Annotated in this window: 199 protein-coding genes and 2 pseudogenes (1 of these 201 cut by a window edge); 107 read left to right on the top strand and 94 right to left on the bottom strand. The window is 65.7% G+C overall.

Features of this window, described 5'->3' with window-relative positions; genetic code table 11:
* Nucleotides 1-679, top strand: a 679-nt coding sequence (locus ACIBI6_RS24615) for a hypothetical protein (protein WP_396958019.1), incomplete at its 5' end; no start/stop codon positions are given.
* 178 nt (nt 680-857) lie between these two features.
* Here the strand turns inward: ACIBI6_RS24615 and ACIBI6_RS24620 are convergent.
* On the bottom strand, nt 858-2,045 hold the full coding sequence (locus ACIBI6_RS24620) for a hypothetical protein (RefSeq protein ID WP_396958020.1): 1,188 nt from the start codon (nt 2,043-2,045) through the stop codon (nt 858-860).
* Nucleotides 2,046-2,472: 427 nt separating this feature from the next.
* Between ACIBI6_RS24620 and ACIBI6_RS24625 the strand changes: the two genes are divergently transcribed.
* The 17 genes from ACIBI6_RS24625 to ACIBI6_RS24705 all read left to right on the top strand — a co-directional run bounded on the left by ACIBI6_RS24625 (nt 2,473) and on the right by ACIBI6_RS24705 (nt 28,127).
* Entirely contained in the window at nt 2,473-3,234 is a 762-nt protein-coding gene (locus ACIBI6_RS24625) for a C40 family peptidase (RefSeq protein WP_396958021.1), read from the top strand.
* Between the two features lie 528 nt (nt 3,235-3,762).
* The gene (gene eccA / locus ACIBI6_RS24630) at nt 3,763-5,517 is read left to right on the top strand and encodes a type VII secretion AAA-ATPase EccA (protein WP_364357231.1); all 1,755 of its coding nucleotides are present in this window, start codon (nt 3,763-3,765) and stop codon (nt 5,515-5,517) included.
* Nucleotides 5,518-5,521: 4 nt separating this feature from the next.
* Nucleotides 5,522-7,072, top strand: coding sequence for a type VII secretion protein EccB (gene eccB, locus ACIBI6_RS24635; RefSeq protein ID WP_364357228.1), 1,551 nt, complete (start codon nt 5,522-5,524; stop codon nt 7,070-7,072).
* A complete protein-coding gene (eccCa, locus tag ACIBI6_RS24640; RefSeq protein WP_396958022.1) occupies nt 7,069-11,079 on the top strand; it encodes a type VII secretion protein EccCa in 4,011 nt (1,336 codons plus the stop codon). Before eccB ends, eccCa begins: the two co-directional genes overlap by 4 nt.
* 106 nt (nt 11,080-11,185) lie before the next feature.
* Nucleotides 11,186-11,503 (top strand): hypothetical protein, encoded by a 318-nt coding sequence (locus tag ACIBI6_RS24645; protein WP_396958023.1) that lies wholly within the window; start codon nt 11,186-11,188, stop codon nt 11,501-11,503.
* Between the two features lie 31 nt (nt 11,504-11,534).
* A complete protein-coding gene (locus tag ACIBI6_RS24650) occupies nt 11,535-12,890 on the top strand; it encodes a PPE domain-containing protein (RefSeq protein ID WP_396958024.1) in 1,356 nt (451 codons plus the stop codon).
* 43 nt (nt 12,891-12,933) lie between these two features.
* A complete protein-coding gene (locus ACIBI6_RS24655) occupies nt 12,934-13,323 on the top strand; it encodes a WXG100 family type VII secretion target (protein WP_396958025.1) in 390 nt (129 codons plus the stop codon).
* A gap of 42 nt (nt 13,324-13,365) precedes the next feature.
* Nucleotides 13,366-13,671 carry a hypothetical protein gene (locus tag ACIBI6_RS24660; protein ID WP_396958026.1) on the top strand — a complete coding sequence of 102 codons (306 nt, stop codon included), beginning with the start codon at nt 13,366-13,368 and terminating at the stop codon, nt 13,669-13,671.
* 83 nt (nt 13,672-13,754) lie between these two features.
* Nucleotides 13,755-14,585, top strand: a complete 831-nt coding sequence (locus ACIBI6_RS24665; RefSeq protein ID WP_396958027.1) for an ESX secretion-associated protein EspG — start codon at nt 13,755-13,757, stop codon at nt 14,583-14,585.
* Between the two features lie 245 nt (nt 14,586-14,830).
* Nucleotides 14,831-16,216, top strand: coding sequence for an AAA family ATPase (locus ACIBI6_RS24670; RefSeq protein ID WP_364357207.1), 1,386 nt, complete (start codon nt 14,831-14,833; stop codon nt 16,214-16,216).
* A complete protein-coding gene (gene eccD, locus ACIBI6_RS24675; protein WP_364357204.1) occupies nt 16,213-17,748 on the top strand; it encodes a type VII secretion integral membrane protein EccD in 1,536 nt (511 codons plus the stop codon). The genes ACIBI6_RS24670 and eccD overlap by 4 nt, the downstream gene beginning before the upstream one ends.
* The gene (mycP, locus tag ACIBI6_RS24680) at nt 17,748-19,106 is read left to right on the top strand and encodes a type VII secretion-associated serine protease mycosin (protein ID WP_364357201.1); all 1,359 of its coding nucleotides are present in this window, start codon (nt 17,748-17,750) and stop codon (nt 19,104-19,106) included. The genes eccD and mycP overlap by 1 nt, the downstream gene beginning before the upstream one ends.
* A complete protein-coding gene (gene eccE, locus ACIBI6_RS24685; RefSeq protein WP_364357198.1) occupies nt 19,103-20,836 on the top strand; it encodes a type VII secretion protein EccE in 1,734 nt (577 codons plus the stop codon). The genes mycP and eccE overlap by 4 nt, the downstream gene beginning before the upstream one ends.
* A gap of 11 nt (nt 20,837-20,847) precedes the next feature.
* The gene (locus tag ACIBI6_RS24690) at nt 20,848-21,189 is read left to right on the top strand and encodes a helix-turn-helix transcriptional regulator (RefSeq protein ID WP_364357195.1); all 342 of its coding nucleotides are present in this window, start codon (nt 20,848-20,850) and stop codon (nt 21,187-21,189) included.
* Between the two features lie 71 nt (nt 21,190-21,260).
* Nucleotides 21,261-22,295: a discoidin domain-containing protein gene (locus tag ACIBI6_RS24695; RefSeq protein ID WP_364357192.1), complete on the top strand. Its 1,035-nt coding sequence runs from the start codon at nt 21,261-21,263 to the stop codon at nt 22,293-22,295.
* Nucleotides 22,292-23,062, top strand: coding sequence for a hypothetical protein (locus tag ACIBI6_RS24700; RefSeq protein WP_396958028.1), 771 nt, complete (start codon nt 22,292-22,294; stop codon nt 23,060-23,062). The genes ACIBI6_RS24695 and ACIBI6_RS24700 overlap by 4 nt, the downstream gene beginning before the upstream one ends.
* A gap of 157 nt (nt 23,063-23,219) precedes the next feature.
* On the top strand, nt 23,220-28,127 hold the full coding sequence (locus tag ACIBI6_RS24705; protein WP_396958029.1) for an NAD-glutamate dehydrogenase: 4,908 nt from the start codon (nt 23,220-23,222) through the stop codon (nt 28,125-28,127).
* A gap of 632 nt (nt 28,128-28,759) precedes the next feature.
* Here the strand turns inward: ACIBI6_RS24705 and ACIBI6_RS24710 are convergent.
* Complete coding sequence (locus tag ACIBI6_RS24710) at nt 28,760-29,824, bottom strand: SPFH domain-containing protein (protein WP_364357178.1); 1,065 nt, start codon at nt 29,822-29,824, stop codon at nt 28,760-28,762.
* A 198-nt stretch (nt 29,825-30,022) separates the two neighbouring features.
* Here ACIBI6_RS24710 and ACIBI6_RS24715 point away from each other — a divergent pair, with 198 nt between their 5' ends.
* Nucleotides 30,023-31,555 carry an amino acid permease gene (locus ACIBI6_RS24715; protein WP_364357175.1) on the top strand — a complete coding sequence of 511 codons (1,533 nt, stop codon included), beginning with the start codon at nt 30,023-30,025 and terminating at the stop codon, nt 31,553-31,555.
* Between the two features lie 371 nt (nt 31,556-31,926).
* The gene (locus ACIBI6_RS24720; protein WP_364357172.1) at nt 31,927-34,149 is read left to right on the top strand and encodes a tetratricopeptide repeat protein; all 2,223 of its coding nucleotides are present in this window, start codon (nt 31,927-31,929) and stop codon (nt 34,147-34,149) included.
* 12 nt (nt 34,150-34,161) lie between these two features.
* Here ACIBI6_RS24720 and ACIBI6_RS24725 read toward each other — a convergent pair whose 3' ends face one another.
* Nucleotides 34,162-34,515, bottom strand: a complete 354-nt coding sequence (locus ACIBI6_RS24725) for a DUF1707 domain-containing protein (protein WP_364357169.1) — start codon at nt 34,513-34,515, stop codon at nt 34,162-34,164.
* 169 nt (nt 34,516-34,684) lie between these two features.
* On the opposite strand from ACIBI6_RS24725, the gene ACIBI6_RS24730 reads away from it, so the two are divergent.
* Both ACIBI6_RS24730 and ACIBI6_RS24735 read left to right on the top strand, forming a co-directional pair.
* The gene (locus ACIBI6_RS24730; protein WP_364357166.1) at nt 34,685-35,419 is read left to right on the top strand and encodes a MerR family transcriptional regulator; all 735 of its coding nucleotides are present in this window, start codon (nt 34,685-34,687) and stop codon (nt 35,417-35,419) included.
* A 222-nt stretch (nt 35,420-35,641) separates the two neighbouring features.
* A complete protein-coding gene (locus ACIBI6_RS24735) occupies nt 35,642-36,223 on the top strand; it encodes a hypothetical protein (protein ID WP_364357163.1) in 582 nt (193 codons plus the stop codon).
* A 271-nt stretch (nt 36,224-36,494) separates the two neighbouring features.
* Here the strand turns inward: ACIBI6_RS24735 and ACIBI6_RS24740 are convergent, their stop codons facing one another.
* The 3 genes from ACIBI6_RS24740 to ACIBI6_RS24750 form a co-directional block, all read right to left on the bottom strand.
* Nucleotides 36,495-36,782, bottom strand: coding sequence for a hypothetical protein (locus ACIBI6_RS24740; RefSeq protein WP_364357160.1), 288 nt, complete (start codon nt 36,780-36,782; stop codon nt 36,495-36,497).
* A 335-nt stretch (nt 36,783-37,117) separates the two neighbouring features.
* Nucleotides 37,118-37,693, bottom strand: a complete 576-nt coding sequence (locus ACIBI6_RS24745; protein ID WP_396958030.1) for a hypothetical protein — start codon at nt 37,691-37,693, stop codon at nt 37,118-37,120.
* A gap of 18 nt (nt 37,694-37,711) precedes the next feature.
* On the bottom strand, nt 37,712-38,917 hold the full coding sequence (locus ACIBI6_RS24750; RefSeq protein ID WP_396958031.1) for a phosphotransferase: 1,206 nt from the start codon (nt 38,915-38,917) through the stop codon (nt 37,712-37,714).
* A 201-nt stretch (nt 38,918-39,118) separates the two neighbouring features.
* On the opposite strand from ACIBI6_RS24750, the gene ACIBI6_RS24755 reads away from it, so the two are divergent.
* Together ACIBI6_RS24755 and ACIBI6_RS24760 are read left to right on the top strand one after the other, a co-directional pair.
* Nucleotides 39,119-41,893: an AAA family ATPase gene (locus ACIBI6_RS24755; RefSeq protein ID WP_364357151.1), complete on the top strand. Its 2,775-nt coding sequence runs from the start codon at nt 39,119-39,121 to the stop codon at nt 41,891-41,893.
* Nucleotides 41,894-41,931: 38 nt separating this feature from the next.
* Complete coding sequence (locus ACIBI6_RS24760; protein ID WP_396958032.1) at nt 41,932-42,261, top strand: cytochrome P450; 330 nt, start codon at nt 41,932-41,934, stop codon at nt 42,259-42,261.
* Here ACIBI6_RS24760 and ACIBI6_RS24765 read toward each other — a convergent pair.
* A complete protein-coding gene (locus ACIBI6_RS24765; protein WP_364357145.1) occupies nt 42,258-42,902 on the bottom strand; it encodes a class I SAM-dependent methyltransferase in 645 nt (214 codons plus the stop codon). The genes ACIBI6_RS24760 and ACIBI6_RS24765 overlap by 4 nt on opposite strands.
* A 175-nt stretch (nt 42,903-43,077) precedes the next feature.
* Here ACIBI6_RS24765 and ACIBI6_RS24770 point away from each other — a divergent pair, with 175 nt between their 5' ends.
* The 5 genes from ACIBI6_RS24770 (at nt 43,078) to ACIBI6_RS24790 (ending at nt 50,382) form a co-directional block, all read left to right on the top strand.
* Nucleotides 43,078-43,518 (top strand): FAD-dependent monooxygenase, encoded by a 441-nt coding sequence (locus tag ACIBI6_RS24770; RefSeq protein ID WP_396958208.1) that lies wholly within the window; start codon nt 43,078-43,080, stop codon nt 43,516-43,518.
* A gap of 43 nt (nt 43,519-43,561) precedes the next feature.
* Complete coding sequence (locus ACIBI6_RS24775) at nt 43,562-46,603, top strand: AAA family ATPase (RefSeq protein WP_364357142.1); 3,042 nt, start codon at nt 43,562-43,564, stop codon at nt 46,601-46,603.
* 79 nt (nt 46,604-46,682) lie between these two features.
* Complete coding sequence (locus ACIBI6_RS24780) at nt 46,683-47,852, top strand: FAD-dependent monooxygenase (protein ID WP_396958033.1); 1,170 nt, start codon at nt 46,683-46,685, stop codon at nt 47,850-47,852.
* 149 nt (nt 47,853-48,001) lie between these two features.
* Nucleotides 48,002-48,979, top strand: a complete 978-nt coding sequence (gene egtD, locus ACIBI6_RS24785) for an L-histidine N(alpha)-methyltransferase (RefSeq protein WP_396958034.1) — start codon at nt 48,002-48,004, stop codon at nt 48,977-48,979.
* Nucleotides 48,976-50,382, top strand: a complete 1,407-nt coding sequence (locus ACIBI6_RS24790) for an MFS transporter (protein WP_364357133.1) — start codon at nt 48,976-48,978, stop codon at nt 50,380-50,382. The genes egtD and ACIBI6_RS24790 overlap by 4 nt, the downstream gene beginning before the upstream one ends.
* A 467-nt stretch (nt 50,383-50,849) precedes the next feature.
* On the opposite strand, the pseudogene ACIBI6_RS24795 reads toward ACIBI6_RS24790, so the two are convergent.
* From ACIBI6_RS24795 to ACIBI6_RS24810, 4 genes and pseudogenes are all read right to left on the bottom strand, one after another.
* Nucleotides 50,850-51,503, bottom strand: a pseudogene (locus ACIBI6_RS24795) (response regulator transcription factor); the annotation flags it as partial.
* A gap of 330 nt (nt 51,504-51,833) precedes the next feature.
* Nucleotides 51,834-53,279 (bottom strand): NADP-dependent phosphogluconate dehydrogenase, encoded by a 1,446-nt coding sequence (gndA, locus tag ACIBI6_RS24800; protein WP_396958035.1) that lies wholly within the window; start codon nt 53,277-53,279, stop codon nt 51,834-51,836.
* A 183-nt stretch (nt 53,280-53,462) separates the two neighbouring features.
* A complete protein-coding gene (locus tag ACIBI6_RS24805) occupies nt 53,463-71,144 on the bottom strand; it encodes an MFS transporter (protein ID WP_396958036.1) in 17,682 nt (5,893 codons plus the stop codon).
* Between the two features lie 508 nt (nt 71,145-71,652).
* Entirely contained in the window at nt 71,653-72,507 is an 855-nt protein-coding gene (locus ACIBI6_RS24810) for a helix-turn-helix transcriptional regulator (RefSeq protein WP_364358214.1), read from the bottom strand.
* 140 nt (nt 72,508-72,647) lie between these two features.
* On the opposite strand from ACIBI6_RS24810, the gene ACIBI6_RS24815 reads away from it, so the two are divergent.
* Nucleotides 72,648-73,424 carry an NAD(P)H-dependent oxidoreductase gene (locus tag ACIBI6_RS24815; RefSeq protein WP_396958037.1) on the top strand — a complete coding sequence of 259 codons (777 nt, stop codon included), beginning with the start codon at nt 72,648-72,650 and terminating at the stop codon, nt 73,422-73,424.
* Nucleotides 73,425-73,705: 281 nt separating this feature from the next.
* Here ACIBI6_RS24815 and ACIBI6_RS24820 read toward each other — a convergent pair whose 3' ends face one another.
* The 11 genes from ACIBI6_RS24820 to iolC form a co-directional block, all read right to left on the bottom strand.
* Nucleotides 73,706-74,272, bottom strand: a complete 567-nt coding sequence (locus ACIBI6_RS24820) for a DUF3558 family protein (RefSeq protein WP_396958038.1) — start codon at nt 74,270-74,272, stop codon at nt 73,706-73,708.
* Between the two features lie 339 nt (nt 74,273-74,611).
* A complete protein-coding gene (locus ACIBI6_RS24825; RefSeq protein WP_396958039.1) occupies nt 74,612-75,490 on the bottom strand; it encodes an alpha/beta hydrolase family esterase in 879 nt (292 codons plus the stop codon).
* 60 nt (nt 75,491-75,550) lie between these two features.
* Nucleotides 75,551-76,741 (bottom strand): MFS transporter, encoded by a 1,191-nt coding sequence (locus tag ACIBI6_RS24830; RefSeq protein WP_396958040.1) that lies wholly within the window; start codon nt 76,739-76,741, stop codon nt 75,551-75,553.
* A complete protein-coding gene (locus ACIBI6_RS24835) occupies nt 76,738-77,316 on the bottom strand; it encodes a histidine phosphatase family protein (protein WP_396958041.1) in 579 nt (192 codons plus the stop codon). The genes ACIBI6_RS24830 and ACIBI6_RS24835 overlap by 4 nt, the downstream gene beginning before the upstream one ends.
* Nucleotides 77,303-78,091 (bottom strand): SDR family oxidoreductase, encoded by a 789-nt coding sequence (locus ACIBI6_RS24840; protein WP_396958042.1) that lies wholly within the window; start codon nt 78,089-78,091, stop codon nt 77,303-77,305. Before ACIBI6_RS24840 ends, ACIBI6_RS24835 begins: the two co-directional genes overlap by 14 nt.
* Before the next feature lie 6 nt (nt 78,092-78,097).
* Nucleotides 78,098-79,351, bottom strand: coding sequence for an acetyl-CoA carboxylase biotin carboxylase subunit family protein (locus ACIBI6_RS24845; protein ID WP_396958043.1), 1,254 nt, complete (start codon nt 79,349-79,351; stop codon nt 78,098-78,100).
* Nucleotides 79,339-80,580, bottom strand: coding sequence for an acetyl-CoA carboxylase biotin carboxylase subunit family protein (locus tag ACIBI6_RS24850; RefSeq protein ID WP_396958044.1), 1,242 nt, complete (start codon nt 80,578-80,580; stop codon nt 79,339-79,341). The genes ACIBI6_RS24845 and ACIBI6_RS24850 overlap by 13 nt, the downstream gene beginning before the upstream one ends.
* Entirely contained in the window at nt 80,577-81,677 is a 1,101-nt protein-coding gene (locus ACIBI6_RS24855; RefSeq protein WP_364358241.1) for a radical SAM protein, read from the bottom strand. The genes ACIBI6_RS24850 and ACIBI6_RS24855 overlap by 4 nt, the downstream gene beginning before the upstream one ends.
* 189 nt (nt 81,678-81,866) lie before the next feature.
* The gene (gene iolB / locus ACIBI6_RS24860) at nt 81,867-82,748 is read right to left on the bottom strand and encodes a 5-deoxy-glucuronate isomerase (RefSeq protein ID WP_364358244.1); all 882 of its coding nucleotides are present in this window, start codon (nt 82,746-82,748) and stop codon (nt 81,867-81,869) included.
* A 5-nt stretch (nt 82,749-82,753) separates the two neighbouring features.
* Complete coding sequence (locus ACIBI6_RS24865; protein ID WP_396958209.1) at nt 82,754-83,689, bottom strand: aldolase; 936 nt, start codon at nt 83,687-83,689, stop codon at nt 82,754-82,756.
* 23 nt (nt 83,690-83,712) lie between these two features.
* Complete coding sequence (gene iolC / locus ACIBI6_RS24870) at nt 83,713-84,711, bottom strand: 5-dehydro-2-deoxygluconokinase (protein ID WP_396958045.1); 999 nt, start codon at nt 84,709-84,711, stop codon at nt 83,713-83,715.
* 156 nt (nt 84,712-84,867) lie between these two features.
* Between iolC and ACIBI6_RS24875 the strand changes: the two genes are divergently transcribed.
* Nucleotides 84,868-85,605 (top strand): GntR family transcriptional regulator, encoded by a 738-nt coding sequence (locus tag ACIBI6_RS24875; RefSeq protein ID WP_364358253.1) that lies wholly within the window; start codon nt 84,868-84,870, stop codon nt 85,603-85,605.
* A 225-nt stretch (nt 85,606-85,830) separates the two neighbouring features.
* Here ACIBI6_RS24875 and ACIBI6_RS24880 read toward each other — a convergent pair whose 3' ends face one another.
* The 3 genes from ACIBI6_RS24880 to ACIBI6_RS24890 form a co-directional block, all read right to left on the bottom strand.
* The gene (locus tag ACIBI6_RS24880) at nt 85,831-86,376 is read right to left on the bottom strand and encodes a DUF2165 domain-containing protein (RefSeq protein WP_364358256.1); all 546 of its coding nucleotides are present in this window, start codon (nt 86,374-86,376) and stop codon (nt 85,831-85,833) included.
* A gap of 458 nt (nt 86,377-86,834) precedes the next feature.
* Nucleotides 86,835-87,110, bottom strand: coding sequence for a hypothetical protein (locus tag ACIBI6_RS24885; RefSeq protein ID WP_396958046.1), 276 nt, complete (start codon nt 87,108-87,110; stop codon nt 86,835-86,837).
* Nucleotides 87,111-87,237: 127 nt separating this feature from the next.
* Nucleotides 87,238-87,909 (bottom strand): hypothetical protein, encoded by a 672-nt coding sequence (locus tag ACIBI6_RS24890; protein ID WP_364358262.1) that lies wholly within the window; start codon nt 87,907-87,909, stop codon nt 87,238-87,240.
* Between the two features lie 172 nt (nt 87,910-88,081).
* Here ACIBI6_RS24890 and ACIBI6_RS24895 point away from each other — a divergent pair, with 172 nt between their 5' ends.
* The 5 genes from ACIBI6_RS24895 to ACIBI6_RS24915 all read left to right on the top strand — a co-directional run bounded on the left by ACIBI6_RS24895 (nt 88,082) and on the right by ACIBI6_RS24915 (nt 95,265).
* Entirely contained in the window at nt 88,082-88,822 is a 741-nt protein-coding gene (locus ACIBI6_RS24895) for a response regulator transcription factor (protein ID WP_364358316.1), read from the top strand.
* Entirely contained in the window at nt 88,800-90,344 is a 1,545-nt protein-coding gene (locus ACIBI6_RS24900; protein WP_364358265.1) for a HAMP domain-containing sensor histidine kinase, read from the top strand. The genes ACIBI6_RS24895 and ACIBI6_RS24900 overlap by 23 nt, the downstream gene beginning before the upstream one ends.
* Nucleotides 90,345-90,415: 71 nt before the next feature.
* Complete coding sequence (locus ACIBI6_RS24905) at nt 90,416-92,542, top strand: ArnT family glycosyltransferase (protein WP_396958047.1); 2,127 nt, start codon at nt 90,416-90,418, stop codon at nt 92,540-92,542.
* A 31-nt stretch (nt 92,543-92,573) separates the two neighbouring features.
* On the top strand, nt 92,574-94,640 hold the full coding sequence (locus tag ACIBI6_RS24910; RefSeq protein ID WP_396958048.1) for an ArnT family glycosyltransferase: 2,067 nt from the start codon (nt 92,574-92,576) through the stop codon (nt 94,638-94,640).
* 166 nt (nt 94,641-94,806) lie between these two features.
* Nucleotides 94,807-95,265, top strand: a complete 459-nt coding sequence (locus ACIBI6_RS24915) for a MarR family winged helix-turn-helix transcriptional regulator (protein ID WP_396958049.1) — start codon at nt 94,807-94,809, stop codon at nt 95,263-95,265.
* On the opposite strand, the gene ACIBI6_RS24920 is transcribed toward ACIBI6_RS24915, so the two are convergent.
* Complete coding sequence (locus ACIBI6_RS24920; protein ID WP_396958050.1) at nt 95,266-96,798, bottom strand: AMP-binding protein; 1,533 nt, start codon at nt 96,796-96,798, stop codon at nt 95,266-95,268.
* A gap of 147 nt (nt 96,799-96,945) precedes the next feature.
* Here ACIBI6_RS24920 and ACIBI6_RS24925 point away from each other — a divergent pair, with 147 nt between their 5' ends.
* On the top strand, nt 96,946-97,662 hold the full coding sequence (locus tag ACIBI6_RS24925) for an enoyl-CoA hydratase/isomerase family protein (RefSeq protein ID WP_364358280.1): 717 nt from the start codon (nt 96,946-96,948) through the stop codon (nt 97,660-97,662).
* A 5-nt stretch (nt 97,663-97,667) separates the two neighbouring features.
* Here the strand turns inward: ACIBI6_RS24925 and ACIBI6_RS24930 are convergent, their stop codons facing one another.
* On the bottom strand, nt 97,668-98,582 hold the full coding sequence (locus tag ACIBI6_RS24930; RefSeq protein WP_364358283.1) for an LLM class F420-dependent oxidoreductase: 915 nt from the start codon (nt 98,580-98,582) through the stop codon (nt 97,668-97,670).
* 214 nt (nt 98,583-98,796) lie between these two features.
* Here ACIBI6_RS24930 and ACIBI6_RS24935 point away from each other — a divergent pair, with 214 nt between their 5' ends.
* Complete coding sequence (locus ACIBI6_RS24935; protein ID WP_364358319.1) at nt 98,797-99,504, top strand: 3'(2'),5'-bisphosphate nucleotidase CysQ; 708 nt, start codon at nt 98,797-98,799, stop codon at nt 99,502-99,504.
* Between the two features lie 38 nt (nt 99,505-99,542).
* Nucleotides 99,543-101,486: a nitrate- and nitrite sensing domain-containing protein gene (locus tag ACIBI6_RS24940; protein WP_396958051.1), complete on the top strand. Its 1,944-nt coding sequence runs from the start codon at nt 99,543-99,545 to the stop codon at nt 101,484-101,486.
* Nucleotides 101,487-101,493: 7 nt separating this feature from the next.
* Here the strand turns inward: ACIBI6_RS24940 and ACIBI6_RS24945 are convergent, their stop codons facing one another.
* The 4 genes from ACIBI6_RS24945 to ACIBI6_RS24960 are packed head-to-tail and all read right to left on the bottom strand — an operon-like array spanning nt 101,494 to nt 103,841.
* Nucleotides 101,494-101,703, bottom strand: a complete 210-nt coding sequence (locus ACIBI6_RS24945; protein ID WP_364358289.1) for a hypothetical protein — start codon at nt 101,701-101,703, stop codon at nt 101,494-101,496.
* Between the two features lie 10 nt (nt 101,704-101,713).
* Nucleotides 101,714-102,598: an NAD(P)-dependent oxidoreductase gene (locus ACIBI6_RS24950; RefSeq protein WP_364358292.1), complete on the bottom strand. Its 885-nt coding sequence runs from the start codon at nt 102,596-102,598 to the stop codon at nt 101,714-101,716.
* A complete protein-coding gene (pcaC, locus tag ACIBI6_RS24955; RefSeq protein WP_396958052.1) occupies nt 102,591-102,986 on the bottom strand; it encodes a 4-carboxymuconolactone decarboxylase in 396 nt (131 codons plus the stop codon). The genes ACIBI6_RS24950 and pcaC overlap by 8 nt, the downstream gene beginning before the upstream one ends.
* Before the next feature lie 21 nt (nt 102,987-103,007).
* Nucleotides 103,008-103,841 (bottom strand): NAD(P)-dependent oxidoreductase, encoded by an 834-nt coding sequence (locus ACIBI6_RS24960; protein WP_364358298.1) that lies wholly within the window; start codon nt 103,839-103,841, stop codon nt 103,008-103,010.
* An 88-nt stretch (nt 103,842-103,929) separates the two neighbouring features.
* Here ACIBI6_RS24960 and ACIBI6_RS24965 point away from each other — a divergent pair, with 88 nt between their 5' ends.
* From ACIBI6_RS24965 to ACIBI6_RS24985, 5 genes are all read left to right on the top strand, one after another.
* A complete protein-coding gene (locus ACIBI6_RS24965) occupies nt 103,930-105,507 on the top strand; it encodes a methylmalonyl-CoA mutase family protein (RefSeq protein ID WP_364358301.1) in 1,578 nt (525 codons plus the stop codon).
* Nucleotides 105,507-105,950 (top strand): cobalamin B12-binding domain-containing protein, encoded by a 444-nt coding sequence (locus ACIBI6_RS24970; RefSeq protein WP_396958053.1) that lies wholly within the window; start codon nt 105,507-105,509, stop codon nt 105,948-105,950. Before ACIBI6_RS24965 ends, ACIBI6_RS24970 begins: the two co-directional genes overlap by 1 nt.
* 49 nt (nt 105,951-105,999) lie before the next feature.
* Nucleotides 106,000-106,956 carry an LLM class F420-dependent oxidoreductase gene (locus tag ACIBI6_RS24975; RefSeq protein WP_364358304.1) on the top strand — a complete coding sequence of 319 codons (957 nt, stop codon included), beginning with the start codon at nt 106,000-106,002 and terminating at the stop codon, nt 106,954-106,956.
* A gap of 156 nt (nt 106,957-107,112) precedes the next feature.
* Nucleotides 107,113-108,171, top strand: a complete 1,059-nt coding sequence (locus ACIBI6_RS24980; protein ID WP_396958054.1) for a CaiB/BaiF CoA transferase family protein — start codon at nt 107,113-107,115, stop codon at nt 108,169-108,171.
* A gap of 206 nt (nt 108,172-108,377) precedes the next feature.
* Nucleotides 108,378-108,800 (top strand): group 1 truncated hemoglobin, encoded by a 423-nt coding sequence (locus ACIBI6_RS24985; RefSeq protein WP_396958210.1) that lies wholly within the window; start codon nt 108,378-108,380, stop codon nt 108,798-108,800.
* Nucleotides 108,801-109,130: 330 nt separating this feature from the next.
* On the opposite strand, the gene ACIBI6_RS24990 is transcribed toward ACIBI6_RS24985, so the two are convergent.
* A complete protein-coding gene (locus ACIBI6_RS24990; RefSeq protein ID WP_396958055.1) occupies nt 109,131-110,081 on the bottom strand; it encodes a sigma-70 family RNA polymerase sigma factor in 951 nt (316 codons plus the stop codon).
* Between the two features lie 122 nt (nt 110,082-110,203).
* Here ACIBI6_RS24990 and ACIBI6_RS24995 point away from each other — a divergent pair, with 122 nt between their 5' ends.
* The 4 genes from ACIBI6_RS24995 (at nt 110,204) to ACIBI6_RS25010 (ending at nt 112,597) form a co-directional block, all read left to right on the top strand.
* Nucleotides 110,204-110,602 (top strand): SgcJ/EcaC family oxidoreductase, encoded by a 399-nt coding sequence (locus tag ACIBI6_RS24995; protein WP_396958056.1) that lies wholly within the window; start codon nt 110,204-110,206, stop codon nt 110,600-110,602.
* Nucleotides 110,603-110,871: 269 nt separating this feature from the next.
* On the top strand, nt 110,872-111,036 hold the full coding sequence (locus ACIBI6_RS25000; RefSeq protein ID WP_396958057.1) for a hypothetical protein: 165 nt from the start codon (nt 110,872-110,874) through the stop codon (nt 111,034-111,036).
* 113 nt (nt 111,037-111,149) lie between these two features.
* On the top strand, nt 111,150-111,545 hold the full coding sequence (locus ACIBI6_RS25005; protein ID WP_364343052.1) for an ectoine synthase: 396 nt from the start codon (nt 111,150-111,152) through the stop codon (nt 111,543-111,545).
* The gene (locus tag ACIBI6_RS25010; RefSeq protein ID WP_396958058.1) at nt 111,542-112,597 is read left to right on the top strand and encodes a threonine aldolase family protein; all 1,056 of its coding nucleotides are present in this window, start codon (nt 111,542-111,544) and stop codon (nt 112,595-112,597) included. Before ACIBI6_RS25005 ends, ACIBI6_RS25010 begins: the two co-directional genes overlap by 4 nt.
* A gap of 109 nt (nt 112,598-112,706) precedes the next feature.
* Here ACIBI6_RS25010 and ACIBI6_RS25015 read toward each other — a convergent pair whose 3' ends face one another.
* From ACIBI6_RS25015 to ACIBI6_RS25030, 4 genes are read right to left on the bottom strand one after another with little or no spacing between them, the layout of a single operon-like run.
* Nucleotides 112,707-113,471: an enoyl-CoA hydratase/isomerase family protein gene (locus ACIBI6_RS25015; RefSeq protein ID WP_396958059.1), complete on the bottom strand. Its 765-nt coding sequence runs from the start codon at nt 113,469-113,471 to the stop codon at nt 112,707-112,709.
* A 1-nt stretch (nt 113,472) separates the two neighbouring features.
* Entirely contained in the window at nt 113,473-114,561 is a 1,089-nt protein-coding gene (locus tag ACIBI6_RS25020; RefSeq protein WP_364343043.1) for an acyl-CoA dehydrogenase family protein, read from the bottom strand.
* The gene (locus tag ACIBI6_RS25025) at nt 114,548-115,450 is read right to left on the bottom strand and encodes an acyl-CoA dehydrogenase family protein (RefSeq protein WP_364343040.1); all 903 of its coding nucleotides are present in this window, start codon (nt 115,448-115,450) and stop codon (nt 114,548-114,550) included. The genes ACIBI6_RS25020 and ACIBI6_RS25025 overlap by 14 nt, the downstream gene beginning before the upstream one ends.
* A complete protein-coding gene (locus ACIBI6_RS25030; protein ID WP_396958060.1) occupies nt 115,428-116,879 on the bottom strand; it encodes a class I adenylate-forming enzyme family protein in 1,452 nt (483 codons plus the stop codon). The genes ACIBI6_RS25025 and ACIBI6_RS25030 overlap by 23 nt, the downstream gene beginning before the upstream one ends.
* A gap of 76 nt (nt 116,880-116,955) precedes the next feature.
* On the opposite strand from ACIBI6_RS25030, the gene ACIBI6_RS25035 reads away from it, so the two are divergent.
* A complete protein-coding gene (locus ACIBI6_RS25035) occupies nt 116,956-118,011 on the top strand; it encodes a ferredoxin--NADP reductase (protein ID WP_364343033.1) in 1,056 nt (351 codons plus the stop codon).
* A 451-nt stretch (nt 118,012-118,462) separates the two neighbouring features.
* Here the strand turns inward: ACIBI6_RS25035 and ACIBI6_RS25040 are convergent, their stop codons facing one another.
* The 3 genes from ACIBI6_RS25040 to ACIBI6_RS25050 form a co-directional block, all read right to left on the bottom strand.
* On the bottom strand, nt 118,463-119,191 hold the full coding sequence (locus tag ACIBI6_RS25040; RefSeq protein ID WP_396958061.1) for a DNA alkylation repair protein: 729 nt from the start codon (nt 119,189-119,191) through the stop codon (nt 118,463-118,465).
* Between the two features lie 493 nt (nt 119,192-119,684).
* Entirely contained in the window at nt 119,685-120,458 is a 774-nt protein-coding gene (locus ACIBI6_RS25045) for an SDR family oxidoreductase (protein WP_364343027.1), read from the bottom strand.
* Nucleotides 120,455-121,219: an SDR family NAD(P)-dependent oxidoreductase gene (locus ACIBI6_RS25050; RefSeq protein WP_364343024.1), complete on the bottom strand. Its 765-nt coding sequence runs from the start codon at nt 121,217-121,219 to the stop codon at nt 120,455-120,457. The genes ACIBI6_RS25045 and ACIBI6_RS25050 overlap by 4 nt, the downstream gene beginning before the upstream one ends.
* Before the next feature lie 53 nt (nt 121,220-121,272).
* Here ACIBI6_RS25050 and ACIBI6_RS25055 point away from each other — a divergent pair, with 53 nt between their 5' ends.
* Genes ACIBI6_RS25055 through ACIBI6_RS25080 form a run of 6 tightly spaced genes read left to right on the top strand, consistent with a single transcriptional unit; the run spans nt 121,273 to nt 127,187 of the window.
* On the top strand, nt 121,273-122,700 hold the full coding sequence (locus tag ACIBI6_RS25055) for a class I adenylate-forming enzyme family protein (RefSeq protein WP_396958062.1): 1,428 nt from the start codon (nt 121,273-121,275) through the stop codon (nt 122,698-122,700).
* A complete protein-coding gene (locus ACIBI6_RS25060) occupies nt 122,693-123,838 on the top strand; it encodes a thiolase family protein (protein WP_396958063.1) in 1,146 nt (381 codons plus the stop codon). The genes ACIBI6_RS25055 and ACIBI6_RS25060 overlap by 8 nt, the downstream gene beginning before the upstream one ends.
* Before the next feature lie 3 nt (nt 123,839-123,841).
* On the top strand, nt 123,842-124,750 hold the full coding sequence (locus ACIBI6_RS25065) for an ArgK/MeaB family GTPase (RefSeq protein WP_396958064.1): 909 nt from the start codon (nt 123,842-123,844) through the stop codon (nt 124,748-124,750).
* A gap of 11 nt (nt 124,751-124,761) precedes the next feature.
* Nucleotides 124,762-125,178, top strand: a complete 417-nt coding sequence (locus tag ACIBI6_RS25070) for a Zn-ribbon domain-containing OB-fold protein (protein ID WP_396958065.1) — start codon at nt 124,762-124,764, stop codon at nt 125,176-125,178.
* A 25-nt stretch (nt 125,179-125,203) separates the two neighbouring features.
* Entirely contained in the window at nt 125,204-126,346 is a 1,143-nt protein-coding gene (locus tag ACIBI6_RS25075; protein ID WP_364343009.1) for a thiolase family protein, read from the top strand.
* A gap of 37 nt (nt 126,347-126,383) precedes the next feature.
* Nucleotides 126,384-127,187, top strand: coding sequence for an SDR family oxidoreductase (locus tag ACIBI6_RS25080; protein WP_396958066.1), 804 nt, complete (start codon nt 126,384-126,386; stop codon nt 127,185-127,187).
* 63 nt (nt 127,188-127,250) lie between these two features.
* Here the strand turns inward: ACIBI6_RS25080 and ACIBI6_RS25085 are convergent, their stop codons facing one another.
* The 3 genes from ACIBI6_RS25085 to ACIBI6_RS25095 are packed head-to-tail and all read right to left on the bottom strand — an operon-like array spanning nt 127,251 to nt 129,852.
* On the bottom strand, nt 127,251-128,315 hold the full coding sequence (locus ACIBI6_RS25085) for a dihydrodipicolinate reductase (protein WP_396958067.1): 1,065 nt from the start codon (nt 128,313-128,315) through the stop codon (nt 127,251-127,253).
* 19 nt (nt 128,316-128,334) lie between these two features.
* Nucleotides 128,335-129,153, bottom strand: a complete 819-nt coding sequence (locus ACIBI6_RS25090; RefSeq protein WP_396958068.1) for an acyl-CoA thioesterase — start codon at nt 129,151-129,153, stop codon at nt 128,335-128,337.
* A gap of 45 nt (nt 129,154-129,198) precedes the next feature.
* Nucleotides 129,199-129,852, bottom strand: a complete 654-nt coding sequence (locus tag ACIBI6_RS25095; RefSeq protein ID WP_364342997.1) for a TetR/AcrR family transcriptional regulator — start codon at nt 129,850-129,852, stop codon at nt 129,199-129,201.
* A gap of 176 nt (nt 129,853-130,028) precedes the next feature.
* Between ACIBI6_RS25095 and ACIBI6_RS25100 the strand changes: the two genes are divergently transcribed.
* The 4 genes from ACIBI6_RS25100 to ACIBI6_RS25115 all read left to right on the top strand — a co-directional run bounded on the left by ACIBI6_RS25100 (nt 130,029) and on the right by ACIBI6_RS25115 (nt 134,728).
* A complete protein-coding gene (locus ACIBI6_RS25100) occupies nt 130,029-131,027 on the top strand; it encodes an acyl-CoA dehydrogenase family protein (protein WP_364342994.1) in 999 nt (332 codons plus the stop codon).
* Nucleotides 131,011-132,186, top strand: coding sequence for an acyl-CoA dehydrogenase family protein (locus ACIBI6_RS25105; protein ID WP_364342991.1), 1,176 nt, complete (start codon nt 131,011-131,013; stop codon nt 132,184-132,186). Before ACIBI6_RS25100 ends, ACIBI6_RS25105 begins: the two co-directional genes overlap by 17 nt.
* Before the next feature lie 11 nt (nt 132,187-132,197).
* Nucleotides 132,198-132,980 carry an enoyl-CoA hydratase gene (locus ACIBI6_RS25110; protein ID WP_396958069.1) on the top strand — a complete coding sequence of 261 codons (783 nt, stop codon included), beginning with the start codon at nt 132,198-132,200 and terminating at the stop codon, nt 132,978-132,980.
* Between the two features lie 392 nt (nt 132,981-133,372).
* Nucleotides 133,373-134,728, top strand: coding sequence for a cytochrome P450 (locus ACIBI6_RS25115; protein ID WP_364342985.1), 1,356 nt, complete (start codon nt 133,373-133,375; stop codon nt 134,726-134,728).
* A 557-nt stretch (nt 134,729-135,285) separates the two neighbouring features.
* Here the strand turns inward: ACIBI6_RS25115 and ACIBI6_RS25120 are convergent.
* Nucleotides 135,286-136,083: an inositol monophosphatase family protein gene (locus ACIBI6_RS25120; RefSeq protein ID WP_396958070.1), complete on the bottom strand. Its 798-nt coding sequence runs from the start codon at nt 136,081-136,083 to the stop codon at nt 135,286-135,288.
* Nucleotides 136,080-136,934: a DUF5919 domain-containing protein gene (locus tag ACIBI6_RS25125; RefSeq protein WP_396958071.1), complete on the bottom strand. Its 855-nt coding sequence runs from the start codon at nt 136,932-136,934 to the stop codon at nt 136,080-136,082. Before ACIBI6_RS25125 ends, ACIBI6_RS25120 begins: the two co-directional genes overlap by 4 nt.
* A 213-nt stretch (nt 136,935-137,147) precedes the next feature.
* Here ACIBI6_RS25125 and ACIBI6_RS25130 point away from each other — a divergent pair, with 213 nt between their 5' ends.
* From ACIBI6_RS25130 to ACIBI6_RS25155, 6 genes are all read left to right on the top strand, one after another.
* Nucleotides 137,148-137,468 carry a hypothetical protein gene (locus ACIBI6_RS25130; RefSeq protein WP_396958072.1) on the top strand — a complete coding sequence of 107 codons (321 nt, stop codon included), beginning with the start codon at nt 137,148-137,150 and terminating at the stop codon, nt 137,466-137,468.
* Entirely contained in the window at nt 137,465-137,989 is a 525-nt protein-coding gene (locus ACIBI6_RS25135) for a hypothetical protein (RefSeq protein WP_396958073.1), read from the top strand. The genes ACIBI6_RS25130 and ACIBI6_RS25135 overlap by 4 nt, the downstream gene beginning before the upstream one ends.
* Nucleotides 137,986-138,261: a hypothetical protein gene (locus tag ACIBI6_RS25140; RefSeq protein ID WP_396958074.1), complete on the top strand. Its 276-nt coding sequence runs from the start codon at nt 137,986-137,988 to the stop codon at nt 138,259-138,261. Before ACIBI6_RS25135 ends, ACIBI6_RS25140 begins: the two co-directional genes overlap by 4 nt.
* Nucleotides 138,258-138,446: a hypothetical protein gene (locus tag ACIBI6_RS25145; RefSeq protein ID WP_396958075.1), complete on the top strand. Its 189-nt coding sequence runs from the start codon at nt 138,258-138,260 to the stop codon at nt 138,444-138,446. The genes ACIBI6_RS25140 and ACIBI6_RS25145 overlap by 4 nt, the downstream gene beginning before the upstream one ends.
* 330 nt (nt 138,447-138,776) lie before the next feature.
* Nucleotides 138,777-139,244: an NUDIX domain-containing protein gene (locus ACIBI6_RS25150; RefSeq protein ID WP_396958076.1), complete on the top strand. Its 468-nt coding sequence runs from the start codon at nt 138,777-138,779 to the stop codon at nt 139,242-139,244.
* Nucleotides 139,245-139,287: 43 nt separating this feature from the next.
* The gene (locus ACIBI6_RS25155) at nt 139,288-139,806 is read left to right on the top strand and encodes a hypothetical protein (RefSeq protein WP_396958077.1); all 519 of its coding nucleotides are present in this window, start codon (nt 139,288-139,290) and stop codon (nt 139,804-139,806) included.
* Between the two features lie 110 nt (nt 139,807-139,916).
* Here ACIBI6_RS25155 and ACIBI6_RS25160 read toward each other — a convergent pair whose 3' ends face one another.
* The 8 genes from ACIBI6_RS25160 to ACIBI6_RS25195 all read right to left on the bottom strand — a co-directional run bounded on the left by ACIBI6_RS25160 (nt 139,917) and on the right by ACIBI6_RS25195 (nt 146,105).
* Nucleotides 139,917-140,651, bottom strand: a complete 735-nt coding sequence (locus ACIBI6_RS25160; protein ID WP_364343114.1) for an acyl-CoA dehydrogenase family protein — start codon at nt 140,649-140,651, stop codon at nt 139,917-139,919.
* 66 nt (nt 140,652-140,717) lie between these two features.
* Nucleotides 140,718-141,806, bottom strand: coding sequence for an acyl-CoA dehydrogenase family protein (locus tag ACIBI6_RS25165; RefSeq protein WP_396958211.1), 1,089 nt, complete (start codon nt 141,804-141,806; stop codon nt 140,718-140,720).
* 2 nt (nt 141,807-141,808) lie between these two features.
* On the bottom strand, nt 141,809-142,225 hold the full coding sequence (locus ACIBI6_RS25170; RefSeq protein ID WP_396958078.1) for a nuclear transport factor 2 family protein: 417 nt from the start codon (nt 142,223-142,225) through the stop codon (nt 141,809-141,811).
* Nucleotides 142,212-143,429, bottom strand: coding sequence for an amidohydrolase family protein (locus ACIBI6_RS25175; RefSeq protein ID WP_396958079.1), 1,218 nt, complete (start codon nt 143,427-143,429; stop codon nt 142,212-142,214). The genes ACIBI6_RS25170 and ACIBI6_RS25175 overlap by 14 nt, the downstream gene beginning before the upstream one ends.
* Nucleotides 143,430-143,432: 3 nt before the next feature.
* Complete coding sequence (locus tag ACIBI6_RS25180) at nt 143,433-143,774, bottom strand: hypothetical protein (RefSeq protein ID WP_327100718.1); 342 nt, start codon at nt 143,772-143,774, stop codon at nt 143,433-143,435.
* A complete protein-coding gene (locus tag ACIBI6_RS25185) occupies nt 143,758-145,026 on the bottom strand; it encodes an aromatic ring-hydroxylating dioxygenase subunit alpha (protein WP_396958080.1) in 1,269 nt (422 codons plus the stop codon). The genes ACIBI6_RS25180 and ACIBI6_RS25185 overlap by 17 nt, the downstream gene beginning before the upstream one ends.
* 5 nt (nt 145,027-145,031) lie before the next feature.
* A complete protein-coding gene (locus ACIBI6_RS25190; protein ID WP_396958081.1) occupies nt 145,032-145,562 on the bottom strand; it encodes a carboxymuconolactone decarboxylase family protein in 531 nt (176 codons plus the stop codon).
* A 72-nt stretch (nt 145,563-145,634) separates the two neighbouring features.
* Nucleotides 145,635-146,105, bottom strand: coding sequence for a pyridoxamine 5'-phosphate oxidase family protein (locus tag ACIBI6_RS25195; protein WP_396958082.1), 471 nt, complete (start codon nt 146,103-146,105; stop codon nt 145,635-145,637).
* A 105-nt stretch (nt 146,106-146,210) separates the two neighbouring features.
* Between ACIBI6_RS25195 and ACIBI6_RS25200 the strand changes: the two genes are divergently transcribed.
* The 9 genes from ACIBI6_RS25200 to ACIBI6_RS25240 all read left to right on the top strand — a co-directional run bounded on the left by ACIBI6_RS25200 (nt 146,211) and on the right by ACIBI6_RS25240 (nt 154,094).
* A complete protein-coding gene (locus ACIBI6_RS25200; RefSeq protein ID WP_396958083.1) occupies nt 146,211-146,519 on the top strand; it encodes a hypothetical protein in 309 nt (102 codons plus the stop codon).
* A gap of 40 nt (nt 146,520-146,559) precedes the next feature.
* Entirely contained in the window at nt 146,560-147,726 is a 1,167-nt protein-coding gene (locus ACIBI6_RS25205) for an acyl-CoA dehydrogenase family protein (RefSeq protein ID WP_364342937.1), read from the top strand.
* A 20-nt stretch (nt 147,727-147,746) separates the two neighbouring features.
* A complete protein-coding gene (locus tag ACIBI6_RS25210) occupies nt 147,747-148,514 on the top strand; it encodes an SDR family NAD(P)-dependent oxidoreductase (RefSeq protein ID WP_396958084.1) in 768 nt (255 codons plus the stop codon).
* Complete coding sequence (locus ACIBI6_RS25215; protein ID WP_396958085.1) at nt 148,514-149,752, top strand: CaiB/BaiF CoA transferase family protein; 1,239 nt, start codon at nt 148,514-148,516, stop codon at nt 149,750-149,752. Before ACIBI6_RS25210 ends, ACIBI6_RS25215 begins: the two co-directional genes overlap by 1 nt.
* Nucleotides 149,746-150,579, top strand: a complete 834-nt coding sequence (locus ACIBI6_RS25220; protein WP_364342928.1) for an enoyl-CoA hydratase-related protein — start codon at nt 149,746-149,748, stop codon at nt 150,577-150,579. Before ACIBI6_RS25215 ends, ACIBI6_RS25220 begins: the two co-directional genes overlap by 7 nt.
* Nucleotides 150,572-151,717, top strand: coding sequence for a thiolase family protein (locus tag ACIBI6_RS25225; protein WP_396958086.1), 1,146 nt, complete (start codon nt 150,572-150,574; stop codon nt 151,715-151,717). The genes ACIBI6_RS25220 and ACIBI6_RS25225 overlap by 8 nt, the downstream gene beginning before the upstream one ends.
* A gap of 11 nt (nt 151,718-151,728) precedes the next feature.
* Entirely contained in the window at nt 151,729-152,877 is a 1,149-nt protein-coding gene (locus ACIBI6_RS25230) for an acyl-CoA dehydrogenase family protein (protein WP_364342922.1), read from the top strand.
* Nucleotides 152,878-152,970: 93 nt separating this feature from the next.
* Nucleotides 152,971-153,591, top strand: a complete 621-nt coding sequence (locus ACIBI6_RS25235; RefSeq protein ID WP_364342919.1) for a TetR family transcriptional regulator — start codon at nt 152,971-152,973, stop codon at nt 153,589-153,591.
* Between the two features lie 77 nt (nt 153,592-153,668).
* A complete protein-coding gene (locus tag ACIBI6_RS25240) occupies nt 153,669-154,094 on the top strand; it encodes a hypothetical protein (RefSeq protein WP_396958087.1) in 426 nt (141 codons plus the stop codon).
* 242 nt (nt 154,095-154,336) lie between these two features.
* Here ACIBI6_RS25240 and ACIBI6_RS25245 read toward each other — a convergent pair whose 3' ends face one another.
* From ACIBI6_RS25245 to ACIBI6_RS25260, 4 genes are all read right to left on the bottom strand, one after another.
* Nucleotides 154,337-155,350 (bottom strand): NADPH:quinone oxidoreductase family protein, encoded by a 1,014-nt coding sequence (locus ACIBI6_RS25245; RefSeq protein ID WP_396958088.1) that lies wholly within the window; start codon nt 155,348-155,350, stop codon nt 154,337-154,339.
* A 1-nt stretch (nt 155,351) separates the two neighbouring features.
* Nucleotides 155,352-156,122, bottom strand: coding sequence for an enoyl-CoA hydratase-related protein (locus tag ACIBI6_RS25250; RefSeq protein WP_364342903.1), 771 nt, complete (start codon nt 156,120-156,122; stop codon nt 155,352-155,354).
* 229 nt (nt 156,123-156,351) lie between these two features.
* Nucleotides 156,352-157,347, bottom strand: a complete 996-nt coding sequence (locus ACIBI6_RS25255; RefSeq protein WP_396958212.1) for a phosphotransferase family protein — start codon at nt 157,345-157,347, stop codon at nt 156,352-156,354.
* Between the two features lie 29 nt (nt 157,348-157,376).
* A complete protein-coding gene (locus tag ACIBI6_RS25260) occupies nt 157,377-158,678 on the bottom strand; it encodes an acyl-CoA dehydrogenase family protein (protein ID WP_396958089.1) in 1,302 nt (433 codons plus the stop codon).
* 85 nt (nt 158,679-158,763) lie between these two features.
* On the opposite strand from ACIBI6_RS25260, the gene ACIBI6_RS25265 reads away from it, so the two are divergent.
* Entirely contained in the window at nt 158,764-159,210 is a 447-nt protein-coding gene (locus ACIBI6_RS25265) for a VOC family protein (RefSeq protein WP_364342897.1), read from the top strand.
* 10 nt (nt 159,211-159,220) lie between these two features.
* Here ACIBI6_RS25265 and ACIBI6_RS25270 read toward each other — a convergent pair whose 3' ends face one another.
* The 13 genes from ACIBI6_RS25270 to ACIBI6_RS25330 form a co-directional block, all read right to left on the bottom strand.
* Nucleotides 159,221-160,075 (bottom strand): ABC transporter permease, encoded by an 855-nt coding sequence (locus ACIBI6_RS25270; protein WP_396958090.1) that lies wholly within the window; start codon nt 160,073-160,075, stop codon nt 159,221-159,223.
* Between the two features lies 1 nt (nt 160,076).
* Nucleotides 160,077-160,922 carry an MlaE family ABC transporter permease gene (locus ACIBI6_RS25275; RefSeq protein ID WP_396958091.1) on the bottom strand — a complete coding sequence of 282 codons (846 nt, stop codon included), beginning with the start codon at nt 160,920-160,922 and terminating at the stop codon, nt 160,077-160,079.
* A gap of 1 nt (nt 160,923) precedes the next feature.
* Nucleotides 160,924-161,577 (bottom strand): hypothetical protein, encoded by a 654-nt coding sequence (locus ACIBI6_RS25280; RefSeq protein WP_396958092.1) that lies wholly within the window; start codon nt 161,575-161,577, stop codon nt 160,924-160,926.
* A 30-nt stretch (nt 161,578-161,607) separates the two neighbouring features.
* Complete coding sequence (locus tag ACIBI6_RS25285; RefSeq protein ID WP_396958093.1) at nt 161,608-162,903, bottom strand: MlaD family protein; 1,296 nt, start codon at nt 162,901-162,903, stop codon at nt 161,608-161,610.
* A complete protein-coding gene (locus ACIBI6_RS25290; protein WP_396958094.1) occupies nt 162,900-164,012 on the bottom strand; it encodes an MCE family protein in 1,113 nt (370 codons plus the stop codon). The genes ACIBI6_RS25285 and ACIBI6_RS25290 overlap by 4 nt, the downstream gene beginning before the upstream one ends.
* Nucleotides 164,009-165,118 (bottom strand): MlaD family protein, encoded by a 1,110-nt coding sequence (locus tag ACIBI6_RS25295; protein WP_396958095.1) that lies wholly within the window; start codon nt 165,116-165,118, stop codon nt 164,009-164,011. Before ACIBI6_RS25295 ends, ACIBI6_RS25290 begins: the two co-directional genes overlap by 4 nt.
* Nucleotides 165,115-166,167: an MCE family protein gene (locus tag ACIBI6_RS25300; protein WP_396958096.1), complete on the bottom strand. Its 1,053-nt coding sequence runs from the start codon at nt 166,165-166,167 to the stop codon at nt 165,115-165,117. The genes ACIBI6_RS25295 and ACIBI6_RS25300 overlap by 4 nt, the downstream gene beginning before the upstream one ends.
* A gap of 5 nt (nt 166,168-166,172) precedes the next feature.
* A complete protein-coding gene (locus ACIBI6_RS25305) occupies nt 166,173-167,210 on the bottom strand; it encodes an MCE family protein (protein WP_396958097.1) in 1,038 nt (345 codons plus the stop codon).
* Entirely contained in the window at nt 167,207-168,517 is a 1,311-nt protein-coding gene (locus tag ACIBI6_RS25310) for an MlaD family protein (protein WP_396958098.1), read from the bottom strand. Before ACIBI6_RS25310 ends, ACIBI6_RS25305 begins: the two co-directional genes overlap by 4 nt.
* Nucleotides 168,518-168,527: 10 nt before the next feature.
* A complete protein-coding gene (locus tag ACIBI6_RS25315) occupies nt 168,528-169,823 on the bottom strand; it encodes a cytochrome P450 (protein ID WP_396958099.1) in 1,296 nt (431 codons plus the stop codon).
* A gap of 22 nt (nt 169,824-169,845) precedes the next feature.
* Complete coding sequence (locus ACIBI6_RS25320) at nt 169,846-170,178, bottom strand: 2Fe-2S iron-sulfur cluster-binding protein (RefSeq protein ID WP_396958213.1); 333 nt, start codon at nt 170,176-170,178, stop codon at nt 169,846-169,848.
* 375 nt (nt 170,179-170,553) lie between these two features.
* Nucleotides 170,554-171,270: a TetR family transcriptional regulator gene (locus ACIBI6_RS25325; protein WP_396958100.1), complete on the bottom strand. Its 717-nt coding sequence runs from the start codon at nt 171,268-171,270 to the stop codon at nt 170,554-170,556.
* A 35-nt stretch (nt 171,271-171,305) separates the two neighbouring features.
* Nucleotides 171,306-172,415 carry an XdhC family protein gene (locus ACIBI6_RS25330; protein WP_396958214.1) on the bottom strand — a complete coding sequence of 370 codons (1,110 nt, stop codon included), beginning with the start codon at nt 172,413-172,415 and terminating at the stop codon, nt 171,306-171,308.
* Nucleotides 172,416-172,728: 313 nt separating this feature from the next.
* On the opposite strand from ACIBI6_RS25330, the gene ACIBI6_RS25335 reads away from it, so the two are divergent.
* The 6 genes from ACIBI6_RS25335 to ACIBI6_RS25360 are packed head-to-tail and all read left to right on the top strand — an operon-like array spanning nt 172,729 to nt 179,515.
* The gene (locus tag ACIBI6_RS25335; RefSeq protein WP_327100686.1) at nt 172,729-175,098 is read left to right on the top strand and encodes a xanthine dehydrogenase family protein molybdopterin-binding subunit; all 2,370 of its coding nucleotides are present in this window, start codon (nt 172,729-172,731) and stop codon (nt 175,096-175,098) included.
* Nucleotides 175,095-175,970, top strand: a complete 876-nt coding sequence (locus ACIBI6_RS25340; protein ID WP_396958101.1) for an FAD binding domain-containing protein — start codon at nt 175,095-175,097, stop codon at nt 175,968-175,970. Before ACIBI6_RS25335 ends, ACIBI6_RS25340 begins: the two co-directional genes overlap by 4 nt.
* Nucleotides 175,963-176,448, top strand: a complete 486-nt coding sequence (locus ACIBI6_RS25345; RefSeq protein WP_364342853.1) for a (2Fe-2S)-binding protein — start codon at nt 175,963-175,965, stop codon at nt 176,446-176,448. Before ACIBI6_RS25340 ends, ACIBI6_RS25345 begins: the two co-directional genes overlap by 8 nt.
* Complete coding sequence (locus ACIBI6_RS25350) at nt 176,445-177,110, top strand: SRPBCC family protein (protein WP_396958102.1); 666 nt, start codon at nt 176,445-176,447, stop codon at nt 177,108-177,110. Before ACIBI6_RS25345 ends, ACIBI6_RS25350 begins: the two co-directional genes overlap by 4 nt.
* A 3-nt stretch (nt 177,111-177,113) precedes the next feature.
* A complete protein-coding gene (locus tag ACIBI6_RS25355; protein ID WP_364342848.1) occupies nt 177,114-177,950 on the top strand; it encodes a mycofactocin-coupled SDR family oxidoreductase in 837 nt (278 codons plus the stop codon).
* Nucleotides 177,951-177,958: 8 nt separating this feature from the next.
* The gene (locus ACIBI6_RS25360) at nt 177,959-179,515 is read left to right on the top strand and encodes an MFS transporter (protein WP_396958103.1); all 1,557 of its coding nucleotides are present in this window, start codon (nt 177,959-177,961) and stop codon (nt 179,513-179,515) included.
* Between the two features lie 148 nt (nt 179,516-179,663).
* Here the strand turns inward: ACIBI6_RS25360 and ACIBI6_RS25365 are convergent, their stop codons facing one another.
* From ACIBI6_RS25365 to ACIBI6_RS25375, 3 genes are all read right to left on the bottom strand, one after another.
* Nucleotides 179,664-180,047, bottom strand: coding sequence for a DUF427 domain-containing protein (locus ACIBI6_RS25365; RefSeq protein WP_396958104.1), 384 nt, complete (start codon nt 180,045-180,047; stop codon nt 179,664-179,666).
* Nucleotides 180,048-180,063: 16 nt separating this feature from the next.
* A complete protein-coding gene (locus ACIBI6_RS25370; RefSeq protein WP_396958105.1) occupies nt 180,064-180,963 on the bottom strand; it encodes an acyl-CoA thioesterase in 900 nt (299 codons plus the stop codon).
* 148 nt (nt 180,964-181,111) lie between these two features.
* Nucleotides 181,112-182,044 (bottom strand): class I SAM-dependent methyltransferase, encoded by a 933-nt coding sequence (locus ACIBI6_RS25375; protein ID WP_396958106.1) that lies wholly within the window; start codon nt 182,042-182,044, stop codon nt 181,112-181,114.
* Nucleotides 182,045-182,202: 158 nt separating this feature from the next.
* Between ACIBI6_RS25375 and ACIBI6_RS25380 the strand changes: the two genes are divergently transcribed.
* Complete coding sequence (locus ACIBI6_RS25380) at nt 182,203-183,654, top strand: amidase (RefSeq protein ID WP_396958107.1); 1,452 nt, start codon at nt 182,203-182,205, stop codon at nt 183,652-183,654.
* 231 nt (nt 183,655-183,885) lie between these two features.
* On the opposite strand, the gene ACIBI6_RS25385 is transcribed toward ACIBI6_RS25380, so the two are convergent.
* Nucleotides 183,886-184,464, bottom strand: coding sequence for a TetR/AcrR family transcriptional regulator (locus ACIBI6_RS25385; RefSeq protein ID WP_396958108.1), 579 nt, complete (start codon nt 184,462-184,464; stop codon nt 183,886-183,888).
* Nucleotides 184,465-184,648: 184 nt separating this feature from the next.
* On the opposite strand from ACIBI6_RS25385, the gene ACIBI6_RS25390 reads away from it, so the two are divergent.
* Complete coding sequence (locus ACIBI6_RS25390) at nt 184,649-185,920, top strand: aromatic ring-hydroxylating dioxygenase subunit alpha (protein WP_396958109.1); 1,272 nt, start codon at nt 184,649-184,651, stop codon at nt 185,918-185,920.
* Here ACIBI6_RS25390 and ACIBI6_RS25395 read toward each other — a convergent pair.
* Entirely contained in the window at nt 185,906-186,673 is a 768-nt protein-coding gene (locus ACIBI6_RS25395) for a tyrosine-protein phosphatase (RefSeq protein WP_396958110.1), read from the bottom strand. The two genes, ACIBI6_RS25390 and ACIBI6_RS25395, sit on opposite strands and share 15 nt — an antisense overlap.
* 35 nt (nt 186,674-186,708) lie before the next feature.
* Between ACIBI6_RS25395 and ACIBI6_RS25400 the strand changes: the two genes are divergently transcribed.
* A complete protein-coding gene (locus tag ACIBI6_RS25400) occupies nt 186,709-187,404 on the top strand; it encodes a TetR/AcrR family transcriptional regulator (RefSeq protein ID WP_364342830.1) in 696 nt (231 codons plus the stop codon).
* Here ACIBI6_RS25400 and ACIBI6_RS25405 read toward each other — a convergent pair.
* Genes ACIBI6_RS25405 through ACIBI6_RS25415 form a run of 3 tightly spaced genes read right to left on the bottom strand, consistent with a single transcriptional unit; the run spans nt 187,346 to nt 190,545 of the window.
* Nucleotides 187,346-188,191, bottom strand: a complete 846-nt coding sequence (locus ACIBI6_RS25405) for an SDR family NAD(P)-dependent oxidoreductase (protein ID WP_396958111.1) — start codon at nt 188,189-188,191, stop codon at nt 187,346-187,348. The genes ACIBI6_RS25400 and ACIBI6_RS25405 overlap by 59 nt on opposite strands.
* The gene (locus tag ACIBI6_RS25410; protein ID WP_364342824.1) at nt 188,192-189,418 is read right to left on the bottom strand and encodes an acyl-CoA dehydrogenase family protein; all 1,227 of its coding nucleotides are present in this window, start codon (nt 189,416-189,418) and stop codon (nt 188,192-188,194) included.
* Complete coding sequence (locus ACIBI6_RS25415) at nt 189,415-190,545, bottom strand: acyl-CoA dehydrogenase family protein (protein WP_396958112.1); 1,131 nt, start codon at nt 190,543-190,545, stop codon at nt 189,415-189,417. The genes ACIBI6_RS25410 and ACIBI6_RS25415 overlap by 4 nt, the downstream gene beginning before the upstream one ends.
* Nucleotides 190,546-190,747: 202 nt before the next feature.
* On the opposite strand from ACIBI6_RS25415, the gene ACIBI6_RS25420 reads away from it, so the two are divergent.
* The 3 genes and pseudogenes from ACIBI6_RS25420 to ACIBI6_RS25430 all read left to right on the top strand — a co-directional run bounded on the left by ACIBI6_RS25420 (nt 190,748) and on the right by ACIBI6_RS25430 (nt 193,785).
* A complete protein-coding gene (locus ACIBI6_RS25420; protein ID WP_396958113.1) occupies nt 190,748-192,043 on the top strand; it encodes a cytochrome P450 in 1,296 nt (431 codons plus the stop codon).
* Nucleotides 192,040-192,228, top strand: coding sequence for a ferredoxin (locus ACIBI6_RS25425; RefSeq protein ID WP_364342816.1), 189 nt, complete (start codon nt 192,040-192,042; stop codon nt 192,226-192,228). Before ACIBI6_RS25420 ends, ACIBI6_RS25425 begins: the two co-directional genes overlap by 4 nt.
* A 125-nt stretch (nt 192,229-192,353) precedes the next feature.
* A pseudogene (locus tag ACIBI6_RS25430) lies at nt 192,354-193,785 on the top strand (AMP-binding protein).
* A 44-nt stretch (nt 193,786-193,829) separates the two neighbouring features.
* Here ACIBI6_RS25430 and ACIBI6_RS25435 read toward each other — a convergent pair.
* A complete protein-coding gene (locus tag ACIBI6_RS25435; RefSeq protein ID WP_396958114.1) occupies nt 193,830-194,354 on the bottom strand; it encodes a MarR family winged helix-turn-helix transcriptional regulator in 525 nt (174 codons plus the stop codon).
* Nucleotides 194,355-194,471: 117 nt separating this feature from the next.
* On the opposite strand from ACIBI6_RS25435, the gene ACIBI6_RS25440 reads away from it, so the two are divergent.
* Complete coding sequence (locus tag ACIBI6_RS25440; protein ID WP_364342811.1) at nt 194,472-195,917, top strand: MFS transporter; 1,446 nt, start codon at nt 194,472-194,474, stop codon at nt 195,915-195,917.
* Nucleotides 195,918-196,055: 138 nt separating this feature from the next.
* On the opposite strand, the gene ACIBI6_RS25445 is transcribed toward ACIBI6_RS25440, so the two are convergent.
* From ACIBI6_RS25445 to ACIBI6_RS25485, 9 genes are all read right to left on the bottom strand, one after another.
* Nucleotides 196,056-196,850, bottom strand: a complete 795-nt coding sequence (locus ACIBI6_RS25445; protein ID WP_396958115.1) for an NAD(P)-dependent oxidoreductase — start codon at nt 196,848-196,850, stop codon at nt 196,056-196,058.
* Nucleotides 196,850-197,668, bottom strand: coding sequence for an NAD(P)-dependent oxidoreductase (locus ACIBI6_RS25450; RefSeq protein ID WP_396958116.1), 819 nt, complete (start codon nt 197,666-197,668; stop codon nt 196,850-196,852). The genes ACIBI6_RS25445 and ACIBI6_RS25450 overlap by 1 nt, the downstream gene beginning before the upstream one ends.
* Complete coding sequence (locus tag ACIBI6_RS25455) at nt 197,668-198,171, bottom strand: DoxX family protein (protein ID WP_364342802.1); 504 nt, start codon at nt 198,169-198,171, stop codon at nt 197,668-197,670. The genes ACIBI6_RS25450 and ACIBI6_RS25455 overlap by 1 nt, the downstream gene beginning before the upstream one ends.
* Entirely contained in the window at nt 198,171-199,145 is a 975-nt protein-coding gene (locus ACIBI6_RS25460) for an alpha/beta fold hydrolase (protein ID WP_396958117.1), read from the bottom strand. The genes ACIBI6_RS25455 and ACIBI6_RS25460 overlap by 1 nt, the downstream gene beginning before the upstream one ends.
* A complete protein-coding gene (locus tag ACIBI6_RS25465; RefSeq protein WP_396958118.1) occupies nt 199,142-200,800 on the bottom strand; it encodes a thiolase C-terminal domain-containing protein in 1,659 nt (552 codons plus the stop codon). Before ACIBI6_RS25465 ends, ACIBI6_RS25460 begins: the two co-directional genes overlap by 4 nt.
* A gap of 20 nt (nt 200,801-200,820) precedes the next feature.
* The gene (locus tag ACIBI6_RS25470; RefSeq protein WP_396958119.1) at nt 200,821-202,176 is read right to left on the bottom strand and encodes a cytochrome P450; all 1,356 of its coding nucleotides are present in this window, start codon (nt 202,174-202,176) and stop codon (nt 200,821-200,823) included.
* Between the two features lie 11 nt (nt 202,177-202,187).
* The gene (locus ACIBI6_RS25475) at nt 202,188-202,382 is read right to left on the bottom strand and encodes a ferredoxin (RefSeq protein ID WP_364342790.1); all 195 of its coding nucleotides are present in this window, start codon (nt 202,380-202,382) and stop codon (nt 202,188-202,190) included.
* 14 nt (nt 202,383-202,396) lie between these two features.
* Entirely contained in the window at nt 202,397-203,257 is an 861-nt protein-coding gene (locus ACIBI6_RS25480) for a mycofactocin-coupled SDR family oxidoreductase (protein WP_364342787.1), read from the bottom strand.
* A 61-nt stretch (nt 203,258-203,318) separates the two neighbouring features.
* Nucleotides 203,319-204,026, bottom strand: a complete 708-nt coding sequence (locus ACIBI6_RS25485; protein ID WP_364342784.1) for a 3-oxoacyl-ACP reductase FabG — start codon at nt 204,024-204,026, stop codon at nt 203,319-203,321.
* Nucleotides 204,027-204,246: 220 nt separating this feature from the next.
* Between ACIBI6_RS25485 and ACIBI6_RS25490 the strand changes: the two genes are divergently transcribed.
* The 5 genes from ACIBI6_RS25490 (at nt 204,247) to ACIBI6_RS25510 (ending at nt 209,771) form a co-directional block, all read left to right on the top strand.
* Entirely contained in the window at nt 204,247-205,728 is a 1,482-nt protein-coding gene (locus tag ACIBI6_RS25490; protein ID WP_396958120.1) for an aldehyde dehydrogenase family protein, read from the top strand.
* 76 nt (nt 205,729-205,804) lie between these two features.
* Nucleotides 205,805-207,013, top strand: coding sequence for a CaiB/BaiF CoA transferase family protein (locus ACIBI6_RS25495; RefSeq protein ID WP_396958121.1), 1,209 nt, complete (start codon nt 205,805-205,807; stop codon nt 207,011-207,013).
* Nucleotides 207,014-207,028: 15 nt separating this feature from the next.
* Nucleotides 207,029-208,201 carry an OB-fold domain-containing protein gene (locus ACIBI6_RS25500; RefSeq protein WP_396958122.1) on the top strand — a complete coding sequence of 391 codons (1,173 nt, stop codon included), beginning with the start codon at nt 207,029-207,031 and terminating at the stop codon, nt 208,199-208,201.
* Nucleotides 208,198-209,358 carry a thiolase C-terminal domain-containing protein gene (locus ACIBI6_RS25505; RefSeq protein ID WP_364342772.1) on the top strand — a complete coding sequence of 387 codons (1,161 nt, stop codon included), beginning with the start codon at nt 208,198-208,200 and terminating at the stop codon, nt 209,356-209,358. Before ACIBI6_RS25500 ends, ACIBI6_RS25505 begins: the two co-directional genes overlap by 4 nt.
* Nucleotides 209,355-209,771, top strand: a complete 417-nt coding sequence (locus tag ACIBI6_RS25510; RefSeq protein WP_396958123.1) for a hypothetical protein — start codon at nt 209,355-209,357, stop codon at nt 209,769-209,771. Before ACIBI6_RS25505 ends, ACIBI6_RS25510 begins: the two co-directional genes overlap by 4 nt.
* On the opposite strand, the gene ACIBI6_RS25515 is transcribed toward ACIBI6_RS25510, so the two are convergent.
* Together ACIBI6_RS25515 and ACIBI6_RS25520 are read right to left on the bottom strand one after the other, a co-directional pair.
* Nucleotides 209,768-211,171, bottom strand: coding sequence for an acyl-CoA reductase (locus tag ACIBI6_RS25515; RefSeq protein WP_396958124.1), 1,404 nt, complete (start codon nt 211,169-211,171; stop codon nt 209,768-209,770). The genes ACIBI6_RS25510 and ACIBI6_RS25515 overlap by 4 nt on opposite strands.
* Nucleotides 211,168-212,517 (bottom strand): hypothetical protein, encoded by a 1,350-nt coding sequence (locus ACIBI6_RS25520; RefSeq protein WP_396958125.1) that lies wholly within the window; start codon nt 212,515-212,517, stop codon nt 211,168-211,170. The genes ACIBI6_RS25515 and ACIBI6_RS25520 overlap by 4 nt, the downstream gene beginning before the upstream one ends.
* Nucleotides 212,518-212,627: 110 nt before the next feature.
* Between ACIBI6_RS25520 and ACIBI6_RS25525 the strand changes: the two genes are divergently transcribed.
* Together ACIBI6_RS25525 and ACIBI6_RS25530 are read left to right on the top strand one after the other, a co-directional pair.
* A complete protein-coding gene (locus ACIBI6_RS25525; RefSeq protein WP_396958126.1) occupies nt 212,628-213,275 on the top strand; it encodes a TetR/AcrR family transcriptional regulator in 648 nt (215 codons plus the stop codon).
* Nucleotides 213,276-213,296: 21 nt separating this feature from the next.
* Nucleotides 213,297-214,172 (top strand): SDR family NAD(P)-dependent oxidoreductase, encoded by an 876-nt coding sequence (locus tag ACIBI6_RS25530; protein WP_396958127.1) that lies wholly within the window; start codon nt 213,297-213,299, stop codon nt 214,170-214,172.
* Nucleotides 214,173-214,219: 47 nt separating this feature from the next.
* On the opposite strand, the gene ACIBI6_RS25535 is transcribed toward ACIBI6_RS25530, so the two are convergent.
* The 3 genes from ACIBI6_RS25535 to ACIBI6_RS25545 form a co-directional block, all read right to left on the bottom strand.
* Nucleotides 214,220-214,516: a hypothetical protein gene (locus ACIBI6_RS25535; RefSeq protein ID WP_364342755.1), complete on the bottom strand. Its 297-nt coding sequence runs from the start codon at nt 214,514-214,516 to the stop codon at nt 214,220-214,222.
* Nucleotides 214,517-214,528: 12 nt separating this feature from the next.
* Nucleotides 214,529-215,782, bottom strand: coding sequence for an amidohydrolase family protein (locus tag ACIBI6_RS25540; protein ID WP_364342752.1), 1,254 nt, complete (start codon nt 215,780-215,782; stop codon nt 214,529-214,531).
* Between the two features lie 243 nt (nt 215,783-216,025).
* Nucleotides 216,026-216,598 carry a helix-turn-helix domain-containing protein gene (locus ACIBI6_RS25545; protein WP_364343096.1) on the bottom strand — a complete coding sequence of 191 codons (573 nt, stop codon included), beginning with the start codon at nt 216,596-216,598 and terminating at the stop codon, nt 216,026-216,028.
* A 203-nt stretch (nt 216,599-216,801) separates the two neighbouring features.
* On the opposite strand from ACIBI6_RS25545, the gene ACIBI6_RS25550 reads away from it, so the two are divergent.
* The 4 genes from ACIBI6_RS25550 (at nt 216,802) to ACIBI6_RS25565 (ending at nt 220,434) form a co-directional block, all read left to right on the top strand.
* Nucleotides 216,802-217,635, top strand: coding sequence for a TauD/TfdA dioxygenase family protein (locus ACIBI6_RS25550; RefSeq protein ID WP_396958128.1), 834 nt, complete (start codon nt 216,802-216,804; stop codon nt 217,633-217,635).
* Between the two features lie 116 nt (nt 217,636-217,751).
* A complete protein-coding gene (gene mftC, locus ACIBI6_RS25555; protein ID WP_396958129.1) occupies nt 217,752-218,747 on the top strand; it encodes a mycofactocin radical SAM maturase in 996 nt (331 codons plus the stop codon).
* Entirely contained in the window at nt 218,744-219,562 is an 819-nt protein-coding gene (locus ACIBI6_RS25560) for a mycofactocin-coupled SDR family oxidoreductase (RefSeq protein WP_364342743.1), read from the top strand. The genes mftC and ACIBI6_RS25560 overlap by 4 nt, the downstream gene beginning before the upstream one ends.
* Complete coding sequence (locus ACIBI6_RS25565) at nt 219,559-220,434, top strand: LLM class flavin-dependent oxidoreductase (RefSeq protein WP_396958130.1); 876 nt, start codon at nt 219,559-219,561, stop codon at nt 220,432-220,434. The genes ACIBI6_RS25560 and ACIBI6_RS25565 overlap by 4 nt, the downstream gene beginning before the upstream one ends.
* Here the strand turns inward: ACIBI6_RS25565 and ACIBI6_RS25570 are convergent.
* Nucleotides 220,422-221,849, bottom strand: coding sequence for a FadD3 family acyl-CoA ligase (locus ACIBI6_RS25570; protein ID WP_396958131.1), 1,428 nt, complete (start codon nt 221,847-221,849; stop codon nt 220,422-220,424). The genes ACIBI6_RS25565 and ACIBI6_RS25570 overlap by 13 nt on opposite strands.
* Nucleotides 221,850-222,076: 227 nt before the next feature.
* On the bottom strand, nt 222,077-223,261 hold the full coding sequence (locus tag ACIBI6_RS25575) for an amidohydrolase family protein (protein ID WP_396958132.1): 1,185 nt from the start codon (nt 223,259-223,261) through the stop codon (nt 222,077-222,079).
* Between the two features lie 279 nt (nt 223,262-223,540).
* On the opposite strand from ACIBI6_RS25575, the gene ACIBI6_RS25580 reads away from it, so the two are divergent.
* The 8 genes from ACIBI6_RS25580 to ACIBI6_RS25615 form a co-directional block, all read left to right on the top strand.
* Nucleotides 223,541-224,917, top strand: a complete 1,377-nt coding sequence (locus tag ACIBI6_RS25580) for an ABC transporter substrate-binding protein (RefSeq protein ID WP_396958133.1) — start codon at nt 223,541-223,543, stop codon at nt 224,915-224,917.
* Nucleotides 224,918-224,932: 15 nt separating this feature from the next.
* The gene (locus tag ACIBI6_RS25585) at nt 224,933-227,053 is read left to right on the top strand and encodes an ABC transporter permease (protein WP_396958134.1); all 2,121 of its coding nucleotides are present in this window, start codon (nt 224,933-224,935) and stop codon (nt 227,051-227,053) included.
* The gene (locus ACIBI6_RS25590) at nt 227,031-227,744 is read left to right on the top strand and encodes an ABC transporter ATP-binding protein (protein ID WP_364342725.1); all 714 of its coding nucleotides are present in this window, start codon (nt 227,031-227,033) and stop codon (nt 227,742-227,744) included. Before ACIBI6_RS25585 ends, ACIBI6_RS25590 begins: the two co-directional genes overlap by 23 nt.
* Entirely contained in the window at nt 227,741-228,496 is a 756-nt protein-coding gene (locus ACIBI6_RS25595; RefSeq protein ID WP_396958135.1) for an ABC transporter ATP-binding protein, read from the top strand. Before ACIBI6_RS25590 ends, ACIBI6_RS25595 begins: the two co-directional genes overlap by 4 nt.
* Nucleotides 228,493-228,858, top strand: coding sequence for a hypothetical protein (locus ACIBI6_RS25600; protein ID WP_364342722.1), 366 nt, complete (start codon nt 228,493-228,495; stop codon nt 228,856-228,858). Before ACIBI6_RS25595 ends, ACIBI6_RS25600 begins: the two co-directional genes overlap by 4 nt.
* A 52-nt stretch (nt 228,859-228,910) precedes the next feature.
* Complete coding sequence (locus ACIBI6_RS25605) at nt 228,911-229,570, top strand: PaaI family thioesterase (protein WP_396958136.1); 660 nt, start codon at nt 228,911-228,913, stop codon at nt 229,568-229,570.
* Between the two features lie 348 nt (nt 229,571-229,918).
* Complete coding sequence (locus ACIBI6_RS25610; protein ID WP_396958137.1) at nt 229,919-230,425, top strand: hypothetical protein; 507 nt, start codon at nt 229,919-229,921, stop codon at nt 230,423-230,425.
* Between the two features lie 26 nt (nt 230,426-230,451).
* A protein-coding gene (locus ACIBI6_RS25615) for a hypothetical protein (protein WP_396958138.1) crosses the window boundary here: on the top strand, nt 230,452-230,686 show its beginning. Its footprint extends 485 nt past the window's final position; only the first 235 of its 720 coding nucleotides appear in the window; its start codon is at nt 230,452-230,454; its stop codon lies beyond the right edge, outside the window.

A 230,686-nucleotide genomic window follows, 5' to 3' on the forward strand; every position in this document is an offset into this window, starting at 1 on the left:
TCCGTTGTCCTCGATGACGAATCCGTACAATTTGCCGCAACAGCTGCAGAACCAGTACGGCGGCCAGAACGGTACGAACCCCTACTCGCAGCTGGGGAACAATGCGGCGACTGCCGCGACTGCGGCTGCTACCAATCCGCAGACCGTGACCAACGCGGTATCCGCCGCTACGGGCACACCGGTATCAGCGAATCCGAACGCGATGGTCGATGCGAAAATCCCCGGCCTCGGAGATGTGAAGCTGCCAGCAGGGCCGATCGCCCAAGCCTTCAACCATGCGATCAACGAACCGAACGTCGCCGACGCGCAGGCCGCATATACGGGCACGTCAGGGCAGGAAATGCATACGGGCACGGGGGGGCAGCAAACCGACACCTGGACGAACATCAGCGAGAGTCAGGTAAAAACCGGGGACGTGGTGCAATTCGAGCACCGGAGCGCGCTGGTTTATGTCGATGGTGAAAATAAACTCTTCGCCATTGTGGGCGGCGGCGCGATACCGCTCAACACCGCGTTTCCACCGGATTCCAGCTTCGGCACCTTCGTGACATTCAAGCATCCCAGCGGCCTCGATGGCATCGGCAATGCCACTCAACAGGCCGCGCTTCCGCCGGTGACCGCCGCGGCGACGGCACCGTCATCTACGCCGCCGGTTACAGCTGCCACGGCCGCGACCTGAGAACCCGATCTCGCGGCGGGAAGGCTCTACTCCGCCGCGAGATTCCGGAGTTCTTCAATCCAGATGTGATAGCGAATGCCCGCTGCCTGGAACATATTCCGGGTAATAAACCGGTCGGCGCGGGCGTGCAGCCGCACATCCAGGGCTGAGGGGCTCAGCCCATGCCTGGACTAAGCCGTCAGGCCTGGGCTGCGGGGGTGACAGCCGGGGGCGCACTCGGATCGCTCGTCACGGATGGAACGGGCGCGGCGGGTGCCTGCGTCCCAGGTGTGGTGACTGCTGGCGCGACCGTGGCCGCCGCGTTGGGGTCGGCAGGTACTGTCGCCGCGGCGGTGGCGCCCTGTGCCCCAGGCGCGGTGGCGCCCTGCGCCGCCTGCTCGGCCTTGGCTTTTTCTTCCTCTTTTTCCCTGCGCTCTTTATCGTTCTCCATCAGCGCCGTGACCACGGGTGTCGCGGCCATGACTCCCATCGGGACCAACATCGCGAGCGTCTGGAAAATCTGCCCGAGTCCGCCGTCGCCGCCACCGGCGCCACCACTACCGCCCGACGAATTGTTACCGGAGGAGCCGTTACCGGAGGAGCCTTTGTCCGAACTGCCACTACCGGAGCCGTCGGCGCCACCCTTTCCGGCCATGTTCTGGTTGTTCTGGTAGACCGCCTCGACCTTCCGGTACACCTGTTCGACCGCGGTGGCGATCTTCTCCATGAGCTTCATTTCCTGCTCGGCCTTATGCTTACCGGTGATCGGCACCTTCAGGTCGGTCTGCAGGGCATGCACGAGTTCCTTGATGGCCGCGAGCGTCTCATCCTTTTTGGCAGCCACTTCGATCGCGGTTTTGGCGACCTCGTTGTCGTACTGCAGTAGTGAGGACTGCCGGGCCTGCACGGCAGACAAGGCCTGCTGGTAGGCGACGGTGGTCTCGCCTTTGCCGAGCGCTTTGTACACCACTGTTCGCAGCAGATCACCGACCTCGGGCGGCGGTTCCGGAACACCACGACCGAGCAGATCCACCGCAGACTGAATTGCGGCCTCCGCCATGGCGACAAATGATTTCAGCGCCGCTGACGCGCCCGCCGGGGGATCCAGTTCGACGGGCCAATAGTGCTTGGCCGTGGTGGGCGGTTTATCGCGGTGATGAGGCCGCTTGTCCTTATCCGGCGGAGGGTTCTTGCCGTCGGGTGAGTTCTGCCCTCCGGGCGGCGGGCCTTGCGGATCGGGTGGCAGCTTCTTGTCGGCACCGGTGGTGTGATCGGCGGTGGCGCTGGGCGCACTCGCCCAGGCGACTGTACCGGTCGCGACCTGGTGGTGCTGGGTCGCAAGCTGACCCAATACGCCAGGGTCGATTTCCGTGCTCCCGTCCGCCATACGCAATCAGATCCTTTCCCGCCACCCGACGTCCACCATTGTCCAGCCTTCCCGCAACTGGGAAGTGGGATCGTTTCCGTTTCTCGGCGCGATTGCCGCATAGTCGTGTGCGACTTCGTAGTTCGAGAAGCTTCTACATTTCGTCGGCGACATGACAGCTGCGTCGATTCGGAAGGCGGTCGATGATGAGCGATGGCGGGTCGGTCCGATGACGCCGCAACTCACACTCGACCTCAACGGGGTCTTGAACTCTTTACTCGGACTTTACGGTTCGGGCCAACCGAGTCCGAGTACGATCGCGACCACCGTATCGTCGGTTGCGGCCCGCACAGACGACGGCCATCGCGGTTCATTGATGGTCGGCTACGGCGACATGCGAGGTATGCATCATTCTGTCGCCGAATCCCACGCTGGCAAGGACAATCTCGTGAACCGGGCGGTCGCCTCGTCCGGTGACGGAACCATGGTCGGCCGCAACATGGTGAACAATCAGATCGCCGATCTGCAGACTCGTCTGCAGGCGATCGCGACAGTCGGCGATACCCGCTTCAGCGGTCCAGCGCTGCTCGATGCCGCCCAGAACACCATCACCAAAGTCACCAAGCAGGTCGACGCCGATGTCTCGGCGGCGCGGCACCAGGCGGCTCAAATCATGCCGCCAGCCGTACCGCAGGTCACGCGGGGCCGCGTAACAGGTGGTGGGAGCCGTCGCCGTCGCCGGAGCCGAGCGCGCACCACGGCGCGCACGGCGGGCCGTGCGACCTCACGATTGCAAGCGATCGCCGGGCGTCCCGTGCCGTCGGACGGAACCACCGGCAGCAAGGCGGTCAGCGCGGCCAGTGCCTGGCTGGGCACGCCGTACATCTGGGGTGGCGGCGGTGCGGGTGGTCCGAGCGGCGGCGGCTTCGACTGTTCCGGACTCACCCAGTATGCCGTCGCACAGGCCACCGACGGTCGAGTCGTATTGCCCCGCACCACTTATGATCAGATCTACTCCGGTGTTCGAATTTCCCCGCACGACGTCCAGCCCGGCGACCTGGTTTTCCCGGCGAGCTCCTTCAGCGCGCGGGGGCCCGAGCATGTCCAACTCGCCGCAGGCAACGGTCTGGTGATCGAGGCGCCGTACTCGGGTTCGACGGTCAAATGGTCGCGCATGTCCAATGACGCCGTTGTTGTGCGAGTGATCTGAAGTCTGGACACAGCACAGCGGCCGATGGCTGCTGAATGCCATCGGCCGCCAGGGGAGCCGTCGGGGATGGGGGGTTCGGCGACTCGCCACGGATGTGGGGAATCCGTTCCGCACGGCGGCCTGTTGCCGGGTTGCGACTCCAGGCCGCCGCTCGAGGTTGTGGGCTGTCAGGATGAGGACCGCCAGCCCACTGTGAACTCTACCGCTAAATAGCGGTGCGATCAATAGTGTGCCGTTAAGTGAGCTGCGACCGGTCGGTCGATTCTTGATCTTCGCAGGGGTAGCGGTCGGCACCTGGGGAAAGAGCCGGGCCGACCGCTGTCATGGCCACCTGAAGGAGTGGGATTGGGAAGCGCCGAGGTGAATGTTACCGTTGAATGACGGCGCTATTTGTAACGGCTCTTTACTTGGGGGTGTGCGTTTTCGCTGCCCACCGGGGCTTCCCAGTGTTGGGAATTGGGTGGCAACGGCGGCCGCCTCGGAATGTCTATCGTTCCCGCAGGCGAGAGTGGCGGAAGGGAAGTCCAGGTGTCAGCGGCCGAGGACGCGTTCTACACAGGTGTTCAATCTTTGGGATTGCTCGCCGGGGGAGTGCGAAACGAACAGCATGCGGTGGCAGCGTTCCGAGCCGCCACCGATCTTGATCCGGATATGTGCGATGCGTGGCTCGGCTGCGCCATGGCCGGTGAAGTCACCTCAGAGGTGATCTACGGTGCCTACCGGTCCGTGCACAATCTCTATCGCGACCAGCAGCGCGCGGGTCTGGTCGACCGCTCGCTGTGGTGCCAGGTCGAGATCGGCATGTACGGACTGCGCGTCGCGATGGCCGATCGCGACCAGATCGCGATCGCGCAGGCGTGTTCGTACGCCGAGGGCGGTGAATGGCAAGAGGCCGCGGCGATTCTCGATCAGGTGCCCAGCGACGATGTGGCCGATTTCGTCCGCATGTCACTGTTCTTCCGAACCAAGCAGTGGCTGGACGTGCTCGGTGCGCGCAGTGCGAAGCCCGTGCTCGAGGACGGATTGCTGGATATCGCGGCCGAACTGATGACCGCCCAATCGCTGGCCCATCTGGGTCGGATGGGCGAGGCGATGCCGCGCGCGCAGCGCATCGCCGAGGATGCCGCCTCGGGCAATCTGTCCTACATCTGGGCGGATGCGCACTTCCTGTTGGGCATGCTGTATCGGCATAACGGCGATCACGAGAACGCCGACCGAATCCTCAAGGGGCTGCAGGGATCCGGCCTGTGGACCGAGCGGGAAGAGTGGCAGCGCGCAGTCAAGGACAAGTCGTATCGGCTCGAGATCACCACGCCGGACCTGCTCGCCTCGCGCACCGACAAATGGGATCCGAAGACCGGCGCGGATCCGGCCGAGGCCGCGGCATCGGCCGCGCGCGAGGAGCGCGAGACACTGCTCGCGGAAGCCTCGGAGCTGCTGCAGTCGCAGATCGGTATGGATTCGGTCAAGGAGCAGGTCGACCGGCTGAAGTCGGGTGTGCTGATGGATCAGGTGCGGGCCAAGCGCGGTCTGGCCGTGGAATCCAAGTCGCAGCATCTGATCTTCTCCGGTCCGCCCGGCACCGGTAAGACCACCATTGCCAGAGTTATCGCGAAAATCTTCGCGGGCCTGGGAGTGGTGGAGAATCCCGAGGTCGTCGAGGTATCGCGCAACGATATGGTCGGCACCCATCTCGGCCACACCGCACCCAAGACCAATGCGCTGATCGATTCGGCGCTCGGTGGCGTGCTGTTCATCGATGAGGCCTACACACTGATTCAGGAGGGCCTCTCCGGCGGCGACGCGTTCGGCAAGGAAGCCGTCGATACGCTGCTGGCGCGGATGGAGAACGATCGCGACAAGCTGGTCGTGGTCATCGCCGGATACGAGGACCAGATCGACCGGTTCCTGGCGTCCAACGACGGTCTCGCCTCGCGCTTCACCAAGCGCATCCGGTTCTCCAGCTACGGCGCCGACGAACTGACGCAGATCGCCGATCATATTGCGCGCAAAAAGGATTCGCTGCTGTCTGAATCGGCGCGGGAGATCCTGCGGGATCGCTGCGAGCAGCTGGCCGGACAAACGAAGAACGGTCGCAGGTTGATCGATCTGGCCGGTAACGGTCGCTTCATCCGCAATGTCGTCGAGGCCGCGGAGGCCGAACGCGACTATCGCTTCACCAAGGAGAATGTGGATGTCGCGGCGATGAGCAATGAGGAATTGATGACCATCGACGCGTTCGACATTACGGCCGCGCTGGCAGGTTTGGCGCCGACGGGCTGAGCCGGTGGCGCGTTTCCGGGTGGTGACCAAACACCAGATATCCGGCTGGCGATTTCTCCTGCGCCGTATCGAACATGCCCTGGTGCGCCGCGATGCCTCGATGGTCGACGACCCGCAGCGCGGGCGGTCCACCGCCCTGTCGATCGGCATCGCGCTCGCCTGTGTGGTGGTGGCGGGTTCGGCCGTGCTGGCATTTTTCAAGCCGGCCAAACAGGTCGGCAACTCGAATATCGTCTCGGAGAAGGACAGTGGCGCATTGTTCGTGCGCCTCAACAACCGGTTGTATCCGGCGCTGAATTTGACTTCGGCGCGGCTGATCGCGGGTACAGCCGAGAATCCGGTGCCGGTCTCCCGCGATGTACTGGCGAAGTATCCGCGCGGACCGTGGGTCGGCATCCCCGGGGCGCCGGGCACCATCGTCGACAGCGGTACTCGGGATTCGTCGTGGGCCATCTGCGATACCGCCTACATCGGTTCGGCCGCGCCGGTGAATCAGTCGACCGGACTGCCCACCACGGCCTCCTCCGCGGTCCGCACGACCGCGATCGGTGGCTCGCTCACCGTCGACGGTGACGCCATCCGCCCGCTCGGTGCCGATGAGGCCCGGCTGGTGCGCAACGGCAACGACACCTGGTTGCTGTACAACGACGGCGAGAAGGGTGTGGTCCGCGCGGCGATCAGCCTCGCCGACTCCGCGGTCACATTGGCACTCGGCATCGACCCGACCGCATCGGTGCCCAACGCGTCCAGCGGACTCATCGATGCGACGCCGGAAGTGCCGCCGGTACGGGTACCGGATGTCCCGGGCGCGGGCGGTTCGACCACATTGAGTTCCGGACTGTCGGTCACGATCGGCTCGGTGTTGAGCATGTCCACGCCGGATCGCGGCGCCTCGTACTACCTGGTGTCCCAATCGGGCTTGGTCCAGGTCAGCGCGGTATTGGCGGCAATTATCCGCAATGCCGACTCGCACGGTATGCCCGCGACCACGGCTGTCGGGCCGGATATCATCACGGCCAATATGCGACCGGGAGCTTGGCCGGGCACGGCCGATTATCCGGCTCGCCCGGTCAAGATCGTAGATGCCACCCGTTTCGGGGTGAGTTGCTACCACTGGTCACGTGACAACGGTGATCCGAATGCCCGTACCGAGTTGCTGGTCGGTCGGCAGCTGCCATTGACGACCGAGGAACAGGTTCGCGTCGTCGATCTGGTGACCGCGCCGAGTTCGGGTGGCGCCACTGCGGATTCGGCCTATCTGCCCGGTAGCAGCGGCCGTTTCGTGCAGGTCACCGGGGCCGATCCCGCCTCACCTCTGCGTGAATCGCTGTATTGGATCTCCGACAGCGGGGTGCGCTACGGCATCGATCCCGGCGACACCGGTAGCCAGACCTTGTCCGCACTGGGTCTGCGCAGCCCGGTGCCCGCGCCGTGGAGCATCGTCTCGCTGTTCGCGGTCGGTCCGGTGCTGTCGCAGAAGGATGCCCGCGTTCAGCACGACGGGATTCCCACCGACAAATCGGCCACCGGCCTGAGAACGGGCGGTACATCATGACGACCACGCGTCGCTTCGTGCGCCCGGCGCGCGCCGTCCGCGGTCCCAAGGCGCCCGCGGTAACCGAGTTGCGCTTGCAGCCACCCACCGAACTGCCCAAACCGGTGCCCCCGTCCCGAATCAAAATGATCATGCCCGTGGTGATGGTCGCGGGTATGGGCGGAATGATGGTGATGATGTTCCGCAATGGCGGGCAGATGTCACCGATGATGATGATGTTCCCGGTCATGATGCTGGTGTCGATGTTCGGCATGATGGGCGGATCGATGGCGGGCGGTGGCGGCGGCAACGCGGCCTCGCTCAATGAGGAGCGCAAGGATTATCTGCGCTCGATCGCCGATAACCGCAAGACCGTCCATGCCGCGGAATCGGAGCTCTTCACCTTCCTGCGCTACACCCATCCCGGCCCCGCGGAGATCTCCCGATTGGTCGGCGGCACCCGGATGTGGGAGGTGCAGGTCGCGAGTCCACAGTTCCTGCGGGTACGGGTGGGGCGGGGCCGGATCGCCAACCAGGTGCGCGTGATCGTGCCGGAGGCGGCGCCCACCGCGGATCTGGATCCGGTGGGCGTTGTCGAGGTAACCCGGTTCGCCAAGGCCTATTCGACCGTCGGCGGTATGCCGGTCGCGATCAACCTGCTGTCGGCGCCACAGGTCGGATTCGACGGTGACGAGGGTGCGGTGGCGGCGCTGGTGCGCGCGATGATCGCCGAGATCGCGGTTTTGCACGGACCCGACCAGGTGGCGATTGCGGCGGTGCTGTCGGACCCGGACGGACCGGAGTGGTCCTGGCTGAAGTGGTTGCCGCACACACAGCATCCCAGTGAGACCGACGCCATCGGATCGAGCCGGATGGTGTACCGGTCCATATCGGAATTGCGCACAAAGGTTCTCGCCGGTCTGAATCGCGGTCCGTTCTCCGCCAACTCACAACCCACACTCGACCGCACGCACTACATCTTGATCGTGGATGTGGGCGGGGCGGCCAATGAGCGCGATATCTCCGGTGTCGACGGCTGCACCTGGCTGCGGCTCGGCGCGGCCGAACAGACGCTGCCGCGGGCGCTGAAATTCATGGTGAGCGAGAACCGGGACCTGCACGAGGTGACCGCGCGTGGTCCGCGCCGGGTCGGGACGTCCGATGCCATGTCGGTACCCGCGGCAACCGCGTTGGCGCGCAATCTTTCTCCGCACCGCCTGTCGACCGTGGTGGAGGCGGTGGCCGCCGAACAGGCCAGCGGCGGTACCTCCTGGGAGGATATGGTCGGCATTCTGGACCCGGGCAATATTTCGGTCGAATTGCACTGGCCGCGCAGGCGCGACAGCGATCGGGCGCGGCTCAATATTCCGTTCGGCCACGATCCGACCAGTCAACTCGTCTTCCTCGATATCAAGGAATCGGCCGAGGAGGGCATGGGCCCGCACGGCATGTGCATCGGCGCCACCGGCTCCGGAAAGTCGGAATTCCTTCGCACACTGGTGCTTTCGGCAGTCGCGACGCATTCGCCGGATGTGCTGAACATGCTGTTGGTCGACTTCAAGGGTGGTGCGACCTTCCTCGGCTTCGACCGGCTGCACCACGTCACCGCCGTGGTCACCAATATGGAAGAGGAAGCCGATCTCGTCACCCGTATGGAAGACGTGATCAATGGCGAAATGGCCCGGCGGCAGCGGATTCTGCGCGATGCGGGCAACTTCGCCAGCGTCGCCGATTACGAACGGGCCCGCGAACAGGGCGCACAACTACCGCCGCTACCGACCCTGCTCATCATCCTGGACGAATTCGCCGAACTTCTCGAACAGCATCCGAATTTCTCCAAGCTGTTCGTGGCCATCGGTCGACTGGGTCGGTCGCTGCGCATCCACTTGCTGCTCGCCTCGCAGAAAGTGCCCGCCAACCGGATGGGTGAGCTCGAGGCCCATCTGTCCTACCGAATCGCGTTGCGTACCAACCAGACCGCTGATTCCCGTGATGCCATCGGTACCGCCGATGCCTACCACTTGCCGAAGAAGCCGGGCTCGGGTTATCTGCGGGTCGGTTCGGGTGATCTGCAGCGGTTCCAGGCCGCGTATGTGGGTTCCAGCTACAACGCGCCCGCCCAGGCCACCGCGGCCAGCGCGCAGCGTGCGCGCCGAATCGGCGGCGGATACCGGCCGCCGCAGCGGTTCACCGCCACCCAGATCGTCAATGTCCGGTCGGAGCCGGTTGTCGCACCCGACCCGGTCGCGCCCGATGTGGACACCGACGGCGAACCTGTCACGCTGATGGAGACCGTGCTGCAGCAGTTGGGAGGTCATGGTCGTCCGGCGCACAAGATGTGGCTGCCGCCGCTCGGTGTGCCGCCCACCTTGGACCGGCTGGTCCGGTCTGTCACCCCGGGTGCGCTGCAGATGGCTGTGGCAATCGTGGATAAGCCGCGCCAGCAGCGTCAAGACGTGTGGTCGGTGGATCTGTCCGGAGCGGGTGGGCATATGGCCGTCGTCGGTGGCCCGCAGTCGGGCAAGTCGACCGCACTGCAGACCTTGGTGATGTCCGCGGCGCTGACCCACACTCCGGAACAGGTCCAGTTCTACTGCCTCGACTTCTCCGGTGGCCTGACCGCCATGCGCAATGTGCCGCATGTCGGATCCGTCGCCTCGGCACGCGACGGTGATCGGATCCGGCGCACCTTCGCACTGATCACCAATCTTCTCGCGAGCCGGCAGGCGCTGTTCTCCGAACTCGGTATCGAGTCGATGCGCGAGTTCCGGCGTCGGCGCGGGGTACCGCGCGAGTCAGCGGAACTCACGGCCTACGGTGACGAACATGGCGACGTCTTCTTCGTCATCGACGGGTGGGATATCGGCTTCTCCGTCAACGGTCCGTACTACGACGAATATGTGCCGGTCATGGAGTCGATCGCGCTGCAGGGTCTGAACTACGGCGTGCACCTGGTGGTCAGCAGTTCGCGCTGGGCCGCCATCCGCCCGAACATCAAGGATCTGCTGCAAACGCGTCTGGAGCTGCGCCTCGGTGACCTCACCGACACCGTCTTTTCCCAACATCGCGGGGTGGTCTCGGCGATTCCGGCGGATCGTCCCGGTCGCTGCCTTTCCAGTGATGGACTGCATATGCTCACCGCGCTGCCACGCATCGACGGTGTCGGCGACGCCGAGTCGGCGCCCGCCGGTGTTGCGGGTGCGATCGAAGAGCTCACCCGCCGGTACCAGGGGCGCCGGGCACCCGAGGTCAAACTGCTGCCCGATCGGATCACCCTGGCCGAGATCCGCGCGAATCGGCCGGAGCCGACCACCCTGGCGCAGCGGCTGGTTGTGCCGTTCGGTGTGCGGGAATCCGATTTGCGCCCGGCCGCCATCGATTTCGGTGCCTCGACGCATATGGTCGTGCTGGGCTCGTCGGGCTGTGGCAAGTCAACGGTGATCGCGGCGTTGCTGGAGTCGATCCGGACGCAATTCACCAAGGACCAGGCCCGAGTACTGCTGGTGGACTACCGCCGCCAGCACATGGAGGCAATCCCGGATGAACAACTGGTCGGGTATCTGACCAGCGAGCGCGATCTGAAGGACGGGCTGCCTCCCTTCGCCGCGAAGATGCGCGAACGCCGTCCACCTGATGGGGTGACCCCACAGCAGCTGCGCGAACGCTCGTGGTGGAGTGGACCCGAGATCTTCGTGGTCGTAGACGATTACCACATGGTGGCGCCACGCGGTTCGATGAACCCGTTGGACGCGCTGCGCGACCTCATCGTCGACGGCCGCGATACCGGTTTCCATCTCATCGCGGCGCGCAATATCGCCCAGGCCGACATGGCGCTGTACGACAACGTGCTCGGACAGGTGAAGAATCTCAACAGCTCCGGACTGATCATGGATGGTTCAAAGTTGGATGGCATGCTCATCGGTGACGTAAAGCCGAGCAAGCAGCCCGTCGGTCGCGGGATCTTCGTCGAGCCGTTGCACTCTCGCAAGGATCTCGTGCAGGCCGCGTGGACCCCACAGCAGGAATGATCCCTGGTCAAGGCCTTTTCGGTGCGCATTCCCATAGTTGGGAATGCCTTAGCGTTCTTGGTGTATCGACTCGCGAAGAGTCGGCACCTCTCGTTAGGAGACTTCCATGAACCTGGATGTTGTTCCGGACTATCTCCCGGTTATCGCCTCGCAGCTCGGTGTCAGTGCCACCGATCTGATGCAGATGCTCGGTTCGGTCGCGACGGTGGCAGTCCCGTTTCCGCCGGGATTGGACGATGTGAGCGCATGCATTCCCACCGCATTCGGTCGGCAGGCAGAGCTGGTATTCCCTTGCACCGCAAACGGAGTCGTACACGGGGTGAACGGTGCGGAGGCGCTACCCGAAGTGGGTGTCTCGTACGCGGTTACGGATGTGGGTGGCGGCGCCGAGGTCATCAGTAACACCGTGATAGTCGGCAAGTAATCGAGGATAGCCCGAGCGAAAGCATGATGATATGCTCGTGCCTTTTTTCATCGCGCAAACACCCGAGGAAATAATTGCGCGACTACTCGGCGGTCCCGGGATCACGGGAACGCTGCTGACGTCGGCGGGCTATCAGGCCATGGCCTTGCAGTTGCATGCTGCTGCTGCGGCCACCGAGGGCTCGATGACCCAAATGAGCGGATCGTGGCAAGGGCTGTCGGCGGAGAAGGCGCAGCTGGCATTTCGCAACCATGCGATGTGGTTGCGTGAGCAGGCCCTCGTGGCCGAGCAAACCGGTCTGTTGGCCGACCAGGTGGCAAGTATCTACTCCGGCGCGGCGACCGCCATGGCGGGGGTAGCCGCGTGGCTGGCCGAGTTCCGGTTGAAGGAGGCCGCCTTGGTGGCCACGACCGCCATGGGGGCGCCGACCGGTCCATTGCTGATCGCCCAGGAGATGGAGTATTTCGCGATCAAAGCGGCTGCTACGGGTGTGATGGTCAGCTATGCCGGAGCGTTGCTTCCCACGCTCGCGGCGCTTCCGCCGCCGATCGAGGCGCCCCCCATCGTGACCGGCGGCGATCCGGGCATGCAAATGGACTACACCTCATACGACAACCCGACGACCTACGGCGGGACCGAACACAGCACTACCGGAACAACCGAAACGACGACGACCCACACCCCATCGGATACCGGAGGTCCGAACGACACCGGCGGCGGTGACAACGAGACCGGTGGATCCGATAACGGCGGCTCGGGCGGCAACGATTCGCCGACCGATCCCACCCCGACGGATCCGACGAACTCGGCAACACCCACCGATCCCGAACAGCTGGCGCCGCAGGCGGATCCCGGTGCGCTGAGCGGTGATTCGGGCGCGAACGGCCTCGACTACGGTTCGGCGGACCAGATGGAACTCGTCGGCACATCGCAGTATTCGACGACGCTCGCGGGGTTGAACGGCGGGGTCGGTAGCCTCGTCGCACTCAATATGTTGCGCGGCGGCGTCGGATCGATGCCGGGCGCTTCGACTGGATTCCGGATGCCTTCGAACTGGAATCTGGGTGCGAGTCGGGTCTTCGGTGCGACGCCTGCGCAGACGGGGCCAGGTCCGATGGGGCCGCGCAGCGGGCCACCGCGGGGTGCGGTAGCGCCCAAGTCCCGGATGCGGCGTCGTCGCGACGACGAGAAAAGGGGGTCGAAGGTTTTCGTGCCCGGCGAACCTCAGGAAGTGCCGGTACTCGAAAAGGCTCCGGTCATCGGCGTTATCGAGTACGCGGACGGTAGTGGACGCGACGAGCCCGTGCTCGAACCGGTCCTGGCAGTCGGCGTCATCGAGCGAGTCGAAGACGAAGCCGTACTCGCCTCGGCAGAACGTCCCCGGTGAAGCACACCGCGGTCGAATATCCAGTTGATGGAGAGGAATAACAATGGCCATTACGGACGTCGATCCCACTGTGGTCCGGACAACCGCGGACAACACATACATCGGTATGGGCGAACTCGAAACGCATCTCTCGAGGATGTCGTCCGCCCAGGACGAGTTGTACGTCGCGGTCAAGGGAAATACCGGTGACGCGGTCTACCACACGATGGGCGAGGCACACCAGCAGGGAAAGAAGCTTGCCAAAGACCTGCAGGCCATCATCGATGTGATGAACAAGAACGGTATTACTTTCAATGAGGCCGACATGGACGAAGCCCAAAGGGTTTTGGCACAGATGGGTGGCGACGGAGTCAACTCCGCCGACGGAACCCAGTGGGTCGGTGACAGTGCTGCCCATAGTGCGGCCGGCAAGCTCAATCTGAACGGTATCTGACGGTTTCGAACCGCGGAATCTTAATTAGAAAGGATTAATCCCGTGACCAAGCCAATTCACCTCAATCACGCTACCGCCGAGGCCGCCATCAATGACGTCTCGGCACTTGTCGGCGCGATGATGGAAAACACCGCGCGACTGCGTGGGCTCCAGAAGGGATTGGAGGCCGTACTGCAGGGCGCCATGGGCGACTCCTACCACACGACGATGAACAACTACAACGCCGACCTGGACGCCTACGACAACCAGGTCAAGAAGTTGAACACCGCCGTGCACGCAGCCACCTCGCAGATCCAGCACACCGATATTCAAGCGGGGAACAGGTTCGCGGCACTCGGCAGGTCGTAACGATTGCACGATCCCCGTCCGTGCTGTCGAACCGTTCGCGGCGCGGCCGGGCTGTTTCCGATTACTCGACATTCGGTGAAGGTGTGGAAGACGATCCAATCGCAATCGACCTGAATGTCGATGCCGCCCTGCTGCTTCAGCGGCTGGTCGGCATCGACTCCTATCCGCCGGTATTGGCGCTGCTGCCGAATATCTATCGGCCCGAGGACCGGGACCGGGTAGACGCCGTTGTCGTCGAACAGCTCACCGAGGTGGGCGTGCTCGAGGACGGCGTGGTCAACCCGGTCGTCGAGCATTGGCTGCGGTGTCTTTACCGGCCGGATGTGGAATTGGTTGCCCGGATCCTGGATGCCGGCTGGGATGACGAATCGCAGGCAATGCTGCGGTTGTCGCTGGTGCGCGCGGGCGAGACGCATGTGCTCGCGGTGCGCTCCGACGACCATGTGGTCATCCAGTCGGTATTCCAGCCGGATCGCCAGCTGGGCACGCTGACCGCGGCGATCGGCGCCGCGCTCGGTCCGATGCCTGCCGTGCGGTTCGAGCCGGTGACCGCGACCGCCGAACAATTCGGGGAGGTGCCCGACGACCAGGACGAACGGCGGCGTGCCCTGGTGGAACTCGGTGCCGAACCGCATACCGCCGGAGTGCTGAGCCGAGTAATGGATGAGGTGGTAAGGCGGGCCGAGGTGGTGGTGATCGAGCACCACGACGGCCGTGAGGCGCAGCCCGGATTCTGTGTGAGCGTGCTGGACGCCCCTTCGGGGCGGATCATTGTGACTCCGAGCGTTGCGATGGACGGGCAGCTGTGGTCGACATACGCACCCGGCGACGACGCGGCATTGCATGCGGGCGTAGGGGCACTGGTCGATCTTTTACCCAGCCGCAGCTGGTTCGAAACCAGCCGCGCCGACTGAATTGTGCCGCCAGTGTTTTCGAGAGGATGAGCGAAGTGAACCGAGCACCGAGTTTGAACGGTCATTCGACCGAGTCCGTCCGGGCTCGAGGCGGATACGATGCCTTCTTCTCACCCGTTCCCGAACAGAGCGGTCCCCCGGCTGCGGACGGATCGGCTCCCGCGGCTTCGAGCGCGGCCGGTGCATCGGCCACAACCGGACCTTCCGCCGGGGCGGATCGTGCTCCGGGCGGTACGGTTCCGCCCGTGCCGCATTTCGATGGTGGTGAGCCCGTGATCGGGGCCCCACCGCAACCGCCGAGCCAGACCGCCGCGCCGGAAGGTGTCGGCGCTCCCGTATCCGGCGCGCAACCGCCGCAGCCGAATACCGCTGCCGCGCCTGTCGTCGGCCCGCCGTCGGTGCAGAGGCCTGCGCCTACTGCCACGCCGCAGGCCACCGTCGAACCGCCTACCACCGCGACTCCGCCGCCAGCGTATCCGGCTCAGGCTGCGACGGCCGAAACATCGGGGGCGGCATGGCAATCCACCCAGACCTCGGCCCAAACCGCTGGCGCACCATGGCAATCCGCCGCGAACCCGGAACCTCCGAGAGCCGCGGAGCAACCCGCGTCGTGGTTGCCGGACCGCATCCAACACGCGTCCCATGATCCGTCCGAGCGTGTTGAGGTCCTGCCCGCGCTGACATCGGCGGATCTGCTCTCCGATATCGCGGCCGCTCGGCGTGCGCAGTTGAAGTCCACCAGCGGCATGCGCGGTGCGCTGAACAAGGTCGGCTTCAATCTGGGACTGTCACCGGCCGAACAACGCAAACAAGACCGGCGCGGCCGGATTCGCCGACAGCTCACCGCCCCCTATCAAATCGCGGTGATCAGTGTGAAGGGCGGTGTCGGCCGGACGACTCTCGCGGCGACTCTCGGTTCCACCTTCGCGCATCTGCGCCCCGACCGGGTAGTGGCCGTCGATGCCAATCCGGACTTCGGCGATCTGCCCACCCGCACGAGCCCGCATCCGTATGGCCTGACCCTGCGTGATCTGGTGCGCTCATCGAATCTCGAGGCATTTTCCGCAGTGCATTCGTTCACCTCGATCAATGACGCCGATCTCGCGGTCATCGCGTCGCCGTGGAATACCGAGGCCACCGAGGCGCTTTCGGGCCGGGAGTACTCGATGGCGGTCGAGATCCTGCGCAGGCACTACAACCTGGTGCTGGTGGATTGTGGTACGGGTGTGCTGGATTCGGCGACGAGCACCGTGCTGCAGACCAGCGACGCGGTCGTGGTGGCCACCCCGGCCACCGTCGGCGGTGTCAAGGGTGCGGTCGCCACCCTCAACTGGCTGAACTCGCACGGCATGCAGCATCTGATCGCCAAGTCGATCGTCGCGATCATGCACCACCACCCGACCAAGCCGACCGTCGAGGTCGACCAGATCGAGAAGCTGTTCGCGACCGCGCAGCGGCCGACGTTTGTGGTGCCCTACGATGAGCATTTGGCCGAGGGTGGGCCGGTCGATCTGCGGCTACTCGATTCCGAAACTTTGCTCGCCTTCGAGGAACTGGCCGCGACACTGGCCGACGGTTTCGACGGCTACCAGGCCCAGCGTCCGTCTCAGGACCGCGGAGAGTGGCGATGAGCACTGCCATAGCGCCCGCGCCCCCGCCGTCGCCGGCGGCGCCGCCGCCTTCCGCGGAGGTCGCTCGGGCCCGGATCGCGGTCCTGGTCGCCTCCTATCAGGTCGACGTGGTCGTGCCGACCAAGTTCACGATCGAAACCTTCATCGATGACCTGCTCGGCGTGTTGGTGCGCGCGATCGGTGACGACAACCTCGACTTCACACCGCCCAGCGGGCAATGGAGTCTGGGCCGTCCCGGTGAACCGCCGATGCCGCGCTGGCGCAGCCTCGCCGACCACGATGTCGTCGACGGCACCGTGCTCATGCTTTCGGTGGTCGAATCGGCGGAGGTGTTCACACCGGTCGTCGAGGACATCACCGATGCGCTCGCCATGATCAATGAGCGCGAATTCGCCGAATTCAACGTCGAGACCGCGGCGATCGTCGGCCTGAGTGCGCTCGGCGTCGGCTCGGCCACCATGGCGGGTCTGCTGTCGTGGTCGTGGACCGAGAGCGGTTCGATCCTGTGGTGCGGGCTGCCCGCCCTGTTGCTCGGGGCGATCTGCTGGGGTGCCGCGCTGGTCTCCGGTCGGCGTCGGGCCGCACCGCGGGTCTGCCTCGGCCTGGCCCTGGCCGCCCTTCCGCTGCTGTTCGCCGGTGGCGCGATGCTGGTGCCACCGGCCTATGACGAGCCGGGCGGCTTCGCCGCTGCGAATGTGGCGGCGGGGTCGGTGGTGGCCGCCATTGCCGCAGCGACCATGCTGCGCTTGACCCGGCTCGGCATCGCCACCTTGATGGCGGTGACAGTGCTCGGCGTCGTGGTTACCGCAATGGTGCTGCCGGTGACCTATCTCGATATTTCGGTGCGGCAGGTCACCGGTGGCGCCGTATTCGTCGGACTGGTGCTGCTTACCTCGGCCCCGAGGTTGGCCGTGGTGGCCGCGCGAATCCGTCCGCCCGACCTGCCGGATCCGGGCACCGATGTGGCCCCCACGAGCCTGACGGACATCTTCGACGCCGAGGCCGCCAGGGATGCGGAGCCGGAACAGGATGATGCCGAACTGCGCCGCGAACAACTCGGCCACGGTATCGAGGGTCGCGCGCGGCTCGCGGTGACGAGTCTGCGCGGATTGATCGCGGCGGTATCGGTGCTGCTGTCGGTGTCGGTCGTGCTGTCGGCCGCGGCCAGTCCGGGCGGTATCCGGGAAATCGTCATGGCAGCGGCCGTTGCCGGTCTGCTGGCCATGCGGGCGCGCTGGTATCCGGACCTGGTGCAGGCCATCTCCCTGCTCACGGCGGCCGCTATCACGGTGGTCGGCGTCGCATTCGTGCTGGTCGGAGCCTATGACACGGCATTCGCGCGCCTGGCGGTAGCGTTGGTGGTCGCGCTCGCCGGTATCGTCGGCTGCGTCGCCGCGACCCGGTTGCCGGGACGTCGGCTCTCGCCGGTCACCCGCCGGGTCATCGACCTCATCGAATACGCGCTGATCCTCATCGTTCCCGTCATCGCGTTCTGGATCATGGGCATCTACACGGCGATGCGAGCGATCTGATGCGGATCGGCAAGGCCGCGGCCGTCGGGTTGGCCGCGGTGGCGCTGGCCATTGGCGCCGCGCCCGCGAGTGCGCTGGAACCGCCGCAGGTGGTGGTAGGTACGCCGCCTGCGGATGGTCCGCCCGGACCGGAAGCACCGACCAAACAGGACAAGGGCTGCTTGGCCGCGGGCGTGCTGCCCGACAGCGATCTGACCCAGGCGCCGCCGCCGGAACGAGCGCTCGATCTGCCGCGCGCGCGGGCGTTGAGTCGCGGGGGTGGTGTCACCGTCGCCGTGATCGATACCGGTATATCGCCCGGTGCGCGGCTGCCGAATCTGACCGGCGGCGGGGACTATGTCGCGACCGGCGGTGACGGGCTGTCGGACTGCGACGCGCACGGGACGTTGATCGCCGGAATCATCGGCGCCTCGGCGAGTACGAGCGACGGTTTCGTCGGGGTGGCGCCCGATGCCCAGCTGATTTCCATCCGGGTCCGATCGGGTGCGTTCAGTCCCGAGAACAGCGCCAATAGTGATGCGAATCAACAGCTTTCACTTGAGATCCGGACCCTTGCCCGCGCCATAACACATGCGGCGAATCTCGGGGCCGGCGTCATTACCGTGGCATTGCCGGTCTGTGTTCCAGTGGATGCCAAGGTCGATCAGTCGATCCTGTCGGCGGCCATCGGATACGCGGTGCACATTCGCGGTGCGCTCATCGTGGCGGGTGCCGGCAATACCGGTAGCTCGGGCTGTGAGCAGAATCCGGCGATCGATCCGGCCAAACCGCTCGATTCCCGGAACTGGAAACAGGTGAAGACCATTTCGGTACCCGGTTGGTTCGCACCCGACGTGCTGACGGTCGGCTTCACGACGGCCACCGGTGCGCCGATGGCGGATTCGCTGTCCGGGCCGTGGGTTTCGGTGGCCGCGCCGGGCACCGGCATCGAATCGCTCGGGCCGGGCGGTGGCGGGCTGATCAATGGCGTCGGCTCGCCCGACAAGCTGGTACCGGTGGGCGGCGCATCCTTCGCCGCGGCGTATGTCAGTGGTGCTGCCACGCTGCTGCGATCACGTTTTCCGAATGAGACCCCAGGGGAGATCAGCGCGCGGCTGCAGGCGAGCGCACATGCTCCGGCCCGCGGTATCGATAATGCCGTGGGCGCGGGCGTGATCGATCCCCTTGCGGCGCTGAGCTTTCGCACACCGCCCAAGCCGCCGGCCGGGCTGTTCCGATCATCGACTCTGGTCATGCCGGAGCCGCCGCGTGCGCGAGACCGTCGACCCGCGGTCGTGGCTACGATCATCATCGCGGCGGCCGTGATATTCGGTCTCGGCGCGAGTTATGCGAACAAGGTGATCGGGAGACGTCGGTGAGCTTTCCGAGCATTCGAGTCGGCGGTCTCGAACGCGGACCGGTTGCCGTGGTGGTGATCGCCAGTAGTTTCGTGCTGGTCGGGTTGTGGGCCCGGGTCCCGTTGTGGGTCGGCCCCGCGGTGGTGACCGCATTGCTGGTGACGGTGATTGTGCGGGTCAACGGCCGTACCACGGCGCGCTGGCTGCTGGACTGGGGTGCGTATCGGTCCGGCCTCGAGGCCAGGGCGCGTGAGCGTGCCGAACGGCTGGCGCTGCGCGATGTCGAGGTGGCCGCCGGGGTCTGCGGTGTGCACGAGGCGGGCTCGACGCTGGTCGCGATGATCCAGCTGGCACCGAATCTGGATCTGCCGACCGTCATTTCCGAGAAGAGCCTCTACACCGAGGATGTGGTGCCGGTCGGTGCACTGCTGCCGCTGCGCGATCAGTTCGGCATCACCGTCGATATCGATATCGTGACCACCGGTCAGCGCGTCCGTCCGGCCAGCAGCTACAGCATGCTCTACGACCAGCTCATCGGATCTCATCCGGTGGTGGGCAGCCGAGTGACCTGGTTGGTGGTGCGCCTCGACCAGGAACGCAACCTGTCGGCGCTGTCGCGCCGTGGGCCGGTCGCGGTATCGGCGCCCAAGGCACTTGCTTCCGCGGCGCACCGAATCGCGGGCCGGCTGCGCGAACGCGGTATCGCCGCCCACGCGCTGCCCGCGGACGCACTGCGCGACGCGACTCGGCTGCTACACGCCGGTGTCGAACTGTCCGACCTGCGCGAGAAATGGGGCCATCTGGAATCCTCGGCACCGGGGCGGCTGGTGACCAGTTTCCTGATCGATTGGACCCAGCTCGACGATGCCGGACTCGACGACTGCTGGTCCTGGAACCGGGGCCGGACCACCGTTGTAGTGAGTCTGGCCGGGGGTGCGCTCGGCTCACGCGGTCTCGTCCGCTGTGTTGGGCCAGCGCCGACCAGCGAACCGCCCGGATTCCTGCGTCCGCTCGGCGGCCGACAGTCGACGGCTCTACTGGCGACACTGCCGACCGGCACGTCGGTGCACGATCTGGCGGTCGACGAAACCGGCGTCGATATCACGCCGGACGATCTACTCGATCTCGCCGTCACCATCGGTCCCAACGGCCAGATTCTCGGCGCGATCAGCGGACAGCCGCGACATACCCTGGCGCTGCCACTGTTCGATCCGGCGCGCTACAACCCGCGCAGGCGCACCATCGATGTGCACGCGAATCTGGCGGTGGCACAACAGATCGTGCTGCGCGCGATGGTCGTCGGTGCCGATGTCGAGGTCCATTCGGCCCGCCCGGATCGGTGGTCGCAGCTGGTATCCGCGGTCGGCGATCCCAATTCGTTGCGCCTGGCCACCGAAAGCCGGGAAGTGAATCCGGATGCGGATTCGGCCACGCCGCCCGCGACCATCGCGGTCTTCGACCAGGTGCCCCCGCAGGTATCCGCGGCGCATACGACCGTCACCATCAGTGAGCCGGGAACCCCGCGGCGCCGGTCGGTGGATCTGGCGATCAATCAGGTCAGTGCCACCGCGGTCGACGTCAGCATTCCGATGCGCACGGTCCGAGTCGATCTGATCGAGCCACGCGGCGAGACCAGGTACTACGACGCCTCGATCGGCCCGCCCGCGCGCAATGACAACGGAAACCTGCCCGCGCAGCCGGCAACGGTTCCGCAACCGGGTGAGGCGAGAACGGACGAATCGAGACGGTAATGTTTGTCGGTGTGGTAGCGGACCCCCAGTCGGATAGCGGCCAGATTCCCACCCAGGATGGCGAGGACGCGCTCACCCCGAGGCAAGCCGCGGCTTCGATCTTCTCCAGTCGACTATCGGAATTGATCGCGGAATCGGTGGTTTCGACCGAAGACGGGTCGACGCGCGGTTTGACGCTGTACTCGTTGGCGCAGCATTTGGAATTGGCGTATCCGGATGTCCCGGTTTCCCAATCCGGCCTGTATCGACTGATCCACGGTGACGCGATTCCGCGGCTCGATCTGATCATCGCGCTGGCCCGGGTATTCGACGTTCCCCCAGAGTATTTCGTCACCGAGGAAAAGCAGCGCTGACGAGCGGCTGTTCCCCCCAGCGGGAATAGTCTTCCCCGAGTGCGCCGTCCGGCCTGGATACGATCCGGATTATGCCCGCCGAGGACTCTGGGGATGTGATTCTCCGCCATCGAACCGCGGTATTGGACGCACTGCTGTCCGATCCGTCGTTCAGCGAAACCGGTGCGGGGATCGATACGCCGGAACTCAGTGGGCCGTTGACCGGTGAACCGACCGAGGCCCTGGATGATCTGGCGCATGCGATCGGCGGCTTGCCACCCGAGGCGGCCGGCCGCCGATCCGCCGACGGCCCCAAGGCCAGCGAACGGATCATCGCGCTGCTGAACGGCCAGACATCGGATTCCGCACCGGCACTGGACTTTTCGTCGGATTTCTCCGAGGCCGCCAGCCGGACGGCACCGGCGGAGTCCGCTTCAGCCGGCGCCGAGACCCGGGGATCGTCGGCAAAGCAGCCGGAGTTCTCCGAGCGGGTCACCAAGGTCGTCACGCACCTGAAGAATCCGAAGGTAGCCCTGGCCGTCTGCGCCGTCATGGCAGTACTGCTGGTGCTCGCGCTGATGACGACCGGCGGCAAAGACGAGACGAAACGACCGCAGCAGCTCGCGGTCGTCACCCCGACCGCGGCGCCGTCGTCGAAGCCCGAGCAGTCCGCGGTCCCGACCAGTGGGGGACCGCTGCAGGTGAAAGCCGCTCAGTCGCACTGCCCGTCGGGTAGTACGCCGGGTATGGACGCCTTCAGCGGACAGCAGGGCAAGGCTTGGTCGTGCGTGCGTGCCTTCAAGGTCGACGGTCAGGTGCTGACCATCGATCTCGGCAAGAGTTATCAAGTCGATTCGATCGGCATCGTCCCCGGCTGGGACAGCGTCGGTACCGACGGTTCGGACCAGTGGGCGAAATACCGTACGGTCAGCCGGGTTTCGTACCAGTTCGACGATTCGAACAAGACCACCTATACCCAGCAGACGTTGGATCAGCGAACCTTGGTGGTCACGAAGATGGAGCCGCCGGTGAGTGCCTCGAAAATAACTCTCACGGTCCTGCAATCGAAGGGCGAACAGACGATCAATACCGTTGCCATCTCGTCGATCGTGATAACGGGACATTGACCTTCGTCGAACGGGTCTGCCAGTACTGCTCGCACCCGAACGCGGGCACGGAATCCCGGTGCGCACATTGCGGCGCGCCGTTGCATCGCCTCGCGGCCGCGACCGGGGCGGCTGCGAGGGCGGGGGAGACCGTCGTCGGCGACACCGAAAAGGCGGTCGCGGGTGCGGAGAACGTGGTCGCGAGTGCGGAAAACGTGGTCGCGGGTGCCGAATCCGTCGCGACCGGTGTGGAAAAGTTCGCCCAGCGGTATCCGCAGCACTGGCAATGGCGCGCCGCTATCGGCGGAATTGTGGCGACGGTACTCGGCTTCGTCTTCGCGATCGTGCACTCGTGTTCGGGGCCGCTGGTTCCGTCGCTGCCCGATCTCGGTGCCTCCGTCGGTGCCTCCGTCGGTGCCTCCGTCGGTGCCTCTGCGGCTCTGCCGGAAGCGGTACGTGCGGCCGCGTCCTGTCAGCAAATCGATACTTCGGCAGAGCAATGCGTCATACGGTCCGATAATCCGCTACTCGCGGGCGGTATCACCGGCGGTCGGGAACTGTCTCTGTCGGTGACGCGGGATTCGCCGGATCGCTTGCCCGCCACCATCTCCCGCTGGCGGGCCGCGGGTGGCACGGTGATCGCCGATGGACCGGTCTTCGTGGCGATCGGACCGTCGGCAACGGTGTGGTACGCCAATATCGCGGCCGGGGTGCGCATCGAAACGGGCTCGTTCACCGGCCGCGCTGGCGCGCAGACCTTCTTATCGCGATCGGGCCTCGCACGGTGAGCCGCCGGGCCCGAGTTGATCTATGCCCTTGACCAGTACCGATTCGTCGGGGCACGTTTGTTACACATCTAACGTACCGCTATACAACGGCACATTAAACAGGTAACGTATGGGAACCGTACACAGCGGTCTCAAAATCTCGGGAAGGCACGGGTCGATGGCGGCACCCACCCAGCAGACGATTTCTTTCAAGCGGTTCCGTGATGATCCGACCGATCTCGAGGCGGCCTACTTCCGGTGGATCCAGCCGGGCGCCACCGCGCCGACGATCACCGATCGGGCCGAACAGATTTTCCGCCACCACCTGGAGCTGGCGGCTACCCGCCTGCCGGGGGCGGCGATCACCCGGGTGTACCGGCCCGAGGACGCCAGTGGGCTCGGCCCGGCGATCCAGATCGTCAACGACGATATGCCACTGCTGGTCGATACGGTGACCACCGCGCTGCGCCGGCTCGGCGCCACGGTGACCGAGGTCGTCCACCCGGTCTTCGATATCGTCCGCGACCGCCGCGGCCGGCTGCGCGCGATCGCCCCACGCGAGCGCGAGGGCGGCCAAGTGCCCGACAGTCAGACCCTGCCCGAGTCCTGGATCCACGTCCAGCTGAGCCCTTCGGTCGGTGCCGCGGAGTTGGACCGGATCAATCGCGAACTGCCGACACTGCTGCGGGTGCTGCGCAAGGTCGTCGACGATACGCCGAGCATGGCGAATGCGATGGTCGCGTTGGCCAGTCGGCTCGACCACATCGCGAACCGGTCCGATGACCCCGAGATTCCCGAATGCGCGAAGTTGTTGCGCTGGTTGTCCGATGGTCATTTCACCGTGCTCGGCTACGGCTACTACCGGTACAACTCGTCGGCCACGGCGGTCGAGCCGCAGCAGGCCCCGGGCACCGGCCTCGGCGTGCTGTGGAACGGATCGAATATCGATATCGACGTCCCGGTACTCGGCGGCGCGCGGCCGGTGCTGCGCCTGGCCAACGGTTCGGTCGATTCGCTGATGCCGGGTTCTGGTGAGCTCTACTTCGTCAGCGTGGCCGACTACGGCAGTGGCGGCGTGGGCACCAAGGGGCTGGGTCCGGTCCAGGGTGAGCACGTATTCGTCGGTTCCTTCACGGTGACCGGCCTGCACGAGAACATCCTCGACATTCCGGTGATCTCCCGCCGCGTGCACCAGGTCATCGAATGGGCCGGCTTCGAACTGAATTCGTTCTCCGGGCAAGCGATGCTCGAGATCCTGCAGTCCTTCCCTCGGGCCGAGCTGTTCTCCACCGATGCCCGACGGATGTTCGAAACCGTCTCCGCCGTCACGAATTTGGGACTGCGTCGCCAGGTTCGACTGTTCATCCGGCGCGACGGCCGCAGCGGCGCCGTGTACTGCCTGGTCTATCTGCCACGCGATCGCTATTCGACCGAGGTCCGGCTGCGCATGGAGGCCATCCTGCGGGTGCAGTTCGACGGCGAGCAGGTGGATTACTCGGCGCGTGCGAGCGAATCCGAGCTGGCCGTCGTCTATTTCACCGTGCACCGCCGTCCCGAGGCGGATCCGGCCGATGTCTCCGAATCCAATCGCGAGCGCATCCAGGAGTTGCTGTTCGCCAGCACCCGGACCTGGGCCGACCGCGTGGTCGCGGAGGCCACCGGGGTGAGCGCGGTGACATCGAAGGCCGCCACGGCCTATGCGGCCGCATTCCCCGCAAGTTATCAGCAGGAGTTCGAGCCGGCCCGTGCGCTGGCCGATCTGCAGCGTCTGGAGAACCTCGCCGACGGGGCCGTCGATACGAATCTGTACCGAAACGTCGAATCACCCTCGGGGGAATGGCGATTCACGCTCTATGTCGCGGGGGAGGGGGTATCGCTGAGCCGGGTGCTGCCGGTGTTGCACAGCCTCGGCGTGGAAGTGGTCGACGAGCGGCCCTATCGCGTCGCGTTCGAGGACGGGCAGCAGAAGTGGATCTACGACTTCGGGCTGCGCGTGCCCGCCACGCTGCTGCGCACCGCGATCGATGCCGATCTGGAATCCGATCTGACCCAGCCCGCCGACGAGCCCGTCGCCGAAGGCAGTGTGCGCAGACGCTTTCCGGAGGCCGTCGCGGCCATGTGGTTCGGTCGCGCGGAGGTCGACGGCCTGAACGAACTGGTGCTGCGTGCCGGTCTGCACTGGCGGCAGATCTCGATACTGCGCGCCTACGCGAAGTATCTGCAGCAGGCCGGATTCGCCTACACGCTCGGCAACATCTCCCGGGTCCTGTTGGCGCAACCGGCGATGGCGCGGCTGTTCACCGAACTGTTCGATGCCTACTTCGACCCCGATGGCCTCGGCGCCGTTGCCTCGGCTCGGGCCGCCGGTATCGCCGAGCGGCTGCAGTCGGAGATCGACGCGGTCGTCAGCCTCGACACCGACCGCATCCTGCGCGCCGTGCTCGGACTGATCACCGCGACCCTGCGCACCAACTACTTCCGGCGCGACGCCGACGGAAACGCACCGGAATCCCTGTCGTTCAAGTTCGATCCGCACGCCATTGCCGAATTGCCGCGGCCCCGACCGCAATTCGAGATCTTCGTGTATTCGCCGCGAGTCGAGGGTGTGCATCTGCGCTTCGGTCCGGTGGCGCGTGGCGGGTTGCGCTGGTCGGACCGTTTGGAGGATTTCCGCACCGAGGTCCTGGGTCTGGTGAAGGCGCAGGCGGTAAAGAACGCGGTGATCGTGCCGGTCGGCGCCAAGGGCGGGTTCGTGGTCAAGCAGCCGCCGACGGCGACCGGTGATCCAGCGGCGGATCGGCAAGCGCAGCTGACCGAGGGCATCGCCTGCTACCGCACCTTCATCTCCGGTCTGCTGGACTTGACCGATAACGTCGACCACGCCTCCGGCGAGGTGCTGCCGCCGGAACGGGTGGTGCGCCGTGACGGTGACGACACCTACCTCGTCGTCGCCGCCGACAAGGGCACCGCCACCTTCTCCGATATCGCCAATGATGTTGCGCGCCAATATGGTTTCTGGCTGGGCGACGCCTTCGCCTCGGGTGGCTCGGTGGGCTACGACCACAAGGCGATGGGCATTACCGCCAAGGGGGCGTGGGAAAGTGTCAAACGGCATTTCGCCGAGATGGATATCGACACGCAGACAACAGACTTCACCGTGGCCGGTGTCGGCGATATGAGCGGCGACGTGTTCGGTAACGGCATGCTGCTGTCCGAGCACATCCGCCTGGTGGCCGCGTTCGACCATCGGCACATCTTCCTGGACCCGAATCCCGATGCGGCGACGTCGTTCCGGGAGCGGCAGCGGATGTTCGCACTGCCGCGCTCGTCCTGGGCCGACTATGACAAGTCGCTGATCAGCGCGGGCGGCGGCGTCTACGATCGGTCCGCCAAGGCGGTTCCGGTCAGCCCCCAGGTGCGCGAGGCACTGGACCTGGATCCGAGTGTGACCACCCTGTCGCCGCCGGAGATGATCCGGGCGATCCTGCTCGCACCGGTCGACCTGTTCTGGAACGGCGGTATCGGCACCTACATCAAGGCATCCACCGAGACAAATGCCGATGCCGGTGACAAATCCAATGATTCCGTGCGTGTCGACGCGAACCAGTTGCGCGCCAAGGTGATCGGTGAGGGCGGCAACCTGGGCGCGACCGCGCTCGGCCGTGTCGAATACTGCGCCAACGGCGGCCGGATGAACACCGACGCCATGGACAATTCGGCTGGTGTCGACTGCTCGGACCACGAAGTCAATATCAAGGTGCTGCTGGACGCGGTCATCTCGTCCGGCGAACTCGACGCCGCCGACCGCACCGAACTGCTCGCCGCGATGACCGACGAAGTCTCCGAACTCGTTCTGCGCGACAATATTTCGCAGAACTTCCGGATGGGGCTCTCGCGCGCTCAATCGGTGCCGATGTCGGGCGTGCATCGCCGTTTGATCGCCGACCTCGAGTTCCGGCGCGGTGTCGATCGCCGGCTCGAGGCACTGCCCTCGGATAGCGAGCTGAAAAGGCGGGCCGCCGCCGGAAGCGGACTCACCTCGCCCGAACTGGCGAATCTGCTTGCGCACGTGAAGCTTTCGCTCAAGGATGACCTGCTGGCCGGGGATCTGCCGGATAGCGCGGCTTTCGCCGCTACGCTGCTGGCGTACTTCCCCGCGCCGCTGCGGGCACGGTTCGCCGACGCGATCGGCAGGCATCCGCTGCGCCGTCAGATCGTGGCCACCATGGTGGTCAACGACATGGTGGACCACGGCGGTATCACCTATGCGTTCCGACTGGCGGAGGAGGCGGGTGCGAGCACTGACGACGCTGTGCGCGCCTTCACCGTCGCCGTGGAGATCTTCGATCTGCACACGCTCTGGCAACGTATTCGGACCACGCCGATGCCGACGGCGGCGCGCGACGAACTCGAGCGCGAGACCAGGCGCACCCTCGACCGGGTCTCCCGCTGGTTGCTGACCAGCCGCCCGCAACCGATTGCCATCGGCGCCGATATCGCCCGCTACCGCGACGGAGTCCGCAAGCTCGCAGCCCACATGCTGCCCGCCCGGCTGCCCGCGGCGCACGCCGAGGATCTGGCGACGAATGCGCGCGCGGTCGTCGAGCGGGGTGCGCCGGCGGAATTGGCCGAGGAGGTGTACCGGCTCATCCACCTGTTCCCGCTGTTGGACATCCTCGACGTGGCCGACATCGCCGAGCGCGATGCGCTGGAGGTCGCCGAGCTCTACTACGCACTCGACGATCACTTCCAGATCGAGCGTCTGCTGACCGCCGTGAGCAACCTGGCTCGCGACGACCGGTGGCGCACCCTGGCCCGGCTCGCGGTCCGCGACGATCTCTACGATTCGCTGCGCTCGCTCACCCTGGACGTGCTCACCGCGTCCGAACCGAACGAGAGCACCGCCGACAAGATCGCCGAATGGGAGTCGGTCAACCGCCCCCGCTTGGCCCGCGCCGGTGCGTCACTCGGCGAGATCTTCGCCGCCGGGACCCACGACCTGGCTACCCTCTCGGTGGCCGCGCGGCAGGTGCGCAGCATGGTCAGCAGCGGGGAATCCGCTGCGGCGGTACCAGTTTCGAGCTAACTGGCCGCATGCCCCCGCGGTCTCGGCCGACGGTCCGCCGAGACCGCGGGGGTGCGCAAAGAGTTCGGCGAAAGTCCCCCGTCATCCCCGCGAACATCGGGACCCATACCTCCGCAGTGGGTCCCGGTGTTCGCCGGGATGACGGGGATTTTCCTTCGGAGCTGCACCACCGGAACACGGTAGCGATCGCTGCGGTAAAAACACAGGTGTCCTGGTCGAGGTCGCGCTGGCTGTGGATGCAGGCGGCGTCCGTCGCGAGGTCGGGCCGCACCAAACTTTGTGGAGTCTGGTGCTGTGGAATCCATGGTTCATGCTCGGTGGTGTGTTGTTCATTGGGGCGGGGCAGGGTATTGCGAAGCGTTGTTCACGGCCGACTGGCCGTGCCGAGGCTCAGGACGGGTCAAGACCACTTGCTGCGAGTGACCGGACCCAGCGATAGCGGCGGCAGTGGCGCGGGAGGACGTGGCAGGAACCTGTTGCCGGTCACAAATCTGAACTCACGCATAGCTTCTGGTCTTGCTACCGGTGCGTCGTGCGGTGAGTCGATGTGCGAGCGCGTCGAAGGTATGCGTGAGCTTCGGAAGGTGTGCGCGCGTCAGGGACTGACGGCGGGGCGGCTGGTATGAGAGCGGTCAGCTTGTGGCGGTGCCGCAGTTGCCGCAGAACTTCGCTGCGGCAGCCAGGTCCGCGCCGCATTCGGTGCAGTGGCGCGGGCGGGCCGCCATTGGGTCACCACAGTTCATACAGAATCGCGCATTTGGGGGATTGTCGGTTCCGCAGCTGGCACATACCGGCTGCGTGCCGGCAGGAATCGGTTGTGCGACAGCTGGAACCGCCTGTCGCTGCCATGGATTGCTCGGCGATTGCTGCTGGATGGCGTTCAAACCCAGTGCGGCGCCGAGGAATCCGTCGCCACCGCCGTGGCCGTGGGCGAACCCCTGACCCGCGCCGAGTGCCAATTCGCCTGCCGCGTAACGCTGGAAGTCACCAGCAAGGCGAATGTAGGTGACATCCTTGGCAAGTCGCTTGATGCGGTCGGCGTCTTCCGGCGCCAAGGTGATATCGAAGTTGCCGAGCCGTGGGATGCGCAGGCCGTATTCGTAGAGTGTCAGGTTGGTCTGGCGCACCACGGCGGCCTCGATCGGCTCCAACTGTCCGGACAGGCCGAGCACGGGCCAGTCACCTCGGGAAATGCCCTGTGTGACAGCGACTTTCATGGACTTCAGGAGCAGGTCCGAGCTCCAGGACTCCACCGTCGCCGGGGTGCTCAGGTCGGTGGTGCCCGCCAGTGAGGTGACCAGTTCGGCCGGATCCCGCACCGACAGCGCGAATTCCCCGAAGACCCGCAGTGTCACGACCTGTTCGCTGACCGGATCGGCGATATCGGCGAGGCGACCGCCGAACTTGATGCCCGGAAACTCGCGGGTGGAGACGAAATACAGTTCGGCGCGGTAGAAGTTGTTGCCGGTCAGCGTATCCACGAGCGCGCCGAGTACCGGCAGCTCATCGGCATCGATCCGATGCCGACCCGGGCCCATCGTGGCCAGGACCTGCCCGGACTTGACGAACAGGGCGATCTCGTCGGCATTGACGATGGCACGGCTGTAGCGCCGGATGTTGACATCCGGCCACTTGTAGACAAGTTGATTCTTGCGGCCCTCAGGGACCGCGATGAACTCCCGTTCGAACCATGCCATGCGCGCGCTCCATCAGCCGTAAACGTATCCAGCGTACCGATATTCAGCGGCACGATCAACTAACGCCGAGGTCACGGCGGGTGACAGGCCTCCACTTCGTTTCCGTGAAGTTACAACTCTTGACTCTCTATTGAACGTGCCGTTGAATAGCGATACATTAAGCAGCGATATGATCGCCGTCACGTGAAAGGCCTCACCATGACAACCGTTCAACACTCCGCGGAAGTGCCGGCGCCCGCGGACGCTCTGCATGCTGAGGATGCGGGCTATCACAAGGCGTTGCGCCCGCGCCAGCTGCAGATGATCGCGATCGGTGGCGCGATCGGGACCGGACTGTTCCTTGGTGCGGGTGGTCGGCTGCACACGGCCGGTCCCGGACTGTTCATCGTGTACGCGGTCTGCGGCATCTTCGTTTTCTTCATCCTGCGGGCGCTGGGCGAGCTGGTGCTGCATCGTCCTTCCTCCGGATCGTTCGTCTCCTACGCGCGTGAGTTCTACGGCGAGAAGCTGGCTTTCGCGGTCGGGTGGATGTACTTCTTCCACTGGTGCATGACCGGCATCGTAGACATCACCGCGATCGCCACCTATGTCCATTTCTGGGGAGCCACCGAGGCGATACCGCAGTGGTTGATCGCGCTGGTGGCATTGGCCATCGTGGTCAGCATCAACCTGATCTCGGTGAAATGGTTCGGTGAGCTGGAGTTCTGGGCCGCACTGATCAAGGTCATCGCGCTGGTCGCATTCCTGATCATCGGTACCATATTCCTGGCGGGTCGATTCAAGGTCGACGGTGAGACCACCGGTTTCACCGTGATCCACGACAACGGCGGCCTGTTCCCGACCGGGCTGCTGCCGCTGGTCACCGTCACCACCGGTGTCGTATTCGCCTACGCCGCAGTGGAATTGATCGGCACGGCCGCCGGTGAGGCGGAGAACCCGGAAAAGATCATGCCGCGGGCCATCAATTCGGTCATCGCCCGCATCGCACTGTTCTACGTCGGCTCGTTGGTGCTGCTCGGCCTGCTGCTGCCCTATGTCGCCTTCAAGTCCGGCGAGAGCCCGTTCGTCACCTTCTTCTCCAAGCTCGGTGTCGGCGGTGCGGGCTCGATCATGAACCTGGTGGTGCTGACCGCGGCCTTCTCCAGCCTCAACGCGGGCCTGTACTCGACCGGCCGCATCCTGCGGTCGATGTCGATGAACGGTAGTGCGCCCAAGATCGCCTCGCGGATGTCCAACGGCGGTGTGCCCTACGTCGGTATTCTCGCCACCGGCGCGATCGCGCTGGTCGGTGTCGGACTCAATGCGATGGTGCCGGACAAGGCCTTCGAGATCGTGTTGAACATGTCGGCGCTGGGCACCATCGCGGCGTGGGGCGCGATCGTGGTCTGCCAGCTGCAGCTGTTCCGTTGGTCGAAGAAGGGGCTGGCCAAGCGTCCTTCGTTCCAGCTGATCGGCGCGCCCTATACCAGCTACGCCACGCTGGTGTTCCTGGTCGCGGTGATCGTGCTGATGGCATGCAGTCACGAAATCGAGCAGCGCGGTGCGGTGATCGCCATGGCGGTGGTCGTGGTTCCGGCATTCGTCGGCGGCTGGTTCCTGGCCCGCAAGCGGGTGCTGCAGGTGGCTCAGGAACGCGAGGGCATCACCGGTCAGTTCCCGGTGCTGGCCGAGCGGCCGCCGCGCAAGCATGACGACCCGGTCGTCGTTCTCGACAAGCCCGACGAGGAATAAACCCGAAGCTCCGCCCCGGACAACATGTCCGGGGCGGAGCTATTCCCATAGCGGGGAACAAGGCAGGCGCGCAGCGGCGAACGGCGGAAGAGAATGGGACCGCGATTCAACAGGCTCGAAAGGTTCCCATGCCGGAGCAAGCCAGGCCCTCCGATAATCCGCTGCCGCACCCATGGGCGAATCGGCGGATGCGCGGCACCGAGGTGCCACGGCGAACTCCGCTTCCCTGGGCGACCAGAGGCATGTCGAAAGTCGATACGTCCCAACGTCTTCCGCATCCGTGGTCGCGCCCACGCACTATCGAGGGCACGCCGTCGCAACGGTTCCCGCTCCCCGGTCCTGGGCCGCGGGGCTCGCCGGTCGAGGCGACCATGACCCAGCCGATCGCGGATACCTCCGAGCCGGTCTCCGGTCCGATCGTCGGACTCGACGAGCTCGACGAGGCCGACGAGCCCGGTTCCGGGCGAAGTGGTCGCTCGCGCCCGAGTGTGCGCCGACTCGGCGCCGGTCTGGTTCCGATGCCACAGGTGGCGCCGGTCGATCCACGCAGCGCCATTCTCGCCAATCCCGAAGTGCCCGAACTCAAACGGTTCTGTTGGAAGTGTCAGGAACCGGTGGGTCGGCGCAGCGAATCCGGGCCGGGCCCGGTAGTCGGTGAATGCGGGCGCTGCGGATCCCCGTTCAATTTCCGACCCGCCCTGCAGCCGGGCGAACTGGTGGCCGACCAGTACGAGGTCCAGGGGTCCCTGGCACACGGTGGCCTCGGCTGGATCTATCTGGCCGTCGACCGCAACGTGAGCGACCGCTGGGTCGTGCTCAAGGGATTGCAGAATCCGCTCGACTTCGAGGCGCATGTGGTCGCGCTCGCCGAACGACAATTTCTTTCCGAAGTTGCCCACCCTGGCGTTGTGAAGATTTACAACTTCGTCAAGCATCGGTCCGGCCGTGACGTTCCGGACGGCTATATCGTCATGGAATATGTCGGCGGGCAATCGCTGAAGAAGCTGCTCGACTCGCGCGGCAAGGAGCGTATTCCGGTCGTCGAGGCCATCGCTTACATAATGGAAATTCTGCCCGCGCTGGACTATCTGCATTCCTTCGGCTTGGCCTATAACGATCTGAAGCCCGACAACATCATGGTGAGCGAGCACGAGGTCAAACTCATCGATCTGGGTGCGGTCGCGGCCATGGACTCTTACGGCAGTATCTATGGCACGCCCGGCTTCCAGGCACCCGAGATCACCGAAACCGGACCAACGGTGGTGTCGGATATCTACACCGTCGGCCGAACCCTGGCCGCCCTTGCGCTGAACCTGCCGAGGGACCGGGACGGCCACTTTCTCGGCGGGATACCCGAGCCCGATGAGGATCCGCTACTGGCGCGCTATCAGTGCTTGTATCGAATTCTGCTGCGAGCCACCGATCCGGAGCCGGAGCGCCGGTTCCCGTCCGCGTATTCGATGTACTGCCAACTCGCCGGTGCGCTACGGATGGTGCTTGCCATCGACACCGGACTGGAACATCCACAGCCATCGGTCGAATTCAGTGCGATGCGCGACGATTTCGGCACCGACACGCTCATCGGCCAGACCGACGGGATCACCGACGGGGTGACCCGCATGCCCATGCTGACGGTCGGTGATGTGGTGGCCGCACTGCCGACACCTTTGATCGACAGCGAGGATCCGAGCGCCGAATTGCTGTCCAGTCTGTTGCACGGCGAGCCGAGGCATGCGCTGGATGCCCTGCGCCGCGCCCATGAGCGCATCCGCTCCGGCACGATCGTCGCCCCGGAATCCTTCGAGTTGGAGGGGCCGCTCACCGCGGTGCGCGCATACCTCGACCTGGGGGAGACGGCAACGGCCCGCCAACAGCTCGCCGATCTGCGACCGAGCTACAGCGCGGACTGGCGCATAGAGTGGTACGAGGGTGTCGCCGCATTGCTCGACGGCCACTATGACCGGGCCTGGCAGCATTTCGAGATCGTGCACGCGATGCTGCCCGGTGAAATCGGCCCGGAGCTGGCACTGGCCGCCACGGCCGAGCTGGTGCTGCAGCATCTCGATATTCCGGTCGATACCGAGCGCTGGCACCGGGCCGCGATGGAGCACTACCGGGCAGTATGGCGGACCAACCACGGGGTGGTGAGTGCGGCCTTCGGTCTGGCTCGGCGGCTCGCGGCCGACGGAGAACTGCTCGAGGCCGTCGCGGTGCTCGATCAGGTGCCGGCCGCGTCACGCCATCACGGCGTCGCGCACACCACCGGCTGCCTGCTACTGGTGTCGCGGCCGATTGCCGAAATCACCGAGGCGGATATCTGTGCCGCGGCGGGACGGCTCGAGACACTGCCCGATGACGCTCGTACATTGCAACTTCAGGTCATCGTGGTCGGCGCCGCGATGGAGTGGCTGCGCGTGGGTGGTCGACCGCGGAAATCGAGTCAGACCATCCTGGGTTTTGCGCTCACCCCGGCGGGGTTGCGGCTCGGACTCGAGACGAGTCTGCGCGCGCTGGCCCGAACCGCGCCGGATCGCTGGCATCGCTACCGGCTGGTGGATCTGGCCAACTACGTCCGACCGCGCACCAGGTGGTAGGGCGGCCGTCACTCAGCGCAGTCGCTCGACCACCCATACGACGACGATGCCGGTGCCTGCCAGCAACCACAGCCAACTCCCCGTCGCGACGGCGAGTACGACGGCGATGATCGCGATCACCGCGGCGACTGTCGAGAGCTGTCGCAGTCGATTGTCGGGCTGTACCAAGGGTGCGGCCGGTGTGGTACCCGGCAGGTCGACGAACAATTCCGCCAATTGTCCTTTGGTGGTCGCCGCCGCGGCAATGGCACTGCGTTCGTCGAACTCGGTCAGGCTCAGCCGCCCTGTCCCGAGGTGGTGCGACAGTTGCTCCAGCGCCCGTTCCCGTTCCGTCACGGTAATTCGAGAAGCCTGCGCCTCGGTCATATCGGAAGGATAAGCCCCCGCTGCCTCCGATTCGGAGGGTCGAATTGCCAACGGCGGGAATAGGTGGGGGTGTCATTGGGGGTTGACAGCGCCTCACTGACCATAGGTGTCCGACATCACTGACGTATGCTTACCTCTGGGTAATGTTTCTGTGTGGTTTCCTAGACATATGGCAGGGGACGTGGAATACACGATCGACGAGCTGGCGCGCGAGGCCGGTACGACCGTGCGCAGCCTGCGCGTTTACGCCGAGCGCGGCATCCTGCCCCCACCACAGGTGAAGGGCCGCACCGGTTTCTACGGACCGGATCACCTCAATCGGGTACAGACGATCAGCCGTCTGCTGGACCGGGGGATCAAGCTCAACGGAATCAGGGAACTGCTGGAGGCATGGGATCGCGGTGACGATCTGGGCGACATCCTCGGCGTCGCGGAGCCCGGTGCGACGCAGACCACCGCGCCGTCAACGGATGACACGATCGCGGCGACCGAACTCGAGCAGCGCTATCGGGATGTGCCCAACGGCTTGGCGCGCGTGGTCTCCGCCGGTCTATACGAACCGGTCGACGCCGCCACCTACCGCATTGCCGATCCGCAGCTGATTCGCACCTTCGACCAACTGGAGGGGGCGGGCATTCCGGTAGATGACCTGCTCGGTGAATTGGAGCGGCTGCGGGCGGACTGCGACCGGATCGCCCGCCGATTCGTCGACCTGTTCCATCGGACCGCCTGGGAGCCCTATCAGCGGTCCGAACGTACGTCCGCGGATAAGGCGGCCCTTGCCGCGCGGGCGGCCGAGACCCGGGTGCGGCCAGGGGAGGCGACCGCCGAACTCGTGAATCGCTTTATCGCGCGGTATCTCGAGCAGGACAGCGAAATCGCTGAGGCGCTGCCGGACGCCTGAGGCGTTCTCGTTCATGCGTCCGATGGCGGGTATGCCTTCGCCCGATCGGCGGGTTGATCAATCTGGCCTGGCCAGGACCTTCCCCTTTCATCGTTCCCACGTGTGGTGATACTTAGACCAACGTGCCGTTAAATAGCGTTACATTAGGCAGCGGGAACAGCACCTCCCGTCGGCCCGTATCGACGTCGGCCGGTGGGCGAGACAATGATGAAGGAGACGTCGATGATCAACGTCAGCGAACTGCGCGGCACACCCAGACCTACGGAATGTCCCGACCAGGCACGTAATGCCAAGGGGCGCAATAAGATCCGAGCACTGTCGTTGCTTGCGGCGATCGCGGCGGGAATCGGCGGATTCGGTATCGGTACCGAGACACCCGCGGCCAACGCCGATATCGGCGTGCGCTGCCTGTGGGCCGGTGAAGCCGTGCCGCAGGGCGTGGCGATCGCCGCGGGCGGCTGGATGTACCGGTGCCAGTCCGATTTCTTCGGCTTCGCGCGCTGGAACCGTGAGGGGTACGCCTCCGGTCGCAGCAGCGTGTACAACCCCGGCACCAACGGCAACCCCGCGGGCAAGTTCAGTCCGGGCGCGCGCCAGCCGGGCACCGATTACATGGACTACTGCGTCGGCAGTCAGCTGATCGAGGGGCGCGAAGATATCTACGAGGCCGTTGCGGACGGTCGCGGTGGGCTGTATTGGCGTGCGGCCGGGCCGATTTCGGACTGGACCTTCGATATGGCCGCGAACCGGCCGGGACCGTCGTGGCGGTCGTCGAGCCTGTGCGTCGACGGCAATTTGACCTGAGTCATCGACCGCGAAACTTCATACCGCCGATGCCCTTTCGGACGGTCGTGCAATTCCGTGCACGCCAACCGGGAGGGCATCGAGCTGTGTCGAGGAGTCAATTGCGTACTCGCGGGGTGCAATTGACTCTTTGGCACGGTTTGCGCTGGCAGGGGTAGGCGGTGCGGATGTCGAGGTGATCAGTCGGGTACGTCGCACATACGAATACGACCGCCGCTCCATCCGGAGCGCCGGTCGCATTCGTAATATTAAGAGCCGCAAGGGGAGTGGGTCAGCGGCTGTTACCCTCGCCGGGTACCCAGACCCACCGTCCGCCGTCCTTGCTTTCGTAGCCGCCCCGGCTCGAGTTGTCGCCGGAGGCGGCGTGATCCTGATCGGCGACACGACGGCTGCCCGAGTTGCTGTTGCTGTACCCGCCGCCGCGGGCACCCCCGCCATTGCTGTTGCTGTGGTTCCCAGGGGCCGCGACGGTCGACTGAATCGCCATCGCGGCGGGCGTGATCACCAGTGCACCGGCAACCGCACCGGCTATGACGACCTTCTTCGACTTGAGGTTCATGGTTACCGATATCTCCTTCGTCCCGCCGAGCCCGGACTTGGTCGGTAAGTGAAGTGTGCCGGGAATGCAGGTTGTCTGAGATCTATTGTGCCGCTATTCAGCGGCACAATCAATAGTGACCCGTTAGGAAATTCAATATCTTTCCAGATTCGAGGGTTCAGGCAGGGGTTCGGTGCATGCTGATTCGAACGCCTGTGCGGCAAGTGGATTCGGCCACGCACGCACAGTAGTGGGTGCCGTACCAGGCTCCTTCTCGAGAGCGGGGACAACCTGCTTCAGGTGGACGACGCGCTGTTGCTACTCGCCGTCGAGAACATCGGCCTGCCAGCGCTTGTTCAGCGTCGGCCACGCTCGGGAGTCACGCATACTCTCGTGACCCGCGCGGCGAGCGCCGAATGCGCGAGGAACTGCGAGCGCGGGCCGGGCCAGCGCAGCACCGGTTCGCACTGTCGGTTGTCATCGGCCGACATATGGATCACATGCTGTGACCCGATCTCGTCGAGCGGGTCGATCCGACAGTTCTTGTGCCAGCCGAACGGCATGAGATGTACCTGCTCACCATGTTCCTCCAGCCGCTCGGTGACCTCGGTCAGTACGTCGAGCGCCTCGGCGAGTTCGGCGAGCACATCGAATCCCGCTGGCGTGCTGTGTCTTTCGCCGGGACGCGGCAGGCACGCGAAGCCCTCGACGACGATCGGTCCGGCATCGGATTCGGTGACGATGCGCCGGAGCAGTTGCACGACGGTGCCGACGAGTGTGCGATCGCCGCGATCCACCCCGATCGTGATCAGCAGGCAGTCGTGGAAGCATCGGCGTGCTCCGATCACCGACGGTTCGATATCAATAGCGCACGGGCTCGCCGTCGTCACCGTGTATTCGACGGTGCGGCAACGATTACTGACGATGCGCATCGGCTACCTTCCGTCCGTTCATCCGGCCGCCTCGACGGCACCGGCGGCATCGAGGTCGACTACGGCGGTCGCCGTGCGCTCGATGATTCCGAGGCAGACCTCATCGGGCTGGTACTTCGGCTGAATGGCGCTGTGCCCGATGGTCGAGAGCCAGATGAAGTAGGGGTACAGAGCTTGCTGGCGGTAGGCCAGCCAGGCAGTGTCGAAGTCCGGTGCTGGCGCGCCGCAGGCCGCCAGGCGTTCTAGGTACACGGTTAATAGCTCGCGTTCCCAGGCTCGCCGGTCGGCCACGTCCAGACCGGAGGCGACAACATACGCGAAGTCGTAGGCCCAACTGCCGCGCAGCACGACCTGCCAGTCGGTGAAACCCATCCGGCCCGCGGAGGTGACGTAGGTATTGCCGATATGGCTGTCGCCGTGCAGGAAGGTCTGCGGTCCGGTACTGGCGATCTCGAGCGAGCGTTCCAGCGTGCGGTACAGCCGATCATGTTGGGCGGGAAGTACTTCCGGAATCACCGAAGCCGCGCGTCGAGCCCCGACCCGCGCCCGCTTGGACATGCCGATCAACCGGTCGAGATTGGCGAAATGCGAGCGCGGCGCCTTGAGCCAGCTGTGCAGTCGGAGCCCTTCGTCGTCCCAGTACCGGGCGTGCCAGGTTGCCATGGTGCGCAACAGATCTTCGATCTGTGCGCGTCCGATGGGCGTGGCAGGGGTGCAGAAGCTTGCGCCCTTAGTGCTGACGATGTCTTCTAGCAGCGAGATCGAACGCCCCGACCGGCTGTCGACGGCGCTGTGATAGCCGCGCGGTGCCTCGATTTCCAGATTGGGGCGTACATGTTTGAAGAAGCCGGGTTCACCGTGCAGGATACCGGCCAGGTCGAGGGTGAGCCGCTGTTTGAAGTCCGCGGTGGTCTTCCCGAACAGATTTTCCGGCAGGCCCGCGACCTGGCCGATCTCGTTGTAGCCGACGGTGAGTTTCCACCGTGTCGAGGTACCGCTGCTGTTGCCCCCGATATCGAACGCTTCCACCTTCGCACCCGGATGGTCGTAGCACAGCACGGCGCTCAGCCAATCGGTGGTCAATTCTCGACCGGTCACCGGCACATCGCCCGCACGCAGGGCCTGTGGGCGGGTGACCGCTTCCCGCGCGAGATGACCACCGATGCGGGTGATTCCACGCACAACCGCGAGGGCGGGGTGCCGGGCGGGTGCCTCGGACTGCAACGGATCTCCTCTGCTCGGCGACCGATCGGATGCGCTGCCGATTCGCTGGTAGCGAGCCGCCGCTCTCGGACCCTATGGCAAACCGGGTAGCCGGAACATCCGTCATAGCGGGTAGGAATATCCGCATCGCGCGGCGAAATATCGCGCTGAGCGGGGGCGTGCATTCTGCACAACGTCGTGCTGGGGCATAGGATCTCCTGAGTGCAGGGTCCCCTTACCTCCGTATTCGTCGGTCGAGACGCCGAGGTCGAGCGTGTGGTCGCGCACGGTCTGCGAGCGACTGCGGGCAAGGGGGTGGTGGCGCTGGTCGAGGGCGAGCCCGGTATCGGCAAAACCGCGCTGCTCGATGCGGCTGTTGCCCGATACAGGACCAACGGTCTGACCGTGCGCCGGGGAGCCGCGAAGGAGTTGCAGCGGCAGGTGCCGTTCTCGGCCGTGTGCTCCTGGCTGGATAGCGATCGTGGCTCCGATCCAGTGCGTGCGCTGCTGCGCAGTGGCGATCGAGCGGGCGACGGTGCGGCCACGCACGAGTTCGCGATCACCGAGGCGATCCTCGATCTGGTCGACACTTGGTGTGCCGCTGGTCCGGTCGCCTTGATCATTGATGACGTGCACTGGGCGGACCGGCAGAGTCTCGCGGTGCTGAACCGGCTCTGCGGTGTCATCGCCGATTTGCCACTCCTGCTGGTCCTGGCGGCGCGTCCGCTGCCGCGCGACACCGGATTCGTCGCGTTGACGGCCGAACTCGCCGAACGTGGTGCGCCGACGATCCGGCTCGGCGCACTGCCCGAACCGGCCGCTACGGAACTGGTTCGGCATATGGTCGGTGCGACGCCGGGGCCGGGCCTGATGCGACAGGTCGTCGGTGCGGGCGGAAATCCGCTCTACATCACCGAATTGGTGGCCTCGCTCTTGCGTGACGAGGCGATTACGGTGGTCGCCGATACCGCCGACCCGACCGATCCGGCCGATAGTCCCTCCGCATCGCTGGCGGGAGCGATCGCGCAGCGGCTGGAATTCCTGTCACGGTCGGCTCGGCAAGTACTTCCGATGGCCGCCGCACTCGGGCCGACCGTGTACGTCGCGGAACTTGCCGCAGTACTGGACAGTCCGATCCTGGAAATCTGGAATGTCGTCACCGAGGCGACCGACGGTGGTCTGCTCACCCGCGCCGACTCCGAACTGATCTTCCGGCACGACCTGATTCGTCAGGTGCTCGCCGATCAGCTGCCCGATTCACTGCGCGCTGGATTGCTGCGCCGGGCCGGTCAGATCCTCTTGGCCACCGACGCACCCATCGAGCGGATCGCGTACTACCTGTCGGCGGGGGAGAACGAGCTCGATTCGCAGACGCTCGACTGGTTGGTCGCGGTGGCCGACAAGCTGATCGTGCGCGCACCCGAGATCGCGGTGCAACTCCTGCAGCGCGCGGCGGGCACCGCGCACCTCGGCATGCGTCCGGTACTGCTGCGGCTGCACGCCCAAGCGCTGCTGTGGAACGGTCGCGCGGCCGAGGCCGAAGCCCTGGTGCGCACGGCTCTGCTGAACCGGCCGGAGGATGATATTGAACTGCGTTGGTTGCTGATGCAGGCCTGCCATGCGCGCGGCGATCTGCGCGAAGTCGTCGCGGTTGCCGAAAAGGCCCTTGCCACACCGAATCTCACGGCCGAGGATGCGGGCAGGTTCCACGGGATGAGCGGCTTGAACAATTTCTTCCTCGGTCGGTTCGACGCGGCGGAGGCGGCCGGCGCGCAGGCGCTGGCGATCGGGGACGTGACCGAAAATCCGCTCGTGACCGGATACGGACTGTTGACCGTGGGTGCGGTGCGCTATACCCACAGCTATCTCGACGAGGCCCTGGAGCTGAGCAGCCGCATCCTGGCCGTCTTCGAGAACGGATTCGGTTCCGACCAGTTCGATCCCTATGTGCTCTACGCGCACTGCTTGATCGAGCTCGATCGGCTCGCCGACGCGGAAGCGGTGCTGCACAAGGCGATCGGGCACAGTCGGCGGATCCACGGTGTCTATCTGGGTGCGAGTGTGGTCGCCAAGGCCCGGCTCTATGTATTGGACGGCCGCTGGGACGATGCGCTGGTCGAATGTACTTCCGGCCAGTCGATACCCGACGCCTTCGGCTACACCCCGATCCTGCACAGTCTGTCCGCGCTGATCGGCATCCACCGCGGCACCTTCCTGCCGGATCCGGACGGCATCCCCGCACCGAACGACCAACTGGGCAGCAGTGGTTACGGCCAGTTCTATCCGTGGGTCAAGGCCCTGATGCTCGAGACCCGAGGTGACCCGCGTGGCGCGCTGGATCTACTCGTCGATGCGCATCAGCGCCTCGCGGGCGGATTGACCTCGCCCACGCTGTATTACATCTTCCCGGAGATAGCCCGTCTCGCCGCCGATGTCGGCGACGAGAAGGCGGCTGGCGCGGTGGTCGTGGCCTCCGCCGAGCTGGCTCGACGCCAACCGACCGCGGCCAGAACCGGCACCGCTCTGCTGTGCCGCGGTGTTGCCGAGCGCGATCCCACCGTCCTGCGCGCCGCTGCCGCCGAGTTCCGACGGGCGGGACGACCGTTCTACGAGGCGCAGGCATACGAGAACGCGGCACTATTGTTCGCCGCAGATGGGTCCGGCTCCGACGCCCGTAGCGCCCTGGATGCTGCCATAGAGCTCTATACCGGCCTCGGTGCATCTTGGGATACCGCTCGAGCGGTAGCGCGCATGCGCCCGTACGGAATTCGCCGCGGCGTCCGCGGACCTCGCAACCGCCCCAAGTCTGGACGGGACGCCTTGACCGAGACCGAACGCAAGGTAGCCGCCTTGGTGGCCGAAGGCTTTTCGAACTCCGATATCGCGGCGCAGATGTTCCTGTCGCGCAGGACAATTCAATCCCACGTCTCGAACATTCTGGCGAAACTCGGCATCGGATCCCGCCGCGACATCGCCGCCGCACTCTCTGGGAAGTAACGCTGACTTCGAAGTCCCGCATGGTTTGTGGCAAGCCGATGCACTCGGGCGGAGATCTGCCTCGCCCGCCTGCTCGGCACGCAATCGCCCTAGTCATCCTGCCCGACACCTTCGACCCGGACCGTTTCGCTCCCACCGCCGTCGCGGCTCGGGACCGGAATTCATACCTGCCCTTCGGCGCGGGCGGTCGCTTCTGTATCGGCAACGCGTTCGCGATGATGGAGATGCAATTGGCGCTGTCCACCATCGTCCGGCGGTTCGAGGTGACCATCGAGAACCCGGACTTCACCCCGATGTCCGGCCTTACCCTCAACCCCAAGTTCCCGATCATCGCCAAGGTAGCCGAACGGCAATCGAGGGTCGGCTAGACCCGTTCGATAGTCGCGATCCACGCGGGTGCGCCACTGTCGTGGTATCTCGTGTGGAGCCGATCCGGTTCGATCGCGCTGACCTTCCATTGGTTGCCCGCATCGAACGCCGAAGTCAGCTCCTCCCGACATACCGGGTGCGGGCCGGTGTCGGGACCAATGTCGCTGAAGCACAACACATACAGGGTGCCGTGGTGCTCGGTCACCGACGCGAGACTCGCCACGTATTCCGGGCGTTCGTCCGCGTCGAAGGTGTGGAACAGTCCACAGTCCAGCACTGTGTCGAATCTGCGTCCCAAACGCTCCAACCGCAATGCGTCAGCCACGGCGAACTCGACCGCGATCCCACGCTCCGTGGCCTTCGCCCGCGCGAGCGCCAATGCCGTCTCGGCCACGTCGACGCCGAGCACCGGCAATCCCAGCGCGGCAACGTGCAGCGCATTCTCGCCGGACCCGCACCCCGCATCGAGCACGGCCCCGCTGAATCCGCCTGCCGCCGCCAATCGCACGATCGCCGGCTGCGGCCCGACATCCCAAGGCGCAGGCCCGTCCTGGTACGACGCATCCCACGGCAGCCCCGTCGTCCGCTCGTGACTCGTCGGCCGCCGACCACCGAACGAATCCCCAGCCCGTTCCGCCACCGCCATCACCTCCAACACCATCCTGGCATTCACAAGGCCGCCGCACGCGGCATTCCGTCCATCACAGCTGGTCAGACGATCACCGTGCGTTGCCCTGGTTTCTCGCCATTCGTCGGGGAGAACCGGGTCAGCGCTTCGATGACGACCTCGCCGAGGTCCGTCGCCACATCGGCTCCTGGCACGACCCGATTCCCGCGCTGCTCGACGCGACACCGCTGGATTAGATACTGCGCCACGACATTTCCGACCTCGACCCGCTCGCAGCGGCCGCATCGTCTTACTCGGCGACGCCGCCCACTCCATGGCACCGTTCCGCGCCCAAGGCGGATGCCAGGCGTTCGAGGAGGCCGCCGTGCTCGCGGCTGAACTCACCGGCACTGTCGAATCCGCACGGCTCTCGCGCAATACAATCGGCGACGCCGCCCGCGGGTGCAGCGCATGGCCCGACATGATCCGAGGATCAGCCTGCCTGTCCACCAGTCCGCTCGGCTACGGACTGTTGACCCGGTTCACCCGGATCGTCGGTGGCGGCGTGGCCGCACGCGAGGCCGTCCGCCTCTGGAACTGGACGCTGCCAACCTCCCGGCACCGAGAAGAAAAATTCGGCAGGCGCTAGTGTGCGCTCTGATCGATGGTGTGCGAGGTGCAGGAGCAGGTGGATGCTGTATGGCCGGACGGCGGCGCAGCGGACGATCGACGAGCTGCTCGTTGATGCCGTAGCGGGGCGGCCGGGTGCCCTGGTCGTGCGTGGTGAAGCGGGAATCGGCAAGTCCGCGTTGCTGGAATACGCCAAGTCGGCGGATGCTCGCCTGCTCTGGGTTACCGGCATCGAGTCGGAGACCGAGCTTCCTTTCGCCGCACTGCATGTGCTGTTGGGTCCAGTGCTGGAGACGGTTTCGCAGTTGCCGCGACAGCAATCCGATGCGCTGCTGGCGGCACTGGGGTTCGGTTCAGCGACACCGGCGGACCGTTTCCTGATCGGTCTGGCCACCCTGAGCCTGCTGACCGAACTTTCGATGGACGGACCGCTGCTGTGTCTGATCGATGACGCGCACTGGCTCGATCAGGAATCGGCCGACGCACTGCTGTTCGCGGTGCGTCGGCTACACAGCGAGCCGGTCATGCTGATCTTCGCCGCCCGCGACGGGGAACGTCCCTTTCTCGCACCCGGCGTGCCCGAGCTGAATTTGACTGGGTTGGATCCCACGGCTGCGCAACAGCTCGTCGATGCCACCGCCACCCTTGCACCGTCCGCGCGCGACCACGTGGTTGCCGAGGCCGGTGGCAATCCGCTCGCCCTGCTGGAGATTCCGCGGACGCTCACACCCGCGCAGCGCGCTGGATCCGCGCTCGCATACTCACTCGGAGGTTCCGAACCGCCGTCGAGTCGGGTGCTGACAGGATTCCGTGAACGGATCCGGGCGCTGCCGGACGCCGCCCGACTCTGTCTGCTCGTTGCCGCCCTGGAAGACAGCGGGCATATCGAGCCGGTGACCCGCGCCCTACCCGCGGTTGGTGCGGCACTGACCGATTTCGCGCCCGCCGAGCATGCCGGTTTGGCCCGAGTCACGTCCTCGGGCATCGAATTCCGGCATCCGCTCATCCGTACCGCCGCCCGCTTGGCCTGCGATGTCGCCGAGCGCGTCGCGGCGCATACGGCGCTGGCCGGAGCCGTCGACGACGACCGCAGGGCCTGGCATCTGGCGGCGGTGACCGCGCTGCCGGACGAGGAGGTGGCCGCACGATTGGAACGGGCCGCGGTGCGAGCACGACGGCGCGGTGGGCAGATCGCGGTCAGTGCGGGCTATGCCCGCGCCGCCGAATTGTCGCCCGCCGCCGCGGACAGGGCACGACGCTGGACGATCGCGGCCACCGCCGCATATGAAGCCGGGTTACCGCAGCGCGCAACCGAGTTGACCGAGCGTGCGTCCGAGTTGACTGAGCGTGCACCTGGGTTGGCCGAGCGTGCGTCTGGGTTGACTGAGGGTGCGTCTGGGTTGGGCGGTCGTGCACCTGGGTTGAATGAGAGTGCATCCGAGTCGACGGAGGGTGCATCCGGGTCGGTGGAGCGCGCAACCGGGTTGGCCGAGCATGCAGCTGGGTTGGCCGAGGGTGCGTCTGGGTTGACTGAGGGTGCGTCCGAGTTGGCCGAGCGTGCATCCGGGTTGGCGGAGCGGACAACCGGGTTGGTCCAGTGTGGCCCCGGGTTGGCCCAGCATGCACCCGGGGCTGAGCCTGTAATCGAATCGGCACGGCACGCGGACTCAGCGGCGCTGCCCATCGAGCCAGCGATCGTCGCGGAACTCGCCAGGGTGCGCGCCGGGCTGGCCTTCGAGGCGGGACATCCGCTCGAAGCCACGCGCCTGCTACACGACGGTGTCCTCGCACTCACCGCGGCACAGGATCAACAGGCCAGCCTGGCGATGCTCGGCTGGGCCGCCATCTACGCCTGGTCCAGCCGCCCGCATCCGGATCAACTCGTACTGGCCCGCCGCACCGAGGAACTCGCCGCCCAGGTGTGCGGGCCGGAGCACGCGATTCACGCGCTCGCGCGCGATATCCGGCTGTTGTTGGAAGGGGATCGGCTGGCGGTCAATATCGCGCCGCACGATCTCGGCGATGTTGCCGCCCTACCGATCGACCTGCATCTTGTCGCCGCCTATCTGGGCTTCGCCCGCGGCGATGTGGACGGTATGTACCGCGACGCGACGCGCCTGGTCGACGCCTGCCGCACCGCGGGCCGAATCGGACGCATGCCCCAGGCCATGATGATGCTCGCGATCGCCGAACTCTCGACCGGTCGGCACCGGGCCGCACAGGCCACCGCCGCCGAGGGACGGCGGCTCGCGGAGGACATCGGCCAGCACTACTGGAAGTACTACCTGGCCGGTATCGCCGCATGGTTGGCGGGAGTGGCGGGTGCGGAGCAGGAATGTGCAGCCCTCGCCGCGGAAGCGATCGAGGAGGGTGGGATGTGGATGACCGGCATGGCCTGGGCCACCTACGCACTGGCCGCGCTCGACTGTGGTTACGGCCGGTATGCGCAGGTGCTGGACCGGCTCGACAAGGCGGCGGCCGGTCCGTGCAGGCACGCATTCGTCTGGCGCTACGCCTATCCCGACTATGTCGAGGCCGCCGTCCGTACCGGCGATCCGCAGCGCGCACAGCAGGCGCTGACCCGGTTCACCAACTGGGCCAAGGCGATCGACCAAACGTGGGCACTCGCGGTCCTGCATCGCTGCCACGCCCTGCTGACCGACGGCGATGCGGCCGATCTCTATGAGCGCGCACTGCGATTGCACGCGCGCGGCGATCAGCCCTTCGAACAGGCCAGGACCGAGCTGATGTACGGCGAATGGCTGCGCCGCCACAACCGCCGTATCGAGGCGCGAACACAGTTGCAGGCGGCGATGACGACCTTCGATCTGCTCGGTGCGGTCCCGTGGTCCGAGCGTGCGGCGGCGGAATTGCGGGCGACCGGGATCTCGGTATCGGACCAGAGCCGCGGATCCGATCCGCTGGCTTCGCTTACCCCGCAGGAACTTCAGGTGGTTCGACTGGCCGCGACCGGGGCTACCAACCGGGAAATCGGCACCCAGTTGTTCCTCAGCGCCCGAACAGTCGGCTATCACCTGTACAAGGCTTTCCCCAAGTTGGGTGTGGCCTCGCGTGCCGAACTCGCCAGGTACGCGATGACCTAAGTGTCTGTGCGAATCTTGCGGGCTACTACAGTCATTCGACAGACGCGGCCACGCTGTGTTCGTCCGTAGCGTCACCGGCATGAACATCCCCACCCAGACAGATGTGCTCGTCGTCGGCGCCGGACCGGTCGGCATGGCACTGACCGCATCGCTCGCCGATAAGGGCGTTCCCGTCGTCCTCGTCGACAAGCAGGCCGCAGGCGAGAACACCTCGCGGGCCGCCGTGGTCCACGCCCGCACACTCGAGGTGCTCACCGAGCTGGGCGTCACCGAGAAGATGATCGCGCGCGGAATCATCGTGCCGCAGGCCACCGTTCGGGAACGCGACCGGGTGCTGCTGCACGTCGGTTTCGACGATCTGCCCACCGACTATCCCTATACCCTGCTGATCCCACAGGACAGCACCGAGCAGATCCTGCTGGAGCGACTGGAGGCCACGGGTACCCGGGTGACGCGGCCGTGTGAACTGACGGCGCTGGCTCAGGACCCGGACGGTGTCACCGCCACCACGGCCTCCGGCGACGTCATCCGGGCGCGCTATGTCGTCGGCACCGACGGTATGCACAGTCTTGTTCGGGAGCAGGCCGGTATCGCCTTCGAAGGCGACAGCTACGCACAGTCCTTCGTCCTCGCCGACGCCGTGCTCGGCGGTGATGTTCCTGATGCGGAGATCCGGCTGTACTTCTCGCCGGAGGGCGTTACCGTCATCGCACCGTTGCCGGGCGGACGGCACCGCATCGTGGCGACGGTGGACGATGCCCCACCGCAGCCCGACCAATTCCATGTCCAGCATTTGCTGAGTACCCGTGGTCCACAACGGAATCCGGCTACCGTCGAGAAGATCGTGTGGAGTTCGCGCTTCCGTGTGCATCATCGTTTGGCCGAGCACTACCGCGCCGGGCGGATCTTCCTCGCCGGTGACGCCGCGCATGTGCACAGCCCGGCCGGGGGACAGGGCATGAACACGGGTTTGCAGGACGGACTGAATCTTGCGGCCAAACTCGCCGCGGTCATCCGCGACGGTGCCGAGGACAGTGTGCTGGATACCTATGAGGCCGAACGCCGTCCGGTCGCGGAGAACGTCGTCGCATTCACCGACAAGATGACCCGCGTCGCGACCGTCGGCAGCGCACCTTTGCGCGGCCTGCGCAATACGGTACTGCGCGCGCTGGACTGGGTCCCGGCCGTGCACCACACGATGGCCATGAACCTCTCCGAACTGGGCATCGATCCGCAGCGCGTCGGCTGAAGGTGACGAAAACCTAAGCCGATGTAAATGTGCGATTCGCCGGTTGGCGGGGGTGTGGTGGCTGCGTCAACAATTCCGTTGTCGGAGAAGTGGACCGCAAGGTTTGTACTCGACGGCGTAGGCGATTCAGCATCGATCGGAGTAAGCCAGTGCGGCCTCACGTCAGTATCGATATCCAACTCACCGAGGACGATCTCGCGGCCGCACTGCGTGCCGATGTCCTGCGGGGGCTGACCGGGCGCCGGAAGTGGCTGCCGTCCAAATGGTTCTACGACGCGCGGGGCAGCAAGCTGTTCGAAGCGATTACCGAGCTGCCCGAGTATTACCCCACCCGCACCGAACGAACGCTGCTTCGCCGCTCGGCCGATGCGATCGCGTCGGCGGCGGCCGAGGCCGGGGAACTGATCGAACTCGGCTCGGGTTCATCGGAGAAGACACGTCTGCTCTTGACCGCATTGTGCGCGCATGGATCGTTGAAATCCTATCTACCGCAGGATGTTTCCGAATCCGCGCTACGCGCGGCCGTGACCTGGATCCACGAGGAGTACCCCGAACTCGCGGTGCACGGTGTGGTGAGCGACTTCACCAGCATGCTGCATACCTTGCCGCGCGGTGACCGGCGGATCATCGCCCTGCTCGGAGGCACACTCGGCAACCTCATCCCCGAGGAGCGCGCGGATTTCTATCGGTGCGTCCACGAGGTCACCGAGCCGGGAGAACAGCTGCTGCTCGGAGTCGGATTGGTGGTCGATCCCGCCGTCATGGTCCCGGCATACGACGATGCCGCGGGTGTGACAGCCGAGTTCAACCGCAACATCCTGCAGGTTGTGAATCAGCGGCTCGGCGCGGATTTCGAGCCGGATCGTTTCGCGCATATAGCGGTATGGGATCCCGACAACCAGTGGATCGAGATGCGGCTGGAGGCCACCGCCGATATGTCGGTCACGGTCGCCGAGCTGGATCTCGTCGTCGACTTCGCGGCGGGCGAGCAGCTGCGCACCGAAATCTCGGCGAAGTTCCGGCTGACCGAATTTCATCGAGAACTCGAAACTTCCGGCTTCCAGGTGCAGCAATCGTGGGCCGATCCGGATGATCGGTTCGCGCTGGTTCTCGCCCGCAGAGGATGAGCGACCTCGTCGCACCGAACCGGGTCGCGCCCGCACCACCGCGGCTGCGTTCGGTCACCGGAGGCTGGATTGTCGCGGCGGCGGTACTCGGTTCGGCGGTAGTGGTGCTCGACGCGTCGGTCGTCAATATCGCTGTGCCACGGATCGGCTCGAGTCTCGGCGACGATGTGGCCGATCTGCAGTGGGTAGTCGGTGGTTACACCCTGGCATTGGCATCGCTGATTCTGGTCGGCGGGGCGCTGGGGGATCGGTTGGGGCGGCGCACGGTATTTATCTGGGGCAGCGTCGGTTTCGCGTTGGCGTCACTGTTGTGCAGTGTCGCGACCTCGATGGAAATGCTCGTCGCGGCGCGGGTGGTGCAGGGTATCGCGGGTGCGTTGATCACACCGGGCAGCCTGGCACTGATCTCGGCCTCGATCGATCGTCGCGACCGCGGTGCCGCAATCGGCTTGTGGGCCGGGCTCATCGGCATCATCGAGGCGGTGGGTCCGATCGTCGGGGGCTGGCTGACGGAGCTGGCCGGGTGGCGCTCGGTATTTCTCGTCAATGTGCCGTTCGCCGTAGCCGTTGCCGTCGTATCGGTGCGCTACCTTCCGGAATCTCGGGATGCGGACGCGCGGCCGCTGGACCTGGCGGGTGCGGCGACCGCCGTGGCCGGGTTGGGTGCGCTGACCTACGGGTTCATTGGTGCGCGCGGGTGGATATCGCTGCTCGGCGCGGCGCTGCTGGGGATATTCGCATTGATCCAGATGCACGGGGCACATCCGCTGTTGCCGCCGGCACTGTTCTCCTCGCGGGTGTTCACCGCGGCCAACTTGGTCACCGCCGCCGTTTACGCGGGTCTCGGCGGCGTCTACTTTCTGTTGCCCTTGCAATTGCAGATGGTCGCGGGGTACTCGCCGCTGGCGGCGGGCCTGGCGACGGTGCCGATTAGCGGCATCATGCTGGTCTCGTCCGCGTCGGTCGGTCGGTGGGCGCAGCGACACGGCGCACGGATCCCGATGATCCTCGGGCCTTTACTCGCCGCGTGTGGCGCCGTTCTACTGACCGGGATCGGTTCGCGCGCAACCTATCTCAGCGCAGTATTCCCGGGAACTGTCGTGCTCGGTATCGGGTTGGCGGTGTTCGTGGCTCCGCTTACAGGTGCGGTGTTCGCGGCGGTATCCGCAACGGACTCCGGGATCGCCTCCGGGGTGAATAATGCCGTCGCCCGCACCGCGCAGTTGCTCGCCGTCGCCGCGCTGCCGGGGCTGGTCGGTATTTCCGGCGCGCGACTCACCGATGCCGTCGTGTTCGGCAGTGGCTTCCGCATTGCCGTGTTGATCTGTGGCGCACTGCTTCTCACCGGTGCCGTGCTGGCCGCGGCCTTGATGCCGCGGCGGTCGGACTCAAAGCTGCGGTGATCGAGCTCGGTGGTGTGCTGGCCGTACACGTGCTCGCCGTCCCCGAACGGCGGGAAGGCATTTCCCGGGCGCGACTCGTCGTAGCGTTCGGTATTGGCTTCCGTGTCGCTCTGTTGATCTGTGGCGCACCGGTACCGGCCGTGGCCTTGATCCTCGGCGGTCGCAATCGCCGACGGTGATCGAGCCTGATGGTTTGAGGATCGGCCTGTTCGCCCGGTGCCGAGCTGATCCACGGAATCCCGGAATTTCGCGTCGGAATGGGTGCTGACGCTCATCGAACGGCCCGAATGAAGGCCAGTGCGGTGCGACTAGCTTGATTGCGAGTGCGTCACTCGCCGCGGCGTCGACGCCGTGCGGTGGTCGCAAATCGCGGATCCGGTGCCCGGTCGGGCGGTGCGGCTCACCAGCGTGCTCATGGTCAGCGCCGCTTCGGCATCGACCGAATTCACCGCGGCGGCAGCCGGATTCCATCGGTAGCCGTAGCTGTGGATGGTCGTAATCAATCCCGGGCGGTTCAACTTGGTTCGCAGCGCATTGACGTGCACGTACAGCGAATGCGATACCGCGACGAACGCATCTCCCCAGATACGATCCAGCAATTGCTGACGGCTGACCGCCGCACCGGGCTGTTCGAGCAGGGCCCGCAACACCGCGAACTCGACCCGGGTCAGCTGCACCTGTCGACCGGCGACCTCGACCGTCTCGGTCTCCAGGTCCACCTGAACATCGCCCGCGACGACCGCCGTTGTCGGCGCTGAGACGGCGGCCACTGGAATGCGTCGCGTGATCGCATACAGCCGAGCCGCCAACTCGGCCACCCGCGGCGGTTTCACCAGATAGTCGTCGGCGCCACTGCGCAAGGCCCGCACCACCGAACGCTCATCGGTATCCGCGGTGAGCACGACCACCGGCACCGAGCTGACTTCGCGCAGCTTGCGCAGCGCCGTCAGCCCGGACATATCCGGCAGATCGAGGTCGAGGATGACCGCGTGATAGCGATGATGCGTAACCAGCAGATCCGCGCCCCGACGTTTGCGATCGACATGATGCCCACGCAGGCGCAGCTTGTGCACCAGTGCCTCGCCCGCATCGTCGTTATCGTCGACCACGATCACCCGCATACCCGACACCTCTCGGCAGCATTCGAATGCACTGCCCGGCCGACTTTCGCCGGGACCGGACTACTGCAATTCGAAATCTAGGGCAGTGGCGCGGCAACATCATCCGCCATCCGGGACCGAAATATCCGCATCGGCGATAGGTAGGGAGGGCCGAGACGCCGAGTGTCTCATTCAGCGGTCCGGCACGCAGCGCGCCGAACCGACCGTGCCGCAATCAGCACGGTCGCCCATCCTGTCCTGAACTCCGGGCAGCCGCGAGACTATCCTCGGTTCATCCCGCGACACCCGTACCACGGTAAGGCGTTGCCACGGTTGGGAATCGCCCTCGAATCAGTCGGCCGAAACCTCGCTGCGATCGCCGCTCCACAACGTGTGGTACTTGCCGGGTGCGTCGATGCGCTCGTAGGTGTGGGCACCGAAGAAGTCGCGTTGGCCCTGGGTGAGGGCGGCGGGCAGTCGCTCGGCGCGCAGTGCGTCGTAGTACGAGAGCGAGGATGCGAACGCGGGCACCGGAATTCCGAGCAGCGTGGCGGTGGCGACCACGCGACGCCAGCTGTCGATTGCCGTCTCGATCGCCTCACGGAAGTACGGCGCGAGGATCAGGCTCGGCAGTTCCGGGTTCTGGTCGTAGGCCTCCTTGATCCGGTTCAGGAAGCGGGCCCGGATGATGCAGCCGCCGCGCCAGATGGTGGCGAGGTCGCCGGGGTGCAGGTCCCAGTTGTATTCGGCGCTGCCCGCGGCGACCTGATCGAAGCCCTGGGCGTACGCGACGATCTTCGACGCGTAGAGCGCCTGGCGGATGTCCTCGGTGAATTGGGCGACGTCGGTGGGCTTTTCGCCGAGCTTGCCCGCGGCGAGACCGACCGCCGCCTTGCGCTGCGCACGCGATCCCGACAGCGCACGTGCGAAAACCGCCTCGGCGATTCCGGTGACCGGGATGCCCAGATCGAGTGCGGACTTCACGGTCCAGCGCCCGGTGCCCTTCTGCTCGGCCGCGTCGACGATGACATCCACCAGCGGCTGACCAGTCTTCGCATCGACCTGGTTCAGCACCTCGGCGGTGATCTCGACGAGGTAGCTCTCCAGTTCGCCGGAGTTCCACTGCGTGAAGACATCGGCGATCTGCTTGGCGCCGAGGCCGAGCGCGTCACGGAACAGGTGATAGGCCTCGCCGATCAGCTGCATATCGGCATATTCGATGCCGTTGTGCACCATCTTGACGAAGTGTCCTGAGCCGTCGGGGCCGATATGCGTGCAGCACGGTGTCCCGTCCACCTGCGCCGCGATGGACTCGAGCAGCGGGCCGAGGGATTCGTAGGATTCCTTCGGGCCGCCCGGCATGATCGCCGGACCGTTGAGCGCGCCTTCCTCGCCGCCGGAGATGCCCGCGCCGACGAAGTTCAATCCGCGCGCCTTCATGGCGGCCTCGCGGCGAATGGTGTCGGTGTAGAGCGCGTTGCCACCGTCGATGATGATGTCGCCGGGCTCCATCGCGGCGGCGAGTTCCTCGATGACCGCATCTGTCGGATCGCCCGCCTTGACCATGATCAGCACCCGACGCGGTTTCTCCAGTGCCGCGACGAACTCCTCGATCGTCTCGGTGCGCACGAAGTTGCCGTCTCCGCCGTGTTCGGCCAGCAGGGCGTCGGTCTTGGCGATGCTGCGGTTGTGCAGTGCCACCGTGTAGCCGTGCTTGGCGAAGTTCCGGGCGATATTGCTACCCATGACCGCCAGGCCGGTAACCCCGATCTGTGCGGATCCTGTTGCGGACGCCATATATCAGCCCTCTCCGTTCGGCGTTGTTACCGTCGGTCGAAGCCTAGTCCTAGTCCTACTCGGCGCTTCGCTGGTGTTCGCCCGCTTCGAACAATTGCGGGTCCGTCGGAGTTCCGCGCTTCGTCCGGGGGCGCCGGGTAGCAGTTCGGGTTCGTCGGCGGGCTCATCCCGGCGACCGGCGTCTCAAGGGCCGAACTGGGTGAGGACCATAGGATTCGGTCCGCCGTGGACGGAGGCGTTCGCCTGGTCCACCCAGATCTCGTGCGCACGGCGCGGGCTGATGCCGAGGGCCGCCGCGATGGTGTCGGCGCCAGGGGGCATCGCGCCCCGCGCTGGGACGTCCGTCGGATCCGGTGGGGGGCCGCCGACCGCCGTCTGCGTGTCGGGATCCGGAAATACGCTGAGTGCCACGCGCCGCGTCCAGTTGCCGATTCTTCCGAGCACGTGTGCGATGCCAGCTAGGGCATCGGTTCCGGTGCCCCACACCAACTCTCGCAATTTCCCGGGAAGAATGCCGAGCAAGTAGCCGTCGACGACCTTCATCATGTATTCCTCGGCCCGTCGACTGCCGATCATCGACCAGAGTCGGGCGGCCAGATACCGGGAGCGCAGGTACTCGTCCGAATCGGGGTCGAGCGCTCGGCAGCCGGGGAAGTGCAGTGCCGACCACAGGTCGTCTTTCAGGTGCGCATTCCAGATCTTGTATTCCTCGGGGGTGAGTACTCCGCGCATCCGCTCGCGGTCGCCGTCGAGCATCGGCCTGCCCGAGAAGTACTGCATCCGGCCGCGCGCGATCGCCAGGAGCTGGGGCAGTTCGTCGAACGATGTGTCGCGTGCGAACTGCTGCCCCCGGCTGATGCGCTCGGCGGTGTCGCGGTTGCTCGGTTGCTCCGGCTCTTCCTCGGGCATGGTCCGGAACTTGTACACGATGGTCGTCTTATCGCCCTGCACCCGTTTGACCTGTTTGAAGAACAGTGAGCCAGGGCTGGTGCGCGGCAGGTGCAGTAGCTGCTCGGCCTTCAGACCCGTTGCGACGAGCAGGGTCAGGGTCACATAGGCGGGAAATCGCTCGAGTATCCGTCCCAGTTCGAGGAAGTCCTTCTCGGTGAGCTCCACCTTGCGCAGCGTCTTGATATCTCCCGAGAACAACGCGTCGAACCATTTCCCTCGATTGCTGACCCACTCGTCGCCGTACAAGTCCTCTGGTTCCGGCATCGGCAGGTCGCGGATATACCAGAAGGCATCTGGATCGATCTCGAGCAGTTGCCGCTTCAGGTCGGCGATCGTTTCGAGTTCCTCGGCGGTGAATGCCTTCGGATTGTCCGGCGGTTCGGGTTCGGTGTGTGCCGTAGCGCCGCGCGCCGATTCCTGCTGTGTGCCCGCTGTTCGGGTGAGTGGCACTTTGTCAGCGGCAGCAGCGGCGTCGGAGGCCGCCGGTGGTCCCGTGATCGGGCCTCGGCGCGGGAATGATCGGGCTGCGTCGGGGAGCGGTTCGTCGCGGGCGGACAGCTTGTTGCCAGCGGATTTCAGACGGGCGACGAAGGCTTCCTCGATATGCGGGTAGGGCTGCTCCCACTTGTCGAGCATTCGGATGCGGGGCGTCGACGGCTCTTCGGCGTCTGGATCGGGGTCCCCGACGTTGGTGTCGAAGACGATGACGTCGTCGTCGACTCCGGTGACCAGCCAGCTGTGCATTTCGGTGCCGTCGTCGACGAGGAACGCAATACTGTCGGTTCCGTTGTCCCGGTTGCGGACCTCCTCGATGCTCGACGCGAGCATATCGGCCACGGTCGCGCCGGTCGGCGGATGCACCGGGACGAGCTGTGCTGTGATGGCTGCTTCCAGGGCTTCCCAGTCGTTTTCGCCTGGGGCGGGCTGGATTCCGGCGTCGACGCCGAGCGCCCAAGCTGCCCGCGATGTTTGGTTGACGCAATCCTCGAGGGGGTGACCCACGCGGCGGAGCCGGGTCAGTGTTCGTTCGAGTGCGTTCGTGCCAGGCATCGAGGGCGCGAGTCGGCTGGACGCCAGGTTCGTTATTTCGTCGCCGCGGTCCTGCGTTGTGTCGTCGAGCAACGACGTGAGCTCGCCGTGTAATCGGCGTATCTCGCGATGGGCGGTCCCCGGTGCCTGCCCGAGTGTCAGCCGGGTATCGACCACGGACAGGACTTCGGTGATTCTGCTCAGCAGGTCGAGTCCGGTGGTGCGATCGCCGGTCTGCGTCAGGTGATACCGCGCGACGGTCATCAGATCCGATAGATACGCGTGCGCCGCGGCGGCGAAGTCGCGGTCGGAACCTGCCTGACTTTGCGTGAATGAATCCGCGTGGTCGGGCAGCGCCCGCTGGGCATCGGTCACCGGATCAGGGACCGGTGTCGCGGCGTTCTCGATCGAGACCGCCTTTCGGTGCCAAAGCAATCCGAGTAAACCACCGCCGCGGTTGACCACGCGGCGGGCGGCAGCCCCGGCTGCGGCGGCTCCGATGACAGCCACCGGAATCCAGCCGGCCGGCGTGATGCCCTGAGACGACAACAGGGCGCCGCCGAGTAATCCGCCGATTGCGGGGCCGGCCCCGAGGACCAGACTTTTCGCGCTTGTCGCCCGGCTATAGACGCTGCGCGGAAGAACATTCTGCTCGTAAGACGCGATCCTGGCGTTCATGCTGACACCGAGCGCTGAGATACCGAATGCGCCCGCTGCTAGCGCAATAGGGTTGGTGCTGACCGCCTGTAGCGCGGCGACACCCGTGAACCCAGCCAGTGACACCGGATACACGGCATCGGCCCGCACCTTCTCGATGAACCGGACCGGCAACAGTCCGCCGACAACGCCACCGACCCCCGTGGCGGCCAACACCGCCCCGGCGGCGACACCGGGCAGTGCGGCATCGTCGAGCACGGCGGCGGTGCGGAGGTTGAGGGCCGCGAAGCTCGCGTTGGTGAGCAGAGTGAGACCGGAATATTCGCGCAGAAACGGCTCCTGCCATACCGCCCGCACGCCCTCACCGATATGGCGCACCGAATCTCGGAAGCCATGCGTCGGCGCCGAGGTGCGGCGCGGAAAGGCGTCGCGCAGCCGAGACAGCGTTCCCAGGTTCCACGCGTAGGAGGCGCCATTGGCGGCGAACGGCAACGTTTTCACCGCATCCAGCAGGATGGGGCCGAGTGCTCGTCCACCGGTCGCCGCGATGGAGGCTTCGATTTCGGATAGGCGGTTCGCTCGCGGGCGCTGCGCGGGTGTGACCAGGTCCAGGACTACCGACCGGAGACTGCGCAGGTAGAAGATGGTCGCTGTACCCTCGACCATCGTTGCCGCGGCGAGCGCGGTGCCGAGATGCCCGCGCGCTCCGGACAGGACCAGCGCGCCGGCGCCCGCGGTACTCATCAGACCGACGGACTGTGCGATGAGCATTGTCCGCCACCGGTCATGGAAATCGGCGACGTAGCCGGCGGGGAGTTCGAACAAGACCTGCGGGATGAACACGGCGAATGAGGCCAAGCCAGCGGCCATCGGCGAGCCGGTCAGCTCCAGCATCAGCAGCGGCAGCGCCGACCGTTGTACGTTGTCGCCGATGCCGGTGAGGGCGTTGGAGATGTACAGCTGCCGGTACGGCTTATTGGTGCTGAGCAGTTCGCGCAGCGAAACCGGTTCTTCGGCAGGCGGATTCGGCTGTCCGTCCGATGGTCCCGTCGCGTGGGCGTCACCGTCGAGGTTCGGGTCGCGGGCAAATACCATCCCCATGCTGTGTTGTCCGGGCAGCACCGGGATTCGATCGAGATCGAGGCCGGTCGGGTCCGGGCGCTTGCCTTTGGGGAGGTCGAGAGCCTCGACCACATCGGGTACGGCACCGCGGCGGTGAGGTGCGGGTTCGAGTCCGCGTCCGGCGTCGGCGTCGGCGTCGGACCGTTGCCACGGCGACGCGGTGGTCGCGTGGGTAACCGGACCGGTGGCGCGCCGAGTTCCATTGTCCGGCAGTATGTTCGGCTCGTCCTCGGATTCCGGCGCATCGGCGCCCATGGCCGCGGCCAGTGCCGTCGCGTTCGCTCGCCACCAGAACAGGTCACGTAGTCGTCCCGCCGCGTCCGAGGGTGGACGGTGCTGTGCACGTTCGGCCAGGTCGGCCTTACCGGCGCAAACCAGAGCGATATTGCGCAGCGATATCGTCGGCACGCGCAGCTCGGAATCGAGGTAGATCAGATAGCCCCCATGGATCCGCTTGACGCTGCGGACGGTCGACGGCATAGCGGCGGCGAGCCGGACCGCGCCCCAGCGGCCCACCGGGTTACGGCCGCGGCTGAGGCCCAAATACCGGTCCGTCGCCTGCGGGGCGGAGCCGCCGGCATGCGTCACCGGATCGCGATCGTCGGCCACGGCGAAGACATTGTCGGCACCGATACCGAATTCGTCCGCGTGAGCCATCGGCCCGGCCCCCGGGGATCCGGTGAGGACCACCTGATCGATATGGGCGGCAAGTCGGCGGCCCATTCCCGCGTAGCAGAGTGTGGTCGAGCCATAGCTGTGCGCGACCACGGTTCGCAGTCGCGGCGGTGCGGCGCCCCCGGGTAGGCCCGCCCAGGTCGCGCGTGTCGCGTCGTAGGCGGCGATCTCGGCGGCCACGATATCGCCGCCCTGTTCGGCAAGTTCCGACGACCTGATCTCCTCGACCGTATTCGGGTGATGGAAGCCGATATCGATAATGGTGGCCGTCGGGACACCCGGATTGTGTCGGGCCGACTCCGCGTACTGCGCGAGGACGGCCTGCGCACGCTTCGGCAGTTTCTGGAGCGTATTACCCACTCCACCGAGCTGCCTTGTGACGATCGCCGCTTTGTCGGCATCGTCGATCGACACGATGATGCGGCCGTCGCCGTCATAGGCGGTCGCGTCGTAGGCGATCAATTGCACTGGGGGCGAATCGAACTCGCGCACGTCCTGTTCCAGGGCGGCCAGGTGTTGCAGAGTTCGCACCAGGTTGGTCAGGTGCACGGTCTCTTCGGGGGAGAGGACGTGGCCGGGCCGTCCGAGTCGGAGCAGGGCCCGTGCTTCGGTGAGAAGTCCTTCGTTGTCGGCGTCGGGCTTGCGTTCCAGGAAGCCCTTGATGTCGTCGATGATCGATCGGCGGTTCGCCTCGTCCCGCACGGTGTACGGAACACCGTCGGCGTTGCCGATCTGATGTGGATGTCGCAGGATCAGCGCGGCCTGCTGAATGTCGGTGAGGGCGTTCCACCATCGCGCCACCGCGTTGGCGCGGGCAGCCGACGCCTGGACCACATCTTGGGGATCCACCGGCATCGTCAACGACAACAGCGCCGCGTCCGGTCCCAAGTACTTCCGCAGTTCGGCGATGCCACCTACGGCCAGTTGCTCCACTTGGGCCGGCCCGCACCCGAGCCGGTCGAGCAGAGCCTGCGCGCGGTCCGGAATCTCGGGGTCGACTTCGGTGTTCGGATTCGTCTCGGCGGACGTGTCGGCGGCCGGAGTATCGCCAGCATGGCGGAAGCGCTTGCCGGCGTTGCGTTTCAGCGCGGACCACGGGTTGTCGGGGTCCTCCTGCGCCCGTTGGGTACTGCCGCGCCTCCGGCCGCCCGGTAGCCGGTGAGCGTGACCCTTCATATCCTTTCCGTAGGCGTTCAGCACGCCGAGATCGTCCTGGTTGCCGCGCGGTGCCTCACTGAATTCGCTTGGCCTGCCGCCGACGCGGTCGAGGGCGTGATCGGTGCCCGCAGGGTCCGGCTGCGTGGGCGCTGCCGACTTTTGCCATGGCGTCGATGTGGGCTGGTCTGTGTATGTCTTGCCCTCCGCGATTCCGCGCAGTATCGCGCTCTCGATTTCGGATAGTTCGGGACCGGTGTCCGCCCGGTGCATCGAAGATATTGTGCGGACATGCGCGGCCAGTTTGTGCGGAGACTCTTCGGCACCAGCGGAACTGGCAGGCTGCGGTGCGAGCTCACTCCGTCGTGACACGCCGAGCTTGTCACGGATCCGCCGGACGTGGGTTTTGACGGTTTCCACCGGCATCCCCAGACTGTCGGCGATTTCCGCGTTGGTCTTGCCTTCGGTGATCAGTGTGTGGATTGCTTGCTGGCGTTTGGACAGCGGGCGATTGCCGGGGGTGGCGGCGCTGGCGGTGTCCGGTAGGTCGGCAGACCGCTCTTCGGACGGATTCTCCTGTCGTGCAGTGGGTTTGCGTAGCTGCCGGGGCTTTGCGGCGGCCGGCGCGAGTTCGGAGTGGATGTTGGCTCCGGCCGGCGCGGTACCGGTGGGACGATCTGCGTCGGGTGCATCGGAGGACACTCCGGTTTGGTGGTTGTTGATGTCCTCCAATATCTCCGTCAGCGCCACCGTCGTATCGAATGGCTCTGGGGGGCCTGGCTGGTCGAGAGTTGCTCGGAGACGCTGCGCGACTGTCAGGAGATGCGCTACCAGCGGGTCACGAATTTCCTGCAGCAGTTCGGGTGTGCGGGCGGCGCTGACCAGGCTCTGCGTCTTCGCGTCGGATCGGAGCATGCGGCGGGACGATTCTCGATGCGCGCGCAGTTGTGGGTCGGCTTCGGCGGCACCGAACGCGAGCAAGGTAAGTCGTGCGATCTCCGCGTCGAGACGGTGGAACTCGCGCTCGAATTGTGCTGCGCGCGCTGCCGCCATTTGGTGCGCCGCCGATGCGGTGTCGTCGGCGCGCGCCGTGGGCAACCGGTCGCGCGCCGCGCGCCATCGGTCCCGTGCTGCCCGCGCGCGCTCGCGTTCAGCCACCAGGGTGGTGCGGTCATCGAGCAACTGCGACAACGGGATTCGATCGCCGGATGATTCGGTGACACCGTGGCGTTCGAGGAGCCGATCGAGGTGAGAAACGATGCTGTCGATGAGTGATTGTGCGGCCTGACCGGCAGGTGTAACGGGCTGCGGTTCGAGTCGCGTCGGGCTGAACGAGGTGGACCATGCGCGGCCTCGGCCATCGACCTGCACACACCGGTATTCGACCCGAATCCCAGCCTGCGCCAAGGCTTCCCGGGTTGGCGGTGGCAGGAAATGGTCGGGATCGGCGAACGGTGCCGCGATGGTGAGGAGATCGCCGTCGAGCCTGGCCCACCGTCCGATTCGTTGTCCCGGCAATTGATCAAGGCACTGCTGGGCCGCGGCGGCCGCGGCTTGTACCCGGATTGTTCGCAGATACTCGGTGAGCATCTCCAGGCGCGCAAGCAGCATGCGCTGTCTGGCAGCGTCGGCCGGAGTCATCCGGTCCGGATCCACCGGGTCGGGGAACAGCCGCCGTCGAACTTTTGCGGTTCGGGCGAGCTTGCGCTGTGCGTCGCCGATCCGCGCGCCCCATACGGGCTGGGCCTGCGGCAGCTCCGCTGTCGATGCATTGTGCTGCCGCGGCCTCGCCGAGGGCTCGTCCGGTTCGTCGGCCGCCCACAACGGTTGCATGTCGGTGTTCGGGGAACACAGCTGCCACAGTCGATCTTGGCGTCCGGCGGTCGACGCCCGCACCGGCTCTGGGGGTTTCTCGACCAGGACTCGGCCGGTCGAATCTACCCGGACTCGGCGCGTCGTCACCGGAATCCCCAACTGCTCCAGCATATTCCGCAGTATGTTGGTTGCCTCGGAAGGTTGCCCTCGGCCTTCGAAAACCTCTACCCCGACCTCGTCGACGATCCGTCCATAGGGACCCAGCGACAGACCACCGCGGGCAGCGGCGACATGCCGCATCGCCTGCCGTTCGGCTCGGGTACGCGCGAACGCCAACTCGGCGTCGAAACCGGCGCAGCGCCGCATGATCGCATCGATATGACTCAGCAACGCCCGCAACCGGCTTCGTATCCGGTCGTCGGTATCCGGATGGGACAGTGCTGCCTCGGCCCGGGCACGCAGATCGACCACATCCAGGTATGCCTGCGCGGCACCGGCGTCGGCCCAGGCTCCGAGACCGAGGAGTTCGGCCAGTCCATCGGTCCCGACCAGCAGCTGCCGGACCTCTCGCAGGAGATCGGCCCGCTGCCAGGCCGTTTCGGACATATCATGCAGCCATTGCCCCAGTTCGCCGGTCGGTGCATGCTCCCACTCGGTGAATCCGGGCAGCGGGTCGCCGGTATCGGATTCATGACTGTGGGTATTGGCGCCCCACATTTCGGCTCGTTGTCGATCCACCGAGCGGGCCAGCTCATCCAATCCGAAGGTCTGTCGACCGTCCCGGCCGACGCACATCAGGATCGGATCGGTGGTCTTCATCTGCTGCTGTTCGTCGGGCGACAGGTCACGCCATCTCCGAGTCAGCCGTACCAGTACGCCATCGGGGCGCATGCTTGCGCGGAATCCGAACGCTTCGGGAATCGGTCCGCGGTCCTGTGCTCGGGCAGCGGCAACCACATCGCGCCGCTGCGCATCCCGCCATACCTGCGCCACCGGAATCCCACGCAGTAGTGCCTGTAGCGCGTAGGCCGGGTGGGTGAAATCGGCGGGGGCGCTGTTACCGAATGCATTGTTCGCCTCGGCGAGCGCCTCTTTCGGGTTGAAGACCGGGCGATCACCGAGGGTGGGCTCGGCTACGCCCGGCTTCCGGGATTGCTCATGCCCTTCGCCCGGAAACAGCTCCTTCAGTTCTCGGCTATAACCATCGAGCAGGTCCAGCCACTCGTCGAACCGAGTTTCCTTCGGGAGGGCACCCGCCTGCTTCAGTCCCGCGAAATGGGTGTACAGGAAGCCGAACGCTTTTGCCTCCAGCCAGCCGCTGTAGTCGCGTCGCCTATCGAAACGAGCGTCCGAGGGGAGCGTGCCGGCGATCCGCTGTTCGGTGAGTTCCGGGTATCGTGGTTTTGCCTCCCTCGACAAGTAATGGTATGGATCGCGCAAGTGGGCTATTTCATGGCGGATAAGATCGTAGGCGGGATCTCCGGTCGGTGCGTTCAACAAGCCCGCTTCGACATTTCTTTTGAATCCAGCTCGAAAGCTTTCCGGGTTTCCAAAATATGTCTCGTTGAGGAGAATGAGATGTTCCGGGCCGCCCCATGGTCCGGTGGCAGCGTATGTTTCGTTTTCAATGGGCAGGACGACGATCGCATCGATTCGAACCGAGTCGTCCTCCGTCAACTCGTCTACGATCGCATTTCGGATCGATGGGGCCGTATCTATCGAAATCGTCGACTTGTCCAGACCCACTATTTCTATTCCATAGGTCAGGAACAAATCTGCCGCGATCGCCTGTTTGAGGTATTTCTCGGCTTCCGCGTCGGGATGCGGAACGGGGGATTCGGGCAACGAGTATGCAGGCGGTATCCACGATGCGGTGGCGGAACCGGATGTCACTGCGGAGGCGGCTTTGCTGAGGTTGCTGCCGTTACCCGTCGGCGAAGGAGTTGGCGGCGTGTCGGGGGTGCCCGACTCCTCGCGGTCGATCTCTACCTGAGCGGCCGGTGGGGTCGGCTCCGATTCGTCATGCGACTGCGGCGAGCCGGGTTGGGCCGGTCCATCGGTGGATGGGCCGGACGGCCCGGCAGGGTGATACCAATACTTGGCCGAGGCTGCTGCGGCGCGTGCCCGACGCACCCCGCCGGGGCTTCCGATTCCCCGCAATGCCCGGCTGGTCGTCGACAGATTCATACCGACGCTTTCCGCCACGTCGATCATCTGCGGTTGATCCTCGAACCAGGCCGGTACGAACCTACCGTCGACAAGGTGTGGTGGAACGAATCGCTGTTCGACGTATTCCGGATCGATGACATCCTCGTAGGTGTCAAGGCAGCCCAGCCATTGTGCCGCGACCAAGACCCGCTGCGCGGACTCCGAATATCTCGGCTCGGCGCTGTTCAGGACTTCGTCTACGAATGATTCGCTCACCGTGGCCAACTCGGCGATGTCGGATCTGCTGGGCTCGCGGTCCACCTCGGCTGCGCTGAGCCCCAGCGCCAGCAGCTCTTCGCGACCGACCTCGTGCGGTGCGCATCCGATTGCCTCGGCCAACCGTCGACGGATCGCCCGCACCTGCACGACATCGAGAGCGGGCGCCGATTCGTCGCTCCCGTAGTTGTCGAGGAAGGCTGCGACCGCATCGATGAGGCGACCGATCTCCGAGGAGCCTGTGACACTGACGACTTCACGCAGCACAGCAAGCGGATCGTCCTCGGGCGTGTGGCCGATCGGACTCCGCCTCGGAAGTCCCAGCAATCGGCTGAGCCGAGTAGCCAGCTGTTCGTTCCGCTTGATCAAGTCCCGCTGAACATCTGGATCGGCCCGAGCGACCTTCGCACCTTCGTTGGTCGCGGTTTCGATGTCGTCATGTAGTTCGATCCATGATCGGATCCATCGCGTAATCGGTTCGGCCACAGCGGCGACGGCCTGGGGTTCCACGCTCCCGCCTCGGATCTGTTGTTGGACGACGTACAGGGCCAGCAGAACCGATCCTGGGCGAACGAGATAGGGATCCACGTCCAACAGGTCGGACAGCTCGGCCGTCTCGGCCCGCGTCCGGGCCCGCGCGTTGCACAACTCGGCGCGAAGTTCGTGCAGGACTTCTGGACCCGGGGAACTCGCCGCCCCGATATCCGCGACCGCCGGTGCAACGGCCCGCGTGGAGGTGGCTTCGGTATGCGGTGCGGCGGCGGGGGTGCTCCCCGGCGCTTCGGTAGGAGCCGGACCGGAGCCGTCGACCAGTCCCCGGCGTTGCGCTGCCAACGCCAGGCCGACCCTGGTGTCGACATCCAGGGTCTCGTACAGCTGGGCGAGCAATGGCGTCACCCGGTCCGCCCCCACCACAGTCGCGATGTCTCTGTTCGTCCGGCCGTCTGCCACCATCTGGACCACCGTGGTTTCGGCCTCCGACAGCTCGACCGGCTCGAACTGCTCGGTGTTATCACCGAGTTCCCCGGCCCGAGCGGCCGCCAAGATCGTGGGGATCACGCCACTGGTGTGGAACTTTTCTCCCGCGCGAGCGAGATAGCTGTGGACCGTGGTGGGTGACAAGGTCAGCGTCGCACCGACTTCCGCGGCCGACAGACCCTGAGCCATCAGGCGTAGTACTTCGCGCTCGCGACTGCTCAGTTCGCTGGGGCCCCGATCCGCGACGTCGTTCGCCGTCGTCGGTGCTGCTGGTGGTGGCGCGGTTGTGTGGTCGGCGGATGCGGGTGCGTCACCGTCGATTCCGTCGGCTTGGCGCGGATTCTCTGGCACCGAGTCGACCGGATCAGCGGGTGCGGAAGTCCGGTCCAGATCCAGATCGCCCCGGCGCTCGGAATGTGAAACCGGATCGGACGAAGCCGGCTCTTCGGCGCGAGCACGTTGGTGCACCTGCCGTGTGAGCCGGTCGATCTCGGCGGCCTGGCGGTCAGTGAGATCGATCCGGTGGCGTCCTGAGTCGGTGGCGTTCGTGACGAGTTGGCGTTGGGCGGAAGTCAGTTGAGCGAGGTTGTCGAGCAATGTATTTCGCGCTGCGGCGAACACCCATTCGCTGATATCCATGCCCTGTGGGACCGCCCAGCGGCCGCGTTCGGCAGAACGCAGCGCGGTGAGGCTGATCGCGGATGCGAGCCGTCGGACCGGCCCCGGTGGTGTGCCGTGGGTCGGATCCCAGCCGAGCAGGGCCGACACGCGCTGGGTTGTGCCGCGCCGTAGGCGTCGTCTCAAGGTCTGGGTGGCTCGGTGGTTGCCCTGCTGCGCCAATGGCAGCAGGGCGATCAGGTCGTCGGTGGGCTCGTCCAGGGCATCGGACGGTAGGGGTTGCTGCGGAGCGTCGGTCGAATCCGCGTGGGCCACGTTGCTTACCTGCGGCGATTCGGCTGCGGTATTTTCGCCTGGATCTCGGGGTGTCGACTCGGGTCCGAGCGCAGCCGGTTCATCAGAGACGGTCGGTCGGGCGGGCGAAGTAGGGGTTTCGCTGTGCCCGGTGACCTCCGGGTCGTTGCCCGCGGCGGCTGGCCGGTACGGGACGCGTGCGCTCGGTCCGATGGGGTTGGCGGGGTCGACAGCGGTGACCATTGCGGGGTCGCGGCGGCTGCCGGGCGGATTCGCGACCCAGGATTCGTCCTGGAACAGGTCCGATGCTCTGGAGTGGGACGCCGAGCGGGTGGCGACGACCGGCTTCGCGGGTGCCGCGGCGTGAGTGCCTGCGGGCGGCGTGGGTGCGGGTGTCGGCTCGGGGTCGGTCTGTCCGGGGTCTTGCCGAGCGGATGCGGCAGGACTGCCGGATCGTGTCTCGGAAGTGGTGTTGTTCGTGGTCGGGGCAGTGGATTGGCGGGTGTCGGGTGCGTCGCTCGCGACCTGTGCCCGCGCTGCCTCGGTCATCGTTCGGATCGCGGCGAGTTGTAGCGGGCTGAGGTCGTGTCCGTTCCGTAGTGCGTTGTGTGTGCCGGTGATGGTTGCGATCTCGGTGTTGCTCATATGGAGGGTGCTGTCCACCAACGCGTTTCGTATGTGCTCGGCGAGCCAGTCGCCGAGTTGTCGGCCAGCGGTAATCTGCCATCCGTTGAGTTGCGCGGTGTGGAAACCGGCCGCGTTGATCGCGTGCGCGAGTTGCTGCACCGGCTCGGGTGGCGTGCCGTGCGTCCCGTCCCAGCCCAGCACGGTGAGCACATGCTGGTACGTCGCCGTCCCGAATCGCCGCTGCAATATGTGTGCCGCGGCCGGATCACCGCTCTGTGCCTGCTGCAGGACCTCGGTTGTATCGGCCAGCAACGGCCTGCCGGACTTGCTGATTTTGTCGTCGAGCAGCGACTCTTGCCCTGCTGTGGCAGCGTTGAGTGTGCCACTGGACAATTCCTGTGGCATTTGATTGATGAAGTGTCTTCGGTTCGGGTCCTCCGACTGGGTTGTCGGGGGAGCGTGCGCGGGTGGGCCGGGGGTGTGGTCGCTCGATTGAGCCGCCTGGTTGGCGCGTCTGATCGCGCGCCCGAGGCGGGCGCGTTCGGCGGCTTCGTTTTGCAGTGTGGGGGTCAGGCTGCGGAGTTCTTGCTCGGCTGCGGTGAGTTTCTGCTGGGCTGTGGCGACGTCGGCGGCTGTGGCGTCGACTTTCGCTTTTGCCGCGGCGGCGTCGGGGTTGGCTGGTTGTGTGGGGTCGAGTGTGTCGGCTTCGCGGGTTGCTTTGTTGTGGTCGTTGACGGCTTGGGTGTGTTCGGCTGCGGCGTCGCGGTAGTGGGTGATCGCGATCTTGGCTCGGGGATTGTGTGTTTCGCTGTAGAGGTTTCCGGTGATTGTGTCGTTGAAGCGGTAGCTGCCGTTGCTGCCGTTGCGGCCGGCGCGTGCGGCGCATTGGGCGTCGGTGTCGGCGTTGGTTGAGCGGCCGAGCATGTGGGCGTGGAGTCCGCCCAATTGGTTGACTTCGGCGTCGACGACCGCGTCGAAACCGCGGCCGAGCATCCCGGGGGTGCCGACGGTGACGTTGCCTTTCTTGCCTGCGGTGTCCATGACTCCGGAGAGGTGTTCTTCGGCGGCGTTGTTGTCTCGGTGTTCGGCGAACCATTTGCCGGTGATGGCGGTGTGTTCGATATCCGCCTTTTTCAGCATCAGCGAGAATTTCCATGCGACGTCGTTGGAGGCGATAACCAGAACTGGTCTGCCCTTGTCCTGCAACTGGCGGACCTGCTCGACCGCGTCTTTGAACATCTCGGGTCCGGTGAGGAAAATCTGGTCCTGCTCGCCCACCAGGTTCGATTTTCCGAAGTTCTCGATCTTCGCCAGGCCACCTTGGACGGGGAAGTTTTCCTTGATCTCGGTGGCGGTCCGCTCGAGTGTGCCCGACATCAGGTTCAACCGCCGGTATCGGCCGAGGACGTCTTCCACGGTGACCTGTTTCGAACCGGTCCCGTCGGAATAGACTTGGGCATCGAACATCGCTTCCACCATTTTGTGGCGGCCCCCGAACCAGCGGCTGTCGGTGCCGACTTTCGGGTCGCTGCGGGGTTTGCCGTTCTCGTCGAGGATCTGGATCTTGTCATCGAATTTCTGGAAATCGCGATTCAGTTTCAGCCGGCCCGCTTTGACATCGAGGAAAGTACGGGCCATCTCGGTTTCCTCGGCTGTGAATTTCCGCCCGGCGTAGCTTTCCCACAACCGGCTCACCCTCGCCAGGCTCTCTTCTGGACGGGCACGCAGATCCGCGGATGTCAACTCCCGGTGCGCCAGAACACCCCGCAGGAAATCCCGTACCCGATACACTCCGGCGGCCTCGACATCGGAGGCAGGCGCACGCTGTCCGTCGGATTGGTAGTGCACCGTCTGGTCGTGGACCAGTACCGCGTCGGCCTCATCGATCGTGGCGGTGTCCCCCGGTGGCAACCGGTCGAACAAGTTCGCTGTCGCAAGTTCGTCATAGGTCATGTAGTAGACGGTCGGGCGTTGCGGATCAGCGGGCGGATTGTGCGGATCCCAGCGAGAGACCTCGTAACCGAGGCTGCGCATCATCGTCCCGAACTGCCGGAAACCTTCGTTGGCCAGCACCTCGGTCGTGGTGATCACATGATGGACCCGTACCCACCGCCCGTCGGCGAGTTGCACCGGCTCCCCGCGCGAGAGCTGCCACAGCGAGTCCTCTGAGCCGACAATCGTCTTGCCCTGCGCCGTGCCCATCTGCCGCATGTATCCGTGTTCTGCGACCAGGAATGCCTTGATCTGATTCCACCGCGGCGTTTTGCCCGTGCCTTCGCGTACTGCGTGGATGTAGCGCAGCAGCGACTCCACCTCGTCCCCGTCCTCCATCACCTGCCGGCGCTGGGCCCACGACTCGCCAGCCAACTCCTCGGTCCGAGACCGATACAGCGCGAGCATCTTTTTCGACGCCGCCGTGAACTGCTCACCTTGCTGCTCAGTGAGATCGTGTTTCACCGCTGGATCACCCGAGGGCAACTCCGCCAACTCGGTCCTCAGTTCCCCCGCCAACCGGACCGCTCGCTCACCAACATCCGGTCGATCCACAGCAGAGGAATCAGCATCATGGGACACCGGGTCTGCTGCCTGCTCAGCGGTCGAAGGGTCGGTCTTGTTCGACGGCGAATCGGCGGGGTGCGGGCGAGGACCGGTGGTTGCTTCGGTGTCGGCGGTGTGCGGGCGAGGACCGGTGGTTGCTTCGGTGTCGGCGGGGTGCGGGCGGCCGGATGTGGAGGCATTGTCCGGTGTGGGATCGTGGTGAGCTGTCGGTTGGGCTGTTGGGTCGTCGGCGTGGTTGCGCGCGTTGGCTGGCTCGTTGTCGGCGGGATGCCGCACGTCGGTAGCCGTAGCGGTCGCGTGGTCTGTGGCGGCATCCGGTGCTGCTGGTGGTTGTTTCGGTGCGGGGGCGTCGATGGTCTGTTGATCGGGTTGCGGCTCAGGGGCTCTGATGTGTTCCGGAGTGCTTTCGGTTCTGTCGGTTCCGTTGCCGTCGGTCGAGGCGTTCCTGTCGCGTGCCGAAACTTCGCCGCCAGCAGGTGCGTCGGAAGTTGTTGTGGAGTGGTGTGATTCGGCTGCTGTTGGGGTGTGGGATTCGCCCGGGTGCGGCTGGCCTGCAGATCCAGGTTTGCTCGATGCCGAATCGGCGGGGTGTGCTACCGAAGCTGCTTCGTCGGGAGCTGCGACGCTCACGAGGACGGGGGCGGTCTCCTGTGCGTTGGCCGGCGTGACCTCGAGTTCTGGGGGTTTGGTGTCGGTTTGGGCGGTGACCACCGTGCGGCGTCTGTCCTGTCGCGGTGTGCCCGCCGCCGCGCCGCCGCGGCGATCCTGCCCTCGCTGCGGTGAGCCAGTCGGCGTGTCCGAACGGGGACGTGTACCGGCCGGGCGGCCATCGGCGAGTTGCGGCTGGGCGGTGCCGGTCCGCGCGGGGCTGTTGGGTGTCGCGCTCGAACCTGCCGGGACCGGTTGCGGCTGTTCACCATTCGGGCCAGCACTCGAGGGATGCGGCCGCGCGCCATCGTCGGCGTCAGAGGGGTGCGGCCGCGCGCCGCCGTTCGCATCGGCGTCGGAGGGATGTGGCTGCGGACCACCGTTCGCATCGGCGTCGGCCGTGTGTTGTTCGCTGGAGGCGCCGGTATCGTCGGGCGCGGAACCTTGCTGCTGGGCGTCTCGTTGAGCTGCTGGTTCGTCGGAGTGGATGCGCGCTTTGGGGGGATCGCTGTCGGACGGCCGCGGCTGCGGGCCAGCCGCGGCCTGCTCAGCAGTGGAATGCCGGGCCGGGGCCTCGGAATCGAGCAGTGGGGCGGCATCTGCCATCGGGGCTACCAGGGAGGGTTGTGCTGCAGTGCTGCTCGAGCCGACGTGGCCAGGGGCCGGTACCGAGCCGTGCCCGTTGTCCGCGGTGGCGGGCTGTTGGACCCGAGGACGGGATTGTTCGGATGTTGGACCGGAATCCCGAACCGGTCGTGCCGTTGGTTCATTGGTATGCGGGCGCGTAGGCTCGCTATCGGCCGGATGCGGGGTCGGCCGCGGCGCATCCGGTGCCGGACGATCGGTGTGTGGGCGGGCGTTGACCGGGTCACCGTCGGCGCGTTGGTGTGTCGGGCCGTCGGGCGCGGGGGCGTCGGCGGGAGGTGCTGCCGCCTGGGGGGCTGCTGGGTTCAGGTGTGGAGCACCGCCGTTATTGGCCGCGTACACCGCCTGGATCGGTGCCGCGATATTCGTTGGCACCCGAGCGCCTGTGGGGTGTTGGATTTGGTCGGCGGTGGCGGTGTTGACGCCATCGGGGGGCACAGCGTCGGGACTCTTGGGTTTCCAGATACTGCTGATGTGGTAGTCGTCGCGCATGAACGATGCCGGCGCCGGCAGCGGGTTCGGTTCGGCTGCTGGCTGGCGCAGCCGCGCGAGGATTTGGGTGAGTTGCTGGTTGGACCCGGCCGGGTCGGTCGGGTTGATAAGGCCGTTGTCAGCGAACGCGTTGACGAGTGCCTGGGTTCGCGAGTGAGGGGCGGGCGCGGTGGTGGCGGCAACCGTGGACTCAGGTGTGGTTGTCGCGTGTGTTGTTGTGTTGGTGCGGATTTCGGCGGCGCCGTGGGCGGCGGCGCCGAGGAATCCGCCGGTGATGGCGGGGAGGAGGCCTTCGGTGAGGGCTTTGGTGGTGAAGGGTTGACCGGACAGCAGGATGGAGGTGAGGGCGCCGAGGATACCGCCGGCGAGGCCGCCGGTGGCGCCGACGAGGGAGGTCCCGGCGAGTTGGAATCCGACGCGGGCGGCGGTGCTGGTGGCTGCTTCGGCGTGGGTGATGGTGTTGGGGATGATCCAACGCCCACCCACCCAGGATCCGGCGAGGGCTCCGGCGCCACCGCCGACGCCGCCGGCGGCGGCGGCGATTCCGACCGTTTTCCAGTCCATCGACTCACGGTTGCCGGCGAGGATTTGTCCGGCTTGAACGGCGGCGGAGATGCCGCCGACTTGGGTGGCTCCCCAGAACATGGCTTTGCCGGCTAGGACGATGGTGCCGCGTTGGGTGGCGTATTTGGAGGTTTGCCCCGCTAGGAAGATCAGGAACCGGCGTTTGGCGACCTGACAGGCGGTGTCGGTGGCCATGGAATCGATACGGAACTCCAGGGCCGCGCCGGCCGGGGAGAACATCAGCGCGGCACGGGACAGTTGCCACGCCAGGACCGTCGCGAAGCCGATGACGGTCCATTTCTGCTCTTCGATGCTGTTGGCGGCCTCGTAGAGTTGTTCGACCACAGTGTCGATGAACTCGGCCTGGGCGCGGAACTTCTCGGCCAAGTCGCGGAAGTTTTGGGTGATGGCGGTGCCGGTGGCGCCGCGCAACTCGTTTGCGATGCGTGCGGCCAGGGTGTCGTGGTGTTCGGCGTGGCCGCGACATTGTTCGGCCTTGTCCGACCAGTAGTCCGCCGCGCGGCGGGTGGCGGTTTCATCGCCGCGGGGGAAATGTCCGGCAACACAGTCGATCACCGGCGCGGGCAAACCTGCGGGCAATTGCAGAGTCATCTACCCTCTGACCCCGTCACACCTCGCCCGGTCCAATCCGTTACCACCGCGCTGGGCAGTCACGTCGGCAAACACAACGTCCTCCGTGCTCGAACCCGTCAATGAATGTCCGCAGGGACACCGCGCCGGCTCAACCTCTGAACCCGAAGAACCCCGCAATTCTCGCGCACACCACTGCACCTTCCCGTCCGTGGGAAGATTGGGTCTCCGAACGAGATCGCCGCCAGGGTCCCCCCATTGTGTGCGGCGACCTCGCAGAGGATGCCGGGCACGACAGGTTCGGTGGCGCGAAACGAGGGCACGTAGTCGTCGAGGTTCAGGGCCGTGCGGTGACATCCCCGTTCGAGCGCCGAGCGCGGCACATCGAGCCCGGTGCGCGCACGGTGACGCCAGAACGCGTCGTAGAGGGTCGGTTCGCGCAGGAGCGTGGCCTAGCTCTGGTCGTGCGCCGCGGAATCGGATTCGAACACCCGAAGTATGGACCGTATTACATCAAAAATGACGCTCGCTAGGGTTGCGTCATATGCCGGTCCGGCGTAACCACGGCGTCCGTGGCGCCGAGGCTGGCCAGTAGGCGCAGGTTGTCGTGGGATTCGCTGCCTGGTTCAGCGGACAGGATGACGAGCTCGGTGCCGGTTTCCTCCGGTAGCGCGAAGTTCTCCTGATGTAGGTCCAGGGTGCCGACCAGGGGATGGACGAAGGCCTTGCGGCCGTGGGTTCGGGAGCGGACGTCGGCGCGTGCCCACAGCTTGCGGAAGCGGTCGCTGTGCACGGCGAGTTCGCCGATCAGGGCCGACAGTTTCGGATCGTCGGGATACTTGCCCGCCGCGAGGCGCAGGTGGCCGACGACATCGCGGGTGCAGACCTCCCACTGGGCGTAGAGCGAGCGTGCGCCGCAGTCGTCCAAGAAGATATGGCGGGCGATATTCAAGCCCTTCATCGGGCTGTGTCCGTACAGCAGTTCCGCGAGCCGGTTGCCCGCCATCACCTCGAGGCGGTGATCGACGATGAAAGCGGGTGCGTCAGGGATCAGATCCAACACCCGCCGTAACTCGGGGCGAATGCGGACATTCGGAACCGGCTTCACCGGGCGCTGTGGACGGCGGGCCAGCCGGTGTAGATGCTCGCGTTCCACATCGGCGAGGCCGAGCACCCTGGCCAGCGCATCGAGGACCTGCGCGGATGGCTGCCGGGCGCGTCCCTGCTCCAAGCGAACGTAATAGTCGACGCTTACCCCGGACAGATGCGCGACCTCCTCCCGGCGCAACCCGGCCACCCGACGGCGCGAATCGGCCGCAATGCCGACGGAGCCGGGATCCACGCGGGACCGCCGCGTGCGCAGGAAGTCGCTGAGCTCGTCCATCCCTCCAGTATTGCCACGATTTCGCGGGGCAAGGGTGGTCCTGCCGATACCAGGAAGTCCCGTCCGATGGAAAAAGCGTCCCTGAACGGCGGCCGCACAGACGCCGAATATCGAACACATCCGATCCGAAGGAGCAGCAAATGCGGACACTCATCGTCCACGCACACCCCGAACCGCGGTCACTCAACGGCACGCTCAAGGACATCGCGGTGACAACCCTGCGCGAGGCCGGGCACGAGGTGCAGGTCAGCGACCTGTACGCGATGCGATGGAAGGCGACCGTCGACGCCGACGATTTCGGCGGGACGAGCGGCCCGCTGCGGGTCGCCACGGACTCCGGTCGCGCGTACGACACCGGCACACTCACCGCCGACATCGCGGCCGAGCAGGAAAAACTGCTCTGGGCCGATACCGTGATCTTCCAATTCCCGCTGTGGTGGTACTCGATGCCGGCAATCCTCAAGGGCTGGGTCGACCGAGTCTTCACCTACCACTTCGCCTATGGCGTCGGCGAACACAGCGACACCCGCTACGGCGACCGATACGGGGAGGGCACCCTCGCGGGCAAGCGGGCCATGCTGTCGGTGACGATCGGCGGCCGCGAATCGCATTACACCGACCGCGGCATCAACGGCCCCATCGACGATCTCCTCTTCCCGATCCAGCACGGCATCTTCTACTACCCCGGCATGGACGTGCTGCCCCCGTTCCTGACCTACAGCACGGACCGCCTTTCGCCCGAAGACTTCACCGACACCGCCAAGGCCTGGGAGCAGCGCCTACTGTCGATCGAAGAGACCGACCCCATCGCCTTCCGCACCCAGAACGGCGGCGACTACGAAATGCCGTCCCTGCGCCTGCGTGAAGGTCTGGAAGCCAAGGGCCGCACGGGCTTCGGCCTACATATTCGCGCCTGATCGGCCGCGCGGCCACGGCGAAGGCGCGCCGAGAACTAACACGGGCAGTGGGGCGGTTGTCGGATTCGTCGATCGAAAAGGATGCGGCTTGCCGGGCGTACTCGATCGCGCGATCCCACTTGTCGAGGTGCGCCCGCGGTGCGGCCGCACCAGTGCGAAGACGCGCTCGGCTTGATCGAGCCGACCCGCGCCCGGAACTGGGTTCGGCGTACGTCGAACCTGGTTCGGTTCGGTAGCCCTCCAGGCGACCCACCTTCCGCACCGGTTGAGCGGCGCTGCGGTTATGCCACGTGGCTGAGAACTGCTGTCGCGATATCGATTCCGAGCGCGCAGGTGTCGACGACGGGTGCCGTGTCGCTGCCTGCGCCCGCGATTGCGACCTCGACGTTGAACGATCCGCCGGTCGTTGTGGCGACGGTGATGGTGCAGCCTGCCTCCTTGCCGTCCTGGAGGGACTGGCGGATCTGGACGGCTCGATGGTCCGCGACGGTTATCGCAGTCGCGCCCGGGACTGGCGGCAGCGGTGTTGTCAGATCGGATGAGGGATGGGGATAGAAACTGAATCCGGTGGTGGGGGTTGTCCAGAAGCATCCGCGAGCGGCGGCGGGTTGTTCGGTGCCGGGGGCGGTGACCCCGAATCGGGTGGTATCCGCGGCATCCAAGGCGCTGCAAGGGTGAGTTGCGAGATCGGCGAAGGTACGCGGCGTGGTGCGGGTCGGGCTCACCGCCGACGGGCTGGTGCTCGGAGATGCGGGCGAACTCGGGTCGTCGGCATCGCAACCGGTTGTGCCGAGCAGCATCAACAGCCCGATGGCTGTGAGCGTGTGATAACGCGAAAGATCGAACATGATCGGCTCCCTCCCTGAGCGCGTACGCGACCGATCTTAGGCGGAGCAAGCCCGTGTTGTGCCGTATGCGGAGGGATCGTGCTCCCGCGCATCTTCTGTCACGCCGCGCAGGTAATCGGGGAGCGAAACACGGGTGGCGTGGGAATCGGTGCGCGCGAGCATTCATGCCGTCCGCGCCGGTACCGCGTGGTCAGTGGGTGATGACACCGCTGAGTCGCCGAACTCGCCGTCTCCTGACAACCACCGGGCATCACAGCATCCTCGTCGGTGCGGTTGGGGTCAGTGCTGCGTGTCGGCGCGAAAGGGCGGCCGGTGCCGCAGCGGGCGCGGCCCAGGAGTTCAGAGTTTGCGGGTTGGCGCTGGGACCAAGAGAGGGTGGGCGAAGTTCCAGATCTGTTCTGCGGCATCGAATTCCAGGGTGACTGCCGAGCCGGGGGTGTCGGCCCATTCTGCGGGAACAGGGGTGCCCGGCCAGGTGTGGCCGCCTTCGAAAACTGTCCACGCCGAGACCTCCGTCCCGCCGACGCCGCCGGTCACTGTGTGGCGGCTCGAGTTGTCCGTCGTAACCGTGCCCCCGTCGTCCGCACAGCGATCCAGGCCCTGCCAGTGCCGGGCGGTTTCGATCAATCCCAATGTGTGGCCGCGAGATTCGCCGTTCGCCCTGCTGCGCCGTGAGTATCCGCCGGTGATCGGTTGAATCGGGTCGGCATCACCATTGATGAGCATCGCCGACACCGCATGGGTGGGCCGTATATCGAGCAACGCCGCGGGGAACCCACCGGCGACCGCGGCCAACACCGGCACTCGATCGGCGGCCTCCAGCGCGAATCGGTGAGACATGAACGCGCCGTTGGATATACCGGCGACGAGTGTCCGATCCGGCGCGGTACCGAACCGGTCGGCGCACCAATCGATCACCGCGCACAAGAACGACACATCGTCCACCCCGGCCTCGTCGGCCGTTGTGACGCCGCGCCCGTCGGCCCAGCAGCCGCCGTGACCATCGGGGTACGCGACGGCAATGCCCCATTCGTCGGCATGGGCGGCGAAACTGGTCCAGTCGTACATGATCGGCCTGGCATGCGTCCGCTCGCTGGCCGAGAAATTGCCGTGCAGCACAACGACCAACGGTGCATTCCGTTCCCGCGGTGGACGCACGGCAACGCTGCGCATGAGCCCATCAACGGCCAACTCGCCGGTCACTAATTCATCGCCCACCAGCTGAGGTATACCACTGTTCGAACCACCACCTCGGCCACGTAACGAGCCTGCTCGGTGTCACGCGTCGACCAGATGTACCGCGCGGCGTTGGGCCCAGCGCGCTATCGGCCCGATGCCGAGTCCAGCGGTCAGCAATACGCCGGCGAGCAGAACCCATCCGGCCGGGCCGCGATCAATGCAGACCACGCTGAGCAAAGCCGGGGCGGCGGCGATGAAGACTCCCGTTCCCATGCCGAAGATCCCCTGATAGCGGCCTTGTGCATGATCCGGCGCAAGGGCGAAGCTGAGCTCGAATTCTCCTGCGGCGTGGCATATTTCGCCCAACGTGTGCACTATCACCGCGAGCGTCAGGACCGAAGCGGCGAAAACTGCCGAGCCGGCACCGCTTACGCAGAACAGCAGGCAGCTCAGCGCCAGCAGGACAGCGGCCCGGCGGGTGATCGTAATTCCGTCGGCGATGGAATCGACGCGGCGGCCCGCTCGCACCTGAAGCATGACGACAAGTAGCGTGTTCGTCAGCAGCAGCGGCGAGACCAGCCAGGCCGGAGCGCGGGTATGGGAGACGATCCACAGCGGCAGCGCCACTGTTAGCACCGCATACTGCAGCGACAGCAGGCCGTATACCGCGGTGACGGCCAGGAACGGCAGGTCCAACCGGCCGCGGCGCATGGTGCGGCGCTCGGGCCGTGGCAGCGGCGACTGTCGCGGAATCCGAGCGATTACCAGCGCGGTGAGCAGGAAACTCGCGGCATCGACAAGGATCAGTGCCGAATATGCTGTGCGCGTATCGGATCGGATGGCCAGACCCGCACCGGCGGCACCCAAAGCCACGCCGATATTGGTGACGGATCGCAGATAGCCACGCAGCCGCGCTCGCGTATCCTCGCCGATCCGTGCGATCAGCGCACCACGCACGGCTCTACTGCCCTGCTCGGCAACGCCGACCGCGGCCGCGACGACCACGAAAACCGCGAAACTGTGCACCAGGACAAGACTTCCTGTGGCAAGCGCCTCGGCGGTCAGTGTGAGCAGATAGATCTCGCGCGCACCGAAGCGATCGGCGAGGTGACCCACCACCGGCCCCGCGCCGAGTCCGGTCACGCCCGCCATCGTCAGTCCGATTCCCACGTCGGTGCCGCTCAGCCCGACCGAGCGGGTCAGAAAGAGCACCGCACCGGCGAGATACAGACCGTTGCCGAAGGCGGTGATCAGCACCGCGCAGGCCAGTGCCCGAGCGGCCCCGCTCACCACAGGACCATGGCTTGGGCAGGTCCGGGACATGGCAGGTCCGCCCATTCGCCGGGCGGAATATCGCCGAGCGCGCCGATGATTGCCAACGCTGTATTCGCATGTGTGACCACGACGAGCCGCCCGGTCGTCCGAGGCCGCCCGGCGCACTGCTCGAGCACTACGGGAACAGCCCGCCGCGCCACCGCCGCCAGTCCTTCTCTACCGTCGAATGCACCGATGTCACCTGCCAGCCAGCGGGCGTAGCCATCCGGGTTGGTGCTGGCGATTCGGCCTGGAGTGCGGCCTTCCCATGATCCGAGCGATTCTTCGCGCAGCCTGCTGCTGATCGCGATCAGGCTCGGGTCGAGCCCGGCGGCTAGGGCGATTGCTTCAGCAGTCTGTCGTGCCCGGGTCAGGTCGCTGCTGACGATGCGTTCCGGTAGCGGTCGCCGCAGTGCGCTGCCGAGATCGGCTGCCCGGGTCCGCCCCTCCGCGGACAGTGGAATGTCGGTATGACCGCTGAATCGCCCGGCTCGTGACCATTCGGTCGGGCCGTGTCTGGCAATGACGATCTCCCAATCAGGTACGGCCACCCGAACCGCCCGAGACATCGATGGAACTGCCGGTCACATAGGAACAGATCGGCGAAAGCAATAGTGCTGCAATGGGAGCCACGTCCTGCGGTGTACCGAACCGCCCCAGCAGTATCCCCCTTCGGCTCGCCTCGGACGCGCACCAGTCATCGAAGGGCTCGGCTCTCCCGGAGGCGAGGTATCGCGCGTGCTGGCGGTCGGTCGCGATCGCACCGAGGCTGATCGCATTGACCAGAACCCCGGACGGCGCCAGTTCAATGGCGAGCGAACGGGTCAGGTTGGCCACGGCGGCCCGCGTCGCGCTGACCGCAGCCATGCTCGGCTCGGGCGCGTGCGCGGTGACACCGTTGACGACCACCACCCGTCCAGCGTCCGACTCTCGCAGCGCGGGCAGCGCCGGGGTAACGAGGTTCAGCACCGATCCCACTTTCATCTGGAACTGGTTGTGCCACTCCGATTCCGGTGTCGTCAGTACACCGCCGGACACCCCGGCCCCCGCATTGGCCAGCACACCATCGAGCCGTCCGAACTGTTCGAGCGCCCGCCCGACGGCCTGTTCCAGGGCCAGCGCATCCCGAACGTCGGCGGTGTGCGTCAGCAGCCGGTCGACGTGCTCGGGTGGTAGCGCGGCCCGCATCCGCTCCAGCGCCCCAGTGTCTCTGGCACAGGTCGCGACCGCAGCCCCTTCGGCGAGCAGCAGCGCCACCACCGCTGCTCCGATGCCGCGGCTGCCCCCGGTGACGAAATAAGCGCGTCCGGCTAGTCCGAGATCCATCGCGGGTCAGCACCGCCCATTCGCGGACTCGGGCAGCATGTGCTCGTCCAGCCATTCGATGACCGAGTCGTACACCCGGCGCACCCCCACGTGGTCGTCGTCCGCCAGCAGCGCATCGATCACGTAGTCCGACACCTTCGCGGCACGTCCGGGACGATCCTTCCGGTGGAACCGAATGACGCCGGGGAGATCGCAGCGCAGACCAACGGGCAGTGATCGCGGAGACCGCGGCACGACGATATCCCCGTAGCAGCGCCCGGATTCGGGCATCGTGCGTTCGACCGGCACGTCTATACTGGCCTGCCCGAGACAGCAAGCCTGGTCCAGATCAATACCGAGAGCTTCGCGGGCGATCAGGTTCACATTGCCGCCGCCCGTGCGGCAAGCGATCTCGCAGAGTATCGGGCCGTGGCGGGGGTGATCGAAGAGCTCGCAATGAAAACTCATGGTCTCCTCTGGGGCAGGCAGTGCGCGCAGCAGCCGGTCGAGGTAATCGCGGGCCGAGGCGGCACGCGGATCGTCGGCGTCGAGCAGCAGAATGCCATGCGGCTCCAATTCGACCAGCGAATGCAGGCAGGTCCGGGTGTAGGCGCCGACCATTACGGCCTGGACCCGACCCGCTCGCATGAGTCCGTCCACCGAAAGCATCGGTGTCGCAACCCATTCTTCGACGAGGTAGTCGGCGGGGTCGTCAGATGACAGCGCGCGGGAATGCGCCCAAGCCTCGATCTCGGTTCGGCCGTGCAACACCACGACGCCGACCGAGCCCGATCCGTCGACCGGTTTGACCACGACACCATCGGGGTGGTTGTCCGCGAAGTCCATCAGGGTGGCAATCGAGTCCACGAGGCGATGCTCCGGAATGCGCAACCCGGCACGGCCTGCCAGCGACTTCATGACAGACTTGTTCCGGAACGCTGTGGCCGATGCCAGGCTCTGCCCCGGAATATCGAGGTAATCGCGAAGTTCGGCGGCTCGGACGAGATCGCATTCGCTCAGCGCGATGATCCGGTCGAAGGGCTGTTCGGCATGCTCAGCCGCGACCGCTTGGTCGACAGCTCGGTTGCGCTTCCAATCCGGGAAGAGGTGCCAGGTCGAGTATTGGTGTTCCCCGGACAATAAGGTGCGACTCGCGGGCGTGTCCTCGGCGAAAAGTGTTGTCCGGAATTCCGATAGCCAGCGATCGTATCGATGCGTGGTCAACGGTTTCTTCGACAGCACCGCCACCCGACGTGGACGCTCGCGGATCAATTCAGCCACCGAACCTCCTCGGCCCACCAGCGCGTTGTCTCCCGGATTCGTTCCCGCACCTGTGCGGCGGTGTCGGCATGCACCGCGACCGCCGCCGCCGAATGTGCGGCATATTCCGGCCCTTGCGCGAAAGTGCCTGCGGGCATGTGCAATTCGACTTCCGATCCGGAAACGGGACAGGCGCCGGTTGGCGGTTCGAACCGGCCGTGTCCGGGTGGGAAGAGCACCCAGCCACCGGCGCGCCGAGGCACGGCGGGTTGATGCCTCAGTTCGAGGCCCAGTCCGCACTGTCCGCGCAGATTCTCCCGGGAAAGATGCACGCCGAACGCTTCCCGATAGGTTCGGGCAATAAGAGCACCACCGGTCCGGGAGGCGACCTCACACAGCACCGGCCTGCCGTGCGCAGGTATCCATGCCTCCAGATGGAAGCTCGTCGGAAACGAAGGCGTCGACATAGCGCGATGGACGTCGGCGGCAAACTCTTGCAGTGCAAAGGTTCTCGGGTCGTCCGCAGCAAGCAGCACGCTGGACAGTTCGGACTCTGTCTGTGCGGCTTCGGCATTGCCGCTGTTGTACTGGCTCGGCCAGCAGTGCACCACCGCCGCATCGGCTATTACGCCATCCACATGGAAGAAGTCGCCGTCTATGTATTCCTCGGCGATCAACCGGCCCGAACGCTGTGGCGCCGCGGGCAATTCGCCCGACGCCAGAAATGCGGTGACATCGGATCCGTCGCGCAGGATGCGCACTCCGATGGATGCGGCGCCGCGGCGCGGCTTCACGACGACGGGAAGTCCCACCTCTTCGATGAACTCCATCAGGTCGGTTGGCCGGTCGATCGCTCGCCGTCCAGGGACCTCCACTCCGGCCCGTGCCGCCCTATCCTTCATGATCAGCTTGTCGCGGTAGGCGCACGCGGATTCCGTTGTCTGCCCCGGTAATCCGAGCCGTTCCCGCAGTCGTGCGCTGCGCAGCACATCGTCCTCGCTCGAACTGGCGACGAGTCCGACTCGGTGCTCGCGCGCCGCGCATTCGGCCGTCCATTCCGTGGACCACGATTGGTAGTCCGTTACGGTCCGGCAGTCGCGAAACCGGCCTCGAACATCCGCTCCGATATCAGCCAACGCCCCGGGCACGGTGATGAGAACAGTGTCGGTCACCACCTCCGCGAGCCACTCGTGCAACGGGCGCTCGACGAGCGGCTTACGCGAAAGGAGCAAAATCCGCTGTGGACTCATTCGGCATTGATGACAGCGAGCGGCAATAGTGACGCGGGTTTCCACTCGGGCGCGGGGTTGACCACCGCGGTGGGGGAGGACCAGTTCAGCCGGGCCGGGCACGATGCGACACCGTTGGCGTCCATGATCTTCGGATACAACTCACGGCGGCGTTGGACGCACGCGAGCAGCCCACCGTCCTCGGGAAACCAACTGCCGAGGTATTCGTCGGAGAAGTTGCACACCAGCGCATGGCCGCAGGGCTCACAGTAGATCTTGGCCACATTGGCGCAATCCTTGACGGTAAAGCCCAGATTCCGCGCGGGTGGATAGCAGGAGACGGTCACCTCGGGACCCCCTGGCTGCTGGATTTCCTCGTACAGCTCTTCCATGATTCCGGTGAACCGATCGAAAAGCACGGGGGGACTCAGGCTCAGCTCGGTCTGATTCGCCGCCGCGAGTCCGGACGGAATCCATGGCTTGATCTGTACGACATCGACGCCGATCTCGCGCATGATGCGATAGATCCGCGGTGCCTCGTCGAAGTTGTGCTTGCCGAGCCCGATTCGGATGAACACCCACAGTCCGGCAGCCTTGGCCAGCCGGATATTGCGCAGAATCCGTTCGGCGTCATCGGATTTCGAGCCCTTCATCAGGGTCGCCAGTCGCGCGGCATCGGCGGTGTTGTAGGTGACCTTCACCCCGGATAACTTCATGTCGACCAGTCGGGCGATCCGCTTCTCGTCCAGCAACGTGCCATTGGTCACCAGGCGCGTGGTGATGCCGCGTTCGCCGAGCGGTCGGAAGACCTCCTCGACCAGATCCAGCGCCATCAGTGGCTCGCCGCCGGTGCCGTAGACCGCCTCGGGCCGCTCCGGCTCGGTGGGCGAGTCGATCCAGTCGAACAGCGACTGCGCGAAGCGACCGGTGTCCAACGGATTCAACCGTTTCCCGATGTAATCCTCGTTCACACAGAAGATGCAAGATCGATTGCATCCGTCGAGAAATTTGACTTCGACGCCGTCGACGGGCAGATAACCGGCCAAATCGGTTTGCGGGAAATTCTCGACCCGGAACTTGCGGTATCTGTCCGAGAGCGCGTCCCGCTCACTGGTCACGATATCTCCTCTGCTGGAGTCGATTCCGCAGTCGTTGCGCCCACTCGGTGCTATGACTCGTAAAGCATTGGGGGGCAAAGAAAGCAGGCCCACTTCGAGCCAGAAGAGATTGTCCGGCATCGCCCCGACAACAGCTGTTCCCCATACTGAGAAACCAGCCGGAGATTCAGTGGGAAGCGGAGATTCGGATTACCGTCGAGTCTCCCCGGTGTTCATCGGGAGGCGCGGATCGATTTTCATATCGGTCCAGGTGCCGCGCAGCCACGTCTGTGCCGGGTGGTCGCTGATCCGCCAAGCCCGCTCCGGTCCGGGACCGGCCATGATGTTCAGGTAGTACATGTGATAGCCGGGGGCGGCGATAGATGGTCCATGGTAGCCGTGCGGCACCAGCACTACATCACCGTCGCGGACCTCCTCGAGCACATCGATCGGGCGCTCGGGAGTCCCGTACACCCGGTGATAGCCGAATCCGGGCGAATCGTCTGCGCCACGGGCGAATTCGAAGTAGTAGATCTCCTCGAGCGGGGTCTCGGTATCGGAGAGCTCATCGTGTTTGTGCGCCGGATACGACGACCAATTCCCGCCGGGCGTGATCACCTCGCAGGCGATGATCGAATCGGCCTCGAAGGTGTCCGCGGTCGCGAAATTGTGCACCTGGCGGCTGCAATTGCCCGCACCGCGCAACTCCACCGCCACATCGGCTGCGGGCACATAGCGCAGCGGCAGCTGCCGCTCGGCACGGGCACCGCCGAGCGCGAATCGTCCACCACCCGTGCTGGTTACGGTGTAGGAGCGATCGCGCCCGACATAGGCGAAGTCGGTCGGACCGTCGAAAACGCTGTTGCGCCCGGCTAATTCGTATGTCTCGCCAGCACTGGCCACGGTGCACGAACCGGATAGCGGCACCACGACGATCTCATCGCAACGGCTGTGCGTGCGATGCGACTGTCCCGGCGCGAGTTCGATGATGTGCAGGCTGGCGTGATCCCACCCGGCCGCCTCCTGGGTGAGCGCCACCGTGTACGGCGCACGGTAGGTGCGGGCGGCGGGTACGTAATGCTTGCTGTGCATCGCGATCACCGCACCAGTGACACGGCAGTATCGACCGCACCCGCGACATCGTCGTCCGGCGGATACAGCAGTGCACGACCCACGATCAGACCCCGAACACCCGGCAGCGCAAGGGCTTTCGCCCAGCGCGCATAGGTTTCGGCAGGGCTGGTCTGCGGGTCGCCGCCGAGCAGGAGGGTGGGCAGGGTGGTGGCATCCATGACGCGCTCCATCTCCGCGACGACGGGCAGCTTCAACCAGGTGTAGGCCGAGGTCGAGCCCAACCCCTGCGCCAGATGCACGCTCTTGATGACCGCATCCGGTGACAGGTCGTTGACCACATCGGTCCCCGGCCCATCGGGCCGGTGCGATATGAACGGCTCGAGCAATGCGGTCAAACCGAACTCGGCGAGATCATCGATGGCGGCGGCGCTCGCGGTCATCATCGACAGCGTGCCGGGATCGGCGAGGTCGAACCGGTTGAGCATTTTCGCGCCGTTGAGCCCGGCCGCGGCAGTGGCCCGCGCGGTATAGCCGGTCATCCGGTCGTCGAGCTCGAAATCCGCACCAGCGATACCACCGCGGTTCATCGAGCTGAAGACGACCTTGTCCTCGAGCGCGCCGAGCAGCAGCAGATCCTCGAGGATGTCAGCGGTGCCGAGCACGCCGTCCACACCCGGCCGAGCCAATGCCGTGACCAGCCGGTCCAGCAGTTCCTTGCGGCTGTTCATGGCATATGGGTTGCCGGATGCCGACAGCGCGCCGCGGGCCGGATGATCGGCGGCGATGATCATCAACCGGCCGTCGCCGCGCACCAGACCCCGGCGGGTCCGCGTGGCGAAGGCTCTGGCGATGGCGCCGGGATCGGCCGCACGCAACTCGGTCAGCTCGGCATAGGACCGCACTGCCGCAGGTGCCGAGGTTGAATCGGGCCCGCCCGTCTGCCGGCCACCGCCCCTCATCGAATCGCTGCGCGACGCTACCTTCATTTCTGGGCCTCCCCGGTCAGTGACAGCGCGACGAGATCGTCGATTTCGGCGCTGGTCGGCATGGCGGTGGAGCATTCGAGCCGGGCGGCCACAATCGCACCGGCGGCATTGGCGCGGCGCAGGATGGTCTCCAGATCCCATCCGGCCAGCAGGCCGTGACACAGACTGCCGCCGAAGGCATCGCCCGCGCCGAGGCCGTTGACCACTTCGACGGTGGCCGGTGGCACCATCACTGATTCGTGGCGGGTCTTGCCGAGCACCCCATCGGGCCCCTGTTTGACGATGGCCAGTTCGACACCCAGATCCAACAGCGCGTCGGCGGCGCGGTGCGGATCGGTCTCGTCGACGGCGATGCGGCACTCCTCGCGATTGCCGACCGCCACCGTCACCCGGGGCAGGGCCGCGCGCACTTGTGTGCGGGCCTGGTTCTCCTCGGCCCAGAACATCGGCCGGTAGTCCAGATCGAGTACGGTGAGCGGCCGCCGTTGCCGGATCGACCAGGCATCGAAATGCGCGGCACGAGAAGGCTCTTGGGACAAGCCGGTGACCGTCGACCAGTAGACGCCCGCATCTCGGATGATGTCGGGATCTACTTGGCCGCCGGTTATCTGCAGGTCCGGTGCGCTCGGCTTGCGGTAGAAGTACAGCGGGAAATCGTCCGGCGGGAAGATCTCGCAGAAGGTCACCGGGGTCGGCAAGCTGTCGCTGGTCTGCACGAGGGCATCGGATACGCCGAGTCGGACCAGTTCGCGCCGTACATATCGGCCGAAGGGATCAGCGCCGACGCCGGACCACAGCGCGGTGCGCCGCCCGAGCCGAGCCGCCGCGACGGCGACATTGGCCGCACTGCCACCGAGGAACTTTCCGAAGGTTTCGACATCTTCCAGACCCACGCCGGATTGCAGCGGATAGATGTCGACGCCGACCCGACCGGTCGACACGACCTCGAATTGAGCGTTCACAGGCTGACTCCAGGGTCCTAGGGGGACGGGCATCGCCGCGTATCCAGACTGTGCGCCCGTCATTCCCACTTGTCAAGACTTTGTCAGGACATACTGACTTACGGACATATGCATCAAAACCTGCCGGTCGTGATTTACAGTGGAAGAAATGGGCGCTGACCTGCGCCCGCTCGCCCCGAGGAGCCGACGATGCCAGCGCCACTGGATATCGCGATCGACCGCACCAGCCCGGTCCCGCTGTATTTCCAACTGGCACAAGGCATCGAGAACGCCATCCTGGAAGGCCGGCTCGCTCCTGGAGACCGCCTCGAAAATGAGCTGGACCTGGCCAAACGGCTCAATCTGTCGCGGCCGACCACGCGGCAGGCGATCCAGGCGCTGGTCGATAAAGGGCTGTTGATGCGCAGGCGCGGAGTCGGCACCCAGGTGGTGCAGAATCAGGTGCATCGCCCGGTCGAATTGACCAGTCTGTACGACGATCTGCTCACCGCGGGCCAAGAGCCGACCACCGAACTGCTCGACTACCAGCTCGGCGCTCCGGATCCCGATATCGCCAAGGAACTCGGCGTGCCCGAGGACGCCCGCTTTGTTACCTTCCGCCGGCTGCGGCGCGCCGGAAGTGAGCCGCTGGCGGTCATGACCAATTACGTGCCTGCCGAATTCGCGCCCGCACCCGACCAGCTCGAACTGCACGGATTCTATGAATGCCTGCGGGCCAAGGGCATTCACATCGCACTCGCGCGGCAGCGGATCGGCGCGCGCGGTGCCACCCGGGCCGAGGCGCAGCTGCTGGACGAGCGCACGAACGCGCCGTTGCTGACCATGCAGCGGGTCGCCTTCGATGATTCCGGGCGTCCGATCGAAGTGGGCAGGCACGTTTACCGGGCCTCGCGGCATTTCTTCGACACCACGGTGCTGAGCCGCTGAAGATCTCAACTATTTCCCTGCCTACGCCCCGCGCGGATCCCAGCGAGCACGGTGCGTAGCGGTGCTACGTGAATGTCCTGCTCTGCCAAGTATTTGCGGTTCCCCAGCCGGGTGATGGCGAGCAGCCAGATCTTGTGTTTGAACCAGCTAGGCCAGGCGGAACTACGAGAAGCTATATCCGCCAGCGTGGTCGAGCACGATGCCGATTAGACGAAAGGTCTTCTGCTACGGCTGCTCTCGGGTTTCAGCTCGGCTCGACATGTGCACGAGGATGAGTCCGACGGCCGCTATGAGGAAGTTCTGCAGCGCCGCCGACGTGGCGTTCACTTGTTTGTTCGCCCACATCCGGAACCACTCGCCGCCGATGGTGAGGAAGCCGCCTGCGAACAGCAGGACCGCCATGGTCCAGCCGAGGCTCGACAACTTCGCTGCGAGTGCGGTTCTGGCGGAGTTCCGGCCGATCAGTGCCCACCAGCCGGTCGCCGCACCCGCGAGCAGCACGAAGCCGGTCAGATACTCCCAGGTCACGATGAGGATGTAGGCGATAAGAATGACCGTGCTGTTGGTGATGGCATGCCAGTCGGTACCGGAGTGGTGGAGCGTGGCTTGCATCGACAGCACCGCTTGCACACCGCGCCGATTGGTATCGGTGTCGATACAGTTGGTGACCGCGACGATCAGGTAGTACAACGCGGTGATCGATGCCAGCACCGTCACGGCCGTATCCCTGCTCCCGGCCACATCCAGGAACCGCTTACCACTCAGACCCATATCCGCCACCTCGGTCGACCCGGCACAAGATTTCGATACGGCCGCCTGCACTTCGAGCGACTGCCCGCGCCATCATACTTCACCCTGCGTGATTCGAAATGCTGTGATTCACAAGAGGTTCGACACCCGCCGGTCACCAGTACTCGGAGAATCTCACTGCCCCCTGATCAAGATCAGGTGGAATCTACGGCGGCCTCGCCCGACTTGGGCTCGAGGGGTGATTGCAACAGCACCGTCGAGTTGATCGAAGGGATTGTTGGATGGAGTCGTTGGGGCCGCTGTGGCTCCGGTGGTCGGGTGTGTTTGCTGCATTTCGTCATCCGGTCGACTCGTCGAACCCCTCGTCCATGCTGATCCGGTGGGGTGTCGGCGCACGGCCGACGTTGACGAAGCGCGGCGGTGGACTGTCGAGTCCACCGCCGCGCTGACGTCAGCGGGATGTGTTGGGCTGCAAGGGTTTACTGACCGGGCTGGCACTGTGGCGGCGGCCCCTGCGGGTGGTCCCCGTCCGGGTGGTCACCGGGCGGCGGTCCCTGGTGGTCGCCGGGCGGCGGACCATCCGGGTGGTCACCGGGCGGCGGGCCCTGCGGATGATCGCCAGGAGGCTGGCACTGCTGTCCGGGCACCGGTCCCTGTTGTCCGTCGGCGCTCGCCGCACCGGCTCCGATGCCGAGCATGCCGAGCGCGACGGCACCGGCCGCCGCGGTCACTGCCAGCTTCGATGTGAAACTCATCTGCATTCCTCCTGTTGTCGGATCAGATCCGAAACTCCTCGGCCGCTTCTCCGTGCCGACACCGAGAATCGTTGAGCCCCAACATTTGTCCATCGTGGGCGCAAGTTAAGTGCGAGCTGTGAACCGATCAGTTGCCGGTTCGACTCTGCCCACCAGCCCTGCCCGCTCCGGACGTACCGTCGCCGAACTGGCCGGGCCCACTACCCAGCTGCCCAGGTGCACCGCTCATCGCACCCGGGCCGTTCATCCCGCCGGGCGCGGCCGCATTGCCCGCGATGATCGAGGTCGCGGTGGCGGTGCCATCGGTCTTGGTGGCGCGAATGCTCACCGTATCCCCGGCTTTCACCGTCGACGCGCTGGTCGTGCCGGAGATGGTGTAGGTCTGGGTGTAGTTGTCGCTGCTCGTGGCGGTGATGGAGGTTGCGCTCACGGCGGTGACGGTCCCGGTCTGAGTCAGCTCCGTGGTGTAGCCGCCATTGCCGTCGGCAACGACGAACTCCCCGTGCAGCGCCGCGGGAATCGTGGCATTGCCGAAACCGGGTCCGCCCGCTTGACCGGATCGACCCGACGCGCCGTTCATCGACATCCCGATGCCACCGGGGCCGCCCGGTCCATGGCTGCTGTTCGAATCGGACGAGGATGCCGCATAGATGGCACCGCCGCCCGCCGCGGCGATCGCTCCGGCAATCCCGACCGCGGCCAGGGTCTTCTTGGTGGACCAGGTGCCCGGCTGCGCGGGTTGTGGCGCGCCCCAGACCGTGTCGGGTTCCGATGGCGGCTGTTGCGTGGGATGACTCATGGTGCTCCTTGCGGTGCGGACCGAATAAATGCTCGGATCCGACCTTGGTCCGCCGACCTTGGCGTCGGCTGTGCGCTGGTTCTGGATCGGCTGGGTACGCACTCACAGCTGACGCATAGATTCGGCACAGCTACACCCCAGCGTTCGCGGTCATGGTAGGACGATGTCCGTGATGAGCGCCGGGAACGGCCCGGCCGAACGAGTTGTCATGCGCCGCGCCGACGGCAGCCCCATCACCGTGCTGGTCGTCGACGACGAGCCCGTACTGGCCGACATGATGTCGATGGCCCTGCGATATGAGGGCTGGGAGGTCGCCACCGCGGGCGATGGTCGAACGGCCGTCACGAAGGCGCGCGAGGTTCGCCCGGATGTGGTGGTACTCGATGTGATGCTGCCGGATATGACCGGGCTCGAGGTGCTGCGCAAGTTGCGCGCACAGTTGCCGTACCTGCCGGTGCTTTTGCTGACGGCCAAGGATTCGGTCGAGGACCGCATCGCCGGGCTGACCGCGGGCGGCGACGACTATGTCACCAAACCCTTCAGCATCGAAGAGGTGGTGCTGCGGCTGCGTTCGCTGCTGCGCCGCACCGGTGTGGCAACCGAGGACAGCGGCGCGCAGCTGGTGGTCGGCGATCTGGTGCTCGACGAGGACAGCCACGAGGTCACCCGGGCCGGTGAGCTTATCGTCCTGACCTCCACCGAATTCGAATTGCTGCGTTTCTTCATGCGCAATCCCAAGCGAGTGCTGAGTAAGGCGCAGATCCTGGATCGGGTGTGGAGTTACGACTTCGGCGGTCGGTCCAACATCGTCGAGCTGTATGTGTCGTATCTGCGCAAGAAGATCGACAGTGGTCGGGCACCGATGATCCATACCCTGCGCGGCGCCGGATATGTCCTCAAGCCCGCAACCTGAGGTGGCACGCCGGGTGCTGAAGCCGCGGCGCTGGTCGCTGCGGGCCCGCCTATTGGTCGGACAGGTGCTGTTGCTGGTGATCGTGGTCGTCGGTATCGGGGCCGTGACCGAATTCGCATTGCGGCAGTTCCTGGTGCACCAACTGGACACCGAACTGATCGATGTACAGAAGCGCTCACTCGGTGATGTCGGCGGCGGTCCGAGCCTCGGGCCACGACCCAGCGGCCAGCCGTCGATGCCACCGCCGCCTCCGCCGCCATCGGGTTCCGGTCCGGGACCGGACTTCCTGGACCGGCGCGGCATCCAGCCCGACACCATCGGCGCCATCGTGAACCAGGGCAGTGTCAGCAAGGCGGGCCGGATCGATGCCGACGGCACTCAGCGTTCGCTCTCGCATACCGCACAACAGCAGCTCGCCGCGGTACCGGCAAACGAGAAGCCGGTCGATGTCGCGCTCGACGGTCAGGGGCGCTATCGGGTGGTCGCGGATACGTCGTGGTCGGGTGAGATCGTTGTCACCGGCATGCCGTTGACCGCCGTCGACGCCACTCTGCTACGCGTCTTGCTGATCCTGGGGATCGTCACGGCGATCGTTTCGATCATCGCGATTACGGTCGGCATCTGGCTCATCCGGCATGCGCTCGCACCACTGGATCGGGTCGCGGCGACGGCGGCGCGGGTGGCCGATCTAGAACTGGATTGCGGCGAAGTCGTACTGCCCGTGCGGGTTCCGGCCGCGGACGCCGATCCGCGCACCGAGGTCGGTCAGCTCGGTTCGGCGGTGAATCGGATGCTCGATCACATCACCAGTGCGTTGTCGGCGCGGCACGACAGCGAGACGCGTGTCCGGCAGTTCCTCGCCGATGCCAGTCACGAGCTGCGCACCCCGCTGGCCGCCATTCGCGGCTATGCCGAACTGGCGCAACGCAAACGGGCCGAGGTACCCGCCGAGGTGGCCCATGCGATGGGTCGGGTGGACTCCGAATCCCGTCGGATGACGGGTCTGGTCGAGGACATGCTCTTGCTCGCGCGGTTGGATTCCGGACGTGGGCTCGAACACGAACCGGTGGATCTGACCCAGCTCACGGTCGACGCGGTGAGCGACGCGCATATCGCCGGTCCCGAACACCGCTGGGATCTGGAGTTGCCCGACGAACCGGTGGTGACCACCGGTGACGCGGCCCGGTTGCATCAGGTGCTCACCAATCTGCTCACCAACGCGCGCGTCCACACCGGTCCCGGCACCACGGTGCTCACGTCGCTGGAATTCAACGGCGCCGGGGGAGCCGTGTGGCGGGTGACCGACGACGGTCCTGGCATCCCGGAAGCCTTGCAGCCGATGGTCTTTCAGCGTTTCGCGCGCGGTGACTCGTCACGCTCCCGACGGGCGGGCAGCACCGGTCTCGGCTTGGCGATCGTCGCGGCCGTCGTCAAGGCACACGGCGGCGATATCTCCGTCGAGAGTGCGACCGGCCGTACCGAATTCACCGTGCGTCTGCCCGGTGCCACCGCCGCGAACTGAGCGCTGCGCCACACAGCGAACTCACAGTTACGGCAGAGCTTGCAACTATGTCCGGTCGCGACGATCGAAGCATGACGACAACATTGCTGGGAGCTCTACCCGCTGCGGCGGTCGAGCCATCGGATGCGCGGCCATCCGGGTGCGGCCCGCTGTGGCGGCGGGTATCGCTCGCGGTGCTGCTCATCGCGACAGCACTGCTGTATCTCTGGAATCTCGGTGCCAGCGGCTGGGCGAACGACTTCTACGCCGCGGCGGTGCAGGCCGGATCGCAGAGCTGGAAGGCGATGCTGTTCGGTTCCAGCGATGCGGCCAATGCGATCACCGTGGACAAGACCCCCGCAGCACTGTGGGTGATGGATATTTCGGCACGGCTGTTCGGCTTCAACTCATGGAGTCTGCTCGTGCCGCAGGCGCTCGAGGGCGTCGCGGCGGTCACGGTGCTGTACGCGGCGGTGCGGCGCGTCAGCGGCCACTGGGCCGGAATTCTGTCCGGTGCGGTGCTGGCACTGACACCGGTGGCGACGCTGATGTTCCGCTTCGATAATCCGGACGCACTGCTGGTGCTGCTGCTGACCGTCGCGGCCTATAGCGTGCTGCGGGCGATCGAAAAGGACAGCGGCACTTGGTGGTTGCCGCTCGCCGGGGTGGCGGTGGGCTTCGGCTTCCTGGCCAAGATGATGCAGGCATTCTTGGTGCTGCCCGTCTTCGCGCTGGTGTACCTGCTCGCCGCACATGCGCCGCTGCGCACCCGGATCGTTCGATCGGTGGCGGCGGTACTTGCGATGGTGGCGTCCGCGGGCTGGTATCTGGCCCTTGTCGCGCTGTGGCCCGCTTCGTCGCGGCCCTATATCGGCGGATCCCAGCACAACAGCGTGCTCGAACTGGCATTGGGCTACAACGGTTTCGGCCGGTTGACCGGTAACGAGACCGGTGGACTCGGGAACCTGAATTTCGATGTCGGCTGGGCTCGTCTGTTCGGTTCGGAAATGGGCGGCCAGATCGCCTGGCTACTGCCCGCGGCATTGATTCTCGGCGTTGCCGGACTCTGGCTCACCCGCCGTGCGCCACGCACCGATCTGATCAGGGCGGCACTATTGCTGTGGCTGGGCTGGCTGATCGTCACCGGCGTGGTATTCAGTTACGCCAACGGCATCCTGCACCCGTATTACACGGTCGCGCTGGCACCGGCGATCGCGGGCGCGATCGGAGTCGGTGCGAACCTATTGTGGCTGCGCCGCGGCGATATTCGCGCCACCGCTGTGCTGTCCGGTGCGCTGTTGGTGACTGTCGTGCTGGCCTGCGTCCTGCTCGCACGCACCCGGGACTGGCTGCCCTGGCTCGGCCCGGTGGTCGCGATTGCCGGTGTCGGATCGGCGGCATTGCTGCTGGTCGTCGGTAGGTTGCCGAAGGCCGTTGCCAGTGGAGTCCTCGCAGTCGCCTTGGCCGTCGGGTTGGCCGCACCCGGTGCTTATGCGCTGGCCACCGCGGCGACAACACACAGCGGCGCGATTCCGTCCGCGGGACCGGCCGGCGCGGGCCGGGCCTTCCCAGGCGGCGGACGGCCCAGCGGCGCCGATGGTGGCGCTGGTACGGCGGGTGCGCAGGGCGGCACCGCTGGCGCGGGTTCGCAGAGCGGTGCCGGTGGCGGGGCGGGTTCGTCGACCGGTACCGGTGGCGGGGCGGGTTCGTCGACCGGTACCGGTGGCGGGGCGGGTTCGTCGGGCGGCATCGGTGGTGGGGCGGGTTCGTCCGGCGGCACTGGCGGTGGCGTGGGTTCGTCGGGCATAACGGACGTTGGCACAGCTGGCGGCGCACCGATGGGCGGAATATTCGGCGGCATAACACCGGGCGCGAACCTGACTGCGGTACTGAGCACCGATGCCGACGTCTACACCTGGGTCGCCGCCGTCGTCGGCTCCAGCAACGCCGCTGGATACCAATTGGCCACCGGTGATCCGGTCATGGCACTCGGCGGTTTCAACGGCACCGACCCGGCGCCCACGCTGTCGCAGTTCAAAGACTATGTGGCCCAACACAAAATCCACTACTTCATCAGCGCCCAGATCATGGGTGGGATGCGCGGATCGGCGAGCGGTGGCAGCCAGGCAGCCAGCGAAATCGCGGCCTGGGTTCAGGCCAACTTCAGCGCCGAGACGATCGACGGTGTCACGGTCTACGACCTCACCGCCACCAACTGACCAAATCTCGAGTACACGAGAGGGACTGGATATGACCATGACCGAAGCGCGGCCCGTGCGGTACGCCGAACCAGCGGGTCCGCGGCACGCGGGCGCGCACCAGAAACGAGCGACTCGATGGCTGTTCGGCCCGCCCGAGCAACCACGCTGGGCGCGCCCCGGATTGTGGACCCTGCTGGCGGCCACCGCCGTGCTCTACCTGTGGGGACTGAGTAAATCCGGTTGGGCCAACGACTTCTACGCGGCCGCGGTCCAGGCGGGCACGCAGAGCTGGAAGGCGCTGCTGTTCGGTTCGCTGGATTCGGGCAACGCCATTACCGTCGACAAACCACCCGCATCGCTGTGGGTAATGGGCTTGTCCGGCAGGCTGCTCGGCTTCAGCTCGTTCTCCATGCTGCTGCCCCAGGCACTGATGGGAGTGGCATCGGTCGGCTTGGTGTATGCCGCGGTGCGCCGCTGGAGCGGCCCGGCCGCCGGATTGCTGGCGGGTACGGCGCTCGCCGTGACTCCCGTTGCGGCACTGATGTTCCGGTTCAACAACCCGGACGCACTGCTGGTGCTGCTGCTCGTCGCCGCGGCGTACTGCACGGTCCGCGCCACCGAGCGGGGCAGTGGACGCTGGCTCGTATTGGCCGGTGTGGCAGTGGGATTCGGCTTCCTCACCAAGATGATGCAGGCCTTCCTGGTGCTGCCCGCGTTCGGGCTGGTGTTCCTGGTCGCCGCGCCGATCGGCTTCTGGCGTCGCGTCGCCGAGCTGCTCGCGGCCTTTGTCGCAATGGTGATTTCGGGCGGCTGGTTCGTCGCCCTGGTCAGCCTGTGGCCCGCTGACTCGCGTCCATACATCGGCGGCTCGACCGGCAACAGCCTGCTCGACCTCGCGCTCGGCTACAACGGTCTCGGCCGCGTCCTCGGCGGCGAGGGCAATGGTGGTGGCGGCGGTGGCGGTGGCAACACCGGCTTCGGCGGCAGCACCGGGATCACCCGCTTGTTCGGCGATTCGATGGGCACCGAAATCTCCTGGCTGCTGCCCGCGGCCTTGATCGGTCTGGTGGCTGGTCTGTGGTTCACCCGGCGCACACCGCGAACCGGACGCACCCGCGCGGGCCTGATCCTGTGGGGCGGTTGGCTGCTCGTCACCGGCGTCGTATTCAGCTATATGCAGGGCACCATGCACCCGTACTACACCGTCGCCCTCGCCCCGGCGATCGCGGCGCTGATCGGTATCGCGGTGGTCGAGTTGTGGCGCGGCCGCCAATTCGTCACGGCGCGTATCGCACTCGCGGCCATGTCCGCCTCGACCGGTATCTGGAACTTCATCCTGCTCGACCGCACACCCGACTGGTACCCGGCACTGCGCTGGCTCGTGCTGATCGGTTCGATCGTCGTCGCGGCCATTGTCGCGGTCGGCGCACACCAACTCGGCAGGTTCACCGCCGTCGTCGCCACTGCCGGGCTGCTGTTCGGCCTCGCGGGGACCACCGCGTACACGATCGAGACCGCGGCGACCGCCCACTCCGGCTCCATTCCGACCTCCGGCCCGGCCGTCGCGGGCAAGGGTATGGGTATGGGTATGGGTATGGGCGGACCAGGTGGCGCCGTCCCCGATGGTTTCGGCGAATCAGGAACCGGCGCACCGTCATTCGACGGCGCGGCACCCGGACAAGCGGGTACCGAACAGGCCGGTACGGAACAGGCGGGGACCGACGCGACCGCCAACCGTGACGGCGGCGGCGGACCGGGCGGCTCGAATTCGTCGAACGCCGAACTGCAACAGTTGGTGCGCAATACCGACACCCGTTGGGCCGCAGCGACAGTGGGCTCAGGCTCGGCGAGCGGACTCGAATTGTCGACCGGCGCTTCGATTATGGCGATCGGCGGTTTCACCGGCAGCGACAATTCGCCGACGCTGGCGCAATTCCAGCAGTACGTCGCCAATGGCGATGTCGCCTACTTCATCGCGGGCGGCGGCATGGGCGGTGGCCCCGGCGGGGGATCCAATAGCAGCGGAAGCGAAATCACTGCATGGGTCAAGGCGCACTACACGGCCATCACGGTCGGCGGCAGCACCGTCTACGACCTGAGCCAGCCCACAGCCTGACCCTCCCCAACCGCGGCGCGCCTGCCCCTCGAGCGGGCGCGCCTTTCGGCTGAAAATGTCGTGTATGATACACGTCACGTGTAATATGCACATTTGAGGGTGTAGTGCACGTCCTGTGTGATACACATGCGTCATTGGTGACGCGCGCATCGGCAGAAGGGTCGGGATGGATAAGCCCACGCATTTGATCGAATTCGAGACCATGCTGCTCGGCCGGTACAGCCTGGCGTCTCGGCGTGGCGCCAATCGCATGGACCGCAGCGCGTACACCCTGCTCAATCGACTGCACGGCGAAGGCCCGATGTCCATCGGGCAGCTCAGCGAAGCGCTGGGGTTGGAGGCATCCACCCTGCGTCGGCAAACCGCCGCGATGATGCGCGCGGGCCTGATCGAACGGATCCCGGATCCCGAGGGCGGCATGGCTCGACTGTTCCGCATTACCCCGGAGGGAAGTCGCCAGCTCGACTCCGACCGCACCAAGAGCGTCCGCGATCTGGACAACATCATGGCCGACTGGACGCCCGGCGATGTCGCCGCCTTCGCCGCCTACCTCGAACGTTTCAACACCGATATCGAGCGCTACCACGGCCGTCCATGGCCGCGGCATTCCACCATCGGCCATTGATCACGCCGCACGCAGACTCTGTCGGATCCGGTACTTCTGCACCTTGCCGCTGGGCGTGCGCGGAAAGTCCTCGACCACGACTAGCTCCTCTGGCCATTTCTGCTTGGCCAGCCCCGCCTCGGCGAAATGCGCCTGCAGATCCGCCAGCGTCGGGGCATCCGAACCCGGGTGTAGTCGCACCACCGCGGCCACATGCTCGCCGAGCCGAGCATCGGGTGCTGCGACGGCGACCGCTTCGGCGACCGCCGACATGGTCAGCAGGACCTCTTCTACCTCGAGCGCGCTGATGTTCTCGCCGCCGCGGATGATCAGGTCGGAGGTGCGGTCGGTAATAGTGAGGAATCCGTCCTCGTCGAGCACGCCGATATCGCCGGTGTGATACCAGCCCTCGTCGTCGAAAACCTTCGCGGTGAGCGCCTCATCGGTGTAGCCGAGACACAGATCCGGTCCGCGGCTGAGGATTTCGCCGTCTTCGGTGAGCCGGATCTCGATGCCGGGCTGCGGATCGCCGTCGGTATAGAGCCGCTTGGGCTCCGGTGCGGTGCAGTTGGAGGCGGTGATCGAGGGGTGTTCGGTGCTGCCGTAGGAGCGGTAGACGATGAGGCCGAGTTCGGTCAGCCGCTCGGTGACCGAACTCGGCACCGATGCGCCGCCCATGCCCGCGTACTTCATGTGCAGCAGATGTTCGGCGGTGAAGGCGGGATGGTCGACCAGGCTGGTCAGGTAGTAGGGCACGCCACCCGCGACGGTGATGCCGTAGGTGGTCATGAGGGTCAGGATCTGTTCCGGATTCCAGGTGTCGACCAGGTTGACCGCGATGCCGTCGCGGATCGGGATGAGGAAGGCATTGAGCATGCCGATGAAATGGCCGACCGGCGCGGCGGTGATCTGCGGACCGAGGTCGGCCGGGTAGTGCTCGGCCAGTTGGCGGGTCTCGCAGCCGAGGGTTTGATGGCTGTGGATCACGCCCTTCGGCGCGCGGGTAGTGCCCGAGGTGAAGGCGATCAGCGCCGGATTGGCCGGGTCGACCTCGACGACTCCGCTGAACGGCTCCGCATCGAGCAGATCGTCGAAGGTGTGTCCGACAACCCCGACGATCGGCACCTCCGCGTATACGGCCGGGTCGTAGTCGATCGAACCGAATCGGTCGGTCGTGACGAAGACGCGTGGACGCACCGCACCCAGGATGTAGCCGACTTCTCGGGGGCCGTAGATATGCACGATGGGTACCACGATCGCGCCGAGAAAGGTTGCGGCCCAGAAGGTTGCGGCCGCCTCCATCCAATTGGGCAGCTGGAAGGCCACTACATCACCGGGACCGACACCCCGCTTGTGTAAGCCCCTGGCCAGTCGGCGGGCGACCAGCTCGACATCACGGAAGGTTCCGGTGTAGGGCCGGACCGGCGAATGCACGCGGAACCTGGCGTCGGGGGCGGCGGCCAGACCGCGCGCCAGCAGGTCGCCGAGCGAATCGCGGGTCCACCAGCCTTCGGCTTCGTACCGTTTGACCAGTTCGGCGGGGATTGTGCGCATATGGACTCCAAGTACCCGGCGCGCGGGCACAAGTCGGCCACACCCGCGGCGCTGTCGGGTGGTTACGGGATGGGTGTCGGGGGCTGCCGCTCTGAATATACTATTCTCCAGAAAGTAGAATGCCAATATCTTGATCGGAGAACTGACATGGTGGAGCTCGAGCTGAGTGACGGGCTTGCGGTCGTCACCATCGATCGCCCGCAGGCGCGCAATGCCATCGCGCCGGAGACGATGGATCAGCTCGAGAAGGCACTCGATGCGGCCGAAGGAGCCCGCGCGCTGGTCATTCGTGGCGCCGGGGACAAGGCCTTCGTCTCGGGTGGAGATCTCAAGCAACTCAGCGCGATTCGCACTCTCGAGGCCGCCGAGGAGATGGCATGGCGGATGCGTGGCATCTGCGATCGGCTCGCTGCCTTTCCCGCCCCGGTGATCGCGGCGTTGAACGGTCACGCCTTCGGTGGTGGCGCCGAAGTCGCGGTCGCCGCGGATATTCGGGTCGCCGCCGACGACATCAAGATCGCGTTCAACCAGGTCGCGTTGGCGATCATGCCCGCCTGGGGCGGTGCAGAGCGGCTCAGCGCATTGGTCGGTCGAAGCCGAGCGCTGCTGCTCGCGGGCTCGGGGACCGTACTCGACGCCGCCGAGGCCGAACGCGTCGGCTTGGTGGACCGGATACTGCCTCGCGCGTCGTTCGAGGAGGGTTGGCTGGCGCTGGCTCGGTCGCTGGCCAACCCATCCTCGGGCGAGATCAAGCGGGTGCTCTCCGGGGTATCCGCAGCGGAGGCGGTGAATGCCTTTGCGCACCTGTGGGTTTCGGACGAGCACTGGACGGCGGCGGATAAGGTGCTGAACCGGCCGCGCTGATCGGCTCAGGAGCCGGGCGCGTTGGTATATGTCGCGCCGAATTCCGCAATGAAGTCGAAGGTCGCGGCGGCCTCGCGCGTGTGACAGGAGACGACGATCCAGTCGACACCGGCCTTGGCCAATGTCGCGAAGGCCGCGCGGTGCCGGTCGGCATCGACCGCCGGGGTGCTGATGCTCGCGTCCGGGTAGGAGTAGACCAGATCGATGTGCTCGGTCCGGTCCGCGTCCTGGGCCGCCGATCGCACCTCGGCCATCTTGGCGGCGAGCTGGTCGAGTGTGCCGAGTTCCGGTGTGCGCGCGGTGGTGCTCAGCTCCGCGCCGCCGGTCATCGGGATCCAGCCCTGGGCGCGCGTCGCGACCCGGCGGCGGCTCAGCTTCGAGTTGCCGCCGATCCAGATCGGGATCGGCTTCTGCACCGGCCGCGGCCGGGCGATCACATCGCGGGCGCTGAAGTGGCGACCCTGATAGCTGAACGGTTCGCCGCTCCAATGCAGTGGCAGCACGTCCAGCGCCTCGTCGAACAGTGCGTTGCGCTCATCGAAATCGACTCCGAGAGCGTGGAATTCGCTCTTCTGATAACCCGTGCCCAGACCGACGATCGCGCGGCCGCCCGACAGTTTGTCCAGCGTCGCCGCCGCTTTCGCCAGCAGGAAAGGATTGCGGTAGGGCAGGACCGCGAGATAGGTGATCAGTCGGAGGCGTTCGGTCACACCGGCGACATAGCCGAGTGCGACGAACGGATCGAGCGTCTGGTGTCCGCCGGAAGCCAACCATCGGGCGCCGGGAACCGGGTGCTCGCTCAGTGACAGTCCGTCGAATCCGGACCGTTCGGCCGCGATCGCCACATCGCGCAGTGCGCCGACGTCGAGCATGTCACCGTCGTAGCCGGTGGTCTCGGGATAGTGCAGGATGAATCGCATCGGTGGGTGGTCCTCCCTGTGCTCTGCGTGCTCGACCGGTGTCGAGGCGTGCGAGTGCTCGTGACCGGAAAGGGCCTCCGCAGGATAAGAATCACCTTTCCGGTAAATGAGAACCGTACTCTCGAGAAATGTCGACCGGCAAGGGGCCGATAAGGTCATCGAGCGCCTGCGACAGCGGGCGTACTCGATCCTGCCATCGGACAGTAGGGAAGTAATGGACGATCACACCCTGGCAGCGGCGCTGGCCGAGGAAGCAGGCGAACTCCTGCTCGATATCCGCTCCGAAGGCGGGGCGGTCGGCGACCGGAAGTCCAATATCCTGCTGCTGGATCGGCTCCGGGAGGCGCGTCCCGAGGACATCGTGCTGTCGGAGGAAAGTCCGGACGACCGGAGTCGCATCGGACGGTCCCGGGTGTGGATCGTCGACCCGCTCGACGGCACACGGGAATACGGCGAACCACCGCGTGCGGACTGGGCCGTGCATGTCGCCCTCGCGGTCGACGGCCGAGCGGTGGTCGGGGCGGTGGCACTGCCCGCTGCGGGACTGGTCTTACACACCGGGCAACCACCCGCGTTGCTGCCACCGCAATCCGGTCCCATCCGGGTGGCCGTGTCGCGGAGTCGGCTCTCCGAGGAGGTCGCGCAACTGATGACCAGGTTGTCGGCGACGCCGGTCCCGATGGGGTCGGCCGGCGCCAAGGCGATGGCAGTCGTGCGCGGGACCGCGGATGTCTACGCCCACTCGGGCGGTCAATACGAATGGGATTCGTGCGCCCCGGTCGCCGTCGCAGCTGCGGCTGGGCTGCACGTCTCGCGTCTCGATGGGACCCCGCTGCGCTACAACCGCCCCGACCCCTACCTGCCTGATCTGCTCATCTGTCGTCCGGAACTACGTGACACCGTGCTGGCCGCCCTGCACTAGAGAATGTAATTCTCGGATATGTAAGTTATATTATCGCGGTGTTGAAGGCTCGGTTCCGCGGGATCCGGACAAGAATCCTTGTCATTGCGCTGGTACCCAGCCTGCTGCTGATCTGCATTGGTGTGGGTACCTCGGTCTATCTGTTCAATGACGCGCGGCACGCCGAGGGCTTCGCGCGCACACTGGACACTCACCTCACCCCGACGCGCGAATTGGTCCTCGCCGTGCAACAGGAGCGACTGCTGTCGGTGTCCCAGTTGGCGGGTGCGGTCGTCGATCCCGGTGCACTGGTCGCTGCCCGGATGCGGTTCGATGCCGCGCTGAATTCGCTGGCGGCGGCCGAAGCCGAATTCCAACGCGTGGGCGGCAGCGCGATGGGGAACGTCGTGGCGGCCTTCGAAGAGTTGAAGACTCGGTTACCGGAGCTGCGCAGTGCGATCGATGCCGGTCGGCTACCGGTCGCCGACGCCTACGACTTCTACTGCCGACTATTGGACGGCATGGACGAGGGGTCGGCAACGATCGGACAGTTCGCTCCGGATGCGGCCACCGGCTCCGAACTCACCCGCAATCTGGGGCTGTTGCACGTGGTCGAATCCATGTCGCGCGCCAGCGCGCTGACCGCCGCGGCCGTCCGCCCGCAGGGCCTGCCGCCCAACCTGTCCGCCGAATACCGCAACCTGGTCAGCTATTACCACGTCGAGATCGCGCGATTGGCTACCGAACTCGATGCCGCCAACGCGCAGCGCGTCGCCGATGTCACCGCTTCCCTCGCCTGGCAGCAGGTCAGCGCGATGGAAAACACCATTGTCGAGGTGCGGCCCGCAAGTGCACCGCAATTGCCGATGAGCGTCGCGCAGTGGCGCGCGGCGGCGGACGAGGTGAACCAGCAGTTGGTGACACTGTGGGTCGGGCACGCCAAGCAGAGCCAACGGCATGCCGCCGATGCGGGTGCCCGGCACGCGCGCGACTCGTTGCTGGCCGCGAGTGTCGTGAGTACGGTCGCCGTGCTGGCGTTCCTGTTGTCGCTGTGGCTGGCCAATCAGCTGATCGGACGCTTGAAACGCTTGCGCTCGGAAACGCTTGCGGTGGCGGAGGTTCGGTTGCCGGAGACAATGCGACGCCTGACCGAAGGGGTGCGCATCGATCCGAAAATCGAAGCCGCACAGCTGGATTTCGGTACCGACGAGATAGGTCAGGTCGCACAGGCATTCAATCGGGCGCACGGCGCTGCGGTCGCGGTCGCGGTCACCGAGGCGAATACTCGCGAGGGTGTGCGCGCGGTATTCAGCAATATCGCCCATCGCAGCCAGATCGTCGTGCACCGACAGTTGGAGATTCTCGACGCGGCCGAACGGCGACAGGAGGATCCAGCGCTGCTGGAAACACTGTTCCAGCTCGACCATCTCGCCACCCGAGGGCGTCGCAATGCCGAGAATCTCATTATCCTCGGCGGCGGCCGCCCGGGTCGACAGTGGCGACGTCCGGTTGCGCTCCGGGATCTCGTCCGCGGTGCGATCGCGGAAACCGTTCAATACACGCGGGTGTACACCAATGCCGGACTGCCGTCGGTATTCGTCAACGGCGCGGTGGTCGCCGACCTCATCCACCTACTGGCCGAACTGGTCGACAATGCGACGGCGTTCTCGCCGCCGCAGTCGCGCGTGGATGTCAGCGGCAATCTGATCGGCACCGGCGTTGTCGTGATGATCAGTGATCAGGGCATGGGCATGTCGGATTCGGAACTCGAACGCGCCAACGAAATGCTGTCCGACCCACCGGATTTCAGCGTCGCGACACTGTCGGCGGATGCCCGGCTCGGGCTGTTCGTGGTGGCTCGGTTGGGTATTCTGCACGGCATTTCGGTGCGCCTGACCGAATCCGACTACGGCGGAGTTCGGGCCGATGTCGTGATCCCGACGGCGGTGCTGGCCGCGGAGAATGCGGCCATTGCTCCACCGACCGCTGTGCAACCGTGGTGAATCCGATTCAATCGGACCGGGCGTCGGTCATCGTGGTCAGCGCCACCGGGCCGCTCCACCCGCACGGCTGCCCGCAAGTGGCGACTAGTTGCGATTCGGTGGCGCCGTCGGCGAAGGTCTGAGTCATCGCCGCGGCGCTGGCGGGATAACCGCAGCGCGGGCATTTGCCGAAGTAGTGCGGCACCTCGACGACCGAGAATCGGATGGGCGTATTCATGGTGTGGGCCTTAATGTTGCGTGGACCGCGCGTCCGCCCAGCGCGCGATATCGGTTTGGTCGGCGCTCGGCCCCAGATCGGCCGCGGCGCGTGCCCACAGCTCGACGGCGCGCTCGCCGAGTGCGGCCGGTATGCCGAGCGAGGCCGCCAGATCAGTGGCGATGCGCATGTCCTTGAGCATTAGTCCGAGCGCGAAACCGGAATCGAAAGTTTCCGGCAGAATCGCCTGCGGGAACTTGAGTTCGGTTGCGGCACTGCGGCCGCTTGCGGAATTGATGGTCTCGATGATCACGGCGGGGTCCAGGCCGAAACGACGTCCGGCCGCGACACCTTCGGCGGCGGCGAGCAGGTTGACCGCGGCGAGCAGATTGTTGATCGCCTTAACGGCGTGACCGGCTCCCGATGCACCGATGTGCCTTATCTTGCCCAGCGGTGCCAGCACCGAATCAATTTGGGCAACAGTGTCTTCCCGGCCCCCGACCATGATCGTCAGAGTACCGTCGGTAGCCCCGCGCACGCCGCCGGACACCGGTGCGTCGACCAACATGATTTGGCGCTCGGCCAGCCCCGCCGCCAGTCGTTGCGTCGACTCCGGTTCGGAGGAGCTCATATCGATCACGATCGTGTCCGGCCCCAGAGCGGCCAGCACTTGCTCGTCACCGAGTACGGATTCGACGACGGCGGAACTGGGCAGCATCAGAATCAGGTGAGTGGCTCCGGCGGCGGCCGCGGCAGCGCTGGTCGCGACCCGACCGCCGATGGCGACCAGGGCTTCGCGGGCGGTCTCGGACGGGTCGAATCCGACGACATCGAAACCCGCTGCTACCAATCGCCGCGACATTCGCGCGCCCATGGTGCCGAGACCGAGGAAGGCGATGTGTTCACGTTCAGGCATCAGCGTGCTCCGGCAGGATAGGTCCGGCGATTCGGAACGCTTCGACTCCGGCGGGGACACCGGCGTAGATCGTCGCGTGCAGCAGCACCTCCCGGATCTCCTCCGGGGTGACGCCATTGGTCAACGCTGCCCGCACATGCGTAGCGAATTCCGTGGACCGGTTGAGCGCGGTCAGCATTGCCAGGGTGATCATCGACCGGTTGCGGCGGTCCAGGCCGGGGCGGGTCCATACTGCGCCCCAACAGTATTCGGTGATCAGATCCTGCAGTGGCTCGGAGAAGTCGGTCGCGGCGGCCAACGCCCGGTCGACGTATTCAGCGCCGACGACCTCGCGGCGGACCTGTAGTCCGCTCTCGTAGCGCGTGCGTTGGTCGGGATCGATTGTCATATCCGGCAATCCTTTCGGTGATCAGTCGAGGAACAGGTCCGGTGTCGGGTGCGCGCCGCCGCCGTAGCGGGACAGGTCCTCGACGCCGCCGAATCGGGCCAAGGCCTCGGCGTCGATGAAGCAGTTGCCGGTGATCTCCCGTGCGGGCTGGGACACGATCTCGATCGCGGCATCGGCCATGATCTGCGGACTGCGCGCGGCCGCGAGTTGATTCGTGCCGTCGTCGAGGTTGGCCACGGCGGAGGTGGCGATGAAGGTCTCGGGCCACAGGCAGTTGAATGCGATTGCGGCCTTGGCGTATTCGACGGCCCAGCCCTGCGACAGCAGCGTCATTCCGTACTTCGACAGCGTGTAGACCGGGTGCGCGCCGAGCCAGCGCGGATTCATGTTCACCGGTGGCGCGATGGTCAGCACGTGCGGGTTTGCCGAATTGCGTAGGTGCCGCACGCAGGACTGGGTCAGCAGGAAGGCGCCGCGGATATTGATGTCCATCATCAGATCGAACTTCTTGGGCGACAACCGCTCGGTCGGCTCGGTCGCGATGGCGCTGGCGTTGTTGACGCAGATATCGATGCCGCCGAAGCGTTCCAGCGCGGTGCCCACCACCCGCTGCACATCCTCCTCGCGGCGCACATCACCCACCACGGCGGCAGCCTTGCCGCCCGCGGCCTCGATTTCGGCGGCCGCGGTGTAGACGGTGCCGGGCAGCCGTGGATGCGGTTCGGCCGTCTTGGCCAGCAGCACCACGTTGGCGCCGCGTCGGGCGGCGGCGACCGCGATGGCCAGTCCGATACCGCGGCTGGCGCCGGAGATCACCATCGTGCGGTCGGTCAACGGTCGGTGCTGATCGGGCATCGTGCTCCTCGGGAAAACGGGGCTGTGAGAACTCACTCGCTTCAGATGGTATTGGCATTCTCTTTTTTGGCAAGTAGCGTATTCACTGATGAACGACCAAGTGCAGACCTCGTCCGGTATCCCGCTCGAGCCGGTCTACGGACCGGACGACCGGCGTGCCGATCCGCCCCGGCCGGGCGCATATCCCTTCACGCGTGGCAACTTCGCCTCCGGCTACCGGGGTCGGTTGTGGACGTTCCGGCAGTACTCGGGCTTCGGCACAGCGGAGGAATCCAATCGGCGCTATCGGTATCTGCTCGACCAGGGCGGCACCGGACTGTCGGTGGCGTTGGATCTGCCGACTCAGTGCGGCTACGACTCCGACGATCCGGAGGTGAGCGAGGAGGTCGGTCGGGTCGGCGTCGCCGTGGACACCCTCGCCGACGCCGAGGTGCTCTTCGACGGCATCCCGCTGGACAAGATCAGCACCAGCTTCACCATCAACGGGACCGCGGCGATCCTGTTGGCGTTCTATGTGGCGGCCGCGGAGAAAAAAGGGGTGTCGCGGGAAAAGCTCACGGGCACCATCCAGAACGACATCCTCAAGGAGTACGCCTCGCGTGGCACCTGGATCTGGCCGCCGGAGCCGTCGCTGCGTTTGATCGCCGACACCATCGAGTTCTGCGCGGCCGAGGTGCCGCGGTTCAACGCGATCTCGGTGGCGGGCGCGCACTTTCGCGACGCCGGGGCGACCGCGGTGCAGGAGATGGCCTTCACCCTCGCCGACGGCGTGACCTACTGCGACACCGTGGTGGAACGCGGCCGGATGACGATCGATCAATTCGCGCCGCAGATCTCGTTCTTCTTCTACACTCACGGCGACTTTTTCGAGGAGATCGCGAAATACCGTGCGGGTCGGCGTCGTTGGGCCACCCTGGTGCGCGAGCGATACGGCGCGAGCACGGATAAGGCGTCGATGTTCCGGTTCGGCTGTGTCGCCGGCGGCGCGTCGCTGTATGCGCCGCAGGCCCAGAACAATCTGGTGCGGGTCGCCTACGAGTCGATGGCCTCGGTACTCGGCGGGGTGCAGTCGATGTTCACCGCCGCGTGGGACGAGCCGTTTGCGCTGCCCAGTGAGGAGTCGGCGACGCTCGCTTTGCGCACCCAGCAGATCCTCGCCTACGAGACCGGTGTGACGCGGGTGGCCGATCCGCTCGGCGGCTCCTACTTCGTCGAGGCGCTCACCGACGCCACCGAGGCCCGCATCGTCGAGATCATGGCCGATCTGGAGCAGCACGGTGGCATGGTGCGCTGCATCGAAGACGGATATCTGCAGGGGCTGATCGCCGACGAGGCCTATCGGCTGCATCAGGAGGTGGAGTCGGGCTCGCGTCCGGTGGTCGGGGTGAACCGATTCGTCTCCGACGAGCCCGCACCCGATATCGGCACCTACGAACTCGACGCCAAGGGACGGGAATTGCAGCTCGAGCGCCTGGCCGGGGTGAAGGCCGAACGAGATCCCGCTGCGGTGCGTGCCTGTCTCACCGCTTTGTCGCATGCCGCTGAAGGAGACGGAAACCTGATGCACAATCTGATCGACTGCGCCAACGCGTACTGCACGGTCGGCGAGATGACCGCCGCACTGAAGTCGGTATGGGGCGAGTTCCAGCAGCCGGTGGTGTTCTGATGCCCGCACGCGTACTCGTCGCCAAGCCGGGGTTGGACGGGCACGACCGCGGCGCCAAGATCGTCGCCCGCACCCTGCGCGACGCCGGGTTCGAGGTCATTTACACCGGCATCCGCCAGCGTGTGGAGGACATCGTGTCGATCGCGTTGCAGGAAGACGTCGCCGTAGTCGGTTTGAGCATCCTGTCCGGCGCGCATGTGTCGATGACGACGCGCGTCGTGGACGCGCTGCGGGCCGGCGGCGCGGGGGATATCGCGGTGGTGGTCGGCGGCACCATCCCGCAGGCGGATGTGCCGCGTCTGCTGGAAGCCGGCGCGGCCGCGGTCTTTCCGACCGGTACCGCGCTGGAGACGCTGGTCACCGAGATCCGCGCGCTGTGCTTACCCACCCCGTCGGCTCCGCCGACTGCCGTCCCCGAGACCGAAACCTCGACGCCGTCGTGATCCTGAGCGGCCGCAGTCATCTGAAAGAGCTTGGAAACTGGAGGAATTCATGCGAATCGGAGTGATGATCGGGCCGGAGAAGGGGGACTCCGCGCGCAAGCTCGCCAGGATGCTCGACGATATCGAATGGGCCGAAACCGCGGGCCTGGACACCGCCTGGATTCCGCAGATACCCACCGATTTCGATGCACTGATCACCATCGCGCTGATGGGTATGAAAACCACCCGCATCGAATTGGGCACCGCGGTAGTGCCATTGCAGGCGCAGCACCCGATCGCCCTTGCCCGCCAGGCACTTTCGACGCAAGCCGCTGCCGGGGGGCGGCTCGCACTAGGTGTCGGTCCCTCGCATCACTGGATCGTGCAGGACATGCTCGGGCTGCCCTATACGAAACCGGCGGCCTACACCCGCGACTATCTGGACGTGCTGAATGCGGGTCTGCGCGGGCCCGGCCAAGTCGATATCGAAAACGACAGCTTCACCGTGCACAATCCGCTCGACCTGGGCCCGGTCGCGCCGGTGCCGGTGCTGATCGCCGCACTAGGGCCGGTCATGTTGCGCATCGCCGGGGAACAGGCCGACGGCACTATTCTGTGGATGGCCGACGAGCGCGCGGTGGCCGACCATGTCGTCCCGAAGATCACCAAGGCCGCCGCCGACGCCGGGCGGCTCGCACCGCGCATCGTCGCCGGGCTGCCGGTGTGCCTGTGTGCGCCGTCGGAAATCGACGAGGCCAAGGCGCGGGCCAACCGGATTCTCGGCGAGGCAGAGGTCTCGCCCAACTACCAGCGGCTGCTCGAACAGGGTTCGGCGCGCGATATCGGTGACATCTGCGTCGCGGGCGACGAACAGGCGATCGCGGCGGGACTGCGGCGCTTCGCCGACGCCGGTGCCACGGACCTGTCGGTGCGGCTGCTGCCCATCGGCGACACCCGCGACGAACTCATCGCCTCCAAGCGCAGAACTCGGGAGATGATCGCCGAACTGGCGAAGGAACTGCGGTGAGCGAGCGTCGGCGAGTGAACCATCGACACAGCGCGCAATGGCGCACGACGGAGCCGAGCGTCAGCGAGGTGCAGTCGTGAGCGAGCGTCAGCGAGTGAACCATCGACACAGCGCGCAATGGCGCACGACGGAGCCGAGCGTCAGCGAGGCGCAGTCGTGAGCCAACCGGTGCCCGGCGCGGCGGCGGGGCCGCTGGCGGGGATCCGGATACTCGAGGTGGGCACCATGCTCGCCGGTCCCTACGCCACCATGATGCTCGCCGATCTCGGTGCCGAGGTGACCAAGATCGAACCGCCGAACGGGGAGATTTCGCGACAGGTCGGCGACTCCTATTTCGCGAGCCTCAACCGCGGCAAGCGCAGTATTCGACTCGAATTGGCCAGCCCCGCCGGACAGCGCCGACTGGCCGAACTCGTCGCGCAATCCCATGCGCTGCTGGTGAATTTGAAGCCGTCGGCGATCCGTCGCCTCGGCCTGACCTACGAGTCGCTGCGGCAGTTCAACGACCGGATCGTCTGCGTGGCGATCACGGGCTTCGGCTTGGACGGCGGTGACGATCCCGCCTTCGATTATGTGATCCAGGCGGCCGTCGGCATCGCCGCGATGACGGGCGATCCGCAGGGGCCGCCCACATTGCCCGGCTATTCCTCGGCCGACAACTCGACCGGCCTCACCGCCGCGCTCGGCCTGCTCGCCCAGATTGTCTCCGGCCGCGGTGGGCAGGTCGACGTCTCGCTGTACGAGGTGATGCTCTCGCAGCTGAACTACCATGCGTCGGCCTATCTCAACGACGGCAAACAACCGCAACGCCGAAACTTCGGCGCACATTCGTATTACGTTCCAGCACAGCTCTTTCCAACCGCCGACGGTCATCTGGCGCTGTTCATCACCCACGATGGTTTCTGGAAGGTCTTCGCCGCCGAGGCCGGTGTCGACGGGTTCGAGACAATGGCCGAGCGGGCCGCGCATCGCGACGACGTGCTCGCCGCGGTGACCGCCGCCCTTGCCACCGATACCGCATCCGGCTGGGAATCTCGCCTGCGGCCGCTCGGTATTCCAGCGGCCGCGGTGCGCACCCTGCCCGAGGCACTGGCCGCCTCCCCTGAAACCATCGTCACCGTCGGCGATTACCGGCTGATCGGCAGTCCGATCCGGATCGCCGGATACCGGCCGCGATACGGCCCGCCGCCGGTGCTCGGCGAGCACGAAATGTAGGCGTGCCGCTGGGCTGGCGGTGCCTGAGCGGGCACGCAAAGTCTGTCCTGTTTTCGCGGGACGAGTCGGTTTCGAAATATTGCTCACCGGTGGTGGCAGCCAGTTGTGAGTTCCAGGAAATATGCTGGCCACGAAGGGAAAACGGGCTGCGACAGCCGACTAACGGAACGGAAACCGACCGGTGCTGTTCTGAATGCATGGAAATCATGTCATGGTTCAAGTCCAAGTCCGGCGCGGCCACGATCGCCGAGCCCGGCACAATCTACGAGCAGATCGGGGGGCAGGAGGCACTCGAGGCGGTAGTCGAGGACTTCTACGTCCGCGTCCTCGCCGACGACCAGCTGGCGCCATTCTTCACCGGTACGAACATGTCTCGGTTGAAGGGACGGCAGGTCGAGTTCTTCTCCGCTGCGCTCGGCGGCCCCGGCCCGTACACCGGTGCCCCGATGAAGCAGGTCCATCAGGGCCGTGGCATCACGATGCACCATTTCACCCTTGTGGCAGGCCATCTCACCGATGCGCTGACCGTCGCCGGGGTGCCGACGGCGCTGGTGGAACAGATCATCGGGGCTATTGCCCCGCTGGCCGACGACATCGCGTCCGGCTCGGCCTCCGAGTCACCGCGCTGACCCTGCCGCCGTTGGCCACCGCCTACGCTCGGCGACCATGAGGTGTAGGCGCAATGCCCGTACCTGGCCGGGAACACTTCGACTCCGTCGCCGCCGAACTCAACATCCCGCAACCCAAAACGCTCAGGTCTTGTCCTGCGCGAACCAGCAGCGGCGCTTTCGTCATTCCGGGGGCCGTCTGCATCGTTCGTCGAGTGCTACCCCGATCAACTTCCGTACATACTCACCGATAACAGATTGTCCGGCAAGGCTTTGAATGCGCGGCCGTAGCTTGCTATCCCGCGCGGCTGCGCGATGGCCGCGGCCGGGTCCGATCGAACCGACTGAGCCTCAGGCCAATCGCGGTGGCAGGGCAAAGAGCTGAAATACCTCCTCGACCTGGTAGGCGACCATGTGCGTGATGCGGTCGCCGTCAATGGTGAAGACCTGCAAGGTGTGCAGCATGTAGCCTCCGTCGGCATCGCGGACGTAGGCCGCCAATGCGGGTCCGCCGTTGGCCCCGACCGGCACCAATTGCCAATCGGTGCCGCGGGTGTCGAAGACGCGGGCCATGAACCCGACGTAACCCTCCCGGCCGAGGTACCAATTGAGCATGGGCGGCATTTCCATGATCACGTCGTCGGCCAGCAGTTTCTCCAGCGCGGCCAGGTCGGCGTTCCGGAAGGCGGTGACGTAGCTGTCCAGCACGGCCCGCTGCTGCGCGCTCTCGGTGACCTCGTCCTCTCGTATTCCATTCTGGCTCAGCGCCTTACGTGCCCGCTGCAACGCGCTGTTGACCGCCGCCGGTGTCATATCCAGCGCCTGCGCCACCTGCGCGGCGGGCCAGTCGAGTACCTCGCGTAGCACCAGTACCGCCCGCTGGCGCGCGGGCAACTGCTGCATGGCCGCGACCAGCGCCAGTCGCAGACTGCCTTGCGCCAGTACGGCTTCCGATGGATCGGCCAGCATGGAGTCCGGAATCGGTTGCAGCCAAGGGATTTCTCCGCCGTGAACCAATGCCTCGCGTGGATCGTCGCCGGGCGCGTTGCCCAGACCGGAGGGCATCGGTCTGCGCCCGCGCTGCTCCAGCGCGGTCAGGCAGGCATTGGTGGCGATCCGGTACAGCCAGGTCCGCATCCCGGCCCGGTTCTCGTCATAGCTGTCGCGTGCCCGCCAGGCTCGCAACAGCGTCTCCTGCACCAGATCCTCGGCGTCTTGCACCGACCCGAGCATGCGATAGCAATGTGCGAGCAACTCCCGCCGATACCGGTCGGTGCTCGCCGCGAAATCCACGTCCGCCATGCCCTCAGCTCCTCGAAAACGCCCCCACCGAACTTTTCTACACCGCGAGCGATGAATCGGGCACGGTCCGCCGGTAGGTACTCGTGAGCCGCTCACCGCGGCCGTGACCTCAGGAGGAAATCATGACCGACACCGCAATGCGCACCGACCGCGAGGCCGTCCTCGACGTGCTGAACAATCTCTACCGCGCCTGGGCCGCCAACGACGCCGACGCCTTCGTCGCCGACTACGACCCCGACGCCACGTCCATCCTGCGCGGCGTCTTCAACTCCGGTCGCGCGGCCGTCCGAGACCGGATGGCCGCAGGTTTCGAAGGCCCGCTGCGCGGTTCGAAAACCCTGGACGAACCCCAACTCGTCCGTTTCCCTACCCCCGACACCGCCATCGTCGTCAGCCGCAGCGCAGTCGTGATGGCAGGCGAAACCGAGCCCTCTGCCGACCGCTGGGTGATGGCCACCTGGACCCTGATCCGCCGAAACAACCGCTGGCTCCTCACTGCGTACCATAACTGCCCGGCCTAGTACTGCAACAGCACCGGGCAGTCAGGTGAGTGGATGCCCAGGGCGGCGGTAGTGCGGGCTTTGTGTTGGCGGCGTCGCGGCCAGCACGAAGCCTCAGCGCTCAGGTTGGGCCGCCGCACGGCCAGTGTAGCGCCGCTCCACCTCGTGAAAGCCTTCCGGCACAATCGGTCTCGCCCACAGCTGCCCACCGGATTGTCGACAGAAAGCGTCGGTGTTTGCCAGCACAGCGCTCAGCACCCCGGTAGTTCCGGACCACATCGGCGACCGGAGTGCCCGCTGAGCCGTCACGCGCGAGTGCGGTAAATGTCTCCGAGATCCAGCCCGGACTCACCGAATTCAAGCGGATGCCGAGCGGCCGATTCGAGCACCGCCGCGGGCACGAAGCCACCGAGACCTTTGTTGTGAGCCTGGCGATGTTGGCCCGCAAGTCCTGATACGCATGGCGCGATCTTGGCGGTCAGGGGCGTTTCTGCCGCTGTCGGGATGCCGCGTCAGCAACCATGATTTCAGTGTTCGCAGAAACGCACGAGACAAAGGAACGCACTCCATGATCGTCCGTTCACTGAAAGAGATCATCGGCACCGAGCGAGAAGTGAAGGGCCCCACATGGAATAGCCGTCGCCTGGTGCTCGCCGAGGAGAAGGTCGGGTTCTCCTTGAACGACACCGTGGTGGACGCGGGTACCGAGCTCGAGATGTGGTACGCCAACCACATCGAGGCCGTCTACGTCATCGAGGGTCGGGGTGAACTGGTGGACGCCGAGACCGGTGCAGAGCACCGTCTCGAGCCCGGGGTGATGTACCTGGTCGACGCACATCAGCATCACACTTTGCGCACCCACACCCGCTTCCGCGCGGTCTGCGTGTTCAACCCGCCCCTCACCGGCCGCGAGGTCCACGATGAGAACGGCGCCTTCCCACTGCTGACGGAAGAGGATAAGTGAGCGAAACCTTTCCCGAGTCCGAGCCACTGCGTGGTTTCGCCAGTGACAACAACGCTTCCGTGCACCCGGAGATCATGGCGGCGCTGGCCGCCGCCAACGAGGGCCACCAACCTGCCTACGGCGCGGACGTCCACACCGTACGGCTGCGCGAACTGGTCGAGGACCATTTCGGCGAGCGTGCCGATGTCTATCCGGTCTTCAACGGCAGCGGCGCCAATGTGGTTGGGCTGCAGGCGATGTGCGACCGGTGGAGCGCGGTGATCTGCCCGGAGTCCGCACACATCAACCTGGACGAGTGTGGCGCACCCGAGAAGGTGGCCGGGCTCAAGCTGATCCCGGTATCCACCCCCGACGGCAAGCTGACGCCGGGGCTGCTCGACCGGTACGCGTGGGGCTTCGGCGAGGAGCACCACGCCCAACCCAAAGTCGTCTCGATCACCCAGAGCACCGAGCTCGGCACCCTCTACACACCCGGCGAGATCGCCGCCATCAGCGCGCTGGCGCGCGAGCGCGACATGCTGGTGCACGTGGACGGCGCCCGACTGGCCAACGCGGCCGCCGCGCTCGACCTGCCGCTGCGCGCGTTCACCACCGACGCCGGGGTGGACGTGCTGTCGTTCGGCGGCACCAAGAATGGCTTGATGCTCGGCGAGGCGATTGTGGTGCTGAACCCGGACGCGGTGCGCGGCATGACGTACCTGCGTAAGGCGTCGATGCAGCTGGCCTCCAAGATGCGGTACGTGTCGGCCCAACTCGTCGCCCTGCTGGAGGGCGACCTGTGGCTGCGCAACGCCCAGCACGCCAACGCGATGGCGGCCCGGCTGGCAACGGCCGTCGCCGAAGTGCCCGGCGTCGAGATCGTACGGCCGGTCCAGACCAACGCCGTCTTCGCCATACTGCCCCCGGAAGTCACCGAGCGACTGCAGAAACGGTTCCGCTTCCACACCTGGGACGACCGCACCGGCGAGGTCCGTTGGATGTGCTCATTCGACACCACCGAACCCGACGTAGACGCCTTCGCCTCCGCCATAGCCCAAGAGGCCGCAGCCTGAAGGTTGCCGCTGCCGCGCACCGATTTGCGCGCCACGCATGCTTTCGCCCGGCGAATTCGTGCGCGGCACCGGAAAAGGTGCGTGGCGCCCTTTCGTCGGCCGCCGCGCGTCAGTGCTTGGCGGTCAACCTGGCGATATTGGCACGGAAGTCTGCACTCTGGAAGGTCAGGTCTTCGGCCGCCAGGGCGTAGTCGAGCGTGGCCAGCACGGCACGCTCTAGTTGCAGGTTGAGCACGCGTTTGGTGCTTTCCACTGCCTGCTGCGGAAGTTCGAGCATCCGTTGCGCACATGCCAGCGCCTCGGTTACCGGATCTTCGACGACATGGTTGGCCAGGCCCATCTCCCTAGCCCTGGCGGCGGGGATTCGTGCACCGGTGATCGCGTATTCCTTGGCCAGCAGCAGGCTCGTGTGCAGCGGCCAGGTGAGTGGGCCGCCGTCGGCGGCGACCAACCCGACCTGCACGTGTGGATCGGCCAGATACGCGGTTTCGGCGATGTAGACCATGTCGCTCAACGCGACAAGGCTGCAGCCGAGACCGACCGCCGGACCGTTGACCCCGGCGATCACCGGGATCCGGCAGCGGGCCATGCCGAGCACGATATCGCGGCCGTCGGCGATGGTCTTGGTGCGCAGTTCGCGATCGCGGCTGAGTTCCTCGAGGTAGGTGAAGTCGCCACCGGCGGAGAAGGCCCGGCCCGCGCCGGTCAGCACGGCTACCCGCGCCTGCGGGTCCGCGCTGAGCCGCGGCCACAAGCGGGCCAGCCCGTTATGCAGCGGATCGTTGACGGCGTTGAGAGCATCGGGTCGGTTCAGCGTGATGATCCGGACCGGTCCCTCGGCGCGGACGTCGATTTCGGCTGGCATGTCATACATTTCAAACTCCCAATCCCAGGATGCGCGCGGCGATGATGTTCTTCTGTATCTGTGAGGTACCGCCCATGACGCTCTGTGCGCGGCTGTAGAAGTAGGACCCGAGCAGTTCCGGATCGCGGGTGCCGCCGACGGCCAGCGCCGCATGGCCGACCGCCTGGTCGGCCCAGGTCATGAGCAGTTTGTCCAGCGACCCGTCGGGCCCGTGGGTGACGCCGTCGAGCTGTTCGGAGAGTCGGCGCCGGACGTGCAGGCGCAGCATCTCGGTCTGCACCGCCGCCCAGACGAGTTCCTCGGGCGCCTTGCCCTCGACGCGAGCGGCCAACTGGCGCACCAGCTTTCCGTATCGAGCAGCGAATCCCAATGTGGACGGTTCACGTTCATGTCCGACGACGGTCATCGCCAGCTTCCAGCCCGCACCGGGCGCACCGACCAGTTGATCCGCGGGCACGATCGCCCCGTCGAATTCCACCTGACCGAATTCCCGGGTCACCCCGCTGATCATCCGCAGTGGCCGCTGCCGCACACCCGGTTGCTTCATCGAGATGATGAATGCCGAAATACCTTTGTGTCGTGGCGCATTCGGATCGGTGCGCGCTAACAGCAGGCACCAGTCGGCGACATCGGAATAGCTGGTCCAGATCTTGTGGCCATTGACTACATAGTGGTCGCCCGCGCGCGTCGCGGTGGTGGTCAACGCGGCCAGATCCGAACCGGCCCCCGGTTCGCTGAAGCCCTGGCACCAGCGCTCGGTGCCGTTGATCATGCCGGGCAGGAACCGTTGGCGCAGTTCCTTGCTCGCGTGCCGTCCGAGGCCAGCGACCAGGTAGCCGAGGCTGGGCCGCGGCGGTGCGCCCGCGATCGCCAACTCCTCGTCCAGGATGACGTCGTAGACCGGCGAAAGGTCGTGGCCACCGAATTCTCGCGGCCACGACAGTCCGAAGAATCCGGCCGCGTACAGCGCTTGATGCCATTCGCCTTGGCGCGCCCAGTATTCGTCACCCGAAGTCGGAAAGGTACCGGCCACCTCGCCCAGCCAGGCGCGCAGCCGGTCCCGGAATTCGGCCTCCTGCGGTGCGTCACGAAAGTCCAAGGTCGATCTCCTCCAGGCTGACGGGGAACAATTCGGTCGAGGTCAGGGCCCGGCGCAGGTATATGTGCGCGAGGCACTCCCAGGTGTTGCCGATGCCGCCGTGCACTTGAATCGCGGTCTCGCATACCGTTCGTGCGGCCCGCGCGCAGTACAGCTTCGCGATCCGCGCCGCCCGCATCGACTCGGCGTGCGACAATTCGTCGACTGACCAGGCCGCATGGCGCGCGACGCTGATCGATCCCTCGATCAGGGCCTGACTTTCGGCGAGCAGGTGCGCAACCGCTTGATACGAACCGATCGTATTGCCGTACTGCGCACGGACTTTCGCGTATTCGACGGTGAGGGACTGCGCGCCGCGCGCGACACCGACCAGATCAGCGGTGGTGGCCACCAGCGCCAACGCCTGCCACTGAGCCACCTGATCGGCGGACAGTTCGCCGAGGAAGTCGAGGCGACCGGTGAGCTCCGCGTCGAGCCTGGTGAGATCCGCACCGGGCAGTTCGGCGCCGACGCGGCCGACAAGCAGTTGTCCGTCGTCGATCACCAACGCGCGCTCGGCGCTGTGCGCGTCGAGCGCCCGGCCCGCCACCGCGACCGTCCAGCGCTGATCGTCGTCGGCCGGTCCGCGCAGATCGTCGGCCAGTACCGGTCCCAGGAACGGCACATCGACCAGGCCGCGCCCGAACTCCTCGGCCACGATCGCCACCTCGACTCCGGAGGCGCCGTCCGAACGCAGTGCGCGCCAGCCGGTCTGGTCGACCGCCTTCTCCAGCCGGGTGACCCGCGCCGCGTCGTCGAGGTCGAGTACCGAGCCGGGGCCGAGGTCATCGGCCAATTTCGCGGCGGCGTCCCGCAATTGTCGCTGTTCACTCGTGAGACGAACGTCCATACTGCTCCTTGAGAATTCGGCGCAACACCTTGCCGGAGGGCAGGCGCGGGATTTCGGGGACGAACACCACGCGGCGCGGTCGTTTGTAGCCCGCCAGCCGGTCGCCGACCAGTGCGATGAGTTCGTCGGCGGTGACCGTCGCGGTGCACGAGACTGCCGCGACGATCGCCTCCCCGTCAGCGGTGTCGGCGATGCCGAACACCGCGCAGTCGCCCACCGCGGGATGCCCGTGCAGCACGGCCTCGATTTCGGCGGGTGCCACCTGGAAGCCGCGGACCTTGATCATTTCCTTGGATCGGTCGGTCAACTGGACCCAGCCTTCGGCGTCGATTCGGCCGATATCACCGGTCCGGTACCAGCCGTCGTCGAAGGCTTCGCCGGTCGCCTCGGCCGGTAGATAACCTGCCATCAGTGATGGCGACCGCGCCTGGATTTCGCCGATCTCGCCCGGACCCAACGGTTCTCCGGTCGCCGTCGACACAACCCGTAGTTGCACTTGCGGCGCTGCTGTTCCAACGCTGTCGTACCGCACATCCCCGATCGGACTGCACGCGATGACCGGCAGCTCGGTGGTTCCGTACGCGGGCAGCCAACCGACACCGGTTCGGGCGGTTACGGTTTCGGCGACGGCGGCGGTGACCGGCGTGGCGCCCCACATGATGAAGCGCAGCGAGGACAGGTCATAGGACTCGAGCTCGGGGTGCGCGGCAAGTGCCAAAGCGATGGGCGCGACAGCCATCTCGATGGTGATCCGGTCCTCGGCGATGCACCGCAGCATCTGTTCCAGATCGAAGCGCCGGTGCAGCCGCATCCAGGCGCCCGCCTCCAGCACGGTGACGATATTGAGCAGCCCCAGGATGTGCGAGGGCGGCGTGACGATCTGCAGGCGGTCGTAAGAGTTCAACTCCAGCACCCGGGTCCAGTGCCGCACCGCGGCGGCGAGCGAGGCGTGGGTGTGCCGCACCGCCTTCGGCAATCCGGTAGTACCCGAACTGAATACGAACACCGCGTCGGATTCCGGATCGGGTCGCCCGAACGTGCGCGTCAGCGGGGTGATCGGGTCGTCGAGGTGACGGGTCGGCAGCAGCTCGGTCAATATCGGCGAATCGCCGAGTCCGTACACCGGTCCGGTCAGCGCCAGCGCATGTTCGACCTCGGCGCGTTTCCATGCCGGACTGATCAGGACCGGTGTAGCGCCCAACCGCCACGTCGCCAGCACGGCGACCACGAATTCCGGCCGGTTCGACGACATCAGCGCGACGCGATGCCCGGCACGCACGCCCCGCCCGACCAATTCCACGGCCAGACCCGCGGCCAGCCGCTCCAACTGCCCGTGCGTGTACTCGCGGTACTCGAACGCGAGCGCGACCGGTTCGGTGCGCGCGGTAGCGGCAGGGGCGGCACCGCGGTGGCTGTCGTTCGACCCCATTTGAGAAGATCCTGTCTCGTCGGAGAGAATACAATTCTCCTTGTACTAGAATCTTAATACCAGGAGGAGGCAGTTCATGGCGAGACCCCCGTTGTTCCAGCGCGCGACCGTAACGCGGATCGTTAAAGAGAGCGCCGACGCGCGCACCTATGTGCTCGCCCCGCACGACGGGCCGATCGCTTATCAATCCGGGCAGTTCTGCACCTTCCGAGTCCACGTGGACGGCAGGGACCTGTTCCGCTCATACTCGATGTCGAGTGCGCCGGAAACCGACCGCGAACTGATGACCACGGTCAAGCGGGTGCCCGGCGGACAGGTCTCGAACTGGCTGCACGACAACGTGGTCGAGGGCGACGAATTGGAGCTGACGAGAGCGGCAGGCCGATTCTGCTTACGTTCCACCGAACTACCGCTGCTCGGTTTCAGCGGCGGCAGCGGCATCACGCCGATTCTGTCGCTGGCCAAGAGCGCGCTGGCGAGCACCGCCAGGAAGGTGCGGCTGCTATGCGCGGACCGTGATCCGGAGTCGGTGATCTTCGAGGCCGTGCTCGCGGAACTGGTCGACCGCTATCCGGGGCGGCTCGAGGTGGTCCGTCACCTCGATGCCGACGGGGGCTTCCTGACACCCGACGCGATCCGCGATTTCGTCGGCGCGGACGGCGGCGGCGACAGTTATATCTGCGGACCCGAGGCCTTCATGGAGATGGTCGAGAACGCTGTGCCCGGACCGGGTCTGGTGTTCAGTGAGCGATTCGGCGCACCGGCTCCGGTGCTGCCCGTAGCCGTCCAAACCCCTACGGCCACACCCTCCGTCGCGGCCGTCGAAACCCCCACTGCGACCACCCCCGTCGCGACCACTGACCACACAGTCACGATCATTCTCAACGGCAAGAAGAAGTCGGTTCCGCGCAAGGACGGCGAAACCTTGCTCGACAGCGCCCGCCGCGCTGGTCTCACACCCCCGTTCTCCTGCGAGGCCGGTAACTGCGCCACCTGCATGGCCAAGGTGACGAAAGGCCATGCCACCCTGCGCCGCAACGACGCCCTGACCGACGACGAACTCGCCGAGGGGTATGTCCTCACCTGTCAGGCCGTGCCGGATACGGACTCCATCACCGTTGACTACGAATGAGCGATACCGCGCACCGTGCCGCCGACATTCGCCCCGCCAAAGCAGCAGGGCGTTGCGATTCGCATCGACTACATCTCGTTGGCGCCACCGGATGGGCAATTCGAGGACTCACCTGATGCCCCATTCGGCTGATGACATCCGGGATGCACTACTGGACAGGTGATCACGTGGAACTGGCGGCGCACTCCTCTCGGGCGATGCCGCCACCGTTTCCACCTGATCAGCTGACCAATCTGTGGGTTGTCGGCGCGGTGACACGTATCGGTGTCGCTTGTCAGGACGGGCTGCTGTGTCGGCGGATCTGCGACACCCCGACCGCGGCGCTGGCGCCCAGTCGTCGGCTAGCGACGGAGCTACCGGGGGCTGCGTCGGAATTGTGTGATCCCAGAAATGATCTCGGTCCGTTGATCGTGTTGGCGCGTTTTGGCGGAGGTCGCGAGCGCGAGCCTTCCTACTTGTCGTGTTGTCGGCGCACCATCTCCGTGATCCAGATGGGCGCGAACGGAGACGTGCAGTTCGGTGGAGTCGGGTAGTCCTCGAGCACCTTCAAGCGCTCACCGATGTCGATTGCACGGGCCCGCTGCTCGGCGTGCTCGATCCCGATCTGAGCCAGGCAGTGGTTCATCGCCCACTGCAGGCGATCCGGGGCGTCTTTCATCTGTGCCTCGATGACGTCGAGTAGTCCTGCGAGATCGAGGCTCTCGGGCTGCTTCGCCACGCGTTCGGTGGTCAACGCCCAGCCTGCGCTCGCGACCACTGGATCCGGGTCGGCGAACCAGGACAGGCGCAGCTCTTCGGCGTACGGGTTCTTCTTCACCACATAGTTCACCAGCCAGTCGTGCACCTTGGGTGTGCGCGCCTCGCGCACCATGACGTCCAACTCGTCACGCTCGAACGCCTTCGGGCGGCAGATCAGGGTCGCCAGCAGTTTTGCCGCGGTGTCGTCGGTCTCCCAGAGCTGGCGCGCGAGTTCCTGCTGCGTTTTCAGCCGCTTCGCGATCGCGCGCAGCTTGCTGAGGTTCACACCGTGATCATCACCGTGTTTCTCGTTCACCACGCGCGTCCTCGGGTCCTCGAGTGCGGCCAGCTCGGCCATCACCTCGGCCACCGTCGTTTCGGCCACCTCGGCCTCCTGTTCATCACGTGAGGGATTCAGATATGCGGGACATGATGAGGCCATGACGATACCGACGCCGGCCCGGGATACGGCGAACTCCGACAGGCCGGCAGCCGGTCGGGCCCTCACCTGGGGGATTGACCCTCGGCTTGATCGGGGGAGCGCTCGTTACGACCCATGACGGCGGTCGGCCTGTTCATGCATCGCACCGACACGGTCCGTACGTATCCAGCACCGAACAGCACCTATGCCGCCGCCGTGAAACGATTCCACCGCGCGATCGACACCGACAGCTACGAAATCTGGCTCGGACCGTTCACCAACGGCGGGGTGCCGCGCGAGCACATCGTGACGATCCCGACTGTAGCTTGCGGGAAGTACTGGCGCAGAAGGCCATTGGTGTTCGCATCGGTCGCACGCGTCTACCGGTCGTTGCGCACCGCCCGGCGCAGCCGAGGATCTTGTTCCAGAGCGAGAGTTTCCGTGCCGATGCCGCCAAGTGTCGAGGTCCGCGCAAGGCCCCGAAGACCATGCTTCTTCGGGGCCCTCGCGCCGATCAGCCCCTCGGAATCAGCACTTCCGAACGCTGCACCGTGCCGGTGATACCGGCGGCGTCCTGGCTCGCCAGCAGCACCGCGGCACGGGCGATCGTTTCCGGCGGCTCGACCATGTTCGCTGGAATTTCCTGGCCACCGCCTCCGGCCTGCCAGCCTTCGGTCAATACCACTCGGGACGGGCTCAGGCAGTTGACCGCGATGTTGTCTTCCTTCAGTTCCGCGGCCAGACCGAGGTAGAGGCGTTCGACGGCGGCCTTGGATACCCAGTACGCATTGGCGCCGCGGATCATATCCACGCCGGTGGTGGTGATCGCGATGAGTGAGCCACCGCCGCGGGCTTTCAGATGCGGAATGACGGCCTTGGTCACGAGGAAGACGCCGGTCAGATTGACGTTCATGCACAGCTGCCAGCGCTCGAGTGGTGTGGTCTCGATTGGACCCAACCACATCACGCCCGCGTTGGCGACCAGGATATCGATGCCGCCGAATTCGGAAACTGTTGTGGCCACGGCGTTTTCGACCGACTCCTCGCTGGTGACATCGCAGACCACCGGCAGTGCCGTTCCGCCCGCGGCGGTGATCCGGTCGGCGACCGAACCGATGGTGCCCGGCAGCTTGCCCTCGGTTTCCGAGCGCGCGGCGACGGCCACCGCCGCACCGGCACCGGCCAGGCCGGCGGCTATCGCCGCGCCGATACCGCGACTAGCGCCGGCGACGAATGCGACCTTGCCGCTGAGTGGCGAGCCCAGACCAAGGTGCGGCTGCCCGTTCATTTCGGTGGGAAGCGCAGTGCGCCGTCGAGTCGGATGATCTCACCGTTGAGGTAGTCGTTCTCGATGATCGACTGAGCCAACTGCGCGTATTCGACCGAGCGGCCCATCCGCTTGGGGAAGGGCACCTGGGGTCCCCAGTAGCCTTCCAACTGGTCGGCGGCCTTGCCGTAGGCGGGTGTGTTGACCGTGCCCGGTGCGATGGTGACCACCCGGATGCCGAGCGGGGACAGGTCACGGGCCGCCACCAGGGTCATGCCTATGACGCCACCCTTGGCAGCCGAATAGGGGAGTTGGCCGATCTGGCCCTCGTACCCCGCGATCGAGGCGGTGTTGACGATGACACCGCGGGCACCCTCGTCCAGCGCCTCGGTTTTGGCGATGGCCGCAGCCGACAGGCGCAGCACATTGAATACGGCGGTCAGGTAGAACTCGATGGTGGTGCGGAAACCGTCGAGTGCCAGTGGCGAGCCGTCCTTGCCGACCAGGCGGCCGCCGGTGGCCGGGCCGCCGTGGGTGTCTACCGAAATTCGCAGCGGTCCAAGGGATTCCGCCTCGGCAATGGCCGCGAGCATCGACTCCTCACTGGTCGCGTCGGTGTGCACGTAGTGGATGCCGAGTTCTTTCTCGAGTTCCTTGCCCTTGTCGTCGGCGACATCGGCGACCACCACCTTCGCTCCGGCGGCGTGCAGGCGACGCACGGTGGCCTCGCCGAGTCCGCCGGTGCCGCCGACGACGATGGCAGCGCTCCCACTGATCTGCATATCGCAATCCTCTCTTGCAACTAACACTCTCCTATGGAGAGAATAATGTTCTCATGAATATCAGCATGATCCTAGACATGGCCGCATCGGCGGGCGATCGGACCGTGATCACGGTCGGCGATCGCTCGCTGACCGCCGCCGCCCTGCTCGGCAATGCGCGTCGCGCGGCCGTCCGGTTCCAGCGGCACCCCGCGGTGCTGTATCTGGGGGCGAATCACCTGGCCTATCCGGTCGCGCTCTTCGGAGCGGCGCTGGCCGGGGTGCCATTCGTGCCGCTGAACTATCGGCTCGGCGAACAGCAGTTGGCCATGCTGCTGGATCGTCATCCCGCGGCGCTGGTGCTGCGGCCCGAAGACCTCGACACCTTGGTCGAGGAGAACACCGATGGGCCCGAACTCGAGGCGCCATGGGATGGCAATGCGGTCGCCGCGATCATCTACACCAGCGGCACCACCTCCGAACCCAAGGCGGCGCTGCTGCGGCATCGGCATCTGATGGCTTACTTGCTGAACACCGTCGAGTTCGGCGCCGCGGACGAGACGGATGCGGCGTTGGTATCGGTGCCGCCCTACCACATCGCGGGCCTGACGAACCTGCTGTCGAATCTCTACTCCGGCCGCCGCGTGGTCTATCTCGCGGCGTTCGACGCGTCCGGCTGGCTGGAAACCGTTCGGCGCGAACGGATCACCCACGCCATGCTCGTGCCGACCATGTTGGCTCGCATCGTCGCAGCCGTCGACGGCGCTGACGCGGGTGTGCCGACGCTGGCGAGCCTCGCCTACGGCGGCTCGCGCACGCCGCGCCCGGTGCTCGAGCACGCGCTGCGGGTGTTCCCGGATACCGGCTTCGTCAATGCATACGGACTCACCGAGACCGCGTCCTCGATCGCGGTACTCGGACCCGACGATCATCGCGCGGCCTTCGGATCCGACGATCCGGCCGTCCGCGATCGACTCGGCTCCGTGGGGCAGCCGCTACCAGGGATCGAGATCCAGATCCGGGCGGAATCGGGTGAGCCCGCCGGGGCGGGGGAGGCCGGGCTGGTATTCGTGCGCGGCGATCAGATCTCGGGTGAATACGGCGGCCGCAGCGCACTCGATGCCGAAGGTTGGTTCCCCACAAGGGATCTGGGACGGCTCGACACCGACGGCTATCTCTTCATCGAGGGGCGCGCCGACGACACCATCATCCGCGCCGGCGAGAACATCGCGCCCGCCGAGATCGAGGACGTGCTGCTGGGATATCCAGGCATCACCGAGGCCGCGGTGATCGGGGTGCCGGATCCGGAGTGGGGACAGCGGCTGGTCGCGGTGCTTGTCGGTGTCGGCGAGCCGGAGGAGATCAAACAGTGGGTCCGCACGCGGCTGCGGTCGTCGAAGACGCCCGACACCATTGTGTTCCGCCGCGAACTGCCCAAGACCGAAACCGGAAAACTGCTGCGCCGCAACCTCGTCACCGAAATGGAGAACACCAATGCCTGAAGCTGTCATCGTGTCCGCGCTGCGCGCTCCGATCGGAACCGCCCGCAAGGGCACGCTGCGCGATACCAATGCCTTCGACCTGGCCAAGCATGTGGTGGCCGCGGCCGCCGAGGGGCTCGACCGGGCCCGTATCGATGACGTCGTCCTCGGCGAGGGCCGCTACGGCGGCGGCGTACTGGCCCGGCACGCGGCGATCACCGCCGGGTTGACCAATGTCGCCGGTGTGGCGCACAACCGGCACTGTGCCGCGGGCATGGCCGCCGTGCAGACCGCGGCCGCCGGAATCCGGGCGGGGATGGACGAACTCGTCATCGCCGGTGGCGTGAATTCCGAATCCACCGCACCACGTGTGCGTTTCCGGGTCGGCGCGGACGAATGGATCGACCCGTGGGTCGCGCCGAGCCATCCGGATCGGCCGGACGCGCCGTGCCTGGACATGTCGATCACGGTCGGGTGGAATACGGCGGTGGCGTCCGGAATCTCGCGCGCGGAGATGGATGCGTGGGCGTTGCGCTCGCACCGCAATGCCATCGCCGCCATCGACGAGGGCCGGCTCGAGGAGGAGATCGTGCCGATCGACACTCCGCACGGACTGTTCGCGGTCGATGAGCACCCGCGCAGGGACACCAGTCTGGAAAAGCTGGCCGGATTGAAGGTGCTGCACCCGGAGATCGAGGGCTTCAGCATCACCGCGGGCAATGCGTCGGGCTCCAATGACGGTGCCGCGGCCTTGGCCATTGCCAGTGACCGGCTCGGATTGCCCGCACTCGGCATCATCCGCGGGTGGGCCTCGGTCGGCGTCGATCCGCACGACACCGGGCTGGCACCGATCGAGGCGATTACCAAGGCGGTTGCGCGGGCGGGTATTTCGCTGTCGGAGGTGAGTCTGTACGAGATCAACGAGGCGTTCGCCTCGGTGCCGATCGCGGCGACCAAGGCCCTCGATATCGATCCCGATCGGGTCAACTTCAGCGGCAGCGGATGCTCGCTCGGCCATCCGGTCGCCGCCACCGGAGCCAGGATGATCGTCACGCTGGTGCACGAATTGCGCCGTCGCGGCGGCGGTTTCGGAATCGCGGCGCTGTGCGCGGGTGGCGGGATGGGATCGGCCACCGTCATCGAGGTTCCGGCTCCCTAGCGCGTGGGAACCATTGCGGAGCTCATCGCCGCCGCGCGGGCCGGATCGGTGCGGGCCACGGGGCGGTTGCTGAGCGCGGTCGAGGGACCACAGCGCGACGAGGTGCTCGCGTTGCTCGACGCGGCCCCGGTTCGGGTCATTGGAGTCACCGGCCCTCCGGGCGCGGGGAAGTCGACCACGATCGCGGCACTGGTGGCCGCCTACCGAGAGCAGGGCCTGCGGGTGGCGGTGCTCGCGGTCGATCCGTCCTCGCCGTACAGCGGCGGTGCGCTGCTGGGTGATCGAATTCGGATGGCGCAGCACATCAATGATCCCGACGTCCTGATCCGCTCGGTGGCCACGCGCGGCCATCTGGGCGGTCTCGCGGCAGCGGTGCCCGCCGCCATCCGCCTGCTCGGGACGCTCGGCCACCAGCTGATCCTGCTCGAGACCGTCGGTGTCGGGCAGTCCGAGATCGAGATCGCCGCGATCGCCGACCCCACCCTGGTGATTCTGAATCCCGGTGCGGGAGACGCGATTCAGGCCGCGAAGGCAGGTCTGCTCGAGGTCGCCGACATCCTGGTCGTCAATAAGGCCGACCGGGAGGGCGCCGACCAGACGGTACGGGACCTGCATCAGGAGTCGGCCGCCCCGATCCTCGCCCTGGTCGCAGCCAAGGGCGTCGGGGTCGCCGAGCTGGTGGCCGCGATCGACGCGCACCACCGCGCCGACACCCTCGACCGGCGGACCGCGCGGGCACGCGCGCAGATCCTGTCGCTGGCGCAGACCCGCTTGCGGACCGATCCGGCGTTGGCGGCATTGGCGGACTCGGTCGCGGCCGGACAGTTGGACGCCTACACCGCAGCGGAGCGACTGGTTCGCATTTCGCCGGAAATAGCGTATACATCTTATGAGAATGACATTTCCATCTGATGGAGGACGGCATGGCAAAGGCCCTCGCGCCCGATGTCTCGACGTGGCCGGCGGAGAATCCGCAGTTGATCGGCAGCCGCTGCGCCGCGTGCAGCGCGGTCACCTGGCCCAAACAAGCACGCTGCCCCAGGTGCAGCGGCCCCGACATGTCCGAACGGCTGCTGCCCCGCCGCGGCACTCTCGTGGCCTGGACCACCCAGGGCTTCGTCCCCAAACTGCCGTACGCGGGCAAGGAGTCTGCCGAGAGTTTCGAGCCGTTCGGGATCGGTCTGGTGCAACTGGGCGATGACGTACGGGTGGAGGCCCGGCTGACCGTGGCCGATCCGGCCGAGCTGCGCTTCGGGATGGATGTCGAGTTGGCCTTCGTCCCCCTTTATGTCGACGACGACGGGAACGACGTCGTCACGGTCGCTTTCGCACCGGCCTGAAGTACGGCTATCGAGGAGAATTGACATGAACGACGTTGCCATCATCGGCGTCGGCCTGCACCCGTTCGGCCGCTTCGCCAAGTCGGCCATCGAAATGGGCGCCGACGCAATCCAATTGGCGCTGACCGACGCCGGTGTCGAATGGAAGGACATCCAGTTCGGCTTCGGTGGCAGTTATGAGGTCAGCAATCCCGATGCCGTGACCCGGCTCGTCGGGCTCACCGGAATCCCGTTCACCAATGTGTTCAATGCCTGTGCCACCGCGGCCAGTTCGATCGAACAGACCGCGGAGGCGATCCGGTCCGGACGATACGACATCGGCATCGCGGTCGGCATGGACAAACATCCCCGCGGCGCGTTCACCGACGATCCGGCCAAGCTCGGGTTGCCCGCTTGGTATGCGGAGAACGGACAGTTCGTCACCACCCAGTTCTTCGGGATCAAGGCGAACCGCTACATCCACGAGCACGGCATCTCCCAGCGCACCCTGGCCAAGGTCGCCGCCAAGAACTTCCGCAATGGCGCGCTCAATCCGAACGCCTTCCGGCGCAAGCCGATTCCGGAAGACCAGATCCTGAACTCGACGATGCTGAACTATCCGTTGACGCAGTTCATGTTCTGCTCGCCCGACGAGGGTGCCGCGGCCGTGATCATGTGTCGCGGAGATATCGCGCACCGCTACACCAGCAATCCGGTATACCTGCGCTCGACCGCGATCCGTACGCGTCGCTACGGCGCGTACGAGGTGCACAGCACCTGGGCGGCCATCGACGAGGACGTCTCGCCGACGGTGTACGCCTCGCGGGCCGCCTTCGAGGCGTCCGGAATCGGCCCCGAGGATGTCGACGTGATCCAACTCCAGGACACCGACGCGGGTGCGGAGGTTATCCATATGGCCGAGAACGGTTTCTGCGCAGACGGCGACCAGGAGAAGTTGCTCGCCGAGGGGGCGACCGAGATCGGCGGCCGCCTGCCGGTGAACACCGATGGCGGCCTCATCGCCAATGGCGAGCCCATCGGCGCCTCCGGTATCCGACAGGTCTACGAACTGGTGCTGCAGTTGCGCGGCCAGGCGGGCGAGCGTCAAGTGCCGGGTAATCCCCGAGTCGGCTACGCCCAGGTCTATGGGGCACCCGGTACCGCGGCGGCATCGGTTCTCAGCCTCTGACGGCGTTTCGGCCCCACCCGGCAAGGAGGAGTAGCCGATGCTGATACGTGAGGGACAGGTCGCTGTGATCACCGGCGGTGCGAGCGGCATCGGCTACGGCCTGGCCGAGGCGCTCGCCGCGCGCGGCGTACGGCTGGTCATCTCCGATATCCGCGAGGACGGCCTGATCGCGGCGGCGGCAGCATTGCGCGACGCTGAGATCACCGCCGTAGTGGCCGACGTGAGCGATGAGACATCGGTGCGCGCGCTGGCCGAGCGCGCCATGGATGCCTACGGCCGGGTGGATCTGGTCTGCAATAACGCCGGTGTGGTGTGCCCGGCCGCGCCGCTGTGGGAGCAGGACGCGGCCACTTGGCAGCGGATGATCGGGATCAAGATCCTCGGTGTCGTCCACGGCGTCAAGGCATTTGCGCCGTTGCTCATCGACCAGGGCGCCGGCCATTTCCTCAACACCGCCTCCTCCGGTGGTCTGGCACCGCTGCCCGGCCGCACGCCCTACACCGGCACCATGCACGCGGTGGTCGGTCTGACCGAGACGCTCGACCTCGAGCTGAAGCAGGCAGCCCCCGCGCTTGGCGCAACCGTGCTGTGCCCGGGACTGGTCGACACCCCGCTCGGACAGAATTCCGCCGCACTGGGTGCGATCGAACTACCGGTGGGCGCGCCCCCCTCGATGCGCACCCTCGCTGGCGCCCGCGGCGGAATCCTGTCCCCGCGCGAGGTCGCCGAGTCCGCCATCGCCGCGATCGAAGCCGGCCGTGTCCACGTGGCTCCCGGCGACGGCGTGGCCACGCGAGCGCGGGCACGGGTAGACACGCTGCTGGCCGACATCACTGGCTGATGACCGCGAATTACCCTTGCGACAATAGATACCGAGCCGATGGGTTCTGGAGTCGACGACCGTTCAGCCGAGAACGGCCGTGATGTGCGGTAAGTCGAGCGTCGACCGGATCCCGGGCTCGGCGGCACAGACCGAGGGAATCGCATTGACCGCACGGTTGGCGGTATAGGCGGGGGATACGGCCGCCATTTGTTCCAAGGGAATCGGGAAGCGCAGGTCGACTTCCAGTGGCGCGTCACCGACCACCGATATGTGCCATCCGGTATCGCGCAGGTCCCAGTCGGGCTCGATATCGGTGGTGCAATACCAATTGGCGCGAAAGGTCAGCACCGGTTCGCCTGCCACCAGGCCCGAAACCGTAGTGCGTTGGGCTGCAACGGTTCCCTGTTCGATCGTGCCCGCCGCAATCCGGGTGACTGTGCGTGCCACCGCCACCGAGCCGTATGCCTCGATCGAATCCAGCGGCCGGCCGAGTGCGTCGCCGACCAGCCGCAGTGACGGTCCGAAACTCGCGGCCAGATGTTGCGCGCGGGCCGCGTCGGAATCACCTGGTGGACGCCCGAAACCCATGACGTCGAATAGCATGGCGGGTGAATCGCGTTGCGACAGATCCGCGTACTCGTCGATCATCAGCTGGTCCAGTCGGCGCTGGATCGAGGACAGCACCAGCGGCACCGCCTCGGTGATGAAACCCGGACTACTGCCGGTGCTGTGGACGGAGGTGCCGCCGAGTGCACAGGCTTGCTGAACACGTTGGCGCAGAACAGGATCCATGCTCGCCGGATGATGGAACAGGCCGCACGTTGTCACCACATTGGTGCCCGATGTCAGCAGGCGGATCACCGCCTGCGCGTCGAACACGAGCGGCATATAGAGCACGCAGTCCGCGTCGAGCTCGATGATCTGGTCGATGTCGTCGGTGGCCAGCACACCGGTGGCCGGAATATCGCAGAACTCACCGGCATCGCGCCCCACCTTGTCCGCACTGTGCACGAACAGGCCGACCAACTCCATCTTCGGATGCTCGACTACACCGCGCAGAGCGCGCGCGCCGATGGTGCCGGTGGCCCACTGCACCACCCGGTGCGGCCGGCTTTCGGGTGCGTCGGCAGATCTCTTGATCCCCATTCGATTCACGACCACGTCGTCACCCGACCTCGGAGGGGAAGCGCACCATGGCTTCCTGCGCGTACGAGGCGACCAACCGGCCGTTGTCGGTCAGCACATCGCCGCGGCCGAAACAGCGGCTGCCCGCTATGAGCGGGCTGTGCTGACGCAGCAGCAGCCACTCGTCGGTGCGGAACGGTCGATGGAACCAGATGCTGTGCGAGGTCACCGCCGAATGGAATGCGGTGCCGTTGCCGCGCTGGCATACACCGTCGATTGGCCGCAGTGCGGTGCCGATGAGGTTGAGATCGGTGGCGTAGGCAGTGATGGCCGGGGCCAGCCGCGCATCGATGTCCGGCGTCCGCATCCAGAACTCGAATTCCGGTGGGCCCGAAGCGGTGTCGTCGAGATCGACGGCCGATCGGGTTTCCCAGGGCAGCAAGTCCCACGTCACCTTGTGCTCGGCGCTCAGCAATGCGGGCACGGCGGGTACGCTCTGGTGCTCGGGCCCCTCCGCCTCCGCGTGCAGCGACACCGATGCGGTGGCCACGATCCCATAACTCTGCTCGGCGACGATGGTGACGGTGGCGAAGGAACGGCCCTCGTGATGACGGCGCACCCGATAGCGGATCGGCTCATCGGTTCGGCCTTCGCGCGGGAACAGTGCGTGCAGTGACTTGACCGATTTCTCCGGGCAGGTCAGATCGGCCGCGCGGATGAACTGGCCGAGCAATTGCCCGCCGAAAACGCGGTAGTACTCGAGCTGCTGATTGCGTCCCTCGAAGACGGATTCGTCGTCGAGGGACGGCCGAGCGGTCAGGTCGAGACAGCCGAGAAGATCATTCCAGAGGTCGGGCATACCCCCGAGTGTAAGTGAAACTCTTCGTGATTGAGAATGATATTCTCAATCCTTGGTGAAGCCGTGTGCGCAGAAGTTCCAGACTTCGGTCGCGGTGATCGGGTGCACGGTCTCCTCGTCGGTGCCGCCGGTGGACTGCGCGATGAACATGACCGTCTGCATGACCATCGCCGCGGTACGCCGCGGATTCGCGTCCGAACGCAGCTGATCGGCGTCTTTGGCCTGCTCCATCAGCTCGGTGAACAGTGCGAGCAGCGGTGCGTGCGCGACCTTGACCTGCGCCGGATGCGTGACGAGCAGCTGTGGCGCGAAGTCGGTGAACAGCGGGCGCTGTGCGGCCGGATCGGGTCGGGACAATTCGAACAGCAGCTCGACGGTCACCCGCAGCTGCTGCAGCGGATCGGCCTTGGCATCGGCGGCGGCGCGCAGTTGATCGGCGGTGCGCACGAGCGCGTCTTCGAAAAGGGCGAGTAACAGCTCGTGCTTGCCGTCGAACTGCAGATAGAAACTGCGCAGCGACTGACGTGAACGATCGACGACTTCCTGCACGGTGAAGTCGGTGCTGCCCTTCTCGGTGATGATGGCCTGCGCCGCGTCGAGGAAGCGCTGAACGCGCTGTTCGGCGCGCAGTTTCGCGGTCCGTAACGAGCGCTCGACGGCGCGCTGCTTCCAGGCTGGCTCTTCGCTCGGGCTGGTCACCGGCGCTCCGGTCCTCGGTCATGTGGAGAGAACATGGATGCACTGTACCGGAGAACGTGCTGTCTCCGTGTTGGCTGGACGCAGTGTCAGTGAACAAATGCGAGACTCTTACTTTCCGCAGTGGAGAATGTTATTCTCAGTTCTGAAGTGTGTCGGAGCGCAAGGAGGCAGGCCGGATGCTTTTGGAGTTCGACTCCGATCAACTGCTGTGGCAACAAACCGTCCGTGAGGTGGTCGCCAAACAGTGCCCGCCGACGCTGATCCGCGAGGTGGCCGATAAGGGCGCGGATCCGGAGGGACTGTGGCGCACCTATATCGAGCTCGGATGGATGGACCTGACCGCTCCAGCCGACGCGGTGGAACTGGCAATCGTGCTCGAGGAGTTGGGGCGGGCCACCGACCCCACCCCATATCTCGCCACCATGACCCAATTCGCCCCGCTCGCACCGGATTTCGTGCGCTCTGGTGAACCGGGTGCCGCAGTGTACGACGGGGTGTCGGCGGTGCGAGACCGGGATGGCTGGGTGCTGAGCGGCACCGCGCGTCATGTGCTCGACGGCGATCGGGCGCGGCAGTTGGCTGTCGTGACCGAGGCCGGTGTCTTCGTGGTGCCCGCCGCCGACGTGACCATGCGGCGGGCGACAGTGTTCGATCCGGTACTGCACGTCGCCGAGGCGAGCTTCGCCGGTGTGCGGGTTCCCGACGATCGCTACCTGCGCGTCGATCCCGAGCCCGCGCGTCACCTGGCCACGACGGGACTGGCGCTGACCATGGTCGGCGCGTGTCGACGGGTATTGGACATGGTGCTCGAGCATGTGCGCACCCGACAGCAGTTCGGCGTGCCGATCGGCTCGTTCCAGGCGGTCAAACACAAGGCCGTCGATATGCATGTCGCGATCGAAAGAGCGCGCGCCCTAGCGTATTTCGCGGCGATGACGATCCGGGAGAACGATCCGCGGCGGCGGCTGGCGGCGTCGATGGCCAAGGCCGCGGCGGGCGAATGTCAGTCGCAGGTGTTCGGCAGGGGCATGCAGTTATTCGGCGCCATGAGCTTTACCTGGGAAAACGACCTGCAGTTCGCGCTAAAGCGGGCCAAAGCCGGTGAGCTGCTGCTCGGCGGCGCGGCCGAGCACCGGGCGCTGATCGCCGAGGAGTACCGTGCGACTGACTTTTGATACCGAGGTCGAGGAGTTCCGGGCCGAATTCATCGCCTTCCTCACTGAATTCATGCCCGACGAGGCGGTAGCCGCCCGGGATCGGCCGATCTCCAGCGCGGAGGTCCCGCCGTGGGCGCGGGAATGGCAGCGAGTGCAGTTCGACCACGGCTGGTTGCTGCCCGGCAACGCACCGGAATTCGGTGGCCGCAATGCCGGAATCCTGCAGCAGTACGTGCATTTGGAGGAGCTGTCCAAGCGGCGCATCTATCACAGCTTCAATCCGCAGGGGCTCGGCATCATCGCCGCTTCGCTATTGTCGTTCGGCAGCGCGGAGCAGAAGAAGCAATGGGCGGTAAGGATTTTGCGTGCCGAGATCACCGCGGCGCTCGGCATGAGCGAACCGGGTGCGGGTTCGGATCTGGCCGGGCTGCGCACCCGGGCCGTGCGCGACGGCGATCATTTCGTGGTGAATGGGCAGAAGGTATGGACCTCCGGCGCGCACGACGCCGACGTACTGCTCACATTCGTGCGAACCGATCCGGATGCGCCCAAGCACAAGGGAATCAGCGTGCTCCTGATCCCCACCGAAACTCCGGGCGTGACCCGGCGACCGTTCGCCTCCATCTGTGGACCACACGATCTGGACTTCAACGAGGTGTTCTTCTCCGACGTCCGAGTGCCTGCCGAGAACCTGGTCGGCCCGCTGCACGGCGGCTGGGGCGTGGCCAATGGTTCGCTCGGACATGAGCGCACGCTGCTGTGGCTCAGTTTCGCCGACCGGTTACAGGAGTTGATCGAGGACTTCCACCCGCGCACCGTCCTCGACCGCGACCGTTACGCGACGCTGGTCATGGATGCCCAGGCGCTGCGGTTGCTCGGTTCGGCGGCGCTGGCGCGTGCGGCGCGGGGCCAACAGGATGTCGCCGCGCTGTCGGTGCTGAAACTGCTCGGTTCGGAGGCGGTGCAGAACGGTTCGGAACAGGCACTGTCCGCGCAGGGCTCCGACGGGCTGATCCATCCGGCGATGACCGCCCCGTTCAATCCGCTGAACAATGACAATTTCATCAGCAGCTGGTTCGAGCGGTATGTCCGCAGCTTCGCCGGAACCATCGCCGGCGGCACTTCCGAAATTCAGCGCAATATCGTCGCCGAGCGGGTGCTCGGACTGCCCAGGTAGCGGAGTTCGGTATGCATATTCTCTACGGGGTCGCCGATAAGATCGCGACCATTACCCTGAATCGTCCCGAGGTCGCGAACGCCCAAAACGGTGAACTGCTGGACGAACTCGATGCGGCATGGGCACGGGCGGCGGCCGACGATGACGTGTCGGTGATCGTCTTGCGGGCCGAAGGCAAGCATTTCTCCTCCGGTCATGATCTGCGCTCGGGCGGGCCGCTACCGGACAAGATCACCCTGGACATGATCTACAACGTCGAATCGCGCCGCTATCTGGAATATTCGCTGCGCTGGCGAAATGTGCCGAAACCATCCATCGCCGCGGTGCAGGGGCGCTGCATCTCCGGTGGGCTGCTGCTGTGTTGGCCGTGCGATCTGATCGTCGCCGCCGAGGACGCGCTCTTCTCCGATCCGGTCGTGCTGATGGGTATCGGTGGCGTCGAATATCATGGGCACACTTGGGAATTGGGGCCGCGCAAGGCCAAGGAGATCCTGTTCACCGGGCGCCCGGTCACCGCGCGCGAGGCCGAGCAGGTCGGCATGGTGAACAAGGTGGTGCCGCGCGCCGAGCTGGATGCGCAGACCACCGCCCTGGCCACCCAGATCGCCGAAATGCCGCCGTTCGGACTGCGTCAGGCCAAGCGCGCGGTGAATCAAACGCTGGACATACAGGGCTTCTATGCCGCCATCCAATCGGTGTTCGATGTGCACCAGACCGGCCACGGCAATGCGCTCAGCCACGCCGGGCTGCCGATTCTGGCCCATCTGGACGAGATGAAGCAAAAGATGCAGTAGGTCGACTGCGGCGTGTGCGGGTGACGGCGACCTGGGAGCTGATTCTGGTTGTGGCGGAATGGCTTTTCGCCGAATGCGGATGGTGGCGGTGTCGAATCGGCAGATAGGCGAGGCGGCGAGAACGATCTCTCGCTTGCCGATCTGGCGGCGTTGCTACCGGGCGCTTGCGATCAGATCGAGCAAGAGCGGAGCAATGGCCGGGCTTGCCGCGATGGTATGTTCCGCAGTCAGGCTGTGCGCGCTGCCATCGGAATCCGTTACGAAAGCGCCACTTTCGCCTGCGATGAGAACGTCAGCCGCTTTGCCGGCCGGGACCTGTTGCGGGAGTTGGCCTCCAGTCACAACTACTGAAAATCAGCCGGATTCCGAGGAGATCGGTTCTACTTATTGTCATGTCTTCCACCTCCACAGTCAGCGGCCTGCCCCCGATGGTCGCCGGCCGCCTCCGGAATACCAAACATTTTGTCGTCGACCCGATCTCGTTCCTCTCCGACTCCATGACCCACCACGGCGACGTCTTTCGGTTCCAACTGATCAACGGGAGCATGGTCGGGATCACCCATCCCCACCACATCAAGTACGTCTTGCAGGAACGCATGGCGAACTTCACCCGCGAGACCCAGATGTACGACATCATCGAGCCGTTCGTGGGGCGAGGGCTGGCGACCATCGCCGACCACAACCGGTGGAGACGCAACCGGCGCCTCGTCCAACCGGCCTTCCACCACAAGAAGATCAGTGCGCTGAGCGAGATCATGGTGGCCGAGATCGACTCCATGTGTGACGAATGGGCCGAACACGCCCGCGCCGGACGGACGGTCGACATCGGTGAGCAGATGAGCCACCTCACGCTGCGGATCGTGGTGCGGGCGCTGTTCGGATTGGATCCCAACGGCCCGGAGGTCACCGGCTTCGCCCGCGCGACGCAGAAGGTGAACGCCGAGTTGGGGAAGTTCGTGCGAATGCCCTTGGTTCCCTTGAAGTTTCCGACGCCCAGCCATCGCCGCTTCTGGCGCGGGATCGCCGAAATGGATGCCATCGTCTACAAGGTGATCGACGACTTGCGCGACTCCGGCAGCGGTGGGCTGCTGTCTATGCTCATCAACTCCACGGACGCCGATACCAACGAGAAACTCACGGACCTGGAACTGCGTGACGAGGTCGTCACCATGCTCTTCGCCGGTCACGAGACCAGCTCCTCGGCATTGACGTCGGCCATACTGCTGTTGCAACTGCATCCGGAGGTGCACCAGCGGCTGCGCGATGACGTTGACAGCGCCTTGACCGGCAGGCATGCCACCCTGGCCGACCTGCCCACGCTGCCCTACAGCAAGCAGGTGCTCGAAGAGGTGTTGCGGCTCAAACCGCCGGCATGGATGGGGCAGCGGCGCGCCGCCGAAGACGATGAGATCGGGGGCTACCACATCCCGGCAGGCACGCCGCTGATGTACAGCTTCTACCACGCGCACCGAAACCCCGAGTGTTGGGACCGGCCCGATACCTTCGACCCGGACCGCTTCGCCGCCGACGCGGTCGCCGGCCGTGACCGGAACTTGTGGCTGCCCTTCGGCGCGGGCGGACACCTCTGCATCGGCAACGCATTCGCGATGATGGAGATGCAGCTGGCGCTCTCGACCATAGTCAGCCGGTTCGAGCTGACCATCGACAACCCGGACCTCACACCGATCTCCGCGCTGACCCTCAACACCAAGTTCCCGGTCATCGCGACGGTGACCGAACGGCAATAGCCTTGTGAAGAGTTGGTTGGAAGCAGCCGAATCACCAAGGAAGGAAATGGGTTACACGGCAGGCGGGAGAAAAGGATTACGGCTGACATGTCCGTTCCTGTTGCCAGGAGCTCGGTGAATCGGTGCGGCGGGTGAACGTCATCGACGGTGACAGACCCATCAGTGGGCGGCGTTCCATGTCGTAGTCGGTAATCACTTGCAGCCACAAGTTCTTCAGGTCTGGGGCGGCGGCGAGCATCTGGCCGAGAAGTGTGGGTGCTCCATCCGCTTCGGCGGGTTGTCGGAGCGCCTGAACGCGACGATGTGGATATTGCTGTCGATCGCGTGCCAGGTTGCGGTGGCGCCGTCGCAGTGGGTGACGCGAAGCTCTCCGATCAGCGGGCGTAATTCCTTTCGGAAGTCAGTGACTCGTTACCGGTTGCGACGAGGCTCCAGAACTCGGTTCGCACGGCGTCCCACAGCGGGAAGTAGTGGGGGAACCATTCACGGGCCTGGGCGAGATCGGGCAGTGCTCGTTCATCGAATGCAACTAATCCGTTGCCGATCTGGCGGCGTTGCTACCGGGCGCTTGCGATCAGATCGAGCAAGAGCGGAGCAATGGCCGGGCTTGCCGCGATGGTATGTTCCGCAGTCAGGCTGTGCGCACTGCCATCGGAATCCGTTACGACAGCGCCACTTTCGCGTGCGATAAGAACGCCAGCCGCGGTATCCCACGGCTTGTTGGACATCGAGACGCATGCGTCGAGGCGCCCGTCGGCGACCCAGGCGAGATCCAATGCTGCCGATCCGAGCATGCGCACTCGCTCGACTCGTCCCGCGAGCGCGGTTGTCACGGCGAAGCGCTGCCGATTCTTCTCGGCAGCATCGGCTCCGACGGCATAGTCACCTATCGAAACGATCGCATTTTCAAGAGAATTCGTGTGACTCACCTTTATTCGAGCATCGTTTCGGAAGGCACCATGCCCCGCGCTCGCATGGTACTCCAGGTCCAAGAATGGCGCCTTGATGATGCCGATCACCGGAATACCGTTGTGCACCAGAGCTAATGACACAGCGCACAGCGGGATCCCATGAATGAAATTCGACGTCCCGTCTATGGGGTCGAGTATCCAGCGATAGGGCTGTTCGTGGTCGGACTCCTCATGCTGGCCAGCTTCTTCTCCAACGAATCCGATGCCCGGAGTACGGCTGCCGAGAAACCGGCAGACCTTCTCTTGGATGCGTAGGTCGAGATCCGTAACGAAATCACGGTCGTCTTTGACCGTGATTTTTCCTGGTTCAGCAGTCCTCAGAAGTCGGCAGCCTTCCTCGGCCGCTAAACGCCCAACCGTCAGCAGCTCGTCGGAGCTCGTCACCCGGGAACCCTTTCTTTGGCTCCCAACCACATGCTCTCGAATACTTCTGTGAATATTTCCAAGATCCCCGATTCTTCGGACTTCCGCGCTACGAACGTCGGCGATTCAACGCCCCTGACCAGAGGTAAGTACGGCTGCATTACGCATACCGTTGAGTCGATAATCGTTATGTTGAATCTGATGGGCTGATCGTACGTGCGAATCTGAAGCGATCCGCGTGCGTCCGACGCGATCCTCTTGCGGACTCTTTCCAGGGTACGAATGTTCGTGTCCGTTAGGTTCACCAGTAGTCCGGCGGGATGCCCTTCCTCGATCTCTCGGGATCGAATCGAATTTCCGTTTGGATCTAGAAATAGACACCTGATGACCGAGCCGTTCTCCAACAATCTCAGGATTTCACTATCTGAGTACTGCTGGCACAGCATATTCAGTGACAGTCCCGCCATGTCGATTGTCTGAGCGGTCTTCAGTAGCTCTTGTGGCGGCATTGCTCTCAAGAATTCGAGTCGGTTCGAGAAAACTGCCTCGATACCTGCGAGTTCAGGCTCGCCACTGATCGGCCTTGATACAGGTTGCTTCGTCCGCCTCAGATCATCTGGCGATCCGGAGTATTGCTCGAACAGTTCTGCAATTGTCCAATCGGGAAACATCATCTGGAGAATGCGGCAATGATCAGGGTACGGATGGCCGGATATATCTCCCGAGAGCCAGCGATAGAATTGCGCTCTTTTAGGGCCGTAACCGACGAGATCACGGTCGATCTTCTCGGCTACCCGGTCGTACTCGCGGTTGAACGCCGCGACGGTTTGCAGGTGACGCTGCTGGAGTAGGGCTTTGAGGACAGTGGTCACAAGGTCGCCCCCCTTGCAGCGTAGCTCCGATGCCTTGGCAGGACTCTAGCACGAAGAAGAGACAGAGAAGAGACCTTTTCGCGGAAGCTGAGACATCGGCGGCGGCGAGACGAGATCTCCGTAAACAACATCCTGGGTGAGCAGATTGTCAGGATCTTACCGAGGGGAGTTACATGAAGCCGAAAGTCGTTGGTCCGGTAGGGAAGTCGCCCAATGCCCACTGAACTGATCACACTGATAATTATCGTCCTCGCAGTGGGATTCCTGCTGTGGACCATCTTCTATGGACTGCCCTACATCCTCGGCAAAGACGCTCTTCCCGAAGGCGCCGTGCCTGCCGCCGAGATCCTCGACCGGGTGGCGGTCGAGCGAATTCATCCCGCACCACCGGAAGGATTCACCGCCGACGACGCCGCGCTCGTCCTCCAACAGCACCTCGAATGCAGTAGTGAACTGTGCGACTCTAAGCACAAGGCGTATTGGACTCGCGTGGATGCTGGACTGATCCGTCCGACTCGGGAGGCTGTCCGATGAGCACCGAGGCGATGACGTTACCCACTAGTGAAAGCCTGGTCGAGGCGATCAAAGGCGGCAGCACCGACGCCCCGGTCTGCGCCGCTGTCACCGCGATGTCCCAACTCCATCAGCGGCGGTTCCTGTCCCTCGCGATACTCGCCGACCACCACAACCCAGCCGATGCCGCCGCGATGCTCCAGGCCGCCGGTCAGCTCGCCACGGCGGTCTCCGGCACCGCGCGGTGCATCCGCGTGATCGACCAGCACATTGCCGCCTCGGTGCGACTCGATCCGTCCCCGGACGCCGAGGTGGCCGCGTACACCGTCGGAGAGTTCGCTGCCGCGATCGGATACGTGGCTGTGGTTGCGTACGCCGAGCGCAAAGCTGGCCGAGGTGGTGGCAACGAGGCCCGGTTGGCAGGGCTGTTCGACGCATACGACGAATTCCGCGCCGCGTTGCTCTCTGGCACATCCCGTTTGCCCCTGCGCACACCCTCTCGGCGTCACGTGGAGTGCGAGCCGGAGCAGGGCGAGTCATGAGCGGCTACATCGAGTTCAGCGACGGCACAAGGGGTCTCGTCGGTGACGACGGATGGGTCGACGAATTCGATGCCGTCGAGCTGCCCGAGCCCGAGCCCACTCCAGCGCTTGGGGCAGCATGCATCGACATCGACGCCACCTCCATAGTCGACACCGAGATCGCCGACTTGCCCGAGCGGACTGCGTTCGTCGGGCCACCGCGCCCGATTAGCCAGTCGGTTGAATTCGTCGAGCGGATAGCTGATGCGGTCCGCGAATGGAGCGAACGGTGAACCGGCTCACTCCCGAGATGGCGCGCGAGATGGACCGCTGCGACAAGGTGCCCCCCAGCCTGACCTACGAGCACGCCCACGGCATCGTCGTCGTCCACCGGGATAAAGGCGCCTGCACCTACACCTCCTGCCCGCGCCTGGCCGCCGCGCTCGAGCGCATCCGCATCGCGGAACAAGCCCAGTGAGCTACGTCCCGCCGCCGTCGATCGCCAGGAAGCGCGCAGAAGAACGTTGTGACCCGTGCACGTCACAACACCGTCCCCGGCTGTGCGTGGCAGGGGACGGTTCTGACCGTCATATCCTGGTTCCTTCCCTTGGCGACCGGGCCGCTGTGGGGCGGTCCCAGGTTGAGCCTGGTCCGGGTGGCCGACCGGTTCTATGCCAGCGGTTACCTTGCGGGTATGCGTCCGGCGCATATTCGGCACGCTGGCCGCGCATTAGGCTCGGGGCGCTTCACGAGCTTCTGCCGCAGGGGCGCGGCATCAACAACAACAATTGAGCGAAAGGAAGCATTTATGAGTAGTACGGCAACCAAAACTACCTATGAAGCAAAGCCGCAGCGGTACAAGGCGACTGGCGACGTCCACCTGATTCTGCGCCGCGGCGACAGTGTGCTCTATGGGCAGCGCCAGAACACCAGGTTCGAGGATGGCGCATGGCACCTGCCCTCCGGGCATCTGGAAGCCGACGAATCCGTGATCGCCGCTCTGATCCGCGAGGCCGAAGAAGAGATCGGCGTGACGATCAAGCCCGAAGACGTGCAGTTCAGCCACGTCATGCATAACTCGTCGTCTGGTGGCCGCGTGGCCTTCTTCTTCACCGTGACCGTCTGGCAGGGCGAACCAACCAACCGTGAGCCTGAAAAGTGCAGTGCGCTCGATTGGTTCGCGCTGGGTGGCTCGCCGGACCACATGATCGACTACTGCCGGGTGGCGATGAAGCACATCACCGACGGAACGTCTTTCTCGATTTACGGCTGGTAGCTCGGTGGCCGCATGCGGGGGTCCGGTTGTGTGCGTCAGCTACTTGGCGCTGGCCGAGTTGTGGAGCGTGCCGCACTTCCTCCCGGCAAATCATGGTGCGGCAGTCAAAGGCGTCGAGTACTCGATTGCTGCTGATGCGCCGATGACCGCGGCGGCACTGTCGGCGTCAGATGTGCCAACGCTGCTCATAACCAACGACATTGGCATGGACGGCCGTGGCCGTCAGGCTCGTCGCTGGTTGTCGGTGCGCGGTGTTGATGTTCCTGCGGCGAGTAGCGCCGATATCGTGACGCCGTGGATCGTGGTGGCGGCCGATGATGACCAGACCCGCACCTGGGACTCCTTCGTATTCGGTTCAGACAGTTTCCGATACGACGGTGATCACGGCCGTGACCTGGTCCAGTTCGCGCGGTATCACACCGCCGAAATGGATCAGGCCGGGCGCGATTACCGCGTCCGCGTTCATCTTCCGGGCCAGGGCGACCAGTCGTGTCACCGGATTGTCGGTCTTGGCGCTGAAGGCAACGGTTTTGGTGAGGTTGTAGCCGAGACGTCCGGCTAGGCTCCGGATCTGGGTTTCGTCCCACCCTTGCCGTATTCCGGATACATCGCTGCGGAGATAGCCGATCGCGGTTGGAGCGAATTTCATGGCAGGTGCCTCGGGGGATTGGTTTACAGATGAACCAGGCGCGGTGCCGCGCCGGTAGTGCGGATGCGGGTGCCCGCCTCACGGGTGAGTTCCCTTGTGCTGCCGAGCAATCCGTCCAGAATCAGGACACGGCGGATATGCCGCTGTAGGTCGTGTTCGGCGGTGAAGCCGATACCGCCGAGTGTCTGCTGACAGTGTCGAGCCGCGATCAATGCGGCGCGCCCGGCGGCGGCTTTGGCCAGCAGGGCGCCGAACTCGTCGTCGGCGGCCGTCAGTGTGGCCTCGGCGCCTTCGATGGCGACCAGCGTCTCGGCGAGGCGGTGGCGGATCGCTTGGAACGATGCGACGGGACGCCCGAATTGCTTGCGGTCCAGGGCATGTCGGCGGGCCAGCGCCAGCATGGCGCGGCTACAGCCGAGCAGCCACCAGGCCAGGGCGCGACGACCGGCAGCCACCCCGCCAGCGGCTCCGGTCCGTACCGAGTGCAGGGGGAGTTCCTCGTCCACCGTGGTGCCGGGGCGATCGGTGCGTTCCCAGACCACCCACGACCCGCCCGCGAACGGCAGCGGGTGCGCGGTGCCGAGCGGCGTACCGGTGGCGTGGGCGATGACGTCGTTGAGCAGTGGCGCGTGCGCGCCGGTCTCGCCCAGCAGGCGGAACACCAAAGGTATTGCTACGTCCGGCATTGCGGTGAGTAGGTCGGGCCAACCGAGGTCGGTCAGCGCCTGATCGAGTTGCTGACCCGACGACGCCGTCATCGTCTTACGCAGCGTGTCGGTGAGCAGTTCGAGCTCGGCAGTATCGGTATCGATGCCGGTCACGGCTTACTCCTTGCCCAGGTCGAGCAGACGGCGCGCGATGATGTTGCGCTGGATCTCGGCCGTTCCGCCGTAGATGGTGGCCGCGCGTGAATAGAGGAATTCGGTGCGCAATTCGGGATCGGTGAGCTCCACCGAGCCGGGCAGCACGTCGCGAATGGTGTCGAACAGTTGCTGTTCGGCGCTGGCCAGCAGCACCTTGTCGATCGAGGTTTCCGGTCCGAGGTGCGCACCGGCCGCCAGTCGCTGCTGGGTCAGCCGGGAGCGGCAGCGCAACGTATGCAACGCCAGATAAGCGGCACCGAGGTCGGCATCGTCGGCCACCGTGGCCGCCGCCGCCAATCGGTCGAGCCGGGTGAAAAGATAAGCGCCCCGGTGCCAGAAGCAGGTGGAGCGCTCGTGCGGGAGCAGATCCATCGCGACCCGCCAGCCGTCGCCGGGCTGTCCGAGCATGCGGTCACCGGGCACCACGACATCGTCGAAGTACACCTCCGCGAATTCGTCGACACCGTGCATGGTGCGCAGCGGACGCACCGTGATGCCGGGGGAGTCCATGTCGAGGAAGAACGCGGTGATCCCGTCGTGCCCGGGGGCCGTGCGGGTCAGCAGGACGCAGCGCGCCGAATACTGGGCGAGGCTGGTCCACACCTTCTGGCCGTTGACCACCCAATCATCGCCACGCGCAACGGCTTTCGTCGTCAGCGAGGCGAGGTCGCTGCCCGAACCCGGCTCCGAGAAGCCCTGGCACCACTGTTCGCGGCCCGACAGCAGCAATGGCACCATTTCCGCGGCCAGGTCCGGGCGCGCGTATGAAATCATTGTGGGCGCAAGGACTTCGACCATCGAATAGAGTCCGGGCTCGGCCAGATCGCGGGTGGCGACCTCCTCACCGAGAATCGCGCGGAGCATTGCGGGCCCACCGAGACCGCCGACCGCGGCGGGCCAGCCGTAGCGCATCCAGTCCGCGTCGTAGAGGGCCCGGCGCACGCGGGCCAATTGCGCGACCTGACCGTCCAGCGAATGATCCGGACCGGGGGAAAGATCGTGTTCGTCCAGCCAGGCCCGCACGCCGGACCGGAATTCGGACACGTCCATGGTCATCCGCGGGTGTTCTCGAAGGCGTGTGGGATGCCCGAATCGTGCACGCCGCTGCGGCGAATGAAGGTCATTCGGCGCGTCTTCAGCCGCCATCCGTCCTCGGTCCGCACGATGCTGTCGGTGTAGTAGCCGATGCGCATATCGTGGGTGCTGTGGTCGATGAAGCACAGCGGCTGGGTGCCCGCGGCGGTGTCCCCGTCGATATCGAGAACCGGTGTGCCCGTGAGGAATAGCCCCTTCGGCGCGGCCGCGACCAGATCCGGGAACAGATCGAGGGTGTAGGTGTCACCGAATGCGCTGTAGGTGCCGTCGGGGGTGAATACCGCGAGCAGGCCATCGATATCGCCCTTGGTGATCGTCACCGCGTAGCGGGCCAGCAGCTGCTGGATCTCCAGCAGATCATCATTTCTGGACATGGACCTTGCCGCCTTTCATGACGAACCGCACGTTCTGGGTGGCGGTGATGTCGCGCAACGGATCTCCCGGCACGCCGATGATGTCGGCCAGCTGTCCCTCGGCCAGCCGTCCACGGTCGGTGACATCGATCAGTTCGGCCGCGCGCACAGTGGCCGCGCGCAGGACATCGATCGGGCTCATGCCGCGATCGACCAGTGCCACCAATTCGTCGGCGTTGCGGCCGTGCGGGATCGCCGGTGCGTCGGTGCCGACGGCGATCTTCACTCCGGCCTCGTAGGCCGCCCGGACCGAGGTGCGGGCCTTCGGGAACATCTCGGCGGCCTTGGCCTGCAAGGCCGGATCCGCCTTGGATACATCCATCGCATCGGCGAGCCGGGTGGTCGGCACCAGCCAGGTGCCCGCCGCCACCATCATCTTGATCGCCTCGTCGTCGATGAGGAAGCCGTGCTCGATGCAGTCGATTCCGGCGTCGACGGCATGTTTGACCGCCTCCGCACCGTGCGTGTGGGCGGCGACCTTGAGCCCGCGCCGGTGCGCCTCGTCGACGATCGCGCGCAGCTCCTCGTCCGAATAGTGTTGCGCCCCAGGAGCTCCGGTGAGTGACATGACGCCACCGGAGACGCAGATCTTGATCAGCTGCGCGCCGTGCTTGATCTGGTACCGCACCGCCTTGCGCACCTCGTCGACGCCGTTGGCGATGCCCTCCTCGAGGGTCAGCTTCAGCACGTCGGGCGCGAAGGCGGAGAACATGGTCGGATCCAGGTGGCCACCGGTGGGTGTGATCGCGTGGCCCGCCGGGACGATCCGCGGGCCCTCGATCCAGCCCGCGTCGATCGCCTTGCCGAGCGCCACATCCAACAGGTAGCCGCCGGTCTTCACGAACAGCCCGAGGTTGCGCACGGTGGTGAAACCGGCCCGCAGCGTGCGGCGGGAATTGCCCACCGCACGCAGCATGCGCAGTGCCGGATCGTCTTTCACACTGGAGGCCAGGCCGGTCTCGCCGCGACCGCCCATGAGGAGGTTGACCTCCATATCCATCAGGCCGGGCAGCAGCACCACATCACCGAGATCGATGACCTCGTCGCCGTCGTCCGCGGTCGCGCCGACGCCGACGATCCGATCGCCGTCGATGCGAACGATGCCGGGTCGGACTATCTCGCCGGTGTCGATATCGAGTAGACCGGCCGCCTTCAGTGTCAGCATGGTTTAGACCACCGGCTCCTTGATCACGTCGAGGTAGGCGGCGCCGGAATCGGGCACCCGCGGCTGCTTCCACACCTCGATCGGGAACGACACCATCACCAGCGACTGCAGCAGGTGGAACAGGTGCCGGGCGTCATCGGGCAGGTCGGACCACTCGAACTTGTCGCAGTAGTCCAGCGCCGCCTGCAGGCGCGGGAAAACGGTGTCGTACAGGTCCTGCATCTCCTCCATCGGGGAGGCCAGCCGCTTGGCGTAACGCTCGGGCTCGGTGGCCAGGATCCAGTCCGAAAACCGGTCCAGGTCGGCGAATTCGGCGGGCAGCGCCTTCTCAGTTGTTTCGGGCATCGCGGTACTCCTTGACGATCTTCTGAACGGTGAGGTGCAGGTGGCGCAGCAGCACTTCCTGGTCGTTGAGCGGGAATTCGGTGATCACACCGGTCTCGAGCATGGTCTGGGTCGCTTCGAGGGTGTTGGCGTCCTGCAGCGCGTATTCCTTGAAAGTGACCGCCGCCAGTTCCTTGCCGAGACGTTCACGCGCGCTCGTCGACGGCACGAAGTACAGATTCGCCTCGAAGATGTGCTTGTTCACCGCGGTCGGCCAGTAGTGGTAGGTCAGGTACCAGCCCGGCGCCCAGATGAGGATGCCGAAGTTGGGGAAGACCTCGAATTCGTCGATGCCCCAGGCCTTGTGGCCGGCGGGGTTGACCCCGGACGGCAGCGGATCCAGCCCCTCGATATCGGGCCGGTCCCATGGACCGAACAGGCCGCTGCGCAGCTCCCGCTCGATCGGCTTGACCATATTGATGTCCTTCGGCGGGGCCATACCGCCCCACGAAGACACCATCGAGTGCGGGGTCCAGCATTCGTAGTGCAGTGCCTCGAAGCCGACATTGAGCAGCTTGTCGGCCTCGTCCTTGACCGCCTGCTTCATATGCAGCACCGGCGCGTGGTAGAACTCGGCGAAGGCATCGATGAACAGTTTCCAGTTGCTGCCGATCTCGGCCTTGTAGCTGTAGACCTCGGTCATCTCGTGGAAGGGGTAGCCCTCCAGGCCTTTTGCCCATGCGCCGAGATATCCCTGCAACGGCTGGGCGTTGTCGTCGAGGTTGACGAAGATGAAGCCTTCCCACACCTCGCAGCGCACGGCCTTGAGCCCGAACTTGCTCTTATCGAGGTCGAAGAACTCCTTCTCCTGCTGGACGAAGGTGGCCTCGCCCTCGAGGCTGTAGCGCCAGGCGTGATATTTGCAGGTGAACTGTCGGCAGCTCCCGGCGGTCTCCTCGCCGGGGTAGTCGTCCCAGACCAGTTTGTTGCCGCGGTGCCTGCAGATGTTGTAGTAGGCCCGCACCTGCTGATCGTGGTCCTTGACGATGACCAGCGAGGCGTTGACGCAGGCCAGCTCCCTGGTGAAATAGCTGCCGACACGGGGCAGCCGCTCGACGCGGCCGACATTGAGCCAGCTCTTTTTGAAGATGGCTTCCTGCTCGTCCTTGTAGAACTGGGGATCGGTCGAGTCGGTGAAGTCGACGACCTCGGTGCCGAGTTCGGGATAGTTTTCCGTCCAGCTGCCCGCCGTCGGTTTGGTGAAGTGTGGCAAGGGATTTACCTTTCAGGGTCGGGCTGTACGCCGAAGGTGTTGAGCGCGATGGCCAGCAGGATGTAGCCGCCGACCGTGAAAACCAGGTCCATGCGCTGCTTTTCATCGAGTCGTTCGGCAAGTGCCGCCCAGGTCTGGTCGGACAGTTCGGATTTGTCGTCGAGTTCGTCGACGGCGGTGAGGACGAGGCGGTCGAAGTCGTCGGCGGCCTCACCGCGGGTGACGGCCTCGATCTCGTCGAGGGTCAGTCCGGCCTCCTGGCCGAACTGCAGATGATGGGCCCACTCGTAGGCACAGCCGCGCCGGTGGGCGACCCGCAGGATCGTCAACTCGCGCACCCGGGGCGGCAGTGTGGACCGGAACAGCAAGTAGACGCTGAATCCGAGATAGGCCTCGGTCAGGTCCGGGTGCCGGGCCAGCGGCCCCATCGCTGGGCCCGCCCCTTCCGCATTGCGGATCGCGCGCGGCAGCAACGTCTTGAAGGCATCGCGGGTCCGGTCGTCCCATTGGTCCGCGGGCAACGGCGGCAGACGCACTCCTATCCCTCCTCTCATGAGAATCAGATTCTCCAAAACTGAAGACTAGATTTCCATGGACGTCTGCGATAGTCAACGTCGGCGTTGTAACTGAGCGAAATCCCAGCTGATGACGTGGTCCGGCGTCAGCCGCAGCCAGCCGTGTCGGCCGTCGTAGCGAAATGGCTGCCCGCCCATGTACTTGTCGGCGAACAGCCGCTCCGGTTCGGTGAGCTCTTCGACCGGTGCGCCGGTGCGCGGCGTTTCGCCGACCACTTCGGCGCGGCCGCGCAGTTCGACGCCGCGCAGCTGCAGGAAGTCGGTTCCGCCGTCGTCGACGATCGCGCTGATGCGTGGATCGCGGGTGATATCTGTCCACCGCTGGCTGCGCACCAGCGAATTGAGCCACAGTGCTGTGCCGTCCCAGGCGAACCACAGTGGGCGCGTATGCGGATGTCCGCCAGGGCCGATGGTGGCTACCCGGCAGATCGGCCGGCTCTGTAGGAAGGCGTCGCGTTCGGTGGCGGTCATCGCGATCGCCCGTGCTCGTCGCTGCTCGGTCATGCTCATTTCCGATCAGATGTTGATTCTCCTATAATGAGAATATAGTTTTCTGATAGCGAGAGCGTGATGACTCAAGGGGTCAGCCCGAGTGGAAGGAGATTCACCATGACGGCGCCGATTCGTCCCGGTGAGCAGTTCGCCAGCACCGTATGCGGCACGCGGGTGGTGGTGGTCCGGGCGCCCGCCGACGCTCGGCCGGAAATCGCGTGCGGTGGTGCGCCCATGGTGCCCGCGGCCTCGGTCACGCCCGCGAAATCGGCTGGGGCGGATGCGGTCACGCTGATCGGGAAACGCTATGTCGATGCCGCGGAAACCGTCGAGTTGCTGTGCACCAGTTCCGGCACCGGTCAACTGACCTGCGATGGAGCCGCGATGACCTTGAAGGCCGCCAAAGCGCTGCCCGCCTCCGACTGAAAGGGGTTGCCCCGTGCACGACGACACGAACCTCGGAGGCATGAATTTCGAACTCACCGAGGATCAGCAACTGATCCGCAGCACGGTCGCCGAACTGTGCCGCAAATTCGACGACCAGTACTGGATGGAAAAGGATCAGGCGCACCAATTCCCGACGGAGTTCTATAACGCCATCGCCGAGGGCGGCTGGCTCGGCATCACGATCCCGGAGGAATACGGCGGACACGGGTTGGGCATCACCGAGGCCACACTGCTGGCCGAGGAGGTGTCACGATCGGGCGGCGGTATGAATGCCGCGAGCTCGATCCACATGTCGATCTTCGGCATGCATCCGGTGATCGTGCACGGATCCGCGGAGTTGAAACAGCGGACGCTGCCGCGCATCGCAACCGGTGATCTACACGTCTGCTTCGGCGTCACCGAACCCGGTGCGGGCCTGGACACTACCCACATCACCACCTTCGCGCGTCGCGATGGCGACCACTATGTCGTCAACGGCCGCAAAGTATGGATCTCCAAGGCGATGGAGTCGGAGAAGATCCTGCTGCTGACCCGCACCCAGCGCTACGACGAGGTCACCAAGAAGACCGACGGCATGACGCTGTTCCTGACCGACATCGATCGCGCACACGTCGATATCCGGCCGATCGCGAAGATGGGCCGCAATGCCGTCACCTCCAACGAGGTATTCATCGACGGGCTGCATATCCCGGTCGAGGATCGCGTGGGGGAGGAGGGCAAGGGATTCAGCTATCTGCTCGACGGCCTGAACCCCGAGCGCATGCTGATCGCCGCCGAGGCACTCGGACTGGGCCGAGTCGCACTCGACCGGGCCACGAAATACGCCAAGGAGCGAGTGGTGTTCGGCAGGCCGATCGGCATGAACCAGGGCATTCAATTTCCGCTGGCCGATTCGCTGGCCCACCTGGATGCCGCGGAATTGGTGCTGCGCAAGGCAACCTGGCTCTACGACAACGGCAAATCGTGCGGACGTGAGGCGAATACCGCCAAATATCTGTGCGCCGACGCGGGATTCACCGCGGCCGACCGGGCGCTGCAGACCCACGGCGGCATGGGTTACGCCGAGGAATACAACGTGTCCCGCTATTTCCGGGAGTCCCGTGTTATGCGGATCGCCCCGATCAGCCAGGAAATGATTCTCAACTACCTGGGCTCCCACACGCTGGGCCTACCCAGAAGCTATTAGCAGAGGCAGGAACTTACCGAATGGCAGCCAGGAACGAACTTTTCGAGCTGACCGGGCGGGCCGCGATGGTCACCGGCGCGGCAGGCGGTATCGGCTCCGCAGTGGCACATGCCCTCGCGGCGCAGGGGGCCGCAGTGCTGGTCACCGACCTCGATGCGGATGCGGCCGCGGCCGTCGCCGAGAAGATCACCGGAAACGGTGGTAGCGCGGCGAGTTTCGCCCTCGACGTGTCCGATCGGGCGGCCGCCGACGCCGCGGCGGCCAAGGCGGCCGAATTGGCCGGCGGCACACTGCATATCGTGGTGAACAACGCCGGTGTCACCGATCCGCACATGTTCGCCGATACCAGCGTCGACTCGATGCGGCGACTGTTCGAGATCCACACGCTGGGCACCTTCAACTGCTCGCAGGCTGCCTTGCCGTATCTGCCGACCGACGGCACCGGGCGCATCATCAACGTCACCTCGTCGGCCGGGCTGGTCGGCACGCTGGGGCAGGTCAACTACTCCGCGGCCAAGGCGGCCATCATCGGCATCACCAAATCCCTGGCTCGCGAATTGGCGCGCAAGAACATCCTGGTGAACGCGCTCGCGCCGTTGGCTGCCACGCCGATGACCGAGACCATTCGCACCGGCGACAAGTTCGCGGCGCAGATGTTGAACCGAATTCCGTTGCGGCGCTGGGCCGATCCGGCGGAGGTGGCCGGTGCCTTCGTCTTCCTCGCCTCCGATGCCGCCTCGTTCGTCACCGGGCAGGTGCTGCCGGTGGACGGCGGCATGGTGATGTGATGCCGGGTACGGCGCAGGCGGGACCGTTGGCGGGGATTACCGTCGTTGCCCTGGAACAGGCGGTGTCGGCGCCGATGTGCACTCGCACACTCGCCGATTTCGGTGCCCGGGTGATCAAGATCGAAAATCCGGACGGCGGCGACTTCGCCCGGTATTACGACGATGTGGTCGAGGGGCAGGCGGCGCATTTCGTCTGGGTTAACCGCGGCAAGGAATCGGTGACGCTGGATCTGAAAAAGCCTGCGGGCGTGGCGATTCTGCATCGTTTGCTGGATCGTGCCGAGGTACTGGTATCGAATCTGGCGCCGGGTGCGACCGACCGGCTCGGTCTCGCACCGGCGGATCTGGCCGAGCGGCATCCGGATCTGATCGCGGTATCCATCGACGGTTTCGGCTCGGGTGGGCCGCTGTCGCACAAGCGCGCCTACGACCTGCTGGTGCAGGCCGAATCGGGGGTGTGCGCGGTCACCGGGTATCCGGATGCCCCGGCGAAACCGGGCCCGCCGATGGCCGATGTCATCACAGGACAGTATGCGGCGCTGTCGATTCTGGCATCGATGTGCGGACGGCAGCGTCGAGGATCCGATGCGGGCGCGACGATCGCGGTCAGCCTGTTCGACACCATGGCCGACGTGATGGGCTATCACCTCACCTACGCCAGGCACTCCGGAATCGATATGCAACCGCTGGGTATGAGCTCGGCGGCGGTCGCGCCCTATGGCGCCTACCGAACCGCGGACGGACAGACCGTGGTGATTGGCACCACCAACGATCGGGAGTGGCAGCGGCTGGCCCGCGACATCATCGACCGTCCCGACCTGGCCGACGACGAGGGCCTGCGCACCAATCCGGACCGCTGTAAGCGGCGCGACATCCTCGACGAGGCCATCGGATCCTGGTGCGCCCGACACGATCTCGCGCGGGTTCAGGAACTCGCCGACGCCGCCGGGATCGGCAACTCCCGCTATAACCTGCCCAGCGAGGTTATCGCCCACCCGCAACTGTCGGCCCGCGATCGCTGGCGCAGCATCGACACCCCATCCGGCCCGATCCCGTCGCTGCTGCCACCGGCCATTGTCGACGGTTTCGATCCGCCCATGGGGGCGGTTCCCGGTCTCGGCGAGCACACCGACGCCGTGCTGTCCGAGATCGGCTGCGGCGGTGCGGAAATCGACGAACTTCGCGCGGCGGGTGCAATCGGTCCGGCATATCGCCAACCCGCGGAGCGGGCATGCTGAGGTCGCTGCTGACCGAGGATCGTGACGGCGTCCGAACCTTGACCCTGAACAGGCCACATCGCAAGAACGCGATCGATGCCGAACTGTGGCAGGCGCTGGCGGATGCGCTGCGGGCCGCCGCGGTCGATCGCTCCGTGCGAGCACTGGTGCTCACCGGGGCCGGTGGTGCTTTCTGTTCCGGCGCGGACATTTCGGTGCCCGATAACGGACATCCGGTCTATCGCATGCGGGCATTGACCGATGTGGCGTTGCTGCTGCACGAACTGCCGATGCCGACGGTCGCGAAGGTGAGCGGTATTGCCGTCGGCGCCGGATGGAATCTGGCGCTCGGCTGCGATCTGGTGGTGGCCACGCCCGAATCCCGTTTCTCGCAGATCTTCGCCCGCCGCGGACTTTCGCTGGATCTGGGCGGCTCATGGCTGCTTCCGAAACTGGTCGGGCTGCAACAGGCCAAGCGGTTGGCATTGCTGGGCGAAATGATCGACGCCGAACAGGCGCGGGAACTGAACCTGGTGACCTGGGTGGTTCCCGCGGACGAAATCGACGTCTACGTCACCGATCTCGCTGCGCGGCTGGCGGTGGGGCCGCCGGTGGCGCTGGCGCAGACCAAGGCGCTGCTCAATACGGGCGCCGATCACACCTTGCGCGAAGCGCTCGCGGGGGAGGCCGCCGCGCAGGGCCTCAATTTCGCGACCTCGGACGCCCTGGAGGCGTTCGCGGCCTTCGCCGAGAAACGGGAACCGCAGTTCGACGGTCGCTGGACCGTGCACAGACCACCGGTCCGCGGCGCGGACCGGTCCGAACAGGGGAGTACAGCAGATGCGTGAGGTAGTCATCGCCGCAGCGGTGCGGACCGCGATCGGCAAACGCAATGGCGGACTGTCGGGTACGCATCCCGCCGATCTGTCGGCGATCGTGCTCAATGCGCTGGCGGGCCGCTCGGGCATCGACCCGGCGGTCATCGACGACGTCATCTGGGGTTGTGTCTCCCAGGTCGGCGACCAGTCCAGCAATATCGGGCGCTATGCGGTGCTCGCCGCGGGCTGGCCGGAAACCATTCCGGGAACCACGGTGAACCGGGCCTGCGGATCCAGCCAGCAGGCCCTGGATTTCGCCGCGCAGGCGGTGGCCTCGGGGGCGCAGGAGGTCGTGGTCGCGGGTGGCGTCGAGGTGATGAGCCGGGTGCCGCTGGGTGCCGCGCGCGCCGACGGCATGCCTTATGGCCCGAAAGCTCTTGCCCGCTATGACGATTTCTCGTTCAACCAGGGCATCTCCGCCGAATTGATCGCGCAGAAATGGGGTTTCGACCGGACCCGGCTCGATGAGTTCTCGGTGCTGTCACACGAACGGGCCGCCGCCGCCCAGGATCGCGGCGCGTTCGAGGAGCAGATCGTCGCCGTCGCAACCGATTCCGGGACGGTGATCGCCGACGAGGGCATCCGACCCGGCAGCACGGTCGAGAAACTGGCCGGGCTGAAACCCGCCTTCCAGACCGATGGCGTCATCCATGCCGGTAACTCGTCGCAGATCTCCGATGGCGCCGCGGCGCTGTTGGTGACGACTGCGGAAAAGGCGCGCGAGTTGGGGCTGACGCCACTGGTGCGGTATCGGGCCGGCGCGGTCACGGGTGCCGATCCGGTGCTCATGCTGACCGGTCCGATTCCGGCCACCGAGAAGGTATTGCGCAAGGCCGGTATCGGTTTGTCGGAGGTCGGCGTCTTCGAAGTGAACGAGGCATTCGCCCCGATCCCGCTGGCCTGGCTGGCCGAAACCGGGGCCGACCCGGACCTGCTCAATCCGCTGGGCGGCGCGATCGCCCTGGGCCACCCGCTCGGCGGCTCCGGCGCCGTACTCATGACCCGGATGATCCACCACATGCGCGACAACGGAATTCGCTACGGCCTGCAGACCATGTGCGAGGGCGGCGGCACCGCCAACGCCACCGTCGTCGAACTCGTGCACTGAAGGAGCCGACCGTGCGCCGAGACATTTTCACCCCAGACCACGAGGCATTCCGGCAGCTGGCCCGCGAATTCATCGATAAGGAGGTGGTGCCGCACTACCCGGATTGGGAGCGGGCCGGGCAGATGCCGCGCGAAATCTTCGAGCGGATGGGCGAACTCGGCTTACTCGGCACCGCGATCCCCGAGGAATACGGGGGTGGCGGCGTGCGGGACTACCGCTTCAATGCCGTGCTGCAGGAGGAGGCCTACCGCGCCCTCGTCACGCTCAGTACCGTCCGCACCCAGATCGACGTGATCCTGCCCTACTTCTTGGAATACGCCGATGCCGAACAACGCGACCGCTGGTTTCCGGGTCTGGCCAGCGGCAAGCTGCTGACCGCGATCGCCATGACCGAGCCGGGCACCGGCTCGGATCTGGCCGGTGTGCGTACCACCGCGGTTCGCGACGGCGAGGAGTACATACTCAACGGCGCCAAGACATTCATCACCGGTGGCCTACTCGCGGATCTGGTGATCGTGGTGGCCCGCACCTCGTCGGATCCGGACAACCGGCGCGCGGGCCTGAGCCTGATCGTGGTGGAAAGCGGCCGAACCGGATTCACCAAGGGTCGGGTCCTGGACAAGCTGGGCTGCAAGGTACAGGACACGGTGGAGTTGGCATTCGACAATGTGCGGGTCCCGGTGGCGAACCGGCTCGGCGCCGAGGGACAGGCGTTCTCCTATCTCGGCCACAATCTCGCGCAGGAGCGGATCACGGTCGCCGTGGGCTCGGTGGCACAGGCCAGGGCCGCGATCACCGCGACCATCGAATATGTGCAGCAGCGCAAGGTTTTCGGCCAGCCGGTGGCGGCGTACCAGAACACGAAATTCGAGTTGGCCGCGCTGTCGACGGAGGTGGAGGCGGCCCAGACGATGGTCGATCGGGCGGTGCTGGAATTGGTCGCGGGACAGCTCTCGGGTGCCGATGCCGCGCGGGTCAAGCTGTTCTGCACCGAGGTACAGGCGCGGGTGGTCGACCGCTGCTTACAACTGTTCGGCGGCTACGGCTATATGACGGAATATCCCATCGCCCGGCTCTATGCCGATGCGCGTGTCGCCCGCATCTATGCCGGTACCAGTGAGGTGATGAAAATGATCATAGCCAAATCTCTGGGGCTGTGAGCCAGCGCAAAAATCGGGCCACCTGAGACCCTTGTCACAGTGTCGGAACCAACCTACTGTGTCTTCAGTAGGTTGATCGAACGAAGGAGTTCGGTGTCCGATCCCGAAACCGGTAGCCCGCGGCCATATGAGACGTTGCTAGCCAAGGGTGAGCACCGCAAGCTGCAGATTCTCGCCGTCGCACAGCGACTGCTCACGCGCAACGGCTGGCGTAATACGACGCTGGCGCAGATCGCACGGGAGGCCGGAGTCAGTACGGCCGGGGTGCTCCATCACTTCGAGTCCAAGGAGCAGCTGCTGCATGCGGTACTCGAAGCTCGCGACACCGACGACGAACTCCATTCCGACCGCCGACGCGATCTGATCGAGCAGCTCGAAAACGTCGTCGACCGGTTCCGGCGCTCGCCGGATCTGGTCGGCATGTTCACCGTGCTGCTCGTGGAGAACCTCGACCCGGATGCGCCGCTGCACGATCGCCTGCTCGGTCGGTACCGAGCCGCCGTCGCCACCATTGCCGGCGGCATCCGACGCGGCCAACGCGCAGGCCGCTACCGCACCGATCTGGACCCTGCCATCAAGGCTGTGGAGATAGTCGCATTTCTCAACGGGATGGAAACCTCATGGCTGCTCGACCCCTCGATACCACTGAACCGGGTCTTTACGGAGTACGTCCGCTCGCTCGAGCGCGAGCTCATGCCCGCAAGCACCCTCTGAGATATCGGCTGGCGGTCATCGCCCCCGATGTCGCCGACGTGGTGCGGTATTCCGGCGGTTGGCTATTCGATCGGGCGATGGCCGGATGGGAGGTGACGGTCTGTGTCGGCGCCGCCGCCGATATCCGACCGCTGCGGATCCTCGGGGCAACCGTGCTGGATCTGGAGAGCTCGCTGGCATCGCTATCGGATGTGAGCGTATGGCCGAACGGAATCGCAGTCGCCGCAAAGGTTTTCGAGACCGATCCGCGGGTCCACCAGGGCGTGCTGAAGAATATCGAGGAGCGGTCGCTGGAGGTGACCGTCTGGGGTGCGGACTGTCCGGGCGAACTCGATTGCCGCACCGAGGGCGTGCAGCACCGACTGAGCGTGGCCGCGCAAGCGTTCAAGGCACGGGCGCTGGCGGCCTTGGCGCAACCGGTCGACGCACTCGAGGCTGTGGAAATGTTCCGCTGCAGTGAAACCCCGGATCACTTGTCTGCGGATCTGCTTCCGGTGGGGTGAGCTATGGCCGAGCGCCCGGTGCACTCGTACCGGGCGCTCGTGACGGCTTACGCCGAGACATCGAGCGGGACCTGGTTCGAGCGCGCCATGGGGGCGACTCCATCGACGAGTTCATCGCATAGGCGCGCCTCACCCACGGGTACGGTGGCTTCGGCGCAGATATTGCCCCACGATGATCCGATCATGAGCGACGTGCGCCGCAACACCATCTCCGCTGCGTCTCGATCACGTCGTCGACCCGGTTATAGTGGTTCGAGTTGGTGGTCAACAGGTTTGGCTGCCTCGGATGATGCCTTCGGATCGAGCAGGATTTTGCCAATGGCCTGCCCGTCGGCGACCCGCCGTAGTGCGGTGGCGGCCTCGGTGAGCGGATACACCGCGCTGATGTGCGGGAGGACGCGGCCGGTGGTCAACAGTTCTCGCAGTTCGTCCTCGTTGCGGCGGAATTCGGCCGGGTCCAGGTCTTGGAATTGGAAGCCGAGTATGTGAATTCCCTTGACCAGCACCAGATTCAGTGGGATCCGTGGAATCTCGCCGGAGGCGAAGCCGACGGTGACGAATCGACCGCCGCGGCGTAGCGACCGCAGCGCGGGCTCGGACAGTCGACCACCGACCGGGTCGACGACGGCATGGGCGCCGTCGGGCAATGCCTCTTTCAGCGCCGCGCGCAGGTCTGCGCTGGTGTGGTCGATGAGCTGGCTGGCACCGTGAGCCGCTGCGACGCTGAGCTTTTCGGCGCAGGAGGCGACCGCAGTCACCTCGGCACCCAAACGGACCCCGAGCTGTACGGCCGCAAGCCCAACTCCGCCACCTGCCCCGAGTACGAGCAGCCGGTCCCCGGGCTGAACCCGGGCTACCGAACGCAGTGTGTGATACGCCGTCCGGTACGCGACGCCGAACGCCGCCGCACAATGGTCGTCGACTCCGTCGGGGATGCGGCCGAGTCCAGCGGCGGGCACGGTTACCTCTTCTGCGAACGCCCCGACGATTCCGGTGCCGGTGACCCGGTCACCGATGGCGAATTCGGTGACGTCGTCGGCGGTTTCGGTGATGGTGCCGGCGAATTCACTGCCGGGCACGAACGGTGTCGGCACCTTGATCTGATATTCGCCCGCGACCACAAGGACATCCGGAAAGTTGACCGCGGCAGCGCCGACCCGCACTCGAACCTGTCCCGATTCGAGTGCGGGCGACGGACGGTCTTCGATGCGCACGACCTCCGGCGGCCCGTAGGCCGGGCAGATCACCGCGCGCATATCACCGGCCTCGCCAGTTCGGCGTGCGCTTCTCGGCGAACGCGCGTGCGCCTTCCTGGGCGTCGTCGCTGCCGAATACCGATGCCTGCCACTTGCCGAGCCGTTCGGTGGCTGCGGCGGCATCCGAAACCGCAAGGCGAGCCAGCTCTTTCGAAGCGGCCAGCCCGAGCGGTGCGTTGGCGGCGATGCGCTCGGCCATGGCCAGTGCGGTCGAGAACACCGCATCCGGTTCGGCTACCGCGTTCACCAGCCCGATCCGTTCGGCGCGTTCGGCGTCGATGAGATCGCCGGTCAGCAGCAACTCCAGTGCGATGCCGAGGGGGATCCGGGTGCCGATGAAGGTACCGCCGCCACCCGCGAACAGTCCGCGCTTGACCTCGGGGAAGCCGAATTTCGCCGCCGCGGAGGCCACGATCACATCGCAGCCCATCAGTAGTTCCAATCCGCCACCGACGGCGCTGCCATTGGCCGCGCCGATCACCGGCACGCTCACCTGTCCCTTGGTCAGCCGCCCGTAGGCCTCGGCTTCCGCACCGCTGCCGAAATCTTCGCCACTGGCGAAGGCGCGCAGGTCCATTCCGGAACAGAAAGCGCGATCACCGGTGCCGGTGAGCACGACGGCCCGCACCAGCGGATCGGCTTCGGCCGCAATGATCGCCGCACCGATTCCGCGCATCATGGTGGCGGTCAAAGCATTTCGCGCATCTGGACGATTGAGCCGAACGACCATGACCGGGCCGCGCCGGTCCAGCAAGAACTCCGCGTCGCTCATGGCTGCGCCTCCCTGGCGCTCGGCTCCGAAATGACCAACAGGTCGCCTGCGTTAATCGACAGTGCCGCGCCCGGATACCTTGCTGCGCCGCCCTCTCCGGTTGCTCGTCGAGCGTAGTGATACTGCGGTCGAATGCGGCGTGGACGATCACTACTCGGGTGCGTTCGACGGCACCCTCCGAACCGAGGCTCGATACCGCAGAAGCTATCTCGACGCGGTACTGGCTCGCTCATGACCTGTACTCCGTACTCTCGGCCAATTCGGCTGCGGCGCGCATAGTGTCGACCACAATCGGGCCGAACGCCGACAGCTTGATATCCCCCTTGGCGCGTTGGAAACCGCGCTCGAGCACGATCGCCAGCTTCCACTTGGCCAGGATCAGGTAGTAGTCGATATCGTCGACCTGACGCCCGGACACCTCCGCGTAGTGCGCGAGCATCCGCTCACGCGAGGGCATGTACTGCATATTGACGTAGCCCTTGGTAGCCACGGCCGGGTCGCTGGTGTCCTCCGGCCACCCCTGCAGCATCCAGCCGAGATCGAGCTTCGGGTCGCCGACCGTACCCATCTCCCAGTCCACCAGCGCGGCCAGCCGCGCCGGGCCGCCGTGCTGGAACATCACATTGGCGAACTGGTAGTCACCGTGCATCAGGCCCGGGATGTAGTCCAGCGGGCGGTGGGTGCGCAGCCACTCGGTGGCCACATCCATGCCGTCGAGCGTGCGCGCGCCGTCGATCTTGTCGTAGAAGTTCAGCCACCGCGACACCTGCCGCTCGTGGTAGCCGTCCGGACGGCCCAGATCCTGCAGACCTTTCGCCTGCCAATCCACCTTGGACAGCAATGCGATTCCCTCGGCCAGCTGGTAGCCGAGTCCGGCCCGCGCCTGTAGGTCGGAGTCGAACGGCTCCGGCCAGATGCCGCGATGGTCCATCGGCGACCAGCCGTCGACGAAGCCCATCAGGTAGAAGGTGCGTCCGAGCACCGAGGAGTCGGTGCAGACTCCGACGGCGGCGGTATGCGGGACATCGGTGCCGTCGAGGGCCTCGATGATCCGCCACTCGCGCAAGATGCCCGCGTCCCGGTCTGCGGGCGCCTCGGCGGGTGGGATACGCAGGACACTCAGGTGTTCGCCGCGACGGATCTGATAGATCTCGTTCTGGGTGCCGCCGGACAGAAAGCGGGTTTCGAGAGGTTCGCCCTTACCAGGCAGACCGTGGCCGTCCATCCAATCGGCGAGCCGGGTGGTATCGATGCTCACTGGTTCCCTACTTCATGCTCGAGATATTCGGCGAACTTCGCCCGGGCGGCTTCCTGCTTTCCGGGAATCCATTCGGTGGGCCACATGCCGTCGGTGGGCTGGTAGTCGCGCAGCACTTGCTTGGCGACGGTGGTCTTGTGCACCTCGGTCGGACCGTCGGCCAGTCCCATGACACCCGCTCCGTGGATCATCCGGAAGAACGGCATCTCATTGGTGGTGCCCAATGCGCCGTGCACTTGCATTGCGCGCCAGGCGATATCGTGCAGCACCGTCGGCATGACGATCTTGGCCGTGGCAATGTCCTTACGGACCTTCTTGTAGTCGTTGTACTTGTCGATCTTCCAGGCGGTATGTAGTACGAACAGCCGGAACTGGGCCAGCTGGGCATAGGAATCGGCGATATAGCCCTGGACGAACTGCTTATCGGCCAACCGGCTGCCCGCGGTGGTACGCGACAGTGCCCGCTCGCACATCATGTCGATGGCCTTCTGCGCGAGTCCGATGGTGCGCATCGCGTGGTGGATGCGGCCGCCGCCGAGACGGGTCTGCGCGATGACGAAGGCCTGGCCCTCGCCGCCGAGCAGGGATTCGGGGGGCACGCGCACATTTTCGTAATGGATGAGTGCGTGGCTGCCATCGTTCATCGGCTCGCCGTAGAGGCCGACATTGCGCACGATCTCGATACCTGGGGTATCGGTAGGTACCAGGAACATCGACATCCCCTGGTACGGGCTCACCTCCGTATTCGTCACGGCCATGACGATCAGGAAGGCGGCGGTTCTCGCATTGGAGGAGAAGAACTTCCAGCCGTTGATGATCCAGTCGTCACCGTCGCGCACCGCCCGGGTCTCGAACCGGGTCGGATCGGCGCCCGCCTGCGGTTCGGTCATCGAATAGCTGGAGAACAGCTCACCATCCAGCAGCGGCCGCAGGTAGCGCTGTTTCTGCTCGTCGGTGCCGTAATGCGCGATGATCTCGGCATTGCCGGTATCGGGCGCCTGGCAGCCGAAAACGATCGGCGCCCAAGAGGAACGGCCCAGAATCTCGTTGAGCAGCGCGAGTTTCAGCTGGCCGTAGCCTTGGCCGCCCAACTCCGGTCCCAGATGCGTGGCCCACAGGCACTGTCGCCGCACCTCCTCCTTGAGCGGCTGGATCGCCTTGCGCCGCGCGCCGTCCAGCGGCACGAATTGCTCGTGCTCCCAGACGAGGTCGAGCGGTTCGACCTCCGCGCGCACGAACTCATCGGCCCAGTCCAACTTCTTCTGGTACTCCGGATCGGTCTCGAAATCCCACGCCATTGCATCTCCTCTCGTTCAGTGAGAATATCCTTCTCGTGATCAAGAACGCAATTCTTTGTGCGGGAGCGGAACCGGAGGTTCGATTGTGAAGGCCGAGGATCAGTTCCATATCGGGATCGTGGCGACGGACTTCGAAGCCACCGTGGCGACGCTGTCCGCGGTGCTCGCCAGCGAGTGGGGGCCCGAGATCGGCGGGCCGGTGGCGGTGCACCTGCCCGACGGCGAACAAGCCGTCGTCGAGTTGAAATGTCGGTACTCGACGACCGTGCCGCGGTTGGAAGTCGTCCGCAGCGTGGCGGGCACGCTGTGGGAACCGGTGGGGGAGGCCGGGATTCATCACATCGGCTACTGGTCCGACGATGTGGCCGCCGACACCGCCGAACTCGTGCGCCACGGATACGTCACCGAGGCCACCCGGCCCGCCGACGCCGGGCGGCTGTTCTTCGCATTTCTACGCGGCGCCAATGGTTTCCGGGTGGAACTGGTCGATCGGGCGGCGGAACCGGACCTGGCCCGGTGCTGGGCGCCGTAACGACGGGCGATCACCCGCTGATTCGGGCCCCCGAGTCGAACCCCCACAGTGCCAGTGTCATCAGCAGGTTAACGCAGATCATGACGGTTATGCTGGCCCGCATCGCGCGACCGGCGGCGATACCGACGCCCACCGGACCGCCCGCGGAGTAGTAGCCGAAGTAGCACTGGATGGTCGTGGTGATCACGACGAAGACGACGGCCTTCGTCAGCGAGTACACGACATCGGTCGCACTGAGCACCATGCGGAAGTAGTGGTCGTAGGTGCCGGGTGATTGGCTGCCCGCGATGCCGATGGCGAACTCGACCGCCACGAAATTCATTGCCAGGCAGACGAGATAGAGCGGGACTATGGCGGCCACCGAGGCCATGAGCCGCGTCGTCACCAGGTAGGGGATGGACCGGATGGCGAGTGTTTCCATCGCGTCGATCTCCTCGGCAATGCGCATGGCACCGAGTTGGGCGGTGAATCTGCAGCCGGCCTGTGACGCGAAGGCGATGGACGCCATGATCGGCGCCAGTTCGCGGGTCGACGCGGTCGCGGACACCAGACCTGTCGCCGGGCCGATGCCGAGCAATTTCAATGCGCTGTAGCCCTCGATCCCCACCAGTGCGCCGCCGCTCGCGCCGAGCACGACAATGATGCCCGCCGTACCGCCGCCGACGATGAGAGACCCGTTGCCCCAGGTGATGTCCGAGATCAGGCGCAGTAGTTCCCTGCGGTAATGGCGCAGGACGATCGGAATGGAGGCGAGCGCGCGCAGGAAGAATATGGCCATATGCCCGAGGCGCATGGCGCCGTGCAGCGGTGCGTCCGCAACGCGGAGCACCTGCCCGATGTGCAGCGGATAGTACGGTGCGGCCATCTCAGAGCGCCTGCCGTGGGAAGAGCATCGTGTACATCTGGGTGAAGCCCACGTTCACCACCATGAGCAGCACGATCGAGGCCACCACGGTGGCATTGACCGAATTCGCGACACCGCCGGGACCGCCCTTGGTGCTCAATCCCTTCTGGCATGCGACGACGGTCACGATGAGTCCGAACACCACGGCCTTGACCACCGCCAGATACATATCGCCGATGCGCGCGAACGAGGAGAAGGTGGCGATGAAGCTGCCGGGCGTACCGCCCTGGACATAGACATTGAACATATATCCGGCGAGGAATCCGACGAAGGCGCTCAGCCCGGTCAGCCCGACCGCGACAAGCACTCCGGCGGCCACCCGTGGCACCACCAGCTTGCGCAGCACCGAGACACCCATCACCTCGAGTGCGTCGATCTCTTCTCGGATGGTGCGCGAGCCCAGGTCGGCGCAGATCGCCGAACCGACCGCCGCCGCAAGCAGCATCGCCGTGACCACCGGCGCCGCCTGGCGGATGACCGCGAGACCGCTGGCCGCGCCGGCCAGCGAGGTCGCGCCGACCTGACCCGCGATCAGCCCGAATTGAATCGAGAGGGTCGCGCTGATGGGCAATGCGACCGCGACGGTTGGCAGGTAGGAGGTTTTGATCATGAAAGCGGCCTGCCGCACGAACTCCTGAAATGCGAAACGGCCGGTCACGATGTCGATCACGAGATACTGCACGGCACGCACACCCAAAATGAACTGGGCGCCTACCGTATCCAGCGATGCGACCGGATGGCGGCGTACATAACCGCGGCCCCAGTTCCTTATCCTGATGACCGACGATGCGGACGATTGATCGATCACATCACACCAGATCCACTTTGCTGGCCAGCCAGTGCTCGCCGATCCGTTCCATGGTCATGACCATGCGGCTGCGATCGATCCGTGGCTCGGGGCTCACCGAGTTGGTGACCTCCTGATCGATGAACAGCATTACCTGGACGCGGTCCTTGGACGCCGACTTGATACTGGAGTCCACGACGCGTCCCTTGCTGACCGCCGTGTGCTCCACCAGCAGTGCCTTCAATTGGTTACTGGATTGGGTGTAGGTGTCCTTGAATTCGCCGGTCGCGCCACTGATGACGGCGGCGAAATTCTGGTCGATATTCTGGGAATCGATGCTGGTCAGCGTGACCGCGTAGGTCTGCGCGGTGCTTGCGGCCTGCCGGACCGCGGTATCGATCTCGTTGCGGTCGTGTAGTTTCCAGCCGAGCACGCAGGCCAGCACCGAGGCCGATACCGCGACCAGGGCGATCGCGCCGACCGCGGCGCGCGGCACCCAACGACGCCGCCAGATCGGTGGTGCGGCGTCCGCACGGACGGGCGAGTCATCGGCCACCTGGTCCGAATCGGTTGTCTCGGTGGCCGTTTCCTGCTCGGGCACGGACGAGTCATCGGTGTCCGGGTCCGAATCGGTTGTCTCGGTAGCGGTTTCCTTCTCCAGCACCGATTTCTTCATCGAAACCTCCTGGCGTTCGTTGTTGGTTTGCTACTTCGGCGGTACATATGCCGGAACGGGTGCACCGCCCGGAGGTGTCGGGACCGATAGCGGCCCTTGCGGTGTCGGATCGGCGGTCGCCAGCGGATCGACGCCGGGCGGCGGGTGTGCGGTGTCGTCGCCGGGCGGCCGTGGCGCGTTGCGGGCTCCGCGTGGCACGAGCCTGGGATCGGGGTCGGTGCAGTATGCGTACAAGTAGGGTTCGGGATGGTTCGCGACGGTGATGGGCAGGCGCGGCAGGTTGTAATCGCACTGCTTTCGTGGATAGATGTTGGCGATCGCCCAGATCCCGCCGTCGTGGAATGCGGTGCTCAATGCGTCTGCCGCAGAGCCGGCCCGCTGCGTGGGGAAGAACAGGTTGTTGATGGCCGGTACGTGCACGTATGACATCTGGGCCACGGTCGCGAGATTGCCGAGCAGTTGGACCATGGTCGGGGAGTTGTCGGCGATGATCTGGTCCATGGTCTGTAGCATCGCCGGCGCGGTGTCGAGCAGGGTTCCGAACCCGCCCGTCATCGAATTCACACCGGCGGCAGTGCGTTCGAGATCGGCCACGGTAGCCGCCAGGCCCGGTCCGAGGTCTCGTGCGGTGGCCAGTACCACCTCGCTGTGGTGGAGCAGGCTGACAGTCTGCGGGAGTACCGCGCCGAGTGTGGTGATCATGAAGGTGCCGCCATCGATGATCGCGGCCAGTTTCTCCGGCGCCGCCGAACTGGCGCCGAGTTCGTGCACGATCGCCTGGAGCTTGCCGGGATCGAGTTGTGCGATGGTGCCGTTGAGGTCGCCGAGCAACTGGGCCAGCTGCACCGGCACCGCGGTCCGGTCGGTGCCGATGACCGCCCCGCCGGCCAGATACGGGCCGGTGGAGGTGGTGGGGACGAAATCCAGGTATTGCTCACCAGCCATCGATAGTCCGGCCACCCGGACCGCACTGTCGGCCGGGATCCTGGTGCCTGCCTCGATCGATGCGACCGCGACCACGTCGTTGCCGTCGAGATCGACCGAGGTCACCCGGCCGACGCGGACACCGCGCACGGTGACGTCCCGGTCTGGCAGCAGACCACCGGATTGCGCCAGATGGACCCGGATCTGATAGGTCGAGGCGAACGGATTCAGCTCGAGCGATCCGAACACGACATACGTCGCCCCCGCTATCAGCGTGCCTACCAGGGCAATCAACGAGACGACGAGTCGATGACGGATCAACCGGTCGGTAACCGAGAGGACCGCGCCCGCCGCCGACTCCAGGCGGACGTCGAAGGCCCGATTCGGGTCCGGGCGGTTCATCGTCCCGGTCCGATCACTCGGCCGTACAACCGGCCCAACGAGTACGCCAACGAACCGGCGAAGTTCTCCCAGTCGGTCTGGCTCGGCACCCGGGCTTCCGGATTCCCCGGGAAGTTCGGGTCGGGTGCCGCTCCGAGTACTATCTGACGGACATCGGCGTCGGCGGTGGCGGCGGTGGAGTTGGTTACCTTGCCACCGACGATTGCCAGGGCGTGATTCATCGGGGCGAGGTTGGCGCGGGGGTCCATCGCTGCGGTGTTGAGTCCGGCGGCGAGATTGTCTAGATCCGTTACCATGCTGCGCTTTCCGGTGCCGTTGATCGACGGGAACTTCGCAAGCTGGTCGGCGATCCGTTTCAACTGGGCGGCGAGATCCACGATGTTCTGGGTGCTGGCGGCCACGACGTCCAGGGCCGGGCTCGCGGCGGCTACGACGTCGTTCACCACCGACTGTTGCGCGGCGACGGTGGCGGTCAGTGAGGCGGTGTCGTGCACCACCGCCCGGATCTGGTCCGATCGTGCGGCGAGGGTCCGGACCAATGTGGTCGTCTCGGCGATCAGCTCTCCCATGCGGTCGCCGCGGCCACCGAATTCGGCGCCCAGACCGTTGATCACCTTCGTCAGATCGCGGATCACACCGCCGTTGACCAGCAATGCCGCCCGCGCGAGTACTTCCTCGATGGTCGCCGCCGCCGAGGTCGACGATTGCGCAATGCTGTCCCCATCGTGCAGTACCGCGGCGTCGGGAGCCGGATTAGGTGGTGGAGCGAGTGCGACGAACACATCGCCGAGTGGTGTGGCCGATCGCAATTCGGCGGTCGTGCCCGTCGGTAGTAAGACCTCGGATCGGATCCGCAGCGTGACAACGGCTGCGTAATCGCGTGCCGTCATGGACTCGACCTCCCCGACATCGGCGCCGTCGACCTTCACCTTGGCCTTGGTCGGCAGATTGAGCGCGTTGGCGAAGGTGGCCGTCAGCGCGAAGCTGTGCGAGCCGACCGACGGCGCGGGCAGCGGCATCCGGTCCAGCCCCACCGAACACGCGCTCGCCGGTACCGCACCCAGAACCACTACCGCGATTGTGGTGAAAGTTGTTTTCCTGGTAGTCATTTCGGCAAACCCGCGATTCCGGCCAGCATGGCCACGACGCCGAAGTCCGGCCCCATATCCGACATCTTCCCGGTGTTACAGCCGAGCTGTTTCAGGTCGAGCAGGTTGCACACCTGCTTGACCATCTGCCCGTCCAAGGTGACCTTGTCCACATTCACGTGCACCCGGCCGGCGCCCACGACCGGGTCGATCACGTTGTAGGCGTTGTCGACGACCAGCGGGAACAGATCCATGAATTCCGCGATGTTGCGGTTGTAATCGGACAGACTCTGGAAGATGACGCCTGCTCCGCTGGCCGTATTCGACAGGGCGCCGCGATTGCGCTGCATGAGATCGGTTGTCCGGATAAGGATTTCGTTCAGTTTCGCGCCGGTGTCGCCGGTGCCGAGGTTCTGCTGGGCGAGCAGCTCACTGAGCTGGCGGACCCCGGTGCCGAACTCGCGGATCGTCTGGTCGTTGCGCGCGGCCGCGCCCGATAAAGAGTCCAGATTGGCCACCAGAGTGGTGATCGCGTTATTGGTGGCGGCGCCGTGATCGTCGCCCATGCGCAGCGCCCGGGACAGCTGATCCAGGGCGGCTTTGATCTCGGCGCCGTTATCGGCCGCCACCGCCGCACCGACACCGACCGCGTCGGCGATCGGGCCGTGCCCCTGCCCGTCGCCCTGCAGTGAGGTGGACAGTTTCTGCGCCATCGCGAGCAGACTGTCGAACTCGACCGGAGTCTTGGTCCGGTCGGTACCCAGTACTGCGCCGTCGGCCAGGGTGGGTCCGCCGCGGTAGGCCGGGGTGAGTTCGATGTGCCGGTCGGTCAGCACCGAATCCGAGACGGTCACTGCCGTGACATCGGCGGCAATCCGCACCGACGCGTCCACCCGCATCGTCACTTCGACATACGCGCCACGTTGCTCGACGCGGTTCACCTTACCGATCCGCATACCGAGCACATCCACCGGACTTCCGACGAAGACACCGGCGGCGCTGTCGAAATACGCTGTTACGGTGATGGTTTCGTTCATCCGGGAGAACGGAGCGCCGGCTGTCCCGGCGATCAGCGCGGTGGCCGCGACTACGAGAACCAGCTTGACGGAACGGGGTAACGATCTCATCGACAGTCCTCCGAATACGGTGGCAGCTGGATCTTCGCGCGGCCGACCAGCGCACACATGAAGGAGTCGACGAACGCTCCCGAGGACGCGTTGGCGTCCATTTCGGGCCCAGAGCCGGTCGCGTCCGCCCAGCTGCGCCACGGGACCGGAAGGATCTGCAATATGTTGCGCAGCAGGTCATCGTGCCGACTGAGCATCTGCACCAGCTGACCGAGATTGTCGAGCAGGGATTGAATTTCGGGCTGGTCGTCGACGACGATCGGCTGCAGAGTCTGCACCACATTGCTGGTGGCCGCGATGAGGGCGGTAACGGCCTGCCGCTTGGCCGCGACCTCGCGCAGCAGGTCGCGGCCCTGGTCCAACAGCACGCCCAGGCCCGCCCGTTGATTCTCGATGACGGTGGTGAGTTGGCTCGTGCTGGTCAGCAGTGTGCCGATCTGCCCGCGTCGTTCGGCGACCACACCCGACAGGGTCGTTACGTTCGCCATCACCGACGGAATCAGCTGCGGCAGCCCCTGTAGCTCGGTGGACAGTTCGGTGAGCGCTTGGCCGACCTTATCGGCATCGACCTGAGTGAAGGTGGTCGTGGCGTCGGCGAGGGCAGACTGCAGATCGTAGGGAACATTGGTCTGCGCCAACGGGATCCGGCCATTCGGCAGCGCACCGGAACCGGCCGGTTCCAGTTCCACATATCGATTGCCCAGCAAGGTGGTGAGTTTGATCGACGCGGTTGTGGCGGCGCCGAGCACCACATCGTCGGCGATGCTCAGCGTGACCGTCACATGGTCGCCGTCCAACCGCAGGCCGTCCACATGGCCGACCGGCACACCGGCCACGCTCACCTGATCGCCGGCAGCGAGCTGCGCGGCCTGCGCGAATTCCGCCTCCACACGCCGCTCACCGATATCGAGCGAATTGACGACCAGTGCGGCGACGACCGCGACGACCAGCAGGGCTATCGCCGCGAAGCCGAGCCAGGGCCTACTGAGGTCTTCGAGTTGCCGCCGCCCGATCCGCATGCGAACGTTGCGATTCCACGGTATACGCACGCGCCTCACCTGCACTTGGTGGTGTGTTGGGCAACCCCGCTGGGGGATATCGCGTCGACTATGTCCGGAATCAGCGGTTCCATGCCGGGCAGTAGCGACATGGTCACTTCGCAGACGTAGGCGTCGATGTAGCCGCCTGCCTGCGCGATTCGAGCCATCCCTTTCAGGACCAGTGGCAGGTTGTAGCCGAGATACTCGAACTTGGCCTTGTTGTCCAGGAAATGCTGGGAGAATCCGGGTTCCCGATTCAGGAATTCGACGAGGGTCGGCTTATCGGCGGCCACGATCTGCGACGCTCGCCCGACCACCGTTGCGATCTGGTCCACGGAATCGAACAGTGCTCGCTGATGTTGTTGCAGTCCCTCGAAGACGGCTCGTGTCTGGTCGATCACCGTGGTCAGATTTCCGCTCTGCTGAGCCAGATTGCCCACGATGGTGGCCAGGTTCGAGATGACCTGTCCGAGCACCTCGTCCGGCCCGGCGAACGATTCCGCCAGCCGGGTCGTCTCCGCGATCAGCGTGGTGATCGAGCCGCTGTCGCCCTGCAACGCGTTGATCAGGGCAGCGGTGATGTTGTCGACCGCGGTCCGGTCCAGGGTGCCGAACAGTGGCTCGAAACCGTTGAGCAGCTTGGAGATATCGAAGGACGGCTCGGTGTGGTCGACCGGAATTTCGGCACCGGGTTTCAGTACGGTCGGGTCGCCGTGGTTGCCCATGGCTACACCGAGATAGCGCTGACCGATCAGGTTCTGATACGTCACCGATACGGTGGTGTTCCCGGTGAGCACCTGATCGCTGTGGATCCGGAAACCGACCCGCGCGAGCGTGCCCGCCAACTCGACCGATTCGACCCGGCCGACCCGTACCCCGGCCATCCGGACGTCATCGCCGACACGCAGGCCGGAGACGTTGGTGAACAGCGCGGAGTACTTGTTGGTCTCGCCGCCGATGCCGCGCTGCAGGGTGACGGCGACCGACCAGCTCAGCACCGCCGAACTGATCAGGAAGGCGATCAGCACGAGCAATGATCCGCGGTAGTTCATCGGGTGCCTCCGCTCGGGTCCGGCGTGATCGAGACGGTGGCGCCGCGGGCCAGCGGACCGAACAGGATGTTCGCGGCGGCGTTGGGCTCTCCGCCGAGGATGCCCGCGATCTGCTCCTGCTCGGCGGTGCTGCCGGCCGGTCCGATATTGCTATCGAGTAGCGAGGCCGGTGGTTGGAAGCGGCGCGGATCGAAGCCGGGTGGCAAGCCCTCGGCCGGGGCGGGTGTTGTCGGACCGTTCGCGCAGTTGGGACCGGCCAGCTCGCCGTATCGGGGGCAGTCCGCCGCGGTGTACTGCCGGTTCGGTGTCAGCTGCACAATGACGCGCGGGGTAAGCCGCTGGGTCTGCGGATTCCACAACTCGTTGAAACGCGTGATCATTCGCGTCAGCGAAATACTGATCTGCGGAAAATTGCTCGCGCCGTCACCGAGTGCGCCGAGGGCCGGTGACATATGCGTGGTGATTTCGATGATCTTGTCGGTGTTGTTGTCGAGTGCGGTGCCGACGGTGCCGAGCGTGTGCAGGCCGCCGGACAGCAGCGCGGTGAGTTTCGCGCGCTGCTGTGCCACCGTCTGCAGCGGCACAATCGCCTGGTGCAGGGTGTCGAGCAGATCCGGTGCCGCCGACTGCAATTCACGCATCGCGGCCGAGAGCGAATCGAGCGTGGACGGCGCCGCGTCCACGGAGACGACCTTGCCCAGTTCGACGACGATATCGCGCAGCTGCGAGGCCGCGTCCTCGATGCCCGCGCCGCGCCCGTCGGTTGCTTCGGCCAGGGTCGCCAACATGCCCACCGCGTTATCGGTTTCCTCCCGACCGACCGCGGCGATGATTTGCCGCAGCTGGTCGAGCGAGGTCTGCAGGCGCACGGTCGCCAGGCTGCGATCCTGGCCGATGCGGGCTCCCGAAGCCAGCGCCGGTGCCGCACTGTTGTAGACGAGTTGCACCGAAGGCACCGCGAATACGTTGCTCGGCACCACCCGTGCGGTCACCGTGCCTGGAATCGCCGACGCGAAATGAGGGTCCAGTTCGATACGGACATCGTTCAACCCGGATTGGGCAGCAGGCGTAACCGCCGTGACCAACCCGACGCGAACGCCTTGGAATTTCACATCCGACTTGGCGGGCAGCCCGTCACCCACATTCGCCATCACTGCAGTCACTGTCACGGTCTTACGCAGTGCCCCTCGGGAATTCGCGACCATCACGGTGGCAGCCGTCGCGATGGCGACGGCGCAACAGACGCCGGTCACCAGCAGACGAACCGAGGAGGGTCCTCGGCCGTCGGGCTCGAACAGGATCGACACGGAAGTCCACTCAATCTCGCGGCACGGATTCGTCTTGCGGCGAAAATCGGATGTGCAGGTCGGTTAGTCCACGCAGGATGTAGGTGGGCTCGTAGCGGTAGCGGCGGTCGTCTGCGGGACCGTGCTGATCCGCATCGATCGTGATGTCCAGCATCCGATCCAGAATGCGTTCGAGCGATACCCGACCCTCCACCCGCGCCAGCGGACCGCCGGGGCAGGAGTGCACACCGCGTCCGAAGGCCATGTGCTCGCGGAAGTTCGCGCGATCCAGGCGGAACTCGTGCGGGTTTTCGAACCGGCTCGGGTCGCGGTTGGCCGCGCCGGGGCAGACCATGAGCGTCGATCCGGCCGGTACGTCGACCCTACCGACTTCGGTGGACCGGCGGGCGAGCCGGAAGCCGCTCTTGACCGGGGCGTGCATGCGCAGCGTCTCCTCGATGAAGACCGGGATGCGGCTGCGATCGGCACGCAGCGTCCGCTGCAGTTCCGGATCGTCACCGAGCACGCGCACGGCGGCGGCGAGCAGCTTGGCGGTGGTCTCCTGACCCGCACCGAAGACGAAGGTCGCGGAACGGACCACATCGAGGACCTCGGGGGTCGACCCATCCGGATATTTCGCCAGCGCCAGCGCGGTCAGCACATCATCGCGCGGCTCGCGCCGCCGATCGCCGATGTAGGCGCTGAACTTCTCGTCGAGCCACTCCAACGGATTGACGCTGACCGTCACCTTGTCCAGCGAACCGACCTGGGTGCCGGGCCGATCGGCGCCGAGCACGGTCCGGAACTCCTGGTGGTCCTGCTCCGGAACACCGAGCAGATCGGCGATCACCAACAGCGAGAACGGTTTCGCGTACTCGGCGACGAATTCGGAGCGGCCGTTGGCCAGGAATTCGTCGAGCTGGCGGTCGGCCAGCCGCCACATGAACTCCTCGTTCTCCTTCAGCCGCGCGGGTGTCAACAGCCGGTTCAGCACCGACCGGGCGTAGGTGTGCTGCGGCGGGTCCATCGTGACCATGTGCTCGTACATGGGCAGTTGGGTGCGGTGCTGCTCGATCTGCGCGCTGATGTCCTCGCCCTCGGGCTCGAACGGCAGCGGCGGGAACGGGCCGCCCACCGCGATGCACGAGGAGAATGTGTCGGCGTCCCGCATTACCTGGGAGACCTCCTCGTATCCGGTCACCGCGAGGACGTTGTAGTGCGGCTCCCGCGTGACGGGACACTTGGCGCGTAGGTGATCGAAGTACGGATAGGGATCGGGCACGAGTGCCGGATCGGTGAAGTAGTCGATGGTGTCGAAATCGGTCAACGTCGGCTCCTGAGTCGGTAGGTCACGGGTACTGCACGGTGATCGAGGTGGTCTGGGGCAGGGCCTGGCAGGTGAGGATGTAGCCGGCCGCGAGGTCGTCGTCGGTCAGCGCGTCGTTCACCTTCATCGCGACCCGCCCGTCGACGAGGGTGGCCATACAAGTTCCGCAGTTGCCTGCCTCGCAGGAAAACGGTGGTGTCAGCCCGGCTCGGCGCGCGGTCTCCAGTACCGTCTCGTCGGCTCGGCCGGGCTGTGACGTTATGGCGCCGTCCAAGTGAATTGTCACTATTGCGTTTGCCACCGCATCGGGAACTGGCCCGGATTCGGCGGGCGCGGGAATGTGCGGGATCAACATCGATCGCGAAATCACTTTCGTGGGATTATGGTGGCAGCGCAATGCGGAGAATGCTGCTCGACATCGAATCCGATTTTCGGTCCGACTCGCTACGTCGATGATTGTGCGCGCGGTCACAGATCCGGTCAATAGGTGCGAGCAAATATTTTTCGCGGCTGCCTGTTCCTGTTTTCGGCGTACTGAATCAGCACCTTCACCGCATATAAACCGGAGGGTGCGTCGAATTCGATAACCGCCGAATTTCGGTTACCTGTTCGCCGTAATTTCTATTTTTGTTCAGCGATCGGATTTCCGATCAGAAATACCACCTCCCGTTGCCGCCGGGGCGCGGTGTCGCGGTGCCCCGGCGGACGGCAAGGCTGGATTCGGGACCTGCTAGCCCGCGTTCGGTCGATGCACGGCGCCATCCTGCGCCGTCGCCGATGTGTCGGCGTTCCGGTCGTATATGAACGGCGCGGCGACCTCCGGACCCAGAACCAACGGTTCCGGCTGGTCGGTGGCGTTGCGCCGCTCGCGTACAGCCCGGTCCTGGGCGATGTTGTCCGCGGTGAGCCGCCGCACGGTGCGCTCGAGTATCGGCAGGATCTCGTCGACATCGAGGGTCTTGTCCGCGACGCGCCCGATCAGGGCGTAGACCATGTTGGGCAGTATCAGTGTCATGTCCTCGATGTAATCGGGATCGGCACCTTCGAAGATCTGCGCGGCTACCGGTAGGACAGTGGCGAACCCATCGATGCTCAGGCGCGCACCGCCCGGGGCCGAGTTGGCCCGGTAGAACGCTTCGAGCATCGTGGGGTTGCGCTCCCATGGTTGGAACACATGTCGCAGAATCCGTATCACGCCGTCGGCGATCGATTCCTCGGGTGTGGGCGGGGCGATGTCGGGATAGGTATTGGTGGCCATCCACTCGTGGACCGCGGCGATGATCAGCGCGTCCCGGGCGGGGAACAGCTTGTACACCGTCGCGAGCGATACGTGTGCGCGACGTGCTACCTCGCGTAGCTGAACGGCGTCGTAGCCGTCCGACTGCAACAGTGCGAGCACGGTCTTGATGATCTTCTGCGACGGAATCCGTGCTGCTGTCCGACTCACGCGAGAACTGTAACACGGTTACCATAGTAACTGTGTTACTGACTCGAGGGAACGCTTTCGAGATCGAATTCCGAGGTATTCGGCGCGCCGCGGCCGGGCTCGGCGGGATGGATCGGCCGGTCGGTGGCGTGCAGCGGCCGGGTCGATCCGCCGCGGCGGACCGCGATGATTTCGGCGCCGATGGCGACGGCGGCCTCGGCGGCGGTCCGCCCACCCAGATCGAGGCCGATCGGGGAATGCAGGCGCGCCAGCTCGGCATCGGTGAGGCCGGCCGCGCGCAACGCCGTTCGCCGGTCGGCGTCGGCTCGGCGCGAACCCATGGCGCCCACGTAGGCGATCGGCAGTCGCAGCGCGATCTCCAGCAGTGGGATATCGAATTTCGGGTCGTGGGTGAGTACGCACACCACGGTTCTGGCGTCGACCGGGGTATCCGCGAGATACCGGTGCGGCCAGCCGACGACGACCTCGTCGGCATCCGGGAAACGATCCCGGGTCGCGAATACCGCGCGCGCGTCGCACAGCGTGACCCGATAGCCGAGCAGGCTGCCCACCCGGCACACCGACGCGGCGAAATCGGTTGCCCCGCAGACGATCATCCGTGGTGGCGGCGCGAAAGATTCGACGAGGATCGTCGATTCCGCACCGCCGCAGCCGATCCGGCGTACGCCGGTGGCGCCGATATCCAACATGGCGCGCACCTCGGCAACGACCGCGGCGTCCAGTGGCGTTCCGACGGTGTGGCTCGGATCCACCGTGGTCATGGCCCCGCTGTCCAGATCGCGGACCAGTGCCACCGGACCTGGTTGCCGCAGCGCGGCCTCGACGATCGGATAATCGACCGCGCGCACCCGATGGACGAACACATCGATGGTGCCGCCGCAGGTCAGGCCGACCGCGAAGGCGTCGGCGTAGCCGAAGCTCGCTCGCATCGGCGTGCCCGAGCGCAGGACTTGGCGGCACAGCTCGTATGCGGCGGCCTCGACACAGCCGCCCGAGATGCTGCCGATGACAGTGCCCGCGGCATCGACGGCCAGTGCGGCGCCGATCGGCCGTGGCGCGCTTCCGGTCACTCCGACGACGGTCGCGACCGCGTAAGGCCTGCCGGTCGCATGCCAGCGAAGTAATGACGCGGTCAGTTCCCACATGATCGACCCTCTCGACGACATTGCGCGACGGTAGGAGCAGATGCAAGAATCATAAGTGCCCGAGATGAGACCATAATTCTCAGTCTAGACATATTACACTCTTGACACCGTTATCGGCACGGTGCTAGACAATTCCTCAGCAGCAATTGGCGGCTCCGAGGGTGCCGGACCGTGTTGATCTCGAACGGATTGTGATGCCCTTTTTACCCGCTTCTCGATTTTCATCGCCGTGGTGCACATTTCTTCCGGCGGAACGTTTCCGAACGCCCTTTTACCTGGTTGTGGCGGAAACGTCCCGAACAGTGGCCGCCTGATGACAGATATCGCTATCGGTCAGGTGACCGAAGCGTCGGCCGGATTCGTCGGCGCCCGGGTGCCCAGAGTCGAAGACCTCCGATTGGTGACCGGCGCCGGCGTATTCGTCGACGATGTGCACCGGCCGGGCATGTTGCACGCCTGCTTCGTCCGAAGTCCCATCCCGCGTGGCCGGATCCTCGGCATCGATGTCGCGGAGGCCTTGGCGCTCGACGGAGTGTATGCCGTGTTCACCGCCGCTGACCTGAATCCTGGCGTGCACCAGTTTTCGTACTCGCTTGACGCCCCCGGACTGCCGCCGGTGCCGCGGCCGGCGCTGGCCGAGGACGAGGTGCGTTTCGTCGGTGATCCGGTCGCCCTTGTGATCGCGGTCGATCGATATGTGGCCGAGGATGCGGTCGAGTTGGTGGTCGTCGACTACGAACCGCTCGAGCCGGTCGTCGACTACCGAACAGCACACGAAACCACCGAACTCGTGCATGCGCAGTCTCCCGGTAACCTGGCGGGCGCGCTGAGCGGGCGCCCCGCGGCGGAGCTCGACCCGATCTTCGAATCGGCGGCACATGTGGTGCGGCAGCAGATCTTTCAGCAGGCGTACGCGCCGGTGCCGATGGAGACGCGGGGCCTGGTCGCGGAATGGTGGGCGCCGAGCGGGGAGTTGACGGTCTGGGCATCCACTCAGGTACCGCATGAGATCCGCGGCTTCTGCGCGCGACTGCTCGGCATCGCCGAACATTGCGTGCGGGTCATCATGCGCGATACCGGCGGCGGCTTCGGACTGAAGGCCGCGCCATTGCGTGAGGACGTCTGTATCGTGCTGGCCGCCCGCAAGCTTCCGGTGGCGCTGAAATGGATCGAGGACCGGCAGGAAAACCTGATGGCGGGCGGTATGGCCCGGCACGAGCACGGTGACGTCCGCATGGCCTTCGACGCGGACGGCACCATCCTCGCCGCCGCCATCGACTACGTGCAGAATGTCGGCGCCTATCCGACGCCGTCACCGCTGACGGCCGCCATCCCGGTCGGGATGCTGTTCCCGGGACCGTACCGCGTGCCTGCCGCGACATTCGATGTGCGGCTGATGTATTCGAACACCGTGGGACGTGTCGCCTATCGCGGTCCCTGGCAGTTCGAGTCGGTGGCCCGTGAGGTGCTGCTGGATACCGCGGCCCGCCGGATGGGCATGGACCCGGTGGCGGTGCGACGACGAAATATGTTGCGGCGGGACGAGTTTCCGACGTTCAACGCCAATGGCATGCCGTACTCCGATGTGTCGCCGTCCGAGACCTTCGAGCAGGCACTGGCCATGCTCGACTACGATGCCTTCCGCGATCAGCAGCGGCGCGCGCGGGCCGACGGACGCTACCTCGGGGTCGGCACCTGTACCTACCTCGAACCGACCACCGGCGGTACTCCGCTACACAGCACCGAAGGCGCGACCATCCGGGTCGAACCCTCCGGGAAGGTCAATGTGTATGTCTCGGGCGGATCCTCGGGAAACAGTCTGGAGACCACGGTCGTTCAACTGACCGCCGACGCGCTCGGTGTGGACATCGCCGATGTCCACACCATTCAGGGTGATACCGCACTGACTCCGTTCGGTGGCGGCACCGGCGGCAGCCGGTCGGGTTCCATGCTGGCCGGTGCGATCGCGGAGACGGCCGCCGTGCTGCGCGAGCGGATAGTGGCGATTGCCGCGCATAAACTGGGCGCACCCGTGGAGGACGTGGAGTTGACCCTCGGTCGTGCGTGGGTCCGCGGCGTGCCCGATGTGGCGATGACGCTGGCCGAGATAGCCGATATCGCCTATTTCAACGGATACGACCTGCCTCCGGGCGTGCCCGCGGGCTTGGAGGCCAGCGGCCGATATCGGACGCCGCACATGATGATCTGGGCCAACGCGACCCACGTGTGCACCTGTGAGGTCGACATAGAAACGGGTGCGGTGACATTGCTGCGCTACATCGTCAGCGAGGACTGCGGGCCGATGATCAACCCGGATGTGGTGGAGGGCCAGATCTTCGGCGGCACCGTACAGGGCATCGGCGGCGCGCTGTACGAGCACCTCGCCTATGACGACAGCGGGAATCCGATCAGCACAACCTTCATGGACTACCTGCTGCCCACCGCGACCGAGGTGCCGGTCATCGAGGTCGGGCATGTCGAGACACCGAGCCCCGGTCCCGGCGGTTTCAAGGGTGTCGGCGAGGGCGGCGCCATCGGGGCCGCGCCCGCGGTGATCAATGCCGTGGTCGATGCCCTGGCGCCGTTCGGTGTGGAAGTCGGCCAGCTGCCGCTCTCGCCCGCGGCGATCGTGGCACTGGTGGACCGGGCGCGCGCCGAGCTAACCGGGACGGTGTCGGCATGAAACCCGCGCCGTTCGAATATCATGCGCCGATCTCCACCATGGCGGCCGTCGAGCTGCTCGCCGAACTCGGTGACGATGCGAAGCTCATCGCCGGTGGGCAGAGTCTGGTGCCGATGCTGGCGCTGAGGTTGGCGGTCCCCGAGCATCTGGTCGACGTGCGCCGCATCGATCAACTGTGCGGTATCGAGTCGCGCGCGGACTCGGTGTGGATCGGCGCGGGGACCACCCACACCACGGTCGGCCGGTCCGCCGAAGTCAACCGAGCGGTGCCACTGCTGGCACGGGCCACCCCGCTGATCGGTCATGCCCAGATCCGAAACCGCGGCACGATAGGCGGCTCGATCGCGCACGCCGATGCCGCGGCCGAATATCCGGCGGTGGCCATGGTTCTCGACGCGCGAATCGAGGCTGAGTCGCCGCGCGGGCGCCGTACCCTGTCCGCGTCGGATTTCTTCACCGGCATGTGGAGCACCGAACTGGCCGCCGACGAACTGGTGACCGGGATCGTCTTTCCGGCGCGACGCGGCCGGTGTGGTTTCGCGATCGAGGAATTCGCCCGCCGCAGTGGCGATTTCGCGTTGGCGGGTGCTGTCGTGGCCGTCGGCCTCGACGCCGACTCCCACATAGGCCGGTGCGGTATCGGTCTTTTCGGACTCGGACCCACCCCGAGCAGGGCCACCGCCCTCGAGGCGGAACTGATCGGCCGCGACATTGCCGAAGTCGCTCCCGACGAGGTCGGTCACGCGGCAACGGAACCGTTGGACGCGGTGGCGTCCGATCTGCACGGCACGGCCGACTACCGCAAACGGGTCGGGGCGGTGATGGTGGCGCGCGCTTGGCGCCGCGCCGTTGAGGAGGCGAGTGATGACTGACATCGAAATCGAGGTGCGGGTCAACGGGCGGGCCCGGCGCCATCGGGTGCCACCTCGGCTGACGCTGGCCGACTACCTGCGCGAAATATGCGGGCTGACCGGGACCCACCTGGGCTGTGAGCACGGGGTGTGCGGTGCGTGCACGGTATTGCTGGACGGGCAGGCGGTGCGTGGCTGCCTGGTCCTGGCCGTGCAGGCCGACGGTGCGGAGGTGACGACCGTGGAGGGGATCGCATCGCCGGACGGCCGCCTGTCCCCGGTGCAGGCCGCCTTCCGTGACTGTCACGGACTCCAATGTGGTTTCTGCACACCGGGTTTCATCACCAGCGTGACCGCATTTTTGCAGGAAAGCCCAGATCCATCCGATGACGAGATCCGAGAAGCATTGTCCGGCAATGTCTGTCGGTGCACGGGATATCAGGGGATTGTGAAAGCCGTTCGTGCGGCCGCGGAATCGATCGCGAAGGAGTCCGCATGAAGTTCGAGAACACCTTCAGTATTCCCGCCCCCGCCGCACAAGCCTGGCGGGTGCTGCTCGACCTCGAGCGGATCGCCCCCTGCGTTCCCGGAGCCACTATCACCGGGCGCGACGGCGACGACTACCGCGGCAAGATCAAGGTCAAACTCGGTCCGGTCACCCTGTCCTATACCGGCACCATCAAGATCGCCTCTCAGGACGAGGCGGCCGGGATCGCGGTGCTCGAGGGCGGCGGGCGAGAGGCACGCGGCAACGGCACCGCGAAGGCGATGATCACCTGCCGACTCGTCGAATCCGCTGGCGTGACAGAGGTTTTCGTCGAAACCGACCTGGCCGTTACGGGCAAGCCGGCCCAATTCGGCCGCGGCGCGCTCGCCGAGGTCGCCGGGACGCTCATCGGAACATTCGCCACCAATCTCGCGGCCGAGATCACCGCAGGGGCGCACACCGAACCCGAATCCGCTTCGGTCGATGCGCACAGCGCCGAATCCGACGTGGTCACCGAGCCACGCGAGTCCGCCGCACCGATCGATCTGCTCGCCGTCAGCGGAATGACCGGTGCGGCGCGCTACGGCGCGATCGCCGCCGCCGTGCTGCTGACCGTTCTGCTTTTGCTTCGCCGTCGGCACCGGGCCGACGGCGGCCACGAATCCAGGGAGTGAATGATGACCGGACGAGTAGAGGGCAAGGTCGCCTTCATTACGGGTGCAGCGCGCGGCCAGGGGCGTAGCCACGCCGTGAAACTGGCGCAGGAGGGCGCCGACATCATCGCCGTCGACGTCTGTAAGCAGCTCGACGGTGTCACTATTCCGATGTCGACACCGGACGACCTGGCCGAAACGGTCGCGCTTGTCGAGGCGACCGGCCGGCGCATCATCGCCGTCGAGGCCGACGTGCGCGATCTGGAGACCATGCAGGCCGTGGTCGACGACGGTGTCGCACAACTCGGTCGCCTCGACATCGTGGTGGCCAATGCCGGGTTGGCCAGCGATGGCGATGCGATGGACAAGATGAGCGAACAGACCTGGCGCGACATGATCGATGTCAATATGACCGGCGTCTGGATGACGACCCGGGTCTCGGTGCCGCATATCGTCGCGGGCGGTCGCGGCGGGTCGATCGTGCTCACCAGCTCGATCGGCGGCCTGCGCGCCGTCCCGAATATCGGCCACTATGCCGCTGCCAAGCACGGTGTCATCGGCATCATGCGCTCGCTGGCAATGGAGTTGGGGGACAAGAGCATTCGCGTGAACGCGATCTGCCCTACGAACGTGGCGACGCCGATGCTGCTGAACGAGCCCACCTTCCGCATGTTCCGACCGGATCTGGAGAATCCGACCGTCGACGACTTCATCCCCGTCGCGCAGATGTTCCACGTGCTGCCGATCGCCTGGGTGGAGCCGGAAGATATCAGCAACGCGGTGCTGTTCCTTGCTTCCGACGACGCCCGTTACATCACAGGGGTGGCATTACCGGTCGACGGCGGCATGATGCTGAAGTAGGGCAGGCCATGGACTCCACCGCGACGCGGTTGTCCGTCATCCAGCGGTGGGCGCTGATGCTGTCCTGTGCGGCGGTGGCGCTTATCGTCGCCTCGATGGCCGCGCTCTACACCGCGTTGCCCGAGATTGCCGCGGCTACCGGCGCCACCCAGCAGCAGCTCACCTGGATCGTCGATGGCTACACCCTCGCGCTGGCCTGTCTGGTGTTGCCCGGCGGCGCATTAGGCGACCGGTACGGACGCCGCAGGATGCTGCTCACCGGTCTGGGGGTGTTCGCGCTCTTCTCCGCTGTGCCGCTGCTGTTGGACGGTCCGATATGGCTGATCGCGGCTCGTTCGGCGGCCGGGGTCGGCGCCGCGCTGGTGATGCCGTCGACGCTGTCGCTGCTCACCGCCGGATTGCCGGAGAGCAGGCGCGGCGTCGCCGTCGGGATGTGGGCCGGTTCCGTGGGTATAGGCGCGGTGGGCGGAATCCTCGTGTCCGGTGTGCTGTTTCAGTTCTGGACCTGGCTTTCGATCATGGCGGCGATGAGCGCATCCAGCGCGCTGCTTGCCGTCACCGGGTGCGTCATCCCCGAATCGATCGCATCGGCACGGCCCGGCATCGACCCGTGGGGCACGCTGACCTCGGCAATCGGCGTCGGCCTGATCGTGGCGGCGGCGACCGAGACGCCTCAGCTCGGCTGGTCGCATCCGCTGGTGATCGGTGCCGCCGTCGGCGGCATCCTATCGATCGGAGCATTCGCGCTGATCGAATTGCGGGTGCCGGCGCCGCTGCTCGACGTCCGGCTGTTCGCCGACCGTCGATTCGGCACCGGGACCGCCTCCGTCGCAATTCAATTCCTGGTTTCGTTCGGCATGTTCATGCTCGTCGTGCAGTTCCTGCAATTGATTCTCGGCTACCGTCCGCTCATCTCGGCACTGGCCATGGCGCCGATGATGATTCCGTTCGTGACCATCTCGCCGATCTCGCCGTGGCTCGCCGAGCGATTCGGCTTGCGGCTGCAAACCTTCTGCGGTCTCGCACTGCTGGGTGTCGGGCTCCTGGCGGTCGCCCGCTTGACGGTCGATGGCACCTATTTCGATGTCGTCTGGCCGCTGCTGATCGTCAGTCTCGGCATCAGCCTGTCGGCGGCACCTGCCACGACCGCGATCATGGCGGGTGTACCTGCCGACCAGCACGGCGTCGCGGCAGCCGTGAACGACGTATCGCGCGAGGTCGGCGCCGCGATCGGAATAGCCTTGGCCGGAAGCATTCTCGCCGCGGGTTACGGCCACCAGATCGCGACGATCCTGCCGATGCTCCCGCAACAGATGCGCAGTCCGGTCGCCGGCTCACTCGTCGGCGCACTGGCCGTGGCCGAGCATCTGGGCCCGCAAGCGCAACCCCTCGCCGACGCGGCCAAGGCCGCATTCGTCCACGGCGTCCGCCAAGCAGCGGCGATCCTCGGCGCACTGACCTTGGTCGCCGCAGTTGCCATCGGCCTATTGGCTCCGGGGCGGCGCCGTGGCCGAACCACACCCACCGCCACCACGAGTTCCACTCAGGCGGCCGAACCCGACTAGCCCCGACTGTGCTGCAGCGGCAGACCGATTGAGTCGAGCTGCTGCAGGAGCGCGGTACGGCCATCGACGCTCATCAGCAAAGCGGCCGCCGACCCCGAACTTCGGCCTCGTGCCCCACTCCCGATCGAGCGAATGAGCGGTCAGGGACTTACTGGATGACCGCAGGGGTGGCTACGCCCACCTCGACGCGGACTCGATCCTGATAGAAACCGATGTGTCCGCTCAATATCGCGACCTCCGGATAGGGCTCGGCGTATTCCCAGGCGATCGGATCCGGGCCATCGGCCGGACGCCAGTAGCGCGCCGTGCCCTTGAACGGGCAGCGCGAGGTCTGCTCGTGGGGGACGAGCAGGTCGAAGCGCACATCGGATGCGGGCAGATAGCACACGATGCCGTGATCCTGTTCCGCGACAAGCAGACTCGCGGTCGACTCGGCGAATATCTGGTCGCCGTAGGTGGCTCGGACAAGATTGCGGATGCGCCGGACATCGACACGATAATCCGGCCGGTCGAGATAGCCCGATGGCTCCATGAGGATCTCCCGTGGATCAGAGCAGGATTTCGGAGGTGGTGGCGCGCGGTTCGAGGCCACGCACCATCGCGTGCACGCTGTAGGAGGCGACCACGGCCCCATCTTCGGTATACACCTGGCCTTCGCTCTGGGCATGGCCGCGCCCGGCGTAGGTGACGCGGGTGGCGTATAGCAGCCACTGCGTCACGTCGACATCGTCGTGGAAGGTGATGGTAGCCATCGTGATTCCGGTCGAGATCGACCGATGCGCCATCGCTTCCCCGAAACCGGCGTGCGGGCGCAGCGCGGCGGCGACCGTCCAGTGGGCACTGGACTGCGCCAGCAGCGCCGCATGCAGGTAGTCGTGTTCCGGTCCGTCACGAAACCGCGTCCAGACGAACAACTCCGGCGGGCCGACCCGATTGGGGTCCGGGTCGTAGGCGTCGTCGACCACCCGCATATCGCGGCCGTCCACCGCCGTCCCCGGAGTTGTAAGTGGGCGCAGCCGATCCGGCGGATCGACCAGCGGCATCGGGGCCGCCGAGCGAATGAGGTCGGGCGCACCGGAATCGAGCAGCACGATCCCGGCACAGCACGGCGAATCGCGCTGGCGGATGGTGACCTGTGCGGTGGTGAAGGTGCGCCCCGATCGCAGCGCATCGACCTCGATATCGAGCGGGGCCGTATGTGCGGCCGCGCGCGAGAAGATCATCGATACCGAGGTCACGCGCTGATGCGGCACATGTTTGGCCGCTGCCACCACCGCGTCGCCGAGCATTTGTCCGGCTTCGACCACATCCCGTGCCGTCGGACCGTGGGCTGGGGCCAGATATCGGCCCGCGCCGCACGGCTGGACATCCATCAGGCGTTGGAGTTCCGCCTGGGTCCACGCGGGCGCGGCAGTGCGTGCCCGCGTATCGAATTCGTCGCTCAGCATATCGATCGCATTCAGTGGCCGTTCGGAAGGTGCGGGAGGAGTTCGGTTTCGGGAGCCATTGTTGTCGAATCCTTTCGGCTCGGTCAGGTATTGCGGCCACAGTTGACACCGATGACCTGACCGGTGATGTAGCCGGCCTCGGCACTCATCAGGAACGCGCAGGTGGCGGCAAATCCTCTGGTCGGCTGATGCGGCCGACCAGGGGCGCGGCTACTTGCTTGTCCAGGCGAATACTTATCGGCGCAGACTGGCACGCATCATGGGGTTTCGATGAAGCCGGGTGGAATCGTGCTGACGGAATCCCAGGACGTTTGGCACGTCTTGGACGAATGGCCACCAGTAGATCAACAACGTAGGTCTCTTGCACTGCCTCGTCTGGGAAGATCTCGCGCAGTCGCCTGCGCTCCGCGGAGCGAAAGGTCCGGTTGCTGTCCTCGGGAAGGACAAGGAATGCCGAGCGGCTGGTGATGTTGGCGAGATGCGTGTCCAGGGGGATCATTCGGCTCCACCGCAATAGGCGGCGCGCGACCCGGAGTCCTGACAGACCCGCGAGCCGGATGGCGTCGCTGTCGTCGGGACGCACGCCAGCGGACGGCTCCACTGCGCAGTGGCGCGCGATCCGCTCGTGTTGCTCACGAATCCACGGCACGTCGAAAGCGGTCGTGTTCCACCAGATAGCGAGCGCACCGTTGGGACTCAGGACTCGCAGCGCCTCCGGAACCGAGCGGCTGGTGTCGGTCCACTGCCAAGACTGCGCGAAGGTGATGAGTTCGTGGGAGGCATCGGCCAGTGGGAGGGCGTTGCCGTCGCCTCGAACGATCGGCACGTCCGGGAGCAGCGAGTGGAACTGGGAGGCCATGGCGTCGCCCGGCTCGACCGCGATCACCTCGGCCCCGCGCTGGCGCAGGAGAAAGGTGGCGATTCCGGTGCCCGCACCGATGTCGGCGACGCGAGCACCCGCCAGGGGACGGCTCGTGACCTCCTCGATGAAGTCGAACAGCGCGGGCGGATAAGACGGTCGGCTGGCCGCGTACTGAGCAGCGGCCAGGTTGAATGAAAGGGCGCGCGGGCTGGCAGTCATTTTCACATCATCGCCCCTGCCCCACGGGTCGCCCAACCCCGGTGATCGTCTCCGTTCACAGCACTATTGGACCAGCGGTCCGACGCCAGGGCTGGACAGTTCCGGCTGCCAGCCGCTCCGCCGTCGAGCGCGTGCGCCGGGCCGGTAGGGTCGGTTCAATGGAGTGGAGTTTCCGGTCGGCTGAACAGCTCGCGGTCGCGTTGCGTGCCGGTGAAGTGACCTCGGCGGAATTGACCGACGAGGCGATCGCCCGGATCGAGCGGGACGACAAGGCGATCAACGCGATCTGTGTGCCGGACTTCGAACCGGCGCGTGCCGCCGCGCGCAGTGCTGACGAGGCGCGTGCTCGCGGCGAGGATCGGCCGCTGCTCGGCGTTCCGGTGACGGTCAAAGAGTCCTACAACATCGCCGGGCTGCCGACGACTTGGGGCATGTCGCCTTATGCCAACTATGTGCCCGCCGAGGATGCGGTACAGGTGTCGCGGCTGAAAGCCGCGGGCGCGGTGGTGCTCGGTAAGACCAATGTGCCGTTCATGCTGGGGGATCTGCAGAGCTTCAACGAGATCTACGGCACCACCAACAACCCGTGGGATCTCGGCCGCACTCCGGGCGGATCCTCCGGCGGATCTGCGGCTGCCCTCGCATGCGGGTTCGGCGCGCTGTCCATCGGCTCCGACATCGGCGGTTCGCTGCGCACCCCCGCGCATTTCTGCGGCGTCTACGCGCATAAGCCGTCGTACGGGTTGGTGGCGAGCCGCGGTCATGTCCCGCCGCCCGCGCCGGCGCTGCCATCCGAGCGCGACCTCGCCGTCGTCGGGCCGATGGCGCGCACCGCCCGCGACCTCACGCTGCTGTTGGACGTGATGGCTGGACCGGATCCGCTGACGCTCGGCGTCGCGTTCGACCTGGCTCTGCCGGTTGCGCGCGGCGAGCGGCTCTCCGATTTCCGTGTGCTGGTCGTCGACGACCATCCGCTCATTCCGACCGGGTCCGCAGTGCGAGCCGCGGTGAACCGAGTCGCCGACGCACTCGTCGCCGGTGGTGCTCGCGTCGAACGGCACAGTCCGCTGCTGCCCGATCTGACCGAGGCCGCGACGCTCTACACGCAGTTGCTGCTGGCGAACCTCGCCGCAATGTATCCCGCGGACAGGTACGAGCAGTTGCGGACCCACGCCGCTGGATTGAACGCGGACGACCGGAGTCTCGACGCGGTGCGGTTGCGCGGCGCGGTGTTCAGCCACCGCGACTGGATCGAGGCCAACAACCGTCGCGAGCGCCACCGCCACGGCTGGCGGCAGCTGTTCGCCGAGTTCGATGCCGTGGTCTGTCCGATCACGCCGACTCCCGCGTTCCCGCATGACCACACTCCCAGTCTGGGAGACCGGCGGATCGACATCGACGGCGTGGCATACCCGTTCGCCGACCAGCTCGTCTGGGCTGGTCTGGCGACCATGCCCGGCCTTCCTGCAACCGCCATACCAGCGGGCCGGTCCCCCGAGGGCCTGCCGGTGGGCGTGCAGCTCATCGGTCCGATGTTCGAGGATCGCACCCCGCTGCGCTTGGCCGAACTGCTCGAGCAGGAGATCGGCGGGTTCGAGGCACCGGAATAGGCCGCACCCCGTCGGATCCTGGTCACTTCGCCAGTGCCGAACGGCAGCGCTCACCGTCCGGCGGCCGGTACGCCGATCCCGCAGCATTGTCGAACACCGCCGGGCGCAGCAGTTCAGCCGAGGCTCGCTCAGATCCATTCCGGCGCAATGAATTTGTCGAGCCGGACGGGAAGTCCCCGGAAACTCCAGCGGTCTGGCGGTGGTTTGTTCCTTCCGAAATGCGCTGCCGCGTCATAGGTTTCGCGGTCTACGCAGTCCCAGTGTCCGGCGGCCGATGTCGAGCAACTGTTGGTGCAGAGTCTGCTGGTCGACGTCGTTCGGTGCGCCGGACGCAGCGCCGGCCAGACCGGTCAGCACCGCGGTGGCCGCGATAACACCATCCGGTCCGGGGGTGGGTGCTGCCAGTAGCGCGACAGGCCGGTCGATCACCTCGCGCCAATCCGGTTGCTCACGCACCACGCGAATGACGCTGGGATCGGTGGTCACGACGGCGGCGATCGATCGGCTCGCCGCGACGAGTTCGGCGTAACCGTTCAGCATCGACTCGGCGCGGGCGCGCGCGGTGCGCTGCTGTTCGGCGGTCTCGATCACCGACCGGAGTTGTTGCAGCAGTGGCCGCAGCACGGCGAGGAGTAGTTGTTCGCGGGTGCGGAAGTGGTAGTAGATCGCGGCCTTGGTGAAGCCCAGCTCGTCGGCGATCATTTGTAGCGAGGTCCCGGCAAAGCTGTGGCGGATGAAAAGTGCTACCGCGGCGTCGATTAGGCGCTGCCGACTATCGGCTTCGCGCGCGACAACATCTGCCCTGGTCATGCCTTCCTTCCGGTGAGCTCGTCGTGGTGCATACGACCGTACTTGACGATCGGCCAGGATTTTACTTTACGAATGGCTAGTGACCTGCTGTACGAACGACTAGCAATCTACTTTACGAACGACTAGCATTCACGCGTGTCGGCGGCCCAATCGGCCGCGGTATTCGATATGACGGGAGCTGCAGATGCCGCATTTCGCGAAGCCGGCGGAGGGGTCGTGGACGGAGCATTATCCAGAGCTCGGCACCGGCCTGGTGTCGTTCGAGGACTCGATCTCGCCGGAGCACTATGAGCTCGAGCGCGACGCGATCTTCGCGCGGACCTGGCTGAATGTCGGTCGGGTGGAACAGCTTCCGCGTATGGGTAGCTACTTCACCAAAGAGCTTGCGGTGGTGAACACTTCGCTGATCATCGTCAAGGACAATGATCAGCGAATCCGCGCATTCCACAATATCTGTCGCCATCGCGGCAACAAGCTGGTCTGGGACGACTATCCCGGGCAGGAGACAGCCGGTACCTGCCGACAGTTCACCTGCAAGTACCACGCCTGGCGCTACAACCTCGCCGGCGAGGCCACTTTCGTACAGCAGGAGCAGGAGTTCTTCGACTTCGACAAGGACCGGTTCGGTCTGAAGTCGGTGCGCTGCGAAGTGTGGGAGGGCTTCGTCTTCGTCAATCTCGATGACGATGCCGCGCCGCTGACCGACTATCTCGGCAAGTTCGCCGCAGGACTGGCGGGCTACCCGTTCGGGGAGATGACCGCGATGTACAAGTACCAGGCCGAGGTCGGGAGTAACTGGAAGCTCTACGTCGATGCCTTCGCCGAGTTCTACCACGCGCCCATCCTGCATGCGAAGCAGTACGTGGCCGGGGAGTCGCAGAAGCTGTCGAACTCCGGCTTCGAGGCGCTGCACTACGAACTGGACGGGCCGCACGGCATGGTGTCCTCATGGGGTGGCATGGCGCCGCCGAAGGATCTGAATATGGTCAAGCCGATCGAAAGGGTATTGCGCAGCGGCAATTTCGGCGCCTGGGATCGCCCGGACATTCCCGCGCTGGACAATCTGCCACCCGGACTGAACCCGACCCGGCACCAGGCATGGGGCCTGGACTCCTACGTCTTCTTCCCGAATTTCATGATCGTCGTGTGGGCGCCGGGCTGGTATCTGACGTATCACTACTGGCCGACCGCCTACAACAAGCACATCTTCGAGGGCACTTGCTATTTCGCCCCGGCGCGCAACGCCACCGACCGGTTGCGGCAAGAACTGGCCGCCCTCACGTTCAAGGAATTCGGCCTGCAGGACTGCAACACCCTCGAGGCCACCCAGACCATGCTCGAATCACGGGCGGTCACCGAGTTTCCGCTCAATGACCAGGAGATCCTGTTGCGGCATTTGCACAAGCAGGCTGCCGACTTCGTGGCCGGGTACCGGGCGCGGTCACGAAACGGATGACTGGACCAACCGCTCTCGCAGCGCGGTGAGAGTCGAGGGCGACAACCCGGCCCTGGTACGCAGGTAGCCCTCAATACTTCCGTGGTTTTCCCGAAGCGTGGTGAGCATGGTGGCCATCGCCAGCCGCGGTGCGCCGAAGACCGCGCGGTAGCGCGCGGGGTCGACATCCTCGGGCAGGCGCGCGAGCAGGCGGGGCGGGCGCCGCTCGGTGAAGTGGATGGCGCTCAGTTCGTAGTCGTCGAGAATTGTCGTCTCGTCGACGCCGAGCGCCGCCAGCAGTAATGCGGCGGCGACGCCGGTGCGATCCTTGCCCGCGGTGCAATGGATCAGGGCCGGGGTACCGTTCGCGTCGGCTAAGTCAGAGAGTATCCGCCCGAATATCTCGGCGTCGAAATCGACCATACGGCGGTACATTTCGGCGAGGAAGTCGTCGGGAATTTCCGCGGGCCGGGTGCGGATCAGCTCGGCGTTGGCGCGGGTGTGGGCCGCGGTGCCGCCGATGGTGAGCGGTATCCGACGCACGGTCGCGGGCAGCGCCGAGGGGGAGCGGTCGCGCTCCTCGTCGGTGCGCAGGTCGTAGGCGACGAGCAGACCGAGGCGCTCGACGATGGCGAGGTCGGCGATGCTGAGCCGGTGCGGAGCGTCGGAGCGATAGACCATGCCCCAGCGTGTGTATCCGCCGTCGACGGTCCGATAGCCGCCGAGATCGCGGAAGTTCGTCGCACCCTGCAGGGTGAGGACACGCTCGCGCATTTGCGCCGACTCCTATTTCTGAGAATACTGTTCTTGTGAGTGAGAATAGCCTTGCGGGTCCCGAGGTGGATGTGGTGGGCCGCATCGCCGCCAGGGCTCTCGCCAAACGCGAGGCGACCTATGCCGATGAGGTGCGCCGCCTGCTGGATGCCGCGATGGCTGTCATCCGCGCCAGCGGGACCGCGTCGCGACCGCGCGTAACCGATATCGTCGCGGCCGCCGGTCTGTCCAATGACGCCTTCTACCGGCATTTTCCATCGAAGGACGCACTCATCTCCGCCCTCATCGAGGATGGCGCCGAGCGCCTGGTGCGCTATGCCGCCCGTCGAATGCGCAAAGCGGATACACCGGAAGACCAGGTGCGCCGGTGGGTCGAGGCGGTGCTGTCCCAGGCGGCCGATTCCACAGCGACGTTGACCAGGGCGGTGCTGTGGAACGCCGGTGGGTCAGCTCCGGATATAGATGCCGGATCGCCGACGCCGAGCGATCGGCTCGCCACACTGCTGCACGGCGCTTTCGCCGAATTGGGCAGCCAGGACCCGCAATTCGATGCCGCGCTCGTCGCACACGCGACCGTCGGCAGTCTGACCGATTTCCTCTGGCGTCGGGTGGAGCCGACCGCCGCCGATATCGACCGCACGACCGCCTTCTGCCTGCGCGCGATCACCCCGATCAACTCTGGAGATAGCGCAGCGGAGCGTAATTGGCCCAACCGGTATCCGGCCAGTTGAACCAACCCGCCGATGCCGATGTGCCACCGTCGGGATGCAGGGTGGTGCCGGTGAGGTAGGCCGAAAGGGCCGAGGCGAGGAAGACTACGCAGTTCGAGACGTCGGTGACCTCACCGGGGCGCCCCAGTGGGATGGCGACCCGAGCCCCGGTCGGATCGGACATGGCTCCGTCGCCGTGTGAGAACCTGGCCAGGTTGGGGGTAGGTACGAAGTCCGGTGCCACGTTGTTGACCCGGATCCGGTCCGGTGCGAGTTCGATAGCGAGCGTGCGGCCGAACTGTTCGACGGCCGCCTTCGCGGCGGCGTAGACAGCGAAACCCGGTGCGGCACGGTGCGCTTCGATGGTGGTGATATTGACGATGCTGCCGCCGCGCCCACCGGCCTGCATCCGCGGCACCGCCAATGCGCAGGCGTGGAATACATGCAGCAGATTGGTGCGCAGCAGCGCGTCCCAGCCCTTCGGCGTGGTGTCGGTGAACGGGGCACGGAAGGTGCCGCCGACGACATTGACGAGTGTGTCCAGCCGACCCCAGCGCTCGTCGACGGCGGCGAACAGCGCCGTCAGCGTATCGGGATCGCGGGCGTCACCGACCTGCACCAGGGCATCGCGATCGGCCATCGTGCGCTGCAAGGCCTCGGCGGCTTCGGCATCGAGGTCGAGCACCGCGGGCCGGACACCGTTGGCGACCAGATCCCGCACAATCGCCTGCCCGAGTCCGCCTGCGCCACCGGTGATCACGGCTACTGTGCCATCGAGGCCGCCGCGTTGTTCGAACCATCTCGTCACTCAACGACTCCGTTCGACCTTGTTGAACGGCACGTCGCGGTCGGCGGTGTGTTCGCGGGGCATGCCGAGTAGCCGTTCGCTGATGATGTTTCGGGCCATTTCGGTGCTGCCGCCCGCGAGGCTCCAGGCATTGCGGAACAGATAGTCGATGCCGAGTTGGCCGATGCCAGGACCATCCGGATCGCCGGTCACCGCCGCCGCACCCGCGATCGTGACCGCGGAATCGGTTTGCAGCAAGGCATTTTCGGCACTGAACAGGCGAACGATGGACCCCGCCGCGGGCGGCAGGGCGCCGGTGCCGATGGCGTGCGAGACATGCGCGATGAGTTGGTTGCGGACCACGATCATGGCCCTGGCCGCCCCGATATCCTCACGAACCCGCGGGTCGTCGAGGCGGCCGGTCGCGCGAGCCAGGTCGACCAGCGTGGTGGCCTCCGCGCCGAGATGCGGGCGCTGGCCGCTGGTGTAGGGCGAGGTGCCGCCCATGGCGGCCCGTTCGTGATTCAGTAGCCGCGACGCCGCCGCCCAGCCGCCGCCGACCTCGCCGATCACGGCCTCGGCGGGTAGCCGGACATCGTCGAAGAACTCCTGGCAGAACTCGGTCGACCCGGTGACCTGTTTGATCCGCTGGATGGTCACTCCCGGCGTGGCGACCGGGACGAGGAACAGGGTGAGGCCGTTGTGCTTGGGCACGTCCCAGTCGGTGCGGGCCAGGCACAGCCCGTAGTCGGCGGCATAGGCGCCCGAACTCCAGATCTTGGAGCCGTTGAGGATCCACTCGGCACCGTCGCGATCGGCGCGGGTGATCAGCCCTGCCAGATCCGAGCCGCCACGTGGTTCGGATAGGAACTGGGCCAGGATCTCCGCACCGCGCAGCACCGCCGTCAGATGCGCGCGCTTCTGCTGTTCGGTGCCCAGCTCGAGCAGGGTAGCCGCGCAGATCGCGAGCGTGGGCACATTCAGCACCAGCGGCATCTCGTAACCGAGCGACTCCTCGGTGAAGGCCTGCTGGTGGGTGGGGGTGAGCCCTTGGCCGCCATAGGCTTTCGGGAAACAGATACCCGCGAAGCCGCCTTCGAAGAGGATGCGTTGCAGTTCGCGCGCGCGATCCCACACCTCGTCGTGGTCGGCGCCGGTGTAGGTCTGCGTGGTTGGCGGGAGGTTTTCCTTCAGCCAGCGCCGGGCGCGGTCGCGGAAGCTGTCGACTGGTTCGAGATCGGTGGTCATGCGGCGCTGCGGACGAGTAGGTCGGTGATGCGGCGATGATGTTCCTCCGGGGTCCCGTACAGGGCCCGACCGTAGGTGACGCGCCGCAGAAACAGATGCAGGTCGTGTTCCCAGGTGACGCCGATACCGCCGTGGATCTGGACGCAGTCCTGGACGATCACCGGCGCCTTCGTCCCGACATACGATTTGGCGACGCTGACGAATTCGGCTGCCGTGGACAGGTTTTCGTCGATTGCCGCGGCTGCTGCGCGCGCGGTCGCGTGGCAGGCCTCCAGCCAGGTCTTGTTATCGGCCATGCGGTGTTTGAGGGCCTGATAGGAGGCCAGCGGGCGGCCGAAGGTGTAGCGGTCGAACATCCAGGTCACGGTGGCGTCGAAGGCGCGCTCGGCAGCGCCGACCGATTCCGAGGCGCTGAGCGCAGCCGCGATATGCAGTTGTGATTGCGTTGCCGCGGTGGCGGTTTCGCCCTGTTGGACCACGGCATCGGCATCGACGAAAACATCCGCGAACTCGACCCGGGCGGTGCGGCGAACGAGGTCGAGCGTCCAGGTCGGGGTGACTGTCACGCCCGGGGTATCGGCGCGCACCAGGAGTTGGATCGGGCCGTCCGGGCCGTGTGCGGTGACGAGGAACACCTCGGCGCGGTCACCGGCTTCGACGCGATCCTTCCGTCCGGTGATCCGGTAGCCGGTGCCATCGGGCTCGGCGCGGGTGTCCGGGGCGGTGAGATCCAAACCGTGGCCCGGCTCGTAGAGCGCCCATGCGGCGATGGCATCGCCACTGACGATCTCGGCGATCACATCGGTGAACCGATCGCCCGCGGCCGCCAGTCCGGCGAGTACGGCGCTGGTGGGAATCAACGGGCCGGGCGCGCATGTGCGACCGAACTCCTCGGCCACCAGCGCGAGTTCGGTCAGCGGCCGGCCGGAAATCGAGCCGCCGCCGAGACTTTCGGGCACCAGCATCGCCGTCCAACCCAACGCCGCACCCCGGCGCCACCACTGGTCATCGAAACCCGTTGCGGTATCAGCCAGTTCGCGGACCGTCTCGATCGGCACGGTGCGGTCGAGGAACTCGCGGGCTGTCGTCTGGAACAGCCGCTGATCGGCGGTCGGCTCGACACTCATGAATTTCGGTCCTCCGAATCAACCACTGAGCAACCTGCTCACCGGGCTGAGACGCGCTGGTCGGAAACCGCGCGCCGCCGGCTCCTATTTGACGGTCTCCGATACCGATGTGAGAATCGGATTCAACAGTTATTGAGAGTAGCATTCTCGCGTGCCGGTCGGTAGATCCGTGGCGAGCGCGCGGTGCCGAAGGGAGCCATCAGTGGTGAACGACTTCGAGGAGATGGATTTCTTTCTCGGGCGGGAGCTCATAGCGGATCCGTATCCGTACTTCGACGCCATGCGCGCGCAGTGCCCGGTGGCGCGCGAGAACCACCACGGCGTGTACATGGTGACCGGCTACGACGAGGCGCTCCAGGTGCTGAACGACACCGAGCACTTCTCCTCCTGCACCTCGGTGACCGGTCCGTTCCCCGGTTTCCCGGTGCCGCTGGAAGGCGATATCGATGCGCTGATCGCCGAGCATCGCGACAAACTGCCGTTCAGCGACCAGCTGCCGACCCTGGACCCGCCGGTGCACATCCAGCATCGCGGTCTGCTGATGCGTCTGATCACCCCAAAGCGCCTCAAGGAGAACGAGGACGCGATGTGGACGCTCGCGGACCGGATGCTCGACAGCTACCTCGCGCCCGGCCGCGGCGACTTCATCCGCGACTTCGCCGGACCGTTCACGCTGTACGTCATCGCCGACCTGCTCGGCGTACCCGCGGCCGATCAGGAGGAATTCCTCCAGGCATTGCAACGCGACCCGCACCGGGAGGGCTCCGCCCTCGGCAGTACCGAGGGTGAATCCATGCACCACAACCCGATCGAATTCCTCTACGGCAGGTTCGCCGACTACATCGAGGACCGTCGTCGCGAGCCGCGCGGTGATGTGCTCGGCAGCATGGCTACCACGATGTTCCCGGACGGCTCCGAACCCACGGTGCTCGATGTCGTCCGGGTGGCCGCGAATCTGTTCTCGGCCGGTCAGGAGACGACCGTTCGACTGCTCAGCTCCGCGCTGAAATTGCTCGCCGAACAGCCGGAACTGCAGCGGTGGCTGCGCGAGGACCACTCGCGCATACCCAATTTCATCGAGGAGGTGCTGCGCATGGAGAGCCCGGTCAAGGGGGACTTCCGGTTGTCGCGGGCGCCGGTCAGCGTCGGCGGGGTCGACCTGCCCGCAGGCAGCACCTTGATGGTGGTCAACAGCGGTGCCAACCGGGATCCGCGCCGTTTCGACGATCCGTCGACCTTCGATCCCGAGCGTTCGAATGCCCGCACCCACATCGCTTTCGGCCGTGGCATCCACACCTGCCCGGGGGCGCCGCTGGCCAGGGCCGAGGCCCGCGTGGCCATCGAGCGGCTGCTGGACCGCACGACCGATATCCGCATCGACGAAGCGGTGCACGGCGCCGCCGACGCACGCGCGTACGAGTATGTGCCGACCTTCGTCCTGCGCGGCCTGACCGCGCTGCATCTGGAATTCGATACCGCGGAAGGTGGTACCCGATGAAGGTCTCGGTCGATTCCGACCGCTGTCGCGGACACGGTGTGTGCCTGTCGTTGTGCCCGGAGGTGTTCGCCCTCAACGACGACGGGTACGCCGAGGTGCAGACTCCCGAGGTTCCGGCTGACTCCGCCAGTGCCGTCCTGGTGGCGGTGTCGGCCTGTCCGGAGCATGCCATCACCGCGAGTTGATCGGCGCGATGCAGTCAGCTGACCGGCATCTCGAGGAAGAGCGTTATTCCATGGCCGAGAATCACATTGCCGAGCCAGGCGATCCCGTGGCGGGCGACGTTGGTGTGCGGACCACAGCGGCACCGATGACGCCCGGCTGGCATGCCGGTCGGGTACCGGATCGCCCGGCGATCGTGCTGGCGGCCAGTGGTGAGGTGGTGACCTACGCCCAGTTGGAGCAGCGGTCGATCCGGTTTGCCAGGGCCCTGCGCATGCGCGGGCTGGCGGTCGGCGACCACATCGCTCTTGGACGACTGCGGCGCCACCGCGCTGGTGACCAGCGAGTCGATGGCCGAGGTGGTGGCCGAGCTCGACCTCTCCGCCATCCCGGTCCGGATCGTGGCGGTGGGGGAGCTTGTCGGTTTCGAGCGGTACGAGGATGTGCTGACGGCGACATCGCCGCATCCGCTCGGCTCCGACGAATGCGAGGGCCGGGAGATGCTGTACTCCTCGGGAACGACCGGGCAGCCCAAGGGAGTTCGCAAACCGCTGCCCGGCGCTCCGCTCGGCGATCCGGATTCGGCGCCGGTGCAGATCGCGCGGGGTCTGCTGGTGAGCGGCGCCAGCGCGGATGCGGTGTATCTGTCGCCAGCGCCGCTGTATCACGGTGCGCCGCTCGTGTTCTCGATGTCATGGCATCGAATCGGCGCGACCGTGATCGTGATGGAACGCTTCGAACCTCGGCAATGTCTGGAGCTGATCGAGCGTCATCGGGTCACGCACGCGCAGATGGTGCCGACCATGTTCGTGCGCCTGCTGCGGTTACCGGAGGCCGAACGCGAACGCTACGACATCTCCAGTCTGGTCGATGTGGTGCACTCGGCGGCCCCGTGCCCGGTGCCGGTGAAGCGGCAGATGTTGCAGTGGTGGGGGCCGATCATTAGTGAGTACTACTCCGGGACCGAGGATGTCGGAAACACCTACATCAGTGCCGAACAGTGGTTGGCACATCCGGGTTCGGTGGGCAGACCGGCGCAGGAGTGTCACATTGTCGGCGCGGATGGCGAGGAGTTGCCGCTCGGCCAAGTCGGGGTGGTGTATTTCGGTGGGGGACGGCCGTTCGAATACCACCACGATGCCGCGAAGACCGCGTCGGTGACCCATGAGAAGGGTTGGCGCACCCTCGGCGATGTGGGTTATCTCGATGCCGAGGGCTACCTATATCTGACCGATCGGCAGGCTCACATGATCATTTCCGGTGGGGTCAATATCTACCCGCAAGAGGCCGAGAACGTCCTCGCCGCACATGCCGCGGTCGCCGATGTCGCCGTGCTCGGCGTACCGGACGAGGAAATGGGCGAGGCGGTGAAAGCCGTTGTCCAACTGGTCGATCCGCCCGCCGACGGTGCCGAAATCGCGGCCGAGTTGATCGCCTACTGTCGTGCGGAATTAGCCGCCTACAAATGCCCGCGCACCGTCGATTTCGTCACCGAATTGCCTCGTGATCCCAGCGGCAAGCTCTACAAACGCCAACTACGCGCCCGGTACTGGAAAGGCCACGAGACGCTGGTCAACTGACCCACCTGCCAGCCGGGCGTCCACTCGACGCGTGGCGATCGAGATCAAGCGGAGCTGGTGGCTGGGGCGGCTGATGCCGCCATGGTTTCCACCTGATCTTGATCGCCGGGGGCTCGCGAGTTGGGGCGGGGCCAGGTCCGTCCGTGTAGGCGCTCGATGTCGCTGTTGAAACGTTCTAGGTAGCAGGCGAATTCGGCGCGGTCCTCGGTGGTCCAATCCTGTGTCATCGCTGCCAGTACGTCGATGATGCCCGCGCGCTCCTGGTCGAGGCGCTGATCGCCGGCAGCGGTGACGCGGAACTTGCGTGCGATACCGCCCGCCGGATCGGGGATGCGTTCGACGAGTCCGGTGTGCAGCAGTGTGGCGGTCTGCCGATGCAGCGTCGACACATCCAATCCCAGTGCGTCGCTGAGCTGACGCAGCGACATCGGGCCCTGGATCCGCAGTCGGCTCAGTAGCAGATACGAGCTGCGCTCCAGGGGGTCGTCGGTGCGTCGGTGCTGCGGGCTCAGTCGGTAGTGGCCGAGTAGCAAGGTCTCGAACTCGATCAGTTGTATGCGCTTGTCCATGCCTTCCTTCCCCGGATATGTGCATCGCACACAATGCGTGTATCGTTCACGCGTAATGCATGCTACACATTTAGTGTACGATACACGCTAGTTGTTGTGAGTCCGAGGGAGATTTGCGTGGACAAGCCTGATTCCGCCGTCCGGCCGGGCGCCATCCTGGCGGTGCTGGCATATACCGGCATCGTCGCGTCGCTGATGCAGACGCTCGTGGTGCCTTTGCTCGGCGAGTTGCCGCAGATTCTGAATTCCTCGGCGGCCAATACGTCCTGGGTAGTCACGGTCACCCTGCTGGTGGGTGCGGTCGCCACCCCGGTCGCCGGTCGCCTCGGCGATATGTTCGGCAAGCGTCGGATGGTGATCGCCTCGACCGTGCCGCTCATCGTCGGCTCGGTGGTCTGTGCCATGGCGGGTTCGTTGCTGCCGATGATCATCGGCCGCGGCCTACAGGGACTCGGTTTCGGCACCATCCCGCTGGCCGTCGCGCTGCTGCGAGATGTGTTGCCGCCCGAGCGACTCGGCTCGGCCATCGCGCTGATCAGCTCTTCGCTCGGCATCGGCGGCGCGCTCGGTCTGCCCTTGGCGGCGGCGGTCACCGAGTACAGCAACTGGCGGGTGCTGTTCTGGGCCGCGGCGGGGTTGGTCGCGATCGCCACCGCACTGATCACGGTGATCGTTCCGGAGGGTATTGCCGAAGGGCCGTCGGGTCACTTCGACGGACTCGGTGCGGTGCTGCTGGGGGGAGGTCTGGTGTCGCTGCTGCTCGCCGTGTCCAAGGGGGCGACGTGGGGTTGGACGAGCGGCAACATTCTCGGCCTGTTCGGTGCCGCCGTAGTGCTGCTGCTGGTGTGGGGTTGGTGGGAGCTGCGGACTGTCGAGCCGCTGGTCGATCTGCGGGTAACTGCGCGGCCGCAGGTGCTCGTCACCAATCTCGCAACGGTCGCTATCGGTGTCGGTATGTACGCGTTGCAGCTGAGTGTTCCGCAGTTGATGCAGCTGCCCAGCTCACTCGGCTACGGTCTCGGCCAGTCGATGATGGCGATGGGTCTGTGGATGGCGCCCGCCGGAATCATGATGATGCTCATCTCCCCGGTCGGCGCGAAGCTGTCGGCATTGCGCGGTCCGAAGTTCACCCTTGTCGTCGGTGCCGTCGTCATGGCCATCGGCTACGGCGCCGCGCAGGTTCTGATGGGCAGCACCTGGGGCCTGCTGATCGTGAACATCATCTGCAGCTCGGGTGTCGGTTTCGCCTACGGCGCCATGCCCGCCCTGATCATGGGTGCGGTGCCGCAGTCGGAAACCGCTGCCGCCAATGGCTTCAACACTCTGATGCGCTCGATCGGCACCTCGACCTCCGCGGCGGTAGTTGGCGCGGTGCTCGCACAGCTGACCGTCACGGTCGGCGGTCACAGCATCCCCACCGAGAACGGCTTCCGGGTCGCGTTCATGATCGGCTGTGGCGTATCGGTCTTGGCGGCCTTGGTCGCCATGGCGATTCCGGTTCGCCGTGCGCTCGCTGTCGGTCCGGCCGAGCAGCCCGAAGCGGAAGTCCCAGCACGGGTCTGATAGCTCAACCGCGCAGCGTGGCGCGGTAGGAACGGCGCCCCGAACCCGCACCTGCAGCAGGTTCGGGGCGTCGCCGCAATGGTTGCGGGGCGTCACGCAGGTGCTCGACAGGCTCGGGGCGTCGCGTCGGATGTGGTGTCAGTGCCGCTGGTCGATGGCCGTGTCGAGCAGGCCGAGATCGGTGCCGAGTTCGGCGGCGATCGATCGGACCGCCGCGACATCCTTACCGACGAATTCGCCGACCGATGCGCTGAATTCGGCGACCGACCCCCGCCCCGCGACACCGGTCAGCGCGCGACTCGCCGCACTTCCGTGCGGCAGCGCGGACAACAGGGTGGTTTCCGCGACGCCGAGCCGCTTCCCGAGATCCACTGCCGCGGTGAGTATTCCGAGCTGAGCGGCGAATACGGCATTATTGACCAACTTGACGCGCTGGCCCGCGCCGAGCGGACCGACATGCAGAATCGGGTCACCGTAGGCGGCCAACACGGGCCGGATCCGGTCCACGGTCTCGTCCGGGCCACCGACGAAGAGGGTGAGCCGTCCGGCCGCGATATCAGGTGGGCCGCCGCTGACGGGGGCATCCAGCACCTGGATGTCGTGCGAGGCAATGGCTTCGGCGGCAATGGCCGCGGTCGTGTGCGGACTGCCGGTGGTGTGCAGGACGAGAGTCGATCCGGATGGCATGGCGGCGAGCAACGGTGTGCCGAGACATACCGCGCGAACCTGTTCATCGGTGAAGACGCACACGATGACCAGATCGGCGTTGGCCCCGACGGCCGCGGCGGCGGATACCGCCTGCGCGCCGATCTCGGTAAGGGCCTGGCGTGCTTCGAGCGACCGGCCGAGCGCGCACACCTCATGTCCGGCTTGGACCAGCCGTTCCACCATGAGACGCCCCATCCGCCCGGCGCCGAGGAATCCGACGCGCATCAGCGCGGATGATCGATCATCGCGAGGGTCGCGTCCGCGGCGTCGAGCACGATGCCGGGTTCGACGCCCACGACTTCGGCCAGATTCGCGATCAGGCCGACATCCTTGCGCAGCAGCGGCCCGGCGTGCGCGGCGATGCGGTCCAGCGCGCCGCCCGCGGAGACGATACGACCGAGCGCGAAGCTGTCGGCGGTGCCGTGCGAGATCACCTCGCCGAGGCGGGAAGGATCGATACCGATCGCCGAACCGAGCGCGAGAGTGCTTGCCGCAGTAGCGAGATTCGCGGTGAACAGCAGGTTGTTGAGCAGCTTGGCGGTCTGTCCGGCGCCGAGCGGGCCCAAGTGGACAACGGGATCGGCGTAGGTCTCGAATATCGGGCGAGCGCGTTCGACGATATCGGCAGAGCCGCCGACCATCACCAGCAATCGGCCGTCGGCGGCCGCCGCGCCGCCACCGCTGACCGGAGCGTCGACGATCGAAATCCTCTGTGTCACCGCGATATCGGCGAGATCGCGGCAGGTGTCCGGATGCACCGTGCTGTGCACGGCGAGGATCGAGCCCGCGGACATACCGGCCAGCACGCCATCGGCACCGGTCACGACCTCGCGCACATCGGCGTCGCCGACTACGCAGAGGCAGACGAGATCGCTCGCGGCGGCCAGTTCAGCGGGTGATGCGGCGACCTTCGCCGGCGTATCGGCGTACGGCTCGAGCGACGCCGTTCGCCGCGCCCACAATGTTGTCTCGTATCCGGATTCGACGATCCGGCGCGCCATCGGCCCACCCTGGCTGCCGAGTCCGATGAATCCGACCCGCATCACACTTCGCCTTTCGCTTCGGGTCGCCAGAACATGGCGAGCAGACCCGCGGTGGCGACCAGGCCGACACCGAGGGCGATGCCGCCACCGGTCCAGCCCGTTATCTCGATATCGGCGGCGTGATCAATGGACAGCCACCCTGGGCCGAGCAGTGCCAGCGCCAGCGAAACGACCGCGAGCACGAGCACATACTCGTACCCCTCTTTGAATACGAAGAATCCGTTGGTGCGGTGTGCCAGCAGACCCGCGACCGCCATCACCGAGATGACCGCCGCACACGCCAGTGGGGTGAGCAGGCCGACGATCAACAACACGCCCGCACCGATTTCGGTGACGACGCTCAGCCACGCGTGCAGGATGCCGCCGCGCAGTCCGAGACCGCTGAACCAGCGCGCGGTGCCCGCGATCTTGCCGCCGCCCACCCAGTGATTGACGCCGTGGGCGATCATGGTGCCTCCCACGACGAGTCGCACGAGTGCGATGGCCACGTCGACGACGTCCATCAGTTCGCCTCCTGTGTAGCGCCATTGAATTGTATTGCCGGGCTGGAGAATTCGCCGATGTTCCGGGAGACTGCGGTTTCTTCGACGAAGGCCAGTAGTCCGAGGTGGTAGGCGGCGGCTGTATGTCCCATGCTGAGGTTGTGTCCGCTGTTGGGTTGGATATTGAGCACAACCCGTGGCGCGGCGGTGAACCGGGCGGCGACTTCGGCGAGTGCCTCCGGATCGTTGCGCCACACCCGTTCGTGGTCGCCGACGGTGAACCGCACCGGAATCCGAACTTCGGCGGCAAGCGTCGGGAAGGTGACCTGCGGCCAGTCCTCGACCGAATTCCCTTCGTAGCGTGGACCATACGACCCGATCCGCGCACCACCGACCAACTCGGGCGGGTAAAGCCGGGCCGGGTACCACAGCAGTTCGGTGACTCCGCCCGGTACACCGTCACGACGCATGCGGCGGCGCCCCTGCGGATCCGGTCCCCACAGGATGTCGTAGGCCTCCTGCTGATGTTCCAGCCCGGTCCCCGCCAATTCGAGGCCGAGCAATTCGCGTCCGCGTTCGTCGGCCGCCATCCGCAGTGCCAGTTCGCTACCCGCGGAATGGGCGAGCAAGAAGGTGCCCGCGCCGCGGGGCCGCGACCCGAGATGCTGCTCGGCCGCCGCGTACATCAGATCGACACGACGCTGTGGGTCGGCGAGTTCGTCCGCATGCGTATGCGAGCTGCCGTATCCGGGCCGGTCCAGGGCCAAGACGGTGTATCCGGCCGCGGCGGCCAGCCGCAGCAGTGACAGTCGCGGATGATCCGGGCAGTCGAAATACGCCGAGGTGGTGGCCCCGCCGTGCAGGGCCAGCAGCACCGCCCGTGGTGCCCGCGCCTCGGCCAACAACCCCGACATCGGGATGCCGTCGACCTCGGTCACGACCGGAATCGGTTCGTCCCCGGTCAGCAGTGAGAAATCGGATTCGGTAATCGTCATGAATCGCTCCGCAGCAGCATTGCCCCACCGGGGGTGAGCCCGCCGCTGGACACCACACCGATGTGGGCATCGGCGACCTGACGCGCACCGGCTTCACCGCGCAACTGCGCAATCGCCTCGTACAGCAGGCCCATGCCGTGGGTGCGGCCGTGCGAGAGCTGGCCACCATGGGTATTCAGCGGCAGCAGGCCGTCGCGGGCGATGTTCTTACCGCCGTCGAGGAAGTCCTTGGCCTCGCCGATACCGCAGAATCCGAGCGCCTCCAACCAGGACAGACAGTTGAAGGTGAAGCCGTCGTACAGCTCGGCGATGTCGACATCGGTGGGGCGCAACGTGGTTCGGGTCCACAGGTGCGCGGCTGGACCGAGCACCTGTGGTTCGTGGGTGAGGGTGCTCTGATCCCATTCGATCCGCTCGATGATCTGGGTGCCGACAGCCTCCACGAGAACCGGTGGTTTGGCCAGATCACGAGCCGTGTCCACGCTGGAGACGATGACCGCGATCGCGCCGTCACAGGGCACATCGCAGTCGTAGAGGCCGAACGGGGTGGTGATCGTGCGCGCCTCGAGATAGTCCTGCATGGTCAACGGATCTCGGTAGATCGCGGTCGGCTCGAGTTCGGCATTGGCGCGCTGATTCAGTGCGATCCAGCCGAGGGTTTCGCGGGTGGTGCCGTAGCGGTGGAAATGCCGTTGTGCGTTCTGCGCCAAGGTATGTGCCGCCGAGGTGGCGCCGAAGGGGGCCATCCATCCGGGTGTGCGCCCCCCGGAGGGCTTGATCTTGCCCGTGCGCATCAGATCGTTGAAGGTGGCTTCCCATAGGGTGCGGAAACACAGCACATGCCGGGCCAGCCCGCCCGCGACCGCCAGCATCGCAGCGATGACCGCCCCACCGGGGCCGAAGGTTTCGATGCCGCCGTTGTACCAGGTCGGCCGGATGCCGAGGGCGGACTCCAGCGCAGTGACACCGCCCTCGCTGAATCCGCCCATATTGCCGCCGCCGGGATAGGTCGACAGGCCGTCGATATCGTCCAGCGTCAGTCCGGCATCGGCGATCGCGCGTTCGCAGGCCTGGATGGTCAGCCGCAGCGGTGGGACCTGCAGCCGCCGCCCGATCGCCGACCTGCCGATACCGGTGAGTGCGACCCGGTCCTCGAACTTCTCCGGCCGCACCATGGGCCGCACGTGCCGCCAGAACTCTTGTGGCGCAATATCGTCCACGGGCAGCGGAGCCGGTTCCGGCTGCGTTTCGACGGGCCGGAACAGCGGCAGCCAGATGTCGTCGTCCTGTTGGAAGACCACCTCGAGTCGCATGCCGAGGACCAGGTCGTCCGGATCGCAGTCGATCACATTGGTGGTCAGCCGAACTCGCGGATCCTCCTCGATCGCGACCTGCGCCACCACATAGGGCGCGGGCAGTCCCGGCACCCCGAAACGGTGGTTGACGGTGAAACCCGCGAGTGTGGCGAAGCCGGAGACGGCACGCACTCCCATCTCGTGTCCACGGCAATACCGGCACACCGGCTGCGGTGGATGGATCAGTGCCGCACAGGATTCACATTCCTGTATGCGCAGCGTGCCATCGCTCCCCGAAGTCCAGAAGAACTCGTTTTCGAGGGTGAGCAATGGCAGTGGACGTCCCGATGCTTCGCCCATATCGCCTCCTCGCTGTGTCGTCAGATCTGGGCGTCGCCCTTGCGCACGGTGACCGGTTCGGCCAGTCGTTGCTCATCGCAGACGCGCTGCAGTTTCGCCAGGGTTTCGTCCAGTCCGGCGCCCAGCCGAGGACCGGGGGTGAAGCCGGCGGGTAGATGCCGCATGCCCTGGATGACGCCGATGGTGTCGTAATGTACGGCGTCCGCGGGATCGCAAAGATAGTCCGGCATCCGGTCCAGCACCGCGAGCAGCATTCTCTTGAACACCATGCGCGCCATATTGGAGCCGATGCAGCGGTGTACGCCGAGGCCGAAACTGTAGTGACGATTGCCCCGCCGTTCGATATCGATCTCATTGGGGTTGTCGAACACCTCGGGATCCCGGTTGGCCATCGCCCACGACAGCCACAGCCGCTCACCTTCGGCGAACCGCGTGCCCGCGACCTCGCAATCCTGGGCGAAGGTACGGCCGTCACCCGGTGCGGGGGTGAAGTAGCGCAGGAACTCCTCGGTCGCCGAATCCAGGATGAGATCGCGTTCCCGGCTGAGCAATTCGCGCTGATCCGGATTCTCCGACAGCCATTCCAGCGCGTGCGCGGTGAGCGCGGTGGTGGTGTCGAAGCCGCCGCCGATAATGAGGCTGAGCATGCCGAGGGCGTCCATATCGGAGATCGGCTCGCCGTTCAGGGTTGACTCGGCGACCGCGTGCAGCATTCCCGGACGCGGATTCTGTTTGACTTCGACGTAATTCGTCAGCAGATCCAGACCCATGGCGCGGTGCATCTCGGCGATGCGCGGGGTGTCCGGTGAATCCGGTGGCGTGTATACCGAGGCGTGCGCCGGTTCGTTGTAGATGGTCCACTTGTCCAGCGGGATGCCCAGCATCGCGAGGGTCAGCACCGCGGGCACGATATTGGCCAGCTCGTCGACGAAATCGATGGTGCCGCTTTCGATTTGCTCGTCGATGCTGGCGCGCACGATTTCGTCGACGAACGGAATCCAACGCTGCACCGCCGCGGGGGACAGGTACGGATTCAGCGTCGAGCGCAGTTCCCGCTGTTCGGGCGGGTCCATTTCCAGGATGCCCGCGCGGATACCCTGGCCGCGTTCCGGGGTCGGAATGGAAATCCCCTTGTAGCCACGGCGTTCCCCGTTGGGGTCGTTGTCATTGGAGATGTGCGGGCAGCGGGCCAGTTCGAACACTTCGCGGTTACCCGCGGCCACCCAATGCCCGCCGTAGGTTTCGGTCCAGGCGACCGGGCACTTGCTCTGCATCTGCTGGGTGATGTCGACGAATTGTTCGCGATATTGCGGAGTGTGTCGATCGAAATGAAATTCCGGCCGCCTGCGCTCGGCGTCGGATGCGATGTCGGTCATCGGCGGTTCCTCTATTCGGTGCTGGAGATCGCCCGTTCGGGGCAGGACCGGACGGCCTCGCGCACGTTGTCCTGCTGATCGGCGGGAACGTCTTCGCTGACCGGTGACGAATGTCCGTCGATTTCACTGAGCTCGAACACTTTCGGGGCGATCATCGCGCACAGCGTGTGCCCCTGACAGCGCTCGGCATCGACTCGAACCTTCACGGTATTTCTTCCCTTCAGACGCGGTAGTCGTACCACTTCAGATAGCCGCCGGCATCGACGCGCAGCTGGGTACCGGTGATGAAACGGGACTCGTCGGAGGCCAGGAACAACACCGCGTTGCTGATCTCCTCCGGCTCGACATAGGGGACCGGCATGGCCTGCTGCACGAAGAAGGCGGGTTCGGCGTCGGCACGGGTGGGATGTTCGAGATCCGGGCGGAACGACCGGTACATCGGCTCGCTGTGCAGCATGGGGGTGTCGCAATTGGTCGGGTGCACGACATTGGCCCGAATACTGCTTGCCGCCAAGTGGGTGGCTATCTCGTGGATGTATTGCGACAGAAGGCGTTTGGCAACCATATAGGCGACACCACCGGGATCCTTGCCCGGCTGATCGACCTTCGAAAAGTCCATCAGTGCCGCGGTCGAACCGGTGGCGATGATCGATGCGCCTGCGCCGAGATGCGGCAGCGCCGCCTGTACGGCATTGATTACGCCGATCAGGTTGGTATCGATGACATCGGACCAGGCCTGCCATTGCGGCTCGCCCTTCATACCGGCGATACCGGCTTGCGCCACCACGATGTCGAGATGGCCGAATTCGGCGATACCGCGCTCGATTACCGCGGCGAGTTGCGGTCGGTCGCGCACGTCGGCCTGTTCGGCGATGATGCGCCGTCCGGTCTTCTCGACGAGGCGGGTCGTCTCCTGCAGATCCTCCGGGCGCGATAGCGAGTACTGGATGCTCTCGATATCACGGCAGATATCGACCGCGATGATGTCGGCACCCTCCTCGGCAAGTTTTACCGCGTGGCTGCGGCCCTGGCCTCGCGCGGCTCCGGTGACGAAGGCGACTTTGCCCTGCACACGTCCCACGGGTCTTCCTTTCGGTCCTACTATTTCTGGGCTGCGCCACCCGTGCCGGGCACGGACGGGTTCAGGTATTACGGCCGCCGTTGACGCCGAGGATCTGCCCGGTGATGTAGCCCGCGTCCTCGGAGATCAGGAACGAGCACGCGGCGGCGATATCGGCGGGTCGCCCGACCCGGCGCACCGGGGTGCGTTGGATGTGCTCCTCGATGGTTCCGCCGAGCAGCTGCTTCTCCTCGGATCGGCGCAGCATGGGGGTGTCGATAAAGCCCGGCGGGACCGCGTTGACGGTGATTCCGTACGGACCCAGTTCCAGGGCAAGCGATTTGGTGAGGCCGTTGAGTCCGGATTTGGCCGCCACGTACGCCGCCATGAACGGCTGGCCGGAGTGGGTGCTCGAGGAGGAGATATTGACGATGCGACCCCAGTTCGCGGCCGTCATATCCGGCAGTACGGCCTGGACAGTGTGGAAGACGCCGTGCAGGTTGACGTCGATGATGTGCTGCCACTCCTCGAAGGTGAGGTTCTGGAAGCGGCGGTACTTCTCGATTCCGGCGGCATTGACCAGCACGGTGATCGGACCCAGCTCGGCGCGCACATCGGTCAACGCCGCGGCGATCTCGTCCGGTTTCGTCACATCGGCTTGATAGGCGAAATCTTCCTCGGCGGCCGGGTTCAGGTCGAGGGTGGCGACGTGCAGGCCGTCAGCGCGCAGACGCTCGACAATCCCGAGGCCGATGCCCGAGGCGCCTCCGGTGACCACAGCGGTTTTCACGCAAGAATCTCCCTTCCGAATGTTGAGAACCGTACTCTCGCGCTGATCGTATGCGCAAGACTTCCCGGGTGCTGCCGGGAATCGGCATGTGAGGGCTGATGGTCATCCGCGCGCAACGGGGTGTTGCCCATTTCGGAATGTTGCTACAGTCGCGCAAGCGTTGAACGTATGATTCTCCAATAGCGAGAATGAAGTTTCCATTTGCTGTCGAGGAGACCGGATGTCAGTGCAAGAACAAGTGGCCGCCCGGCCGGAGCAGGTTCCGGCTCGGCGGCTGCTCGTCGACGGACAGTTGATCGAGACCGGGCGCACCCTCGCCTCGCTCAATCCGGCGACCGGCGAGGTGTACGGCTACGCGCCGGAGGCGGGCCTTACCGAGACCGACGCGGCCATCGCCGCGGCCCGCCGGGCCTTCGACACCACGACCTGGGCCACCGACGCCGCCTTCCGCGCGCACTGCCTCGAACAGCTCTACCAGGCGTTTCGCGATAACGTCGAAGAACTCCGGGCGCTGACGATCGCGGAGGTCGGCGCGACGAGGCAGCTCACGCACGGTAACCAGCTCGAAATCCCCTTCGAGATCGTCCGCTACTACGCCGAATTGCTGCCGAAGTTCACCTTCACCGAGGAACTCGACGACGTCGAATTCCGCGGTCAGCGCCATCGGCGCTGGGTCGAGAAGGAGGCCGCCGGTGTGGTGGCAGCGATCGCGGCCTACAACTATCCGCACCAGCTCGCATTGGCCAAACTCGCGCCCGCGCTCGCGGCCGGATGCACGGTGGTGCTCAAGGGCGCACCGGATACGCCGCTGGCCACCCTCGCGCTCGGCGAGATCATCGCCCGCCACACCGACATTCCCGCGGGTGTGGTCAATGTGCTCACCTCCTCGGATGTTGCTGTCGGCGAACGGATGACGACCCATCCCGATGTCGACGTGGTCACCTTCACCGGTTCTACGCCGGTGGGACGCAAGATCATGGCCGCGGCAAGTGCGACGCTGAAGCGGGTATTCCTGGAGCTCGGCGGGAAGTCGGCGGCGATCCTGCTCGACGATGCCGACTACCGGACGGCCGCGCAGTTCGCGGCGTTCAGCATTGTCAGCCACGCGGGCCAGGGCTGCGCGCTGACATCCCGGCTGCTGGTGCCGAGCAAGGACCACGACGCGATCGTCGAGATGGTCGCGCAGAACTTCGCGCATGTCCGTTACGGCGATCCGAGCGATCCGAAAACCTATATGGGCCCATTGATCAGCGAACGTCAGCGGGACAAGGTCGACGGTCTGGTGCAGCGTGCGGTGGCGGCGGGTGCGAAATTGGTCAGCGGTGGCGAGAAGGTCGACCCGGGCTTCTTCTATCAGCCGACGCTGCTGGCCGGCGTCGATCCGGACAGCGAAATCGCCCAGGAGGAAGTCTTCGGGCCGGTGCTCGCAGTGATCCCGTACGAGGATGACGACGATGCCGTACGGATCGCGAACAACTCCATCTACGGCCTGTCCGGCGGCGTCTTCAGCGCCGACGAGCAGCGGGCGCTGGCGGTGGCGCGGCGCATCCGCACCGGCACCATGAGCATCAACGGCGGCAACTACTTCGCCGCCGACGCACCCTTCGGCGGCTATAAGCAGTCCGGTATCGGCCGGGAGATGGGAGTCGACGGGTTGACGGAATTCCTGGAGACCAAGACCTTCGCGGCGGTGGCGCGATGAGCGAGCGCAGCGAGCGAACAATCAACACAGCCGGGCGACCGCTCGTGACGCCGCCGAGCGCTAGCGAGGCGGCGGCATGAGCGGGCCACTCGACGGGATCCGCGTCCTCGAGGTCGCGATGTACGGGTTCGTGCCCTCCGCGGGCGCCGTGCTCTCCGACTGGGGTGCGGACGTGATCAAGGTCGAGCACGCGGTCACCGGTGACCCGCAGCGCGGGCTACGCCAGATCGCCACCTTCAAGGTCGAGGGCGAACCCAATCCCAATGTGGAACATGCCAATCGGGGCAAGCGCAGTATCGGGATCGATATGTCGGTGCCGGAAGGCCGGGCAGTAATCCACGACCTGGCCAAGACCGCGGACGTATTCCTCACCAGCTTTCTGCCGCAGCACCGAAGCAAGTTCGGCATCGATGTCGACGACATTCGCGCGGTGAACCCGGCGATCATCTACGCCCGCGGCAGCGGTCTCGGCCCGCGCGGCGCGGAGGCCGACAAGGGCGGCTATGACATGACCGCCTACTGGTGCCGTGGCACTGTCGCCGCAACCATCACTCCGCCCGATATCGACGGACTTATTCCCCCGCCCGGACCCGCGTTCGGCGACACCATCTCGGGAACCAATCTGGCCGGTGGTATCGCCGCGGCGCTGCTGAAGCGGGAACGCACAGGTGAGCCATCGATCGTGGATGTGTCACTGCTGAGCAGCGGGCTGTGGTCGATGGGCCACACCATCGCGCTCTCGGCGTATATGGGTGAGCCGCTGCGGGCGTTTCCGACCGGATCACACGGTTCGCCGTCGAATCCGCTGTCGGGGTTGTACGCAACCAAGGACGGTCGGTATCTGTCGCTGGTCATGTTGCAGCCCGGCAAATTCTGGGCCGACGTATGTCGACATATCGATCGTCCGGATCTCGCCGAGGATCCGCGCTTCGCCGATGCCGCGGCTATCGCGACCAATACCGCTGTGGCCGTGGAGATCCTGCGCGAGGTATTCGCCACCCGCACACTCGCGGAGTGGACCGAGCGTTTCGCGACCCTGTCCGGTCCTTGGGCTCCGGTGCAGGACGCACTCCAGGCCGTCGACGATCCGCAGGTGCAGGCGAACGAATATGTCCGCAAAGCCGGTGAGCTGCAGCTGGTTTCGAGTCCGGTGCAGTTCGATCTGACCGCACCCGAGCTGCGTCCCGGCCCGGAGTTCGCCGCACAGACCGATGAGGTCCTGCTCGAACTCGGCCTGGACTGGGACCGCATCATCGCGCTCAAAACCGCGGGTGCGATCACGTAATTCGTTGGAGTACCCATGACATACATCGCTTCGATAGGGACCTACCTGCCGTGCTGGGGCGCCCAGCGCCACCGGGTGCTCGGTGACGACGAGGACGCGATCACCCTGGCCGTGGAGGCCGGTCGGGCCGCGCTATACGATGCCGGTCCGGTGGAACGGGTGGTCGTGGTCAGTCGCGATCTGCCGCTGGTGGAAAGCAGTAATGCCGCGGTCCTGCTGGCAGGGCTGGGTTTGGATCCGGAACTGGAGGTGATCGAGCGGCTCGGCGGCGCGCCCGCCACCCTCGACTCGCTCAGTTCCGCCCGGCCGCGCACGCTGATCATCGGGGTGGATACCGAGCCCGCGGGCGCGGCCGCGGCGTTGATCTCCGATCGCGGCCTACAGGTACGCACCGCCGCCAGGGTGGCGCGCAGTCTGCCGGTGCGCACTCGCAACGCTGTTGGAGCCGTGCACGATTACGGCGATCCGCGACTGCTGCACACGCGTGGCCTGTTGGCCTCGTTGGCGGCGGCTTGGCTCGATACGCCGGTAGCGGTGGCCGGGGTCGAGGATAAACAGGCGGCCGCACTGTGTCTCGGCAATCCGCCGTCGCTGCCGACGGTGGGCGCCAGCGCCGGGCTGTTCGCGTTGGCGGCCATGGCCGAATGGAGTAGCACCGGTTTGCTGGTGGGAGTGGAGCAGGCCAGTCTGTCCGGCATCACGGTGGCCGCTGGTACGGCCGTGCTGCACCGGCGCGAGTCGACGGCCAGGATGCTGCCCGAAGGCGACCTGTGGCCCGGATCCGAGATTCCGATCTCGCTGGCCGCCTACGAGCGCGCATTCGAGGCGAAGGTGCGATGGGAGGCCGGAAAGCACTCCGGCAGTGACGATCTGGACTTCCCACCGCGCTATCGGGTCGCCGCGGACGGCGGTCTGAGCACCGATTACACCCTGGTGCCACTGCCACGCACCGGCAGCGTGTACACCGAGGCCACCGTCGCATTGCCGGTGCCGGGTCTGAAGAGTCCGTACACGCTGGTGATTGTCGAACTCGATGACGTCGGGGTGCGGGCGCTGGCGAAGGTGACCGGCGCCGACCCGGGCACCGTGGCGATCGGGGACCGCGGCCGCATGGTGCTGCGCAGGGTCGCGGTGCGCTCGGGGGTGCCCGACTATGGCTACGCATTCGAACCGGAGGTCGTGCTATGAGGGAAGTGGCCATTGTCGGCGCGGGTATGACACCCTTCGCCGAACATTTCGCACTCGGCGTCAAGGATCTGGTGCCGATGGCCTTCGCCGAATGTGCCGCCAGCATCGATAAGGGCTTGGCCACCTCCGATCTGCAGGCGGCCTGGTTCGGTGCGATGGGGAATACCGACGGCTTCCCTGCCGGGATTGTCGCTGATGCGCTCGGCCTCCCGGATCTGCCCGTGACCCGCGTCGAAAACTCCTGTGCGACAGGCAATGACGCGGTGCGCAACGCCCTGTTCGGCATCGCCTCCGGTGCGTTCGACGTGGCCTTGGTGGTCGGTGCGGACAAATTGCGTGAGACAGCGCAGAAGGACATGCTGTGGGAATGGGAGGCAATGGCGCGCGATATGGCCTGGGACTACCCACTCGGCCTGATCGCGCCCGTCGGATTCGCGCTGCACGTGGCCCGATATCTGCACGAATCGCCCGCGACCAGAGAACATTTGGCCATGGTCGCGGTGAAGAACCATCGGCACGGTGTGCGTAATCCCAAGGCCCGCTTACGTTTCGAGATCAGCATGGAACAGGCGTTGGCGGCGCCGATCGTGGCCGGACCGTTCGGGCTCTACGATTGTGCACCGCAAAGCGATGGTGCGGCGGCGCTTGTGCTCGCCGCGGCGGATGTGGTCGACCGCTACACCGATCGCCCGGTGTGGATCCGCGGCGTCGGCCTCGGCCTGGATTCGGTGATGCACCAGCACAAACAGGATATGACGACCTTCCCGGCCAGCGTGCGAGCCGCCAAGGCGGCCTTCGCGATGGCGGGCCTGACGCCCGCCGATGTCGATGTCGCCGAGGTGCACGACTTCTTCACCGGTATCGAACTTATCAGCTACGAGGACCTCGGCTTCGCCGAGCGATTCGGGGCCGCGAAACTGATCGAGAGTGGGGTCACCGAGGTCGGCGGCGCGCTGCCGGTGAATCCGAGCGGCGGCCTGAAAGCAAAGGGGCATCCGCCGGGGGCGACCGGCGTTGCCCAATGCGTCGAGTTGTTCGAGCAGTTGCGCGGCACTGCGGTCAATCAGGTCGATGGAGCGCGTATCGGCTTGGCGCACAACCTAGGCGGGCCGACAGCGGTGTCGGCGGTGACGATCCTGGAAGGACCCGGCGCTTGACGGCGGGGTCGAACGCCGTCGCACTGGTTTCGGGCAGCGCGAAAAGTCGTCGTGCCGTATTGGACTGGGCAGCGCGGTGTGTCGGCCCGGCGGGGACTGTGCACGTGGTCTGTGACGGGGTCTCGCCGTCGACGCTGTTCGGATCCATTGCGCTGAGCGGGCTGTTCGTCGACGCCGTCGGACTCGAGGCGGTGGACTTCACCAGCACCGCCCGCATTCTCGCAGTGCACGGCTGCGGCTGGAGTTGGTGGTGGGGGCCGGTCGGCGCGCACGCCGTCGCGGTGCGGCGGGCCGCGGCACTGGGCGCGGTCATGGCGCTGCCGACACGCTCGCTGACGCTCCAGGTGCGGGTCGCGGTGCGGCTGCCCGATGCCGACCACGACCTCGCGGCAAAGAAAGGTCGGGCCAGCTAGTCCGGCGCGACTCCGTCTTCGTGCGCCATCCAGTGCACGAAACGGTGCAGCGGATACATGGCGTCGTGTGGGTTGCCGATCGTGCTCGGTCCGGCTTCGCCGAGGCGGACGATGCGCTGCGCGCCGCCGCTGGCCAGCCGGTCGCGGTAGTCGGCCATCCGATCGAAGGGAAAGAAGCCGACCGTCTGCGTCGCCACATTGACGTATCTCATCGCCGCATCGAGGCTGTCCACGCGAACCACGTTGGCGGTCTTGTTGATCGGATGGAAGTCCACCGGTTCATCGGAACGGATTACCAGTCCTTTGCCGTCGGTGCGGCCCCAGACCCGGAACTCATCGTCGAGCATCGTCAGGGTGTCGATCTGCTCACGCAGGTCGATATCGAGCGGTCGGGTGTCGCCCGTTCCGGCCGCCCGGTCGACGATGCGGGCGTGCAGCCGTGCGCAGAAGCGGTCGGCGTCGGCCTGATCGGCCTCGACATAGACGAAACGGCTTGCGACACAAGCCTCCTGGTTGAGCACCATCACATCGGCGGCGGCGAGTTCGGCTGCGCGGTCGAGCGCCTCGTCCGAGGCGAAGGCCTCCAGGCCGACCATCGAGATCGACGTCTTCGGATCGAAGGACACCAATTGGAAGCCCGGCCCGAGGTATTTGATCACGTTATCGATCGCGTCGCCGCCACCCCAGGCGACGATCTTGTCGAAATACTGCGGCCGGTACAGCACCCGTTCCACCGCATCGTCGCCGCCGCGCCAATAGAGCGCGGACATCGACCGCACAATGGCATGGTCGGGATCGATATCGGCCATGGTCCGCAGGATCGCCACCGTGGTGAACGGATCGCTCGAGGACATCTTGAACAGATTGACCGCCTTGACAAGCGCGCCGTGGGCAATAGATTTCACCGCGACGCCGGGGGAGTTGCCGGGCAGCACATGGATCAGTCGGGGTGCGAACGCCCGCACGAAACTCTGGCGACCGGTGAAGTCGTGCTTGGGAATCCACTCGTCCAACGCCCGCGGGTCCGGAAAATTCTGTTCGACCACGGTCTCCAGCAGCCGCTTGTCGAGATATCCTGCCGCACCGATGACCTGCGCCCGCAGCACGGTGCGTGGCAGCACATGGGTGGCCGACATCCGGTCGATACAGTCGCGCACGAAGGGGTTTTCGGGGGCGCGCAGTCGTCGACCGGTCTCGACGAGGAAATCGATGATGTCCGCGAGTGGAACATTCAGCAGCGGCGGCACCGCGCTGCGCGGATGCACCGCACGGTCCATGGGTATGCGCGGTGTCGTGAAGGTGACGCCCAGATCGCGCGAGCGGTGCGTGACGTCCTCGCCCTCGAGTAATTCGCCGCGCAGGAAGAACGGGGCGGCTACCACGGTGTCTGTGGTGGTCAAGACAGCCCCCGCACGTACGCGTCGACGGTTCCGGCGCAGCCGATCTTGTCGTCGCCCTTGATATCGGCGTATCGAACGATGTCATTGCGGATCGACGGCCCCTTGTTGCCACAGGCACAGGGGTCGACATCGAGTGCGATCTTGTCGCCGGTGATGATTCCACCCCAGCGTCCGTCCAGCGAGAGGTCGAAAAATGCGGCGCGGCCTTCGATTTCGCCGGATTCGTGCGGCAACAGGGTCGCACCGTCTTCGTCGAGGATGAACGGCACGATCCATGGTGGTATGTGATACCGATCGCCCCTGCGGCACTTGGGCATTCCGGAATTCAGTTCTTGCATCGAATAGTTCTGGAAGTCTCGGTCGGCCGGAATATTGAAGGTCTGATGGACGAATTGCTGGTAGTCCGGCGGCAATTGCGCGCGCTTGAGCCCACCGCCGACGTAGAGGCAGTTGTCGGGGTGGAAGTCCGCGGCGGAGTAGCCCAAATCCCGGACGATCACCGCCACCTGATACAGCGCATTCCACATGCCCGAGATGTAGAGCTTGTCCGCGCGATAACGCACGAGCGCCTCGGCCCCGGCAATCATCGCTTTGTCGAGCGCCTCCTGCCGCTCACGAGAGGTCCGGTCGAAATCGGCCAGTTCCTCCGGCCGGGCGGTGCCGTCGGCGATCTTCTTGCGCAGCACCACCATTTTGGTCAGCGAGCCGACGGTGATCGGTGGAATCGGCAGGCGGAAACGCTCTTTGGCCGGATCACCGAACGCCGCCTGCTGAGCCGCTGCGATGACGGTGTTCTTCGGGACGGATGCGGTGGCGGCGATCCCGACCATTCGCCGGTCCTGTGCGGGACGCACACCCGAACCCCAGGAGAAGACATTGACCGTATCCTTGCGCGACCATTCCATATCCCGGCCCGAGGCGAGCAGCATGGCCGACTTGCCCGTCGTTCCGCTGGAACAGGAGACGTAGTGCCCCGCGGCCTGCAGCCGTGCGATCCACTCGTCGATATCGGCGATGTCCGAGGTGTCGATCGGGCTGATGGGGTAGGGCGATACGGTGCCGAGCCACTTGCCGAGCCGATCCCACTTCTCCTCGATCAGAAAGCTTTCCGGATAGCTCTTGTAGACCGAGTGCGGGAACAGCAGCTGCACCATATCCGCGCGGTCGCGGATATCGGTGACACCGGCCTCCCGCGCGCGGTGCCCCAGCAGCTTGATCCGGTCGCGGTGCTGCCGGAGCTTTTCGTCGAGTGCCGCCACCTGGGTTTCGCGCAGGTCGGCGGCGCAGTGGTCGAAGCGATCGGCGGCATCGGCCAGCCGTGTCAGAGTTTCGATGGCTGAGCTCACGGGGGAGTCCTTCCCGGTGACGTTGCCCGCTGGAAAAATGGCAACTCATGCGTATCATTATTAGCGATCGGAGGCACGATGACGCAAGCGGCAATTTCGAGGAGGCGGGGATGACGGAGGTCGGTCCGCCGATTCGGCGCGCGGCCGGGCGGCCCACGCGGGCGCAGGCCGAGGCGCGGCACGAGGAATTGCTCGATACCGCACTGGATCTGTTCCTGGAGTACGGCTACGAGCTGGCGACGATCGACACGATCGCCGGTCGTGTGAATATGACCAAACGCACCGTCTACGCCCGGTATCCCGATAAGGCATCACTTTTTCTCGCCGCCGTCCGGCGCGCCATCGAGCGACAGGTCGTGCCCCCGGACGTGCTCGCGGGTTTCGATAACGGCGATCTGGCCGAGACGCTGACCGCGGTCGCCCGGCTGCGGATCGATCAGGTGATGACGCCGAACGGGCTACGCCTGCAACGCATTATCAATACCGAGAGCTATCGCTTTCCGGAGATCTTCGTCGCGAACTACGAACTCAGCGCCGGACCTGTCGTCGACTTCGTCGCGGGCGTCCTGGACCGCGCGATCGCCGCCGGTACGATCGCACCGACCAACTCCGATCAGGCCGCCCGCGCCTTCATGAGCATGGTCGTCGGCGGCCAGGTGCGCTCCATCGTGGCCGGTCGCCCACCCACTCCCGAACAGCTCGAGGAGCGGGTCCAATTCACCGTCGGGCTCCTGCTGGATGGCCTGCGGCCCCGCTGAAATCACTGAGAGGCAACGACTTTGACATTCGAGGTAGGCCGTCCGGTCGCGGTCGTCACCGGAGCCAGTTCCGGCATCGGCGCATCGACCGCCGAAAAGCTGGTGGCACGTGGCTGGCAGGTGATCGGTGTCGGTCGTGACCGACAGCGTTGTGCAGCCGCACGAACGCGGATCATGGCCGCCGTGCGCGACGGCGGCGCATTCGACATGGTGCGCGCCGACTTCACCCTGATGAGGGAGGTGGCGCGTGTGGCTACCGAGATTGCGAGCCGCACAACGCGGTTGGATGTCTTGGTCAACAACGCGGGTGGCGTGCGGGATCGGCGGATCGTCACCGCCGAAGGCACCGAGGCCACCTTCGCGACCAACCACCTCGCCCCGTTCCTGCTCACCAGGGAACTGATGCCGCTGCTGCGAAAGAGCGCGGCGGGCCTGCCACCTGGATCGGTGCGCGTGCTCGCCGTATCGTCGAGCGCACATCGTGCGACCGAGGGCCTCGATTGGGCGGATCCGCAGAGCCTGAACGACTTTCACCCGGCGACGGCCTACTGCCGCGCGAAACTCGCCAATATTCTGTTCACCCGCGAACTTGCGCGTCGAGCGGCCCCCGACGGCATCATCGCCCAGGCCATGCACCCGGGCGTCGTCGCCAGTAACTTTGCCGCACATGGTGATACGGCGATGCAGGCCCATATGGCCGCCGCCGATACCGTGTCACCGGATGAACCGGCCGAGACTCTGGTGTGGCTGGCAACCGATCCCGAGGGCGGTCGACACGGTGGGCGCTACTTCTACCGGAAGACGGTGGAAACACCGGCAACCGTCGCCCTCGACGATGTCACCGCCGACCGCCTCTGGACCGAAAGCGAGCGCCTGCTCGCGGATTTCGGGTTCTGAAAAGATATGCGCTTGCGCCACGAGCACGGATTGCCTTGCGGCTGTGGTCAGATCGGCTCCCAGATCGTCATCCGAGTATTGGCGGGATCGATAGAGGGGCTCAGCCGCATCCGGCCGTCCTTGGAGCGGGCGATCAGCTCCTTCATGACGATGTCGATATCGCCCTCGATGTCATAGACGGCCAGATATTCGACGGGCTGATCCCCGGTGGTCCGCAAACGATGGCGCGTACAGGATTTCACTCCATCGATCGCGAGCATATCGGGGACGTGGACGTCGTGCTGCCAGGTGTTGTATTCCTCGTCCCGGCCGGGCTGCGGGCGGGAGAAAACCATCAACTTCATATCGTCCCTCGGTCAGTGTGCCTGCTGGGCATAGGCTTCGGCGTATTGTTTGCGCGACTTCGTCGAAATATCCCAACCCGCGGCCTTCGCTCGCAGCGCGCCGACGGTGGCCTGCTCCTTCGGGGTGTGCTCGAACGGATCGAAATTCAGGAACCGGCAGGCGTTCTGCCAGGTGATCTTGTTGATATCGGTGTCGTCGGCGTGGGCGGCATTCAATTCCTTCAGCACGAATTCGGGTGCGTCGGGCCACAGCGAGTCCGAGTGCGGGTAGTCGCATTCCCACGCGATTATGTCCATACCGACCGCGTCCCGATAGGTGAGTGCGGTCGGGTCGGTGACATAGCAGGCGATGACGTGCTCGCGGAAGACCTCGCTCGGCAGCTTGCCGCCGAAGTCGCGCCGCAGCCACCTCTGGTTGGTGTAGTGGCGATCGGAGCGATCCAGGAAGAACGGGATCCAGCCGATGCCCCCTTCCGACAGCGCCACCTTCAGATTGGGGTAGGAGCGAAACGCGGGACCCCACAGTAGATCCTGGACGGTGATCTGGGAGACAGTCGGCGCCAGGCACATCAGATTGTCGATCGGCGCGTCCGGCGCCAGCTTGAGCGCCCCGAATCCGGTGCCGATATGCAGGTTCATGACCAGACCGGTTTCGTTCAGCGCCGCGAAGACCGGTCCCCAGAAGTCCTCGTCGAAATAGCTGGGGCTGCCCTGCAGGTGCGGTAGTTCCGCCATTGTGACCCCGTGGAAGCCCTTCGCCGCGACACGCCGGATCTCGGCGACGGCCAGTTGCGGATCCCACAGCGGCAGAATGGCGTTCGGGATGAACCGGCCAGGGTAGACCTCGCACCAGCCCTCGAGATGCCAGTCGTTGTATGCCTGGATCATCGCGACGGTGATCTCGTCCTTGAAGTGACTCAGGTGGCCGGCGCTGAATCCGGCGAAGGTGGGAAAGCACATCGAGGCCAGGATGCCGTTCGCGTTCATATCCCGTACGCGGGCGTGGATGTCGTAGACACCGGGCCGCATTTCCGCGTAACCAGCCGGGTCGTACCCCCACTCCTCCGCCGGCCAGGAAACGACCGCGTTGAGCCCGGTGACCCCCGTCGGTTTCCCGCGGTAGACCCACCGGTCGACACCCTTGTCGTCGACGATCACCTTCGGTGCCAGGTCGGCCCACTTCTTCGGTACCCGGCCGTCGAACATATCGAGCGGCTCGACGACGTGGTCGTCGATGCTCACCAGAATCATGTCGTCGATGTTCACGTGACTCCTCGCTGTTCGTGGGAACGCCGGGGGTGCGCCTCCACCCCGATCTCGACAAGCGGAGAGATGGTCAGTCTTCATTTCAGAGAATGTCACTCTCGCTATGAGGTCGACCATACACCCTGCGTGCGGGCGCGGTCGACAAATTCCCACCGGGATATCGGCGGCGAGCTGTCGCAGCCGAGTAATGCCCCTGCTGGATGCTGAACTAGTGCTCAAACTCTGACTGAGCGTACGCACGGATCACGAATCTGCGGCCTCGATTGTGGTCGCGGCAGATTCGGTTGCGGTCGCCTCGAACCTGGCCAGGTACTGCTCGACGAATGCGACCAAATCGGCGTGGCCGAGCGTGACGCCCACGGCATTTTCGGTCGCGATGACGCCGGAGATGCTGGCGATCAGCAGTGATATCACCACCGGTGGCAGCGCGGTGAGGTCGAGCCCGTTGGCGCGGGCGATAAAAGTCAGCGCGGTGACCTGGATATCGCGGAAACGTTCGATATAGGCGGCGATTTCGGTGCGGATGGCCGGGCGCTGGTTGGCCAGGGCCATGAATTCCTGCTGTAGCCGGGTGCCGTGCGGTTCCCGGCTGAGCTGCCACAGCGCATGCAGTGGTTGCTCGGAGAACACGGCTTGGCGCTGCCGTTCCAGATTGGCCTCCGCCCCGCGGCGGAATACCGCCAGGAACAGGTCGTCCATGGTCGGGAAGTAGTAGTGCACCAGCGCGGGTTTGACCCCGGCCAGCGCGGCGACCCGCCGTGACGTCGCCGCGGCATGTCCCTGTTCGAGCATGATCCGCGCGGTGGCGTCCAGGATGGCGAGTCGGGTGGACGAATCCTGCGCGCCGACCCGGCGTGACCGGGTGGTGGTGGTGGTGGCTGTCGACTCGTGCGCGCTCGAACGGCTCCTTGACCTGTCATCCGTCACGGTGTTAAGCATATGCATATCTTGAGTTTGGGCAGTAGTTCAGCATGTCGAGGCGCAACGACTCGCGTGCTGCCGTACCGAAGAGGCGCATCATGACCGTCACGGCCATCCCCGTCACCGACCACATCGGACTGGAAATCGCTGGACTGTCCGGCCATCAACTCGCCGACCGACGCGTTGCCGACGATCTGCGCGCCGCGCTCGACCGATACGGGGTGGTGATCTACCGCGACGCCCACATCGACGACGACGCGCTCGTTGCGCTGAGTCGCCTGCTCGGCGAGGTCGTGGTCGCGCCGTTCGGCGGGGAGAAGTCGCATCCGGAGGTATCGGCCATCACCCGCGATCCGGCCAAGAGCGTGCTTGCCGCCTATCGGGAGGGCACATTTTTCTGGCATATCGATGGCGCGACCGATGCCATCCCACAGCTGGCCACCCTGCTGACCGCGCTCGAGGTGGCCACCGATGGCGGTGGCACCGAATTCGCCAATACCTTTGCCGCCTATGCGGCGCTGCCGGACGCGGAGCGAGCCGAACTCGAAACCCTGCGCGTGGTACACAGTTTCGCGCATGCGCAGTCGCTGGCCAATCCGGATCCGACGGATCGGGAGCGGGCCGCCTGGGCGAAGGTGCCGACCCGGGTGCATCCGCTGGTGTGGACGCGCAAGAACGGCCGCAAGTCGCTGCTGATCGGTGCGACCGCGGCGCAGGTCGTCGGCATGTCGGCGGACGAGAGCCGGGCGCTGCTGGATCGGTTGCTCGAATGGTCGACCCAGCCGAGGTTCGCCTTGCGGCATCAATGGCGGCCCGGCGATCTGGTGGTGTGGGACAACACCGGCATGCTGCACCGTGCCCAGCACTATGAGGTGAGCTCACGCCGGTTGATGCACCGCACCACCCTGGTCGGCGAGGAAGCCGTCGCCTGACGGCGGCGGTATCGACCGGCCCGCCTCCTTGTTTCCGCCGCAGAATGTCATTATCGTAGGACGAGAATTGCATTTCCATTCGAGTTGGTAGCGCAAGCGATGACGCGGGAGTCCCCATGATCGACAACACCAGCGAAGCGCCGATCGACCTGATCTGGGAGCTGACCCACGCCTGCGATCTGTCCTGCATCCACTGCTCGTCCAGCACACCTGGCCGCGATCCGCGCGAGCTGAGCACCGCCGAATGCAAGGCGCTGATCGACGAATTCGAACGGATGCGGATCTGCCGTATCGATATCGGCGGCGGCGAGCCCACCGTGCGCCCCGACTTCTGGGAACTGGTCGACTACGCCACCGCCAAGCGCATCGGAGTGAAATTCTCCACCAACGGAATTCGGATCACGCCCCATGCCGCGCGGCGGATCGCCGGGAACAGCCACATCGATGTGCGGATCTGCCTCGATGGCGCGACCGAGGCGGTCAATGATGCGATGCGCGGCACCGGGGCGTACCGGGCGGCGGTGCGCGCGATGGAGTTGCTTGCTTCGTCAGGCGTCTATGGATTCGAGCTGTCCGTCACGATGACCAGCCGAAATATCGGCCAGATCGATGCTTTCAAGGCAATCGCCGATATGTTCGGTGCGCAGCTTCGGCTGACCCGGCCATCTGGCCGCGTCTCGGACGAATTGCACCCCGCGGCGGACCAGGAGCGGATGCTCGATGACTGGCTGCGCCAGCACGAAACCGATGTCCTGACCGGAGCGTTCTTCCACCTGTCCGGCTACGGCGAATCGTCGCAAGGGTCGAACTTCGGCCGGGTGATGTGTGTGATCGACCCGGTCGGCGGTGTCTGCGCGTTCGCTGACCACAACCAGTTCCACACCGCAAACATCCGTGCCGCAGGCGGATTCGAATTCATCTGGCGGAACTCGGAACTGTTAACCGAACTGCGTAGCCAGCAGAGCAGCACGGCGTATACGGAATGTATGGATGGAGATGGTGATTCGGCGCTGGCGGGGGTCGGCCGCATAGCCGGGTCGAAGCTGTCGGAGGACTATTCGCATCGGCGGCGACCGGTTGCCGAATATCCGGCGGTTCGGAGGTCGGCGTGACTTCGCGTTCGGAGCATCGGCGAGTCGCGCTCGTCACCGGTGCGGCGCGGGGGATCGGTGCGGCAACGGTACGGGAACTGGCGTCTCGCGGCTGGTCTGTGCTCGCGGTGGATCTGGCGACCGATGATCCCGCGCTGCCCTATCCGATGGGCAGCAAACGTGAACTCGTCGCGGTGGCGACCGAGGCGAGCAGTCGAGTGAACCGGGTAGGTGCCGTGCGGCCGTATGTTGCCGACGTACGCGAGCCCTCGGCGCTACAGGCCGCGGTGGCCGAGGCGGTCGGGACCTGGGGCGGGCTGGATGCGGTGGTCGCGGCGGCCGGGGTGATCGCCGGTGGAGTTCCGCTGTGGGAGATGCCGATCGAGCAGGAGCGCGCGGTGCTGGATGTCTGCCTGGGCGGGGTCGTGAACCTGGCGCGGGCGGCCGTACCGGCGCTGCTGGCCCGACCCGCACCGCGATCAGGGCGGTTCCTGGCCGTCGCCTCCGCGGCCGCGACCAAGGGTCTGCCCCAGCTGGCCGCCTACTGTGCGGCGAAAGCCGGTGTGACAGGGCTGATTCGAGCACTCGGTGCCGAACTCGGCGGCACCGGGGTAACCGCGAACGCGGTGAGTCCGGGCTCCGCGGATACCGCGCTCCTGGCCGAGATAGCGCGCCTGTACCGAATGCCCGATCCGACGGGTTTCGCGGGCCGGCAGCCGATCGGACGGTTGCTCGACCCGGGGGAGATCGCCAGTGTCCTGGCCTTTCTGGCGGGGCCGGACAGCAGTGCGATGATCGGTGCGACGGTCGCCGTCGATGGTGGCCTCGCGCTGTGAACAATCCAGCGCCCGAGTGGTTTCTGTTCTTGCCGCAGATCAAGCTGCGCGTCGAGGACATCGTGGAACGGGCTCACGTGGCCGAGGCCAGCGGGTTCGACGGCATCGCTTTCATAGACCATCTGGTCGCGCCCGGCGCCGAACAGTTGCCCCTGTGGGAGGCCATCACGGTAGCCGCATGGGTGGCTGCGCGGACCGAGCGACTGCGGATCGGACATCTGGTCCTGTGCGACTCGTTCCGGCATCCGGCGGTGCTCGCCAAGGAGGCGGTGACGCTACAGGAGGCATCGGGCGGCAGATTCGAACTCGGCCTCGGTGCCGGTTCGGTGCCGCACGAGCTGGTGGGATTCGATATCACCCGGGACCGCGCGGCCGCGCGACGCGGTCGGCTGCGGCGCAGTCTCGAACTGCTGCATCAGTATTGGGGTGCACCGAATACCGAGGGACCGGCGCAGGTGCCGTCGCCGAGCACACCGATTCCGATTGTCATCGGAGGTACCAGCGCACCCCTGCTGGAATTGGTGCGTGGCTATGCGACCTGGTGGAATCTGCCTGCACCGCAACTGAATCGGCTGTCCGAACTACTGCCCGAGATCGGATCGGCGCGGATATCGATTCAGCAGATGGTCGGCTTCGTCGGTCATGGGCAGGATGCCGCGGAGGTCCGTGCGCGCAGCAGTCGGCGATTCGGTCAGCTGGGTGACGGCCTTGTCGTCGGTGACGCCGCACAACTCAGCACGCACTTCGGCGAGCTCGTCGAGCATGGCGTCGAGCGGTTCTATGTGTGGTTCACCGATTTCGCCGCGCCGGAGACTTTGGCGGAATTCGGCGCGACGGTCATCCGGGAGATGCCGCGCGCCTACCACAGCTGATCCTTCATCACCTTCCCGGTGGCGTTCAACGGCAAAGCTTTCCGGAACTCCACGACGCGCGGCACCTTGTAACCCGCCATGCGGGTCTTGACCCACACGATCAGTTCTTGTTCGGAGATCGGGTCGATGGTCACGACGAACGCCTTGCCGACCTGCCCGAGCCGCTCGTCGGGAACACCGACCACCGCCACCTGAGCAACCGCCGGATGCTGTAGGAGAACGCCTTCGATCTCGGCCGGATAGGCATTGAAGCCGCCGACGATGAACATATCCTTCTTGCGGCCGATGATCCGTAGCCGGCCGTCGGCATCGAGACTGCCGAGATCACCGGTGTGCAGCCAACCTTCGGGGTCGATCGCCGCGGCGGTCGCCTCAGGATCGTCGAGGTAGCCCTGCATGACGGAGTATCCGCGGACGAGCACCTCCCCGTCATCGGCGATGTGCACCTCGACGCCATCGCAGGCGGTCCCGACGGTCGTCGCGATCTGCTCGAAGGTGTCGCCCGGGCGCGACGCCGTCGCGGTGCCCGCCTCGGTGAGCCCGTATCCGGTCATGATGGATCGGAACGGCAGCTCCTCGTGCACCCGGCGGATCAGTTCGACCGGAATATCGGCGGCCCCGGTGACCGCCGCACGCAGCGACGACAGCTCGTATCGGTCCTTGGCCTCCAACAGCGAGTGATAAAGGGTCGGCGGTCCAGGCAGCATCGTCACCCGCTCGCGCTCGACCAGCTCGAGCACCCGATCGACATGGAAGACCGGGACCGGCAGGATGGTCGCGCCGCGAATGAGCGACGCGATGATCCCGGCTTTGTATCCGAAGGTGTGGAAGAACGGATTGACGATCAGATAGCGGTCGCCCTCCCGCAGATCGGCCAGTTCGCACCATTCCGCATACAGCCGCAGCGTCTGCAGATGATTCATCATGACGCCCTTGGGCTTTCCGGTCGTGCCCGAGGTGTAGATGATGTCGGCGATATCCGTCCCGCGCACCTGCCGTTCGAAGGGTGCGCCGCTGGACAGGAAGTCCGACTTCATATCGATCACCGGCACACCGTCCGGACCCGTGTAGTCCACGCCGAGGAAGCCCTGCTGCACCAGCAGCAATTTCGCGCCGCTACGGCGCACGATATCGTCGGCCTCCTCCGCCGTGAACCTTGTGTTGACCGGAACGAGCACACCGCCCGCACTCAGCAACCCGAACGCCGCGATGATCCACTCGGCGGAATTGGGCGCCCAGATCGCCACCCGATCGCCCGCGCCGACACCCGCCGCCGTGAATGCGCCTGCGGCGCGGCGGACCCGGTCGGCGAGTTCGGTGAAGCTCAATCGCAGTGACCCATCGACGACCGCTTCGGCCGAACCGAAGCGGTCGGCCGCCGACAGGACCATCTGCGGGATGGTCTCCCAGCTCATACGCTGTGCCTTCTTGGCGTATGTGTGGGGCCCTGCGTGGTTATGCTTCGCTGCCGTCTCCGGGCCTGACCACTCATACGCTGTGCCTTTTGGGCGTATGTGTGGGGCCCTGCGTGGTTATGCTTCGCTGCCGTCTCCGGGCCTGACCACTCATACGCTGTGCCTTTTGGGCGTATGACTGGGGCCCTGCGTGGTTACGCTTCGCTGCCGTCTCCGGGCCTGACCACTCATACGCCGAGCAGACCCGCCAGGTTGCCGCCCATGATCTTGGCCTGATCCTCGACCGGCAGATGGGTGAGCATGTCGGCGAAGTGCGTGGGCTGCGCCAGGCCTTCGGGGTGCGGGTAGTCGGATCCGAACAGCACCCGATCCACGCCGATGAGATCGATCAGGTCGCTCACTCCCTCCTCGTAGAAGGGACTGACGAAGATCTGGTTTTTGATGGTTTCGATCGGGTTCTGCATGCCGAAGCCTTCGGGCGCCTTCTTGAAGGTTTCGGACAGTTTGTTCATGAGCGGGCCCAGCCAGGCGGCGCCGCTTTCGATGATGGCTACCTTCAGATCCGGATGCCGCAGCAGCGCACCGTGGCACAGCAGTGAGGTCACGGCGTCCTCCACGGGCCGCCATTCGTTGACCATGCTGAAGGCATTGGTGACGAAGGGCAGCATCTCGGCGTTGGCACCGTCCCATTCCTGGGTGTAGCGGGCGTAGCCGCTGTCGGAGGTGTGCATGGTCACCGCGACGCCCAGCTCGACCACCCGCTTCCAGAACGGATCGAATTCCGGCAGCGCGAAGGAGCGCGGACCGCGGAAGCCCGGCACCGGAGCGGGGCGGATCAGAATGGCCTTGGCGCCGTGCTCGACCACCCACTCCAGTTCCCTGATGGCCTCCTCGACGATCGGCAGGGTGATCACCGGAACCGCGAAGATCCGGTCCTTGTAGTTGAACGACCAGGTCTCGTGCATCCACTGGTTGAGTGCGTGCACGATGGCGTGGATGGCTTCCGGATCATCGCGTAGGCGCTCCTCCACCAGGCTGGCCAGGGTAGGGAACATCAAGCTCCGGTCGACCTTCAGCTCGTCCATGAGCGCCAGGCGCGGCCCGGGCTCACGGAAGGCGTCGATGGCCTTCATCGGCTCGCCGAAGATCTCGCGGCGGCTCTTGCCCTCCGGGTTGCCGTTCTTGAAGTAGTCCTCCATGGCGCCCGGACGCGCGACCACCGAGAAGGTGGGATTGGGGATGTACTGGCTGATCTGCCCCCGTACCGCGATCTTGGTCCGGCCGTTGACCTCGACGTACTGGATGATGCCCTCGTACCGCTTGGGCAGGTAGCGGGTCAGCGCTTCCTTGGTCTCGTACAGGTGGTTGTCCGCGTCGAACAGCGGATACGGCAGCGGAGTTTGTGCCGACATGAAATCCTCCTTCGCTATTTGGGAGAATCTTATTCTCATTCTCGGTTGGTGGCAATCGGTCGTGGGACGGTCGCCGCAGGGTCGGCTTGGTCGCGCGATACGGAAGGTCGACGTAGAACACATTTCCCGAATCAGTAACCTTAATTCTCTAAATATGGGAAGCTGCCTTCCCGGCGGCGAGAGCGCCAGATCCGGTGGGGCGCCGCTCGATGTAGAACAAGGACTCGGCCTCGACCGATCTCGGATCGGTGCGGCGGTGGCGTCCGTAGAGGAGGAAACGTGAAATCGCAGCGAATACTCGTTGCTCTGCTGGCAGCCACGCTGCTGGCGGCCGGCTGTAGTCGTGGTGGTGAAGAAGTCGAGGGCACCAACACCACCAGCTCGACTGCGTCGGGCGACTTCGGTGATCTGAAGAATGTCTGCCAGGGTGGCAAGCCATCGAGTTCGCCCGCGCAGGGCGTGAGCGCGGGCGAGCTCGAGGTCGGTGTCTTCAGTGACGTCGGGTTCACCAAGAACACCGAATTCGTCGATGCGGCAAACGTTTTCACCTCCTGGTGCAATGCCGCCGGCGGTATCGGCGGGCGCAAGCTGGTGGCCACCGTGCGTGATGCGAAGCTCAGGGAAGTCCGCCAGCGGATGATCGAGGCCTGCCGCGAGGACTTCGCGCTGGTCGGTGGCGGCGCCGCGCTGGATTCGCTCGGCACCGAGGATCGGTTGAAGTGCCTGCTGCCGGACTTTCCGGCGCAGGTAGTCGACGTCAAGAACACCGGGTCCGACCTGCAGGCTTCCGGGTCCGGGGCGTCGGCATCTCGCCCGTACAACCCCTACACCGGCTACCACCAGTGGCTGATCACCACCTATCCGGCCTCCGCCGGTGCGGTCGGCATCATCACCGGCGATTCGCCGTCGACCAAGGTGATGGTGCCCAAATTCCAGGAATCGATGACCGCGATGAACGCGTCGGTCGTCTACAACGAGCTTTATCCGGCCACCGGCGTCGCGGACTGGACACCGTACGCGCAGTCGATCAAGAGCAAGGGCGTCAAAGGACTGCTCTTCCTCGGCGATTTCCGCAGCCTGGCCAAGCTGGAGGATGTGCTGACCGGGATGGATTACAAGCTGGACTGGATTGACGCCAACAGCAACGCCTACAACTCGCAGTTCCTGGAGCTGGGCGGCAAATCCCTTGCGGGACAGAATAATTTCGCCGATCTGGCCGGCATCGCGCCGGTCGAGGCGGGCGCGACGGTACCGACCGTCAAGCTGGTGAAGGACCTGTTCGCCAAGTACGCCCCCGGTAAGGATGTCACCTACCCGGTACTGCGTGCGTTCTCCGCGTGGCTGCTTTTCGCCAAATCGGCGGCGGGCTGCGGTGACCAGTTGACCCGCAAGTGCGTGTACGACGCCGCAACCAAGGAGACGGTGTGGACCGCGGGCGGTCTGCAGGCACCAGCGGACGTGCGGCCGACCGGGGGAGCACTGCCGAAGTGCTACAACATCGTGCAGGCAACACCGCAGGGCTGGCAGCAGCCCGCGGAATTCAAGCCCGATAACGGCCCGTACCGCTGCGATATGAACGCCTACGTGTACAAGAACGACTACGGCAAGGGACTGACCCTCGCCGACGTCGGACTCAGCATCAACGACTTCAAGTAGCGGAGTTGTTCGGCAATGGAGCAATTCCTCGCCTTCGGCATCGTCGGGCTGAGCACCGCGGCGATTTACGCGATCATCGGCAGCGGCCTGGTGCTCACCTACACCACCACCGGCGTATTCAATTTCGCGCACGGTGCGGCGGGCATGGTGTCGGCGTTCGTGTACTGGCAGTTGCATATCGGCTGGGGTGTGCCGGCGCCGCTGGCGATCGCCGCGGTACTGCTGGTATTCGCGCCGCTGTTCGGCCTGGTCTTCGCTTGGGCGTTGGCCCCGACCCAGGGCCTCGGTGACGCGGAGAAGTTGGTGATGACCATTGCCCTACTGAGTGGTCTGATCCTGCTCGCCCAATGGGTGTGGGACCCCAACACGGCCCGCACCCTGCCGAAGTTCTTCGACGAACAGCGACCGCTGCACTTCGGCGTCGTCACCGTCACCTGGCATCAGGCATTGACGATGGTGGTCGCGATCGCGGTGGCCTTTGGCCTGCGGATCCTGTTGTACCGCACCAGGACCGGGGCCGAGATGCGGGCCACGGTCGACGATCGTGCGCTCGTCGGTTTGACCGGCGCCGACCCGCGGCGGGCGAACCGAGTGGCGTGGATTCTGGGCATCGAGTTGGCGGCGATCGGCGGCATTCTGGTGGCGCCGACCGTTGCGCTCGATGCGCCCCAGCTGTCGCTGCTGATCGTCAGCGCCTACACCGCGGCGATCTTCGGTCGGTTGCGCAGCCTGCCGATGACCTTCCTCGGTGCGATTGTGGTCGGCTGTCTGGAGAGCTACCTCACCGGCTATCTGCCGCAGAACGAATATTTGCCGGGCCTGCGGCTGGCCGCGCCCGCGCTGTTGTTGTTCGTCGCGCTGCTGCTATTCCCGCACGGACGGCTGCGCGGGCGCGATCGGCGGCTCAGTCCGGTTCCGCTGCCGACGATTTCGGGATCGGCCGCCTTCGCGGCGGTGGTCGTGGCGCTGGGCGTGGTGCTGGCCACCGTGCTCGGTGAGGCCGATCTGATCACCTACGGGCAGATCTTCGCTTTCGGCGTGATCGGATTGTCGTTCGTGCCATTGGCCGGATACGCCGGGCAGATCTCGCTGTGCCAACTCAGCATCGCCGGAGTCGGGGCGGTCATCTATGCCCAGTACGGCGCGGACGGGCAATGGTGGGCATTGCTGCTGGCAATGGCGGTCGCGGGTGCGATGGGTGCGGTGATCGCATTGCCCGCGCTGCGGCTGTCCGGGGTCTACCTGGCTCTGGCGACGGTGGCCTTCTCCGTCGTCCTGGACCGGTGGGTCTTCACCTTGCCGACCGTGCACATATTCGGCGTGAAGATCACCTTCTTCGAACAGGGTTCGCTGAATCTGGTCGGGCCACGACTGTTCGGCTGGCATCTCGACAGCACCGCCCAGGTGACCGTATTCGCGGCGGTATGCCTCGCGATGGCGAGCTTCGCGATTGCGATGTTGCGGCGCAGCCGGTTCGGGCGGCGATTGATCGCGATGCGTGACAGTGAGGCCGCCTACGCGACCCTCGGTGGCAATCTGTTGATGGCGAAGGTGCTGGTGTTCGCGCTCTCGGCGGCGATCGCCGGACTCGGCGGTGCGCTGTACGGCATGCAGTTGCGTGCGGTCACCTCCGATCACTTCAACCTGGTGTCCGGATTGCCGATCTTCCTGATCGTGGTGATCGCCGGTCTCGGCGCGGTCGGCAGTGGCTTCTTCACCGGTGTCGCGTATGCCGGGCCGCTGCTGGTGATTCCGGTGCTGTGGCCATCGCTGTTGAACCTGTCGCAGGTGTTGCCGTCGCTCGGCGGTATTGCCTTCGCGGGCGGCATGCTCGGTCAGGGTGCGATTGCCACCATGCGGCAGGAATGGCTGCCGATGTTCCGCGAGCGCGTGGTGGGGCCGGTGGTGCTGGTCGCCTCGGTGCTGCTGTGGGTGCTTCGAGTTGCTGATGTGATCACCGGCTGGCATTTCTTCTTCGGCCTGGTGCTCATGGTGATCGGTGCCCGCGTCTGGATCGCGCGGCAGCAGCGCGTGGCCGCCGAACCCGAAGTGCCGCTCGAATGGTGGGGGATTCGGCGACCATGGCGCACACAGGACGAGGAGGTGTTGGGCCGTGCCACCGCTGCTGCGAGTTGAGGATGTGAGCGTCATCTTCGGGGGCCACCGCGCGCTCGATGGCGCCGGGTTGGTGGCCGAAGCCGGTCGGGTCACCGGCTTGATCGGGCCGAACGGTGCAGGCAAGAGCACATTCTTCGATGTGATCTGCGGTCTGCGTAAACCGGCCTCGGGGCGCGTGCTCATCAATGGGCGCGATGTCACCCGACTCGGCACGGCCCGTCGTGCTCGGCTCGGGATGGCTCGCACCTTCCAGCGTCTGGAATTGTTCGGCCGGTTGAGTGTTCGTGACAATCTGCTGGTCGCCGCGGAACTCGGGCCGCAGCGTCGGCACGGCGCCCGGGTCGTCGACGAGATCATCGAACGGTTGGATCTGCGCGAAGTCGCCGACAGCAGTGCCGATGCGCTACCAACGGGAACTGGCCGATTGATCGAGGTGGGCCGGGCGCTGGCCGCGCGACCCGAGCTCATCCTGCTCGATGAACCCGCCGCCGGTCAGGACCGAAGCGAGACCGAACGATTCGCGGCGCTACTGCGTTCGCTGGCCGCCGACGGCACGGCGGTGCTGCTGGTCGAACACGATATGGGCTTGGTCATGAATGTCTGTGACGAGGTCTATGTGCTCGACCTCGGCAAGGTCATCGCCTCTGGACCACCCGAGGTGATCCGGCGCGACGAAACCGTGCTCGCGGCCTATCTGGGGGCGGCATGACTGTGGACAGCATCGAAACAGCCACGGCGACAACCGATCTTGCCGCCGCCCCACTATTGGAACTGCGCGAGGTGCGCGCGGCCTATGACGCGATCACGGTGCTGCACGGTATCGATCTGAGCGTCGTCGCGGGTCAGGTGGTCGCTCTGCTCGGGCCGAACGGCGCGGGCAAGACCACCACCCTGCAGGTCGCCGCCGGTGTCCATCCGGTCGCCTCCGGCCAACTGCGGTTGGGTGGACGGGATATGACCGGTGCCCACCCGCGCGACCTGGCCAGAGCCGGGGTCTGCCTGATCCCGGAGGGGCGCGGTGTCTTTCCCAACCTGTCGGTGCGCGACAACCTGCTGATGATGACCTTCACGGGCCGCTCTCGTGAGGAGATCCAGGAGATCGCCTTCACCCGATTCCCGATTCTCGGGAAGCGGGCCGATCAGACGGCGGGCACCATGTCCGGCGGTGAACAGCAGATGCTCGCGCTGGCCCGCGGCCTGGCCACCGATCCGGCGGTACTCATGCTCGACGAGTTGTCGATGGGGTTGGCGCCGCTGGTGGTCGGCCAGCTCTACGAGCAGGTCGCTGAAATCGCCCGGCAGGGCGTGGCCGTCCTGGTCGTCGAGCAGTTCGCCGCGGCGGTGCTGGATATCGCCGACCACGCGGCCGTGCTGGTGCGCGGTCGCATCGAAAAACATGGCCACCCCGACAGCGGTATCCGCGACGAATTGGCGGCCCTCTACTTAGGAAGTTCCGAATGACCGAAACACGCGCGGACCGATTCGTCCGCGAACTCAGTGAAGCCAAGATTCCCGATCCCGCTGCCGGGCGGGCCGTGCTGTGGCTGCGCGCCGGCGTGACCCTGATGGTGCTCGGCCTGGTGCTGGCCGTGCTGGCCTACTTCATGTCGCACGGTACCAAAGACCCACTGGCGCAACGCGATGCGATAACCCTCGCAATCGGCGGCGTGGCCGCGAGCGTGGTGGGATCGGCGCTGTTCCTGCGGTATTCGCTGACCGGATTCTTGCGCTTCTGGCTGGCCAGACAGTCCTACGATCTCGCCCAGCTGGGGGACCGGTTGAACGGAAAGGCGATCACCCACGACGGTGCCGCCGCCCCCTAGTGTGGCGGCAGCGGTCCGTGGTGCCGCAGGCCCGAACGATAATGTAATTCTCATGAATGAGAGCCTGGAGCCGTTGCCCACCGAGGAGCACCACGAAGGTGGGTTTCGGCCGGCGCGGTCTCAGTCGGTGGATCGCACGCCCGACATCTCCCGTGGCGGTCCGCATTACGGCGAGTTCATCGAACAGGTTCGGGGACTGATGGACCGTGTTCGACTGGCCTCCCCTTCCGATGACGTGGCATTGGAGGCCATCACGGCGCTGAAGGAACTCAACAGCCTGTTGGACACGGTCCTGGTCGATGAGTGGTCGGTGCCCGGTTGGGTCCGACCCGACGTGCCCGCGAACGGCAACATCACCCTGCCGCCGTTCGTCGTCGATCGCTCCGACCGCGACGGTGTGTCGGCTCGAATTACCTTCCGCCGGTTCCATGTCGGCGGCAATTCGGCAGTGCACGGCGGTCATATCGCGCTCGCCTTCGATACCGTGCTCGGCATGAGTGGGGTCGCCTATTCGGGGGCGGCGATCCGCACCGCATCACTGACCGTCGACTACCGATCCATTACCCCGCTCGACACGGAGCTGACCATTCGTGCCAGGGTCGAGCGGCAGGAGGGGCGCAAGATCTTCTTGGTCGCGACCCTGCACGACGGCGACCGGTTGTGCGCCGACGCGCGCGCACTATTCCTCACCTTGCTGCCCGGACAGCAGTAGTCGCCAATATTCGCAAAACCCCGCTGGCTGCCCGCATCCGTTGTAAGAATGACATTCTCCATATGGAGAGAGAGATTCGCACATTACAGAAGGAAGTTATCCCGCAGATGAGGAACCTTGCCGCGGTGGCCGTTCATCGGCAGAACCGCTGAGGGGCAGAAGTTGTGAACCGCCTCAGCCGACGTGCATCAGCCCGTCCGTGCCCAGTGGTGCATAGCCATGCCGATCTTGCATGCGGGCATGACGCCTTTCTATTCCTTGGCCGCGCCCTTGGTTGCCTTGGCATTCTCTTTCTGTGAGATCGTGATTCTCTCTTTTTTCCAGCTCGAATATCAGTGAGGCAGCAACATGCATCAGATACCCAAGGCGGCCGGATGGGCGGCCGTCGCGATCGTGGCCAGCACGATTTGCGCCGGAACCGCAACCGCCGAACCGGACCAGGCGACTACCCCGTCCACCGCCGCGGTAGTCGATAGTTCCCAGCAGCAGCCCGGTGCGGCGCCCACAGATCCCGGGCAGGAGTACCTGAACGCGTTCACCTCGATCACTGGTGCCTTCGCCAGCGATTCCACGGCCGGCCGGGTGGTCGGGACGACGATCGGTGTGCTCGTCGGGTGCCCGTTGGGTGCGGTGACCGGTGGGGCCCTCACGCTCCCGACGGCCGTATTGACACCGGTAGGGATCGTCGGCGGCTGCATCATCGGTGGGAGCACCCTCGGCTTCCTCGGTGGGACCGTCGGCAGCATCGTCACCGGCTCACCCGCGATGAGCAATGCCCTTGGCCAGCAATACAACTCGCTGCGTTCCAAGGGACTGATCGCGCAAGAGGTCCCGAATCCCGATTCGGCCCAGTAGCTACACCCGATCCAGGAGATATGACAATGAACCTCAAGACTCGTGGCGTGGCCGTCACCACCTTGACCGCGGCAGCGGTCGCGATCGCCGCTGGTACCGCGCGCGCCGACGCGGATACCACGGTCGCCGTCGATGCCCAGCAGAATCAATCCGTCACCACGGACGTAGCGCCCGGCGTGCATTTCAGCGACGATCTCGCCACCGGAAAGTCGGTGCTCAGTACGCCGTTCGGCACTGTAGTCATGCAACAGGGCCAATTCG

This window comes from Nocardia sp. NPDC050412, assembly GCF_044458825.1.
GTDB lineage: Bacteria > Actinomycetota > Actinomycetes > Mycobacteriales > Mycobacteriaceae > Nocardia.

Coding starts and splice junctions, on each gene's coding strand:
- ACIBI6_RS25605 (WP_396958136.1), top strand. CDS start 228,911: ATGAATGAGAGCCTGGAGCCGTTGCCCACCGAGGAGCACCACGAAGGT.
- ACIBI6_RS25575 (WP_396958132.1), bottom strand. CDS start 223,261: ATGTCGGCACAAACTCCGCTGCCGTATCCGCTGTTCGACGCGGACAAC.
- ACIBI6_RS24920 (WP_396958050.1), bottom strand. CDS start 96,798: ATGCGCACAATCCCCGCCGAACTGGTCAAACGGTACGAAGCCGAAGGC.
- ACIBI6_RS25015 (WP_396958059.1), bottom strand. CDS start 113,471: ATGTATGACATGCCAGCCGAAATCGACGTCCGCGCCGAGGGACCGGTC.
- ACIBI6_RS25305 (WP_396958097.1), bottom strand. CDS start 167,210: ATGAACTACCGCGGATCATTGCTCGTGCTGATCGCCTTCCTGATCAGT.
- ACIBI6_RS25415 (WP_396958112.1), bottom strand. CDS start 190,545: ATGAGTGTCGAGCCGACCGCCGATCAGCGGCTGTTCCAGACGACAGCC.
- ACIBI6_RS25435 (WP_396958114.1), bottom strand. CDS start 194,354: ATGGACAAGCGCATACAACTGATCGAGTTCGAGACCTTGCTACTCGGC.
- ACIBI6_RS25490 (WP_396958120.1), top strand. CDS start 204,247: ATGTCAGTGCAAGAACAAGTGGCCGCCCGGCCGGAGCAGGTTCCGGCT.
- ACIBI6_RS25115 (WP_364342985.1), top strand. CDS start 133,373: ATGTCTTCCACCTCCACAGTCAGCGGCCTGCCCCCGATGGTCGCCGGC.
- ACIBI6_RS24820 (WP_396958038.1), bottom strand. CDS start 74,272: ATGTTCGATCTTTCGCGTTATCACACGCTCACAGCCATCGGGCTGTTG.
- ACIBI6_RS24705 (WP_396958029.1), top strand. CDS start 23,220: ATGGCGGCACCCACCCAGCAGACGATTTCTTTCAAGCGGTTCCGTGAT.
- ACIBI6_RS24850 (WP_396958044.1), bottom strand. CDS start 80,580: ATGAGTCCACAGCGGATTTTGCTCCTTTCGCGTAAGCCGCTCGTCGAG.
- ACIBI6_RS25045 (WP_364343027.1), bottom strand. CDS start 120,458: ATGAACGGGCAGCCGCACCTTGGTCTGGGCTCGCCACTCAGCGGCAAG.
- ACIBI6_RS25375 (WP_396958106.1), bottom strand. CDS start 182,044: ATGACTGCCAGCCCGCGCGCCCTTTCATTCAACCTGGCCGCTGCTCAG.
- ACIBI6_RS25385 (WP_396958108.1), bottom strand. CDS start 184,464: ATGACCAGGGCAGATGTTGTCGCGCGCGAAGCCGATAGTCGGCAGCGC.
- ACIBI6_RS24905 (WP_396958047.1), top strand. CDS start 90,416: ATGACGACAACATTGCTGGGAGCTCTACCCGCTGCGGCGGTCGAGCCA.
- ACIBI6_RS24810 (WP_364358214.1), bottom strand. CDS start 72,507: ATGGACGAGCTCAGCGACTTCCTGCGCACGCGGCGGTCCCGCGTGGAT.
- mftC (WP_396958129.1), top strand. CDS start 217,752: ATGATCGACAACACCAGCGAAGCGCCGATCGACCTGATCTGGGAGCTG.
- ACIBI6_RS25130 (WP_396958072.1), top strand. CDS start 137,148: ATGCCCACTGAACTGATCACACTGATAATTATCGTCCTCGCAGTGGGA.
- ACIBI6_RS24710 (WP_364357178.1), bottom strand. CDS start 29,824: ATGGCATGGTTCGAACGGGAGTTCATCGCGGTCCCTGAGGGCCGCAAG.
- ACIBI6_RS25470 (WP_396958119.1), bottom strand. CDS start 202,176: ATGACCGACATCGCATCCGACGCCGAGCGCAGGCGGCCGGAATTTCAT.
- ACIBI6_RS25220 (WP_364342928.1), top strand. CDS start 149,746: ATGCTGAGGTCGCTGCTGACCGAGGATCGTGACGGCGTCCGAACCTTG.
- ACIBI6_RS24970 (WP_396958053.1), top strand. CDS start 105,507: ATGCCCGCACGCGTACTCGTCGCCAAGCCGGGGTTGGACGGGCACGAC.
- ACIBI6_RS25360 (WP_396958103.1), top strand. CDS start 177,959: ATGGACTCCACCGCGACGCGGTTGTCCGTCATCCAGCGGTGGGCGCTG.
- ACIBI6_RS24865 (WP_396958209.1), bottom strand. CDS start 83,689: ATGAGGGGCGGTGGCCGGCAGACGGGCGGGCCCGATTCAACCTCGGCA.
- ACIBI6_RS24745 (WP_396958030.1), bottom strand. CDS start 37,693: ATGCGCATCGTCAGTAATCGTTGCCGCACCGTCGAATACACGGTGACG.
- ACIBI6_RS25140 (WP_396958074.1), top strand. CDS start 137,986: ATGAGCGGCTACATCGAGTTCAGCGACGGCACAAGGGGTCTCGTCGGT.
- ACIBI6_RS25225 (WP_396958086.1), top strand. CDS start 150,572: ATGCGTGAGGTAGTCATCGCCGCAGCGGTGCGGACCGCGATCGGCAAA.
- ACIBI6_RS25450 (WP_396958116.1), bottom strand. CDS start 197,668: ATGCGGGTCGGATTCATCGGACTCGGCAGCCAGGGTGGGCCGATGGCG.
- ACIBI6_RS25570 (WP_396958131.1), bottom strand. CDS start 221,849: ATGAGCTGGGAGACCATCCCGCAGATGGTCCTGTCGGCGGCCGACCGC.
- ACIBI6_RS25055 (WP_396958062.1), top strand. CDS start 121,273: ATGAATATCAGCATGATCCTAGACATGGCCGCATCGGCGGGCGATCGG.
- ACIBI6_RS25240 (WP_396958087.1), top strand. CDS start 153,669: ATGGCCGGATGGGAGGTGACGGTCTGTGTCGGCGCCGCCGCCGATATC.
- ACIBI6_RS25395 (WP_396958110.1), bottom strand. CDS start 186,673: ATGCGCGAGCGTGTCCTCACCCTGCAGGGTGCGACGAACTTCCGCGAT.
- ACIBI6_RS24965 (WP_364358301.1), top strand. CDS start 103,930: ATGAACGACCAAGTGCAGACCTCGTCCGGTATCCCGCTCGAGCCGGTC.
- pcaC (WP_396958052.1), bottom strand. CDS start 102,986: ATGACAATCGATCCCGACCAACGCACGCGCTACGAGAGCGGACTACAG.
- ACIBI6_RS25060 (WP_396958063.1), top strand. CDS start 122,693: ATGCCTGAAGCTGTCATCGTGTCCGCGCTGCGCGCTCCGATCGGAACC.
- ACIBI6_RS25050 (WP_364343024.1), bottom strand. CDS start 121,219: ATGCAGATCAGTGGGAGCGCTGCCATCGTCGTCGGCGGCACCGGCGGA.
- ACIBI6_RS25075 (WP_364343009.1), top strand. CDS start 125,204: ATGAACGACGTTGCCATCATCGGCGTCGGCCTGCACCCGTTCGGCCGC.
- ACIBI6_RS24620 (WP_396958020.1), bottom strand. CDS start 2,045: ATGGCGGACGGGAGCACGGAAATCGACCCTGGCGTATTGGGTCAGCTT.
- gndA (WP_396958035.1), bottom strand. CDS start 53,279: ATGGCGTCCGCAACAGGATCCGCACAGATCGGGGTTACCGGCCTGGCG.
- ACIBI6_RS24875 (WP_364358253.1), top strand. CDS start 84,868: ATGCCAGCGCCACTGGATATCGCGATCGACCGCACCAGCCCGGTCCCG.
- ACIBI6_RS25290 (WP_396958094.1), bottom strand. CDS start 164,012: ATGACTACCAGGAAAACAACTTTCACCACAATCGCGGTAGTGGTTCTG.
- ACIBI6_RS25180 (WP_327100718.1), bottom strand. CDS start 143,774: ATGCCCGAAACAACTGAGAAGGCGCTGCCCGCCGAATTCGCCGACCTG.
- mycP (WP_364357201.1), top strand. CDS start 17,748: ATGCGGATCGGCAAGGCCGCGGCCGTCGGGTTGGCCGCGGTGGCGCTG.
- ACIBI6_RS25335 (WP_327100686.1), top strand. CDS start 172,729: ATGACAGATATCGCTATCGGTCAGGTGACCGAAGCGTCGGCCGGATTC.
- ACIBI6_RS25030 (WP_396958060.1), bottom strand. CDS start 116,879: ATGGGGTCGAACGACAGCCACCGCGGTGCCGCCCCTGCCGCTACCGCG.
- ACIBI6_RS25455 (WP_364342802.1), bottom strand. CDS start 198,171: ATGGACGTCGTCGACGTGGCCATCGCACTCGTGCGACTCGTCGTGGGA.
- ACIBI6_RS25465 (WP_396958118.1), bottom strand. CDS start 200,800: ATGGGCGAAGCATCGGGACGTCCACTGCCATTGCTCACCCTCGAAAAC.
- ACIBI6_RS25425 (WP_364342816.1), top strand. CDS start 192,040: ATGAAGGTCTCGGTCGATTCCGACCGCTGTCGCGGACACGGTGTGTGC.
- ACIBI6_RS25090 (WP_396958068.1), bottom strand. CDS start 129,153: ATGCCCGACCTCTGGAATGATCTTCTCGGCTGTCTCGACCTGACCGCT.
- ACIBI6_RS25295 (WP_396958095.1), bottom strand. CDS start 165,118: ATGAGATCGTTACCCCGTTCCGTCAAGCTGGTTCTCGTAGTCGCGGCC.
- ACIBI6_RS25500 (WP_396958122.1), top strand. CDS start 207,029: ATGACATACATCGCTTCGATAGGGACCTACCTGCCGTGCTGGGGCGCC.
- ACIBI6_RS25320 (WP_396958213.1), bottom strand. CDS start 170,178: ATGTTGATCCCGCACATTCCCGCGCCCGCCGAATCCGGGCCAGTTCCC.
- ACIBI6_RS25550 (WP_396958128.1), top strand. CDS start 216,802: ATGACCGTCACGGCCATCCCCGTCACCGACCACATCGGACTGGAAATC.
- ACIBI6_RS24885 (WP_396958046.1), bottom strand. CDS start 87,110: ATGAGTTTCACATCGAAGCTGGCAGTGACCGCGGCGGCCGGTGCCGTC.
- ACIBI6_RS24730 (WP_364357166.1), top strand. CDS start 34,685: ATGGCAGGGGACGTGGAATACACGATCGACGAGCTGGCGCGCGAGGCC.
- ACIBI6_RS25445 (WP_396958115.1), bottom strand. CDS start 196,850: ATGCGCGTCGGATTCCTCGGCGCCGGGCGGATGGGGCGTCTCATGGTG.
- ACIBI6_RS24880 (WP_364358256.1), bottom strand. CDS start 86,376: ATGGGTCTGAGTGGTAAGCGGTTCCTGGATGTGGCCGGGAGCAGGGAT.
- ACIBI6_RS24760 (WP_396958032.1), top strand. CDS start 41,932: ATGCACTCGGGCGGAGATCTGCCTCGCCCGCCTGCTCGGCACGCAATC.
- ACIBI6_RS25330 (WP_396958214.1), bottom strand. CDS start 172,415: ATGTGGGAACTGACCGCGTCATTACTTCGCTGGCATGCGACCGGCAGG.
- ACIBI6_RS25160 (WP_364343114.1), bottom strand. CDS start 140,651: ATGACGGCGTCGTCGGGTCAGCAACTCGATCAGGCGCTGACCGACCTC.
- ACIBI6_RS25270 (WP_396958090.1), bottom strand. CDS start 160,075: ATGGCCGCACCGTACTATCCGCTGCACATCGGGCAGGTGCTCCGCGTT.
- ACIBI6_RS25595 (WP_396958135.1), top strand. CDS start 227,741: ATGACTGTGGACAGCATCGAAACAGCCACGGCGACAACCGATCTTGCC.
- ACIBI6_RS24990 (WP_396958055.1), bottom strand. CDS start 110,081: ATGGCGGACGTGGATTTCGCGGCGAGCACCGACCGGTATCGGCGGGAG.
- ACIBI6_RS25390 (WP_396958109.1), top strand. CDS start 184,649: ATGCCGCATTTCGCGAAGCCGGCGGAGGGGTCGTGGACGGAGCATTAT.
- ACIBI6_RS25460 (WP_396958117.1), bottom strand. CDS start 199,145: ATGACGATTACCGAATCCGATTTCTCACTGCTGACCGGGGACGAACCG.
- ACIBI6_RS25025 (WP_364343040.1), bottom strand. CDS start 115,450: ATGGACGTTCGTCTCACGAGTGAACAGCGACAATTGCGGGACGCCGCC.
- ACIBI6_RS24930 (WP_364358283.1), bottom strand. CDS start 98,582: ATGCGATTCATCCTGCACTATCCCGAGACCACCGGCTACGACGGTGAC.
- ACIBI6_RS25035 (WP_364343033.1), top strand. CDS start 116,956: ATGGCGAGACCCCCGTTGTTCCAGCGCGCGACCGTAACGCGGATCGTT.
- ACIBI6_RS24900 (WP_364358265.1), top strand. CDS start 88,800: ATGTCCTCAAGCCCGCAACCTGAGGTGGCACGCCGGGTGCTGAAGCCG.
- ACIBI6_RS24790 (WP_364357133.1), top strand. CDS start 48,976: ATGAGCGACCTCGTCGCACCGAACCGGGTCGCGCCCGCACCACCGCGG.
- ACIBI6_RS25280 (WP_396958092.1), bottom strand. CDS start 161,577: ATGAAGAAATCGGTGCTGGAGAAGGAAACCGCTACCGAGACAACCGAT.
- ACIBI6_RS25410 (WP_364342824.1), bottom strand. CDS start 189,418: ATGACCACCGATCTCGAACCAGTCGACAGCTTCCGCGACCGCGCCCGG.
- ACIBI6_RS24815 (WP_396958037.1), top strand. CDS start 72,648: ATGCGGACACTCATCGTCCACGCACACCCCGAACCGCGGTCACTCAAC.
- ACIBI6_RS24935 (WP_364358319.1), top strand. CDS start 98,797: ATGGACGATCACACCCTGGCAGCGGCGCTGGCCGAGGAAGCAGGCGAA.
- eccCa (WP_396958022.1), top strand. CDS start 7,069: ATGACGACCACGCGTCGCTTCGTGCGCCCGGCGCGCGCCGTCCGCGGT.
- ACIBI6_RS25495 (WP_396958121.1), top strand. CDS start 205,805: ATGAGCGGGCCACTCGACGGGATCCGCGTCCTCGAGGTCGCGATGTAC.
- ACIBI6_RS25135 (WP_396958073.1), top strand. CDS start 137,465: ATGAGCACCGAGGCGATGACGTTACCCACTAGTGAAAGCCTGGTCGAG.
- ACIBI6_RS25380 (WP_396958107.1), top strand. CDS start 182,203: ATGGAGTGGAGTTTCCGGTCGGCTGAACAGCTCGCGGTCGCGTTGCGT.
- ACIBI6_RS25340 (WP_396958101.1), top strand. CDS start 175,095: ATGAAACCCGCGCCGTTCGAATATCATGCGCCGATCTCCACCATGGCG.
- ACIBI6_RS24720 (WP_364357172.1), top strand. CDS start 31,927: ATGACCCAGCCGATCGCGGATACCTCCGAGCCGGTCTCCGGTCCGATC.
- ACIBI6_RS25355 (WP_364342848.1), top strand. CDS start 177,114: ATGACCGGACGAGTAGAGGGCAAGGTCGCCTTCATTACGGGTGCAGCG.
- iolC (WP_396958045.1), bottom strand. CDS start 84,711: ATGCCCGTCCCCCTAGGACCCTGGAGTCAGCCTGTGAACGCTCAATTC.
- ACIBI6_RS25080 (WP_396958066.1), top strand. CDS start 126,384: ATGCTGATACGTGAGGGACAGGTCGCTGTGATCACCGGCGGTGCGAGC.
- ACIBI6_RS25110 (WP_396958069.1), top strand. CDS start 132,198: ATGCATATTCTCTACGGGGTCGCCGATAAGATCGCGACCATTACCCTG.
- ACIBI6_RS24840 (WP_396958042.1), bottom strand. CDS start 78,091: ATGGATCTCGGACTAGCCGGACGCGCTTATTTCGTCACCGGGGGCAGC.
- ACIBI6_RS25150 (WP_396958076.1), top strand. CDS start 138,777: ATGAGTAGTACGGCAACCAAAACTACCTATGAAGCAAAGCCGCAGCGG.
- ACIBI6_RS25100 (WP_364342994.1), top strand. CDS start 130,029: ATGCTTTTGGAGTTCGACTCCGATCAACTGCTGTGGCAACAAACCGTC.
- ACIBI6_RS25195 (WP_396958082.1), bottom strand. CDS start 146,105: ATGACCGAGCAGCGACGAGCACGGGCGATCGCGATGACCGCCACCGAA.
- ACIBI6_RS24975 (WP_364358304.1), top strand. CDS start 106,000: ATGCGAATCGGAGTGATGATCGGGCCGGAGAAGGGGGACTCCGCGCGC.
- ACIBI6_RS24780 (WP_396958033.1), top strand. CDS start 46,683: ATGAACATCCCCACCCAGACAGATGTGCTCGTCGTCGGCGCCGGACCG.
- ACIBI6_RS25245 (WP_396958088.1), bottom strand. CDS start 155,350: ATGCGCGCGGTGATCTGCCCGGCCTACGGGCCGCCGGAGGTCGTGCGC.
- ACIBI6_RS24985 (WP_396958210.1), top strand. CDS start 108,378: ATGTCATGGTTCAAGTCCAAGTCCGGCGCGGCCACGATCGCCGAGCCC.
- ACIBI6_RS24950 (WP_364358292.1), bottom strand. CDS start 102,598: ATGCCTGAACGTGAACACATCGCCTTCCTCGGTCTCGGCACCATGGGC.
- ACIBI6_RS25165 (WP_396958211.1), bottom strand. CDS start 141,806: ATGGACGTGTCCGAATTCCGGTCCGGCGTGCGGGCCTGGCTGGACGAA.
- ACIBI6_RS25210 (WP_396958084.1), top strand. CDS start 147,747: ATGGCAGCCAGGAACGAACTTTTCGAGCTGACCGGGCGGGCCGCGATG.
- ACIBI6_RS25345 (WP_364342853.1), top strand. CDS start 175,963: ATGACTGACATCGAAATCGAGGTGCGGGTCAACGGGCGGGCCCGGCGC.
- ACIBI6_RS25005 (WP_364343052.1), top strand. CDS start 111,150: ATGATCGTCCGTTCACTGAAAGAGATCATCGGCACCGAGCGAGAAGTG.
- ACIBI6_RS24945 (WP_364358289.1), bottom strand. CDS start 101,703: ATGAATACGCCCATCCGATTCTCGGTCGTCGAGGTGCCGCACTACTTC.
- ACIBI6_RS24740 (WP_364357160.1), bottom strand. CDS start 36,782: ATGAACCTCAAGTCGAAGAAGGTCGTCATAGCCGGTGCGGTTGCCGGT.
- ACIBI6_RS24925 (WP_364358280.1), top strand. CDS start 96,946: ATGGTGGAGCTCGAGCTGAGTGACGGGCTTGCGGTCGTCACCATCGAT.
- ACIBI6_RS25600 (WP_364342722.1), top strand. CDS start 228,493: ATGACCGAAACACGCGCGGACCGATTCGTCCGCGAACTCAGTGAAGCC.
- ACIBI6_RS25085 (WP_396958067.1), bottom strand. CDS start 128,315: ATGGGGATCAAGAGATCTGCCGACGCACCCGAAAGCCGGCCGCACCGG.
- ACIBI6_RS24915 (WP_396958049.1), top strand. CDS start 94,807: ATGGATAAGCCCACGCATTTGATCGAATTCGAGACCATGCTGCTCGGC.
- ACIBI6_RS25350 (WP_396958102.1), top strand. CDS start 176,445: ATGAAGTTCGAGAACACCTTCAGTATTCCCGCCCCCGCCGCACAAGCC.
- ACIBI6_RS24775 (WP_364357142.1), top strand. CDS start 43,562: ATGCTGTATGGCCGGACGGCGGCGCAGCGGACGATCGACGAGCTGCTC.
- ACIBI6_RS25370 (WP_396958105.1), bottom strand. CDS start 180,963: ATGCTGAGCGACGAATTCGATACGCGGGCACGCACTGCCGCGCCCGCG.
- ACIBI6_RS25285 (WP_396958093.1), bottom strand. CDS start 162,903: ATGAACCGCCCGGACCCGAATCGGGCCTTCGACGTCCGCCTGGAGTCG.
- ACIBI6_RS24890 (WP_364358262.1), bottom strand. CDS start 87,909: ATGAGTCATCCCACGCAACAGCCGCCATCGGAACCCGACACGGTCTGG.
- ACIBI6_RS25505 (WP_364342772.1), top strand. CDS start 208,198: ATGAGGGAAGTGGCCATTGTCGGCGCGGGTATGACACCCTTCGCCGAA.
- ACIBI6_RS25535 (WP_364342755.1), bottom strand. CDS start 214,516: ATGAAGTTGATGGTTTTCTCCCGCCCGCAGCCCGGCCGGGACGAGGAA.
- ACIBI6_RS24645 (WP_396958023.1), top strand. CDS start 11,186: ATGAACCTGGATGTTGTTCCGGACTATCTCCCGGTTATCGCCTCGCAG.
- ACIBI6_RS25170 (WP_396958078.1), bottom strand. CDS start 142,225: ATGTCCAGAAATGATGATCTGCTGGAGATCCAGCAGCTGCTGGCCCGC.
- ACIBI6_RS24695 (WP_364357192.1), top strand. CDS start 21,261: ATGCCCGCCGAGGACTCTGGGGATGTGATTCTCCGCCATCGAACCGCG.
- ACIBI6_RS25175 (WP_396958079.1), bottom strand. CDS start 143,429: ATGCTGACACTGAAGGCGGCCGGTCTACTCGATATCGACACCGGCGAG.
- ACIBI6_RS25255 (WP_396958212.1), bottom strand. CDS start 157,347: ATGGACGGCCACGGTCTGCCTGGTAAGGGCGAACCTCTCGAAACCCGC.
- ACIBI6_RS25610 (WP_396958137.1), top strand. CDS start 229,919: ATGCATCAGATACCCAAGGCGGCCGGATGGGCGGCCGTCGCGATCGTG.
- ACIBI6_RS25525 (WP_396958126.1), top strand. CDS start 212,628: ATGACGGAGGTCGGTCCGCCGATTCGGCGCGCGGCCGGGCGGCCCACG.
- ACIBI6_RS24960 (WP_364358298.1), bottom strand. CDS start 103,841: ATGCCCGATCAGCACCGACCGTTGACCGACCGCACGATGGTGATCTCC.
- ACIBI6_RS24725 (WP_364357169.1), bottom strand. CDS start 34,515: ATGACCGAGGCGCAGGCTTCTCGAATTACCGTGACGGAACGGGAACGG.
- ACIBI6_RS24715 (WP_364357175.1), top strand. CDS start 30,023: ATGACAACCGTTCAACACTCCGCGGAAGTGCCGGCGCCCGCGGACGCT.
- ACIBI6_RS24735 (WP_364357163.1), top strand. CDS start 35,642: ATGATCAACGTCAGCGAACTGCGCGGCACACCCAGACCTACGGAATGT.
- ACIBI6_RS25070 (WP_396958065.1), top strand. CDS start 124,762: ATGGCAAAGGCCCTCGCGCCCGATGTCTCGACGTGGCCGGCGGAGAAT.
- ACIBI6_RS24655 (WP_396958025.1), top strand. CDS start 12,934: ATGGCCATTACGGACGTCGATCCCACTGTGGTCCGGACAACCGCGGAC.
- ACIBI6_RS25205 (WP_364342937.1), top strand. CDS start 146,560: ATGAATTTCGAACTCACCGAGGATCAGCAACTGATCCGCAGCACGGTC.
- ACIBI6_RS24895 (WP_364358316.1), top strand. CDS start 88,082: ATGAGCGCCGGGAACGGCCCGGCCGAACGAGTTGTCATGCGCCGCGCC.
- ACIBI6_RS24995 (WP_396958056.1), top strand. CDS start 110,204: ATGACCGACACCGCAATGCGCACCGACCGCGAGGCCGTCCTCGACGTG.
- ACIBI6_RS25250 (WP_364342903.1), bottom strand. CDS start 156,122: ATGAGCGACGCGGAGTTCTTGCTGGACCGGCGCGGCCCGGTCATGGTC.
- ACIBI6_RS25365 (WP_396958104.1), bottom strand. CDS start 180,047: ATGGAGCCATCGGGCTATCTCGACCGGCCGGATTATCGTGTCGATGTC.
- eccD (WP_364357204.1), top strand. CDS start 16,213: ATGAGCACTGCCATAGCGCCCGCGCCCCCGCCGTCGCCGGCGGCGCCG.
- ACIBI6_RS24805 (WP_396958036.1), bottom strand. CDS start 71,144: ATGACTCTGCAATTGCCCGCAGGTTTGCCCGCGCCGGTGATCGACTGT.
- ACIBI6_RS25200 (WP_396958083.1), top strand. CDS start 146,211: ATGACGGCGCCGATTCGTCCCGGTGAGCAGTTCGCCAGCACCGTATGC.
- ACIBI6_RS25260 (WP_396958089.1), bottom strand. CDS start 158,678: ATGGCGTGGGATTTCGAGACCGATCCGGAGTACCAGAAGAAGTTGGAC.
- ACIBI6_RS24910 (WP_396958048.1), top strand. CDS start 92,574: ATGACCATGACCGAAGCGCGGCCCGTGCGGTACGCCGAACCAGCGGGT.
- ACIBI6_RS24650 (WP_396958024.1), top strand. CDS start 11,535: ATGCTCGTGCCTTTTTTCATCGCGCAAACACCCGAGGAAATAATTGCG.
- ACIBI6_RS25040 (WP_396958061.1), bottom strand. CDS start 119,191: ATGGCCTCATCATGTCCCGCATATCTGAATCCCTCACGTGATGAACAG.
- iolB (WP_364358244.1), bottom strand. CDS start 82,748: ATGCACAGCAAGCATTACGTACCCGCCGCCCGCACCTACCGTGCGCCG.
- ACIBI6_RS25585 (WP_396958134.1), top strand. CDS start 224,933: ATGGAGCAATTCCTCGCCTTCGGCATCGTCGGGCTGAGCACCGCGGCG.
- ACIBI6_RS25215 (WP_396958085.1), top strand. CDS start 148,514: ATGCCGGGTACGGCGCAGGCGGGACCGTTGGCGGGGATTACCGTCGTT.